This window comes from Litoribrevibacter euphylliae (assembly GCF_042646085.1).
Classification (GTDB): domain Bacteria; phylum Pseudomonadota; class Gammaproteobacteria; order Pseudomonadales; family Litoribrevibacteraceae; genus Litoribrevibacter; species Litoribrevibacter euphylliae.
The window spans coordinates 115,344-346,029 of sequence record NZ_JBHRSZ010000002.1; the positions used below are offsets into that span (position 1 = coordinate 115,344).

Genomic DNA, 230,686 nt, shown 5'->3' on the forward strand with positions numbered 1-230,686 from the left:
CTGCTCCATAATTTCAAAGCCTAAATCGAACACGCGCTCAAGCCGATCGCCTCGATCTTTTGCCGTTCGCATTGACTCAAACTTCTTAATTAAGGAATCCAAATCATCACCAGACCACTTAACGGTGACTTCCCGAGCTAGCAATTCCAAAAGCTGGCTGTACACCTGATATAAACCTTTGACATGCGACGAGGTCACTTCTGTTACAACAGCGCCACGTCTCGGCAAAATGTCAACAAGATGACGTCGTTCAAGAATTAACAAGGCTTCACGTACCGAGCCACGGCTCACTTCAAGTTCACCGGCAATTCGAAGTTCCTGAATCCGTTCTTTGGCTGTAATTTCACCACGAATAATTTTGTCGGCAAGATGTGTAGCAATTTGCTCAGAAAGACTTTCTACAGGTTTAAATGGCATTTTTTAGGTTGGCTTCCCTGTTATGGACGGCAATTTCGTAATTGCGTCAAACATCCGAATTAAAGCCGTAATCTTATACCAACACGGTAGCAAAAAGAACTCTTCAGAAAGAGGAAGGAACAATACTAGAAGAGGAATTGAGGCTACCAAGCACCGATCTAGAATCGACTACTTGGTAGCCTCGAAGTGCTATTTTTTAAGCTCTAGAACAACAACCTCAGGAACCGCCGTCAAATCAATCGGTTTACTCATGACCTGAAGATCACCTTCTGAAGGCATTGCCGAACCAGAAACAGAAATTCTAGCTACTACCTGAACGGTTTCTGCGTCAGAAAGTTTGGCCATCCCCCCCATAGACGTTGAATCATCCAGCTGCAGTGACACTGGCAAGGCATCCAAATTCAGACTCTGAATAGACAAAGGCATTTTCGGGCCAGTTGCATGGCGAGCATAAACGAACACCCGTGTAGCCGGATCAAATGCGTCACGAACCTCATCAGACACACCGACTGCTACCTTAATGACTACCGGCTCTGAATCCGAAGCAGTTAACGACGCAGCTGGCGCTTCGCCATTCTGCTCCGCCAATTTAGCACGTGCGGTTTTAATACCCTGACGTAGAGATTCAGCATTTGGCCCTTCTTCAATCAAAGCTAAGATTTTCTGCCACTGTTGAATCGCAAGCTCATACTTTCCTTGTTCAAACGCAAAAATACCTGATACACCTAAAGCCGTAGGTTCTTGTGGATCAAGTTCCAAAGAGCGAGCAATCAAAGCTTCAGCTTTTTCAGGAATAAAGGAAGGATCACTGAAATAAATAGCCTGTGCCAACTGAGCTGAAATCATCGCTTCACCTTCAGCGCCTTCTGCAAGCTCTAACGCTGTTGTAAGCGGCTTAACTGCATCAGCTGAACGGCCAAGCGTTAAATAGGTTCTGGCTAATAACAACTGACCTTCCAAGTTATTGGGGTTGGACTCCAACTGTTTTTCCATCCGGGCCAGCAATTCTTGCTCGGACAAGCCTTTCACTTTTTCCAGGCTTTCCGCCATTTCCAACTCTTCAGTTGCACCTAATTTGTAATAGATGGCAACAGACGAAACCACAGAAATCAGACCCGCAACCAATAGCACTACCATTGATGACTTAGATGACACCTTGGAAGAGGAAGAATCCAAGCCGTCCATATCCAAGATATATCTATCTTCTAGCTCACGCTTTTGTGCATCAAAATCTTGTTGATCGATAATATTTTCAGAAAGATCCTGCTCCAATTGAGCAAGATGCTCATTGAAGACTCTAGTATTCAGTTCAGATAATTCCAAATGATCATCAGACTTTCTGGAAAAGTGCACAGGAAGGATAAAGAACAACAGCATTAAGGCCGTCATTAACGCAATCGATACCCAAAGTAATGCCATTTATTCTTTCTCCGAATTATCTTTCAATAGCTTTTTCAAGCGTTCTTGACGCTCTTGCTCAGAGCTAAAACCTTCATCTTTGGAAGCTGCTTTTCGTCGATTGTTAATCAGTACAAAAATAACAATTAACGCTCCAAACCCTAATAGGATAAAAGGCCCGTACCAAAGCACATAAGTTTCTTTCTTTACTTCAGGACGATAAAGAACAAAATCGCCATATCGAGCCACCAGATGATTCTTAATTTCTTCATCTGACTTACCCTGATCAATTAGTTCACGAACCTTATTTCTAAGATCAATCGCAATCTGGGCGTTAGAATCCGCCAAATTCTGGTTTTGACATTTAGGGCATCTAAGCTCGTCAATAAGCTCCTGATAACGAGCCTTTTCGGCTTCCGTATCAAACTCAAGAATTTCAATCACAGCGGATGCCTGAAATGCAGAAACCAGACAGACAAACGTCAAAGCCAATCGAGCAAAAGGCTGGGTTAACAGATCTCTCACAATGGATGCCTTACTCATTGTGCCACCCACTTACGATATTCCGGCTCAATCTTTTCCTTCCACACACGGTCATTGACATCTCCCACGTGCTTCAAGCGAACGATCCCTTGCTTATCTAACAGGTAGGTTTCTGGCGCACCATAAACACCAAGATCCAAGCCCAACATGCCGTCTTCATCTTTAATGTTAAAGACGTAAGGATTCCCCAATTGCTCTAACCAATCGACTGCTTTATCGGTTTCATCTTTGTAGTTCACACCAAAGATCTTGACACCTTCAGCCGCCAGTTTATTCAAGTAAGCATGCTCTTGTTTACAGGTCGGACACCAAGTTGCCCAGACGTTTACCAGAGCGACGTCACCCACCAGATCTTGTTCAGTAACAGCTGTACCGTCGATTTTCTCAGCCGTAAACGCGGGAAAGGCTTTCCCAATCAACGCTGAAGGCAGTTCTTTCGGGTCTAAACTGAGACCTCTGAACAAAAAGAAACCTAAGCCAATAAACAAAAGAAAAGGTACAAATAAGGCTACACGCTTCATTATTTAATTATCCATTACCAGTCGAAATTTGAGTTACGCCGCTTGCTTCTTTAAACGATAACGCTTGTCCATCACGGCTAATAAACCGCCGATAGACATCAGAATGGCGCCTAGCCAAATCCAGCGAATAAACGGCTTCACATGCACTCGAACCGCCCAAGCTTGACCACCATCCAGAGGCTCACCTAGGGAGATATACAAGTCTCGACTTAACGCCGGATCAATACCTGCTTCAGTCATTACCTGACGACTCACATTATAGCGACGTTTTTCAGGGTAAATAGAAGTCACTTGTTCGCCGTCTTTAAAGACGTTGAACTCACCTATATCAGCCACGTAGTTAGGCCCTCGGTGACCTGTTGTACCAGTAAATTCAAAGCGGTAGTCTTCAACTTCGACGCTGTCTCCTGCAGCCATACGCACATCTTCTTGATGATCGTAAACAGCCACCATGCAAATACCTACCAAAGTTACTACGACACCCAAGTGCGCGAAGTGCATCCCATAGTAACTGCGTGGTAATTTCTTAAGACGCTGAATAAATGAACTGCCATTGCCTGCACGAGCTTTCAAATCCACCAAGATAGAACCGAAAACCCAAAGCGCCAATGTCATGGAGAACCATACTGCACCATCAAAGTCACCATGATAAATGAACGGCACGGCCAAGCCGGCAAGGATGGACAAAATCAAAATAGCGGTCAGTTTACCCACCAAATACTTCGCCTTAGTCGCTTTCCATCGGCTGATTGGCCCTACCCCGAGGAACACAACCAACAGGCACATCATAGGCACAAAGACCGCGTTAAAATACGGTGGCCCTACTGAAATCTTACCTAAATTCATAGCATCCAGAATCAACGGATACAAAGTCCCCAGAAGAATCACAGCAGCAACAATAATCAAAATAATGTTATTAATCAGTAAGAAAGCTTCACGGGATAGCCATGAATACTTGATACTCGAATGAACCGTCGGCGCTTTAATCGCATACAGCAATAATGAACCACCAAAGGTTATCGCTAATAAGCCCAGAATGAAGTAACCACGGCTTGGATCTGTCGCAAAGGCATGTACCGAAGTTAATACTCCCGAACGCACTAAGAAGGTTCCTAATAAGCTCAACGAGAAAGCAATAATCGCTAGCAGCACCGTCCAACTTTTGAAAGCACCGCGCTTCTCTGTCACCGCTAGGGTATGAATCAATGCTGTACCGACCAACCAAGGCATGAAAGAAGCATTTTCAACCGGATCCCAGAACCACCAGCCGCCCCAGCCCAGTTCGTAATACGCCCACCAACTGCCTAGAGCAATACCGAGTGTTAGAAATACCCAGGCAACTACTGTCCAAGGACGTGACCATTTAGCCCAAGCTGCATCCAGCTTTCCGGTCATTAATGCAGAAACTGCGAAAGCAAACGCTACAGAAAAGCCCACGTACCCCATATACAACATAGGAGGATGAACAATCAAACCGAAGTCTTGAAGTAACGGGTTCAAATCCGCACCATCTGTTGGCGTGTCCATCAATAGGCGTTCGAATGGGTTTGAGGTCAACAAAGTAAACAACGCAAAGCCTGTCAACACCATCCCCAGTACCGCCAAAACTCTGGCCAATACTGCGTCCGGTAAGCCTTTGCTTAGGATAGACACTGCAAACGTCCAGCCGCCAAGAATCAACACCCAAAGCAACATTGAACCTTCGTGAGCACTCCATACCGCAGAAAACTTGTAGCCAAACGGAAGCATGGTATTGGAATGGCTCGCAACATACTTAACCGTAAAATCGTCTTGTAAGAACGAAATGGTCAAGCAGATAAAACTGATCATCAGGAAGGTGAATACCCCCCAGGACAAGGGTTTTGCAGAATATTGAAAGACTTGATTATTAGTCGCCGTTCCATACAAAGGAAGAATGGATAAGGCTACAGACATTACCAACGCAAGAATTAAAGCATAGTGCCCTAGTTCAGGAATCATAAGGCACCTCTTAATATTGTTCTGATTTTACGGAATCGCTTTTGACCTTATGGCCCGATTTTTCAAGCGCTTCAGCAACTTCAGGTGGCATGTAGTTTTCATCGTGTTTTGCTAATACTTCGCTGGCGATGAAGATGTTATCACTGTTCAACTTACCAGTAGCGACAATCCCCTGCCCTTCTCGGAACAAGTCGGGAAGAATACCATCATAATTCACCGTTACATTGTGCGCGTAATCGGTTAATACGAACTCAACCTGAAGGGTTTCGGAGTCGCGTTTTACACTGTTTTCAAGAACCATCCCACCCGCACGTATACGCTGTTCAACAGGCGCTTTACCTTCAGCAATATCGGTTGGAGAAAAGAATAAATTAATGTTCGACGACAGAGCATAAAGCACCAAGCCAATAGCCGTGCCAGCTGCTAATACAATCAAACACACCGCAATCAATCGTTTCTTACGTTTCGGATGCATCGCCATAGTATTAACCCTCCAACTCTTGTCGACGGATATACTTTCTGGCTCGCATCTCTGCATTTTTCTTAGCCATACTTGCACTGATCACATTATATGCAATCACTGCGACACCGATGCCATAGGACAACCAGACATATAACCCATGCCCACCCATTTCAATTAATGCTTGTAAGGACTCAAACTGACCCACTATTTAATCTCCACCGAAACAAAGTCACATTCATGCGGTTTGTTCGTTTCTATTCATCAATTCTATTCAGATACCACTCAGGCATTCTTAAATGCCCATCTAAATCGCGTATAGCGTTATAGTTATTTTTTCTGGATTAACTTTTGTTGTAGCCACTTAGCCTTGAACTCACGCTCAACCACTTCGGCTCGCATACGCTTAAATAACATCCAACCAAAAAACAGATAAAAGCCCAAAACCACTAGCAACGCCGGAAACCACATTTCAAATGGCATCGCAGGTTTTTCAGTAAGTGTGAAAGTGGCAGGCTGATGCAGAGTGTTCCACCACTCTACTGAATACTTAATGATAGGGATATTAACCAACCCTACGAGAGACAACACAGCAGTGGATCGCCCAGCAGTTTCACGATTATCAATCGCCGAATACAGAGCAATTACACCTAAATACAAGAACAACAGAATTAACATAGCTGTTAAACGAGCATCCCAAACCCACCAAGCACCCCAGGTTGGTTTACCCCAGATAGCCCCAGTTGCCAACGCTAACACAGCAAAAGACGCTCCGATTGGCGCACAATGCTTAGCCGCCATGTCAGCAAGCTTAATACGCCATACCAGATTAATACCACCAGCAGTTGCCATCATCATAAAAATTGATTGAGACAAGAAAGCAGCAGGTACATGAAGATAGAAGATTCGGAAACTGTTACCTTGTTGGTAGTCTTCTGGAGCAAAAATTAATCCCCACCCTAAACCAACAAGCATCAAGAGAACGGCCGGAATTGAAAGCCATGGCAACCAGCGTTCACTTTTCTCATAAAACCACTTCGGAGAGGCCCAGCTATGGAACCAGCGCTTAAATCTCGCCTTCCAACCCGGTGATGTTGCTTCTGATAAACTCATCCGTTCCCCATACTAATCTTCAAAGACGCCGCACATGCAAAAGGTGCACTCGCTAAACTGAACAATAACAAAGCCGCTAAAATGCTTAATTGACCTGAAACAGGTTGATCCATTATTACACCTTGTACAGCACCTGTTCCAAAGATCAGAACCGGAATAAACAAGGGTATGACCAACAAAGGCAATAAAAGTGCCCCACGTTTCAAACCAACCGTTAATGCCGAACCAATAGCACCAACCAGACTCAATGTTGGGAGCCCTAACAGCAGAGTGATCATCATCACCCAATACGCTTCCGAAGGCATGTTCAACATATATGCCAAAATTGGCGACACTATAACTAATGGCAGCCCAGTTACAAGGAAATGATTGATGACTTTCGCAAGCGCAATGAGAAAACCGGGCAATGGCGAGACTAACATCCGCTCTAATGAGCCGTCGTCGAAGTCTGAACGAAACATATTTTCCATCGACAACATAGATGCTAACAGGGCAGCAACCCAGACCACTCCTGGCGCGATCACAGCCAGCTCATTCGGGTCCGGTGAAATACCCAAAGGAAATAAGGTAATCACCATCACAAAAAACATCAAAGGATTGATCACATCACTTTTCTGACGAAATGCTAATTTTAAATCACGCTTTAGCAGAGCACTGAACCCAAGATCAGCTGCCATGTGAGCCTCCTGCGTTTGAAGCACTCGAGCTTGGAGCAAAGTCATCCAGATTCACGCGCTTAACGGAGTCAATTTCTAACACATGGTGCGTAGTCAAAATCACTGCACCATCTTGGGCTGCATGCTCAGCGATACGAGCTTCCAACTGAGCAACCCCAGCAAGATCAATGGCGGTGAAGGGTTCATCTAAAATCCAGACAGGTAAATCTAACAAATAGAGCTGGGCCAAAGCCACACGACGATTTTGACCCGCTGACATTGAATGGCATTCAACGTCTTCATAACCGCGCAAACCAACCTCGCTGAGCGCTTGCTCAATTTTTTCGTCAGTCACTTTATAATATGGCGCCACTAGCCACTCTAGATTTTCTTTCGCCGTGAGCGCAGATTTAATGGAAGCTTTATGCCCGAGATAAAGAAGATTATTAAAAAAGTCATCTTTTTCCTGAAAAAGAGGTTTGCCTTTCCAACAGAGCTCTCCATCAAAATCAGGCATCAAACCAAGCAGGGTTCGAATCAGGGAGGTTTTACCCGACCCATTACGCCCTACCAGCTGAATTACATCGCCGGCAGTCAGGGTAAAATCTAAATTCTTGAAGAGAAGGCGATCGTCTCGCTCTATAAGTAAATTCTTTACTGACAGATATTCTGTCATGCTGACCCCGCCCATATCGTTTGATAAGCACCTATCGTCTAAGGAGTCAGGAATATACTACAAATTCAATGTATTATTAAATGATGTAACTCAGTAGATCAGGCGTTTCGAATGCAAAGTGTTTTTCAACCCGGACAATTTAGACTGGCCGCTATTCAACCCTCACAGCAAAACAGCAACGCCCAAGAATTGCTCAGCTCTGTGTCGCCCAATCAAACACTCAAAGCGGACGTTCTCTCTGCAACGCTGCAACAAATAAGTCAGCAAGTAAATCAACAGCAACAAACGATAGCTCAATACAAAGCCCAAATTATCATTCAAGGGAAAGTACTCGACATTCTGACACAGTTTCCCTTAGATCAAGGGGATCAGCTGGAATTAAAAGTAACCCAAGACAAGCAACTCACGATCGACAAGGTAACACCACAAAGCCAAAGAACAGATTCTGCAGTATCCCCCATAGATCCGAAGAGTTTACTAAATACAGGAAAGGTGCTGACGTCTGCCGCAGAACAAGCTTCGTTGATTAACAACAAGGCATCATCAACATCAAATACCGCAACACCCTCGCCGATTACCGCAGAACAAATCAACAAAGTAATTCAAATGTGGCTGAGTCAATCTCGGCCATCTTCAGGGGTATTACTCGACCTTAGCATTACCATGGAAGCGGTTGCAGAGATCATTAAACAACTGCCGAATGCACCTCAACTAAATCCACTCCAGATCAATCCAACTTCAGGCAGTGAGCAAGTTAAAGCTTCCCCATTAAGTAATCTTTTGCTGGTGATAGCACAAAGCATTCAAAAAGATATTTTTAGTCGACTGCCCCATGCAGGACAAAACGACTTCAAAAGCAACGTCCAACAGCTCATAAAAGAGCTGATTACCTGGCAACCTCAGGATAGCAACGCCAAAACCGTCACGACAAACCAGCCGAGTCATCCAGCCCACACTCAAGTACACGCGGTCGCTCAAGGCCAGACGACACAACAAACGCTGATCAATAGCCTGATAACATTACAAAGCATGATTGATCAGGCATTGAATCGAAGCACATTGACCACTCAACCCTCAGCGGTATCCAATGCGGTTCATAGCGGTATTCAAGCCTTGTCCAACACAACAGAGACCGGCGCATTTAATACACCACCGTCAACGACTCAGCCAGCCCCTCAGCTATCAATACTCAGAGACTGGACTCAGGTTTTGGCGCTAATGGCCCCAACCACTCAATCACAACCTGATCTTTTGGATTGGATGTTGGAATCCATCCGCCGATTGGCAGGCACACAAGCGCCTTCAGATATTTCTACAGCAACCAACAAGCCTACACAGGAAGCGCTCACACAAGCCAAGGCCGCCACGCAGAACCCATCAAACGCACAAGCTACCAATCCGCAATTGCTGAATACAGAGACACATCGAGCCATAGATAGCAGTCAATGGTTAAGGCTAGCCGAATTCAGAAAGCATCAATTGTTTACTGGCAACGTCAAGCAATCGTTATTGCAAGGCACGACCGACTTACAAATTAATAACGTACTACGACAAATGCTGGTCAATGTGGAAGAATTAACTGGACGCATGTCTGCAATGAGATTGGCTTCCGGGGGCAGCCAAGTAGAAACCAATACTCCAAACCATATTCACTTGGATCTGCCGATCATAACCAACACAGGCCCAACCAATGTCAGCATAGACATCACTGATGAGCACTCCAATACCTCAGAATCTGGCGATAACACTAAGAAAGAGAAAAACCAATGGTTGGTACACTTGAAGTTTGAACTACCGCCACTAGCCCCTTTTATTGGTCAAATTATCTACGACACTGACAAAAATCATCTGACTGCCAATTTCTACAGCGATCACCAAGAAACTCTGTCACTATTAAATGAACATTTAATCGATCTTGAAACTCAGTGCCAAAGTTTTCTAGCTTCTGAATTGAGCCTCAATACGCGATTTGGCATGATCAACATGCCCAGAGAAAGTATCGTCAAAACCACCAATCATTCAGTCAGCGTAAAGGTTTAATCCATGAGCCACAGTAAACCAATCGATACCGCCGTTGCGCTGAACTACGATGGAAAAAATGCACCTAAAGTCTCGGCAAAGGGCGAAGATGAACTGGCCAGAAAAATTATTGAAGTTGCAGAAGAACATGGTATTCCCCTTTATCACGATGAAAAGTTAGCTCGCACGCTGAGTCGTCTGGAGCTCGGCACAGAGATTCCAGAACACTTATACTTGACCATTGCCGAAATCATTGCGTTTGCCTACCAACTCAGAAACAAAGTCCCTGAAGGCTTTACGCCGCCATCACAAGACGATCCATCGTAACCAAACAAACGAAAGCCCATGTGAGTTCAAGGCAGAAAGGGTTAAGTAAGACATATAGACACACTTAAACTAAGTGCGCCTATAAGATTGAAATTCACGAGATAAAAAACATTATGCGGGGTTGGAGTTAATTCCTAATGCGCAGCCCCCATTGGCTGACGATTCACTAACATCAGTAATTCGGCTTCAGCATTGGAAAGACCACAACTGTTCACCAAGTCTTCGGCATCTGCACCCATTTGAATCAAACGAGAGGCTTGGGTGTACGGCAGTGAATTTGGATCCTGGAATTCAAAATCCTGTTGCTTCTCTACGGTTTCAGCCAGTTCTTTTTCAATACCCATCACCTTTTTGCCAATGCCAATGCTACTGCTCTTAAACGCAGAGAATTCAGCCAAGACTTTTGCCAACTCATCAGATACCTGCTGACGAGCCTGCTCGCTTTTTTTATAACAGTGATATGAAACCAACACAGCCATTAAGCAAGCAAACGTAACGAGACCAAAACTAATAAACCAGGTGAATTCCATAACCCCTCCAACTAAACATAGTCATCAATGTGAGGATACTGATCATCCTGAGAATCATCTGATGACGTTGGTTGGTCTGTTTCCCAATCCTCAGCCTCATCCGTTTCTTTCTCGGGGTTTTCAGCGTCTTCTTTGTCGTCTTCTCGGTACTTTCGAATCTTTTTGACCCGAGTGATCGGGTTGAGACTGTCCACTTTACCGATATTTGGAGGCAACATGAGATCCACCTAACTGTTTCATTTCATGACCATTACAACATGGCCATTTCCGCCCACTCTTCTTCACTCATTAGTTTTTCAAGATCAACAAGAATTAATAATTCACCATTCTTGTTACAAACACCTTGAATGAATTTAGCACTCTCTTCAGTACCAACATTCGGGGCTGTCTCTATTTCAGATTGACGTAAGTAAACTACTTCCGCTACAGCATCCACAAGGATACCTACAACCTGATTCTCAACTTCAATAATCACAATACGGGTATTATCCGTTGTGTCTGCTGAAGCTAAACCAAAGCGTGTTCGAGTATCGATTACCGTCACTACGCTGCCACGTAGATTGATAATCCCTAAAACATAAGGTGGAGCTCCTGGAACCGGGGCGATCTCTGTATAACGCAAGACCTCACGAACTTGCATTACATTTATACCGTAGGTTTCATCGTCTAAACGAAAAGTGACCCACTGTAAAATAGGATCATCACCAGCCTGAGATGAATGCGTTGCCATCTTCTACCTCATAACACCAAAATTAAAACCAGCAAGAATAGAAACTTCTCACCCACTTACCATTCATTTTAGAGCAGTTTACTAAATTCTTTGTCGGCTATTAGAGAAATTTCCTTAGAAATTTCCACTTAATAAGGACAGAAATCCGTAACCTGCGCCAAAATCGTCAAAATTTTGGTGCTATTAAGTTAATTGCAGCTAATGTGCCAAAAATAAAAGAGGACAAAGGGCTGTTCTGAACAAATACCTAAGAAAGGCGATTTGAATTCTGACTTAACAGATCCACCAGACGATCTACATCCAGAATTGCGCACATGTGATCAATGACAGTTCCCGCCAACCAAGGGCGTTTCCCTGCGGATGTTCGCCATTTAACCTGATCGGCCGTCAAGCGAATGGAATCGGACAACTGATGACTCAAAAGCCCCCACTCACTGTCACCCAGAGAAATGACGTAATGATTCAGAGGATCGACGTCTGGCCCCTGCTTTTCAGGCATAACCCATTTACTAGTATGAACCACTCGGATGTTTTGCTGGCCATCCATCGTAGTGCGAGTATATAACCCAAGGAACCAATCTGGTTGACCAAATAACGGCGTCAGCTCTTTTTCTATTCGGTGAATTCCACCCAATAAAATCAGAGGAACCGCCAACTTGATACCACCCACATAAAAGAGCAAACACTCAAAACCAGAAGCAGCCCACAGAGGATACGGTAACTCCTCGCCCTCTTCAGATACGGCTCGTTCAGTTTGCGCAATGGTTTGCTCAACAGGCGGGGCTTGAACGTCGACCACCGTTTCTTTGAGAGCTTGGGGCTCAAGTACTTCCGTCTCGGTAAGATCAACGTCTGTATCCACAGACGGGGTTTCGATAACGGCTTCAAAAGAAGGGGTCAGCGTTTCAACAACAGGCTTGGGTTCTTCCAAAGCAGTTGTTTCCCGCGCTTGAGTCGCAGGTTCAAATACCTGAGCATTAATCTGGGGCTCAACCTGAGTAACGACTTCAGGAACAACTTCTGTGGTCACTTCAACCTGTGTAGCAGTTGCTTCTTGGACAGCGGCTGTCGTGGTTGCAACTGTCAACATATCATCAAGATACCCCTGCAAGGCTGTCATAGGTTTGACAGGCTTCGACGTTACCTTAGTTTTAGATGATTTCTGACTGTTACTCATAACACACTACAACCTGAACAGTATTGATTGAATATAAATGCTTAACATCCAGAGACGCTTCTGTGCTCTGCTGATCGCCTTACCAATTCAACCTTGTCATATTGCTCTCGCAATAAGTTTTTAAGCTTTGATTCTGGAAGCTGTTTCAATAGCGCTAATAAATCAAATAGCGCAAGCGACTGCTCACCCAGAGTCAATGAGTTTAATGGCTGATGAACCAAATCCATCAAGCATGTGAGCTGTTTATCTCGATCAATTTGATAACTGATCTTATCCAGCTCTGAAGACCACTCAGGTGTCCATTCAATTTCAATATCTTCTTCCAGTACAGCAACCGCAGAAGATAATGCCTTTCTTTTAACGGCGGTTTCTAATGCATCCTGAACATCAGAACGTTCCGAATCTACAACCGGCTCATGATCAGAAGAAAACGAAGTCGCTTTGACTTCCACCGCCGTTTCAGAATGGGCTTCAGAAGTTTGTTGCTCCGCTTTTGCTCTATACTCAGTTGAATCCTCCATTGTGGATTCATCCAAAGACTTGCTAGATGTCTCTTTTGGAGAAACACCCAACATGTCGCATAAATAATCGGCCAGTACGTCCTTCTGATTTGGCACCATGGTGTCGCCCTAACTTGATTCTTCTTCAAGTAATGTTTTAAGCAGCTTGGAATAACTCCTCACTCCTCGTCCCTGCGAATCATAAGCATTGGGAATAACACCGGCTTTTGAGGCATCCCTGAACTGCGTATCCACAGGAATCATATGATTCCACACAGTCTCAGGATAGGTATGCCTCATTTCTTTGACACTATGAAGTGAAGCATTAGTTCTTCGATCAAACATGGTTGGCACAATATGATACGGAAGCGGCGTTGGTCTCGACTTAGTCACCATATTCAACGTATGAACCATGCGTTCCAACCCTTTCAGAGCCAAAAACTCACACTGAACAGGAATAATTAAACGCGAACATGCCGCCAACGCATTAATCATCAATACCCCTAAAATAGGCGGACTGTCGATCAATGCATAATCAAAATCATCCCACAGAGAAGCCAACGAACGAGAAACTACCAATCCCATACCTTCCTTTCCGACCATGCTACGTTCTAACGTTGCCAGAGCGGTAGAAGAAGGTAATAGATTAATATTCGCATGACTGGTATCTAATAAAAGCTGACTCGGTAACTCTGTTGGAATGGCATCAGAAGCCTGAAAAAGATCAAAACACGAATGCTCAAGCTCATCAGGATCGTATCCAAAATAACTGGTCATAGAACCATGCGGATCAAGATCTACTAACAGAACGCGCTTTCCCTGCTCCGCCAATAGCCCTGCAAGACTAACTGCCGTTGTGGTTTTACCAACACCACCTTTTTGATTTGCAACCGCCCAAACGCGCATGACTGACTCCAATAAAAAATGCCACTATTACAAGGATAGCAAGCTATGTGCCAGTTGCAGAAGAAAGATCAAGGCTGAATTGATCTGGTCTCTTTAAGTGCGTCCCGTGTTACTGCAGACCTTGAAATCAGTAGCACTACGCGACGATTTTTACGACGATTCAATGGTGTCGTATTAGCAACCATAGGTTGAAATTGACCATAACCAACAGCAGCCAAACGGGTTGGATCGAGCCCCTCATCCTGTAATTGCCGGACAACCGTTGCCGCCCTCGCCGCAGACAGTTCCCAATTACTACGAAACTCTTTGTTAAAAATCGGGACATTATCGGTATGCCCTTCTACCTGTATCGGGTTGGAATAACCACCAAGAATCATCGCTATATCAGCAATCACATCCACCGATTTACGCGTTGGTTCTGCGCCCCCCGTGGTAAAAAGCACTTCAGTACCTAACGAAATCTCCAGCCAATCTTCACTCCCTTCCAGGGACATAATCCCTTCTTTCAACAACCCTTCAAACCCCTGCTCAAAGGCTTCTTGTAATTCAGGCATATCAGCTTCTTGTGGCACACTTGCAGATGTTTCCTGAACGGCAGTAGTACTTGGTTGAATAATAATTCTGTTTTCCGTTACCGGAATTTGGCGAGCAACATCGCCCACCTGAATAGGATCACTAGAGGTAGGTGGCGCATTAAACACACCTATTAGATTAGAAGCTAGAATTTTATATTTACCTTCATTCACGGAAGATATTCCGTAGAGGACCACGAAAAAGGCAAACATAAGAGTGATAAAGTCAGCGTACGAAATCAGCCAGCGCTCATGACTAGGCCCATGTAAGTTTACTCGTCTGCGAGCCATTCCATCTTACCTTAGAGGTTGGGATTAACGCTTATCGTTCAATGAAACTTTGAAGCCTTGAACCAATGGCTTTAGGATTTTCCCCTTCGGAAATAGCCACTAAGCCCTCAACGATCATCTGCTTATACTCGGCTTGAGTAATCACTAAGCTTTTGAGTTTCCCCCCTATAGGCAAAAACAAAAGGTTAGCAGAGCCCACACCATAAATAGTTGCAACGAATGCAGTGGCAATACCTTTACCCAGCAACTCAGGTTCACCAAGGTTCGTCATAACATGAATCAAGCCCAGTACTGCACCAATGATACCTATGGTTGGTGCATAGCCGCCCATGCCTTCCCAAAATAAACCTGCGCCCAGATCACGATGTTCTTCCAGTTCAATCACCATTTCCATGGTATGTCGAATGGTTTCCGGTTCAGCACCGTCCACTAATAACTGAAGGCCTTTACGGGCAAAAGGGTCGACCTCGGTATCCGCCATACCTTCCAAACCAAGCAACCCTTCTTTTCGAGCGGTGGTACTCCAAAACATAATTTGTTCGATGCCACGCTCAAAATCGACAATTGGCGGAAGAAAAATCCACTTGGTTAACTTCAAGGCGTGATTAAACGCTCTTGGCGTTGTTTGGAGCAACATAGCACCGATAGTACCCAAGACAACAATCACGAAAGCAGCCAAATTACCAAGCATGGTAATATGGCCGCCATCCAAGAAGTTACCGAAAAGAACTGCGCCTACACCGAGTATTAACCCGAATAGACTTAACACATCCATTGTTAAGAGACCTCATTCACCAGCTTTTGTGCAATCTGATCAAGACTCAGCACATCATCTGCAAAGCCCCCATTAATGACCGCCATCGGCATCCCGAAGATGACGCAACTGTCTTGATCTTGCGCCCATACGGAACTACCGTTTTTTTTCAATAACGCAGAACCATCTTTTCCATCTGCGCCCATGCCGGTTAGTACGATCCCTAAAACGCCACCATGATAAACATTGGCAGCCGAGCCAAAAGTCACATCAACGCATGGCTTATAATTCAAGCGCTTGTCACTTTCGATGATACGAACAGTCCCGCCATTTCGTTTGTCGATCATCATTTGCTTGCCACCAGGAGCTAACAGTGCGACGCCAGGCTGCAATTGGTCACCGTCTTCTGCTTGTTTCACCTTAATTTTGCAAATCTGATTCAGACGATCTGCAAACGCTGCCGTAAAATTGGCTGGCATATGCTGAACTAACACAATGGGTTTAGAAAAGTTCGCAGGTAGAGTCGTGAGTATTCGTTGCAGAGCGACAGGGCCACCGGTCGATGTCCCAATGGCTACCAATTTAACATCCGACGAACGAATGCTTGACCCCGAACGCCTTGGTACAGGAGTCGGTGCTGTTCGAGTCTCTGTCGGTTTCGTTTCTCTGGTGACTTGAGGTGCCGGAGTTTTTGGTGATGCAGTGGGAGCCGTCGATGTATGAGAAGACTTCAGGGCTTCTCGAATCGCTTCCCGCTTCGCCTTCATATCAGCTTTTTTGTCGCCAGTTGATTTAAACTGAAGCGTATTAGACGTCTTCGAACCAGCGACTTCACGAATCTTTTCAGCAAGAATTTTCTGAACCTTGCCAGGATCTTTTGAAATATCTTCAAAGTTCTTTGGCAAGAAATCGACCGCACCCGCTTCCAAAGCATCCAACGTCACTCTGGCGCCGTCAAACGTCAGTGAAGAACACATAATGACAGGTGTTGGCCGAACCTTCATGATTTCGCGGACAGCAGTAATACCATCCATCACAGGCATTTCGAAGTCCATTGTTACAATATCCGGTTGTAACTTTTGAACCAGATCAACCGCCTCGGCCCCGTTTGAGGCAGTACCAACAACTTCAATGTTTCTGGCTGCGTTTAAGATGTCACTGATACGACGTCTGAAAAAACCTGAATCATCAACTACCAGAACTTTTACTGCCATTGGTACTCCGGGATATTAACTTATTTATAATTACTCATGGATTTGGATGCATAGTTGCTTAACATACTAGGCACATCAAGAATCAAGGCAATACGACCATCACCGGTGATTGTAGCACCCGCCATTCCCGGCGTTCCATGCAACATCTTACCAAGAGGTTTGATAACGACCTCTTCCTGTCCAATTAACTGATCAACAACGAAACCAACTCGTTGTGTCCCGACCGAAACAATAACGACATGTGCGGTAGCATCTTCAGATTCAGCCACTTGAGAACGTCGTACTAACCAGCGTTTAAGGTGGAAGAGAGGATAAACCTTCTCACGAACAACAATCACTTCTTGTCCATCAACGATGTTGGTCTGAGTAATATCCAAATGAAAAATTTCATTTACACTCACCAGAGGGAAGGCAAAAGCCTGCTCTTCCAGCATAACCATCAGCGTCGGCATAATTGCCAAGGTCAAAGGTACTTTGATCGAAATACGAGTACCCTTGTTAATTTCGGAGTCAACATCAATGGTACCGTTGAGTTGTGAAATTTTAGTTTTCACAACATCCATACCAACGCCTCGACCCGAAACGTCAGAAATTTGCTCTTTAGTAGAGAAACCAGGATGGAAGATTAAATTGAAGGCTTCTTTATCACTCAAGCGATCCGCTGCGTCCTGATCATACAAACCTTTTTCAACAGCTTTTTGGCGCAGTTTTTCTGGATTCATACCACCGCCATCATCGGTGATACTTAATAAAATATGGTCGCCTTCTTGTTCTGCAGACAGTACAACCTTACCGGTTCGAGGTTTACTATTAGATTCTCGAACTTCAGGCATTTCAACGCCGTGATCCACTGCATTTCGAACCAAGTGAACCAAAGGGTCGGCCAAGGCTTCAACGAGGTTCTTATCCAAGTCGGTATCTTCACCCACCAACTCAAGATTAACTTCTTTCTTAAGTGTACGAGCAAGATCTCGAACAACCCGTGGAAAACGGCCAAAGACTTTCTTAATCGGCTGCATTCGAGTCTTCATCACTGACGTTTGAAGATCAGCGGTGACTACATCCAGATTCGAAACTGCCTTGGACATGTCTTCGTTGCTGCTGGACATTCCCAAACGAACCAAACGGTTACGCACGAGTACTAATTCGCCCACCATATTCATGATGTCATCAAGACGTTTAGTATCTACTCGAACGGTGGTTTCGGTTGGCGCTGCACTATCTTTACCTTGTGCTCTAGGCGCTGCAGCCGGAGCAGGTTTTTGCGCCGCCGGAGCAGTAGGCTGAACAGCAGGCTTTGGTTCTTCTTTCGGTGTGGAAGCCGCAGGTGGAGCTTGAGGTGCCGGTGCCTTAGCTGCAGGTTCACTTGTACCTACCGCTGTCGGTCCTTTACCTGCCCCATGCAATTCATCCAACAGATTTTCGAACTCATCATCAGTGATTAAATCACCAGTGGCCGAGCCCGCAGGCTTAGGTGCCGCGGCTGCAGGTTCGGGCGAGTCAGCAGGCTTAGAAGCACTAGGTCCTTTGCCTGCGCCATGAAGTTGATCCAATAAAGCATCAAACTCATCTTCGGAAATATCATCTCCCCCACCCGTCGCCGGGGTAGCAGGTTTAGGAGATTCAGGAGGTGGCGTAGCGCTTTCTACCTTAGCTTTAGAAGCGGAAGGAGAACCTCCTTCGCCATGCAATTCATTTAACAATGCTTCAAATTCTTCTTCGGTGATTTCGTCATCACCACCAGCGCCCGAAGACGGAGAAGAATTATCCATATCGAATAAGTCATCAGAAGTATCGGCGCCAGATGAGTCTTGAGATGCCGCAACCATTTGATCAAACTCAGCATCAGCAGCATCGGCCGGTGCTGCCTCAGCAACAGGCTCTGCCGCTGCAGGCGCGTCTTCACTTTCTGGTCTGGCTAAAGTTTCAAGGCTTGCAATGAGCTGAGGATCAGCCGCAGGTAATTCTTCGCGGTTTCTAACACAATCAAACATTTCGTTGACCGCATCCAACGCTTGCAATACCACATCCATCAACTCAGAAGTAACAGATCTCTGACCATTACGTAAGATATCAAACACGTTTTCCGCAACATGGCAGCATTCAACTAAATTCGTTAATTGAAGGAAACCGGCCCCACCTTTAACGGTGTGGAAACCACGGAAAATCGCGTTTAATAAATCTTTATCTTCTGGTCTCTGCTCCAGGTCGACCAATTGCTCTTGAAGCAGCTCCAAAATTTCTCCTGACTCTACAAGGAAATCCTGGAGGATTTCTTCATCGGCCTCGAAACTCATTCAATGACTCCTTAGAATCCCAGGCTGGACAACAAGTCATCCACCTCATCCTGACTGGTCACTACATTCTCACGCTCTTCAGCGTCAACGATAGGACCCTCTGCTAACAGTTCATCGGCGGCGTCTGTAACTTCTTGAGTGTTTTCGATGCCAGTAATGCGTTCGACCAAACCAGCCATTTTCACCAAGCCAACAAGATCTTCCTCAACACCTTTAACCAGCTTGATTACTTTCTGAATTACCTGACCTGTCAGATCTTGATAGTCCTGAGCCAATAAAATGTTAGAAAGGTTTGATGACATAGTCCCACTGGAACCGTCCACCTTTTTCAAAAACTCATCAATGCGCTTATAGAGGTTTCGAAATTCCGAGACATCCATTTCCCTACGAAGCAACCGCCCCCATTCAGATGACAGCTCTGAAGCTTCCGCTTTGAGGCCATCTACAACAGGAATAGTTTCTTCAACGAGATCCATGGTTTTGTTAGCGGCTTTATTCGTAGATTGAATAACGTAATCCAAACGATCGGATGCGTCAGCCATCTGAGACATTTCTGCATTTTGCTCAGAAATGTCTATTTCAAAGTTTTTGATAGAATTATGCAAAGCTCGCGTTAAGCGACCAATTTCCTTATATAGACTCTGGTCTCTTACGTCGGACAAGCTTTGTACATGTTGAATAGCACTTGTGAAATCCCCTGCCTCTACGGCTTCGGTAAGTGCTTTGGTGTGTTCACGGATCGATTCCTGAAAGTCATCCAGGTGACCGCTTTTTTTCTCAGACATTCGGTTCCCCTTAGAGAACGGTCACAGATACTTAACCGGCTTCTACACGTTCAAAGATTTTTTCGATTTTTTCTTTCAACGCTTGAGCGGTAAAAGGCTTAACAACGTAACCGTTCACCCCCGCCTGCGCGGCTGCTACGATTTGCTCACGCTTTGCTTCCGCAGTTACCATCAACACGGGCATGTGTGATAACGCATCATCAGCACGAACAGCTCGAAGCAAATCAATCCCTGTCATGCCTGGCATGTTCCAATCAGTAATAAGGAAGTCAAAGTCACCTGTTTTCAACATAGGTAACGCTGTACTTCCATCATCTGCCTCTTGAGTATTTGTGAATCCCAAATCTTTCAAAAGGTTTTTAATAATTCTTCTCATAGTTGAAAAATCGTCAACTATTAGAATTTTCATATTCTTGTCCAAGATGACCTCCCAAGACCTTGATGGAAAATGATTTTTCCCTTCGAATATGGTTGTAAGATAAGTGTAGCCGTTAGTTCTAGACTATCCAGTTATTATGCCGTTTTTACGCAGTCTCGTCATTCCATTCAAGCAGTCTTGATTTTAATCTATGAGCCGCTTGACTGTGAATCTGACTTACCCGCGATTCACTTACCCCCAAAATCTCACCAATTTCCTTCAAGTTTAATTCTTCGTTGTAATACAGCGCCAACGTTAAACGTTCTCGCTCAGGTAAACGTGTAATTGCTTCGGTTAGTTTTCTGCGAAAACGTTGCTTGGCAACATCATCAAAAGGACCAGGGGTAGTACCATGGATATCATCCTGCTGATACTCACCTTCGGCGATTAACTCTTCAAAGCTAAATAGTTTACTGCCAACCGAATCCTGTAGATAACTGTGGTATTCATCGACCGATATACCTAATTCTTTAGCAACTTCATGATCTTGCGCGTCACGGCCGGTTTGCCCTTCGACTTGCTTGATGGCATCCAACACCCGGCGGCTATTTCTATGCACCGATCGTGGCGCCCAATCGCCTCGACGAATTTCATCCAACATGGAACCCCGAATACGAATTCCCGCGTAAGTTTCGAAACTAGCCCCTTTAGACGCGTCGTATTTCTTCGCGGCCTCAAGAAGACCAATCATGCCTGACTGGATTAAATCATCCAATTGAACACACGGCGGTAATCGCCCCATTAAATGGGTAGCAATTTTCTTTACCAGACCGGCATACTGCTGGACAAGGGCTTGGGAACTTTTCGGATCCGTCTCTGAATACATAGCAACCCCATTAACTGCAGCCATAGCAATACCCTATACGTTCTTCAGTCTTTGATGGTTTTAGCAGAATCAACATGATTAACCTACGTTGTAGTGAACCAGCTGCTCTGCAAAAAATTCCAGATGTCCTTTTGACGACGTTGGCAAAGGCCAAGCGTCTGCCTTTTGAGCCAAAGCTCGAATAGCGACTGAAGCTTTCGATCTTGGATAGGCCTCTAATACAGCTTTTTGACGTTGCACCGCTTTTTTGACAGATTCATCAAATGGAACACAACCGACATACTGCAAAGCTACATCTAAAAATCTATCTGTTACTTTGGTGAGTTTAGCAAACAAATTACGACCATCTTGTTGCGTTTTCACCATATTTGCCACAACCCGGAAACGGTACATCCCATAATCCCGATTCAGCAGCTTAATTAATGCATAGGCATCCGTTATTGACGTCGGCTCATCAGTCACAACCACTAAAACTTCATTAGACGCCCGAACAAAACTGATCACATCATCAGCGATGCCTGCCGCTGTATCCACAATCAGCACATCCATTTGATGCGCGACTTCACTGAACGCATGGATTAAACCTGCATGCTGCTGAGAAGACAAGTTAACCATATGTTTTGTACCAGATGATGCCGGCACAATCTTAAGCCCCATTGGCCCAGGCACCATAATGTCCTGTAGATCGCATTCCCCGTCCAACACGTTTTCCAAGGTTTTAGTTGACGAAATACCTAACAAAATATCGATATTCGCCAATCCTAAATCCGCATCCAATAGAACGGTTCTACGTCCTTTCTCGCACAAGGCAATCCCAAGGTTTAAAGCAACGTTACTTTTACCAACGCCGCCTTTACCACCTGTTACTGCTATGACTTGTACCGGACTACTACTCATACCTACTCCCGTGGCACATTATTACTTTCTGGGATTCAATAGTGACACAATTTGCAAACCACTATAAATCCTGGATCAAGCGATTCTACGATCAGATAACGCCCGTTCCGCTTGTCTCAACTCAGTATCGAAGGCCGATACTCCACCATTAGACTGCTGATACATATACACAGCCTTACTCACCAAATTCCCTGCATTTGCACTTTCAATATCATCAGGAATACGAGGTCCGTTGGTGATAAAAGATACAGGCATTACACGCTCAACCAAGATGCTAAGTAGCTCTCCTAGCGAACCTGTTTCATCAATTTTCGTAAGAATACATCCATTCAAGCTAAAGTCTTGATAATTATCAAGTATTCTTGTTAAAACACTCTTATTTGCTGTACATGGCAAGGTTAAGAAGGCTTTAAAGTTCGCAGCGCCTTGTTTAATGACACGTAATTGCTGATGAATGGATGACGTTGCCGGATCAACTCCCGGTGTGTCGATGACCACTAAACTCTTATTGCGAACAGTATTTAGCAAAGATTCTAAAGAGTGTTTCTTGTCTACAACTCGCACCGGCACATTTAAAATTCGACCAAGCGTTCTCATCTGGTCATGCGCACCAATTCTTTGACCATCCGTTGAGATTAACACAATGCCCTCGCTGCCATGTTTCAAAGCGAACTTTGCAACCAACTTTGCAATCGTGGTGGTTTTCCCTGAACCAGAAGGCCCGAAGAACGCATACACTCCGCCGCGTTCAAGTAAATCACTTTTTGCAACCGGCAAATCATCGGCAAGAATGGTTAGCGCCTCACGCCAAATCGCTTGTTCATCGTGCATTTCTGCCACACGATCTACGATATTTCTGGCAAGCGCCTGACTTAGCCCTAATTGATTCAAGCGCTTTAATGCAGAAGCGTGTAAAGGATGGTAACTCGCATAATCAGCCATTTCTCGCTCGTCTAATTGCTGTCTTAGCAATTGTTTCAAGCCCAGAATTTCCTGCTTCATGGAGTTTAGTTCATCCGTTGGTTTTGGAGAGGACTTTGCAAACTTAGAACGCAAAATTGACGCTTTCTTTTTGAAAGGCGTATCGGTCGCACCAAAGTCATCATGATCAATTGATGAGTTCTCAAGACGCTCATTCAACCCAATCAGATCATCAGCAATGTCACTGTAACGACCACGCGACAAATCTCTGGATGTCTTACGCAGTTCAGCCTCAAGTTCAGGGTTCACAATACGCTGGCGACGCGGCTCTGCCGCAGGAGCCTCTGAAGAAAACTGATCAAAGTTATCGAAATCCAATTTTCCATCATGCTTAGGATCGTAATCCAAGGCAGTGATAACCTCTACCCCACCATTTACTTTGCGATTCGCTAAAACAACGGCATCAGGCCCCATTTGTTCTGTTACTTTTTTCAATGCCTGTTGCATTGTAGGAGCAAAAAATTTTTTAGCTTTCATGGCCTTGTCACTCTCACCAAAACTGCGCTTCAGGTTTAGCGCACTTTATTAAGCGGAAATTTTGACGCTTAATTCTCTGTTTTAAATACAAATGCGAAATTAATGCCAGTACACGATTCACTCATGGCACATTAACTTCCAACTGCTGCAACAATCGTTATCTTCTTATTGTCAGGAACTTCGTTGTAAGACAGCACAGACAATGTCTCGGACGCATTCTTCACAAACTTAGCTACCGCAGCACGGATCGCTGGAGACACCAAGAGAACAGCAGATTTACCTGCCAATTCCTGACGCTGCGCTGCCTCGCTGACAGAAGACTGCAATCGTTCGGCAAGAGAAGGCTCTAGGACAATGCTATCATCTCCCATTGCGCCAGCTTGTTTCGCTTGTTGTACAGACTGTAACAAAATGTTTTCCAAACCGGGTTCAAGCGTAATCACCGGCAACTCTTGCTCACCACCAACAATGTTTTGAACGATCATACGAGATAGCGCCAAACGAACCGCTTCTGTAAGCATTGACGGATCTTTGCCACGAGCTGCTGCTTCAATTACAGCCTCCGCAATGGTTCGCATATCTCGGATAGGGACTTGTTCTGACAAAAGATTCTGAAGCACTTTCAATAAGGCACTCAACGTCAACGTATTTGGAACCAACTCTTCGGCCAGTTTTGGTGACTTCTTCGAAAGCAGGTCCATTAATTGTTGAACCTCCTCATGACCAATCAACTCATCGGCGTGTTTGAACAACAATTGATTCAAATGGGTTGCCACCACGGTACTTGCATCGACAACCGTGTAACCCAGAGTTTGGGCCTTATCTTTCAGAGCAGGATCAATCCAGAAAGCATCCAGCCCAAACGCAGGGTCTTTCGTCGGAATACCATCAACCTCACCAAATACCTGACCAGGGTTGATCGCCAAATCTTTGTCAGGATGAATTTCAGCTTCGCCGACCGTCACCCCCATAAGTGAAATGCGATAGACATTGGGCAGTAAGTCCAGGTTATCCCGAATATGAACCGACGGCATTAAGAAACCAATTTCCTGGGACAGTTTCTTACGAACCCCTTTAATCCGGTTCAACAACATGCCACCTTGATTCTTGTCCACCATAGGAATCAAACGGTAACCCACTTCCAGCCCAACCGGATCCACCGGCGTCACATCATCCCAAGACAGCTCTTTGACTTCTTCCGCACGGCTTTCCATAGCGCCTTGCGGAGAGTCCTTATCCAATAATTCTCCAGCCTTAGCAATCTGATCCGCTCCACCTTCTTCTTTTTGACGCTTTCTGTAATATATAAATGCTGCAATACCGGCAGCCAATAATCCCAATCCAATAAAGGCCACATGCGGCATACCAGGAACTAAGCCCATAACAATGAGAAGAGCTGCCGACACTGACAACGCTTTTGGTGAGTCAAACATCTGACCCATAACTTGTTCACGCATTTCTTCTGCAGTATTTACACGCGTAACCATGATCGCGGCAGCAGTAGAAAGTAGCAACGAAGGAATCTGAGCAACCAGACCATCACCAATGGTCAATAACGAGTATTTTTCAACTGCATCAGCAAACTCCAAGCCATGCTGCCCCATACCAATGGCCAAGCCACCAATTAAGTTAATTAACAGAATCAGAATACCTGCAACGGCATCGCCACGAACGAATTTACTGGCACCATCCATCGATCCATAGAAGTCAGCTTCCTGAGAAATTTCGGCACGACGCTGCTTCGCCTCAGCCTGATCGATCAAACCAGCATTCAAGTCCGCATCAATGGCCATTTGCTTACCCGGCATCGCATCTAAGGTGAAACGTGCACTCACTTCCGAAATACGGCCAGCACCCTTAGTCACCACCACGAAGTTAATAATCATCAAGATCAGGAAGACCACAAGACCAACAGCGTAGTTACCACCAATAACCACCTCACCGAATGCCTCAATCACCTTACCAGCAGCGTCCCCGCCTTGGTGACCTTCAAGTAATACAACACGCGTTGATGCAACGTTCAGTGCCAAACGAAGCAAGGTAGCCACAAGAAGAATGGTTGGAAAAACCGCGAACTCAAGCGGCCTTAAGGCATACACGCCCACCAGTAATACCACTAGAGACAAGGCAATATTGAAGGTAAATAAGACGTCAAGAATAAAGGGGGGCACAGGCAACGTCATCATCGCCAACAAGGTTAGCAACAGAATCGGCACACCCATATTACTGCTAAAGATATTCCGTGCTGTATACAGCATGTCTCTTGGCGTGGTATTAACCGTGCCAATAAACGGCAGCTTCATAACTCTTTACTCCCTAAAACGTCATTAACATTTTTTTGACGCAATTAACTTCTAGAGAGATGTTTCGCAAAAACCGTTCCCATTTTGATAGAAATATAAAAAAAGAGGCAAACGCCTCTTCTTCAAAAGTAAAATTAAGATTATTCGTGCTGAAGATCGTCTGGAATTGGGAAGTCCTTCGGATCTTTTGGTTTCGGCCCTCGGCCCGCCATGTATTGATCCATCTGGAAGATATAAGCCAGCACTTGTGCTATTGCAACATACAACCCTTCTGGAATTTCATCACCAATTTCAGTGTTGTAGTAAATCGAACGCGCTAACGGCGGAGCCTCTAGTATTGGAATGTCGTATTCATTACCAATCTCACGAATTTTCAAGGCGATCTGATCCGCTCCTTTCGCCAACATGATCGGCGCAGACGAAATACTTGGATCGTATTTCAATGCAACAGAATAGTGGGTCGGGTTGGTAATAATGACGTCTGCATCGGGAACATCCCCCATCATACGACGCTGCGCCATTTCCATCTGCAATTGACGAACTTTACGCTTAACTTCCGGCTTACCTTCCGTTTCTTTAAATTCATCTTTAATGTCTTGCATGCTCATTTTCAGCTTTTTGGCATGTTCGTAAATTTGATACGGAACATCAATCGCAGCAATGATTAAAGTAGATGCCGATAAGGCAATCGCACTCCAAAGAATAATATTGGCACTATGCGCAAGCGCCGACTCCATAGACTCCATCGGCAAAAACAAAATTTCAGTCTGATACCAATCCATAATTAAGACCGCCAGACCACCAACCAAGGTAACTTTGAGCAAGCCTTTTACCAATTCGACCAAAGACCGCATCGAGAACATGCGTTTTAATCCACTGATGGGATTAATACGACTGCCTTTTGGCATAATCGCTTTGCTAGCGAAGTTCCAACCACCTAGCCCGAGCGGCCCGATGATTGCTGCAACGGTCAACACACCCATCAAAGGAACGAGCGCCAAAACGACTTCATTTGCCGCGCTCGCCAAATGAATGGCCATTTGCTTGGTGTCGTAAATAGCAGCTCGTTCAATAGAAAGATTATCTTTCATCATGCCAATCACAGAATTGACAATACGATCACCAAAGACCCAAAGCCCCACTGCACCGGCCATTAAAACAGTAAAGGTACTGAGTTCCCGCGACCGGGGAACATCGCCTTCTTCACGCGCCTTTTCTAACCGCCTGGGCGTCGCCTCTTCTGTTTTTTCCTGACTGCTGTCTTCTTCTGCCATGACTTAACACCCTTCAAAGTCAATTTTGTTGAGACATTGCGGAGATCGCTGAGTCCAGAGTTTCCTCATCCGAATGAACCGATGAGCCCAAAAAGTTTAAAAGCCTAAGCCTTGATGAGCACACGCATAAACATCAAGGTGTCAGACACAAACATCTGATACAGAGCTAAAACATTGACTTGTGAAACCCACATCACAAATAAACCAAACACCAACGTAAACGGAAAACCCAAAGCAAACATGTTCATCTGCGGTGCAGCCCTACTCATCACACCAAAGGCCATATTAACGACTGTCAAAGCAACGATTGCTGGCAAAGCAATGAGAACCGCCCCAGCAAACATCCAGCTTCCCCACAAAGGAATCAATCTCAGATCTTCAACGGTCAGACCTTGCACATTCACTGGAATGGTATAAAAACTCTCGATCAAAACTTCCAAAACCACCAAATGACCATTGGTAGAAATAAACAGTAAGGTCACCATCATTAAGTAGAACTGAGACACTACCGCAACACTGATCCCATTCGCGGGGTCATTCATCAATGCGAAGCCAAGTCCCATTTTCATACCAATCACCTGACCCGCTATCACAAATAGCTGGGTTAAGAGCTGTAAGACAAAACCCAGGCATAAACCGATCAACACTTGATGCATAATCAACAACAAATGCTCCACCGCTAATGGATCCATTCTCGGTACTTCAGGCAGAACGGGTGTCACCATAATAGTGATGACAAAGGCCAGCAGCAGTCGAACCCGTGCAGGAACGAAGTTGGCTCCAAAAAACGGAGCCGCTAGCATAAATCCGGCAATACGAAACATGGGCCACATATAACGACCAACCCATGCAGTAATTTCCGGGGTGCTGACTTCAATCATAAAATGCTCTTATGCCCTGCCTGATGTAAACGAACGGTGTTTTATCCAATCGCCATCTATCCAATAACTAATGGAATGCTGGTGATCAGTCGTTCGGTGTAGTCAATTAACTCACGCATCAGCCAAGGTCCAGCCACAATCAAAGTAAACAAAGTAATAATTAAACGAGGCAAGAAGGTCAATGTTTGTTCGTTAATCTGAGTCGCCGCCTGAAAGGTCGAAACAATCAACCCCACAATCAAACTGGGCGTAATAATCAGACCAACCATAATCATCACCAGATAGATCGCGTCCGAGAAAATATCAATTACTACTTCAGGAGTCATAGCTCATCCCTCATCACACGTTAAAACTGGAAGCCAAAGTGCCAATGATCAATGACCAACCATCCACCAACACAAACAGCATGATCTTGAACGGCAACGAAATAATAATTGGAGATAACATCATCATACCCATGGCCATCAAAACCGACGCCACCACCATATCCAAGATCAAGAACGGAATAAAAATCAGGAAGCCAATCTGAAATGCAGTTTTTAATTCACTGGTAACAAACGCAGGAACGACAATGGAAATCGGCAAATCTTCAGGCCCTTCAATGTCGGTTCTACCAGAAATACGGACAAACAACGCAATATCATCTTCGCGGGTTTGTCCGAGCATAAACTCTTTGATGGGCTTTTCTGCCCGTTCCAACGCTTGTAACGAGGTAATTTCTTCATCCATATAAGGAATCAATGCATTCTTATGAATTTTTTCCAACACCGGGGTCATAATGAAGAACGTCAAAAATAAGGCTAACCCGATCATAATCTGGTTAGAAGGCGACTGCTGAAGCCCCATCGCTTGACGGGTAATGGAAAAGACGATGATGATTCGAGTAAAACAGGTCATCATCATGACCGCCGCCGGCAACAAGGTCAGCATGGTCATGATGGCTAGAATTTGAATGGTTACCGTGTATTCCTGGCTACCATCAGGATTGGTAGTAAGCGCGACAGCGGGGATGCCTGGTTCAGCCCAAGCTGGCAGGGTTGTTAATAGACCGACAACAAAACTAATCGTCCACGCTAGACTTTTTAACCTCATGCAGTGAAGTCCCCTTCAATAATGACTGTAACTTAGCGCCGAATACGCTATTTACAGACTCTGCTGAGGACCAGGCTTTACTTTGCTTTTCAGTCTTAAGATCAATCGGTTGATCCAGCACCATAAGCGTTTGCATTGATTGCGCCGTAATTCCCACCAGAACCTGCTGGCCACCGACGTCAATCAGACATATACGTTCTTTAGTACCTAGAGGCTGTGTTGCCAATATTTTGATCACTGCATTACTGTGACCAAATTGACCGCCAGATAAACGTCGGACTAACCATGCAATTACAAAAATCATGCCGATTACTGCAAACAGCCCGGCGACCGTCATTGCTAATTGAGTAGTTGACGTTGGAGATTGAGCAGAATCAGTATCAGCCTGACCACCTACAAGTCGCTGAACATAAGGCGAAGCCTGATTGTTATTATCCAAGACAGGCGTGTTCGACGCTTCGTTTTCAATACTTGAAGTTTCTACAGGGCTACTTTTATCTACCCCCTGAACATTGGATACTGCTGCTTCTGTTACAAGAGTTTCTGCAGAAGTATCTGACAGAGATTCTTCTATCGCATAAAGATTGACAGAAAATAAAAAGGCCAAAGATAAGGAAATAGCAGACAATCGATTCACAGGCATCCTTGAGGAGTCATTTTTATAATGGTCACTTTTATAATAGTAGTCACGATGCCCCAGAGCTTGCTCAGAATATCCCTTACATTGCGACCCTACGACCACGGAGTTTAGCAGGCTAAAAAAAAAGACTCTAGAAGAGTCTTTCAAGACAAGCGCTCGATAGTATTTCTGAACATAAACGTCATCAACATGGTACTAATCAACACAGTACGGAGCGCTGTGAAATACGGAATTTTTCTACCTTAGCTTCTTAATTCGCTCAGTCGGGCTAACCACATCCGTCAAACGAATACCAAACTTCTCGTTCACCATCACAACTTCGCCATGAGCGATCAGCTGGCCATTCACCAAAACGTCCAGAGGCTCACCCGCAAGACGATCAAGTTCAATCACCGAGCCCTGGTTTAGCTGAAGTAAATTTCGAATGGAAATTTCAGTATTCCCTACTTCCATAGAGATGGTCACGGGAATATCCAGAATAACATCCAAGTTCGGGTTATCTGTGTCCGCTAGTAAATCACCATCCGTCGCTTCGTTGGCACCTTTATTTAAAAGATCGTGGCCTGTCGGTTCATCAGCCTCTTCAGCAACACCTGCCTCTTCCATTGCAGCAGCCCATTCATCCGACAATTGATCTTGGTCGACGTTCTCTTCCTGACCTTCTGGTTTGTTATCTTCTTCAGACATGGCTACTCCCCTTATCTCAATCTTTTCTTCACTGGCTTAACAACTTTGGCGGCCAAATGCTCACCAGACACCCCTAACTGACAATCCAAAGTCGGCACTTTGTTCGCTAACATGGTTATGAACTCAGGCATCTCAACGGGAATAATGTCGCCCTCTTCCCAGTCTACAATCTCTCGCAAGGTCATCTGACGCTTACAAACAGAACCTGTCAAATTGGCTTTAAGGTCAAGACAATATTCTCGAAGAATACGTTCCCAGCGTTCATCCACTTCATCAATATCACTCTGAACACCTGCATCCAAAATTTCTCTCAGCGGCTCAATCATAGAGTACGGAATCGTAAGCTGTAGATCACCACCGCCACCATCCAATTCAATGTGGAAGGTACTGATCACAACCACTTCCGCCGGGCTCACAATGTTCGCCATCGCCGGGTTCACTTCGGCATTTAAATATTCAAAATTGATATCTAAAATGGTTCCCCAAGCTTCTTTCATGTCGATAAAGAGCTGCTCAAGTACCATTTGTACAATACGCGTTTCTGTCGGTGTAAATTCACGCCCTTCAATTTTTGCGTGACGACCATCACCGCCAAAAAAGTTGTCCACCAGTTTAAATACGAGTTTGGCATCAAGAACAAACAGACCTGTTCCTTTTAGTGGACGAACTTTCACTAGGTTCAAGCTGGTAGGTACATACAAAGAGTGGACGTATTCACCAAACTTCATAATCTGAACACCACCAGAGACAACTTCTGCACTTCGACGTAATAAATTGAACAAACTAATACGCGTATAACGGGCAAAACGCTCATTGATCATTTCAAGCGTTGGCATCCGACCACGAACAATACGATCCTGGCTGGTAATATCATACGAAGCTACACCTTCAGCGGAACCTGTATCACCATCGGTATCCACATCGCCGTCGTCTACACCATGTAATAGCGCATCAATTTCGTCTTGTGAAAGTAAGTCCTGCACAACTCGTACCTGCTATAAATACAGAAGGATACATGTCTTAAAGGCACTAAACACCACAGTTATTTATTGCATAACTATGTTGGTAAATAGCACCTTCTCAACCATTCCTTCACCAATGTTTTCCGCCACCACTTTATTAACCACATCAAGCGACAACGATCGTAATTTTTCCTTTCCTTCCGGCGTTTTCAATTCGTTGAAATCTTGCTCTCCGAACAATTGCAACAACGCACTTTGTAAGGCCGGATTGTTATTCTTCAATGCTTCTAAAAGTACCGGATCTCGAACCATCAAAGAAACATACACCTGAAGGTATCTCTGTCTCATTCCTACTTTATAAGTCACAACAAAAGCAGGCTGAATTTCCATATAAAGCGCCGGTTTTTTAACCTCTTCTTCAGGAACCGCTTCCTCAGCAGCTTCATCATCGCCGCTTAATACAAGAAAAAGAACACCGCCTATCGAAAGCAAACTTACTAAAGCGACAATTCCAATCACGATCAAAAGTCGCTTCTTACCAGTCTGTTGCGGATCAGACATATCTATATCTTGTTCATCGGCCATAATGACTCCATTTCATAACTAGCATTAATTGAAGTTTTCCGTTCACTGTTATCTTATTTCTGTCGACACTCCGTCATAACAGCGTGCGGCTATTGATACACCTTTTATAGATAATATTCCAGCACGCTCCGATATAATCTACTGAAAACTCTGTAAAAAAATGTACCATCACTTCAAGTGTAGCCAACAATTAAGCATTGCATTTAGGCATAGTAATCAACCAATCGCATAGAAGCCGTCGTCACTTTCTGCTGATCCAGGCTCTCAAGGAAAGCCTCGGCATCGTGCTCTTCACTGTTCATACCGTCACGAGCCATATCAGCTAACATTTCTTCCGCACGGGAATCGTCTTGTTGTTGATCAGAAACATCAACATCAACCTCTTCCATTCCCTGTTCAGCCAACATTTCTCTTAAACGGAAGCTCTGTTGCTCCAACGCATCACGCACACTGGTATTAGGCGAAGTAAACACAATGCTGGCTTGATCATTATCAATATTGATCTTGACCATCAAGGAACCTAGTTCTGGTGGCGTCAGTTGAATTTCAGCTGTTTGTACATTTTTGCTTGCCATAATCATGATGCGTTCACCCAGCTCTTGAGAGAACTGACGATTTGTCGGCGGCACAGGAATTCGTTGTAACTGGACTTCAGCATCTTCAACAGCCGAGTTTTGCGGCTGTGAATATAGATTAACCGGGGCCTGATGAGCTCCACCCGTTATATCTTCGAGCGAGATTGCCATACTAGTCGCCGCGGTATTCGCCATCATAGACTTCAAACCATCCAAAACCGACGAAGACGAAAGTTCTTGAGACTGAACCGCTTTCTTTAATAGATGAAGCGAGTCAAGCGACAAGTTTTGCAAGGAATCAGTTCCTAGAGAACCCTGTCCATTAGCTGACGAGCTGCTGGCGTTTGCATTACCAAAGCGATGAGCCAATTGTGTTGGCAAACTACCCGATGCACCAGAGAACAAAGTTTGAGCATCCGTTAGCTGACCTTGTGACAAGTTCTGAATCCACGACATCACCGAACCTGGTGCCAAACTAATTCCAAATTCAGCACTTACATCCATTATTTGCTGCGTGATATCTTGATAAGCTTGCTGAAGTTGTTCTTGAGTTAAGGACTCAAGATCACCCAATTGCTCAAAGAAACTCTGTAAACGAGTTTGAAGCTCTGATAATAGTCCTTCAGGTAACTCCATACCTTCTAGCCCCATTAGGGCATTCATTTCAGGTGGCAAAACACTGCCTTCTTCCGGCGAATTCGTTCCATTCATTGAGGCCTGATACTGGGCCATCATTTCATTCAGTTGATCAGAAAAGTCCGTGTCGCCATAGCCTCGATTAGCCGTTGTACCTGAGCCCTTTGAGGCTGTTTGCGTGTCTGTAAGAAAAATTCCAACCTGTGGAGTTGCCATGTTTCTGCTCCATAAATCATTACATAAATCCAATGGAGCAATTAGCTTGCCAAGTTAAAGAATTCTAAAAGAAAGGATGAATATTAAGGTCGTGTTTGAGCTAGCGTTTTCAAACAGTTGTATGTGAATAAATACCTAAATTAATCGAGAACGGATTAATTTAGGTAACGACTAACTGAGCTGCTGGGAAAGGAGTTGCTTCACTTGCAGATACTCTTCTTCGATCTGCAGGTAAAGGCTTTGGATATTAGAAATATCTTGGTTTCTACCTTTATCTTCTGATTCCTTACACAACTCACTTAAGTAAGGTGCGCCAATATTACTGCACGATCCCTTAAAGCTGTGGCTGACCTTCCCCACTTCAGAAGCATCTTCTGCTTCAATGGCGGCTCTCAAAGCGATTAGTTTTTTATCAGCATCAGTAATAAAGGTTTCAATCAGACAATCGAACTCATCTTCCATTACGTCTCTGAGCTCTTCCAATGCGTCTGTATCTAAGTGCTGATGTCCCATCATCCATCACTCCCTAAAAAATACACTCGATTTATAACTCTACCTCAATTACTGAGAGAATGCTTCATTGATTTAATGTTAAGAGACTGTTGCACTTGGGAGTTGAATTCACGGATCAGTTAACTGCCCGTTTGTTGATAGTGCCACTCAAAAATCACTTCAACTTCATTACCACAACCTCGGTATTCAACCGAGCGGCAAAGGCTGGAAATCAGGGGAATTCCTCGCCCACAATATTGCTTCTCTTCACAGGCCATCTTCGATTGATAATCAAAGCCTTGGCCGCTGTCTTTAATTCTTACCGTCAACTGCCCACCGGTATCAGTCGGAATATGGTTCAACTCAAAGTTCACATAGCCTTCAGATAAATTCTCAAGGCGTTTAGTTCGCTTCTCGTAATACTCGCTAAACCCCTGAGGGTTTTTCTTTAATCCGGAATCCAATTGAAGCACACCATGCTCTAAGGCATTGGAAAACAGCTCTGCCAAGATAGTGTATACCTGCCCACTGCACCGACGTAATCCAGGGACTTCAGTAATCAACTGCAGAACAAAAGGTAACGGGTTGAAATAACGAAGACTCAACGGATTCAATCGATAATCCAAGTACCAATCCATTGGGCCTTTGTCGGAGACATCGACAAACTCTTCCGGTAACTCTTCCAGCTCCTCTTCGTTCGGAATTCTTACTTCCACTAAAGTGATGTCATCGTCCCGTTTATCTTCACCCAAAAAATTTTCAACAGAATCATGAATGGAATCAAATAGCTGATTTGGATGTTTGCATTGATCGAACTCTGCCATGAGTCGCTCTTCACCAAACATCACGTCCTGATCGTTGCGAGCTTCCAAAATCCCATCGGACCACATGAATACCCGGTCGCCTTCAGAAATTTCAAAGACCTGCATTTTCACTTTGAATTGATCGTTACTCAGAACGCCTAACGGCAGGTGGTTCGAAGCCAGCTCGACACGTTCACCTGTTCCGCTACGATAGAGAACGCAACTGGGTAAGCCACCAATCCATACTTTCATTTCGCGTTCACGAAATTCAATATCCAGCATACAGGCACAACAGAACACGCCCGTTGGCAAAATGGCTTTTAGTTTACTGTTAATCTCTTTGATGATTTCTTCAATGGTGAAACCTTTGCTGGTTAAGGCATAAAAGATTTCGGCCATCGGCATGGCACCAATGGCGGCAGGCAGACCATGCCCGGTGTAATCGCCTAACAACACATGCATGCCGCCAGAAGGCTTACGTGCAGCGAGCAGAACATCCCCATTAAACACCGCCAAGGGCGATAACAGGTACTTAATATTTGGCGAGTCCAGACAACCTGAGTGCGCTACATTGTCAAACACCGTCTTAGCCGTTTCTTGCTCATGCAACAAGTGCTCATTATGCAGTGCAATCTGATCCCGTTGCTTCTGAAGCGTCATATGCATGTTGCGCATACGACGAAAGGCATTGATTTTGGCTTTCAGAATGATTCGATTGTAGGGCTTCGAGAGGAAGTCATCACCGCCCGCTTCCAAACACTTGGCAAGCGACTCGGCATCTTTAAGAGAAGTGAGAAAGATGATCGGAACTAGATCTTCGCCCGCCAGTTCTTTGATCCGACGAGCCGCTTCGAAGCCATCCATGTTAGGCATCAAAGCATCAAGGAGAATAAGTTCAGGCTGATCTTCAATAAAACGTTCAACCGCTTCCATGCCATCACTCGCAGTGACAGCTTCGTGCCCCTGACGAGTAACAATGGCTTTCAAGATCATTCGATCCGTTTCATTATCATCGGCAATGAGTATTTTTAGTGAGCCAGAATCATCATCCATAACGACTGTACTCCTCAATCACTCAGATTAGAGAAACGCATCTAACGTTGGGAATTTAGCTGATATCGAAAAGCTGTTCGAAATTAGAAATAGTTAGAATTTTCTTAACATCATTATTGCAGTTGGAGATCTTAATTTTTGCAGAATCACCGCCCGCATGATCACGAAGTAGAAGGAGCATACCTAATGCAGAACTGTCCAAGTACGTTGTCTCTGCCATATCGACTAAGTACAAAGCTGGGACACTGTCTACTTTTTCGTAGGCATCTCGAAACTCCTGATGTGCACTGAAATCAAAACGCCCTTTAACTTTGATTGTTAGCTCACCAGTACTGCCATCAAGCGACGAAACAATAGCCATAGAAAAACCTCATTGCTGATTATTATCGATTCCATTCCGACCTGTAAAAAGGTAACTAACTACATAATAGCCAAAAATTTCTGTTATCCAACCATTTTAACTAACAGAATCATTATTTTATAAAAATTTAGAATCCAGAACGCTTTATCACTTCAAACAGGATTTCAAAATTGCCTGTGTCATATGAGGCAAAGCCACCTGACGATCTATTGCTCCCAACTTCACCGCAGCACCTGGCATTCCCCAAACAACCGAAGTTGCTTCATCCTGAGCAAGCGTTGGTACTCCCACTTTTTTAAGCCGCAACATGGCTTGAGCACCGTCGGCACCCATTCCTGTTAGCATGGCCGCGACGCAATGCCCTTTTGTCACGAGGTTCATGGAATCGAACATCACTTCCACGGAGGGCTTGTGCAGATTTACTCGCTCTCCATCATCTAAACTTGCGAAATAATGAATGCCTCGTTTTTTAAGAACTAAATGTCTATTCCCCGGAGCCACCAAAGCTAATCCTGGCTTCAGTTGATCTCCATCCATAGCCTCACGAACTTCAATGGTACTGCTTGCATTGACCCGATCAGCAAAAGACCGACTAAACCCTGCCGGGATATGCTGGCTAATAATAATAGGAGGACAATACTCTGGCATTCGAATCAGTACTTCTTTTACCGCTTCTGTTCCACCAGTAGACGCACCAATACCAATAACACGGCTTACATCAAGGCGTTCACTGACACGCTCAGGAACAACTAGCGTGTTCTTTTTCGAAGTCTCATGCTTGTAACCACGAACTTTCGCATTTGCGGCCATTTTTACTTTCGAGCAAATTTCTTCAGCATAGCCTGATAACCCCAAATCTTGTGCCACCTGAGGTTTAGCTATGTAATCCACCGCACCAATCTCCAACGCCTCTAACGTCAAAGGAGCACCCTTCTCAGTCAACGTAGATACCATCACCACAGGCATTGGTCGAAGCCGCATTAGATTTTTGAGGAACGAAATGCCATCCATCCGAGGCATTTCAATATCCAAAGTCAATACGTCCGGGTTCAGTTTCTTAATCTCATCACGAGCAACGTATGGATCTTCTGCAGTACCAACCACTTCAATATTTGGATCAGAAGATAAAACCTGTTGCAGTACGCTCCTGACAGAAGGTGAATCATCAACAATCAACACCCTAGTTCTTTGCATTCTGAGATAGCCCTTTCTTAGAAATCTTAATCAAATAGCTCAATGCTGCCAGCTGCAGTATCACCAATGTCTTTATCAATACGACGCATATAATCACGTTCACGTGATGCAATCGTGTCATTAGAGACTTTTGTAATACGCTTAACTAATACTTTTCCTGTGTCTGAGAAATAGAGAACTTTCCTAGGATTCGTCCCACCTAAATCACTTGCAAGAACATTCATTCCTTCACTGGACAAATAACTTTCTACAAAATGAATGTTTTTAGCACCAACATCAGTCATGTTCGATAACACCTGACCACCGCCAAAGACTTTCACTTCCAAACGACTTCTCACTGCGCCAGCTTTAAGAAGTTCGTTAATGAGATACTCCATGGCCCAATTACCATAGCGGGTTTCAGAACTAATAGGAGCCCCTTCCCATTCAACGTTTGAGTGCCCTCCATGAAGAGGTAACATGAAATGATTCATCCCGCCGATTCTTAATATTGGGTCTCGAACACAGGCTGAAACACACGATCCTAAAACCGTTGAGATGATCTCACCGGCCCCAGAAACATAAAACTCACCCGGCAAGATTTTAGCCACATAACATTCATGCCTCGGATCCCAAAAACGTTTGATGTGATCAAATCCTGGTAGAGAACGAGGCAACTGTGGCCGATGGCATTCAGAATTGCTCAGCATTCCTGCTCCTTAACATACTTTTTTGTAACGAGTCCCGCCAAGTGCTTTAAATCGATCCGTTACCCGATGAAGATTCTCGGAATGACCTATCATCAAATACCCTGGGTCTTTCAAGATATTTGCATATCGATCAAACAATACTTTCTGTGTCTCTTTATCAAAGTAAATCACAACATTACGACAAAAAATCACATCAAACTGGCCTTTCATTGGCCACTTATGCAGCAGGTTAAGACGATTAAAGATAATCAAACTGCGAATTTTATCTTTGGCGATCAGTTCATGTTCATTTCCCTGATCCAACTCGTCAAAGTACTCTCGTCGATCTTCCGCACTCAAGCCATCGGAACCGGCAACACGATAGACCCCATGACGACCATGAGACAATACATTTGAGTCTAGATCAGTTGCTAGAATTTTCACATCCCACCCTTTATATCGCGTCACATTCTTTTTTAAGAACTTATGAACTGTGATTGCCAAGGAATACGGCTCTTCTCCCGTTGAACAACCAGCCGACCAGATTCTGACTCGCCGAGTAGCCGTATTTGCATCAAATACCTCAGGCAAAACAGTCTCAAGAAGAAATTCAAAATGATGACCTTCACGAAAAAACGAAGTGAGATTGGTGGTAATGCTATTAACAAAGTGGCTTAGTTCATCCGCCTCTGATGATTCTAAAATATGAATATACTCATCAAAATTGGTGACACCTAACACCCGACAGCGACGAGCTAGCCTGCTGTAGACCATCTCTCTTTTATGGTCACCAAGGACGATGCCGGTTCTTTGATAGGCAACCCCTCTAATATGCTCAAAGTTGCTATCCGTCATAGGAAATTCACGAAGATCATGACTCACAGTTTATTTCCTCAAGCAAAATTAATGCTTAGACAAAAAAGCCCTCAAACGAGGGCCTATATAAGATACAGTCAACCCTGGTTCACCAAACACAGGTTTTAATCAAAACTCATCCCATTGATCGTCATCACTGGTTACAGCAATTCCCTCTGGTGAACCGCCACCATTTACTTTTCTTGAAGGTTGAGTACTGACTGACATTGCTTTTTGAACTGGTGCAGTTTGTTGTATTGGCGCAGAGATTTGTTTTTGAACAGACGGTGCCACCATGACAGTTCCCATCTGTGACTCTTCAAGCAAGTTAAAGAAGCCAACAAGATTAGACATTTTACGAGATTGTTCAGCCATCGCCTCAGCGGCCGCAGAGGCTTCTTCTACCAAGGCTGCATTTTGCTGAGTCATTTCATCCATCTGATTGACTGCGTTATTCACTTGATCAATACCGGACGTTTGCTCTTGAGCGGCACTGGAAATATCAGACACCATAGCAGTAACTCGATCAACCGCACTGACGATTTCTGATAGCGTATTACCCGACTCATTCACCAAGGCCGTACCATCTTCCACCTTAGAAACACTGTCTCTAATCAAATCTTTAATTTCTTTTGCTGCCCCAGCTGAACGTTGAGCCAGATTACGAACCTCACCTGCCACAACCGCAAAACCACGACCTTGCTCACCTGCTCGCGCAGCTTCTACCGCTGCATTCAAAGCCAACAGGTTGGTTTGGAAGGCAATCTCATCAATGACACCAATGATGTCTGAGATCTTTTTACTGGCTACGTTGATTTCCTCCATGGCACTGACAGCGTTACTAACAACATCACCACCTTCCTGTGCTTTGATCCGAGCATCATCCGCCAATCGACTTGCTTCCATCGCATTGTCTGCGGATTGTTTAACAGCACTGGTCATTTCCTCCATACTTGACGCAGTTTCTTCAAGTGAGGACGCCTGTTCTTCGGTACGCTGACTGAGATCTGCATTACCCTGAGCAATCTCATCCGCTGCAGAAGAGACGTTGACGGATGATTGACGTATCTGACCAATTATTTCCGACAATTTTTCGGTGGTCTGATTCGCATCTCGTTTCAGTTTGTCATAAATACCTTGGTAGTCTTTATCGATAACTTCCGTCAAATTACCGTGAGACATCGCATCCAATACACGTGCAACATCGTTAATCACACCTTCAGCAATAGAGACCAGCTCATTCAGACCTTCACTGATGACACGGAAGAAGCCCTCTTTGCCGTCTGTTTCCAAGCGAATAGCAAGATCTCCATTGGCCGCTGCATTAATTAAGTTTCTGATCTCACCTTCGGCTTTCACCTCTTCGGTGCGATCGTTCCACTCAACAACAGTCCCTATACGTGTGTCATCGTCATTGAATATCGGGTTAGCAATCAAAGAGAACGTACGACCTGCAACTTCAATTTGAGTTTTGTAGGTATTTTTGAGACCGCCCAACAGATTACGTTGATGAGCCGGGTTTGCATGAAAACCATCAAAATTGCTACCCAAAACCGTATCAACAGAGAAATTAGGCAAGGCTTTTCGCACGTCGTCCTCTGCATTCTTCAACATACCGAGAACAGCATCATTCGCATAAACGATATTACCATCGCCATCCGCCACCATGGTGTTTGCAGAAACCGAATCTAGCGCTTGTCTAACACGTAAATTTTCCTGAGCAACAGCTTCTTCGCGCTCTCTCTTAGCCAGAGATTCAGTAATATCATTCCACTCAACCACAGTGCCTAAACGTGTCCCGTCATCATCAATCACAGGAGAAGCAATCAAGTCAAAGGTCAGGCCAGCCAATTTCAGACGCGTGTTATACGGTTCCTTAAGATCAGCAAGTAAGCCCCGTTGATGCGCCGGTTTCTTATGAAAATCATCAACGCAAGTACCCATTAAATCGTCCACACTAAAATTCGGAAGCACCGAACGCAAGTCATCTTCACGCCCTGATAGCATGCCCTTTACTGAATCATTGAGATAAGTGATCTCTAAATCAGTATTAGCAAACATGACATTGGCTTGACACTTGTCCAAGGCCATCTTAATACCGGCATTCTCTCTTGCAATTGCTCTTTCTCTCTCCTCTTGAGCAAGGAAGTCAGTAATATCATTCCACTCAACTACGATGCCCAGACGAGTACCTTCTGAACTGATAACAGGGGTTGAGGTTACATCGAATGTCAGTCCAGCTATTTTCAAACGAGTATCGAAAGGGGAATTCAGGTTATTTAAATTTGATCGTTGCTGATCAGGATTTTCATGAAGGTCACTAACATTCGAACCGACTATGTTAGCCACACTCAAGTTTGGCAATACAGTTCGTAATTGTGATTCTCTTTGTGTCAGCATGTCGACAACTGACTCATTAACGTATGTGATCTCCAAGTCCGTATTAGCAAACATAACGTTAGCTTGGCACTTATCCAATGCCATTTTAATACCTTCGTTCACACTTGCCTGTCGCTGAATTTCACGTTGACGCTCTTCCCGAGCCGTTTTCATTGAATCAAGAGTTTTGCTCAGCAAGCCAACTTCATCATCACGAACACACGAAAAATCAGCATCTCCGCCTTCTCCAAAAAGCTGCACCTCAGAGACCAATCGGGATATAGGACTAACGATAATTCTATTCACGATAAATATGATGGCGAGCGTAATCAGAATCATGAACAAAGTAATCAGAACAAACGAGAACAGCTCCACTTGAATCATGGCGCTTTTTTGTTCTTCAATTAGCTCAGCAATGTGCTTATCTGAACTCTGTAATAGCTCACTAATTAACTCTGATGGTTGGCGATCTATACCTCGAACAGCATTATCGGCTTGGGAAACATCAAAACCAGACGAAACAAATTTGCGGTACCCTGTGCGATAGGCCACCCCCATATTCTCATGAGCCTGAGAGAACTGCTTTAATGCTCGACCATAGGTGTTCTCAGTATCCTTTTCTTGGATATTAATAACTTTCTTACGAACATTACCTTCAGCAGACTTAAAACGATCCCAATACTTTTCAAGATCAGATGGGTTCCCACCTCGAATTAAGACATTTTTCCACTCTTGAACTTGAACCTTAAATTCATTCTGAAGATCGGCCACGCGTTTGGCGTTTTGAAACTCGCTCTCAATTTTTGCGCTGTAATACTGAGACTGACTGGCCAGATAGTTTTCGGAAGCCATAATTAGAATGGCCAACACCACCATAGATATAACGAGAACTGAAATAATTTGCCTGTTGAGACTTGCCTTTACCCAATTCATTATCTTCTCCTTAAGATACCAAGACTGAAGAATTTAGAAACAGACTCGCTGTAACAACAGAACTCACTACAGCGTTGCCTAAGATTGGGCATGAGAAGGACGAAGTCGTTCGAGACTCTTGAATACTGGATGTTGCGACGTCCATTTTGATCCCCTATCAAACTAATCTTCCAATGAACCCTGGTTTCTCTTTTTTATTGAGAGTTATTTACCTGCAGTCGAGTACCACGAAGGGACAATTAAGTTAGATCATTCCCTTATCTCAAAACTCAAGTCGAGTTCGTTTATTAATCGGCCAAATCTGTGTTTTCATTAGTCGTTTAATAATTCAGCAAATTTATTCGTGTATGATTTTTTTGAGTGTTTCAGCGTCTGGTATTTCTTTCAGATTCAATAACACATCGATATTCAACAAAATCACCATTTTGCCTTTCACATCAACCAAGCCCTTAATGAACGTAGTATTAACTTCATCACCCATATCTGGCGGATGACGCATTTCCTCAACACCCAACGAATACACATCCGAGACTGCATCGACAACAATCCCGATCACTTTATTCCCTCGTTCACCAGCCACCTTCAGTACGATTACAACCGTCATAGGGCCATACTCGGCTTGTTCTAACCCAAAACGCAGACGTAAATCGATAATAGGTACAATGGTGCCTCGAAGATTAATGACGCCTTTAACAAAATCCGGACTGTTAGGAATCGGGGTTGCATCATCCCACCCCCGAATTTCCTGAACACTTAGGATATCGACCCCATATTCCTCTTCGGCCATAATGAAGGTCAAATACTGGTCTGTTGCCGCATCAGGAGACCCTAATACATTCTCAGGTTCACCTGAGACAGGAGGCTCAGTAACAGTACTTACGGCTTGCTCACTCATAACTTTTTTCCTTTCAAGCTGCTTGGTGATCGCTGCCTAATCGCCCTTTATTCTGTCCTGTCATTTTCAAGACACCTGAAATATCAACGATTAAAGCCACCTTGCCATCACCTAAAATCGTGGCGCCCGAAATGCCTTCAACTTTCTGATAGTTTTGTTCCAGGCTTTTGATCACCACTTGCTGTTGCGCCAGTAAATCATCCACAAACAGACCGACTTTTGAGTTGTCGGCTTCCACCACCACCAAAAGTCCGTTTTCTAATTCACGGTTATCAGGCTCGACTTTTAATAGCTCGTGTAGCTTAACGATTGGAACATATTCATCCCGTAAGCGAAGTACCTCTTTTTTGCCACCTACGTTATTGATCATGCCCATATCTACCTGCAAAGACTCAATGATAGAGACCAGCGGTAAAATAAAGACTTCCTGACCCACACGAACTAATTGTCCATCAAGAATTGCCAATGTCAGTGGAAGACGAATGGTAAAGGTCGAACCTTGTCCTGACACTGATTCCACTTCCACCGAGCCATTGAGTTCTTGAATGTTACGCCGAACTACATCCATGCCAACACCACGGCCACTGATATCAGAAATCACATCAGCGGTTGAGAATCCCGGATGGAAGATTAATTCATGGATTTGTTCATCGGAGAGACGATCACTTTCGGACACCAATCCACGTTCAATGGCTTTGTTCCGAATACGATCAACATCAAGACCTTTGCCATCGTCAATAATTTGAATAACGATGTTTCCACCCTGATGAAAAGCATTAAGAGTAATCGTACCGGTTTCAGGCTTACCTGCCGCCACACGTTGCTCGGGAGTTTCAATGCCGTGATCCAGTGAATTTCTCACTAGGTGAACCATAGGATCACCGATCTTCTCCATCACGGTCTTATCAAGCTCGGTGTTCTCACCCAACAGAACAAGGTCAATCTTCTTATTCATTGCCTTACTGAGATCTCGAACCAGCCGTGGGAAACGGCTGAAGGTAAAGCTGATTGGAAGCATCCGAATTCGCATGACGCTTTCTTGTAGCTCACGGGTATTGTGCTCAAGTTGCGCCAAACCTTCTTGCAAACGAACCAGCTTATCCATATCAAAGTTGGCGCCTAGCTGCCCCAACATGGACTGAGTAATCACCAACTCGCCCACCATGTTGATCAGGCTATCGATTTTATCAATACCGACACGAATGGATGTAGTTTCTGCCGCAGATTTTGATGCCGTCTTCTTCGCTGCAGGCTTAGCTGCAGCCTTATCATCCATGGCTGATGGAGCATCTGTAGTAGATGGAGCTTCTACAGCATCGGCGAGCGCCGTTTCAGCTACAGGTGATGGATCAGCAGAATCTACTTTGGCTGTTGAAATTTCTGAGGCGACTGTTTCTGAATGTGTTGTGTCTGAAGCAGCAACTTCGGCTACCACCGACAGCGGCTCACCCGCAGACGGGCTTTCAGCAACCTCTGAAGCCACGCCATCAACCCAGCGTATGGATAACTCGGATTCATCGATTACCCATTCAAAAACCTCATCAATGTCTTCCCGTTTACCGCCCTCAAGCCTCAAATTCCAAGCTAAATAACAAGATTCTGGATCAATTTGAGTAAATTCAGGAACATCACACACCACCACTTGGGAGGTTAATGTTCCTAGGCACTCAAGCTCTCGGAACATACGAACAGGTTCATTACCTGTTCGTAAGACATCAGCATCCGGTTTGAAATAAATGGCCCAATGGCCTTGATTATTCGACTCAGAATCGGTCGAATCTGAAGCATCGCTTGCAGAAATAACAGGCGTTTCTACACTCGAGTCACCAGCTGATGACTCTCCAGACAGAACAGCTTCGAATTCTGTTTTTAATTCCGTTGCCTGAGTGACTTCGGGTTCATCCCCCTGCTGCAAAGCCTGCATAATTTCTCGCAAGCAATCGACGGAGCGTAATAGCAGATCAACGTGATTAGCTTCCAGATTTCGGGAACCGGCACGAATCTCATCCAATAAGGTCTCGACCACATGGGTAAAATCTGCGACGACCTGAAAGCCAAAGGTACCCGAGCCCCCCTTAATCGAGTGCGCTGCACGAAAGATGGTATTAATAGTTTCCACGTCAAAATCATCGGGGTTTAAATCCAGCAGCCCCTCTTCCATGGAATCCAGCCCTTCAAAGCTCTCTTCAAAGAACACCTGATGAAACTGACTGAGATCTATGCTCATCCTTCCCTCCGTTCAACAGGAAACTCTCTTTTACCCCAGCACTTTTTTGATGGTATTAAGTAACTGATCTGGGTTAAAAGGTTTCACAATCCAACCTGTCGCCCCAGCTTGTTTACCTTCCATTTTTTTGTCACCTGCCGACTCAGTGGTCAACATCAAAATAGGCGTAAACTTATACTCAGCCAGGGTTCTAAGTTCCCTTACTAATTGAATACCGTCCATAACAGGCATATTTACGTCAGACAAAACCAAATCGAAGTCACTTTGTTTGGCTATGTTTAACGCTTGTTGCCCATCTGCCGCTTCTTCAACCTCAAATCCGGCGCCTTTTAGAGTAAAGGTCACCATTTGTCGCATCGAGGCAGAATCATCTACAGCTAAAATTTTCGGCATTTATCCAGCTCCTTTTAATTCGTGTCATTGCACGTTGCACTTATTATCTGAATTCAATATTCATCCAATTCGCTATCAAAACAATGCTTATACAGTCCGACCTACTAAATCCTTATATAACTCAATGAATTCCAAGAATTTCACTTAAACCCAATAGCTTAACCCCTGAAATGACTGACTCTGTCGGATTGATAAATGTCACCTTCAAACCTGCACTCTGAGTAGCAACTGTGAACGCATACAATAGTTGAAGGCTGGCTGTATCGGTTTGAGCAACTTTAGAGACATCTATTTCCACTGACTGATGGTTTGATAACGCACCTTCCAACTGTTCATGTAGGCTTTCAACGACAGAAATATGAAGTTTCTCACCCGCATCAATTTGGCAAACATCAGACATTGAACCTGCTCCTTTTGGAAAAAATCATACAGCCTTGATTAGTCTAGTCGTAAATCTTTGGTTTTCTAGGTAGATACAACGGCAAAATCGGTAAATCAAAGTAAGCGATATCTGAAGGGAGCTATCGGCGCGCAAACCAATATCTTTATTAAATGACTTGCTTCTTGCGAAAATGCTGAGCTTGAGAGAACTCATCCAGCATCTTTTGTTCTCGAACCCCTTGCTTTCGTTCTTCTTCCGCAAGTGATTTTTCGATCAACAATTCAATGGAGCGAACACGCGCATAGATCTTTTCATAGTGCTTACGCACCTGTTCTAGCTGGCGTTCGTAGAGATTAATAGACTGTTCTTGATGTTCGATGGCCCCGAGGATTCGATCGGCCAATAGCTGACGATTTCTGAAATCTGAAGCACTGACACCTTGCTTACCGATCTCCTGGGCTTCATTGAGATAATCCGTTCGATAATCTTTAAGCTGGCTCATCGAGCTCTGAGCTTTTTGGAGATTGCCAATGGCCTCAGCCAATAGTTTGGCGGCCTGATCCTTCTTCTTTTTTTCAAGATCCAAAACCAGCTGTAAGCGATCGGCTTTACTCATTGACGGTTACTCTCAACACTTCAAAAAACTATCTGGTCTGAGCCGCTGGCGGTGTCTGGACAGACTGAGCTGCTGCACCTTCAAGTCTTGGCCCGTTGGACTGTTGAGCATTGGCATTGTTTTGGGCTGCGGCTACTGCACTGAATTGCCCTAACCCTTTAATGCTTTCTTCCAATGGATGTGCTTCTCTCATACTCTGCTGCAAGAAAGCTTTCATGGCAGGATGAAGCTTAATAGACAGATCCGTTTCAGGATCACTCCCTGGGGCATAGGCACCAATGGTAATAAGGTCTCGATTCTGCTGATATCTGGAGTAAATTTGTTTGAAACCTTGTGCTGATTTTAGATGAGTGTCTGCAACGATCTGAGGCATGGCACGACTGATCGATGCTTCCACATCAATCGCCGGATAATGGCCTTCTTCCGCTAAACTCCGGGACAATACCACGTGCCCATCGAGAATCGCCCGTGAGGCATCAGCAATTGGGTCTTGTTGATCATCCCCTTCCGTCAATACGGTGTAAAAAGCGGTAATCGAACCACCAGTTTCATCACCATTACCGGCACGCTCCACTAATTGAGGAATCTTTGCAAACACACTGGGTGGATATCCTTTGGTTGCGGGTGGTTCACCCACTGATAAGGCAATTTCACGTTGTGCCTGCGCGTAACGGGTCAACGAATCCATCAGTAGTAACACGTCTTTCCCTTGATCACGGTAAAACTCAGCAATGGCCGTGGTGAGCATGGCTGCACGCAGACGCATCAATGGTGAATCATCGGCTGGGGACGCAACCACAACTGAGCGAGCTAAACCTTCTTCACCTAGAATATCATCAATAAACTCTTTTACTTCTCGTCCCCGTTCCCCGATCAAACCCACCACAGTAATGTCGGCTTTGGTATGTTTGGTCATCATGCCAAGCAAGACACTTTTACCCACACCAGAACCGGCAAACAAACCAATACGTTGACCTTTTCCTACGGTTAATAGTGAATTAATCGCACGAATTCCAACGTCAAGTGGCTCTCGGATTGGGCGACGTGCCAGCGGGTTAATGATGTCCCCAACTAATGGAACTTCGTCACTTGAATCAAGCGCACCCTTGCCATCAAGCGGTTGGCCCACACCGTTCAAAACGCGGCCTAGCAAACCGAATCCCACAGGAATTTTGCTTTGTCCTGGTAACGGAATCACCTTATCACCCGGCTTTAAGCCCACAGTAGATTCTGTTGGCATGAGAAACAGGCGGCCTTCCGCAAACCCAACCACTTCGGCTTCCACATGTTTTCCACCACCGGAAACAACGACACAATGATCACCCACCGTCGCGGTACATCCTGCGGCTTCAATGGTCATACCCACCATTCGAATCAAACGGCCTTCGGTAGCTGCAACCTCAGTTTCAGCCACCCGTCCTTTAGCGTCTTGCAGAAAAGTAAGAATATCCGTCATAAGACTGTCAGCCATCCTTAATTAAATAACTGGGTACGGATAAGACACGAAACCGTTCTGAGATTGAGCCATCCCTTGGTTCTGAGCCTGCGGATTCTGGTTAAAATAACTCGGAGCTGAATAACTAAAAGCACTAAAGTTCCCTTGCTGAGCCGGAATCAATGGTACTGGCTGTACAGGCATACCTTGATAACTTCCCCATTGGCCAGGCGCCATTCCCGGTTGCATGCCTTGCTGCATGTTCTGTGGCATTGGCATCATACCTCCCTGCATCGGAGTCTGCATCGACGGTTGCATGTGCTGCATAGGTTGCTGAGGATAGCCCTGCATTGGCATTCCAGGTTGCCCCATTCCTTGTTGAGGCATTCCCTGCTGCGGAGCGTACTGAGGTTGATACTGCATCTGAGCTTGCGCCTGCTGATTCATAGCTTGCGCCTGAGCCTGAGCTTGCTGTGCCTGCATCTGGGCATGTTGAGCCTGAGCCGTCGCTGCTTGCGCTTGCATTTGAGCCTGTTGCGCTTGTTGATTCATCGCCTGTGCATGAGCTTGGGCTTGTTGTGCTTGAGGCGTTTGCCATGCAAACGCTTCAAAGCCATTTCCTTGTGATGTCGGTTGCATCATGGATTTAACCTCAGGATGGTCTGAATCAGGAGCCGCTGCGCTTTGCTGACTCGACGGGTCACTCATTGCACCGTTGGAGTTATCAAGATCTGGTAATTCTTGAGGTGCCGTTTGATTAATATCTTCTACATCTTGCTCAGAGAAATCTTCCTGAGCCATTAAATCCGAGACTTTCTGATTTTCAGGATAAACCGTAGTGTGTTCATCTTGGGAAGCCGCATCAAAATCAAATACCTCAGAATCGTCGGCTTTTTCAATACCCTCTGATTCCAATTCTGGTAACGAGCCATTACCCAGTTCTTCGTCATCGGACGCTCCAAGCATCGGCTCTTCGGAAATCGGAGTCGTTTCATCCAGAGATTCTTGCGGCGCTTGAGGGTCAGTTTCGTTTACAACCGTTTCTTCAAAGGCGGTAAACTCAGAGGTATTTTCTTCAACCGCAGTTTCATCCTGCACGTCTTCTTGTTGTGCCGATGCTTGTTCATGATCAGAAGACTCAGCTGCTTCAGTATCCGCCAAAGTCTCAGCAGATGATGATTCAGCACTCTGCTCTTCTGAATGGTTCTCCAAGTCTTGAGGCGTTTCTGATATGTCAGACACTGGTTCTTCTACTGACACATCAACAGGCTCTTCTACCCGCTCGTCCACAGAATCAGAAGACGCCGCTGCGTCAGTCTCATCAAGTGACGTATCGCTTTCTTCCAACAGCTGTTCGCTTGGCTGCTCAGTTTCATCCGGATTAAGTGCGCCTTGCTCTGTGTTTTCATTATCAGCACTTTCATTATCATCACTCTCGTGATCAACCATTTCAGGCATCGCTTGTTCCGGTGCTTGCTGAGATTGAGAGCTGTCTGGAGATTGAGAGTCGTCTGGAAATTGAGAGTCGTCTGGAAATTGAGAGTCGTCTGGAAATTGAGAGTCGTCTGGAAGGTCATAGCCTTCCGCTAGAGATGACAGGGTCTTTTGAGTGTCGCTGGCTTTGTCTGCCGCCAAATCAATCGCCCAATCGGTACGACCTAACAAATTAAGAATGGCTTGTTGGAATCGATGTTCAGATGTCAAATCAACAAGAGACGGGCCGCTCTTGAGTTTCAAGCCCCCCGGTAAGATAGAATCATCCCCCACTATCTTCCATGTCGCGCCCGCTTCTTCCGCAGCATTTTCGACATGAATCAAATCGACCGGATTAACCGTCACCTCGATTTGTTCCCGAGAGGATTCCATTTGATCCAGACCTTGCTTCAACAACTCGGTAACCTGAGAAGAATCCGTTTGGAGCTCACGATGAATGACCGTGCGGCTGACAGCAGTAATGACGTTTAACAGGGATTCTTGAACTTGGCTGTTTAAATCTGCCAGAGGTTGATCAAATCGAGTCATCAAGTCTGCCAGATTTTTGACCTCAGCAGCGATGTCTTTCTGACCTTCCGCCAAGCCTTGCTTCAGACCTTTGTCATACCCTTGCTTAGTACCTTCGTCTTCACCTAATTTAAGGCCTTGGGCATGACCCTCTTTCTGACCTTTTGCCAAGCCTTCCTGATAGCCTTTTTCCTGGCCTTGGGTAAGCCCATCCTGATAGGCTTCTTGTCGAATACCTTCCACTTCTTCAGCAGTGACTGGCTCTATCTCAATTTCATTAGCGGCTTCATCCTTATCATCCAAAGACGGTAATTCCCAGCGTTCATACGCTGTCATAGCACCCGTCTCGGGGATTCGACCTACATTGTTTTTATTGGACATAGAGCACCTTTTATTACTGCTGACTACTACTGAACCTACTAATAAACACTATGGCTAAGTGATTCTGTCGATAATTAATGCAGCCAATTAACTCTTTCACGAATTCAGTAGAACGAACTCAAAACCACTCAACCCGAAACCACTGAAAATTGACTTAACTCGTATCAACACCTTATCAAATGCAAAGATCGTGACAGGTTTTACTGCCAATTTTATGGCACGCCCATATTCTTTAGTTTAGCCAAAAGAAAAGGCCAGAAACCCACTCTATTGAATCGACTTCTGACCTATTCTTATCCACGTTGTTTGTAGCTGGTTTGAAGAGGAATTACACCATATCTTCAGCACCGCCCAATACAATCTCACCAGCTTCTGCCATCTGACGAGCCGTTGCCAGAATCTCACGCTGTGCCGTTTCAACCTCACTGACACGAACCGGACCTTTCGCTTCCAGATCATCCATAAGCAATTCGCCAGCACGTTTGGACATATTCTTGAGGAATTTGTCTCTCACAGAGTCGTCCGCGCCTTTCAGAGCAATAATCAGTGAATCCGACTGAATTTCGCGAAGCAGCGCCTGAATACCACGGTCATCCACATCCACCAGGTTATCGAATACAAACATAAGGTCTTCAATCTGATTACCAAGCTCTTCATCCACTTCTTTAATGGCATCCATAAGATCGGCTTCGATTGAGCTGTCCATCATGTTCATAATATTCGCAGAGCACTTCACACCACCCATAGAAGCAGTCTGACCACCTGCAGTACCAGAGAACTGTTTCTCCAGAATTGAGTTCAACTCTTGCAAGGCACTTGGCTGAACCGCTTCCAACGCAGACACACGCAAAATGATGTCCAAACGTTGTTTCTCATCAAACAAGCCTAATACTTCCGCCGACTGATCCGGGTCCAGATACGCAATTACGATCGCCTGAATCTGAGGGTGTTCGTATTTGATGATGTCGTGTACCGAACGACCATCCATCCACTTAAGGGTATCCAGACCTTTGGTGTTACCACCCATTAAAATACGGTCGATCAAACCATTGGCTTTCTCTTCACCCAACGCCTGAGTCAACATACTCTTAATGTAGTCGTCAGAACCGATGCCTAAGCCGGTATGCATGCCTACATCATCAATAAAACTTTGAACCACAGCTTCCACGACATTGCGCTTAACCGTTGGTATTTTAGACATGGCGCTACCAATCGCCTGTACTTCTTTTGGCCCCATGTGCTTGAGGATTTCCGCAGCATCCGACTCACCCAAAGTCATCATCAAGATTGCCGCGCGTTCAATTTTTGGCATGCCTGAAACATCAGGTAATTGATCATCAGTCATCGTCGTTAATCCAGCCTTTTACTGCTTGAGCCACTCGCTGAGGATCTTCAGCAATAAGCGCCTTCAAAGCATTGAGTTGTCGTTCGAAACCTTCGGAAGGGCCTGGTAATAGTGAATCACCACCGGTCAAGGACACCAGATCATCTCCCATATCTTCACTTGATGCTTCCAGAGCAGCCAAATCTGCATCCAACTCATCATCAACCGTACTGTCTTCGTCTCTGCCACTTAAGTTTCTCAGCGTAGGCTTGATCACACCGAAGACAATCAGAAGAACAAACAAGAACGCAAGCGCCGGTTTGATAAAGCTGTCCCAGAACCACTGCTGAGCATAAAACGGCTGCTCTTCTAATGCCGCCTGATCATCAGGAAGGAATGGGCTGTTAATCACAGTCACACTGTCACCACGAGCCGCCTGATAACCTACCGCATCTTTAATTAATATAGTCAATCGATCGACTTCTTCCTGCGTCCAGGCCGTACGTTTCAGATCACCGGTATCAGGATCAGGCAGAAGAATGTCGTTTACTGCAACCGCCACACTTAATCGACGAACCTTACCTAATTCATGATTGGTATAGCTGATCACACGATCCAGTTCATAGTTACGCGTTGCCTGCTTACGAGTATTAGTTGGCGCCTGTGCCTGACCTTCCTCACCATTACCCGCAATCTCAGGTACACTCACTTCGCCTGGTGGTTGATTCGATAACGCCCCAGGAATCCCCCCTTCGATACCACCTACTTTCTTCTCATCCAAAACCTGTTCTGAACGTAACGCTGGCAAGTCAGGGTTGTACTGTTCTTCCGTTTGCTCTCGTGTGGTGAAGTCAACATCGGCAGACACTTCCGCCTTGAAGTTCTCGCCACCCACAATAGGTTCTAGAATACTGTAAATTCGGCGCGTTAACGTATCTTCAAGTTTCCGAGTGTAGTCAAATTGTTTCGAAGCGATTGCTAAATCTGAGTTTTCATCCTGAAGCGACAACAGACGACCTTTCTGATCCACAACCGTGACATCTTTTGGTTTCATTTCGGGAATACTGGACGCCACCATATTCACAATAGCGGTAGACTGTTCTGTCGTCAGAGCACGGCCAGCGTACAACTCAAGGAATACCGAAGCTGTCGGTTTTCTGGCATCACGAACAAACACCGAACGCTTGGGAATGGCTAAGTGAACACGCGCACTTTTGACCTGATTCATGCTGGTAATGGTTCTAGCCAGCTCACCCTCCAGACTACGACGATATTTTGTCGTTTCCATGAACTGACTGGTGCCCAGTGCCTGCTCTTTATCAAGCAATTCATAACCCATAGCTTGCGTTTCAGTAATTCCCTGCGCCGCTAACTTTAAGCGAGCCTGAGCAAACTGTTCGCTCTTAACCATGAGCATTCCGGTATTCGGGTCAACATGATAGTTAATGGCAGCCTGATCAAGAATTTCCATAACTTCATCCGTGTCATAACGGCCGAAGTCATTGATCAATGGCTTAAAGGTCTCTTCCTGAGTCCACATAACAACAGCAACGGCCATCGCGATACTTGCCGCCAGACCAATAATCAGCCCTGCCTGACGCATTACGCCCAAGCGCTCAAACCCAGCCACTAAGGGATGCATAGGTTTGGCTGGAGGTGCGTCTATCGACTCAAGCTCAGACAAGCCAGGGTCATGCAAACCACCTGTTGGCTGTTGCGAACTGCGCTGGAGTTCCGTGTTTCTAGCGGGAGCGACTTCAGTGGACCCTGTTTCTGCCGGAAGTCCGCCAGTGGTTGCATCTGCTGATACCGTTGCCATTCTCTGATACCTTTATTTTTAGGATTCTGTTATCAAAGCATTAGCTCTAACAACAACCTCTTTATCCATTTCCAACTGCCAATCGGTTAACTGGCCATTTGCCTAAGTCTGTTAAATAGGCATCTTCATAATTTCTTCATAAGCATTAATGAGCTTATTTCGAACTTGTGTCATAGCCTGAAAAGCCACACTGGCTTTTTGCGCTGCAATCATGACTTCAGGAATATCGACACTCGGATCACCCTTTTCATAGGCTGTTGCCAAACTCGACGCCTGCATCTGCGTCTCATTCACTTGATCTACTGCCATCTTGAGCAATTGAGAGAACTCAGGCGCATCATCTTTCTGAACTTCTCTTGGCGCCTGTACATCACCTAACTGACCTAATTGGCCCAGTTCCGCACTTTGCTTCGATTGCTCTTGAACCTGACTTCTCATCTGACGCATTTGCGACAGCACTTGAGATATATCTGATCTGACTTCCATAAGTTTCTCCTCGGCTTCTGGCGGTTTATTGTCGTTAAACTCATCAGCAGTGATACTGACAATAACAACGTCAAAAACCCGTTAGATTTTTCTCTTCTACAGGTAATTCAGCACAAAGCAGGCCAAGTTTGAAAAATCAGCAAAGAAAAATAGTAAAGAACTCGAAAGAAACGTCGATAAGAAATAGGAATTCGAAATAAAAAAGCCCGACCAGAAGGCCGGGCTTAAACGGAGAATTCGATCCACGCCACATGGATCTAAAAACGAGGTTTGCCGACCTCGTATTGAGGCTGTTTCCTACTTAGGAAGCAGCCAACAATTCATCAACATCAAGACCACTTTCACGCATTTTCGCTAACTTATAGCGCAACGTCCTTGGGCTAATTCCCAAAATTTCAGAGGTCTGTTTACGACTGCCATTTACCGATTTCAGGGTATTTAAAATCACCTGAAACTCACGCTGTTTAAGGTCATCCCCTAAAGAGGCTTCTGGCGTTGAGTCAAATGCATGACCAGAAGAAACACCGACAGAACTATTATCCAGTATACCATGTTTTTCCGGATTGCCTATGGAATGATCAACCATGAAAGACTCTTCTGAAACCGCTCGATTCACCGGTGCCACACCGATAGGCTGAACATTATTGGTAATTGCAGGCGGGGACATTTCCAGGCGAAAATCCTCTGCAGTCACAACATTTCCTTGTTGTAATACCAAGGCTCGCTGAACGGCATTATCCAATTCACGAACATTTCCAGGCCAGTTATATTGAGTCAGCATATGAATGGCACTGGAATCAATTTTCAATGCGCCTTTGCCCATTTTCTTACCGTGCTTTTTCAACAAACGTTTCGCTAATGGCACAATGTCTTTCGGGCGATCTCGTAATGCTTTCCATTGAAGTGGGAACACGCTTAGACGATAGTACAAATCTTCACGGAACTTCCCTTCTTGAACATATTCACGCAAATCACGGTTGGTTGTCGCAATCACTCGAACGTCCAGTTTAATTGTCTTGCGACCACCTAAACGCTCTACTTCTCGCTCCTGAAGCACGCGCAACAGTTTTGCCTGCAGGCCTATCTCCATCTCAGAGATTTCATCCAGAAGAATCGTTCCCCCGTTGGCCTGCTCAAATTTACCTGGTGCACCATTTACCGCGCCAGTGTAAGCGCCTTTCTCATGACCAAACAGAATAGCCTCAAGCATGTTTTCAGGAATGGCAGCGCAGTTAATCGCAATAAACGGCTCATTTGCACGCGGAGAGTTATCGTGGATGTAACGTGCAAGCACTTCTTTACCTGTACCGCTCTCACCAGAAATCAACACCGTAGATTCAGATTCCGCAACACGCTTCGCCAAGCTCAATAGATCTTGCGAACTCTGCTCCTCTGCAACGGGTTGATTTCTACCTGAAACCGCAGATTGATTCCCCAAGGTCGACTTAACAAGCTCCAGCAGAGTCTCAGATTCAAACGGTTTAACAAGGTAATCCGCTGCACCTGAGCGCACTGCACTGATAGCGCGCTCAATATCGCCATACGCTGTCATAAGAGCAAATGGAAGCCCCGGATGGTTGAGTTTGACTCGCGTCAGCAGCTCATGCCCATCGATACCCGGCATATTGACATCACTGATCACCATATCAACAGGAGTGTCTTTCAGAATGTCCAGCGCCATTTCGCCCGAAGAAGCCTCTTCGTATGGATAGCCTGCCACATCTAACGTCAAGCAAAGCGCTTCTCTTAAATCACGATCATCTTCAACCACTAAAATTTTTTGCTTTGCCATTATTCGACTCCTTCAATCTCTGCTGAAGTTAAATTTGCTAATGGAATCCTTAATTCCGCCTTCGTACCATCCCCCTCTTCAGAGGACAGAGTAAACTCACCACCATGCGCGGACACAACAGCTTTAACCACAGCTAAGCCTAAGCCAGTACCTTGCGATTTTGTGGTGTAGAAAGGCTCCATTACTTTTGAAAGTGTTTTCTTATCCATTCCTGGGCCATCGTCTTTAACCGCACAGATGAACCAAGCTTTATCTCTTGATTGCTTCAAAGAAATTTGGACAGAAATTTCATTACTGGTTGCTTGTGCCGCGTTCTCAACAAGATTTAGCACGGCACCGACTAAGGCTTCTGAATTGCAATAGAAGAGCTCTTCCGGACACTGATTTCTAAGTTCGACACAAACCGTATCCGGCCAATCATGAGCCGTAATTGCATCCTGAAGGGACAGACAAAACTCGCGAACTTCAACCAGCTCCGCAGTTTTTAAGTCCCCTTTCGCAAAAATCAGCATGTCTCGAACTTGTTGTTCAAGATGAGACAGACGAGACATTAATCTCTGAGCGATATCGACGCGCTTAACTTCATCTAACTCAGAAGATTTCAGATGCCCACCAAATAACATTGCCGCCGACAAAGGCGTACGAATTTGATGAGCCAAAGAAGCGACCATCTTACCCATGGCGCTTAATCGTTCATTACGGGAAACTTCTTCTTGCAGGCGACGTGTTTCTGTTTGATCTGTCAGTAATACGATCTGACCTGGCTGATTCTCCATAGATCGTGTCGAAATACTCAATCGGCTACCACAAACAGTAGACACTTCGTGACCATCATCTTGTCTAGGGCGGAAACAACTACGAATAACATCAACCCAACGGCTGCCAACAAGCGCTCCGGAAAACGCATTAAGAAGCTCTTGAGCTGCTGGATTACACTGCTCGATCAGACCACCTTCGTTAATAACAACGACACCACCAGGCAATAAATCCAACAAACTGGTAAGGCGCTCGGCAAGCTGCTCTTTTTCAGCCAGCTCTTTTAATCGTTCGGCCGTTTGCTTTTCAAGCTGGGAAGATAAATGCTGTACTCTCCCCTCAAGCATCAAATATGACTGACTCAGCTGCTGAGACATCTGACCAAACAACTCAAACGTCCGATGTAATCCCGCTAATTCAGTAGGCGCTGAAGCATCCTCCAGACTCATATTAGCGAAACTCTCAGGACTGAGTGCTTTCAATAACTTTGAGCTATCTGCGAGCATTCCACCCTGCAGATCTAAATTCCTTTGCGAATCAATCACTGTCATATTTACTACGTCCGATCATTACCTAAGTTAACCAGTTCTCTGGCACTTTCTTTGGATCTTACCTAGTAAAAGCAATCGACATGCCAACATATGTTTTCTTTTATATTCAACAGGTTACAAAAACAACAATGCTATTTGGCGGATAATTGACGATAATAAAGCATAGAAATCTAATTTATCGAGTCAAAATTATATCGCTCCAGAACACAAGCATCAGATCCACCTTACCGTTTCTTTTTAATTTCAATCCAATTGAAAATTATTCAGACATAAAAAAGCCCCGCATCTTTGCAGGGCTCTTTTACTTTGTAAACGAATACTAACTATCAGTCATCTGCGATTTGACGCTGTTGGCGTAAACGTTCCTTCGCCATGATTTGATCAGGACGAATCAAGAAGCGCGCAAGCGCTGGCAACAACCACAAGGCTCCAACCATGTTCCACAAGAACATAAAGGTCAGCAAGAAGCCCATGTTGCTCTGGAATTTAATAGAAGACCAAACCCAGGTCACAACACCGATTGCCAAAGTAACACCAGTAAAGGCAACCGCCTTACCTGTTGTTTTCAATGTTTCAAGGTAAGCAGCTTGTAGACCCAAACCATCACGAATGTAAGTTTCCAAACGGGTATAAATATAAATACCGTAGTCCACACCAATACCTACACCCAGTGCAATTACTGGCAGTGTTTCAACCTTGACACCAATACCTTTATAGACCATCAGAGCCTCACACAATACCGAGGTAATCCCCAGTGGTGTGATGATACACAGTACCGCACGAATAGAACGGAAAGTGATGAAACACAGAATAGATACTACCGCGTATACAAACACCAACATACGATCTTGAGCCGCTTCGATCACTTGGTTCGTTGCAGCATCAATACCTGCTGAACCTGCGGCCAGTAGAAACTCAAGCTCGCCTTCGATGTTGTAGCTTACCGAGAACTCTTCCGCTGCCGCCGTCACTCGCTCAAGGGTTTCAGCTTTATGGTCAGCCAAGAACAGAATCACAGGCGCCAAACTACAATCAGCATTCAACAAGCCAGAAGGCGCACGTTGAATAGAAGAGTTAAGAATTTGTTGGTTACGAGAAAGTGAGCGCCACTTCAAGTTACCTTCGTTCATGCCTGTAGTAACAATCTTAGAAACCGTTACAAGTGATGCAGTCCCCTGAACACCGTCTACGTTTTCCATCTTCCATTGGAAACGATCAATCGCGTCCATGGTTTGATAAGCAGAACACTGCTCGGTCGGCGTTTTAACCATAATGACCATTACGTCGGCACTGGTCGAATAGTTATCCGTAATAAAGGCATTATCTAAGTTATAACGAGAATCTGGATGAAGCTCAGGTGCACCTTTGTCTAAATCACCGATTTTCAAATCCTGACCATAGTAGAAACCGAAACCGGCCAACGCGATACCTATTAAAATAGAAATAGGAGCAACCGTTGGGTGCGCAAAATAGGATAACGCTTTTGCAATTTTTGGCTCAGAATTGGCACTACGCTGTAGATAATTCACACCCGTCTTCGAAATACCAACATAAGACATCAAAATTGGCAGAAGAACCAAGTTTGTGAAAATAATTACAGCCACACCGATACTCGCGGTGATAGCCAGCTCTTGAATCACGTCAATTTGAATCAATAGTAACGTTAAGAAACCAATACCATCACTCATCAGAGCCAACATGCCAGGCACATACAGATCACGGAACGCGTGACGAGCAGCACCAAGCTTGTCTTTCCCATCGGCAGATTCAATGGCAATCGCATTGATAATCTGTACCCCATGAGAAATACCGATTGCAAATACTAGGAAAGGTACCAGAACAGAATACGGATCTAATCCGAATCCAAGCAGGTTAAGAATACCCAACTGCCAGAATACAGCGATAATGGAACAAATTACTGGAATGATCGCGCCCTTAAAGCAACGAGCATAAAGAACCAACAAAACAAAGGTAATCGCAATAGCAATCAGTGCGAAGAAGCCAATGTCTTTAATACCATCCATTAGATCGCCAATCTTCTTAGCAAATCCAACGATGTGAATTTTTACGTTTTGGCCTTCAAACTTCTGACGGATCTTCTCTTCAAGTTTTTGAGAAAACTCTTGATAATTCAGCTGCTCACCCGTTTCCGGGTTTTTCTCAAACAAAGGCGCTTGAATAATTGCTGACTCAAAGTTGTTTGCAACAAGGCTACCTACCGTACCAGAACGAAGAATATTCTGACGCAGTTGTTCCAAACTTTCCTGAGATCCATCGTAGGTCGGTGGAATAACCGGTCCGCCCTGGAAGCCTTCCTCTGTCACTTCAACCCAACGAACATTTGGCGTCCAAATGGATTTCATACCCGAACGGTCAACACCTGGGATATAGAACAGCTCGTCAGTAATTTGACGAAGTGTTTCCATGTACTCTGCATCAATAATGGAGCCATTTGGATTTTCAACCGAGATACGAATGCTATTACCTAGATTCTCTAGGCTATCCCGGTTTTCCATCATATTCATGATGTATGGGTGTTTAAGAGGAATCAGTTTTTCTAAACGCGCATCAGGCTTAATATTAAGCGCACTGTATGTTAGGAAAACCGTCAAACCTAAAAAGATTAACAAGAAAAGTAAGCGGTTGTTAAAGAACAACTTCTCTAAAAATGGCTCAGTTTCCGGTGACAGGATATAGTTATCAGTATCATTACGATGCTTTGTCGACATCTACTTTCAACCCTATTTCTTAGTTATTATTCAGCGTTCGGCAACGCCAGATACAAGCCATCTTGGCCTACAAGCACAATGCCGCCATCCTTCGACTCTTCAATTCCAACCAGTGAACTTCGATCTTCTCGAACCGTGGTTGTGAAGTTTCGTCCAGAGTCATAGCTCTTTAATACCACACCATTATTACCTACAAGCATGATGGTTCCATCCTTGAAAGCTCGGCCTGAATTCAAAGTTTGCTCTGTATTTACTTCAATCTCCTCCCAGGAATCTCCTAGATCAGAAGATCGGAAGACATGTCCTCTCAAACCATAAACCAAGAGACCATTGAGTTGTCTTGTTGATACTGCACCAAAAAATGAGCCGTCGTATGGAGACTCAAGGGTTTCCCAGGTCGCGCCTTCGTCGGTTGAACGCATGATCAGTCCAGCTTCCCCAACAACAACTAGAGAGCCTGGCTGCACATCTACAATTGCGTTCAAGTGAAAACGATCTGGATTATCTAATCGACTTGCAATGTTATTCCAGGTTGCACCGCCATCGGTTGTTTGGAACATTTGGCCATAAGCACCAACGATGATTCCTGTGTTCTCATCTTTAAACCAAACATCCAAGAAAGGCTTAGTAGAGCCGCCTTCAAGGTCAAACTGTGCATCTTCTAATGAGAATTGAGCTTCCTCTAAAGCAAACTCAAGATCTTCAATCTCATCATCAGAAGCTTCTTCTAATTGAGCTTCCAACGCCTCAACGAACTTCTGTCGCTGAATCAGCGTTTGCTCATTCGCTTTGAAACCATCGAATTGACGAATCCAAGACTCACCGCCATCCGTCGTTTTCAATACCACTCCGTCATGGCCAACAGCCCAACCAGTGGTATCACTAACAAAGTCAGCGGCAATAATATTTACAATGACAGGTACATCTGATTGAACCCAGCTTTTACCGTTATCGTCAGAATAAAGTATGTGCCCTCTTTCGCCTGAGGCGACCAGACGCCCACCGTTCAGACGATCAATATCCAACAGCAATGATTCGACCGCTTTTGAGGACTTGACCGCAGGTGTATCCAGAACATCAGAGAAAGATAAGGCTTGCTGACTAAGGCTGAGACCGCTCGCTGCCACTAGGGGTAGAAGCAAGGATTTCAAAGCCCGGGTTTTCACAGTTTTGACCATATATGGACTCATACAACAGTTTCATGAACTCAGTTACAACAAGAGTAGCCTAAGTCGCTACTCTTGCATCTAAATGACTTACATCAGGCTATAGACCTAACGAGTTCCTCGCCTTCTTAGAGAAGAAGGTTTGAAATAACGTTTCTTAGGTATCGGCTGACTAAAGTCAATTGTTGAGGATTCTTCCGAATCCAAATTCTGTACCGCATATCTGCGAGCTTGAAGGTCATGGTAAACGTCCAAAGCCGTCCAAGTCACAGGCATTTCATAATAGTTCTTCAAGTACGCCATAGAGACGCGCCACAGTTCTCCACGGCCATCGTACTGATCAATGGTCGCAACACTCCAGCTGTCCTCGTCAATGTACAATCTACGTTTTGTATAAATATGACGATTGCCTTTTTTCAACGTCCCTTCAATCACATGCACACGGTGCTTCTCGAAGCGCGTGTATTTAGGGTTAACGTGTCCAGCCCACAGCAAGTCCGAGTACTTAGTACTAGGGTCGCTCAACATATAGTTATTGTATGGAATCAACTTCTCTTCAGTGCCAACGTACTTCCAATCAAAACGATCAGGTGAACCGTTGATCATGTCAGTGTCATCCGCGGTTCTTAAACCGTCCATTGCTGCAATTGGCGTATCGTAAGCCAGAGTTGGAGCTCGGCGTACACGACGCTGACCGGCATTATAGCCCCACGCTTTACGTGGCTTTTTCATCTGATCCACAGTTTCGTGAACCAATACCGCACCACCAGCCAAACGTGGCGGCGCTTTTACAAACGATAGATAATAAAACAGGATATTATCCAGCTTCTTCTCAGAACCTTCAGGATTATAGTAGTTGAAATACGCCTCTTGATGAGAAGTTACCAAGTTATAATCGCCATTTCGTTGTACTGCCGCTTCTGACGCACGACGTACAATATAGATACCACGCCATCTCATTACGTGGTTCCAATACATCTCCAAACCATCTTTCGAGGTTTGCGCAGCCAATGGGAAAGGAATACCACCGTACGCCTTTTTCACCCCATTACCTTTGTTTGCCAGCACCGCTTTGGTCGCATTCTTCATGGTATTTTCGTATACCCATTCAGGTGCGGCCTGTGTTCTTCGAGTCTTATAAACAGGTACTCTGTATGTTTCAGGATACGCTGCAAATAGGGCTTTCTGACCATCCGTTAAAAGGTCAGAATATTTATTCATATTTTTTGAAGTAACCGTAAACAGTACTTCGTCATCCGGAAAAGGATTCGGATGATGATCACCTGGTCCTTCATAATCAGGTGGAGGTGTAGTTAACCCTCCCGCCCATTCAGGAATACTGCCATCGGCATTTCCTGCTCTTATCGCTCCAAACGGAGTTAAATCGGTTTTCAATCTTGCGGCTTCTGATGCTGAAACCTTGGCTTGCGCCATAGGTGCTATCAAAGCCAAGCCCGTTAGGGCAATTAGTGTTTTACGTAGCGTCGACATACAAACTTTACCTGACCATTTTTATTAGATTTCTTTTGGCAGAAACTTACCTATCTCAGAGCCCTCCTGGCCTTAGAGAATCAACAATACAAAAAACTCTCCACAATATCGAGCTCACGCGAACGAAAATATAGGAATGAACAAAGCAAGTTAACCCTTTGTTACAAAGGGCAACAAAAATCACCCGAATCCTTATCTTCCTCAGAGCTACTGATATTTAAATCAATAAAAATCATAAGACTAACTGAGACTTTTACTGACGACTTCGTACAAGTCTTTTGATAATTCAAGTTTTGATAACCCTTCTAACTGGACTTTCATTTGAAGACCACGAGCTTGATCATAACTTTTCCACTTCACCAAAGGGCTTATCAAACGAGCGGCTATTTGTGGATTCATCTGGTCCAGCTTAGCAACTTGCTTCGCCAAGAACTCATAACCACTGCCATCCGCCGAGTGGAAGCTTTCGACGTTCGCCATTGCAAACGCTCCAATAACCGCCCTCACCTTATTTGGATTCTGGTATTCAAACAACTCATGGCTTAACAACGCACTGACTCTGGAGAGTGTTTTACTATCAGAACGGCTGACTTGAACTCGGAACCATTGTTCGAGCACCTGAACATCGTCACGCCACTGGTTAAGAAAAGCATCGGATACTCGTTCAGCAGAAGCTTCATCGGCATGTTTCACAATGAAACGAAACGCCGACAACTGATCTGTCATATTGGTCGCCGTTTCGAATTGTTTTAAAGCGATAGGTTGGAATGAAGACAAATCAGCCAACATCAGATATTCCAAGGCTAAATTCTTAAGCTTACGAATCCCGACCTGCTTTGGCTCAAACCGGTATTGTTGCTCTTGATTTAAATCAACAAACAACTGCTCCAATTGAGCTTTAAGAGCTTCAGCCATCCATACTCGCAACCCTTTTCGAGCCTGAGCCACAGATAAAATATTAATGCTTGGAACAAGCTGTAGAAATTCAGATTCAGAAGGTAGGTTTAACAACTCTGCTTTCACAGCATGCTCAACGTCCGAATCATTAAGCAACTGAATCAAAGACGTTTTTAAGCCGTCTAGCAATGATGAATCAAAGCCACCATTTACATGTTGAATAATTAGTTTCTTGTAGATTATCTGGCACTGTTCCCAACGGTTAAAACCATTAGAGTCGGATGCGATTAACTGTATTCTTTCTTGGTCTGACAAATCATCAGACAGCAGCACTGGCGCTGAGAAATCTCTAAGCAAAGACACAACCGGTGTTGTATCGGTTTGATTTGCTAATTTCAGCTCAAGCGTCTGTTCTGACGCATCTATCAACCAAACGCCTCGTTGAAGATCAAAACGATCATCATCCGCTGTCAATTCAAGCTGTTGGCCGTTGTCGCCTAGTACCCCTAACTCAACAGGGATGACAAAAGGCTCTTTAGCTGAACCATCGGCGGTTGTAGGCGTGGATTGCACCGCTTTTAATGACAGCACACCAGAATCAACATCAAACGTTCTCGAGATGTCTAAACGAGGCGTACCTGCCTGACTGTACCAACGTTTGAACTGGGCAAGATCGCGACCACTTACCTGCTCCATCGCCCACACAAAGTCATCCGTCGTAGCAGCCTGACCATCAAAGGTTTCAAAATAAAGATCCGAACCTTTACGAAAAAGCTCCGCGCCCAGAATAGTTCGTAACATTCGAACCACTTCCGAGCCTTTTTCATAAATGGTCACTGTATAGAAGTTGGAAATTTCCATATACGAAGCAGGACGAACCGCATGGGACATAGGACCAGCATCTTCAGGAAATTGATGTTCTCTAAGGAAGCTGACATCTTCCAGACGCTTCACTGCGCGACTGCCCATGTCCGATGAAAACTCTGCATCACGGAATACGGTAAAACCTTCTTTGAGGCTCAGCTGGAACCAATCTCGACAGGTCACACGATTACCAGACCAGTTATGGAAGTACTCATGCCCAACGATCCCTTCTATTCGAGCAAAGGCTTCATCGGTCGCCGTTTCAGGTGTCGCCAAGACACAAGAGGAGTTAAAGATATTTAATCCCTTATTCTCCATTGCGCCCATATTGAAGTGATCAACCGCGACAATCATGAAAAGATCAAGATCATACTCTCGACCATAAACCTCTTCATCCCATCTCATCGAACGTTTCAAAGACTCAAGCGCATGATCGCACTTATGTTCATTGCCCTGCTCGACAAAAATCTGAAGCAAAACTTCTCGGCCAGATTGAGTGGTAAAACGATCTTGCTGACAAATCAAATCACCTGCGACGAGAGCAAACAGGTAGGAAGGTTTTGGGAAAGGGTCATGCCATTCAGCAACCACCTTTCCGTCTTGTTCGATACGAGACACCTGATTGCCGTTTGATAGCGCAGTAGGATATTTTTCTAGATCCGCCGTAATTCGTGTCGTAAACACAGACAACACATCAGGACGATCCTGGAAGAAAGTTATGCGACGAAAGCCTTCGGCTTCACATTGAGTGCAATACATGCCGCCGGAAATATACAGGCCTTCCAATGCGGTATTGCGATCAGGATAAATTCGAGTTGTACATTCAAACTCGAAGGCATCCTTATCCAGGTTCAAAGTCAGTGAAGTGGCCGTTAATTCATAATCAGCCTCAGACAACGCCTGACCATCAACTTTAACTTCAAGCAACTCTAGTTCGTTACCATCCAGTTTGAATTCGTTTGAAGCATCTTGACGCTTGGGATTTCTAACCACTTTCAAACGTGAACGAACCAAAGTATGGTCGGCTAACAGTTCAAAATCTAAGAAGGTTTCCTTGGTAGTAAATGCCGGGGGCAAATAATCTTTTAAATAAATGGCTTGGGCTGGTGCCTGCGACATGAATGTTCTCCGAGCGGCCGGAAGGTTCTATTCCCCACCTTCCAGCATTTATTATTGTAGTTTTGTATTTTGTTTTAACTGAGACAGAGCGGGCTTTTTCAAAAATTCTCTAGCAACTCAATATCTATTTCATAACCAGTGAAACGCCGTAAATTAATGACGCCGGAATCAAAAATCAGGTATTGCCCTTTAATGCCCATCAGTTTCCCAGAAACGTCAGGCTCTTTATCAAAATTAAAGGAATTAACTTTAGCAGGATATTCCAAGACCGGATAATCAATCTCGATAGATTCTGAGTGCAACAGAGGTTGAATTGAATTAATGCCGTATCGATTGGTAATTTCTTCTAATTCACTCTTACTTTCTTCTAGCAGGCGATCCCTTACTTCAAGCATATCCAAAGATTCTGGAACACCTTTCAACATGGTTCGCCAGTTGGTTTTGTCAGTGACGTGCTGCTTCATAATCACTTCAACTAAACCGGACAAATGGCGATTCATGGTGCGAATAATAGGAATAGCCTGAGAAGCGCCTTGATCAATCCAACGCGTTGGCACTTGTGTACCACGAGTAATCCCGACTTTGATGCCGGACGAGTTTGCCAGATAGACGTAATGAGATTGATTGCAATACTGCTCACCCCAACCCGGTTCACGGCACGTATTCTGGTCAAAATGACACTTTTCCGGAGACATAATACACGCATCGCAAGCGGCTTTGGTGGTAAAGCATTTATAACAATAGCCCTGACTAAAGCTCTTATTGGTATCTGCACCACAACCAATACACTTGATATGCTGCTTATACGTCAACTTCAATGACCGACCAATCAGGTCATTCATCATCAAGTCATCACCTAATCGATACTGAACAGGTGACAATAAGCGCACGCGCATTTTATTCAAATGGCCAGAATAGACCACTCCAGGAACTATCTCTTGCGAACCCTTACCAACGTCCAATGCTTGCTCAGCCATTGGCTCTATTTTTTGAGGTTCATCAGACGAACCATCAAACAAATCACTTTGCATAATAAAACTCAGGGAAGACATCCAAAGATAAGTGGATTATTGGAGATTCTGGACAGCAATCTGACGCTTTAACTGCTCTTCTTGTTCTGCCTTCTTACGCTTATGCTCAGGCATTGATTCACGATCAATAAAACCAACTCGCTCTGATTCAGGCACATTATTCGCTTCATAATGAAGAATTGCTTCTAAGCAAAGATTCACTTGCTCTTTCGTCAGTCGTACACCATTTGGCCAACGCCCCAACTCTACAGCCGTTTTTAAATTCCCGTAAATTTCAGGGTTAATTGAGCGAATCAGATCGTCTAAGGTCATCAGCCAAACTCCAGCAATCAAAAGATAGGCTATTGTATTAGCCCTGACAGGATTTTGCCATTCCAAACCCAAAGAGAGCGATAAGTAAAAAGGCATTTATTTTACTGATCGCGATGAAAAAAGCAGTCTCACTAATAAAGCAATGCCTATGCCTGAAAGCAATCCAACCGCATGCGCAGCATTAGCAATTCGACCTAACCCAAGCGCTTCTGTGAATTGCGTAAAGCCTAACGCCAACCAAGCCAGCATAAACACAACAATACCCGTAGGCAGATTGTATTTTGGAACCTTCGACAGTTTATCCAATACCACCATATAACCAAGAAAGGCATATATAACACCTGACATACCACCAAAAAAAACCGAATCACTGTAATACTGAGCCAGGTTAGAGATAACACCTGACGCAAGAACGATTACCAATAAGCGAAGTTTGCCATCCAATTGCTCGATCCGACGACCAAACTCCCATACCCAAAGCAAATTAAACACCAAATGGAAACCGCCGAAGTGAATCAGAGCCGGGGTAAATAAACGCCAAAACTCACCCTGAGCAATGACACCCTCCAGTGTTCCGGGAGACAAAGAATTACCACGAATTTCCATAGGAACAATAGAAAACCAAGACACAGTTTCCACATTCCCGCCCGCACCAGTTAGAAGCGCAATACCAAGACAAACAAAGATAAAGAACCAAGTAACGTGCGCGTAAGATAAGGACTCAATGAGAGGTGTTTTCGCCGTTTGTTGTGATGTTTTTTCTGAGTCCGGCGAATTAAGAATTTCCATCGCCAAAGGAAGGTCTGCTTCACGCACCAGCCAAATTTCTGACGAAGGAGATTCATCTTTGGCCGTTGAAACCACTTGATGAGGAATTTTGGCTTTCCATAGCCGAGCACTGATTTGAGCAACCAGCTCTGAAGACTGTGTCTCACCTAGCTTATACAATCAGCACTCCTAGTTTTACGGAATGAAAAATAGCACCACTTAATACAGTACTATTGAATACCACATTATTGAACTTTGCTGAGATCTTCCAGACCCGAACTTTCTGGCTTAGGAAACTCTTCAGGCGTAACTTCAATGTAGACGAACTTATCATTCGATAAAGTCGTTTCGCCGTCGAATCGATAAGCCACCAACTTACCATACTTAACCGCAGAATAATCAAGACAGGCCAGATTCGGTTTGATGCACTCTGGCTTTCCCATTCTCCAGTAATGTCCAAAGAATAACGGCGGTTTGTCTTGGCTATAACTCAACAGTTTTGAACGGTCGCTGTCGGTTAAATCTCTGGCAGCAATCTCTGGCGGTAACGGATCCGGCTGAAAAACGATGTCTTGATACACTTCTGGCGCTTCAGACCAAAACTTGGTTCTGAAGAATTGACGAACAAAACCATCCTTCCCTTCAATGCTCATGCCGCCAGGAAGCTTAAGGTTCGTTCCTCGCAACAAACGATCCATCACATCAAATTCAAAGGAATCAAGATCAGAGGAGCGAACCAAGAAATCCAGATCAATGGTGTTGGTATTTCGACGCGCTTTAAATTCATCAATTAACGCTTCATCCCAGCAGGCATGAACAACTCGAAAACCAGGTAGTTCAAGAAACAAAGGAATCGTCAGGAACCACTCAACCAGATATTGCCATTCGTCCTGGTAATCCGAAAACTGATCCAGTGTCTCGCGCATAATGCGAGTGTGGCGTTGATTATGCTCTCGCAGATATTCATGAGCACTGCCCTCTGGCGAAGGCGTCATATAGGCAATGGCATTGTATTCATGATTACCCATGGTAATCAGTGCTTTTCCAGCCTTAACCATATCGTGCACTAGCCAAGCGGCTTCACGAATATGTGGGCCTCGATCGACAATATCGCCTACAAAAACCGCGATACGATCCGGATGGCCATAAACCCCGTTTTCTTTTTGATAGCCCAGCTTTTCTAAAAGACGTTCAAGTGCGACTGAACAACCATGAATATCACCAATGACATCATAGCCTTGAACATTGTCAGCGATAGCCGTCGGGTTACCTGAACTCATAGCTACACGCCTCTTTGATCCTGCCAACCAAGCTTGTCACGACACGTTTGATAGAAGTTGTGATCCAGAGGATGGATCAACTTCAACTTATGAGGTTTTTTGTGAATATAAATCACATCACCTGGTGCCAAAGTAAATGACTCTTGACCATCACAACTGATGTGCGGATAGGTTTTATTGTTTTCAGAAACGATTAACTTAATCTCTGAATTACCATCAACCACAATTGGGCGACTACTCAAGGTATGCGGAAACATAGGCACTAACACAACCGCATCCAGCTTAGGATGCATAATCGGGCCACCGCCAGATAAAGAATAGGCTGTAGAACCGGTAGGCGTCGACACAATCAAACCGTCCGATTTCTGACAGTAAACAAACTGCCCTTCGATGAAGAGATCAAACTCAATCATAGTGGTCGCTTTACCAGGGTGAAGCACCACATCGTTTAAGCTTGATAATGTCGCGACCGGCTGACCGCCACGACGGACCTGTGCATCCAACAGGAATCGCGTTTCGGTAATAAAACGACCATCCAAAACTTCTTGAACTTTTTCTTCTAAATCACCGTCCGGTGAAATATCCGTCAGGAATCCAAGCTTACCGCGGTTGATTCCCAACACAGGAACACCATATTTAGCCAGCTTACGAGCAGCGCCTAACAGGCTACCATCACCACCAACCACAATCACAAGATCACACATTTCACCCAAAAGCTGCGACCGTCCTACTTGACGGTTATGGCCCGGAATAACCTCTGCAATGCGATCTTCTAAAATCACATTCATGCCATTGTCATCAAGAAACTTCATCAAACGACGAATAGTTTCAACAACTTTTGCGCTACCAATACGGCCAATAATGCCAATATTTCTAAACTGATCCATGATTGTTAAGCTAACTTCTTCAAATTGAACGGTAATTTTCTGTACCCAGGCATGCTACTCTTTTCGGCCTAGGACAACAACTTAAATAGTAGTCCAACAAGGTTACGACTCGATAACAATCCCAGGAATTCACTATGCCACAATCGCTCAATGCATTTAATTTTTCGCATCAATATGTGGCAGACCTTGCTTGGATCATCTACAGCGCCCCCTTACTCAAAGAACAGTCGCTTTCATCCGAACTAACACCTTCAGAGCTATCCGCCCCCAGCTTTACACCACAAACTTCGACCACGACACCTACAGCCGACTGGTTAGAACAACTCGCCAAGTTAAATCATTCTCCGAGCCCACTGATACATCATATTGAGAGCAGACAATCCACTCGCGTCGGCTTTTATTACGAAGCACTGATCAGCTACTTGCTTTCAACCTTTCCTGGCGTCATACGTTTGGCAGAGCATCTACAACTTCAGAAAAATGGTCGCACACTGGGTGAAATTGATTTTTTATATAGAGATGAGAAAACAAACAAGGTAATCCACTTAGAAACTGCGGTTAAGTTCTATCTAGGCAGCAAGCCATGGCTGGATGCAAGCCACCCTTTTAAACATTGGCTTGGCCCCATGATTAAAGATCGCCTCGACTTAAAGACACAGCACTTGATCAATCATCAGAGCCAAATGTGTTTATCAGAGTCATTTACTGAGCTATCGAAACAGCTAAACCTTCCTCAACCGACGCACCGTGAAGTATTAATGCAGGGCTATTTATTCACTCATCCAAGTGAGCCTGTGTCACTCCCATACAACGTTGAGAACGAGAACACGACTCAACGACCTTTATGGTTTGCAAGGCACGAGATAGACGCTTTTCTATCAAACGATGACAAGTTCATTATTCTCAAGAAGCCATTTTGGCTAAGCCCGTTTCATAGCAAAGAACATAACCAACTTTTGGACAGAGATTCCTTAAAGGAACAGCTAGACAGCTTAATTGAACAGTGGAATCGCCCAATATTGATATCCATACTCAGCACGAACGAACTCTCAAAAACCAATCATGCCCTTTTTCAAGAGAACAATCGTTGCTTTATCGTCCCGGACAATTGGGCCGGCATATCAGCACCTAACACCTGATCCACGTACCCCAACCAACCATGAAGACCACCAGTATGAATGCATAAAATACGAGATACTTTCCCTGAATGATCAAAGAAACCCTGAGCCACTCTCTCTTTAGCAAATGCCATCAGTTTCAAGGTATAAACCGGATCCAGCAAAATACCTGTTTCTTTCAGAAATTGATTCGCAAACTCAATTAATTCCGCATTTAACTGACCATAACCAGGCTGACGGGCATCGTAGTGTAATTGGTAGTTAGTGCGCTTTGGATCTGCGATGAAACGAGCAACTTCTTTGGTCAACCACCCTCTTTCAGGCTCGACCGATGTTTGACCAAACATGGATAAACCATGCACTTGAGGCTGATCAGCCCCACCTGACATACCACGTACAATACCCGCCATGGTAGCCCCGGTGCCACACGCCACCAACACATGATCAAAACTTATTGTTTGATTCACCACTAACTCACCGATGCTTTCAGCACCAAGAACACCCTCGTTATTACTGCCACCTTCTGGAATCAGGAAAAACTCCCCCACCTGATCACGATAAAAGGCCAAGCGGTCTTCGTCATATTTTCGACGGTAATCCTTCCTATCAACGAAAAGCAATTGAGTTCCTGACCTTGCTACTTCAGCAAGCATGGGATTAGATTCGGGCGTCAATTCGTCACCACGGATAACAGCAACAGAGCTCAAACCAGCCTGAGCACAGGCCTTTGAGAATGAATAGATATGATTGGAAAACGCGCCGCCGAACGTCAGTAATTGCTGATACTCTTGCGTTTTAGCTTCAGATAAATTCTTGGCCAACTTAAACCACTTGTTTCCCGAGACATCGACATCCGTCAAATCCAACCGCAATAGAAACAGTTCGACAGAGGAACCATCAAGCCAACTCGGAAATACCTGCTCAACAGGCAGTTGCTGGATAAGTGAATCTATATCTAACGGATAAGTCGGAATCATCAAAGTTCTCAAGAAAGCGAGAGAGCAGTATTTTCATTAGTTCAGGGGCATTAGTTCAGATGAATCAATTCAGGCATAAAAAAGCCCCTGACTGTACACAGACCGACAAAGGTCTGGTGAGCCAGAGGCTTTATAACAGAAAATCGAGGCGACAGTTAAGCGCGTTTTGATTCAATCGCGATCACGGTTGGCACATCATTTTCTTCCAACTCACGCATTTTCTTGTTCATCGTATTGCAAACACGCTTTAGTTGAACCAACTGCTGTGTCAGCAAATAGTTTTCGGCCTTGGTTTGAATTAATTCCATTTGCTCTGCATTCCCTTCCCCAGTGGAAAGGTCAGCTATGTTTCCCACAGCACGTAGATCCTCCAGATGTTCCTTAACAACCTCTGCGTCGTCAATGTCCAACAAACGAGCTATTAATGCGACGGCATTGTTTAACTGCTGTTCACGCTTCAAATAACGAACTTTCAGCTGCTCAAATTTTTGCGAGAACATACGCTTATGCTCGTTATACTGTATCTGGTCGTGACGACGGGCACGCTCCAAAGAATCAACCTTGTCTTTACATTCATTGGTCAATGCTTCGATACGGAAACGCTGGCTCTTAATAATTTCAGCCAATTTATCACGACGATTCTTGGACTCTTCACTTTCCACCAGAGGAGGCTGATTCTGAGACTGAGCATGACTTACTGCCACATCAATGCAACCCATTGAGGTATGCTGACCAGCGGCCAATTGCTGATTGATATTCAGATCGTTCTGTTCAATTGCATGCTTCAAAATTTGGAAATGATTCATTCCTGGCTGAATCGAAGGATCCCACATTTCCTCGCGCATTTCAGGCTGCGGACAACGAGTACGGCACACCAGCTGAATTGGGCCTGCGCCAAGATCCGGCCCCTGACCAGCAATTCCCATCAAACGACGCAATGGCAGACTCCAAGAGCGGTCTGCGTAACCGTGCTCATCAAAATCTATGCAAAAGAAAATAATTCCTGAAATAGTTAAATCAGGCTGAACATTCACATAGCAGCCTTTTACACGCTCATCCGCATAATCCGGCAGACACGAAACGTGGTCCAAAACGCCTTCAAACTCTGAGTAAAGCATCTGCTCTACAACTTCCGCGCCTTTAAATAAAAGGACAGCTTCAACAGTTGGTGTTGTATCGTTAGCGGAATTCATGGGATGACCTCAATAATCATTAAGCTATTGAGGCTAAGTTTAGTGCTTTATAGAAAACGAACTGTGACTTAGTTAGCAGGGAAAACTAAGCTCACGCTTATACACCAACGGTTACAAAAGCGCATGCTTTGTAACCGTTGTAATAATTGCAGAACGTCTTCCCCAAAGAAAAATAATTTTATAACTTTCAATAGATTAGCATTATATCTCAGCGGCCAATCGTGACCCTTGATTGATTGCCCGCTTTGCATCCAGTTCAGCAGCGACATCCGCACCACCAATCAGATGAACAATTTTTCCAGCCGTTTCGAGCGATTCCTGAAGCTCTCTAAGCGGCTCCTGCCCCGCACACAGAACAATATTATCGACATCAAGCACTCGCTCTTCACCATTCACAAGCAAGTGCAACCCCTGATCATCAATCTTCCGGTAGTCCGCGCCATTGATCATGTGCACACCTTTCTTTTTCAAACCGGTTCTATGCACCCAACCTGAGGTTTTCCCAAGGTTCTGACCAACCTTACTGGACTTCCTTTGAATAAGATAAACCTCGCGCTCAGACGGAGAAACCTCAGCCGGAACCACACCACCTCGATGCCCAACCGTAAGGTCAACTCCCCACTCTTTCATAAAGAGGTCAATATCAAGACTCGGTTTTTCGTCGCCATGTGTAAGGAATTCTGCAGTATCAAAACCAATGCCACCCGCACCAATGATGGCAACCTTCTGGCCAATAGCTTTGCGCCCAAGAATCGTATCCAGATACCCAACCACTTTTGGATGATCAATCCCTTCAATGGCAGGTACTCTTGGTGAAATCCCGGTTGCCAAGACAATCTGATCATAGCCTCCCGCAATAAGGTCATCCGCAGAGACACGTTTCCCAAGATGCAGATGAACGCCATGCTTTTCGATCATCACCTTGAAGTATCTCAAGGTTTCATAAAACTCTTCTTTTCCTGGAATTCGCTTAGCCACATTAAACTGACCACCCACTTCATTCTGATCATCAAATAAATCCACTTGATGCCCCCGCGATGCAGCCACGGTCGAGAATGACAATCCAGCAGGGCCAGACCCTACAACCGCAATCTTTTTCGGAGTACTTGTTGGCTCATAAACCAACTCTGTTTCATGACACGCTCGCGGATTCACCAAACAAGACGTCAATTTCATGCTAAAGGTGTGATCCAAGCAGGCCTGATTACAGCCAATACAGGTATTAATTTCTTCCGGCTTACCTTCGGCTGCTTTTTTCACAAACTCCGCATCCGCTAAGAACGGCCGCGCCATGGATACCAAATCAGCATGCCCTTCGGCCAATACTTGCTCAGCCACTCCAGGGTCATTAATACGGTTTGTCGTCACCAAAGGAATCGTCACTTCGCCTTTTAAGTGCTGCGTCACGCGGGTAAATGCCGCTCTGGGCACTTTAGTCACAATGGTAGGAATACGCGCCTCATGCCAGCCAATCCCTGTGTTAATGATGCTTGCTCCGGCCTTCTCAATTTCCTTGGCCAATGCAACGACTTCCTTCCAATCACTGCCCTTTTCAATTAAATCCAACATTGACAGGCGATAAATAATAATAAAGTCATTACCAACCTTCTCTCGTACCCGTTTGACAATTTCGATAGGAAGTCGAATTCGATTATCAAAGCTTCCACCCCAACGATCCTTACGCTGATTCGTGTGCTCCACTATAAACTGATTTATGAAATACCCTTCAGACCCCATGATCTCAACGCCATCATAGCCTGCGGATTGAGCCAGCGAGGCACAATGAACAAAGGCTTCGATCTGCTGCTCCACTTCATCATCGGTTAGTTCATGAGGTTTGAATGGATTAATAGGCGCCTGGATCGCAGAAGGTGCAATCAGTTTTGGGTTATACGCATAACGGCCAGCATGAAGAATCTGCATGCAAATCTTCCCACCCTCTTGATGTACTCGCTCGGTCACGATCTTGTGATTGTCCGCTTCTTCTTGCGTATCCATCTTAGCGCCGCCTTGATAGACCGCCCCTTCAGCGTTCGGGCCAATTCCTCCGGTAACAATCAAACCTACGCCACCACGAGCCCGCTCAGCATAGAACTCTGCCATTCGCTCAAAGCCGTTTTTTGCCTCTTCTAAGCCCGTATGCATCGACCCCATCAACACCCGGTTTTTTAGTGTGGTGAAGCCAAGATCCAACGGCTCTAGCATATGTGGATATTTTGAATTTTGAGTCATTAGGGGATTCTCCAAACTAATCAACGGGCTCAATCTAAGAATTATTATTCATTTTTGTATGTATGAATTTAGACCCTGTTGACCAGAGCTTCAATGCAGATTCCTCACAAGAAACGCACCAAAATAATGCAACAAACATATAACCAAGAACAATTTTGAACAGATTGAATCAACACGAGAGCACAACACTTAATACAAGTCAGGAAGGAAAACACAGCAGAAATAGTAGAAACAACGTTAAATACGTCGAAAGGCAGAGAAATTACAGAAGAAAATACAGAGACGAGAAAAACAAACCGGGGTTTTATCTAGCCGCATCCCCAGCAAAGGATGCTGGAGCGGCATACAAAAGATAAAAGCTTATAAAGCAACAAATTACATCAAAAGATCGAATAACCTAGATTACATCTCGACGCCATCGTCATCTAAGTAATCATCGTCATATTCATCAAAGTAGATATCTAGAAGATCGTCATTCATTTCCATTTTATTCTCCTTACATTAGAGCTTTGGACACGACATGCTTTGAATACAAGACAGTAAATACAAGTTGCATGCCAAAACCAAACAACAAAGAGATTATTACGAAAATATTTCGAAATTATTACAACAAAAGAAGAATTTGAAAATTAAGAAAATAACTAAGAAAGGGGGGGGGGATAGAAAATGGCGGAACAGACGGGACTCGAACCCGCGACCCCCGGCGTGACAGGCCGGTATTCTAACCAACTGAACTACTGCTCCGCATTGTGACTATTTGGTGTTCTAACCATCTTTACTTAGTAACCAAATAAAGATTTGGTGGGTGGTACAGGGCTCGAACCTGTGACCCTCGCCTTGTAAGGGCGATGCTCTCCCAACTGAGCTAACCACCCAGTAAGATGGCGGAACAGACGGGACTCGAACCCGCGACCCCCGGCGTGACAGGCCGGTATTCTAACCAACTGAACTACTGCTCCGTAACCAAATAATCTAAGCCGTACCAAATAAAATTTGGTGGGTGGTACAGGGCTCGAACCTGTGACCCTCGCCTTGTAAGGGCGATGCTCTCCCAACTGAGCTAACCACCCGGCTTAAATCTTCTTTTAAGATCAGCAACTTATTGTGATAAATCGCCGTTCCCTCAAGAAGTGGTGAGCATTATACAGAGCGATCTTTGCCGGTCAACAGCTTTTTTCAAAAAAATTACATTCTTAAGACAGATGATACTCATACTGATTACTTAGCAACCAAAACGGGCAAAATCGCTCATTTATCACACACTTACTGCTGTTTTTTTAGTCGTTTCTGATTTACTAAACGCAATAATTGAGCGGTTGCTTCGGCATCACTCATCGCCCTGTGGTGATTATTTAGCTCAATTTCAAATTCTTTACTTAAATTCGCCAAACCATAAGACTCGTATCCGGGATAAAAACGTCGCATTTCTTTTACTGTACACAACTTTGGCATAGCAAAAGATTCTTCTAGGCGAGCAAATTCAGCTTTTATAAAGCCATAATCAAAATTGACATTGTGAGCAACGAAGATACTGCCAGATAAAAATGCCTTAAAAGTATCTGCTATTTCAGAAAACACCGGTGCGTTTTGAACCATCTCATCGGAGATCCCGGTTAGATTGGTAATAAAGGCAGGAATATGACGTTCAGGATTAATTAAACTTTGCCAACGATCCACAATTTCACCTGAGACCACCTTTACTGCCCCGATTTCAGTAATGCGATGAGTTTCCTTTGTACCACCGGTCGTTTCAATATCCACCACACAATAGGCTTGATTAGGATCTGTGATCCACTCCACTCGACACACAGAAGAATGAAAGCCAGCTTCTTTTAACTTGTTCAATGTGACCAGCTGATTCGCTCTCAGTGAATCCCCTGGCGCTTTGACCTCCTCAAAGCGAACCCTGCCCTCTTCTACGATGGTGAGATCAGGAAAACCATCACTTAATTCATAAAAGCTCTTAGCCATCATTATTAAGAAACGATCCAACGCGTCCAGATCAATGTCCTTAATAATGCTAAATAGATTTGATAACAGATTGCTCTTCCAGCGAAACAGTCCATTGGGTTTTCCAAAATGACTCGCTGCTTGTTTCGTTAAGAACTGAACATAGGCATCACGATCACAAATGATTGAACTGCGCTGTTCTATCACCAGTTGATGCAAAGAATAAAAGCCGCCATCTTTTAGACACCCCGGCATGACATCAAATTCATTACACAGGCTGTTGTCACTTTCAAAGAGTTCAGGCCAATAGGTCAAACCAAACAACGCACGCCAAAGCTCATTTTCTGTTTCGTAAGCGTTTACTCCATTCGCTCGATAGTAATTACAAACGCCCTGCTCCACGTTATGGCGAAACATTTCATCAATTGAAATCACCTTGGCCGCTCGTAACACGTCGGTCAGTTTACTGGTACGTTTTTGATTAAACTTCCTAGCCAAAAAGTCTTCCGCAAACAACAACAGATGTTCAGAGCCAGGGTTTTCGATCAGGGCTTCTAAACGGGCTTGAACCTGTTCTGTTTCACCAAACTTATAAAGCAGTCGCAAACTACGTTCTTCAGATTCAGGCAAAGAGCATGCTTGGTAAAGGTTGAGCGCTAAGGTCTCATCCAGTCGCTCTAACTGTCGAGCCAGCTTCAAGGTGTAACGCCCATGTAAAAGTGTTGCCTGCTCGCCGTTAGGCTCCGGCAGTTGAGAAATTTCTTCCGCTAAGGCAATCCAATCCAAGTCACGCGGCTTTTTTAATAGCTGCAATTTCTGTGCGTAGATAAAGCTGGTTAATGCATCGTCTATAGACTGAAACCGAGCTTGAGCCTGAACTTGTTGCCCCTGAGTTTTCCTAACACCTAAATCACGCAAGGAAAACTGGTTTAATCGGCTATCCACATTCCCGAAAAACAAAAATAACAAATAGCTGAACTCAGGTTCGCACGCTTTCACCCAAAAGCCATCGAATAAGCCACACGACTCTGCTTGTTCAAATGTAATATTGGAAACAAGCACATCCACCAGCGCTTGTTTTTTATCAGACGACTTAAAAGAAACCTGCTGAGCCTTCAGAAAATTGCTGAGCTGATCTTTCGTAAAGTACGTTAGGCAAGCAGGCCAATCTCTTTCTGAAACAACCCGAATCAGACCTTTGGCTTCAAGACGTTGTAGCACCTCTGGAAGATTGGGAATCTCATCGTATTTGAGCGTTTTTTGATGAATCACAGCAACATTACGATTCAGCAAGCGTACTAATAAACACTGGCTAGACTCATCCATTGCCTTATAGGTTTCAAGAAACATCCGATGCACAGCATCCAGCAAGTGGCCTGACACGGATTGAATGTAATCAAGGAATTCATTGAAATGGTCTAGATAGTATTTTTCAGGAAGTTCTTGTTTCATTGAATACTCAGGTCTTGCTCTATACTGATATGGATGCCAAATTCGGCGTATATTTAACCGACTTAGAAATGAAAAACAAAGCATGACTGAAGCTCAGTTTTACATTGGCCAGATCATTCATCATAAACGATTTAATTATCGAGGCGTGATTTATGGTGTGGATTCCCGTTTCTCTCATTCAGAGGAATGGTATGAGATGATGGCAAAATCGCGACCACGGAAAGACAAACCTTGGTATCACGTCTTAGTCGATGGCGCAGAACACACCACGTACGTTGCTGAACAGAATTTAGAAGAAAGCAAAGATCTCTCGCCGGTAGATCATCCACTTACAAAAGAATTATTTAGAGAACACGATGGGGAGCGTTACCTCCCCATAAAAAGAATGAACTAGGAGCAGTAAGCCCCTAGCCAAGCATTAACCTTCCCAGGTCTTACGAGCTTCCAAGGCAAGATCACGAACACGTTGAATGTCTTCGTCGGTATAGACGCCGTTCACGCCTGAAATGGCAGCGAGCTTCATACCGTGTTTCAAGCCCATCTTGTAAATCTCTTTCACCTTCTCCCATTCGGTATTACGACCAATAGTGAAGACTTCAAAGCGACCTTCAAGAGCCAGAACAATGGTTTCCGCCATACAAGCAAATACCACATTATCCGGTAGCTTGATGCTGCGCATGTCGAGCTTACCAGGCACTTCAATTTCGCCTGACTCAATCACTAGTACATCAGGACGTTTCGCCACTTCTTCAGGTGGCAAATCCAGTGGTCGAGCCACATCGGTGATAACACAACCCGGCTTAACCTTTGTAATATCAAGGATCTTCTTACCTGCGCCCGAAGTAGAAGTTACAACCACGTCCATCTGCCCAAGGTGCGCATCTGGATCTGTTGTACAAGTAATTTTGGCATCCGGCGTATCTTCCAACATCGACTTTTTGAGTTTTTCCAAAGTCTTCATGTTACGACCGGCGATATAAACTTCATCGAACGCCATTGCCAGCAAGCGAGCCGAAACCGAACCAATCGAACCGGTGGCACCAATCACCATAGACTTAGCAGGAATTTTCCCGCCGTTCTTAGGTGTTTCCACCAACTTGAGACGCTTCATAGCATCCGCTGCGGCCCAAAGTGCGCCCGATGCACTGTAGCTGTTACCCGTGGTAATCGGAATCTCCGAACGGCGAGCAACGGTAATACCGGCATCACCCACAACCTTGGTGAACGCGCCCAAGCCCATGATCTGAGCCCCCAACTTTTCAGCCATCTTCGCAGCAGCAAGCAGACGCTTATAAGTAAACTCGGCACTGTGCGACAACATTTCTTTTGGCGTACCACCGACCGTAATCAGCCAACCCTCAGCTTCTGCACCGCACGGTGATTTGATGCCCTTCACTTCCGAATACACAAGCGGTGGCGCATGAGCAAACGCTTTCTCAACCGCATTCATTAACGGCGTATGGGCAAAACGTTTAGGAATTGGCGTCACATTACGAATGTATTCTTGAGACAGAGGATGGATCACAAACGCGAAACGACGAATGTTTCTGAACTCACCCGTTGGGTGCAACATACGTGGCTTGATATCTAGCTCTTTGATGATGTCTTCAAGATCCGCTGTCGATAGTTCATCCGCATCAATGTCACTTGAGCCAACGACCATGGCTTCCAGTACATTAATACCCAGAACCTGTTCGAACAGATCCGGCGTCACATCAATCGCCAGATTTACCTGGGCATCTTTAAAGAACGCTAAGTCTTCGTCCGTCACCATAGAGGTAATAATGGTCTTATCTTTTAGGCTTTCGAGATCACCGTATTTACGAATTTCAGAGCTTGTACCTACAACCACGTGAGAGTCTTTCATCGCACCGCGAATCAAACGCTTTTTAACTGTTGGCAATGAAGGGACGTTGGTTTTCTCGGTATCAAACGGAGTGAACTGGTTTATGCTGTAGCGGCCCCGAGCATAAAGCTCCAATGCCGTAATAGATTTCAAAAATTTGGGAATGCCCGCATGAATGATTGGATCAGCAAACTTAATGTTTGGCGTGTACTCTGCCATTAAAGTCGCCATGTCATAGTTTGCCATCCCTGACAAAAACAACACTTTATTGTTGTTGAAGTAGTTTACTAATTCTTTCTGTACATAGCGTACTGCATGGCATTGCAGCAAACGTCTTAACCGTGCACCAGTCGTCACAGGAACACGAGTCACAACTTGAGTTAACTTACGAGTTGCCTGATTTTCAAAACGGAACTCGCCTACATTGTAATCATCAGCGACCATACCCACCGCCATGACATCACACTTAGCTTGAAGGCGCTGTAACTGCTCCCAGGCTTCTGCTTCGTTTCCGTCGGTACCTATGCGTTGGATGGTAAATTCATCGTCTAAAAATTTTGTGGTGAATTCATAGTCTTGATCGGACGACCCAAGACTGACGTTGATTATTTTTTTCATAGAATGATCCATCATCTCATTATTGTCTGTCACACGTTCCCCAGTATAACCAGAGAAAAGGATAACTAGGGAACCTCTGAGTTAGAGCGGACTTATTCAGAGGTTCCCGAACATCAAGCTTAGACAGTTTGTACTTTCACTGCTAGCACTGATCAAAGCGAACCATTAAGAGTAAACGCCTAAACCATGAAAATCTCAACCTCTGCGGTTAAATGACAGTGGTTGTTATGCTTAGCCTACAAACAGAAGGAGAGCCAACAAAAGATTAGCTAATAATAGAAAGAAGAGGTTTAACTAAGATGACGATGATTCTTCATCGCAACGATTTCAGATAATACCGACAAAGCAATTTCTGGCGGCGTCTTACCACCTATGTCTATACCGGCCGGGCCTTTAACCCGTGTTTGATCTTCTACAGACACACCATCCATATCCAACAGCGCCAATCGTTGTTGATGAGTTGATTTACTGCCTAACGCAGCAATATGAGCAACTTGCGTTTTTAATGCCGCCTTTAAAATAGGAATGTCCCAGTCATGGTCATGACTCAGCAACACCAGCGTACTGAATGGATCTAACAGACTGGCATCAAAGCTCTTGGGAGATTTCATACTGAGATACTGGGTATGCAACACTCCATTTCTATCAACTCCAGTACTATCGACACCGTTTCTATCAATAGGAGTAAGTTCATCATCAGTAAATCGAGAGGAACAAGCAAAAAGTTCAACATCAAAGGACTGAGACAACACAGTGAAGAAATCAAACACTGCGCCCTGCCCAACCGCCAGAATGCGATGTTTAGGTAAAAATACCTTGGAAAAAGACGTTAAATCCGATTCCACTTGCGCACGAGTAAACTGACTGCCGCGATGATTTTTTGGGTAGTAATCGTCTTCTGAAACCGGTGACAAAGAGAAGCTTTGTTCGGACAAATCCAGATTCAAGGCAACCGGTTGACGCTGTTCGGTTAACCGGGCTAATTCAGAAACCCAATCCGACGGTTCAATCGGCGTGATTAAAACATCAATGCCTGAACCACAGGGTAATTGGATGTCGAAGTAATCCGAGTCCCGACCATAACGAATCAATTTCCATTGATGATGGTCGAGCGTCTCCAACGCTTCACTCACCAGTGCCGCTTCAACACAACCACCTGAAAGCAGGCCTACTGACTCACCGTTTTGATTCACCAACATCTGGCTTCCAACGCCTCTCGGCGAAGAGCCTTCAACATTTATTAAGGTAAGTAAGGCAGTCTTAAGACCTTGGTCAAGCCAGGAAAACAAATACGGACGCACATCATCAACAAAAGAGGAAGAGCCCAGAGAAGCCTCTGAATTCGCTAATGGAGTTTCCGCGTCCTTCTGGTTCAATCCTGTTTGATTTGCAACGCATTGCAACATATTTGTTTCCCAGCTTGAGTACTTATTTCCTGACTTCAGATGTCATTAAGACGTATCAGCCTAAAAGAAATCAACGTCTTTTGATATGCAAACTGCGCCAACTTTTCTCCTCAAGCTTTTTAAACCAAAGCCCAAGAAGAAAAGTCTGATGAAAGCGATGATTAGCTTAACGGCGTTTTCATCGGCAAACGACGCTCTACCGGTCCACCTGCTGACGCCAGCGCATTCGCGATTGCAGGGCCAATCACGGGCGTTCCTGGCTCACCGACACCCGTAGGTGGTTCTGCCGATGGCACCACATGCACGTCCACTTCCGGCATATCCTTCATTCGAATCACCTGATAATCATGGAAGTTGGATTCCCTGACAGCCCCATTGTCGATGTGAATCTCACTGTACAAGGCAGGAGACAAGCCAAAGCCTATGCCGCCTTCCATTTGAGCTGCAATCACATCAGGGTTCACTGGTACTCCACAATCCACCGCACAGGTAACTTTATCAAGCTTATAGTTATTGCCTGACTTACTGATCTCCGCCACTTGCGCGACATAAGTACCGAACGATTTATGAACCGCAACACCATAAGCTTTATTAGGATCGGTGTTGGTTTTCATGCCTGATTTTTCAGCCGCCAATGCTAATACACCACGGTGTCTCGGGTGATCTTTTAATAACGACATCCGAAACTCAACGGGATCTTTACCCGAAACTCGAGCAACGTCATCCAAGAAACATTCGGTCGCGTGGGCGGTATGAGTTGAACCCACACTGCGCCACCACAACACAGGAACACCGACTTTAACTGTGTGCAATTCCACCTGCATATTCGGGATTGCATAAGGCAAGTTAGAAGCCCCTTCTACCGACGTATGATCAATGCCATCCTTAATCAAACCACCCTCAAAGAAAGTGCCTTCGATAATCGACTGACCAACAATTCGGTGTTGCCAAGCAACCAGATTGCCTTGTTTATCCAATCCGGCTTTCAGTTTGTGAAAGTACATTGGGCGGAAATACCCCGCGCGAGTGTCGTCTTCACGAGACCACACCAGTTTAACGGGAATATCCTTACCATAGGCTTTCGCAATTTCAGCCGCTTCAAGCACATAATCTGCAGCTGGATTCGCACGACGCCCAAAGCTACCGCCCGCAAAAACGGTATTAATAGTCACCTTATCCATCGGCACGTTTAATAACTTGGCCAAGGACATTTGATCGCCGGTATGAAGCTGAGCACCATACCAAAGCTCAACCGATTGATACGCGCCGCCAGACTGCTTGGTTTGAACCACGCAGTTCATGGCTTCCATCGGCGAGTGAGAGAGATAAGGAAACTCGTAGTCGGCTTCAATGACTTTATCTGCTTTAGCAAAGGCCGAGTTAACGTCACCCTTTTGCGCAGCCACTAAGCCCGGCTTCTCTGCCAGCGCTTTATATTCGGACATCAATTGATCCGAACTCTTAGTCATTGCTTGCGACTCATCCCATTCCAGCTGTAACAAATCTCGGCCTGTTTTGGCTTGCCAATAATCTTGAGCTAAAACAGCGACACCGTTCGGAATACGAACCACATCGACAACACCAGGAACCTGTTTCGCATTCGTCGCATCATAAGATTTTAACGTGGCGCCAAACTTTGGTGGACGAGCGACCATCGCTGTTAACTGACCCGGTAACTTCACGTCTTGAGTAAATACCGCCGTTCCGTTGATCTTACCTGTGTCTTTTCGTGAAACTTTAGTCCCGATCAATTTGAATTGGGATGGATCTTTCAGTGTCACCTTTTCAGGAACCGTCTGCATCGCAGCCAACTCTGCCAGCGCACCATAACCAATTTGTCTGCCAGACGCCTTATGATAAGCCACACTGTTATCAGTGGTAATTTCGCTGGCAGGTACATTCCAGCTCGCCGCCGCAGCGGCAACTAACATGGCTCGCGCCGCCGCACCGGCTTCACGCAACTGTGTAAAGGAGTTTGCAATAGCAGTACTACCACCGGTTCCTTGGAATTTCCCCCAGAACAGATTGTTGTATCGCTCTGGATTCGCTTCAGAATTGATCGCTCGAACTTGATTCCAATCGGCATCCAACTCTTCTGCTACTAACGTAGCTAGCCCGGTATAGGTTCCCTGCCCCATTTCCAGATGCTTCACCATGACAGTAATCTTGCCATCGGTTCCAACCGTTACAAAGGCATTCGCTTCGAAGGTTTTCTCTGGCATCTGAACGTCTGAAGATATGCCATCATCGCTTGCACACCCGGCTAATGAGACACCTAAAACCAGTCCGGCACCGGCTTGAGCACCACCGACGATAAATGATCGACGACTTACATTAAGCGACATGGCTCTCTCCTTCTTGTTTATTCAAATCAGTAGCGGTTGCATCGTAGAACAACGAATCGTCCGAAGGTTCTGCCTGCGCAATAGACATAGATTGCGCCGCTTGCTTAATGCCTTTTTTGATTCGTACATAAGTAGAGCAACGGCAGATATTGCCTGACATAAAATCATCTATATCTTGATCAGAAGGATTGGGATTTTGTTTGAGTAACGCAGTCGCCGACATGATCTGTCCGGATTGACAATAACCGCACTGAACAACAGCAATGTCTTCCCACGCCTGAGCCACTGCCTTCGCTTCTTTGGATAAATCAGAGGATGGGAGCCCTTCAATGGTAGTAATGCTTTGATTTTGAACGCTGCTCACCGGCGTCACACACGAACGAATTGACGTGCCGTTCATGTGAACAGTACAAGCGCCGCATTGCGCCATACCGCACCCAAACTTAGTGCCAGTCAAATTTAGGTGATCGCGAATCACCCACAGCAAAGGGGTGTTGGGATCAACATCCACCTCGTGCTTCTGTCCATTTAAGTCTAAAGAGAGTTTCATTAAGACGTCCCCGCATCATCAAGCTGATCTAAAAAGTTGGAGTCTCATTAGCTGAGATCTAATTGATTTACTAAGACTAGTTAATTCATTGATGATGCAAAATACGTTGATCGGAAATTGATAGAAACGAGCAATGAATTTCAAGAAACAGGCAAAAAGGCGCTCAATAGAGACTGAGTGAAACCACCTTAATTACAAACCTATAGGTTTAGATGTTTCATTTTCATAAGCCGTTCTAAGATGATGTGCACGCTTTTCCAACAAAGACCTCAGGGCTTTTAGTTGTCCTTTAGCCGCCTGATATCCGATTTCAATGGCTTCATCACGGGAGTCAAAGCTGGCAAAGTTAGACGGTTCAAAATCCGGTTGAATCAAGAGGTCTGCATTGGCCATTTCTGATTCCGCTATGCGACAACTCTGGATACGAAATGCAGAGTACAACAAACGCGATGCAGTGCTGATGTCTTTGTAATTCGAGCCACAATAGACATCGACCGCAATAACAATATCGGCACCCATCGAGCGGGCGAAGTTTACCGGAACCACTGATAGTACCCCGCCATCGACATAGAGGTTTCCATCAATTTCTACAGGGATAAAGGCGCCAGGAATACTCGATGATACTTGAACTGCTTTGCCAACATTGCCTTTGGAAATCAGCTTTTCCTGTCTGTCCGTTAGATCAGTCACCGCAATACCCAGCTGTTTTGGTAAGGATTCAATTTGTGGACTATCGAGCTGTTCATTTACCCAATCGGCCAACGCCTCTCCCTGAAGAATTCCCTGATTAGAAATACGAACATCCGCAATACCCCAAGCACTGAGGTTGTTAACCGCATCGATCATGTCTTGATAACTTTTTCCGGACGCATAGAAGGCCGCTGCAATAGAACCGGCTGAAGTTCCTGTTACTACACTGGCATTTATGCCCTCCTCTTCAAGCGCTTTAATGACCCCTAAATGAATAAAGCCCCGAACACCACCGCCACCAAAAGCAATGCCAATTCTCGGAACAGCATTATTGTTTGGTTGTACAGAAGTAGATTTTACCGATGTGTGATTTTCGGATGTCTGTTTTACAGAACGGTCTGAATCTGCAATTGAACTTACCAATGCTTTAGGGCTTAAATCGTTGTACACATTTTTTGATGCACATCCCGTAACAACCACAACCATCAACAGCATTACACTTTTAGCTATCCACATATAACGATCCATATATTAAACAAGTTGTTTTCCTCATTACTGAACGTTCAGTCAACCTTAAAATTAAACTACACCGTATAGTGTAATCATAAAATAGCCGAAAATACGAGAGCTACATTACAAGACCTTGTATTCAGATAATGTGTACAACAATCCTTGGCATAGGATTAAAACGGGGAAAACTCAATGACCTGATTACGGCCATTGCCTTTTGCTTGGTAGAGGGCTGAGTCTGCTCTGGCCAGTAGTTCTTTGATGCCCCTATCCGTGTCGATCAGATAGCTGATGCCGACGGAAACGGTAATGTTAATGGTTTGATTTAAATGAATCAGAGGAAAAGCATGTTTCTCTACATGGGATCGAATTCGCTCAGCAATACTATGCGCCGCGGCTCTATCAGACATTGGCAATAACACAGCAAATTCCTCACCACCTATACGGCAGAGAGAATCGCTTTGGCGAAGCAAGGTGCCGCATAGTCGAGCAAACTCTCTTAGTACATCATCGCCACCTTCATGCCCATAGTTATCATTAATACTTTTGAAAAAATCGATATCCAGAGCCAAAAGAGATAAAGACTGACGATAACGGATAGCACGTTCAATTTCTTGTACAGACAAAAGATCAAATGCCCGACGATTATTGACTCCAGTAAGTTGATCCGTATTGGCAAGATGCTCAATTCTCTGATTCGCCTCTTCGAGGGACTTCTGAGTGTTTTTTAGATCGGTGATATCAACCCCAAAGGCGAGCATGTAGCCATTCTTGAGATTAATTCGTGTCATTTTGTACCAACGACCGTCTTTCATATCGCTTTCAAAATGACTAATCGGCGTCGATTGTTGAGTTTTTATCAGTTCGTCAAACCAAGTACTGAAATCATCAGCTTCAATGTTAACGCCTGAATTTGAGTTCCAGGCGATTTCCAATAACTCTTTATGATTCTTGCCTATTGCCTCTTCTTTAGAGACGCCAAAAGTACTGGCGAAGGTATCATTGCAGTACACCACGTTACGATCTGAATTGAGAATTCCAAAGCTGTCCGGTACTGAATCCAGTACTTCCCGAAACAAAAACTCTAAGGTCATTTCCGGTTGCTTGGCCATCAGCAAACACCTGCAAGAAGTTGTCTTTGTATCTGCTGAAGTATAGATAACTCTTTCGAATTAAGAGGGAAGATTTAAAGGCTCTCGGGTAAGCTAACCCCCTAATCACAAACCTTTAACCAAGCCTGCCATCGCTCAGTATTAGCCGTCATCCAGAGTGACGCAGCACGTTCAACAGTGTGGCCTTGAATATCGACCCGATAGGCCGCTTCAGATAAATCTTTGGTATTGAATTGAATGGCTTTAACGATCTGTGCGGAACAAGGAGAACGAGAATAAAACTGTCGAGATATGGTCTTTTTCAACCAACCATTTGCAGGGTTGCCACAATCCCAAAGGTATTCTTGATTTACTCCCCACTTGGGATCCGTCTCACATGCGGGGTCATAGATGGGGAACTGCACAAACTCCCCTTCATAAATAACATCAACCCAGTTAGGTGACCAATTAAAGATCAACACTGGCTGTTGCGCTTTCATCGCCTGGTGAATTTTTTCATTCAATGCGTTTCCGTCAGGTAACTCAACGACGGTGTAGTTTAATCTCAAAGCTCGTATTTTGACCCTATCAGGCTTTTCCCAAGGCCCGGCGTAATACACACCTTTACCTTTAGAATTGTCAGTCGCAAAGAGCTCCTCACAATCATTCAACGCTTCCCAATGAGGTAATCCAGGGCACAAGATAGAAACAAATGAAGGATACCACCACTCTTCGCGCGTTCTGACATCATGGTTACCAGCATCGAGCAAACGACCTTGCGCCACCAGCTCATTAAACCGTTTCGCCATGGTGCCTTCCCAGACTTCCATTTGAACATCAGCTTCACCACTGTTTAACAGAAACCACTGCCCTTTGGATTCGCTATCAAGGTACGTCACAGACATACCTTTTTCTTTTAAAATGTTTCCTGTGATTTGAGTGATGACCTGCTGGCTCGTCCAATCCAGACGAAGCAAAGTCACAGACTCACGTTCTGAAACTGACTTCTCCTTCGTATCCAAGGTTTGCCCTAGAGATACAACAGGAAAAATCAGTAATAATCCAACAACCAAAGTTAAACAGATGTTCATAGATTATCCCTATTCAAGGTAATCAGACCTGTTTTATCACTCACCCAAATCTTTCATTAGAAACCAAAAGATTATTGAACGTATTGAGAGCTGATAGCATCAGCTTCTCCGTTATTTTTAATGAACTCATAAGCGTTATTAAGCTCATTGACAATCTTAGTCTCCGTTTCAATATTAACTGCCAAATATAACGGCGTAGACTTGAATACTAAGACTTTTGCAAGGTCTTCAATATCTTCCGACTCTGAGGCCAGATAAGGGCCTGACAAACCATCAGTAATCCAAAGATCAATCTGATCCAACATCAGTTTTCGAGGGTTCAGCGCATCGTTATCAATGGTTACTACATTAAACCCTTGCTCAATCAAGTAATCGCTGAGTACATCACCTTTATAACCACCAATACGGTATTCCTTCGCTTCTTCCAGTGACTTCAATTTAATTGATGATCCTGGTTTAGCAAACAATGTCCATTCAATTTCTGTTAAAGGTCCTACCCAATGAAAATAAGGTTTTCTCTCATCTGTCTGTGCCGTACAAAAGATCCCATGATTAGGTCGCTTCTGAGCACGGCTTAGCCCTGTAGCCCACGGTCTTAACTTTAATGAAAAATCCACATCTGAATGCTTTAGCATGGCTTTCACCAACTCAGTACAAAGCCCTGAAATATCGTCTGCTTTATGGGCGAAAGGTTTACCAGAATTAGACATATTGTAAGGTGGGTAATTCTCTGTATAGAGCCTGAGTTTTTCTTCCCCGACTGAAACAGAAGAAAAGAACGCCAATATCAGAGCAATGAACCCAACTTGAAATTTAACTTGCATGTAACACCTCGTTGTCCGTAACTACCTACGATGGATTAGCCGAACGCATTAAATAGTTTGTTGATTCCAGTGTAGTTAATGATCAGATAATGATTAACTCACTGCCTCTTTATATAGTTGTTCACACAACGCCATCTCCAATATCCACCCGCGCTGGCCTAAGAAACTACTGCTGATTTCAATCCCGAAATCAAATCTCTTATTCATGTTTGTAAGCAATTCTTACAAAAAACACCTACAAAATGAGTCAGCAGACACAAAAGAACCGCATTGATTACTCAATGCGGTTCCAAAATTCTATCGATAGCGTGTCACAACATATAAAGGGCGCCAAAGATACAGATGCTCTTTCGCTTTTAATAAGATCTTTATTGTTACAAATTATTAAAGTGAGACATACTTTAAGTTTTTAGCGCCAACCTGACTTCTAGTTTGGTTAGAATCTCTTTAGTTAACGTATTTTTTTAGAATCGCTTCATACTGACCTGATTCCTTCAATTGCTTTAAACCTTTATTGAAATCATCTCTGTGCTGCTGACGTCGAAAACCGACCTTGTAGTGACTTGGTTCGAATATTTCATGAATGGTTACGTCAGAATCGGTTTTAACTTTTTGCTCAGCGGCTCGGAAATATTTAAAAATATTGATGTCCATCACCACGCTTTCGACGCGTTCCGCGAACAGCATGGTTATTTGCTTACTTTGCTTGGCCTTTTCACTGTAACGCTTATTTGACGATGCCATATTAGCAAACTGACCACCGAGATATTTTGTTGCATCCTGAAACGCAATCACTGAACGACTCGAAAGATCCGCTACTGAATTGATTGGAAACTTATTGACCGCGAGCGACACCGCCACATTTTGATAAGTAATATGAGAATCCGAATAATGAACATTATTTAAGCCGGATGATTCAGTTACAGTCAGAGCTGCATCAGAAGCCCCCTCCTCGACCGATTTAGGAACCCGCCCGAACGGCAAATACACGGGTTCTGAAGTATGTCCGGATAGCCTTAGTGCTTCTCTGACAATGTCCAATTCCATACCTGAATCATTATCAGCAATCACATACGGTGGTAACGCCAAACCAACCGCAAGTTTCAAGTGATCAGCAAAAAGTGACGAGGAGAACAAGGAAATTAGAAGGGTTACAACGGAAGGCAAAAATAATGATCGAGTCATCTTTCTCAATACTCCAAATTAACGCCGTCCCTCATGGCACTTCGGAAAGATCCATCAAAATCGAGTATAGATTGCTATTTTTGCCTCTGCCATTTTGAGTTATCGCTTAAGGCATGTATAGACATTATCTGAAAGTACAGCTCACTTTCATCAACACAACAAAAAAATGCGCTTCACTTAGAAAACCAAGCACACTAAAACAAACCTTGTTACCTACAAACAATCAATCAGCACTTTTACCTTCAAGCTTGGCTTCAAGTTTTTCCAGAATGTTCTGTAATTTTGTTAATTCGTGCTCTCGTTGATTGGCAAGCTCACGGGTATTTGAAACCAACAAATCCAACTGATCTGCCGTCGCATGCCCATTAGCCGCAGCTTTTTCAATTTCTTCAAGGCTCATTAACTGCTTCATAACACTACCCAGCGGTGGCTGTAGAATCCTCTTTAATTATGGTTGTTATCCTAGAAAAAGGAAGGAATATGAAGGTCAGGGAAGAAGGAAAGACGATGAATTAGCTCGCTAATTCTATAAACAAAGCAATCAACGCTCCGCCGAAGAAAAGCCAAGCACTGATCGTCAGTTCACTGTAAGCGTGGCTGAGATTTGTCTGCTTAGCATTAGCCAACTGCTCAAGAGCTTCTATAACAGACAAATACGCTTCAGCCATAGTGTCCTTTTGTGCATCCTCACTGCTAATAAGTAATTGATGAATGGCCTTGATGTCTGATTGTTTTGAGTCCATCCCTAACTTAAATGCAAGAATTGCGTGCCCCCAAGCACACACCAAACAAAACACGGTAAACAGATAAAACGCCAGAAAACCCCAAGCCAATGGACTAACAGGGTGAAAGATACTTTCTCGTTCAAGGTATCCCACAAATACGACAGAAAGAATCAGGAAGGTAAGGAAAACCACCGACTGAAAACTTCTGGTATCCAGCTCGGAAATTCTTCCCTGCTCCTCAGAGTATTTATCTCTTAAACAATCAGAAATATTGATATCTAACCTCACCAGAAAGAATCTAAAAAGAAAGAAGCCTATGCCACGTCTACACAAGGGTTCTTATCATTAAAACTAGCATAGCCAACTATAAGCAAAAGATTGCATACTCTGTTATCTTCGAGTTTTCCGTCGAATACCTACCTAAATCCTCGTATATATCTTACTATTACTTACCGTTAATCTTAGGAAATGAATCCAGCTAGGAGGCTTTATGCAACACCTTAACTACAACCATTTATTGTATTTTTGGACCGTAGCCAAAGAAGGTAGCATTGCAAAAGCCGCAGACTCCTTACATCTCACCCCACAAACCATTAGTGGTCAGCTGAAAACATTTGAAGAAAGCATTGGCGAGCCACTCTTTCAACGAGCAGGTAGAGGTTTGCTCATTACGGAAATGGGTCGTGTTGTTGAACAATATGCGAATGAAATATTCAGCTTGGGGTCAGAACTGACACAGAAAGTCAAAAGTAAACAACCCGGTACTCAAACAATCTTCAACGTGGGTATCGTTAATTCAATCCCCAAACTAATCGCTTATAAAGTACTTGAACCAGCCCTACAACTAGATGAGCCTATTAAGATTATATGTAAAGAAGGCGATCTGGATGATCTCTTAGGAGACCTCGCCGTTCACAAGTTAGATCTTGTGTTATCAGACCGAAGCATTTCCACTGAACTTAACGTCAAAGCTTATAGCCATGAATTAGGTTCAAGCGAACTCTCGTTTTTTGGTACAGAGCAATTACGAAAAGAATACAGCGGTGCTTTTCCGAAGTGTTTAGATGGTGCTCCGGTATTGCTACCTATGAATAATCATGCGTTGCGACGCAGACTAGATGATTGGTTCGATCAAGAAGGTATCACACCACGAGTTATCGCGGAGTTTGATGACAGTGCTTTGTTAAAGGTATTTGGCGAAGGAGGTACTGGATTCTTCCCTGCCCCAACAGCCATGAAACCGCAGATTGAAGCTATGTATCAAGTGAAAGCCATCGACAAGATAAACAACGTCAACGAACACTTTTTCCTTATATCACCCGAACGAAAAATTAAACATCCTGCTGTGGTTGCTATCACCGAAACAGCTTTATTTTCCCTACCATCAATAATCCAATAGAAGACTCACTTACCCAACCATATAAACTGGTTAGACCTCTCCCAACACACCAACCATCAGATTTTTCCGAACTATCCATCTAAAATTATCGAATTTTCTTTAAAACAAACGTGAGATTTAATCGTTTGATAAGTTTTCTATGATCCTATCAACACTGATACGTGCGCTGTACCAGCCTCCTTTGATGCTCAGTCTCAGCCTTCGTAACAATCACACAGCAGTGTTGAAAACAATTATTTATGAAGTAATGAAATCAATATTCATGAGAAACCGACAACAATAATTAAGGGTTTTAAGAATGAAAGATCAGCTACATAACATAATGAAATCGTTACTCACAGCTATACTATTAGCGTTCTCACTAACCTCCTTCGCTACAGAAACAAAGAACACTCAAACATCTGATGTCATATGTTCCAACGAACCAAACAATCCAAAGCTCTGCGCTCAATACGTCAGGGGTTACTTGGATGCATTACAGCAAATACATAACCATAAACAAGAGTTAGACTCGTCTTCATTTGAAGAACGCGCTTTCAGAACACGAGTGGGGATAACCAACAGAACGCTCCCAGCCACAGCCAGTCTCGATGTATGTCTACCGAGCGAAATCAGCGACAGTGAATTGAATAAAATTTTAACATCAAGGAGCAAAGAACTGCCGATGGAAATCGCAGTTCTCAAAGTAATTCAAGCTAAATACCCATGCTAACGAGGGTAAAAGCTACAATGAAAATAACTCTGACTTGCTCTATGTTCAAAGAAGGATCAATAAAAGAGATGGAGTATTAATGCATTTAGGCAAATGGGCTACGTTACTTTCTGTATTCTGGTTGTTGCTCTCTGGCTACATCCAGCCTTTACTGCTTACTTTTGGTGTCATTTCGGTTTTTATCGTACTTGTGGTTTTAAAACGAATGGATGCCGTTGATCAGGAGCCCAAATACGCGGGAGCAGGTTATCAAACCATTCGCTATTTCACTTGGCTGTTAGGTCAGATAGCCCTCTCTAGCCTCCATGTCACCAAACTGATTTGGGGATCGTCTAAGCAAGTATCCCCAGCCCTAGCCAAGATACCCGTTGCAAATATCCCGCCTAAACATCGCGTTCTTTATGCCAACTCAATCACCCTAACCCCTGGCACTCTCAGTGTCGATCTTAAAGACGGAGAAATCACGGTTCATGCGTTGCAGGAGTCATCCATAGAAGAGCTTAAGCAGGGACAAATGGAAAAGAAAATTACGGAAATTTGGGGCAAAAATAAATGACAGAACTTCTAGCCGCGGTCTGCATTGCTATTCTGGTCGTAATGGCACTGGCTCTGGCCAGAGCGTTTAAAGCACCCACCGTCTATGACCGTATTCTCGGCGTCAATATGTTCGGCACCAAAACCGTACTCTTTATTGCCGCAGTAGGCTTTCTGATGGGACGCCCAGACTTTCTGGACATCGCCATTGTGTATGCACTTATTAATTTTATCGGGATGGTCGCGGTTCTTAGGTTCTTTGAATACACCGCACCTATTGAATAGCTCATTAATTGTATTGGATAAATATGTTTGTCTTAGACATAGTTAGTAGCATCTTGCTTGTGGCGGGTGTATTTTTTGGATTGAGCGGCGCCATCGGGCTTTTTAAGTTTCCTGACTTTTTTACTCGTGTGCATGCGTCCAGCGTCACGGATTCAATCGCAGCGATATTGATCATCGGCGGCCTTATGTTGCAAACCGCTTTCGACCTCAATACTGCAAAGCTCTTATTTATCCTGATCTTTCTTATGATCACCAGCCCCACGGCCTCTCATGCACTAGCCAAATCAGCCAGACATGGTGGCCTGTTAACACTGGCGGAAAAAAGTAAGACGCAACAGGAGCATACACACTGATGGCAGAACTTATTGATCTGGTATTGTTGGCGATGCTCGCACTTACCGCTTTAAGAGTTATCTTCCTTAAAGATTTATTTGCTGTTGTTATGCTGTTTGGTATCTACAGTTTCCTGTCTGCATTGATCTTTGTAAGTTTGGACGCTGTTGATGTCGCCTTTACTGAAGCCGCTGTTGGTGCAGGTATATCAACGGTATTAATGCTCGGCACACTGGCCTTAACAGGTCGAAAAGAGAAAGAAAGTAAGCACTCATCAGTCCTCCCCCTTATCGTGGTTCTTGTCACTGGCGCAGCCTTAATTTATGGCACGCTAGACATGCCTCCCTTTGGCAATCCGGATAACCCGATCCACCAACATGTGGCCCCTCGCTATATTGAAGAGTCGCCAAAAGAAGTCGGATTACCCAATATGGTGACGTCCGTATTAGCCAGTTATCGCGGCTTCGACACCTTTGGGGAAACAGTGGTGGTGTTCTCTGCAGCGATTGGTGTCATTGCGTTGCTCGGCATCAGAAGACGAGAAGAAGATGAAGCTCCAGAATCCGGGTTCAAAGCACATCGCGTACTCCGTAATGTCGCTAAGCTGATTATCCCGTTGGTGATTCTTTTTGCATTGTACGTACAGTTTCATGGGGACTTTGGGCCGGGCGGTGGTTTCCAAGCAGGAGTTATTGCCGCAGCAGCCTTCATTCTCTATGCCTTGGTATTTGGATTACCCCATTCCTACGCCGTTATTGGGCCGAAGTTTTTACAGGTATTGGCTCCGCTCGGTGTTCTACTATACGCCAGCGTCGGCCTCTATAGTATGCTCAACGGCGGCCACTTCCTCGACTACAACAAGCTCGCCACAGACCCAGTTGCGGGCCAACATTACGGCATCATTATCATTGAGTTAGGTGTTGGAATTACCGTTTTCGCGGTGATGCTGAGTTTATTTTATGCCTTTGCCAGTCAGATAGAGAGGTCAAACGTCCAGTGAGCTTCATCCTCGATTATTACAACTACTGGATCGTCGTATTTCTAATGATGACCGGTTTTTACATTGTGATTTCAGCTAACAACTTGGTTAAAAAAGTCGTTGGCCTGAACATCTTCCAAACCTCCGTATTTATGCTTTATATCTCAATGGGCAAAGTCACCGGAGGAACAGCGCCGATCGTCACCGAAGGCGTCACGCTGTATTCAAACCCCTTGCCCCATGTTTTGATTCTCACCGCGATTGTGGTCGGAGTCGCCACGACAGCGGTTGGGCTTTCTTTAATTGTTCGTATTAAACGAGCCTATGGCACTGTTGAAGAGAACGAATTTGAAAACAAGGACGATGCCATCTAATGCTTGAACAACACTTAGCTGCGCTTCCTATTATTTTGCCGCTGATTGCAGCACCTATTGCACTACTATTGAGTCGATCATCTCTTTCCTGGTTATTCAGCACCTTGGTCAGTGGCTTAGCCTGTTTTCTGTCTTGGCAGTTACTGGCTACAACCTTATCCGAGGGCGTATTGAGTTACGCCGTTGGCGGATGGGCTCCGCCGTGGGGCATCGAGTTACGAGTTGACACTGCCAATGCCTTCGTCTTGCTCGCGGTCACAGCGGTATCCACCCTTGTTCTGCTCTACTCGAAAGACAGCATTGAAAAAGAAATCGACCAATCAACGCATTGCCTGTACTACACCGCTCATCTTCTTTGCCTGGCAGGCCTTACCGGCATTCTGGTAACAGGCGACGCCTTTAATCTCTTTGTCTTCCTAGAAATCTCCTCGTTAGCAACGTACACCCTGGTTAGCTTGGCGTCAGATCGACGCTGTTTGACCGCCGCCTTCCGCTATCTGGTCATGGGAACCATTGGTGCCACCTTTATTTTGATTGGTGTCGGAATGTTGTATATGAAGACCGGCACCCTCAACATACTTGACCTGGCGACGCGCATCCATTTTTACGAAAGCAGCCGTACCATCAACACCGGCTTGGCCTTTATTATGGTCGGTGTAAGCATCAAGCTTGCCCTATTCCCTCTACATATGTGGCTTCCTCCGGCTTATACCCATGCGCCATCTGCTGTTACCGCTTTCTTAGCCAGTACCGCGACTAAGGTAGCTGTCTACGTGATGATTCGCTTTATCTTCACCGTGTTTGGTGCGGATCATGTGTTTAATGAAATGGGCATGGATTTGATATTGATGGCGTTAGCCATCGTTGCCATCTTCAAATGTTCTTATATGGCAACGGTTCAAAGTAATGTGAAGACCGTATTGGCCTACAGCAGCGTGGCTCAAATTGGCTATATGATTTTGGGGATTAGTCTCGTCAGTGTCACTGGCCTTATGGCCGGACTCATACATATCTTTAACCACGCACTGATGAAAGGTGCCTTGTTTATGGCGGTCGGTGCCGTGTTTTATCGAGTGGGTTCAGTGGACATTAAAGCGTTCAGAGGGCTTGGGAAACACATGCCACTGACCATGGCTGCGTTTACCATAGCAGGCCTTAGCATCATAGGTGTGCCACTGACTGTTGGCTTTGTCAGCAAGTGGTATTTGGTCACTGCCGCCTTAGAGCAAAACCATTGGATCATTGCAGCCTTGGTGTTGGCAGGCTCGTTACTCGCAGTCGTGTATATTGGTCGCATCGTAGAAGCGGCGTACTTCCAGAAGCTTCCCGATTCGACAGACCCATCGACAGTCAAAGAAGTTCCTTGGTTAATGCTTGCGCCTATGTGGGCACTGGTCTTAGCGAACATCTATTTCGGCATTGATACCAGCCTCACCACAGAAGCCGCAAACAATGCCTCTGAATGGTTGTTCCAGAATGGCAACCTCCCGAACAATAACGAACCGGAGGTGTCGCTATGAACCTCTGGCAAAGCGTTGATCCATCGCAATTAATTTCCTTATCTATTTTAGTGCCGTTCATTGGCGCCCTGCTTGTTCTAGCAACGGGCAAGAACCCTAATTTAAGAGAAGGTGTCACTCTCACGACGGCCACCGTGCTGTTTACGATTGTCTTGGCGATCACTGATTATACATTCCAGGAAACAGTGCTGCGTTTGGACATCATTGAGCTCTTCCCTGGGCTTGGAATCAGTTTTGAGGTCGAACCTTTAGGTGTGCTTTTCGCCTTGGTTGCAAGCTTTCTGTGGATCATCACCAGCATCTACGCCATTGGCTATATGCGAGGTCACAACGAACAAAATCAAACACGCTTCTTCTGTTGCTTCGCACTGGCCATCAGTTCCGTCATGGCCATTTGCTTCTCGGGCAATCTACTTACACTCTTCATCTTCTATGAAGTTTTAACACTTTCCACCTACCCGCTGGTTACTCATGCGGGAACTGAGGCCGCGAAACAAGGCGGTCGAACCTATCTCGGCATTTTGCTCAGTACTTCCATCGCATTTCTGCTCTTCGCTGTTCTGGGCACCTACAGTGTAACCGGAACCTTGGATTTCCAAGCCGGTGGTATTTTTAACGACAATGACAACAAAACTGCACTCGGCGTTTTACTTGTTTTGTTCTGTTACGGAATCGGTAAAGCCGCGATCATGCCATTTCATCGCTGGCTACCAGCAGCAATGGTTGCACCAACACCTGTCAGTGCCTTGTTACACGCGGTCGCCGTAGTAAAAGCCGGTGTATTCAGCATCTTAAAGGTCGTGATTTATATCTTTGGTTTGGAGACGCTCACTGATCTCTCCACTACCGACATCATGCTCTATATAGGCGCAGCGACCATACTGCTCTCTTCTTGCATAGCTATGACCAAAGATAACTTAAAAGCACGATTAGCCTACTCCACCGTCAGCCAACTTAGTTACATTGTGGTGGGTGCCTTATTGGCGTCCTCGGTCGCTGCGGCAGGAGCGGCACTACATATCGCAACCCATGCGGTTGGAAAGATTACTCTGTTCTTCTGTGCAGGTGCCATCATGGTCGCCAGTCATAAGAAGAACATTAGCGACATGGTTGGTTTAGGTAGGCAAATGCCTCTCACGATGGCGGCATTTGCAATCGGGGCAATCAGCATTATCGGTCTCCCGCCAATGGCAGGTACTTGGAGTAAGTGGTACCTCACCATCGGTGCTCTGGAGGCAGATAAACTAATCATTGTGGCGGTACTGATGATTAGCTCGTTACTGAATATTGCTTATTTACTGCCTATTCCAATCAAAGCCTTCTTTGCTTCTTCAAGTAATATTTCCGGCGAAACAGCAGAAGAAGCAAAGCCATGGAGCTGGTCAGAGACCAAAGAAGCGCCTTTACCAATACTGATTGCCTTAACCGTTACTTCTATCGGTTGCTTGGCCTTGTTTTTCTATCCTCAGCCTTTAATCGATCTTATTAATTTGATTCCCGGCGTTTCAACAAGCATGGGGGAAAACTAAATGTCTGATCATCATGATTCGGATGGCTGGTTTGATAAGCCAGCAAACGTCAGCAAGATGTTAAAAGTGTTTTATGTGATCTGTGCCTTGTTAGTGATCGCAGACTTCATCGTACATCGTCATATTTATCACAGCTGGGAAAACGTCCCTGCGTTTTACGCCATTTATGGTTTTGTAGGCTGTTCAATTTTGGTATTTATCGCGAAATGGATGCGTACCTTTTTAATGCGTGGGGAGAATTATTACGATGAGTAGTGTGATCCCGTTTCTTCCCTTAATGTTGGGTGCACTTGCTGCGTTATTTTTACGTGGCTGGACCCGTAACATCATTATGTTGGCGGCACCGGTTGTCGGTGCACTTAACTTGATGGGATTAGAGCACGGAGTGTTCTGGTCCCTGGAATTTATGGGCTATACCCTTGAGCCAGTGAAAATCGACAAACTGAGCCTAATGTTTGGTTATCTTTTCCACTTGGCGGCGTTGATTGCCATTATTTATGCACTGCATGTGAAAGATACGGTACAGCATGTAGCAGGCTTGGCTTATGCCGCAAGTGCAGTAGGAGCCGTGTTTGCAGGAGATCTATTAACACTGTTTGTGTTTTGGGAGCTTTTAGCGCTCACTTCCGTGTTCCTGATATGGGCGCGCCGAACTGATCGAGCTTACGCATCTGGGGTGCGTTATCTCATTATTCAAGTTTTATCTGGTGTGTTACTGCTGGCAGGCCTTTTAATCTTTGCCAAGGTAAATAACAGCCTGCTCTTTACTCATATTGGCCTAGAGCATGATGGCATTGCAGAGATTGGTGCATGGTTAATTTTCGCTGCCTTTGGTATTAAGTGCGCATTCCCATTCGTTCATAACTGGTTAACAGATTCGTATCCTGAGTCCACCCCATCAGGTACCATTTTCTTAGCATCTTTCACAACCAAAGTTGCGGTTTACGCCTTTGCTCGAGGCTTCCCTGGTGAAGAAATCCTAGTGTGGATTGGCGTGACAATGGCGTGCTTCCCAATCTTCTTCGCCGTAATTGAAAACGATCTACGTCGAGTTTTGGCCTACAGCCTGATTAACCAAATTGGCTTCATGATTGTGGGTATTGGTATTGGTACCGCCTTGGCGTTAAACGGAGCCGTGGCTCATGCCTTTAACGATGTCATCTTTAAAGGCTTATTGATGATGACCATGGGTGCAGTATTGCACATGACAGGAAAGATCAATGGCTCGGAGTTGGGCGGCTTGTATAAGAGCATGCCTAAGACCACCATACTGTGTATTGTGGGTGCAGCATCGATTTCAGCTTTCCCATTATTCAGCGGCTTCGTATCTAAATCTATGATTATGGCGGCTGCGGTAAAAGAAGGTTATGACTATGTATGGTTACTTCTATTGTTTGCTGCGGCGGGGGTATTTCACCACGCCGGCATTAAAATCCCGTATTTTGCATTCTTTGCTCATGACTCAGGGATTCGCACGACAGAACCACCGAAGAACATGCTCATTGCCATGATGATAGGTGCGGTAACGTGTGTGATATTAGGGACTTTCCCCGCACAAACGGTTTATGCCCTATTACCATGGGAACATAACTATCAGCCATACGATCTCACTCACGTACTGACTCAGCTTCAACTGTTGTTCTTCTCGGCCTTAGCCTTCGTATGGCTTAACTTACAAAAACTGTATCCGCCTGAATTGCCTTCAACTAACTTGGATGCCGATTGGTTCTACCGAAAACTCGCACCGACATTTGTAAAACGTGTTGGCTATACGATCTACAGTGCTTATGAGCGCTTCGAGAAATCCCTGATTAACTCAGGGAAGCAAATGATCAAACTCTCATATGATACAGAAGAAGGTCGCCCTAAAGGCTACTTTGCTCGGCTATGGCCAACAGAGACTATGGTAGTTTGGGTTGCTGTATTACTGACGGTCTATTTGGTGCTTTATTACATTTAGTCAGGCTCGAACCACGAGGGTTCTCATCCGCACCTCGTTCTTGCTTTCGGATACGAAAAAGCCTCGGTTTATGCCGAGGCTTTTTTATGTTCTGGTGGTGAGGGAGAGATTACTTCGCTCTTCGGGCCGTCGTCATACTCTTATTTAAAGAAAGCAACGCTGTCTCGCTTCGCTCGGCTCGAACCATGAGACTTCTCATCCGTACCTTTTTCGTGCTTCAGATACGAAAAAGCCCCGGCATAAACCGAGGCTTTTATTTGTTCTGGCGGTGAGGGAGGGATTCGAACCCTCGGTACGTTTCCGTACACACACTTTCCAGGCGTGCTCTTTCGACCACTCAGACACCTCACCATATTATATGTTACGAATTGCTCGAAAAGTTAAAGAGCATGCTCTTTATTCGCAGGCAAGCTGCTCACCCTTCGGGCCGTCGTCGTAAACTCCGACGTTCTCTCCGGCTAGCCTCCGAGTCGACCACTCAGACACCTCACCTTTTGAGGTGCGCTAAGTTATCGAATTCAAAGCGTAAAATCAATAGTCTTTGGGGAATATTGTCAGAAAGTTTTAACAAATTGTTCAAGATCGTCTAGTTTCGGAGTTTTAGGTGAGCAATCAGGCGTTCCAATATATAAATAACCGACGATCTCTTCATTGTCAGCTAAGTTAAGGCCTGCTTTTACTAATGGATGGTAAGCAAGTTCTCCCGTACGCCACATACAACCGAAGTCATGATCGTAGAGTGCAACAGACAGCCCATAAGCAGCACACGCCGCAGCCATGAGTTGTTCTTCTCTCGGAACCTTTGGATGCTCTTCAACTCGTCCGACCACCACAACGATCATAGGTGCTCGTTTTGGCATAGATAAAAGCTTTTGCTGCCTTACTTCCGAAACCTCTTCACCACGCTCTTTTACGGCATCAAAGTTTTCGGCATCCAAAAAAAGCTGACCTAACCGCTCTAACCCTTCCCCTTCAATTTGAATGAAGCGCCACGGCTTTAATCGACCATGATCAGGGGCCCGCATTGCAGCTCGATAACATGTTTCCATAACTTCTGAAGAAGGCGCTGGAGCACGTAACTTAGGAATAGATACTCGATTAATTAATAGCTTTGAGATTCTCATTGATATTGATGCCAAGTTAAAGATTCAAAGACCGAAAAGCTCTCATCAACTAACACAACGGAGATTGTTACTAATGGACGTTAGCTGGCAAAAAGCTCTTAGGATAAGTTGCATTTTATTACTCGAAAAAATTGCACCCCATTAGGCTAAGGGGTATATTCAGTAAATACATTTTTTAGACCTATGTCACATTTATGACAAAACCTGCAAATACGTTATGCGCTTTTTTGTCGTGCATTAGGTCAGCTAAAACAGTGTTTGATCCGGCCATCATTATAACGATAAAAGGTATTACCATGGCGACCAATCAAGAGTTCACTAGTTTTTCGGAGTTTTACCCATTCTATCTTGGTGAACACCAAAACCAAACCTGTCGCCGACTTCATGTGATTGGCAGTTTATCTGTTATTTGCTTGCTTCTGTACAGTCTTGCCAGCCAACAGTTTCTATTACTCTTTCTTCTACCCGTTCTTGGATATGGTTTCGCTTGGATCGGTCATTTCTTTTTTGAACACAATAAACCTGCCACCTTTAAATACCCACTTTATAGCTTCATAGGTGATTGGGTTATGCTTAAAGATGTTCTTACTGGTAAAATAAAGTTTTAATAAGGCTACGGATTAATGGCGTTAGATACCAACTCATCGAATCTAAAACACGTTACCACCATCGAACAGCTTTTTTCGAATGCTGACTATTACATCCGAACCATTGCCTATTTAGCCGGTGCTTTTGCTGTCACGGTTGGGATATTCAACGGACATTACTCTCAATCCGCTTGGTACATGGTCACCTTCGCCATAATTTACCCTCATATTCTTCACGCCATTCTTCAAAGTACAAACATCCAACGCACCTCCACTAGCCGCGCTATCGCATTACACATGGATGCGATTTATGGGGGATTCTGGATATTCTGGATGCAATTCTCAATTGCGCCGTCCATTCTTCTTGTAACCATGCTGTGCTTTGCTTTAATCGTTGCTGGAGGCATCAGGCTCCTCCTCTCCGGTAACGCAACCATGGTAGCCGTCTGCTTTATTTTGTCTTCCCTATTTGGCTTTAACTTTGTTCAACACGCACCAATGGTTGTAAGCGTTGCCTACAGCATTGGTACCTTGGTATTTCTCTCTGTCGCTGCGTATTACATTCATATGCAAGCAAACATGCTTTATAACGCGAAGCAAGAAATTGGATGCCAACAATCAAGAGCTAATGAACTGTCTTTAAAGATGTCGAAATACTTGGCCCCTCAAGTTTGGCAAACCATTTTCTCAGGCAAGAAAGACGTTACTCTGGAAACGCAACGTAAGAAGCTTGTGGTGTTCTTTTCTGATATTAAAGGCTTCACTCAACTTTCAGATGAACTTGAACCAGAAGTCCTGACAGAGCTTCTCAATCAATATCTTACTGATATGTGCGACATTGCTCTAAAACATGGCGGCACGATTGATAAATTTATCGGCGACAGTTTGATGATCTTCTTTGGAGATCCGACATCGGAAGGCACCAAAGCGGATGCTCAAAAATGTGTCGCCATGGCTATTGCTATGCGTAAACATATGAAAGTGCTTCAGCAGAAATGGCGTAGCCAAGGCATCAAAACACCGCTGCAAATTCGTATGGGAATTAACACAGGTTACTGTACGGTAGGTAATTTTGGTGCAGAGCAACGTATGGATTACACCATTGTCGGGAAAGAAGTAAACCTGGCAAGCCGACTTGAAAGCATGGCTGAGGCTGGAGAAATCCTGCTTTCTTACGAAACCTTCTCTTTAATTAAAGATACCGTAATGTGTCGAGACAAAGGAGAAATCCAGGTTAAAGGCTTTAGTCGCCCTCTTCCGATTTATCAGGTTGTTGGATTCCGTAAAGAACTGGGTTGCGAAAGTGGCTATATGGAACATCAGCTCGATGGCTTTTCAATGTACTTGGATGAAGAGAAGCTGCAGTCGAATGATAAATCCCGGGTATTGGCCGCACTTGAATCAGCAACGGCCAAGATACGTGAACAAATCGAGCTGGACAGTATCGGCCTAGATAATAACGATCCGTTCAAAGCGCTTATTGACGATGGAAACGATGTTTCAAGCACGCCGCCGGCAAATGTCCATTCATTGAACGGTAAGGGTTAATATCCAACCCTCCTCGACGAAGGTAACGAGCGTAAACAATCAATTCTTCCGCAGATGTTGCTTTTTTCAAATCCACAAAGGCTTGTTCCACGCATTGTTCATGAAACCCGGTATGCTGTCGGAAAGAAATGACATACTTAAGAAAGGCTTCTCGATCTAATTTGTTACCCGTATAGTGAACTACCAAGGTGCCCCAATCTGGCTGCCCAGTCACCGGGCAGTTTGAACGCAGCAAATGACTGTATAGAACTTCACTTACCTTTATTGACGAATCACTTTGCAACAATGACGCATCCGGCTCATACACATTGATTGCCACATCCAGATCATCCACACAAACTCCATCCACAGAGCTGCATTCGAATGTTTCACTGTTCACTGGATACAGAGCTACTTTAACTTCACCGCCAGCCGCTTCAGACAAGTCTTTTTCCATCGCCTGAAGAACCGAAGATTCAGATTCGAAAACCGTCTGATTAAACGAATTTAAATACAGTTTAAACGACTTCGATTCCACCAAATTCGGCGTCTTCGCGGGTAACGTAAACTCTGCTACGCGAACCACAGGTTTACCCTTCTCATTGAGCCAGGAAATTTCGTATCCAGTCCAAATATCAATACCATCAAATGGAAGATCTTCCGAATCTACCGGAATACGACTCCTACCTTCCTGACGACTGATCGGAAACAGCAATTCAGGGTTGTAATTAAACTCGTACTCAACCTCTTTGCCTAATGAAGAATCAACTTCCTTTCCGCCCATTACTACTACCCCTTTACTACTCTCTAATTCCAAAAAACAACACAGCCGTTACTACTGTCGAATACCGACACCCTTGTTCAGCAAGTGCAAACATAATCCAAACAACAGCACAGAGGTTACTAAGATCATTCCTAAAGCAAACACCAAATCAATATCTGTAATTCCTAAGAAGCCGTATCTAAAAGCATTAACCATGTGCAAAATCGGATTCAACGAAGAAACGCCTTGCCAAAACTCAGGTAACAATTGAATGGAATAAAAAACACCGCCTAGATAAGTTAAAGGCGTTAACACAAAGGTCGGCACGATGGAAATATCATCAAATGTCGTCGCAAAGAGTGCGTTTAAAAAGCCGCCTAACGAAAATAAAAATGCCGTAAAAAATACCGTAATACAAATAATAAACACGCTGTACAAAGGCAACTCAACAAAGAACAACGCAACCAAAGTCACAATCACGCCCACAGCAAGGCCTCGAGCAACACCACCTAAAGTAAAGCCAAGAAGAATAATCCAATTTGGAATTGGCGACACCAATAGTTCTTCAACACTGTGCTGAAACTTATTTCCAAAGAAAGACGACACGACATTGGAATAGGAATTAGTGATGACTGACATCATAATCAGCCCCGGGGCAATAAACTCCATATAGCTGTATCCAGCCATTTCTCCGATTCTCGAGCCAATTAGATTCCCGAAGATTATAAAATACAGCGTCATCGTAATGGCAGGCGGTAAAATGGTTTGCCCCCAAATACGAGAAAAACGTCGAATTTCTTTAACGATGATTGTCCAAAACGCAATCCAGTTAGCTTTAACTCCCATAAGTTATTTACTCCCCAGCCTTTGTTTCAACCAGAGAATCCCCTTTCGGAGCCTCTTCATTTGAAGAGCGATCCAGCATAGACACAAACATCTCTTCTAGTCTGTTTGATTTGTTTCGGAAACTTGTCACTGTGACACTTTGTTCTGTCAGTTGCTCGAACAAGATGTTTAAGGATTGATCCTTAGAAACCACAACCTCCAAAGTGTGTTCGTCTACGAGTTTTACGGGGAAATCCGCCAAAGCCACCTGCTCCATCTTATCGCCCTGCACATCAAGCAATATTGTCTGCTTATTCATCTGATTAAGCAGCTCCCTCATTGGGCAATTCACCAAAATATCGCCTTGATCGATAATCGCAATATTACGACACAGTGCTTCCGCTTCTTCTAAATAATGAGTTGTCAGAATAATGGTAATACCCTGCTGATTAATTTCCTGAAGGAATACCCACATCGAACGTCTCAATTCAATGTCCACACCTGCAGTTGGCTCATCAAGAATCAATACATCGGGCTCATGGATTAAAGCTCGCGCAATCATTAATCGGCGCTTCATACCACCAGATAGCATTCGAGCTGGAGTATCACGCTTCTCCCACAAACCAAGCTTTTTCAAATAAGATTCTGCACGTTGTTTAGCCACTGGCGCAGGTATGCCGTAATACCCTGCTTGCGTAACAACAATATCAAACACTTTTTCAAACTGATTAAAATTAAACTCTTGAGGTACCACTCCCAGTTTCATTTTGGCTTTGACTCGCTCACGATCAAGATCAAACCCCATTACCTTTACAGCTCCAGACGTTTTATTAACCAACGAAGAAACAATACCCAAAGTTGTAGATTTTCCTGCACCATTTGGCCCAAGAAGCGCGAAGAAATCGCCTTTGGCAACGTGTAAAGAAATCCCTTTCAGGGCATGAGTACCATTTGAATAAGTTTTAGCTAAGTCGTTTATTTCCAGTGCGAACATAAGAACTCAAAATTTTAAATTAAGGCGCTATAATAGCACGCTGCACAAATTCACCATGTACTAATCTTAAATGCAGTCGTAAATCTCCGATGCATTTATTGTCCATGCATTAGTACACATATAATTGTATGAAGGTTTTTAATGAGCGAATCACGCTTTGCCCAACTTCCCGAAGCAGAACAAGAAAATATTCTCTTCCATTTACGTTTACTAAAACAAAGCTACGAAGCCTTTCGTGAAAAAGAACCGTTTTTAGGTCAAGACCTAGATCAGGACGCCATTGCATTTCTAGCTGCATATGAGCAGCTTATAAAAGACATGGTGCACCTGGATCCAAACCACGTGTTCTCAGGCCAACAACTCGTTACACAGCAAATTTCGAAATACCCAGATCTTACCGAATGCTGGGCTAGAGATTTACTTTGGTACTTCGGGGGCGATTGCCTTCATTACATGCCTGACGATGAAATTGAAAAGTTTCAACAATTGGATGATGCTCGCTTCGAAGCTATTGACGAAGGAAAAGCATTTCAACGAGAAAAAGTCAGGAATAGAATTTTTGGTCTTCACTAGCGTTTAAAAGTTCGACAAAAGATTGAAAGAGCCAAATGATTTTAATTGTTATTATCAAAAGGCTCTCGAAAAAAAACCGCAGAATAATCTGCGGTTTTTTGTATGTCGTTAAAAACTATTAACGCTCAATCTCTGCTCTGTCTTTTAACGACTTCTGGTACGCCTGATACTCAGAACGAGCCAATTGATTCGCTAGCATTTGTTGCGCTGTGTCCAAATCCTGCTCATCAAGATCAGTCACTTGGTGAATCGCGTCAAGACGAATAACAACAACATCACCATTCGCTAATACTTCACGATCGAAGCTCTTCTGATTTTCAGCCAAACCTATGGTAAAGGCTTTATTGTTGATTGAAGCGTTTACGTCTGAGTTAGTACGACCCGCTTGCTCGATTACCGACCAGCTCAAGTCAGATACTAACTCAAAAGACGACAAGTCTTTACCATTTCTTAAGTGATCCAATAACTCATCAGCTAAATCACGAGCCTTCTGCTGTGCAAGCTTCTTAGTTAATCCAGAAATAACCTGTTCTTTAACTTCTTCCAAAGGCAATGTCTCAGGAATGACATGATCCAACACTCGAACCACTAAAGACTGCTCATCACTCAACTCAATCAAATTACTTGAACGCCCTTCTTCGATAAAGTCTTGATCAAATACCTGATTAACAATTTGTGGATCACTGGTTACTTGATCTGCACCACCGTCACGAGTAAAAAGCTCTGAGGTTACCACTTGGAGGGAAAGCTCTTTAGCAACTTCTTGAAGTGTATCAGCAGAGAAAGCGCTGTTTGCCAACTCTTCACCAGCTGCGACATATTCTGTTTTAGCTTTAGCCAAACGAAGATCTTGCTCCAAACGAGGTTTCATTTCTTCATAACTTGGAATGTCCTGAGTACGAATATCGACAAGTTTGATTAAATGAACACCAAACTTGGTAACAACTGGCTCAGATAACTCACCTTCGTTCATAGCAAACAAAGCTTCTTCAAAAGGCTCCACGTAAGTCCCTTTTCCAGCGAAACCTAGATCACCGCCTTGCTGAGCAGAACCTGGATCCTCTGAAAACTCTTTCGCTAGATCTTCAAAAGCTTCTCCTGCCTCAAGACGTGCTTTGATGGAGTTCATCTTCTCTACAGCAGCTTCTTCTGTAGTTTCATCGTCAACCATCACCAAAATATGAGAAGCCTTACGCTCTTCAGTGACTTCCATCTCGGCAATGCTTTGATCGTAAAGTGCCTTAATGTCTTCTTCGCTTAGTTCAACTTTGTCAGTGAAGTCATCAATCGATAAAGTAATATATTCAACTTTAACCTGCTCTTCAGTACGATACTGCTGACTATTTTCTTGGTAGTACTGATCAATCTGATCATCAGAAAGCTCCATAGAGTCTTCCATTGCAGCTCGTGCTATCGTTGTGAACGCATAATCTCTACGCTGCTGCTCTAGCTTAGCCAACTGATTAGCTTCTTTCTCTGTAACAAACGAAGTACCAGCCAAACTGCCTCGGATCTGTCCAACCATCATGTCTTCACGAACCATATCGCGAAAACTAACACGGGTATAGCCTAGGCTACGAATCGCAGAGTCATATGCATCTTGTGAAAACTGACCGTCTACTTGGAAGCTAGGTGCACTTAAAATCATAGTATCCAATGCTTGATCGGAAAATGACAAACCTTGCTCATTAGCATCAGAAGACAGAATGCTACGGTTAATTAACTCTTCAACAGCGGCATTTCTTAAAAGACCATCATCAATCAACGAGGGATCGAAGCTCTCACCAAAACGAGAATAGAGTTCACGCTTTTTCAACTCTACTGCACGCTGCACCTTAAGCTCATCAATATCTTCACCATTTACAGTGGCCGCTGGCTTAGGACCGTTAAAACTACCTACAATTGCGTCTACACCCCATAGGGCGAAAACGATAACAATCAAGCCGACCAAAATTTTGGCAAACAGGCTTTGTGTATTATTCCTGATACTCTGAAGCATGGCTAAACCTAGCTTTCCTATCTCTGATGTTATCTTTCTTATGTTCAGTAATTACTGAATTTAAATATGAAAAAGGCGCATCAGTTGATGCGCCCTAATCTTGGCGGAACAGACGGGACTCGAACCCGCGACCCCCGGCGTGACAGGCCGGTATTCTAACCAACTGAACTACTGCTCCTGAATCCCGAATGAACTAAACTTAGTTCACAGCATCCTTAAGAGCTTTACCAGCTTTGAAGCCTGGAATTTTAGCTGCAGGGATGTCGATTGGTGCACCTGTTTGAGGGTTACGACCAGTACGAGCTGCACGCTCTTTAACAGAAAAAGTACCAAAGCCAACCAACGCAACTTGGTCACCGTCTTTAAGTGCGCCAGTTACTGCAGAAATAGTTGCATCCAAAGCACGACCTGCTTCAGCTTTAGTGATGTCAGCAGATTCTGCAATAGCTTCGATTAATTCAGACTTATTCACAATATTCCCCTTTAAAAAGTCAGTAATCTAATAAACTGATCTAAGAATTCCCTGTGGTGCTTTTTGATTATTCACAAAGGAACAAAACTTATAACAACTGCCTGTCTATCCTGTCAAGCATCAGAAAGGCTAGAGTTTATCTGTCCTTAGCACGCTCAGTTTCTTATTTAAGTGCGAGTTATTTTACCTAAATCCGCACAAAAGTAACTGCCTCAAAGCACTTTTTTTTCACTTTGAGGCCACTTTTTTGTAATTTAATGTGCATTTATACGGTCATTAGCGTTTTCAGTGTCCGAAGAGGCTTCGTTAACGCTTTCATTACCGGGTTCAGGCATATATTCAAGCGCCACATCCAACACTTCATCGATCCATTTAACGGCTCGAATTTCAAGATCTTCCTTAATGTGCTCAGGAATTTCTTTCAAATCTCGAACATTATCATCAGGAATAATAATGGTCTTGATACCACCACGATGAGCAGCCAAAAGCTTTTCTTTTAGACCACCAATTGGCAAGACCTGACCTCGAAGAGTAATTTCACCCGTCATCGCCACATCGCAACGAACCGGAACTCCGGTCAACACAGACACCATTGCGGTGCACATCGCGATACCAGCACTTGGTCCATCTTTGGGTGTAGCACCTTCCGGCACATGGATATGAAGATCTTGCTTTTCATAGAAATCTTCAGGAATCCCCAAAACTCGTGAGCGACTTCTTACCACAGTAGTTGCAGCCTGAATCGACTCTTGCATTACATCACCTAAAGAACCAGTCTTAATCGTACGACCTTTACCCGGCATAGACACTGCTTCAATGGTCAATAATTCACCACCAACCTGCGTCCATGCTAAGCCTGTCACCTGACCAACTTTGTTCTCTTCTTCTGCGATGCCATATTTAAATTTCTGAACACCAATAAGATCTTCTAACGCATCAGCTTCTACTTTAACAACAGCTTCCTTACCTAAAGCTGCCGCTTTTACTACTTTACGACAGACTTTCGCAATCTCACGTTCAAGACCACGGACACCTGATTCACGGGTATAATGACGGATCAAATGTCTTAGTGCCTCTTCTGGCAACTCAAGTTCACCATCTTTAAGGCCATTATTCTTACACTGCTTAGGAAGAAGATATTTCTGAGCAATGTTTACCTTTTCATCTTCGGTATACCCCGGAATTCGAATCACTTCCATACGATCCAATAACGGTGCAGGAATGTTCATTGAGTTCGAGGTACAAACAAACATTACATCAGATAGATCGTAATCGACTTCCATATAATGATCGTTGAACGAATTATTTTGTTCCGGATCTAACACTTCCAGCAACGCAGAGGCAGGGTCGCCTCGATGATCCATTCCCATCTTGTCAATTTCATCCAATAAGAAAAGAGGATTCTTAACTCCAACTTTTGACATCTTCTGAATTAACTTACCAGGCATAGACCCAATATATGTTCTGCGATGACCACGAATTTCAGATTCATCACGCACACCACCCAAAGCCATACGAACAAACTTACGGTTTGTAGATCTAGCAATCGACTGCCCTAATGACGTTTTACCAACTCCTGGCGGACCAACCAAACAAAGAACAGGACCTTTCAATTTCTTAACACGCTTTTGAACGGCCAGATATTCAATAATACGATCTTTAACTTCCTCAAGACCGTAATGATCTTCGTTAAGAACCTCCTCCGCACGCTCAAGATCTAAACTAACTTTAGAGCGCTTCTTCCAAGGCACACTTACCAGCCAATCCAAATATCCACGAACAACTGAAGCCTCTGCTGACATAGGAGACATCATTCGAAGCTTTTTCATTTCAGCGTTAGCTTTCTCACGAGCTTCCTTAGGCATACCAGCGGCTTGGATCTTTTTATCCAATTCATCAAGCTCGCCAGAGCCCTCATCCATCTCACCAAGTTCTTTATGAATCGCCTTAATTTGTTCGTTAAGATAATACTCGCGCTGGCTTTTCTCCATTTGCTTTTTAACACGACCACGAATGCGCTTATCCACCTGAACCACATCAAGTTCACGATCGATAATGCCAAGAATTTCATCATAACGATCTAATGGATCTGCCATCTCAAGCAAAGACTGCTTCTCTGCAACTTTCAACGATGAGAAGTGAGAAGCCAATGTATCGGTCAAACGATCTAGGGAAGTGATATTTTTGATAGCGTTAACAACTTCCGATGGTAGCTTCTTACTTTGCTTAACGTATTTCTCTATCTCTTCAATAGCCGATTCAACAACGTCGTCGTATTTACCTTCCGACTCTTCTACTTCAACAATGGAAGCCTGAGCCACTAACATAGACTCTTGATCAATAAACTGCTCAATACGAGCTCGATCCAAGCCTTCAACAAGAACTTTTACAGTACCATCAGGAAGCTTCAACATTTGAAGAATCGTGGCGATAGTTCCTATTTCATATAAATCTTCAGGTGCAGGATCATCATGATTTGCATCTTTTTGCGCAACCAAAAACACTTTCTTCTCATCAGCCATTGCCTCTTCGAGAGCAGCAATTGACTTCTCTCTTCCAACAAATAAAGGAATGACCATATGCGGAAAAACAACAACATCTCGCAACGGTAAAACAGGCAACTCAATAACTTCATCAAATTCGGTTGCAGACATAGACACATCCTCTCGGTTATAACTCCGGCATACAGAAGAACAGCCGGTAAATCAGTCTTTAGGATAATGTGGGGACAAATAGTATAAATACAAGGAAAAGGCCCTAAAAAGGGCCTTTTTAATTTTTAATCGTCTGAAGATGCCACTTTAGGAGCGTCTTGAGATTCATAAATAAGAAGTGGTTCTGCTTCGGAGTTGATCACACTTTCGTCGATCACCACCTTAGTCACATTTTCTTCGGAAGGAATACGATACATAGTAGTCAAGAGCACCGACTCCAAGATAGAACGTAACCCGCGAGCACCCGTTTTACGTTCCAATGCTTTCTGAGCAACCGCTCTCAATGCATCATCTCTAAACTCAAGCTCAACACCTTCCATCTCAAACAACTTACAATATTGCTTAGTAAGAGAGTTTTTCGGCTCAACCAAAATCTCAACCAAAGCCTCTTCATCAAGCTCTGTAAGCGTTGCCACAACAGGCAATCGACCGACAAACTCAGGAATCAAGCCATAGCGAACCAAGTCTTCGGTTTCTACCTCACCTAACACTTCGCCTACCTGCTTCGAGTCATCCTTGCTTGAAACTACGGCAGAGAAACCAATACCACTTTTTTCTGTACGGTCGCGAATTACTTTATCTAACCCAGCAAAAGCACCACCGCAAATAAATAGAACATTCGCAGTATCTACTTGTAAAAATTCTTGCTGGGGATGTTTACGACCACCCTGAGGAGGCACAGAAGCAACAGTGCCCTCAATTAACTTAAGCAATGCCTGCTGAACACCTTCACCAGAAACATCACGAGTAATTGACGGATTATCAGACTTACGAGAAATCTTGTCGATCTCATCAATATACACAATGCCCATTTGAGCACGTTCTACGTCGTAATCACATTTTTGAAGCAGCTTCTGAATGATATTTTCAACGTCTTCACCTACATAACCGGCTTCGGTCAAGGTTGTTGCATCAGCAATGGTGAAAGGTACATTCAGAAGACGAGCCAAGGTATCAGCCAACAAGGTCTTACCGCTACCTGTTGGACCAATAAGCAAGATATTACTCTTACCAAGCTCAACATCACCACCACGATCCCCATATCGAAGACGCTTATAGTGATTATAAACAGCCACTGACAATACGATCTTAGCCTTATCTTGGCCAATCACATACTCATCAAGTGTTTCCTTAATTTCATGAGGAGAAGGCAGACGATCACCTTGTGATTCTGCTTCTGCTTCCTGCACTTCTTCACGAATAATATCGTTACACAGATCAACACACTCATCGCAAATAAAGACCGAAGGCCCTGCAATCAGTTTTTTTACTTCGTGTTGACTTTTACCACAAAACGAACAATACAGAAGCTTTCCGTTATCGTCGCCTTTTTTAGTTTCGTCGGACATCGACTACTCCGTTTATTCTTTACTTGCCACTAAAAAATATCGGCACCTATTCTGGGTATATTAGGACGCAGTTTCTCTTCTGTCGAGCACTGCATCCACTAAACCGTACTCTTTAGCCTGAATTGCCGACATAAAGTTGTCTCGCTCGGTATCACGCTCGATTGTTTCCATTGGTTGACCAGTGTGATCCGCCAAAGTTCGATTCAAACGATCACGTAAATCCAAGATCTCTTGCGCATGAATTTTAATATCAGACGCTTGACCTTGAGCACCACCGCTTGGCTGGTGAATCATGACACGAGAATTAGGCAGCGCATAACGCTTGCCTTTCTCACCAGCCGCTAATAAGAAAGCCCCCATAGAACAGGCTTGACCGATACACATAGTACTTACATTCGGTTTAATAAACTGCATGGTGTCATATATTGAAAGACCAGCAGTCACAGACCCACCAGGAGAATTAATATATAGATGAATGTCTTTATCAGGGTTTTCTGACTCTAAGAACAATAACTGAGCCACAATAAGGTTAGCCATATGATCTTCAACTTGACCAACCAAGAAAATCACACGCTCTTTTAATAAACGAGAATAGATATCGTACGAACGCTCACCACGGGACGTCTGCTCGATGACCATAGGAACCAATGACGCACTTGGATCTGTTGCATCCATACCATTCATAGACGAAAACGGGTTACCAAAAGGATAGTTAGTCATTAACCGTCCACTCCCTCAGTTTGATACATTTCCCTGAAAAAATGCTCATTTTATAAGCAAAATCAGACTATTATTTTTTAAATTCACTATCTGATACAAAATAGCACCTGTCGTTGCCGAATGGAACCACTCGCGACAAGTGCTATTGTTTTATTTCCTAAACACAGAGTTCAGGATTAAAAAATAAGCTATTACGCTTGACCTTCAGGCTTAACAGCGTCTTGGTAGCTCATTTCTTTTTCTTCTACTTTCGCAGACTCTAGAACCTTCTCAACAACCTGCTCTTCTAGCACAACCGCTTTAAGTTGATTTAGTTGCTCAGGGTTGTTTTTATACCAGTCGATAACCTGCTGTGGCTCTTGGTAAACAGAAGCCATTTCATTCAGCATTGCATCAACTTTTTCACCATCAGCAGTTAATTCATTAGACTTAATGATTTCAGCAACAATCAAACCTACATGAACACGCTTTTGAGCCTGATCCTGGAACATTTCAGCTGGAAGAGATTTCGGGTCAAAACCTTGACCACCACCAAACTGCTGAACAGCTTGCTGACGCATACGATCGATTTCTTCATTAATCAAAGACGCAGGAATCTCAACTTCATTCTGCTCAACCAAACCATCCATCACCTGGTTTTTAACCTTAGTTTTGATAGCTTGATCTAGCTCACGCTCCATATTCTTTTTAACTTCAGCACGGAAAGAAGCTTCATCATTACCTTCTACACCGAAACGAGCGAAGAACTCATCATTCAACTCAGGAAGTTTTTGCTCAGAAACAGCTTTTACAGTTACAGCGAACTGTACAGCTGCACCAGCTAGATCTTTATTACCGTAATCTTCTGGGAACGTCAGATCCAATACTTTTTCATCGCCAGCTTTAGCACCTACAAGGCCATCTTCAAAACCAGGAATGAACGTGTTAGAACCTAGAGTCAGAGGTGCGTTTTCAGCTTTACCGCCATCAAACTCTACACCTTCTTTAGTGCCAACATAATCGATTGTCACTTGATCGCCGTCAGCAGCTTCACGCTCAACTTCTTCCCAAGTTGCTTGCTGTTTACGCAAGATATCGATCATCTCAGAAACGTCTTCATCAGAAATTTCTACTTTAGGACGAACCACTTCAACAGAGTCCATACCTTTCACTTCTACTTCTGGATACACTTCAAATGTTGCAACATAAGAGAAGCTTGATTCTTCAGCAGCTTCCACAGGCTCAATTGAAGGCGCGCCAGCAGGGTTTAGCTTTTCCTGCATTACAGCTTCAAAATAAGTAGAACGCATTAATTCGCTAAGAACTTCCTGACGCACACCTAAGCCATATCGACGCTTAACTTCGCGCATAGGAACTTTACCAGGACGGAAACCATCAATACGCACACGTTTTGCTGTATCTTTTAAACGCGTCTCAACTTCTGAATCGATACGATCAGAAGGGATTTCAACCGTCATTTTGCGCTCTAGGCCAGATGTTGTTTCAACTGAAACTTGCATGGAACTTCCTCAAAATTTAACCAAATTCGTAATGATGCCTATGTTGATGCTGGCTCACTTAAAATAATCAGCCATTCACAGCATCAGTACGGCAAAAAAATAAACCGCTACTTTAAGGATTGAACGCACGAGAATCAAGAGAAATATGAGAAATTAAAGGGCAATTTCAGATAAAAACAAGACAGAAAAAGAGAGAACACAAAGAAAACAAATGGTGCGGAAGGAGAGACTCGAACTCTCACGCCGTGAAGCACTGGAACCTAAATCCAGCGTGTCTACCAATTTCACCACTTCCGCATTTTGAATAGCACTTAAGAGGATCCAACAACCTTAAATGGCACGCCCGGCAGGACTCGAACCTGCAACCTACGGCTTAGAAGGCCGTTGCTCTATCCGGTTGAGCTACGAGCGCATATAAAGACCATGCGATGACCATCTCAAGTGGACGCAAATTATAATCAGCTTTTCTTGACCGTCAACTATTTTTTAACTTTTTTCATTAATACCCTAAATACAAAAGACTTTCTCCATCCTCCCTCTCCTTTAATCAATTAACTATCGAGTATCCCAGCACTTAGAGATGACATACTTAAACTGTCATGAGAAAATGCGCGCAAATTTTCTCACCGGACTGACCTAGCCAATTAACAAGTCCACCGCTGATAGGATCGATAACAATGACAGCCCAAATCATTGATGGTAAAAAAATCTCTGAAGACATTAAGGCAAAGATTGCAACACAAGTTGCTGCCCGTGCAGAACAAGGAAAGCGCGCACCAGGTTTAGCCGTTGTTCTGGTAGGAGGCAACCCAGCCTCTCAAGTCTATGTAGCTCATAAGCGTAAGTCGTGCCAGCAAGTTGGCTTCCTATCAAAATCCTTCGACCTTCCAGAAAACACCACACAAGATGCACTGGAAAAGCTAATCGACGACCTAAACAGCGATGATGAAATCGATGGTATTCTTGTTCAGCTACCTCTTCCGGCGCACCTTCAAGCCGACGATATTCTTGAAAGAATTCGCCCAGATAAAGATGTTGATGGCTTCCATCCTTATAACTTAGGAAGACTGGCCCAGCGCTTACCAGTATTACGCCCCTGCACACCAAAAGGCGTTGTTACCCTACTGGAATCAACAGGCATCGATTTCCACGGAAAGCACGCGGTAATTGTTGGTGCGTCAAATATTGTCGGTCGCCCTATGGGTCTAGAGCTACTTATTAAAGGCTGCACTGTTACCACTACTCATAGATTCACCAAAGACCTGCCAGGTCATTTAGCCCAAGCAGACATTGTCATTGCTGCGGCAGGTAAAGCAGGCCTAGTGAAAGGTGAATGGATACCAGATGGCGCAATTGTTATTGACGTAGGTATTAACCGTTTAGATAACGGTAAGTTAGTCGGTGATGTAGAGTTTGAAGAAGCCGCTAAGCGCGCTGCATGGATCACCCCAGTTCCAGGTGGTGTTGGCCCAATGACGGTGGCCACTCTAATGGAAAACACCTTGTTTGCGTGTGCCGAACTACACGACAAATAAAGTAGAGTCATGACAAGTTAAATAAGACACATAAAGCAGACACAAAAAAACCGGCTTAATAGCCGGTTTTTTATATTGAAGCCCTATAGCCACAACCAATACTTCCTGAGGCACAGTGAGAGAAAGTTAGACAAGGCAAAAGCTTACGAAAACGCGGAGTTTATATTTTATAAATGAGCATTCAAGTAAGCTTTTAACGCCGTATAACTGATCTCACGAAGCTTCAGTCGCCAATTTTGGCCCAGGTATCACGCAGCCCAATAGTTTTATTCAGAACCAATTGATCAGGCTTACTGTCTTCGCTATCAATACAGAAGTAACCTTCACGCTCGAACTGGTAACCTTGTTCCGGCTGACCTTCTGCAACGCTTGGTTCTACCCTCGCAGTTTTAACGACCGTCAACGCATCAGGATTAATCAATTCAAGGAAACTTTTCTCTTTATTCCCATCCGGGTTTTCATCCAAGAATAAACGATCATACAAACGAACTTCAGCTGGCAGAGATTCGGTTGCGGAAACCCAGTGAATTACACCTTTGACCTTACGACCGTCTTCCGGGTTTTTACCCAAAGTATCCGCATCATAAGTACAGATGATTTCAACGACTTCGCCGTTTTCATCTTTGATCACTTCATCAGCACGAATCACGTATGCATTACGCAAACGCACTTCTTTACCTAAAACAAGACGCTTGAACTTCTTATTTGCCTCTTCACGGAAATCCTCTTTATCAATGAAGATTTCGCGAGTGAAAGGCAAAGTACGCTCACCCATCTCTTTTTGAGGGTGTAAAGGCGCAGATAATTGCTCAACTTGTCCTTCAGGATAATTCTGAATGGTAATTTTCAACGGGTTTAGCACACACATTGCACGCGGTGCATTGTCATTCAGATCATCACGAATTGCTGCTTCCAGCATAGCCACATCTACTGTGCTGTTCGCTTTAGCCACACCAATTGAATCACAGAACTTACGAATAGCCGTTGGAGTGTAACCACGACGACGCATACCTGAGATAGTAGGCATACGAGGGTCATTCCACGCAGTTACATGCCCTTCATCTACCAGCTGCTTCAGCTTACGTTTACTGGTAACGGTGTAGTTCAATTGCAGACGCGCAAATTCAATTTGCTGCGGATGACAATCAATCGAAATGTTATCCAGTAACCAATCATACAATGGACGATGATCTTCAAACTCAAGTGTACATAAAGAATGAGTTATGCCTTCCAACGCATCAGAGATTGGATGCGTAAAGTCATACATAGGGTAAACACACCACTTATCACCTGTTTGATGATGCTCAGCAAAACGAATACGATAAATTATCGGATCGCGCATATTCATATTTGGCGAAGCCATATCGATTTTGGCTCGAAGCACCATTTTACCTTCTTCGAATTCACCATTTTTCATGCGTTCGAACAAGTCCAGATTCTCTTCTACAGAGCGATTACGGTATGGGCTTTCTTTACCTGGCTCTTTTAGATTGCCACGATATTCTCGCGCTTGTTCAGGCGTAAGCTCACATACATACGCCTTACCTGATTTAATCAATTCAAGCGCATAGCCATGAAGTTGATCAAAGTAGTTGGAGGCAAATTTAGGCTCACCCGGCCATTGAAAACCCAACCACTCAACATCATTACGAATGGATTGGATGTATTCTGGGTTCTCTTTTTCCGGATTAGTATCATCAAAACGTAAATTACATACACCCTGGAATGATTGTGCGATGCCAAAGTTTAAACAAATTGACTTAGCATGCCCCACATGAAGATAGCCATTTGGCTCAGGTGGAAATCGCGTAATAATGTTAGAGTGTTTGCCTGAATCTAAATCTTTATCGATGATCTGGCGGATAAAATTACTAGGAGTGCTTGGAGCCTCAGGTGTTGCCATAGTTAAAATTCACTATCCCTAAAACAAACGTGTTTTTTTAAATCGTTCAAAATCGTATTATGTAAAAACTGGAAATAATTGTACCTGTGTGCACTACTTAGTGCTACTCGTTTAACGCGCTACATTTGTGCAATCTGTACAAAAAGTGTAACCAGTCATTAATCTGAACTTTAAATAAGATAGAGGCTATTCATGATCCGTCTAACCACCAATTTCGGTAACATCGACATTCAACTTGACTTCGAAAAAGCACCGGAAACAGCTAAAAACTTCGAAGAATATGTAAAAAGCGGCTTCTATGATGGCGTTATCTTTCACCGTGTAATCAATGGCTTCATGATTCAGGGCGGCGGTTTTGAGCCTGGCATGAAAGAAAAGCGCACGAATGATCCAATCAAAAACGAAGCCAACAACGGTCTGAGCAACATGACTGGCACCATTGCAATGGCTCGTACGATGGATCCACACTCTGCTTCAGCGCAGTTCTTCATTAACGTATCTGATAACACCTTCCTAGACCACACAGCCGAAACAATGGAAGGCTGGGGTTATGCCGTATTTGGTAAAGTCACTGAAGGTATGGACGTAGTTGAGCAAATCAAAAAAGTACCTACGACGATGGCGATGGGTCACCAAGACGTTCCTGTTGAAGACGTTATCATTGAAAAAGCAGAAGTTGTTGAAGAATAATCAGAGAATTCATTGAGTCATATCTAATCTATGAGCACTCTGTTTATATCAGATCTACATCTGCATGAAGGACGCCCGGATTTAACCCGGGCGTTTTTTCAATTCCTCGACAACAAAGTTAAACCTAAAGACACCCTGTACATTCTTGGTGACTTTTTTGAAGTCTCAGTTGGGGATGACCTATTAACCCACTTTCAAATTACTATTTGTGAGAAATTAAGCCAACTGAAAACCAAAGACATCAGAGTCTATTTCATGCATGGCAACCGTGATTTCTTACTAGGTAAACGCTTTAGCCAACTGTCAGGCACTGAATTACTTCCAGACCCATTAAGAATCCAAGTCGGCTTAACACAAATTTTGCTTTCTCACGGCGACATATGGTGCACCAGCGATGAAAGCTATCAGAAATACCGCCGGATAGTCCGAAACCCTATCGTGCAATGGCTATTTTTGAAGCTCCCTAAAAGGGTTCGTCATAACATCGGTCAAAAACTCCGAAACAAGAGCAAAGGCCGTGAAGTTCATGACTACAGCATTCTCGATGTAACACCTGAAGCGATTGAGCAAGAGATGATCAACAATCAAGTACCAATCGTAATTCATGGACACACCCACAGACCAGCACGCCACCCGTTACCCGAGATAGCCATGGCTTTACATACAACTCAAGCAGAGAGGATTGTTCTTGGTGATTGGGATAAGAAAGGCTGGTATTTAAAGCTGGAAAACGGTCAATTTTCTTTGATTGATTTTGACATAGATCCAATATAACAGGGCATATCTTGGGTTAATCTTTCGATCAACAGTTAATTCTAAAACCACTGAACACTCGATTCGGAATTACAACAGAAGATAAATTCCAATCAATTCTATAAGGGTTAGTTAATGGATTTTATTTGGATATTAATTGCTTATCTCTTTGGCTTTGCCTTTAAACAATTAAATCTACCACCTTTGATTGGTTATCTTATTGCCGGTTTTGCCTTGCATGCTTACGGTCTCGAAGCTGACTCCCTGCTACAAACCTTGGGAAATCTGGGCGTTACCCTATTACTCTTCACCATTGGTCTAAAAATTCATCTAAAAGACCTGACTCGTATTGAAGTTTGGGGCGGCACTTTATTTCACATGGCCATTTGGGTTGCTGCGTTAACTGGCATGTTAACGCTACTCTCCATGAGTGCCCTGCCTTACTTCAGCGATTTAACCCTGCAATCCGCAGCCATCATCGCCTTCGCCTTAAGCTTCAGTAGCACCGTTTGTGTCGTAAAACTCCTTGAAGACAGTGGTGAAATGAAAACTCGCCATGGCAAATTAGCGATAGGCATTTTGGTCATCCAAGATATTGCTGCCGTTTTATTTTTAGTCTTTGCAAAAGGTGAGTTACCTACCATTTGGGCTTTGGGATTAATACTCCTAGCCTTCTCTCAGCCAATCTTTAATTGGGTATTAAATCGCTCTGGTCATGGTGAAATGCTCCCCCTAACCGGGTTTTTATTAGCCTTTGGCGGCTACGAACTCTTTGAATTAGTTGGTATGAAAGGCGATCTTGGCGCCTTAGTATTTGGTGTTTTATTAGCTCAGCACAGAAAATCAGGTGAACTTGCTAAGGCCTTATTGAGCTTTAAAGACCTATTCCTGATCGGCTTCTTCCTAGCCATTGGGTTTACCGCTTTACCAACGTTAGACATGTTCGTTATCGCACTCGGACTCTGCCTTCTTTTACTGGTAGTTAAAGCGCTGCTTTATTTTGCTCTGCTTACAGGGTTGAAACTACGCGGTCGAACCTCTTATCTGGCAGGGCTTTCACTGATGAACTTCAGCGAGTTTGGCCTCATTGTGATGGTTTTAAGTGTTAATTCAGGCTGGCTAGACAACAACTGGCTGGTCATTATTGCCTTGGCCGTATCAATTTCCTTCGTTATTACCAGCATTACCTACAAAGGAGCTCACGGCTTTTATGCTCGGAATAAATCAATTATCCGTAAATATGAACGCTCAGAACGCTTAAACCGCGATATTTTCTGCCAACCCCCTAACGCTGAAGTTTTGGTTATTGGTCTAGGTCGAGTCGGCCAAGGCGCCTACAAAGCCCTCCACAAAGAAATTGGCGACCGGGTATGTGGTATTGATGCTGACAATTTAACGATCAAGCATCTCACCGAAGAAGGTCTACCCGTGGTCATGGGCGATGCGGAAGATGCAGACTTCTGGGACAACCTCAACCTGGCTCCCGTTAAGCTGGTAATGCTTGCCTTACCAAGCATAGAAGATATGAAAAACATCACAGAGCAGTTACAGTTGAGTAACTACAAGGGCTCTATCGCAGGGATAGCACGCTATGCGGATGAACAAGAGTTACTAAGAGAAAGCGGAATCGATCACGTTTTCAACTTCTTCGCGGAAGCAGGTAGCGGTTTCGCTGAGGAAAGCCTTAAGATCATAGCGCCTCAAAGCTAAGAAAAATAAAGGATACTTAAAACAAAAACGGGCAATCTGAGGCCCGTTTTTTATAAATTTTTTTGCTCTTATGCCGGCACACCACTATGAAACCTAAACAACTCATCCGGTGATTGGATCGCTTCTTTCTCAACCGCAGCAAAATACTCAATACGCTCATCAATCGGCTTACCCGCATATTTTTCGGCAAGCGTAATGTAATCCTTATAATGACGTGCTTCTGACTTTAGCAACGAGATGTAAAACTTCTGCAGCTCTTCATCCAAATGAGGCGCTAACTTAGAAAAACGTTCGCACGATCTCGCTTCAATAAAAGCGCCTACGATCAAGGTATCTATCACTTTATCCGGGTCTTGCTTTCTCACACCCGAGTTCATCATTCCTGCATATCGAGACGGCTGGTGTGAACGATACTTCAAACCACGCTTTTTGATGATTTTCATCACCTGCTCAAAATGCACCAATTCTTCACGCGCCAAACGAGACATCTTATGCAGCAAATCAGGTTTATCTGGATGCTTAAACATCAGGTTTAGTGCAGTACGTGCAGCACACTTTTCGAGATACGCATGATTTACCAAAAGCATGTCCTGGTTTTTCAAGGCTTCTTGAACCCATTCATCCGGGGTTTCACATGGTAAAAATGCTTTTAGCTCTTCAAGCGCTTGAGGATCAACGTGCTGCATGAATAAATGTCTCTGATCGGTTTACAAATTGCGCGGCATTATAACGGAAAGCATTTGCTTGGGCAGCACTTACATTGAAAGCGCTGACATAGAAAATACTCACTATTTCTTTACCAAACCCATATATGCTCTTTAAAGCTGGTCAGACCTTTGGACTTCCAACGAGGCTCTTCTTCGATCAACTCAATAGCCCCTACTCGCTCCAAATGACCATTCCACAGCGAGATCAGTTCTTCATCCAGCACTGAGAATGGTGGACCTGAAGCGACACTTTGATCATAAACCGTCGTAATAATCAGACCATGACTTGATGCTTTTAATAATGACTGACAATGACGAATATAATCAGCGCGCATTTCCTGAGGCAATGCAATTAGCGCCGCTCGATCGTACAAAGCATCAAACGACTCACCGTTAAAATTGAAGAAATCACCCACGACAAACACAATTGGCAACTGATCACATTGAAAGACGTTAAAGTCGTTACCGTTAACTTTTCGTTCAGAAACTTGAGCTGTTAGCCCATTTTCCTTGAAGAAATCCCGAGCCGCGATTTCGGATAACTCGACACCCGTAACTCGATAACCTTGCTCGACTAGCCAAAGCATATCTTTGGTCTTACCACATAAAGGAACAAGCACCGATGATCCTTCAGAGAGCTTAGGAAAATACTTCACAAGCTCAGGATGACCATTCTCTTGATGAAAACCAACCTGATCCAATTGCCATTTGTTGTGCCAAAAGCTATGTTCCATAAATTATCACTTGTCTTATTTTTTAACTTCAGATGATTGGAAGCATTATGCCATTAATACTCGTACGATCCTGCGCCGTTTTATTTGTTAGCCTGGTGTCAGTGCTACTGATCACAGCCTGCAGCCCCTACATTCAAACACAAATGCTCTGGCAATCTGCATTATCAGTTGACCATTCCTTAGTTGGCGATATTGTCCGAACTTCGGATCGTCGTCGCGTTCAGCCAGAACAACTCATCAAAGAATTGAGCTCCGCTAATTACGTGCTTATTGGTGAAAAACACGATAACCCCGATCATCACCACTTGCAGAACTGGATACTGACAGAGTTATTACCCGAAACCAAATACCATCTGGTCCTTGAAATGCTGAATTACGATCAGCAAGACACCCTATCTCAGCTAACCTCTAATTCATTAACGGAAGAAATTTCAGAAGCCACGAACTTCGATCAAGCAGGCTGGCCTTCCAAATATTATATGCCGCTTGTGCAAACTGGATTAACCAAAGGCGCGGCCATCGTCGCAGGTAATTTACCCAAAGACGACCTCATGAAGATTTATAGAAAAGGCTTCGATGATTTAGACCCAAACCGTTTTTCCACCGCCGATGTAGTAACGGGCGAACAGCTAACGGCACTTGAACAAGAAATTCATAGTCAACACTGCGATATGCTCCCTGCCACTCAAACTGCACCTATGGCTAAGATTCAAATCGCAAAGGATGCCAGCATGGCGTTTAGCCTCTCGCAAAACGATAAAGCAGTTCTTATTGCCGGTAATTATCACGTAAATAAGGAAAACGGGGTTCCATTGCATCTAACAAAACGGTCACCCACAAAGAAAACCTTGGTCATACAAATTGTTGAAGTTAACGACAATTACGAGACCGTCGAACTATTAAACGCGGATAAATTAAACCAAGCTGATTTTCTCTGGTTTACACCACGATGGTCAGATAAAGATTATTGCGAAGACATGAAGCGCCATACGCAAAAACAATAAGCGCGCGCACCTCGGATTTATCGGATTTAGAAGTTAAGAAGAGCCCCAAAATAAAAAGGGGCAGCTATGAAACTGCCCAAATATTACATCGCTCAAAGTAATTTATTGCTCAAGACACTTGATTGCCTAAGATAATGGTAAGCCCGAACCTTGAGTTCGGGCTGGCCCATCTAGGGAGTACAGTTAGCTGGATCCATCTGATTAATCCAGGCACTGATCAAGCTCACCCCTTCATCGTGCGTAGTCACTCGACCAAGTTCCGGCATCTTATGACGAGAATCAGTGGTTTCAACGCGGAATTTCAAGTAAGACAAATCAGCACGACTTGGTACCACATCCTGAGGATAGCTGTTATGGCCACCAGCAACCGGCGTCTTACAAACACCAAACTTGGTCTGATCATCCTCAAAGTCACGGTTATATTCCACCTGTAACCCTGTACTACCAGCAGCGCCACGATACGTATCGGCAAGGTTAGAACCATCACCCAATTCAATCTCTGCAATGGTTAAACCTGCACGGTGACAGTGAGCACAGTTAATATCCAAATAGGCTTCCGCCGCATCCTGAATTTCTGCTTCAGACATATTGACTAGCGCAGCTTCATTCTCATCACGATAGGTAGGTGTGACTGGAACGGATGTCAGATTTGGTAAGCCAGAGAGGATCCCGTGCTCAGCCCAAAAGGTCAGCTGGTTAGCGGTTTCATTTTCAGTCTGGATTAACGCAGAACCACTGGTGTAATCGAAGTCACGATTCAAGAAACGCGCCTTAGGACCAATTGGTAGAGTAATCTTTGGAAGACCCGCCGATTGAACAGCGTGACATGACAGGCAGGAAGCCTGAGACGGAACGATATAATCAAAGGTTCTTGCAGTACCTTCGTGCGTTGTGGTCACAGTCACTGTTTTAGAAGCAATGGACAATTCCGCATCGGTATCTCCTGAACCAGGGTTCCAATAATACGGACGAGCAACCCAACCATTCTCACGATGAATCAATAAACGCGTTTCAATCACCACCTCAGCACCATCCGGGGCCGAGGTATCGACTGGCATAGCGAAGGTTTTTACAATGACCGAACCAATAGGAAAGTTCAGCACTTCATTTTCATTGTACTTGATGGTTTCACCTTCAGGCACAAACGCAAAACGATATTTTGATGCGTAATCCGTGAATAACGGTGTGGTCAGATCAAAGATCACACCACCGGCATTCGGATTAGTCGTTGGGTCGGTGGAATCCTGAAACAGATTATAGTCCGACAGATTCGGACAGTTTTCTGTCATCAAAGCATCCCAGTTCACCCCATCTGTGACAGCATCACAATCACCTTCGTTTCCAGAAGCGGCACTGGCACCACTGTTGATCATGGTTCCGGTAGTAGAACCGCCACCGGAAGTCGCCGAAGATCCAGAACTATCAGAATCACTACAGGCAGCCATCACACTGGCAGCCGCTAACAAGACGCTCAATCGAGTCATCTTTCCAAAATTTAAATTTTCAAACACACTCATCTATCTACCCTCGCTTAAAAACACAGATATAAATCGACTTCACCAAAGAGAGTTTTCTTTGGCGAAGGGTTTAGCGATTTATAAAGAACACGCCGGTTCGGCTAGGTCATCGCCATTACAGCCATAAACCTTGCCACGGAAAGTCACTTCCGCTGGCGCTAAGCGAGTAGGATCAGTATCACACTGAAGAAGAGTTCGTGCCGGGCCATCCATACGCTGCGATAGCAAACGAGCCGCAGGATCAGCACCATTCCAGTTAGCAGCATCCGCAGGATCGGTATCGTAAACAACACCAATGTTCACGTTTTCATAAGCAAGATGGTTTGTGGAATCACCAGCATCACTAATGTTGTTTCCATTAATGTTATTTCCAATACAGATTTTATCGGCATCAGAGAAGGCATCGTGGTCAACACCATCGTCTTTTGCAGATTGACTGACGATAGCGTCCCAACCAGCTAACGCACCTGCGTTAGACAATAGCTCACCGATCCCATCATAAAGAATGTTCGGGAATACCGTTGGCACACCGGACATATCATTCGCCGCACCACCTTCGTAACCAGCAACAATCTGATCAAATGCAGGAAGTGTTGCTACACCACCAATGGATGGTCCACGCGCATCACCACCATTTCGAGCAAAAGTATTACTGTGGATACTGACATTCTTTAATAACGGGCTCCAGCCATCAGCGATTGTCCCTTCGTAATTACCAGAACCATCGCCCACTACATAGCCAGCAACATTATCATCCGCCATGAAGTAGGTTGCGATTTCGATGGCCGCCGTTTCGTTATCAGTAAATTCGTTGTTGTACACTTCTACATTACTGGTTGCGAAAATAAGTGCCCCCGTTCCAGGCGGAACAATACCGACAGCACCACCACCTGCGAAGTTTTCAGAGTTATTGGCATACGCTTGGTTATTGAACACACGTACATTACCGCCGTACGCTTGCTCCAACCCTGGCAAATCAAAAATCAAAATACCACCGGTATTCCCTACAGCCAGGTTGTTGTACACATCAGCGTTAAAAGAGTTTTCAATCTCAATACCTGCAACGTTTTCTTTAGCAATATTGTCACGCACCACAATATTAGATGATTGACCAACATAGATACCGGCATCAGCAGAGCCACGGGCGTAGTTATGCTCCATTAGAACGTTGGTACTCTGCAGAGGATAAAGACCGTAAGCGCCATTCTCATCATTCAACTCACCTTCCCAAATGGTCGCGGTGTAAGCCAAATGAACACCGTCAGAGTTGGTCACCTTAATGCCGTTTTTAGGCGCTTCATAGACACTGAAGTCACGAGCAGTAATGTTAGATCCACCCTCAAAACGGATCGCATCATCTCCGGTAGAATTGGTGAAATTCAGTTTGGTTTCATTGATTCCGTAACCGGTCAGGGTTAAACCATCAGCATTATCAATCACGATGGTATCGTTAACGACAAACTCACCTTTTGGTAATACTAGGGTTGCATCACTAAGACCGCTGTCAGACAGTTCAAATAATGCCACTTGAATCGCTGCAGTGATATCCACCTCATCTGCCGCCGCAGCTGCTTCAGGCAGTTCTACATAAATTGCATTGCTCGGGAAAATATAGCCAGATGTGGTTACGTTTGAACCGTCCGGATTTGCCACACCACCGTTACCCGCACTTGCTGAAGCACCATCGGCTCCAGCAGGGCCTGCTGGTCCAGCCGGACCTTGATCACCATCATCGCCATTACAGGCGGTTAACATTGCTGCAGTTAGACAAACTGCCAATGCTTTCTTAACCCAACCCGTAGGCTGAGCAGAAGACAGACGTAAGTTATCTAAAACATGTGTTGATGTTCGACTCGTCATTCCTAATCTCCAGATCACTTATTTTTGTAATTATTACGAGATAAGAAATTAAAGAATTCACAAATATTGAACGAGCGAAAGCTATAAGCAGATTCAAAAGACCACTACCCAATTCTTTAAAAAATGTTATTTTTCAATAGATTACGAGAACTAAAAAGCACACCCAGAACAGGTGTGCAATTCTTCAAATTCAAGCTTTTGAGGACTCATTGGGGTGTTGCTTTGCGAATGGTTTGCTGCCGATATGTGGTGGGAGAAACACCAACAATCTCTTTAAAGGCACGATTAAATGAACTGATAGAACGGTACCCGACATCCAGAGAAATGTTCAAAATCGGGTCATCCGGGAACTCAATTAAGCGTTTCGCCGCATCGGTAATCCGCAGCTGATTAATATAATCATTGAAGTTACGATAACCGAGCGTCTGATTAATCAGATTACGCACCTTGTATTCTGGTAAACCAATTCGCTTGGCCAAGATCTTTAATGTGAGATTCTCTGTCCGATAAAAGCCGTCTTCCATGGTTTCCTTCAATAAACGGGCATCTTCTGACATCAACTGAATCTCAGGCTGAGACGGCTCTGCTTTTGGCTCAGTAGTCGTATCTGGATCAAGGAATTCTTTAGGTGGCTCGGTCACTGGCTCACCAAACAGCACACCATCTCTCCCCTTCATTAAAAAATAAGAAATGATAAAACCGCTAACAGACACAATGATGCCCCGTGTGTATTCTCCAGCTAAACCAAAGTTCAAACTGATCGCAGCGGTAATCACCGCAAAGCCAACTACGATGAGCATTGCCACCCGTAATTTACGACGAGATTCGACCAGATCATTGGACCAGTTAGAGACAATTACCCAGAGGCCATGACTGAGAAGTAGGTACTCACATATCTGCCCTGAATGCCATCCCCAGAAGGCCATCGCAGGAGTAAACTCCTGATCCGCCCAGAAAAAGCGGGCCAAGCTGGGGGCCATAAAACTGTATACCGCCATCACCGACCATAAGTTTTTTAAGCGCGGACGGTCATTAAACGCATACTGACAAAGTAACCAGAATAACGCCGGCACAGCGCCCTGAATGTTATTAGTAAACAAAGACCATTCTTTGGGTACCAAAGGAAAAATCAAAAACGCGATAGCTGCAGACAGGAACACAACAAAGACTCTAGCAACCGCTAAACGGCCAAAATCACGCGCAACGACTACGATAATATTAATCAGCAACCCAAGGCCAAATCCTGTTAGCAACTCCAAAGCCTAACTCCATCCATTAAATTAAAATTAAATAGTGATCAATTTATCACGCAGTGAATAGGTCTAAAAAGCAGAAATGGGCAGTAAAAACTGCCCATTTGATAAGATTATTAATTAGATACTAACTATGCTCAGTCGTCCGGGTACAGTTTCGACCCGCTTCTTTCGCTTTATAAAGATGTTTATCCGCCGACTTAATCAAGTTATCCCAGCTGTCGTAATAGCGAGTTGAACTGATGCCGGTACTGAAAGACAAGCGAATTTGGTGCCCCGCAACCTCAAACCGCTTTTCGGACATAACTTTACGAACTCGTTCAATAAGTTGATATCCCTCTTCAAGCGAAGTACTTGGAAATAAAATAATGAACTCTTCCCCACCCCAACGGCCAATCAGATCGGTTTCCCGAATCGACGCTTTAAGGTGAGCTGCCACCAACTTGAGCACTTCATCGCCCACATCATGACCGTATTCATCATTAATATTTTTAAAGAAATCGACATCACACACAGCCAACGCCATTTCATTGGTCGGCGCTTTACTCAGATAACGCTCCAATTCATGCGACTCTTTAATTCCTCGACGATTATACAAGCCGGTCAACTCATCACGGTGTGCCATCATTTTTAACACTTCATTGGCTTGGTCACTTTTTCGCTGTGCTTCCATTCGAGAAAGCTCCATGAGATACCCTAAAGCCACCACGAAAAGAATGGAGCCTGTAAAACGATACTTAATGTCAGGCGTGTAAGAATGAGTAACGAAATCAAGCCCTGGGACGTACAGAATAATAACCGACAAGAACAACACAACAGCGACCAGGATACCTCCCAGGCGGGTTCCTAATAAAGAAAACACAATCAAAGGATAGGTATAACACCACAGCAGCCCAGTATTTGCCTGGCCACCAGACGATAGAAGGAAAAGGTAAAGCACCGAAAACCCAAGGCAAATCATGCTCTGGAAGACCCGCCAGTTCTGAGTCAACTTGAACTGAACCCAGATTAATGCGGTACACAGGCCAAACACCAGCAAGCCGATGCCGTAGTCAGGCAACCCAGAGAAATAGGATTTCAGACCAAAGATACTGAGAAAAAACGCCCCAAGCCAACACAATGCAGAACTTAAAAGATCGTTTCTACGTGCCCGTTCAAAAGCGAGCTCTTCCCCTTTATCGGCATTATTTATCATTATTGTCCTTGCCTTAAAGCTTAAACTAGAGCAATTAAATAATAACGCCTTTACAACTTTTGTGACCAGCGACGAGCTGTTACGAAACGCATTAATTTCGTTTCAAAATGTAGATGGAGCATCTTATTATTTGAAACAGTACGCATATGACCGAAAGAAAGACGTTAAAGCCTCCCTTCACTTCATGGACAACAAATAGTCCGCAATCAATCCTGCTTGAGTATCCGTTAAATGAGGGAACTTGGGCATCTTACTGTGTTTACCACTGCCTTTAGTAATTTTTATTTTTATCTCCCAGTAAGACAGTTTGGTTCCTTTATTGGCTGGAACGCCCAACAAAAAGTTTCCTTTACCGGTAGATTTATGGCATTTGGCACAGTACTTTTCATACAACTCTTTGCCGCTCATCTCATCTGAGGTTTGCCCACACCCAGATAAGAGCAGCGAAAGAGTGAATAACAGAAGCAATGATTTCATGATCGCCCATCCTTGGGTTGTCCTAGGCAGAGGTTTTCCTTTCTATCCTTGCTCAGCCAATGCCTGAGTTTCTCTTTGATCGGCTAATGAACGAGAATCACGAGATTCAACACGCTCAAGATAGGATTTTAGATTATCTTGTTCAATCGATTGCTTGAAACTTAAAGCCCAGCGTAACGTATGCGCAATCAAAATATCCGCAGCTGAAAAACTATCCCCCAGAATATATGGCTTATCACCTAAGCCCTGACTTAGTAACGCCAACGCTCGTTGAAACTCCCAAGTCGCCGTCGGAAAAATTTCCGCTACTCGATGCTCTTTTGGAATCGCAAACTTGTGTTTACCCATGGTCCACAAAGGCTGTTCAAGCTCGGTTAACACAAAAAAGCTCCACTGATCATGAACAGCACGCTCTAGAGTTCCGGCTTCCGGGATTAACTTACCGGAGGCATATTTATCGGCCAAAAACGTTACAATGGCACCAGACTCGAAAGTAACTTGACCATCAATTTCGATCGCAGGGACTTTACCAGCAGGATTGACTGCCAGAAATTCCGGAGATTGAGAGTCGCCCTTGGCGAAGTTGACTAACTGGTATTCGTAATCCACCCCCAACTCTTCCAGCATCCATGTCACTCGTAATGTCCTGGTTTTGGGGAAGCCGTATACTTTAATCATCTATTGTCCTTATCTCTGAGTATCGATTGCGTAGTAAATTTACAACTACAACATTCACTTACTTCGACCATATGCCGAACGATTAGAGCGTTTATAGCACAGACAAAGACAACTTTTGACTACGAATTACATTCAACAAGACCCCTACTCATACCGACGCTTAAAAATAAGCTCCTATAAACACCCCTCTAAGCAAGAATCGCATTCCGATGAATTAAGTCTGCAATTTGAGGTACCAAGGGCACGGGTAAGTCATGACCCATACCCGACAAAATTGCCAATCGAGCATCAGGAATGGCGTCCGCCACGGCTCTTCCTCCCGACAATTTAATCAATGGGTCGGCATCACCATGAATGACCTGCGTGGGTACACCTATCCGTCGAATCAAAGAAGAAATGCTGCGTGTAGATAAGATCGCCTGTGTTTGTCGAATGATGCCGCCAGGGCAATAATTACGCTGATAATCGCGCTCGATCATATATTCGATTTCATCGACAGATCTTGGATAGGCCGGACTTTGAACCGCTTTCCAGAAGCCAATGACACGTCGTTTTACTGAGTCCAAATCGTGACCACCATTTCCAGCACCACTTAACCGAATGATTAAACCAATATCCGGTAACGGCAGTAACGGGCTGTTAGTAGAGGTCATGATGGCCGTTAAACTCGCCACATTTTGAGGGTAATAAGCGGAAACAATTTGGGCCACCATTCCCCCCATTGAAACACCAACTAAATGCGCATGAGGCAACTGCAAGCCTTCGATTAAACCGTGAAGGTCTTTGGCCATATCGTATAAGTTGTAGTTGGTACGGATAGGAAAACCGATGCGATGACAAGCAAAGGCCTTAATGATGTTAACTCGCCTACGGCAGTTTATTTTGGAGGATAAACCAACATCCCGATTATCGTAGCAAATGACCCGATAACCATGTTCCAGTAAGGATTGAATAAGTTCAGGGGGCCATACCGTTAACTGGCAAGCTAGACCCATAACAAGGACAACGGCAGGGTCAGAAGGTCGGCCATAGTCTCGAACAAAAAACGACAACCCATTGGATTCCACCACCCGGTCAGTGACAGAATAACCATGAAATTCTGTTTGCTTAAGCTCACCCACCTCTGGTGCAGATGAAGCGCTTTCAGAGTTCCGTCTCATTACTTTAGCATCGTGTCCCTCTATGTAACCTGCCAACATAGAACAACCCTCGTATCGCATTCAAAATGGACTACAACTTTTCATAACCAGGAAATCAAGTCCATTATTGACTGAGAATAGACAATGCTGAGTGAATATCCAGAAAACAGAACACCCTCCAATGTTACTGGCACCTTCCACTCTATTAACAATGAAGCTTACAGAGGCGAACGACTGACTTCCTCCGGTAGTGATTGAGTCCAGCCAAACGTCTGAATAATGGACCACCACGTTTCATTCAACTGAGCGTACAAACACATAGTTTGTCCTGTGTACGGATGCTCAAAGCTCAACTTCCATGCGTGCAAAAGCATCTGAGCACAGTTCAGATGATCACGAAAATACTGAGTGTGCTTGCCCTTGCCGTATCGAGTATCACCGATGATCGGATGACTAAGATGTTTAAGATGACGACGAATCTGATGTTTTCGACCCGTTTTAGGAAGTGCTTCTACTAATGAATACCTGGACTGAGGGTATTTATCTATTTCAACAGGAATCTCAACCTGCCCTAAGCAATAAAAATCCGTTATCGCTTCTTGAACGGGTTTAGGCTTTGGGTTCTTTTTGAACTTATCAACGGGAGGTGCCATCGCGTAATCAAGATGAACATGCTCCGGCATGTAACCTCGGGTTACCGCAAAATATCGTTTTTCGACGCTCTTATTTCGCCACTGATCCACCATTAAACTCGCTGTTTCTGAGTTTAAGGCCAACACAATGACACCCGATGTCATTCGATCTAACCGATGTACAGGATAAACCTTCTGGCCAAGCTGATCCCGTAACGTTTGAAGTAGAATCGGGCGATCTTCTTCTGAGCGCTCACCACGATGAACCAACATTCCAGCGGGTTTATTTACTGCTATCAGATCTTCGTCCTGATATAAAATCGACAAATTTTGAGACATTCTGTAACTCATCTACAACACTCAGATATTATTTCAAAAACCATATAACCTTTTGTTTTTAAAATAAAAGATAAATTTCATCTCTATTTTATATCCGCTGATCAGAACCCCCCCAACAAAACCGATGTTTGGTCAGGATGAATCAAAAAATCACTACTAAACTTAAAAGATACTATGTCACTTTATAATAAACGGAGGCTAGCTTATGGTGCATTCTTTTGCTACGACACATGATTCACAGCAGCAAGAAGTTGCTAAATGGAGTGCCATATTTGAAAGCCTTGTCCCCTTAAAAGCTCGAACAATAAAAATATTAGAAGGTCGTTATGGACCTAAAATGGGACGCTTTCTCAAGAATCCAGCTTCATTAGGGTTCCTTATCGACTGGGACTTTTCAGGTGCCAGTATCGGCATGAGCCATCTTCAGGAAGATTCAGTAGCAATCGACCCCAACCAACTCCTTAGAGAAATATCTATCTTAGAGGCCTACGGCGAAAGCGACGATGTTTGTGCATCCCCCAAATAAGAGATAAAAAATTTCGCTTTAGGATCTTACCCTCAATAAACAATGACGCATAAAAAAGCCCGGCTATATGCTCCGGGCTTTCTTTTAATTAATCGATACTGCTTATTGGTAATAAGCGTTTTCAGTAACGGTATGGTCTGTCACATCGCGCACACCTTTCAGCTCAGTGATAACTTCTAACAGACGCGTTTCAACACCATTTTTTAGAGTAACATCTACCGCACTACAGCCTTGACATCCACCGCCGAAGCGCAAAACGGCGATCATATCTTCAGTGACTTCAACCAGGCTAACCTCACCACCGTGCGCCGCCAGACCAGGGTTCACTTCGGTCATCAACAAGTAGTTGATGCGATCTTGTAGTGGGCTATTTTCGTCCACTTTTGGCATCTTGGCGTTCGGCGCTTTGATCGTTAACTGGCCACCCAATTTGTCTTTGGCAAAGTCAACAATCGCTTCATCCAAATAAGGAACACTTTGACGCTCAACATACAAACGGAAATCGATGTAGTCAGAGACCAAATCAGATTCTATGATTTCATCTGGTTTGCAATAAGCCAGGCAGGTTTCGGCGTTTTTTGTACCAGGTTGAGTCACATACATACGAACGCCCATTCCTGGAGTGTCCTGCTTAGCAACCAACTCACCAAGGTATTGTCGTGCACCGTCAGTGATGGTGATGTTGTGATCAATGTCTTCGTATTGGGTCATAGCGCGCCTTTGCTTGTCACAAGTACTTTGCCCGATGGCATAAATTAGGCGGGCATTGTACTCGAACTTTTAATTACTTCAAATAGTATAGCTTTTTAGTCAGGTACCAGCTACAGCTTTGTGCCATCTTCAGCACGTGTTTCACATGAAATCGCCCAGAAGCTCTGGTAGAATGACCGCCCTTTTACACCAGATATTGAACCACTGAGATTCATGTTTCATGAATTAGTATTGATAAGAATCCATAAAGTTCGATACAAAAAATACCAGTTAACAAGACAATGATTGCTCGTAACACAGCGACATTATCATCATGATTAGCAACGACTAATCATTGATTCTTAAAGATCAGAATTGGCGGTAATCCATGGAAACCAGACAACAACGAATTGAGCGATTAAAACAAGAATTAGAACAACGCATCCTGGTTCTGGATGGTGCCATGGGCACCATGATTCAAAGCTATAAGCTGGAAGAAAGCGATTACCGAGGTGAACGTTTTGCCGACTTCCATACCGAAGTTAAAGGCAACAACGATTTACTTGCCGTCAGCCAACCAAAAATCCTTCAGGACATTCACGAAGCCTATTTGAACGCTGGCACAGACATTCTTGAAACCAACACCTTTAACTCAACGCGAATTTCTCAAGCCGATTACGACATGCAAGAGTTTTCGTATGAGCTGAATGTTGAGAGCGCCAAGGTCGCACGTGCGGCGGCCGATAAATTTACGGCTCAGAACCCGGACAAACCCCGTTTTGTTGCTGGTGTACTCGGCCCAACCAGCCGCACCGCGTCTATTTCACCAGATGTTAACGACCCGTCCAAACGCAACGTTACCTTTGATGAACTGGTAGAAAATTACATTGAATCTACCAAAGGCTTAATCGAAGGTGGATCTGACATCATTTTGATCGAAACCATCTTCGATACACTTAATGCAAAAGCAGCGGTCTTTGCTGTTCAAGAAGTATTTGAACAGCTAGGTTTCGAATTGCCGATCATGATTTCCGGTACCATTACCGACGCCAGTGGCCGTACGCTTTCTGGCCAGACTGCCGAAGCTTTCTATAATTCACTTGCACACGCCAAACCACTCAGCATTGGTTTCAACTGCGCATTGGGTGGCGATGAATTACGACCATACGTCGAAGAGCTGGCTAATAAAGCCGACTGCCTTGTTAGTGCCCACCCGAATGCAGGCTTACCAAACGAATTCGGCGAATACGACGAAACTCCGGAAGAAACCGGAAACATTGTTGCTGAGTTTGCACAAAGCGGTTTAGTAAACATCGTTGGTGGCTGTTGTGGAACCAGCCCGGATCATATCAAGTCCATCGCCGACAAAGTTCAATCCCTTAAACCTCGTGTAATTCCTGAGATTCCTAAAGCCTGTCGTTTGAGCGGCCTTGAACCATTTAACATCACAGAAGAATCGCTGTTTGTTAACGTCGGTGAGCGAACTAACGTTACCGGCTCTGCACGCTTTAAGCGTCTGATTAAAGAAGAGCTGTACGACGAAGCGTTAGAGGTTGCTCGCCAGCAAGTTGAAGCCGGTGCCCAAATCATCGACATCAACATGGACGAAGGCATGCTGGATTCCAAAGAAGCCATGGTTCACTTCCTGAACCTGGTCGCTTCTGAACCCGACATCGCTCGCGTGCCGATCATGATTGACTCCTCCAAGTGGGACATCATTGAAGCCGGTTTGAAATGCGTACAAGGCAAGTGTGTCGTTAACTCGATCAGTTTGAAAGAAGGCGAAGAACAATTCATCGAACACGCCAAACTGTGTATGCGCTACGGTGCAGCCGTTGTGGTAATGGCCTTTGATGAAGTAGGTCAGGCAGACACAGAACAACGTAAGAATGAAATCTGTAAGCGCTCTTATGATGTATTGGTTAATAAACTCGGCTTCAACCCCGAAGACATCATTTTTGACCCGAACATCTTTGCTGTGGCGACTGGTATTGACGAACACAACAACTACGCTGTTGATTTCATCAACGCCTGTGATTACATCACCAAGAATCTGCCATACGCCAAAATTTCAGGCGGTGTAAGTAACGTTTCCTTCTCATTCCGCGGCAACAACCCGGTTCGAGAAGCCATTCACGCAGTATTCCTATATCACGCTATTCAAAAAGGCCTGAGCATGGGTATTGTAAATGCGGGTCAGCTGGAAGTGTACGCTGAGATTCCAAAAGAACTGCGTGAGCGCGTAGAAGACGTCATTCTCAATCGTCGCGAAGACGGCACCGATCGCTTACTTGAAATTGCCGACCAATACAAAGGTGACGGCGTTAAGCAACAACAAGAAGACTTAAGTTGGCGTGAACAGCCAGTCAACAAGCGTATTGAACATGCACTGGTTAAAGGTCTGACCACTTACATCATCGAAGATACCGAAGAAGCCCGACAAAATGCCGAGCGCCCTATCCACGTGATTGAAGGCCCATTAATGGACGGCATGAACGTGGTTGGCGACCTGTTTGGTGAAGGTAAGATGTTCCTGCCACAGGTTGTAAAAAGTGCCCGTGTTATGAAACAAGCGGTGGCACACCTGATTCCGTTTATTGAAGAAGAAAAAGGTGATAAAGCCGAAACCAAAGGCAAGATCATCATGGCTACCGTAAAAGGTGACGTACATGATATCGGTAAAAACATTGTGGGCGTGGTTCTTCAGTGTAACAACTACGAAGTTGTGGATCTGGGTGTAATGGTACCGTGCGAAACCATCCTGAAAGCGGCAAAAGAGCATAATGCCGACATCATTGGTTTAAGTGGTTTGATCACACCATCGCTTGACGAAATGGTACACGTTGCAAAGGAAATGGAACGCCAAGGTTTCGATATCCCACTGTTGATCGGTGGTGCAACCACCTCGAAAGCCCACACTGCCGTTAAGATTGAACAAAACTACACACGCAACCTTGCATGCTATGTGGCCGATGCATCTCGTAGCGTGGGTGTTGCAACCGCCCTATTAAGTGACGATTTACGTGACAAGTTCGTAAAAGATACTCGCGAAGAATATGTAGCTGTTCGTGAACGCAACGCTAAGCGTAAGCCAAAACAAGCCGACTTAACTTACGAACAAGCCATTGCCAATGCCACACCGATTGATTGGGACAATTACACGCCACCAGCACCTAGCTTCACCGGTGTTAAAGTGTTTGAAGACTTCCCTCTGGAAGAACTGGTTGAAACCATCGACTGGACACCATTCTTTATTTCTTGGGATTTAGCAGGTAAATACCCGAAAATTCTGAACGACGAAGTGGTCGGTGAAGCAGCCACCAACCTATTTAATGATGCACAGAAAATGCTGAAGCACATTGTCGATAATAAGCTAATCAAAGCGCGTGCGGTTGTTGGTTTCTGGAATGCAAATCAAGTTAATGCGGACGATATCGAAGTCTACGATGATACAGGCGAAGTAGCAGCGACACTTCACCACATTCGTCAACAAAACCGTCGACCAGAAGGAAAAGCCAATCAGAGTCTTGCAGACTTTGTTGCCCCTAAAACGACGGGTAAACACGATTACATCGGCGGCTTTGTCACCACCGCAGGTATCGGTGCAGAAGAGCTGGCCAAGTCGTACGAAGACAAGCACGATGACTACAACTCCATCATGGTTAAAGCCCTCGCTGATCGCCTGGCGGAATCCTTTGCCGAATACATGCACCGTCATGTTCGTAAAGAACTCTGGGGCTACGCAACCGATGAAGAGTTCTCCAACGAGGAACTTATCAAAGAACGCTACCAAGGCATTCGACCTGCGCCTGGTTATCCTGCCTGCCCGGATCACACCGAGAAAGCAACACTGTTTAAGCTGTTGGATGCAGAAGCCAATACCGGCGTTAACCTGACAGAACACTTTGCAATGTATCCTGCTGCGTCAGTCAGCGGTTGGTACTTCTCTCACCCGGAAAGCCGCTACTTTGGTACAGGTAAGATTGCCAAAGATCAGGTTGAATCGCTTGCCAAGCGAAAAGAAATGCCAATTGAAACCATGGAACGTTGGTTATCGCCTGTCCTTTCATACGACAACTAGGTTATTCCCAGAGTTAATATCATCTGAATGAGCAGTAATTCAATGATAAACACAGACCCTAACCCGGTCTGTGAACCTACCGCCCGTAATCTTCTTAAGCTGGCAGTTCCCATTGCGTTAGGAATGGCCAGCTTAAGTATTTTAGGGCTGCTTGAAACCTCAATATTAGGACACTATGGCCAACATGCCCTAGCCGCCAGCGCCTCAGCCAACTATCTCTTTTTCGTTTTTCTCTCAGCTTTTGCCGGGTTTTCCATCGCCATTCAATCTCAAGTAGCCCGACACATTGACGATGCACCGTACATTGCCAGGAAATACACATTAGTTGGATTAAGCCAGCTAGTTTTTGTCGCATTGAGTTTTATTCTACTGGTTTACTTTTTCAATCGCGAAATGATTGCCGCTCAAATTCATGATGAGCACATCATTACTCAAGCATCAGAGTTTCTTTGGATTAAAAGCTGGAGCTTACTGCCCATCGCCATTCTCATGGCATTACGAGGGTTCTTGCATGGTGCGAACCAACCAAAAGTATTTCTTACTTGCTTAGTATCCAGCCACACGCTGTCAGGTGTACTTTGCTACCTTCTCGTATATGGAAAACTGGGCTTCCCTGAGCTCGGATTAAAAGGCGCCGCTTTTTCGACTGTAATCAGCATATCGCTCGGAACAGCTCTACTTTGCTTACTCACTCTACGCCCTCTGAACGCAACCAAACAGAAAGGTACCATTAACAAAATAACGCCTTCCGATTATGTAACAGGATGGCACCTCGCTTGGCCAACGTCTTTTCAACAAGTAATTTTCGCCATTGGTACAGCGGCTTTCATGGCTATCATTGCCAAGACCAGCGTCACTGAACTCGCAGCAGCCCACCTAATCATTACCCTATCTTTGGTTCTCATTCTTCCAGTTGTTGGAATTGGTATGTCAGCCACTACCTTTATCAGCCGTTCACATACCTTGTTTCAACAAGGAGAAACAAGCCCTCAAAATTCACAACGGTGGTACACAATTACACTACGCCTATCATTAGCCTGCATTCTTCTCGTGAGCCCAGCCTTATTACTTACCACCGAATCGGTACTCTTTGCTCTGACCAAAGATCCAGAGGTCGTTGCCGCGGCTTACTGGCCTCTGATCATCCTTGTTTTCTCACTATTATTTGAAGCTGTCACCATTTCTACTAAGCAGTCTCTTTACGCTTTACACCAAAATAAAGCCGTATTAACCATTCTGAGTTCAACTCAGTGGCTGATATTATTACCTGCCATGCTGATAATCCATTTATCAGGTAACGGCTCACTGGAAATCTACGTCCTCTGCCATGCCATTCAGCGAGCGATCAACGGCATATTGCTGTACCGAATCTGGAAAAAAGAGCATCAAAACCCCACCCCACAACCTCATATTTCAGATGTAGAAGTTTGAAGACACGTATCATTCTCATTTGATATACAGAAAACCAATAAAAAGACCAAAGTTAATCTATTAAACCGATGAACTTTATTTCAATAATGAATTTTGAGTCCTGCTTTATATAACTTAGAATGCGCGCCATATAAGAAAACGGTAGTTCTCTCTATATGTCGCTTCGAGTATCGTGTCCATCGTATTTAGCAGCGATATTTATTGCCAGCAGGAAACAATCTTCCTTCTGATACTGACTACCATCAATACGACTGTGATTATGCCCTGCTGTGATTCAGCAAGGTGGGAGTAGATCTAACTCATGTACGTTTATGACGATTACGATCACGCGATTATCCAAGACCGTGTGAAGCAGTACCGCGACCAGACTCGTCGCTACTTTGAAGGCAAACTCAGCGAAGAAGAGTTTTTACCATTGCGTCTTCAGAATGGCCTGTATGTTCAGCGCATGGCTCCTATGCTACGTGTTGCTGTGCCTTACGGTATGCTGGCGTCCAAACAAATTCGTAAGCTGGCTGACATCGCCCGTAAATACGACAAAGGTTACGCGCACTTTAGTACTCGTCAAAACCTTCAGTTTAACTGGCCGGAACTAGCGGATGTACCTGATATTCTTCAGGAACTGGCAGACGTTGAAATGCACGCCGTTCAAACGTCTGGTAACTGTATTCGTAACACCACCACTGACCAGTTCGCTGGCGTGTGTACCGGTGAGATTGAAGATCCTCGTCCATATTGCGAAATCATTCGTCAGTGGTCTACGTTCCACCCTGAGTTTGCGTTCTTACCACGTAAGTTCAAAATCGCAGTTAATGCGAACACTGAATCAGATCGCTCGGCGACGGATGTTCATGACATCTCTTTGCACTTGGTTAAAAACGACGAAGGCAAAACCGGTTTTCGTGTCGTTGTTGGTGGTGGTTTGGGTCGAACGCCAATTATTGGCAGCACGATCCGCGACTATCTTCCAGCTGAAGATATGTTGACTTACCTTGAAGCCATCATTCGTGTCTACAACCAAAAAGGTAACCGCCTAAACAAATATAAGGCGCGTATCAAGATTTTGGTAAAAGCCTTAACACCTGCCAAATTTGGTGAGTTGGTTGAAGAAGAGTGGTCACACATCAAAGACAGCGAAAGTAAGCTAACGCCAGAATTACTGGAAAAAATGAAGTCTTACTTCACTGAGCCGGCGTATGAAGCACTTTCTGATGACAGTGCTGAGTTCGAAGCCAAACTAGCTGACTCTAAAGGCTTTGCAAACTGGGTATCTCGCAACGTTGCAGAACACAAAAAGCCAGGCTATGCCATTGTTACACTATCTATTAAACGCCCTGGTCATGCTCCAGGTGATGTAACTGACGTTCAACTAGATAAGATTGCAGACCTTGCAGATCAATACAGCTTTGGTGAGGCACGCACAACTCACGAGCAAAACATCGTATTGGCAGACGTCAAGAAATCTGATCTTTATGCAGTTTGGGAAGCCGCCAAAGAAGCTGGCTTCGCGACACCAAACCTTGGCCTTTTAACCGACATGATTTGCTGCCCAGGTGGCGACTACTGTGCCCTAGCCAATGCTAAGTCAATTCCAGTTGCAGACGAAATCATGCGCCGTTTCGATGACATTGACTACCTGCACGACTTAGGCGATATCGACTTGAACATCTCAGGCTGTATGAATGCATGTGGTCATCACCACGTGGGCAACATCGGTATCTTAGGTGTTGATAAGAAAGGTGAAGAGTTCTATCAAATCTCTTTGGGTGGTGATTCAGGCAAATTGAACAACACCTCTATCGGTAAGATTCTTGGCCCTTCATTCCAGCGTGATGAGGTTGTTGATGTTCTCGATAAGATCCTGAATATCTACGTAGAAAACCGTCAAGACGACGAATTGTTTATCGACACTTTCCAACGTATCGGTATGGAAGTATTCAAGGAGCGCGTATATGCCAAAGCTAATTAAGAACCGTGCTATCGTTGAAGACGATTTTGTACTGGTTAACGAAGTTGCAGAAGGCGAATCAACACCCGAAGGTAAAGTGATTCTTCCTGTTCAATTTTACCTGGATAATCGTGAAGCACTAGCAAGTCGTGATGACGTAGCTGTGTGGCTAGAGTCTGATCAACCCGCTGAGCTATTAAATGACATTCATCAAGAAGTCGCCTTCATCGCAGTTAACTTCCCGAAATTTGCTGACGGCCGCGGTTACTCTTACGCCCGCTTGATTCGTGAGCGCATGAACTATACAGGTGAGCTTCGTGCTATTGGTGATGTTCTGCTAGATCAACTGCATTTTATGGCTCGCTGTGGTTTCGATAGCTTTGCAGTACGTGAAGACACGGACATCGAAGAAGCACTAACAGGCTTTGAAGCATTCCGTTTCTCTTACCAAGCTGCGAACGATAATCCAACACCGCTTTTCCGTAAGCGTTTGGGTTAAGATTCTAAAGGGGAAGAGTAACTTCCCCTTTTTATCTCTTTTTTTCTCCGCCCGTCATTAATACATCCTTTGTTTTAAATCCCGCCTTAAAACCGCTATAGTCAGTTAAGAACCTTCAATAATGTATTTCTAACAACTTAGCACTAAGGCTCGCCTGGATTTAATGGATCACAGCATCACGTTCAATTTCTTCGTCATCTTCACCGGTTCGGCCATTCTAGCGACGCTAGCAATGTTTGGTCGTCAGCCCTTATTGATCGCGTATATTGTCTTAGGAGCCTTGCTTGGGCCTTATGGGCTCGAAACCATCAACGATGCAGCGCTCATTAGTGATCTTGCCCACATAGGCATAGTGTTTCTGTTATATCTTCTGGGTTTGGATATGCAACCTGCGAAGCTCATCACTATGTTAAGAAAAGCAACCTTAGTTGCTTTATTTTCATCTGCTATTTTTGCCTTTGCTGGGTTCAGCTTTGCCAGCTTGTTTGGCTATTCAGACATCGAAGCGATAGTGATTGGCCTAGCCATGATGTTCTCCAGTACCATCATCGGTATTAAATTGTTACCGACCACTGCGCTACATCATAAACACATCGGCGAGTTGGTAACTGGCTTGTTGCTCCTTCAGGACTTGATCGCGATTCTGGTGCTGATTGCTATTCAATCGTTCAGTAATCAAGCAGCAAGTCATGGCATTGACTGGTGGATGATGATTCAACCTTTATTCATGCTTCCTCTACTCATCCTGGCGGCCTGGGCACTGATCAAATGGCTGATTATCCCCCTACTTTTGAAGTTCGACAGCATGCAAGAGTTTATGTTTCTAATCACCATCGGTTGGTGCTTAGGGCTTGCAGAGTTGGCGTCATTCATTGGACTGTCTCAGGAGATAGGAGCCTTCGTTGCCGGTGTGACTATGGCCCTTACCCCCATTGCACAATTTGTAGCGTTAACACTTAAACCCCTCAGAGACTTCTTCCTTGTACTGTTCTTCTTCTCTCTCGGTGCAAGTTTCAACCTCGACCTACTGTCTCAAGTGTGGCTCCCCTCTGTAATTTTGGCTGCAGTATTCCTTGCCCTCAAGCCCCTAGTCTTCCGTTTCTTACTCTTCAAACTGGAAGAAAGCCCCAGAATGGGTTGGGAAGTTGGTTTTCGATTGGGACAGAACAGTGAATTCGCTCTACTGGTTGCTTTTCTCGCCTTAGGCACTGGCATGATCGGTGTGGAAGCCGCTCACGTAATACAAGCGACCGCCATCATCACCTTTCTTGTCTCAACCTACATAGTGATTGGTCGCTACCCTTCACCGATTGCTATGAGCGATAAATTAAGACGGGATTAAGATATTGAACTTAAAACAAAGTTTAATGTAATTAAGCAACAACACGCCCCCTATAAACCTTCTTAGGCCGATCTGAGTCAACACTTTGAGACTCAGTCTTATTAGCAGCAGGGATCAACTGCACTTGTCCTCGATAGATTTTAGTGACGTATTTATCATCAGTTGACTCACCAGCTTCTAGTTTTTTCATCCAATCCCCACCCGCTTTACTAAAAAGATCTTTTAATAAGGCCTGAAGAACAGCATCGCTACTTTTTTGATAGATAGGAATTAATTCAGAAAGCAGCTCTGGATTTGCGAGCTTTACATCCGGTTTATGCTCACTTGGGACGCGTCGACGAATTTCTTGCACCAAATCGATCATAGGTTTTGTGTAGTTCATGGTGATATCCTTACTCGCTGCACTCAAAGATTAAAACTAATTAATCAGTGCAAAAGGCGTGCTAACTCATACCATTACTCCAAACCTAGAGTAGAAAATACCAGGCACAAAAAACGCAGCCGAAGCTGCGTTTAAAAACTTGATAAAAGTAAGCTAACTAACTTTTACCAATGTTCTTCCGGCAACGCCTCCTTTGAGAATACGATCAATGTATTCTGGAAGCTGCTGTAATTCGATGGGTGCCACCCAGCTTTCGTACTTCTTCAAAATTGCTGCATGTTCAGCCATGAAATCCCACATAGCCGCTTTCTTTGAAGATGGCACTTCCGCTGAATCAACGCCTACCAAATTTATTCCGCGAAGAATAAAAGGAAACACCGTCATATCCAGTGCTGGCGAAGCAACTAAACCACATATAGCTGCTGTTCCCTGAGGCAGTAACGATTTCAAAACATTTTCAAGTGGCACGCCACCCACAGTATCAATTGCTGCAGCCCAGCGCCCCTTCAACATAGGTCGTTTGGAAGACTCAGAAAGCTCTTCACGTCCAAAAATCTGCTTAACGCCTAAGGCTTTCAACGCTTCGTACTGGTCAGGTTTTCCAGAAAAGGCATGAACTTCAAACCCCATACTGGCTAACAACGCAATCGCCATAGAGCCAACACCACCCGTCGCGCCAGTCACTAGCACTGGGCCACTCTCAGGCCCAATGCCCGTCATAAGTAGCTTATCGATACATAAAGATGCCGTTATTCCAGCTGTACCTAATACAGCAGCGTCTCGGGTCGAAAAGCCTTCAGGAAGCACATGAACCCAAGAAGCAGGCACTTGAATGACTTGCCCATAACCACCATCGGTATTCATACCCAAATCATGGCCTGTCACCACAACCGGCTGACCTTCTGTAAATTCAGACGTTGAAGACGCCATTACAACACCCGCTGCATCAATTCCCGGCACATGAGGATACTCACGCGTAACTCCTTTATTACCGGTCGAAGAAAGAGCGTCTTTATAGTTAATTGCCGAATAGTCAACTTTTACAAGTACATGCCCTTCCTTTAATGAAGGTACTGCCTTTGTCACTACCGCTTGAGAAAAAGACCCATCGTCCATTTCCGTTACTTCAAATGCCTGATAACTGTCCATACTTCCCCTCTTAACTAAGACGTTTGTTCAATCTCAGTGAAAGTAAACTTGATTAACGAATTTGTGTTCGGCTATCCAAGAAACGAGTTAATAATTTATCAATACTTCGTGTAATCCCCATTGAAGCAGCCATTCCTAGCTTCTCCTGAAAGGATTTCTTCACTTCGTATTTCACTTCAAAGACATCCGCCTCATCAGCCAATTGCATTAAATACTCATCGCTGGTCATCACTTGATCAACTAGGTTGTTGTTAAGAGCCTCAGTGCCATACCAAATATCACCATTAGCCACCTTGTCGATCGCCAGCTCAGGTCGATATTGTGAAACATGAGACTTAAACAAGTCATGTGTATCTTGTAAATCTTGCTTGAACTTCTCGCGACCTTCATCGGTATTTTCACCAATTACGGTCAACGTCCGCTTGTATTCACCCGCAGTATGAAGTTCGACATCAATGTCGTTCTTCTTCAACAATTTATGGATATTTGGGATTTGGGCAACAACGCCAATGGAACCCACAATGGCAAACGGCGCAGCAATGATTTTATTCGCTAAACAGGCCATCATGTAACCACCGCTGGCAGCTACCTTATCAACACACACAGTAAGAGGAATATCTTTCTTACGAATCCGATCCAGCTGAGAGGCAGCCAAACCATAACCATGTACTACACCACCAGGACTTTCCAGACGAACAACTACCTCATCACATGGTTCAGCAGACGTCAGAACAGCACTGATCTCTTCGCGCATTGATTTCACCGCTGACGCATGCACATCACCGTCGAAATCAATCACAAATACACGTTTGTTACGCGCTTCTTGTTGCTCGCTCGTTTGCTCTTTAGCTTCTTTTTTCAGCGCTTTTTTCTTTTCTTTCTCTTCTTTCTTAAGCGCTTTATGCTTTTCTTTCAGTTCTTCTTTGGAAAGCAGTTCATGCTCAAACTGATCTTTTGTATCTTCAAATTTATCATTGAGCTTTTTAATCTCAATGTGTCCTTCTCTGCGATTCTTCTGACCTACTGCAGCAATAAACCCAACTACTACAATAATGGCCAATACGATGGTGACGGCCTGTGCCAAGAAAACGCTGTATTCACTCCAAAAGCCCAAAGTAACTTCTCCTATCCTTAATTCATTGCAGAATAATAACAGCACACGATGATAATGTGCCTACCATCTTAGGACAATCGAATACCGAGATTAATTCACAGTCTGACAGCATCTATTATTGCCTCTCTACGACAGAAACCGTCACCTACAGCCAAATCTTTACACTGAAAACATTAATTAGATCAAATAGTTCAAACGGTCGTTTGATTAATCCTTGACACACACAGTCAGACGTCTTACTCTCGGCTTTCGTTGAGCCTAGCAATTGTTAGGTAAACATTACCCAAGACCTCTTATGGTCAGACACTAACAAGGGCATAAGCCCGACTGAGAAGGGATAAAATCAATGGCTACAGTTGCAGAAATCATTGAAACTATGAAGTCTAAGTTCAACGCTGACGCGGCAGCGGGCATGGAAAATATTTTCCAGTTCAGCATTGAAGACGGTGACAACTTCTTTGTAACTATCAATGGCGGTAGCTTTGAAATCGCTGAAGGTGAGTCTGACGACCCTTCTGTTACTCTAATCATGGACACTGAAACACTTGGTGGCCTAATGAGCGGCGAAGTTGACGGTATGCAAGCATTCATGATGGGCCAGCTTAAAGCTGAAGGCGACATCATGTTGGCTACTAAACTATCTGAGTTGTTCCCTGTTTAATCGCAGAGTCAATTCAAATAAAAAAACCAGCCTCAAGGCTGGTTTTTTTATGTCCTGACATAATCCGTCTGTCAGCATATTCACAAAGAAGTTATCAGAATCCCGCTACTCTTTTTGCTTCCTCATTAGCGGCAATCCATACTAGTCGATCTTGTTGAAGAACCAAACTGTATAGCGCACCGCTTGCTAAAGGTAACTGTCTGGAAAGAACTTCTTGATGTTCAAATCCCGCAGGGTGAAAGTCACCAGCGGCACTTTCGGGACGCAACCATTCATCTCTTTCATCTGACAACACCGATTGCTCAAACTGATTCGTTTCAATCAGCATAGAGTTCAAAACAACCAGTTTCGGAAAGCCAAGCATTGTCCAAAATCCATTAGGAGAAACCAATGTAATTTTGGTTTGGAAATGATCGCCCTTTCCTACCAATTCATAACTCCTCACTCCGTCATCAATGACCAGCTTAAAGTCACGGTCTGTTAACTTAACAACCGAAGCGTTCATCACTCCATGAGTTGCAGATACAGAAACATAAGGGGTTAATGACCAACCGATTAATGCCAACCACACGCCAATAGCACCAACCAGCACAGGAACATTACCTTTCAGCCATACCAACCAATTAGTAAGTCGAAAGAAGATAAATGCAGCAACTAAGAGGATAATTGCGCCACATCCAATCAGAGTATAAGTTAACAACGCCAATTCCATGGCTCACTCCTTACAAAACAATCACAAAGACAAACACAGCATTAATTCACTTTACATCCCAGTTGCTTTAACGCCTCTTCTGCTAAATCCAGCACTTGCTCACCAAATCCGCCACTGGAAGTAAGCATCCCTTCCAGGTAATACTCAAGACTAGATAGTACATCCGCAATAGCATTCAGCTCTGATTCACGAGGCGGCGCTTCAAAACGAATGATCGAGTTATCAATATACCGAGAACACACATCGACAATGTTTGCTGCGCGTGCTTTTTCCAAAAACTGAAACCCGCCACGTACAGAAGCCAATGTAGATACCACATTGGTTAGATGCATCTTATCCCAATCGGACTCGACATAATCATTCAGAGCACGCTTAGTAATGGAAAGACCTGAATCAGCCTCTTTTAATACATTAATCTGAGCCTGATCCAGTTCGTGAGTCAGAATATTATGCGAACCAACCGTGTTCTCTGCCTGATTAACAAGTGTACCTTCAAGGTTTCGAATCGAATCCTCAACAGCCAGTAAGGCATCGGCTGTTTGCATTAAATCGTCGTTCTCAATTTTCTTCCCTTCAGCCAACCAAGACTCAAAACGCTCGACCTGTATGTTTACTTGCTTGGCTTCATCATCAAGATTGATAAGAACCAAAGTACTGAGAATCTTACGCAGAACAGCAATAATATCTTTAAGGTCATCAGGCTCTTGAGTTAACACCCGCGACGACAAATCGATTTGGTCTTTCAACTGATTCAGCTCATCACACAGCGCTTTAGATACCGAGGCCAATACTGAACTTCCCGGCCCCATTAGGAGTGCAATTTGATGCTGACGATCCACTTCACTGTCAGGGAAATCCGACAGGGAGTATATATCTAAAACCGTTTGGCATCGCTCAGACGACCCCTTTACTAAGGCATTGATATAAAGAAGATCTTTCACAATGCCGATAGGCGGTTCAACATCAACACACTGCGCCGTGCTCACACTGAGCTTTCGAATATAGCGCTCAATCTGCATAAATAAACGCTTGCGACCATCAGCGACTTCTGTTGGAGCGACCTCGCCTAAACCTTCTAGTGCTGAGGACATGAGCCACCACAGCTTGCTGACAGGTTTATCACCGCATAACTTTTCAAGCCCTTCCATGCTTCGAAGCATCAATCTCAAACACAGAGGAATGTGCTCACCCTTGATAATGCCTAACAAGCCAACCATGTACATATGACGATAGCGCTTACTAATCTCTGCAATTTGAGCTTCATCCGCCGCCTCAACACCTTTTGCTGGACGCTCCTGCTTAAGATTCACCATGAAGTAGTGACTATCAGGTATCAAAGCCAAATTGCGTTGCTGTCGAAGTTCGTTAACGACAGGAATAAGCAGTTCAGGTAAATCCTGTTGACGAGTATTAATAAAATCGAGATATCGGGACAGAGAAAAAATTCCCTTACCCATGACCGTCAACACCGTGTCTTTTTCATCTCCTGCGCCAACCGGTACCTCATTTGCGACTTCCAAAATCTCTTCACAAAGAATTTTGGCACCTTCCAGTTCAATGATGTCAAACACCCCTTTCAGAGCCGAGAATTGGTCGATACACAATTGCATATCTTCAGCACTCTCTCTGTTTTCCAGAAAGCGTTCGAGAGCTGCTTCCGCTTGCCCCAAAGACTCGAGAACTTCTTCTCTTACGATGTTAAAAGAAGTTGCCTGATTAATTGGAGCGCTTCCGGTTAACGACATATTGAAATCCTTTACCTGGAAATTGTTAAAAATGGTCGAGTAATTATGCACAGGATTAAAGCACTTTAAAGGGAATATGCCTTATCCTTTTAAAAAACAATGGTTTTTATTCAATAAAACTATACATACCATATCTTCGGAACTAAAATTTTGCCTATCCAATTTTTATAGAGTCGAGAGAAAACAATGTCTTACTCACTTTCTGGAGCATTCGCGAAGAACTTTTTGGGCCACTCTCCATTGTGGTACAAAAAAGCGATTATCGCTTTCCTAATTTTAAATCCTTTAATCTTGTTCACATTAGGCCCGTTCATCGCAGGCTGGGTACTAATCGCTGAATTTATCTTTACCCTAGCAATGGCCTTACGCTGTTACCCACTACAACCTGGTGGTTTGTTGGCATTAGAAGCTGTTGCTCTAGGAATGACATCTCCAGAAAATGTCTATCACGAAGCCCTAGTGAACTTCCCTGTAATCCTGTTGCTCATGTTTATGGTAGCAGGCATTTACTTTATGAAAGATCTGCTGCTGTTTGTTTTCACTAAGATTCTGGTAACTGTAAAGTCAAAGCTCATTCTTTCTCTGTTGTTTTCTATCTCATCCGCCATATTATCTGCATTCCTTGATGCTCTAACCGTGACCGCAGTACTGATTAGTGTTGGCGTTGGTTTCTACAGCGTTTACCACAAAGTAATCTCTCGCGGTAACTACGAAGAATACGATGAGCACGATCATACCGACGACTCAACAATTGAAGACCATCAACGTGAAGACCTTGAAGAATTCCGTTCGTTCCTACGCAGTCTGATTATGCACGGTGCCGTAGGTACAGCATTAGGTGGTGTGTGTACCTTAGTTGGTGAACCTCAAAACTTGTTGATCGCTAAATACGTCGGCTGGGATGACTTCATCCATTTCTTCTTAATGATGGCACCCGTTACCATGCCAGTATTTGTCGCTGGCCTACTGACGGTAATCATCCTGGAAAAAACTAAGTGGTTCGGTTATGGCCATGAATTACCAGACAGTGTTCGTCATATCTTAGAAGATTTCGCAGCCAAAGAAGCCGCTGATCGCAATCAAAAACATAAAGCACAGCTGATCATTCAAGCCATCGGTGCTGCTATCTTAGTATTTGGTCTTGCGTTCCACATTGCAGAAGTGGGTCTGATCGGATTAATGGTGATCGTGCTGCTTACAGCGTTCAATGGCTACACCGAAGAACATCAGATCGGCCACGCTTTTGAAGAAGCCCTCCCCTTTACCGCTTTACTTGTGGTGTTCTTTGCGGTTGTTGCCGTAATCCATGAACAGCATCTTTTCAGCCCTGTGACCAATTGGGTACTCAGTCTTGAGCCTTCAAGCCAACCAGGTATGTTCTTCCTGGCCAATGGTATCCTTTCAATGATCAGTGACAACGTGTTCGTTGCAACGGTTTATATTTCTGAAGTGGCACAAGTATTTGAAAGAAATGAAATCTCTCGTGAACATTTTGAAACCCTCGCTATTGCAATTAATACAGGTACGAACCTGCCAAGCGTTGCAACACCAAACGGTCAAGCGGCGTTCCTATTCTTACTAACTTCTGCCGTGGCACCACTGATTCGTTTATCGTACGGCCGCATGGTAATCATGGCACTTCCATATACCATCGTTCTTACGCTGATTGGGTATCTTGCCGTGTCAATGCTGTAACAATACTTAATACAAGCATAGCGATTGTGGCTTGTAGAAATAGAGGCCACAAAAAAACGGGCATAGGTTCAACACCTTGCTCGTTTTTCTTTTCTCAGAAAGTCTAATAATGCAGTTTAGATCCCGATCTTTATCTCAAACAGAGAAGATCAGGATTGACGCCAAAGCGCACCATCACTTTTCTTATCAATCAAATCCAAACAGTATTCATGCTCTTTCAACTCATTTTCAGTCGGAACTAACACAGGTAAATCAACGGGTTGCTGAAAACGAGTAAAGCCTCTGATCCCGCCGACAGAACCTCCCTCACCAGAACCATCTGCATCTAAACCAAGCGACGTTTGTCCACCCGTCATGGCCAAATACACATCGGCCAGAATCTCGGAGTCGAGTAATGCTCCGTGCAGTTCACGAGCGGAGTTATCAACATCCAATCGTTTACATAGCGCATCCAGTGTTGCCCTTTGGCCTGGATACATATTCCTGGCCATGGCAAGCGTATCAAGAATGGTACAGTACTCAGTGATGTCCCATTGCTGTCCCGTCAGCAAATAATACTCATGCTCGATGAAACCTACGTCAAACGCGGCGTTGTGGATCACGAGCTCTGCGCCTTTGATGTACTCTAAAAAGTCATCTGCAACATCTTTAAACAGCGGCTTATCAGCAAGATATTCATTGGTAATACCGTGAACCTGAATCGCTTCTTCCGGAACTTCACGCTGGGGATTTATATATACGTGATAGTGATTACCCGTTAATTTACGATCAATAAGTTCAACACAACCAATTTCAATAATACGGTCACCCGTTTTGGCATTAAGACCGGTTGTTTCCGTATCCAGTACAATTTGACGATTAGCCATGCATCTAACCTAATTTCCAGTATCTTAAATTTACTTACTAAGCATTTGATCAATGCCTTGATTGGCCAATTGATCCGCTAACTCATTTTCTGTGTGACCACTGTGCCCCTTGACCCAGCGCCATTCTATCTGATGCTGTTCGACCAACTCATCCAGCTTTTGCCATAAATCTGCATTCTTTACTGGTTGTTTTGATGAGGTCAGCCAACCATTCTTTTTCCAACCATGAATCCATTGTGTAATCCCTTTACGAACATACTGAGAATCTGTAGTTAAACGGACTTCACACGAACGATTCAAGGCTTCCAGACCATTAATTGCAGCTAACAGTTCCATACGGTTGTTGGTGGTATGCTCTTCTCCACCACACATTCGCTTTTCGTAACTTCCATAACGTAAAAAAGCTCCCCAACCGCCTGGCCCGGGATTTCCTCTGCATGCACCATCTGTAAAAATTTCGGTAATAGTCGCCATCTAAATTACTTTTAATATCTCAAGAAGATTACGGCTCTTTAGGAAGTGTCCGCGAAACACCCTGTCTATTTACAGCTCGCCCCGAAACCGTACGCCCGGCAATCGGTAAATTAGAGAATTGTCTTCGACGCCAATCTTTTTGAATAGGCGTCAAACACGGAGTTTCTGGCTTACATACCAACAAATAACTCGCACCCGGCCAAAAACCTGACGGTATCTTTTTGGGGTCATCCGTCTCTTTGTTCAAGAAACGAATCTTCTTCAATGCCTCAAAATTCCAGGGTAGCAATGGTCGCGTATAGTACGCTTTGACCACTCGACAGTCGAGCAATGTCAACCAATCAGCTACACGCCAAGGGTTAATGAATCGACATAACCAAGGAAATTTCTGACTCCAACGGCCAAACAGCATTTTGCCAACACCCCAGACAGAAAAAGGATTGTAACCCACAACAATTAGACGACCAGAGTCATTCAGACATCTCGCCGCTTCACGGATTGTCTGGTGCGGCCACTGTGCATAATCAAGTGTATGATGAAGAACAATGACATCTAACGAGTCTTCCTCAAACGGCCACTGCAAGGAGTCAATTTGAACACTGGTCATCTCACCTTGAGTACATACATGCGCTTTCAACCACCACTGGTGAGCCGTTTTAGAGGCACCAACTAACTCTTCAGGATTAGCTAATGACGCCACAGCCAACGCATAACCTCGGGCATGCGGTAGAACCTCTCTAAAAAGCGCTAACTCTTGTTCGTGATGTTTCGAACCTGCGGGCGAGGCCAACCAATCCAACCAGGCTTCATTCAAAGTTGGGATATCGGAGTATCTTTGGGCACTGTCTTTGTTCGTCTGCATAAAGCTCATTATAATTGGATCGACCACGATAGAAAGTTACTTGTCGTGAACGACTGACCATGACATCACTTTCATGGACTAACAGACATACTTACAAGCAACCCAACGTGATCGGTAAACACTTATGTCCACTGTTTCTACGCCTTTTACCCACTTTTCTGTCACCCCTATTTATGCCTATTCAGACAACTACATCTGGTGCATTCATAATAAAACCCAAGCGTGGGTGGTGGATCCTGGCGATCACAAAGTGGTAGAAGCATTTTTAAGTAAACAACATCTCGACTTAGTTGGCATTTTAATTACACACCATCATTGGGATCACACTACCGGCATTAAATCATTAATTGAAACACGTGATATTCCAGTTTACGGCCCTGAACACCCTAAAGTCCCGGAGATCACTCATCTCGTTAAAGAAGGGGATCAGGTAACGCTGTTTAACCACCCATTTGAAGTAATTGGAGTGTCTGGTCATACCTTAGATCATGTTGCTTACGTGAACAAAGGAGTCAGTAATAACACCCAAGACCATCCACTGGTGTTTTGTGGCGATACGCTATTTAGTGCAGGCTGCGGAAGGTTGTTCGAAGGAACGCCAGCACAAATGTATGATGCCTTACAAAAGCTGGCCCAGCTGGATGACAACACCCTGGTATTTTGCACCCATGAGTACACACTGAGTAATTTAAAGTTTGCTCTGGCCGTCGAACCAGAGAATACAGGCATTCAAGCTGAGATCCAGCGAGTTCAAGCACTGAACCTATCAGAACAACCCAGCCTGCCGACAAGCATTGCAAAAGAAAAAGCCATTAACCCATTTATAAGAAGCAGTCTTCCTCAAATTCGACAAAAGCTTACTGAAACTCAGAACATCCCTGCCGATACTCTGAATGAAATCGAGTGTTTTGCTGCCGTTCGTCGCTGGAAAGATAACTTTTAGTGATCCAAACAACAAAACTACTTGGCAATGTTCCACCACCTACTAGGGTAAGCTATACTCTCGGACTTTTGTTACGCCTAGATTTCATCTTTATATATCAAACATTTGCGCGTGGACTATGAGAAATCAATTTAAAACTATCCTATTCAGCTTTGTGACCCCGGCCCTGTTTCTTTCTGGCTGTGCGTCATTAGACCTGAGTGTCAACCAAAGCTATGAGCAACTCGTTTCCCTCACCGAAGGTAATTCTGGTGATCAAGAGACCGAACAAAACAACCAAACTACCGACAGCACAGACGTTAATTCGGAGCAAATCACTAGCGATTCAGATAAGCCATCTGTCGCTGAAATAGATCAGCACCCTGAACCGCAGTACATGACAACCACTAACGATTTTGTCGGCCCCATTTATTACGACAATTTATGGGACCGAGTACGTAGCAATCTGCGCTTAGAGCGCGATATCACAAAGCCGCGAGTAATTGCTCAGATCAACTGGTATAAAAAACACCCCCGCTATTTTAAGCGTATCAGTGAACGCGCCAGTCTCTATATGTATCACGTAGTAGTTGAATTAGAACGTCGTGATTTACCAGCCGAATTAGCGTTATTGCCGATTGTGGAAAGCGCTTACGATCCGTTTGCCTACTCTCACGGCAGGGCATCGGGCTTATGGCAGTTTATCCCTAGCACAGGTCGTCACTTCAACCTTAAACAAGATTGGTGGTATGACGGACGAAGAGATATTTTGGCCTCTACCGATGCCGCACTTACTTATCTAACTCAATTGAATGGCCGCTTTGACGACTGGCTGTTAGCGTTAGCCGCCTACAACGCTGGCGGTGGCAATGTTTCTAAAGCCATCAGGAAAAACAAGCGCCGTAATAGAGCAACGGACTTTTGGTCATTAAGCTTGCCCAGAGAAACTTCAGCCTACTCACCCAAAATGATCGCATTGGCTGAGCTTCTTGCTAACCCGGAAAAATACGATTTCGAATGGCCGCAAGTACCCAATCAGCCTTACTTCAAAGAAGTTGAAATCGACGGACAAATCGACTTAGCACAAGCGGCCGATTTAGCGGATATAGAAATTGAAGAGCTCTATAAACTCAATCCAGCCTTTAACCAATGGGCAACACACCCGAATGGCCCTCACCGTCTTTTGGTGCCAGCCGAAAAAGCACCGATCTTTGAAACCAATCTTGCCTCTCTGGATCAAAAACATCGTGTTAATTGGGAACGCTATAAAATCCGTTCAGGTGACAGTCTGATTACCATTGCGAAACAATTTCGCACCACACCTCAAGTGCTTCGTGAAGTAAATAATATTCGTAAAAATCTGATTCGTGCGGGCGATACGTTGCTGATCCCTACCACCAGCAGAAGCATGGACGAATACACCATGAGCGCAATTCAGCGCCTTCATAAGCGTCAGAATCGCGCACCAAGTAATGGCCGACATAAGCTCCGTTATCATGTCAAAAGCGGCGACAGTTTCTGGACTATTTCCCGTAAATTTGGGGTCGGTGTTAGGGAATTGGCCAAATGGAACAACATGGCGCCAACGGATCCGTTAAAGATCAACCAGAAGTTAGTGGTTTGGACCAAGAAACCCAAAGTCAGCAAGAACGGTAATAAAGTCATCCGAAAAGTGGGCTATAAAGTTCGTAAGGGCGATTCTCTAGCAAGAATCGCAGACAAGTTCAGCGTATCAGTAAGAGACATTAAGCGCTGGAACCCGAAAGCAACGAGTAAATATATCCATCCAGGACAATCTATTACTTTGTACGTGGACGTAACCAATATCAATTGATATAGATATCGACAAAATCAACAGTGGTGCCCTTATTATCTGAGTTAAAGAGGCACCACTGAAAACACCTTTAGGTACGAATAATAAAAACAAGGACGCCACAGATGAAACGATCCACGTCTAACCCACTTAGACTAACCTTCGTCTTCGGCTTACTGCTCCAGACACTCTCTTCATTATCTGTCGCAGCAACATCCGTCTCAGCAACACCTGTCTCAACAACAGAGCCGCCTTCAAATAAAATTGTAAAAGTCCATGCTTATGCATTACATGGTCAACCCAAATACCCTGCCAACTTTAAACAGCTTGATTATGTAAATCCGAATGCCACCAAGGGCGGCGACATTCGACTGATGGCTACCGGAACCTTTGATACGCTCAACCCTTATACACTCAAAGGGACCAGCCCTTACAACACACCAGGAACGTTTAAATACGGGGTCGGGGAATTAAACGAAACCTTACTTACAGGTACACAGCATCCCGGCATTTCAGGTGACGAACCTCAAACCGGCTATGGCCTCATTGCAGAATGGATTGAATATCCTGTTGATTTATCCTGGGTTCGCTTTCACATAAGACCAGAAGCTCGCTTTCATGATGGCTCGCCTATCACTTCCGAAGATGTGGCCTTTAGTTACCACACACTTACCGAAAAAGGTCATCCTCAATTCGAAAATAAATTAAAAGCCGTACCAAGCGTAAAGGTTATTGATCAATACACAGTCGAATTCACTTTATCCGGCGATGACCGACGTGCATTGCCATTACGGGTCGGAGAAATGCCGATCATCTCCAAAGCTTTTTGGGAAGGCAAAGATTTTGAAAAGACCTTATCAGAGCCACCATTACTGAGCGGCCCATATCGTATTAAGTCCTTTGACTGGGGTAAATACATAGAATTCGAGCGGGTCAAAGACTATTGGGGCAAAGACCTGGCGGTAAACACTGGCCGCTTTAATTTTAATACTGTTCGCTTGGATTTTTACCGAGACCTGACCGTCGCGTTTGAAGCCTTCAAAGCGAAGAACTTCGATGTTTACATTGAATATATCTCAAAAAACTGGGCCTCCGGATTCAACTTCCCCGCGCTCAATAAAGGCGAAATCATCAAGGAAGAAATTCCTCATCAAACACTAGCAGGTAGTCAAGGCTACTTTATGAACACCCGAAGAGAACTGTTTAAGGATATCCGTGTCCGTCAAGCGCTCAGTCTGCTGTTTGACTTTGAATGGACCAACAAAAATCTGTTCTATGGCGCCTATCAAAGATCCAACAGTTACTTTGCCAGTACAGAACTGTCGCAAAAAGACTTACCTCAAGGGTTGGAACTGACCCTACTCAATCAAGTTAAAGAGCACCTCCCTTCCGAACTCTTTACTAAGCCATTCAAACTCTCGATAACGGATGGTTCAGGGCAAATTCGCCGCCAAATTCGCCAAGCGCTTTCGCTCTTTAAACAAGCGGGCTGGACCCTACATCAAGGCAAGCTAATCAATCGTTTATCAGGAAAGCCCTTTAAGTTTGAAATACTTGTCCGTCAACCTAGCATCACTCGAGTTCTGAACCCTTACGTAAAAAACCTGTCCAAAGTGGGGATTCAAGCTAACGTTCGAGTAATCGATCCTAGCCAGTACAAACAGCGAATGGATGAATTTGATTTTGACATGACTACTTACGTATTAGGGCAGTCATTAACGCCGGGTCATGAACAACGCCTTTATTTCCATTCATCCAATGCTAATGTCCCTGGCAGCTTGAATCTATCAGGAGTACAAAATCCGGCCGTTGATTTCTTGGTAGAGCAAATTATCGAAGCGGACACTCGGGAAACTCTGATCGCAGCCAGCAAAGCACTTGATCGCGTACTCTTATGGCATCATTATATGGTGCCTAACTGGCACATTTCCCATCATCGTGTGGCTTATCGTTCATTCTTTCAACGACCAGCCAACCAAGCCAAGTACGACTTGGCGTTCGATACATGGTGGGTAGATAAGAAAAAATAATAAGGATACGCATGACATCCATTGCCAAACGACTTAGCTCTCTCAACATCAAGACCGATATGAGCGCTCGTTTTTCACGATTTTCCAAGTTTTCTCTTTTGCTCTCTTTTTCCGTTTTAGTTTCCGGTGTTTCTGTCGCAGATTCTGAAGAGCAAACAACATCAACGAAAGCACAAATCCACTCCTCGCATGGTATTGCCATGCATGGCGACCTTAAATACGGCAAAGATTTCAAGCATTTTGATTATGCGAATCCTGATGCCCCCAGAGGCGGTAAAATTCGTCTTGCCACAACCGGTGGCTTCGACAGTCTTAACCCGTTCATCATTAAAGGAACACCCGCCGCAGGGTTAAATCGTTTAGGTCAAGGTCTTCTCTACGACTCGTTAACCACACAATCCAACGACGAGCCCTTTTCGCAATACGGTTCGTTAGCTAAAACCATTATCTGGCCCGAAGACAGATCCTGGGTGACCTTTAAGCTGGAGCCAAACGCTAAATTTCATGATGGCGAAGCCATTCGTTCGGATGACGTAAAGTGGACCTTCGAAACCCTAGTCGAGAAAGGCCACCCTCTTTTCGCCTCTTATTATGGAAATGTCACCGAGGTTCTCACCCCGGACGAACTGACGATTACCTTTAAGTTTGAAGATACCACCAACAAAGAGCTTGCCTTAATCATTGGACAGTTGCCTGTTCTGCCAAAGCACTACTGGCAAGATAAAGAATTTGATAAAGCAGACCTAACGGTTCCTGTCGGTAACGGTCCTTATAAAATCAAATCCATCGACCCAGGCCGTTCCATTGTCTATGAACGTGTAAAAGATTGGTGGGGCAAAGACAAAGCAGTAAACAAAGGGCAGTACAACTTCGACACCATTCGATACGACTATTACCGAGATGACACCGTTGCGATCGAAGCGTTGAAAGCAGATCAGTTTGACGTTCGCGTTGAACTGTCCTCAAAAGAATGGGCAACCGCTTATGAAGGGCCTCAATTTCAAGATGGCCGCATGGTTAAAAAACTCATCCCACATGATAACCCAACGGGGATGCAAGCTTTCGTATACAACACCCGAAGAAAGCCATTTGACGACATCAAAGTGCGAGAAGCATTGGGGTATCTGTTCGACTTTGAGTGGACCAATAAAACCCTTTTCTATAACCAATATACTCGTGCCAGTAGCTTCTTCAATAACTCCGAACTTGGTTCATCTGGCTTACCGCAAGGGGAAGAGTTAGAAATATTGAATAAATACCGCGATCAACTGCCAGAACAACTCTTTACTCAAGAGTTCAACGTTCCAAAAACTGATGGCAGCGGTAACATTCGCTCGAATATGCGAAAAGCCATTTCACTTTTAAAAGAAGCGGGTTGGCGTTTAGATAAAGGGAAACTACTCGATAAAAACAATAAGCAAATGGAATTTGAGATCATGATCGTCTCCCCTTCCTTTGAGCGTGTGGTTCTGCCTTTCCAGAAAAATCTACGTCGTATAGGGATCGAAGCAGAGATCCGTCTCGTAGACGTTCAACAATTCATTAAACGCTTCCAATCCTTTGACTTTGACGTCATGGTTGGCACGTTTGGTCAATCAAGCTCGCCAGGTAACGAGCAACGCGATTATTGGCACAGCAGCCAAGCCGACAATAAAGGCTCTCGTAATACCATCGGTATTAAGAACCCTGTCATTGATGAACTGATCGAACTGGTTATCCAGGCCCCTAGCAGAGAATCACTCGTTGCACGCACTCGTGCGCTTGATAGAGTTCTGCTTTGGAATCACTACGTGATCCCACAATGGCACTTCCCGGCTTATCGTGTCATTTACTGGGATAAGTTCGATTTTCCTAAGGATGTTAAAACACACTATTTCTCTACAGATACTTGGTGGTCCAAAGACACCTCTATAGAAAAATAGCTACGGCTGGAAAATAGCTTCGTTTAATGATCAACTAAACACCCAAGGCTTTGACCACAAGTAAAAAAACTAATCGTCAAAGCCTTCGTTATCAAATCCGGGAAAAGAACAACAAATGACCGCCTATATACTTCGACGACTATTGCTGATGATTCCTACCCTCTTTGGAATCATGTTGATCAATTTTATTATTGTCCAAGCCGCGCCCGGAGGCCCGGTTGAACAAATGATTGCCCAACTACAAGGCATGGACACAGGTGTTGGTGCACGTACAGGAAGTGGCCCAAGTGCAGAGATCTCTCCAACCGGTGGTGGTGGCTCATCGAGCAGTCAGTATCGTGGAGCTCAAGGGCTTGATCCTGATCTTATTGAGCGCATCGAAGTCATGTACGGCTTTGACAAACCGGCCTACGAGCGTTTCTGGCAGATGCTGGTGAACTATGCCTCCTTTGATTTTGGTGACAGTTTCTTCAAAGACAGAACCGTTACCGAACTCATCTGGGAAAAGATGCCTGTCTCCATTTCACTGGGTTTATGGTCGACGCTATTAATTTATCTAATCTCTATCCCGATGGGTATCAAGAAAGCTGTCAGCCATGGTTCTCGATTTGATATTTGGACCAGCTCGGTCATCATCATAGGTTATGCAATTCCTGCATTCTTATTTGCAATGATGCTTGTCGTCTTATTTTCCGGCGGCTCGTATCTCGACTGGTTCCCTCTCAGAGGGCTAACTTCTCCTAACTTCGATGAGTTGAGTGCTTGGGGGAAAGTAACCGATTACTTATGGCATATCACTTTACCTGTACTTGCTATGTCCATTAGTGGATTTGCCACCATTACCATTTTGACCAAAAACTCCTTTCTAGAAGAAATCGGAAAACAATACGTTCTCACCGCAAAAGCTAAGGGCTTGGCTCCAAACCAAGTACTCTATGGTCATGTCTTCAGAAACGCCATGTTGATTATTATCGCCGGGCTTCCTGCCACCCTAGTCGGGATATTCTTAACCGGTTCGCTATTGATTGAAGTTATCTTCTCATTGGACGGGCTCGGATTACTTGGCTTTGAATCCGCACTGAATCGCGATTACCCTGTGGTTTTCGGCACTCTGTTTATTTTTACTTTGATAGGCCTGCTTTTGAAACTCATCTCTGACATTACCTATGTCTTGGTTGACCCACGCATCGACTTTGAAAGCAGGGAGGGTTAATGATGAACGCAACTATGTCCTCTCACGTTCAATCTTCTGTGACAGAAGAAAAGTCCTCACGATTAAGCCCGATGAATCAAAGACGCCTCGCTCAGTTTAAGGCGAATCGCCGTGGCTTTTGGTCTCTATGGATTTTCCTGATTTTATTTGGTTTAAGTTTATTTGCTGAATTTATCGCCAACGACAAACCGGTGATAGTCAGCCATGAGAATAGCCTCTATTTCCCTGTTTTGAAGGACTATCCGGAAACCACCTTTGGTGGTGAATTTGATATCACCACCGATTTCACAGATCCCTACATCGCAGACCTAATCACAGAGAATGGCGGTTGGATGGTCTGGCCACTGATTCAATACAGTTACGATACTGTTATCTATGATCTCCCTGTGCCCGCACCTGCACCGCCATCGTCACAAAACTGGTTAGGCAGTGACGATCAGGCCCGAGATGTCCTTGCCAGAGTGATCTATGGCTTCCGAGTATCAGTCTTATTTGCGCTAACCCTAACCATCGTTAGTAGTGCCGTAGGTATTTTTGTAGGAGCACTTCAAGGCTTCTATGGCGGCAAAGTCGACCTTATAGGTCAACGTATTATCGAAATTTGGTCAGGCTTACCTGTTCTCTATCTTTTAATTATTCTTTCCAGCTTTGTAACACCCAATTTCTGGTGGCTACTGGGTATCATGTTGCTGTTCAGTTGGATGGCACTGGTCGATCTGGTTCGTGCCGAATTCTTAAAAGCCCGCAATCTCGAATACGTAAAAGCAGCCCGCGCCTTGGGGTTAAGTAACAACAGCATCATGTTCAAACATATGTTGCCCAACGCCATGGTTGCTACGTTAACCTTCTTACCTTTTATCTTAACAGGCGCCGTCACTACCCTAACCTCACTAGACTTCCTTGGTTTTGGAATGCCGCCAGGTTCCGCCTCACTGGGTGAACTCGTTAAGCAAGGCAAAGAGAATCTACAAGCCCCTTGGTTGGGCATTACTGCATTCGTTACTTTATCCGTCATGCTGACATTGCTGGTCTTCATTGGTGAAGCCACTCGCGACGCATTCGACCCAAGAAAACAGAAATAAGGCGGACAGTGATGACTGAACAGCAAAACATACAAGCACAGCAGCCAATTCTTCAAATCAAGAACTTGTCCGTCACCTTTCATAATGGCCAGGAAAGCACCCACGCCGTTAAGGACATATCCTTTGATTTATACCCAGCTAAAACCTTGGCCTTGGTTGGAGAGAGTGGTTCCGGTAAATCCGTATCGGCGTTATCTGCACTGAAACTCCACGCCAAGAACGTCAGCTATCAGGGCGAAATCCTGTTTGATGGAAACAACCTGCTGAACTACAACGAAACGCAAATGCGTGGCGTGCGTGGCAACCACATCAGCATGATCTTTCAAGAACCGATGACATCGCTGAACCCCTTGCATACGGTCGAAAAACAGATTGCAGAAGTGCTTTATCTACATAAAGGACTAAAAAACTCAGCAGCACGAACACGAGTAATTGAATTACTTGAATTGGTTGGTATTCCAGACCCTCAAAGTCGCCTGAAAAGCTACCCTCATGAATTGTCTGGCGGGCAAAAGCAACGTGTAATGATAGCCATGGCGCTCGCCAATGAGCCAGATATTCTTTTAGCAGACGAGCCTACCACTGCCCTTGATGTCACCATCCAGAAGCAAATCCTTGAGTTGCTGAAAGAACTTCAACAGAAATTAGGGATGTCGATTCTTCTGATCACACACGACCTGAATGTTGTTCATAAATACGCTGACGAAGTGTGTGTGATGCGCCATGGGCACTTGATAGAACAAGGGCCGACCGAAACAATCTTCACGACCCCGTCGCAAGAATATACCCACACGCTGTTAAACGCAGATCCAACAGGGAATCCCGTTTCCCTTGAAAATGATGTTAATCCACTTCTAACTACCAATAATTTAGCGGTGAGATTTCCCATCAAAGGTGGAATCTTTAATAGAGTCAAAGACCATTTCACTGCAGTAGAAGGCATCAATCTCAGTGTAAAACCGGGTGAAACCCTTGGCATTGTAGGAGAAAGTGGCTCAGGTAAGACAACCCTTTGCCATGGCATTCTTCGTCTATTGCAAAGTGAAGGCAAGATCGAATTGGATCAAAACCGTCTCGATCAGATGAACCAGAAGCAGGTTTTACCTTTCCGCAAGAAAATGCAGATCGTGTTTCAAGATCCCTACGGCAGCCTAAGCCCAAGAATGTCTATTGCTGAAATCATTGCCGAAGGTTTGGAAGTCCATGAGCCTAGCTTATCTACCAGCCAACGTGAAGAACGCGTGATTTCGATTCTTGAAGAAGTGGGTCTGGACCCAAATATTCGTCACCGATACCCTCACGAATTTTCTGGCGGTCAACGACAACGTATTGCCATTGCTCGCGCCATGATTCTTAAACCGGAACTGGTAGTACTGGATGAACCGACATCAGCGTTAGATCGCACGGTACAATCGCAAGTGCTGGATCTACTGAAAGACCTTCAGGAAAAATACAAGCTCACTTACCTTTTCATCAGCCATGACTTGGCCGTGGTTAAAGCTATTAGCCACCAACTGATAGTATTGAAACAAGGCAAAGTTGTAGAACAAGGTGATGCGCCGACTATCTTTGGTCAGCCAGAACATCAATACACCAAAGATCTTATGGAAGCGGCGTTTTACGAGGAAAAATAATGTCTGACCAAAGCATTGCAGGACAAAAAGCCGATACAGCACAAACACCGAGCAGCCTGCTAAAAGGAAAAAGAGCGCTGATCGTCGGTCTTGCCAGTAAGCACTCCATCGCCAAAGGCATTGCCGATGCATTCCATCAGCACGGTGCAGAATTAGCGCTTACTTACCAAAATGAAAAACTAGGTCCAAGAGTCGAGAAGTTTGCCGAAGAGTGGAACTGCAATTTTGTCCAGGAATGTGACTTAAGCAAAGATGAGGACATTGAACAACTGGCCAATTCCCTAAAAGAGCACTGGGGTGAATTCGACATTATTGTTCATTCGGTAGGTTATGCACCGGTAGCAGCCTTGGACGGCAGCTACCTTGAGAACACATCTCGTGAAGATTTTCGAATAGCTCACGAAATTAGCAGCTACAGCTTTACGGCGTTAGCCTGTGCTCTGAATCCTATGATTCGTTCCGGCGGAAGTTTGTTAACCCTCAGCTATCACGGTTCCCAGCAGATCATTCCAAACTACAATGTAATGGGCTTGGCTAAAGCCAGCCTGGAAGCGAGTGTACGCTATCTGGCCGGAGATTTGGGTTCAGGCAATGTTCGCGTTAATGCCATCTCTGCCGGACCAATCAAAACGCTAGCAGCGGCAGGGATTAAAAATTTCAGAAAAATGCTTTCCGAAAGTGCTGAGGTAGCACCGTTAGGTCGAGGCGTTACCATTGAAGAAGTCGGCAATACAGCAACCTTCTTATGTTCCGACATGGCAAGTGGCATTACAGGCGAAGTGCTCTATGTGGACGGTGGACTAAGCAAAGTAGGTATGGCAATGAGTCACTCGTAAGACAAGCATCCACGCCAATTCATCTAATCATAAAAAAGCCTTTTAAGTGTATGCTTAAAAGGCTTTTTATTTGCGTTAAGATCTACTTGAACTTACTACGCCTTGTCTTTATTCAGACCCAACTTACGCATCTTCTCAACTAGCGTAGTACGACGAAGCGTTAGCTTCTCTGCAGCTCGAGCAACCACTCCGTTGGCATCATCCAAGGCTTGTGAAATCAATGATTTCTCAAGACGTCCAAGATAGTCTTTAAGATCAATCCCATTCACTGGCAATAGTGCCGGTGCATCCGGGTCCATCACGTTTGAATTAGCCGTCGCCGGCACATCCACCGGAAGGTTTATTTCACTGTCCTCTTCAAAACCATCAATATGACGGAATTTATTCGGCAACTCTTGAACACCTACCACACCGTAAGGATGCATGATCGCCATACGCTCAACCAAGTTTGCAAGTTCCCGGACATTTCCAGGCCATTCGTGACGACATAGCGACATAATCGCTGCAGAATTGAAACGAATAGAACCGCGTTTTTCATTCTCTAAACGAGCAATTAACTCATTAAGCAGCAGGGGAATATCTTCAATGCGTTCTTTCAAAGGCGGCATTTCGATAGGGAATACATTCAAGCGATAGTAAAGATCTTCCCTGAAATCACCTGACTCAATCATGGATTCCAGATCTTTATGCGTGGCCGCGATGATACGAACATCCGTCTTCATCATCTTGGTACCACCGACACGCTCATAGGTACGCTCTTGCAGCACGCGAAGCAGCTTAACCTGCATATTCAGTGGCATATCGCCAATTTCATCGAGAAACAGCGTGCCGCCTTCAGCTAATTCAAAGCGACCAGAACGGCTTGAGATGGCTCCAGTAAACGCGCCTTTCTCATGCCCGAAGAGTTCGCTTTCTAGAAGTTCCGCAGGAATAGCACCACAGTTTACAGGAACAAACGGCTTATCTTTTCGAGCAGAGTTATGGTGAAGGTTTCGTGCAACGACTTCTTTACCCGTTCCACTCGGCCCTGTAATCAATACACTGGCGTCTTTATCCGCCACCTGAGCCATCATTTCACGAACATGCTGAATCGCCCTGCTCGTTCCCACAAGGCTTCTGAATAGCTGCACTTCTCGACGTTGTTGCTGACCTCGACGCAAATCAAATTGTTCGCGGTAAATTTGCGCTCGATGCAATTGATCCATTAACTTATTGTAAGTGGTGGGCCAAGTTAAATGCCCTACACACATACGTTGAAGCATCTCTTCCTGAAGCTCTACTAATTCTGAATCTACATCTTCGATGGAAATAACAGGTATGGATTGATCCCACTCCTTAACACTGGCCAATAAGGCTTCTTTATCTGACACCTGCCCTACAATGCCAATGATTTCTGGAGAGTTTATGGACTCATCTTCACCTGTAATAGACTGAGCAACCTGTTGCCATGCTTGATCGTCAGTTAAATGAAACTCTTCACTTAAGAAATTTAAAATATTGCCAAGTTGCTTGCGGCGTTCTTCATTATTATCGATGACAAGAACATTTACTTCGCGCCACATATTTTCAAATCCATCCCTTTAAAAAGCACTTAATTTCTGTCCTAACAGTATTCTTTGAAATTAAAAACACAAATCAAATCAGACAGCTAATACAACTAAGTGCCAAATTTATTTCTTTTTTTGTCACAGGAAAGTAAAGCGGAGGACGCCCTAAGAGTCAACTAAATGACACATCAAAAAATGGTTTTTCTTAACTTATTGATTTTCTAGGACGTAGAGACAGCCAGTCTTAGAACTGGCAATTCTGGTATACCTTAGCGCCCGAACGTTGACGATTGAAGGTTTGAAGCTCTTCGGCCAGTTCGTCTCGATGCTTTTCGCATGCAGCTACAGCGTGTTTATATAGCTCAAGTAAAGGAACAATAGCATCACGAACGATCAGTTTATCGCCCGTCGCTTGAGTTACCGCCTCTTGAACCAAGTCACGGCACTGGAGATCTAACTCACTTAACGCTTCCCAGTCATCATTAGAGAGAGCCAAGCGCATGGACTCTTGGACATCGGAAATTTTTTGAATCACATCAGTCATTACTGACTCTCCCTTTTATAAATTCGTATTGCTATAAATTCTTGGGACACACCATAAAGACACTGTTGTGCCCCAAGCACTAATGCCAATTATTAAGCAGTAGCAGATGTACCGTTATAAGTGGGCTGAGCTTCAGGCTGTACCACTTGATCACGAATATCATCCCACGCAGTTTTAACCGGCATAATTAGGCCAACCACCTCATCAATGATGGAGATATCGTTCTTGAGGTTAGCCATCAACAACTGACGGATACAGTAGTCGTATAAAGAGTCTAAATTCTCGGTCAGCTCTTTATTATGCTGAGGGTCTAAACAGGTTCTCAACGCATTGAGAATGTCGCACGCTTTAACCAAATGCTTGTTCTTATTCTCAATGTCTTTGCGCTCAATAAACCCTTTTGATTTCGCTAGGTTTTCCAACAAACCATGATACAAAAGCTGGATTAAACGGTGCGGATCCGCGTCTACGATACCAGTCTGAGCATTGACCTTACTGTATTGTTGTAATCTTGGGTTAGCCATCATAACGATTTGCCTTTAAAAAAGTTGGTTACGCATACCTAATATGTATCGACTCAGATCTCATATTCTTTATGTTAATTTTAGCTCTCTGACAAAAAGTTACATACTTTTGACCAAAGGACATCCCATGATTCATGTAGCTCTTTCTGAACAACCGTTACGGACTGATACCACTGTGATGGCCCTGGTTTATTCCAATACCAAATGGTTGGCGAGTTCGTTAAAAGTAAGGTTTCAATACCTAAGGAACCAGCAATATGAGCGGTAGTATTTGAACAAGTTATAACCTTGCTGCAGCCTGCAACTATTCTGTATGTCTCTACGAGGGATTCCAACAAATCAATATTAGTTTCTTCTATAAGAGCCAACCCTTGCCGACGTAAAGAATTAATTTCAATTTTTACATCACCATACTGACATGCAATAAAGGAATATTCTGCATAGGCCTTGAGTTCTACCAAAAATTCGAGGGGTATATCTTTGGTTTTTCCTAGTGGACTACCTATACTTTTCCATGACAAGCCAACCTTCTTTATGCCAGAACCTAAAGATTCATTAAACTTGCTAACGCCAACCTTCATGTAAGCTCCTTGAGCTTTCACATTAAAGGCTAATTCAGATAACAAAAAGAACACGTCACCAAGTGAAACAAATGCAAGAGCATCATTCCCATCGCTATCAGTAATTTCATCAAAGCTCTTTATTATTATCCTAGAATCAATATAAAACTGCTTAACAGCTTCAGAGATCTTAGGTGCCATCCATATTTCAATAGAACAGCCAAACTTATCTGTAAAATCAGAAATAAAAGACAAGCTCCAAATTTGATCTCCCATGCCCTGATCAGGAACTATAATTAGCTTCTTACCTCTCACCTGATCGAGTTCATCATATCTCAATTCCCTCATCCCTCGGGAAATCAACACAGCTTTGTTGCTGCCTATACTCCCTTGGATCTTTTCTCTATTTTTATAGAACTCATAACACTCATGATAGCTCCCCAAGGACAACTCAACTTGTGATAAGTTATATAGGACAGATATATCATCAGGAAAATAACGCAAATATGATTGGTAATAATCTTGTGCTAGGGCGTAGTTACCAACTCGCTGATAAAATAGAGCGAACCACTTTAAAACGAACTCGGGTTTAGCTGCATTTTCATGCCAAATATTTAGTAGAGAAGATACTTTTTCAAGGAACTCAAGATCAACAACACTTCTTGCTTTCAGAGTGGTAATTAAATGAATAACATACCCTTCAAGAACATCTAATGTCGGTTGTTTCTGAAATGCTCTTTCGTAATCAAACACACCAAACTCTTCATAAGAACTAATAGCATGCAACTGAGCTAGCTCTATGTCAGATAAATAAAGCCTATCTTGTTCACTAGGCTTCATGAAACTCATTTTTGCATCGTCTAAGGCATTCAACTCAACATAGCATTGCCCAATGAGATGACAATATCTAGGATCTCGTGGTTGATATTTTTCCGCGAGCTTTAAGAACTTAATAGCATTCTCTGGTTGTTTATCAAGAAAAAAGCTTTCACCCAATTTATAAAGTAATTCAGGATCATTCAGTCCAGACTTCCAGGTGTCAATGAGAAGTGCTCTTGCCTTCTCCAAATCCCCACTTCTACGATGCTGTTCATACATAGAAATGACATTTGAGGCTCCTTGTACCTGCTTATCTAACATGATCAGTGCCTTTAGGCCTTTTCTTGAATGTTATGCCTAACAATATAAACCAAGGTGTCACGACTATAATCATCAGCCATTGGCTCCACACCATGAAATGAGTTAGTCGACTTTAAAAAGCCAAAAGCACTATTTGGCATATACCGTGCTGTCTGTACCTTACTAAAGCCATCGAAGGAGTGATGCTGATTACCCGAACATTGAGCCCCTTTCTGTTCTGGTATATATACTGAAGTCCCTAAATGCAAACGCTCCTCATCTTTCGGTAAATAACACATCATCGTAAGTAAGCGTCTAGGTGAATCAGTGTGAGGTCCTATGGAATAACCTTTCTTATCCCTCATAAACATAGCTTCAGGATAAACATTTAAATTTCTCACACCAGCATCTGCTAGCTGTTTATGAAAGCGCTGAATTAAAGTTACCATAACTTCTTGGGAGCAAAACCAACGTCGATGGTTTTCCCAAAATATCTTTTTCTCATCAGAAAGAAGATTTCCTAAACCATCAGCTAAATGCATAACAAATCGATCATCATACGCACCATTGGTTCTACCTGTAGAATTAATTGAAACCACTTCACTATCAGTTGGCTTCATTTCCATCATTTCAGCGTAGTACTCCTCAGGAAATAAGCGATCTACATAAAAATGATGATATGGATCATGTTTAATTTCCATATCTGCCAAGCGCTTCATTGTGTATTTCAAAGGAGTTACTTTGTTTTCATTCGAAGGACCAATAGAGAAAGATGCAGGAGCCCGCGTAGCTTCTTTCTGTTTATTCATTGAAGCGACCAAGTTATCAAATGAAATCCCTGAGTCAGGCCTATAAAAAATATAATTACCTATACCCTGAAAGCTGCCCTCTTGACGAACAGCTATTTCTACCTGACGTTGATCGTAAATAAACCCAATGTCTTCAAGCGTTCCAATAATTTCCTGATGTTGCTCTAAATGGGTATTAAGCTCAATCAGAATGGACTTTAGATTTGGAGATTTTAAAGCGGAAGCTGCCCCTTTTATTACCAAATGCTCTAAACCATCAACATCAATTTTTATATGATCAGGTTGAGGAAGCACATTATCAGCTATTAGTTTATCTAAAGTAGTAGATACACACCCCTGAGTCAGTTGATGTTTACGTTCTTTCAAATGGTAATCAATATTTTCACCGAAAGTATGACAAGAGCCACCCAGCTTAAACTCACTCATGTATAACTGATCTACACTCTGTTGGTCAGTTAGTGCCATACAGTAGGCTATACAATTAGCTTGTATTTGGTTATATACAATATTCCTATTTAATAGGGCATAGTTTTGGGACTCTGGCTCAAAGGCGAATACCATTGCTTTCTGTGCTTTTGATGCCAAAACAGTATACATACCGACATTAGCACCAATATCTACAAAAACATCTCCTTCCTTAAACTGAGCAATCCAATTAACCGTATCCGGCTCTTTAGTAAAAAGCGTCTTCGCCCGCCATTTAACGGTATCACTACTCGCCTCATAATAAAGATCTGTATTACCGAAACCGATTTTAGTTAGCTTTATATCCGTATCACTCATTTTTGATACCTATTATTTTAACGGTTCAACAATTACCAAAAAACCATTTGTAACTTTACTAAAAGAAATTAATTCAAATCGTTCAAGAAACTTGGGCAACCACCAACCTGATGGCTCTTGAATTAAATGGGCATTACGCCCATCTGGTAAAATTTTAACGGCAGGCCCTGTATGAACAGTAAAGAAACCAACCCGCTTAGTTACCCGCTTAAGATCGTCTAACACATTATCAAGTAATTCAGGCTCAATATGTTCAAGCACATCAATACAACACACCATTTCTTTCGGATCAGGTTCTTCAGACCACTCAGGAATAGCAGGGTCATACAATTGAATATTAACTTGATGATTTACTTTTAAGTTTTGAGCTAAACGGCCTTTACCTGCACCATAATCTAGTAGCTCTCTAATATTATTATCATTAATAATATTAGAAACTTGAGGAGCAAAACTAACCGAAGCGATCCCGTAGTCAGGACGATTCTTATGCAGATCCTGCTGCATTTTTCTGTACTCTTCAGTAATTTTAGACATTTATTGCAACCTCTATACTTTTTCCAATACATCTCGCATTAGTGCATCTGTATTTATATATTCATGTTCTCTTAACATTTCTAAGCTTGGATACCATGGCACCTTAAGGACATTATGTTGCCAATGCCATAAGGATCTTGGCTTCAACAATACTAAACCAGGTTTATTAATCGCTCCTGCAAAATGTGCATTAACATTTGAAACAGTCACCACTGAATCAAGCGCAGCTATCATCGCAATGGTAGATTCTAGGTCATTAGTAATATCGATTTCAGGGTCTAAATAAATTAGATTTGAATCTGCTCCTAATAGCTGCACTTCGTTAGATACATCAGCATATTGAATAGAAATACACTGAATATTCTCAGCCCTCATTAGAGGAAGGAACGAAGTTAAATTAACATCTTTACTACTTCCCCACGTATTACTAGCACTTCGCCATGACAACCCAACCAACTTCTTATCAGGAAACATTTCTCGAAACTTTTTACTATAATATGCTAGTTTCTCTGGGTGGGGCCTTAACCAGTCAGTTTCTGGTTGATAGCAATCAAACTCACCCAACATAAAAAGAGGAAGGTTCCCTAAATAAACTTTTCTATCAATTGTCTGCTTTAGCGAGAAATCAAGACCCTCGTACTCGGATTGAACATGAATAACTCCAGGAAAAGTCCGTCTCGTTAAATCAACAAGTTTGGGAGAAACAGTAAGAATCAAATCTTTTCCAAACAGCTTTTGGAACTTTCGAACGAATTGAAAATTAAGAACTTGATCACCAATACCTTGTTCGCATACCACTAATATCCTTTTTACCTTAGAATCTGAAAGATCCTTTTCCTCTAGAGCAGGAATAGAAGGGTAACTAACTGCTTCTTTAGAAAAAATATCTTTCGAGACATTACGAACAGACGAGTGACGCTTAAAGCCTTCCTTTAATTCACCAGAAAGTAATAGGCAATAACCTAAACTAGCATTAAGCATATGACTAAGTTCCGGTCTTAGAGATAAAGCTTTTTTAAAGCCCTTAATACCTGCTTCTACATTCCCAAGATAGCTTTCAAGCTCAGCCCTTAATATTATACTTACTACCGGATTTCTATATCCGAATGATTCGTCAAATGTATTAACCATATTAAAGCAAAAATCAATTCTCTCTTGAGGAATATAGTTCCTTAGGGTTAACCATTCACGCTGCTGAAATAAGAATGAGCTTAGTAAATCTAAATTTTTTATGGAATGAGAAAATTCAAGAACCTTTTCCCACTGCTTACTTGCTAAAGAATAATCTTCCATATCAAGCGCTCTCAATAACTTCTCGAGCACAACCTCTTCATAATAAAATTCAGACTTAATAAGATTTAATAAAGCATCTGTTTCCTGATATTTACCAAGCAATCGACCAGCCTTAGACATCAACAGCATATTCTGGTCTGACGTTTCACCTATCTCCAGTAATGGTGCAACTAGATCTGTAGATTTTTTAATTTCTCCAGCCTTTAAATATAGCTCTGCTAAATAACTTTTGTGACTATTAGGCAACTCAGATGTAGAAATACTTTCTAACTGCGTTTTTAACTGCTCATGCCTCTGCGTAACAAATAATGCAATTACTTCTCCAATGGTTGGAATAGAGTTTCTTGTAACTCCCTTAAACCGGTGACAAAGGTAAGCTGCAATTTCCTCTAATTGGGAATACCAGGTGTTTGGATTGCTCTGCCGAATTAGACGCAAACTTTGATACCAACACGAGTGATCCCCTGTGGTTAACCAATGCCATGGAGGTCTTTTCGAAACTAACACTGTTGCAGGAACCCCTAAAGCACCACAAATATGGGCAGTAGCATTTGATATTGTAACGACATAGTCCAGTGATTCGATCTGAGCAAAAGCACTTTCTAAATCATGTTTTTGATCGACGGTTTGATCAAAGAAAACATCACAATCATGCTCTTTCTTTATGGTCTTCAGGTCTTCTTGAATGTCACCATACTGAAGTGCAACCCACTGAACTTGAGGAATTCGAAGTAAAGCTCCGAGTTCTCGCATAACCAAGTCTTTACTATTACCTAATGACTTGCTAGAGCTTTTCCAGGTTAAACCGACAATTATCTTTCCAGGAAAAAGTTTTTTATATTTATCACGAAAATAACTAACTTTCTTAGCGTCAGCCTTTAAATACGATTTAAGCCCTTTTGTCGGTGGAGAATCAGGGCCTAAAATAAACAACAAATCGGACAAGTGACAATAAAGGTCATAATTATTTAGCTTTATTTCACTTTCTATAGAAAGCACACGGGTTTTAGAAAAATCACTCTGATTAAATATAGGAACTAAGCGTTCATCAATGATAAGAGTTACTGACTTAGGCTTGTATTTTTTAGACAACGTTTTTAAAAATCGACTAAATAAGATTCTGTCACCTAACCCTTGCTCACCAACAACAACTAAACGCTGATGATCTAAAGGCTGACCTTCCCATTTAGGCAAATGATCTAAACCCTCGACATAATCCAAAGTGTCGTAACTTTGGATTCGAGACGGCTTTAAGGCATAAGCCTCCTTGAAAGCCCCCTCTCCTAACAAACAATAAGCAAGGCTTGTTCTAGATTCTTCATCCTCTGGAAATTCTTTGACCAATTGCCCAAATGAAGTAATCGCTGCTGCAGTATCTCCTGTTATGTATTGAATATCAGCTTCTATTGCAAGAAGGTCCCTTCTATTTTCAGGAAGACTATTTTTATACTTTTCGATCAGTATTCTAATTCGCTGAACATATCCCCAATCTAACAAATTATCAGAACGTATTTGTTCCCTCATAAACACTAACAACGTTAAAAGAGACTCATCCGATTGAAGCTTTTCAAACCCACGTTCAAATTCAAGATAGGCTAGATCTTTTTTCCCTCGACCTGCATAGCAACGCCCTAGTAATAAATGTGACTCGGAAAACATGTTCTCACCAGGAATACTAAACAACTTAATTGCATCAGAAAGCATCCCTTTTTCCATACAGGTATAGCCGGCAAAGAAACACAATAACGGATCGGTTGGGTTACTATCCAAGGCAGAAGCAAAGAGTTGAAGTGCATCATCGAATCTTTTCAACGAAACATTTAAGACCCCCTCAATCAAATACTTTTCTTGCAGATTAGGAGTTTGTTTAAGTTGATCAAATAAGGCGTCAAGACCATGCTGTAACACAGAAATCTCGACTTTTGCTTTAAACAAAAAACCAGGAAAACTATCAAAGAGGTTTAGATTTTCATTCAATATTGAAGCAGCTCGAACATGATCTCCCACATCTATCGCGTGAGAGACTTGTTCTTTTAAGGTTTTTATTACTTTGACACTGCTCATGAACTCATCCCTTGACATAAAAATTGACACTGGATGCAATACAAGCAATAAAGATACCAGCTAGAAACCGAGACTAATCGTCTCCACCGCCAGTAAATGAACTCACAATTGCAGCTAACTGCGTCTTAACAAATTGCTCTGTATTGTTAAGCTGCGAAACCCGAGTATCTGCAGCAATAAACTGGCGAGTAAGCCGCTCTTGAAATGATTCAAGGCGCTCATCCAGGTCAATCCGTTGCTGATCTACCGCATTCAACTGCTCATTCAAGGAAAAAATTTTATTACTAATTAAACCCTCAAATGAAAGCATGTCATTAAAGCTCTCAACCATGCTTTGTGCAACACCATCTGCGACAGTAATAGTAGAAGTTAACTGAGTAGAAGCACCTGGAAATGAAGTAGCAGTAATATCAACTGAGACACCATCTGCCGGGTCATCTTCGAGACTTAAGGAAAGTCTTTGCCCACTGCCGGTTGCCGGTTGCCCATTGATAGTTCCTTCAACATCAACACCATCTGTACCATTGCCTACAGACAAGCCATATGCACTACCATCTTCAACACTAGTCAAATTAACAGAAGATGATGATCCAAATTTTTCCGAGGTAAAAATCAACGTATCAGAATCAACAGTGACGGTAACACCGATATCTGAAAGCGCAGAATCCGCATCAATCTGAGTCTGAATTTCTGCTGCCAAATCAGCTAGAGTCGCATAGGTATTGTTTGTAAGCGTCAGAGTACCTGAGGTCACTCCATCCACTTCCAAAACCAGCTCATCATTTGTACCATCTATTAGAATGTTTGTTGGAGTACCAACTACAGAGCCCGAAAGTGCACCTTGGGTAGCTAGCTGAGTGACTACCACATCATATTCACCAGGTTCGGTTTTACTACCAATAGATGCAAAAGTTACATCATCGTTATCACTAATCAGGTTGCGCCCAAAAATATCTGCAACCTCATCAGGGTACTCCTCTAACTGATCTAGAAACTCTTCAGAATCAAACTCTATTTGACCCGTTTTATAATCCGTCTTAAAACCAATTTCAGCCAAAGAACGAACATTAGCATCTTCAAGTCCAGGAACAATTTGAGTTAAGTTCCCACGCAACTGCATACTCAAGGAACGAACGGTTGAGTCCCCCAGTAACACAGCCCCCTGACCTGTTTCAGAATCATAGGCGGTCACTTCCTTAATAATACTTTGCAGCTCATTATAAGCATCAGTAAAGTTTTGAAGGCGCTCTACGATTAAATCTTCATCACGAGAAACTGTAATTGTCGATGAGGTAGTCGTATCACTTAACTCAAAAGTCACACCATCAATCAACTCTTCCACTTCGTTAGTAGATCGAGTGACAGAAATACCATTAAACGTTAGCTCTGCATCCTGAGCCCTAACCGATTCTGTCATATGCTGATTAGTGGCATTAAAGCTCAATGCCGACAGTCCATTTGCATCCGAGCTATCACCATCAGAATCGCCCGACACCGTCATTCTAAATGCAGAAGTTTCACCCGTTTCATCCGACTTCAATACCAAACGATACCCAGAACCATCATTTAATATAGAGGCAGTGATACCTGCATCTTTTTCATTAATGGCATCACGAATACCCTCAAGAGTATTGTTATCGTCTGTCACAATGATACTAATTGGATCACTACTGGCATCGTCAGTAAAACCAGTAATATCTTCATTATCACCGCCGTCAGGCGCATCACCAGGAGTAGCATTGGTATCACCAAATGTGAAAGTACCAAATTCAATCGTTAATACCCCATTACTTAACGCAGTATCTTTTGCAGCAAAAGAAGAACTAACAACGGACTGGCTTTGCGCCAGCTGCTCAACACTCATAGAGTACGAACCAACCACGGCACCCTTTTCTGTCGAAACACTAATCGCAGAGGAAGAAGAACTCCCCTGTGTACTAGTTAGAGCACCATCGATGGTTAAAATACGAGACTGTAATCGAAAATCTTCGATAGCGGATTTGATACGACCTACTTCAGACAGTTGAGTTTCAAGTTTCTCTTGGTTTGCATCCAAGCGTGGCTCGGTGGCACTTCGCTCCACATCAACTAACTGATCAATCAGATCGCTGGTTAGAAAACCAGAACCGATCCCAACTGAAGTAATACCCATATCACACCCCTAAATCATCACTAAAGGTTAGTAAGCTCACCGTACAGAAACGGCAAAAGTCGGCCGCCTTTCGACGACCGACCTGCAAATTATTGCAGGAATCCCCACCTCCGAAGAGGTTAGTTATCCTATTTATCGGCTCTTAATGATTAAACTTTAATCAAACCGATAAACTAAATAACTGCAATGGTTCATCCTGATCCAATTTACGTGCCAACCTGAGAACCGTCTCATCAGGTATCTGGCGAATTACTTCTTCTGAACGACCGTCCATTACAGTGACTACCGTTTCCCCTGAATCATCATCAACACTGAAACGTAAATTACGTTGCTGGTTTTGAATATAATCATTCAATTTGGAAACCGCTTCATCCACTTGCTTTTCTTGTAGTTCAGTTTTCTCAGCGACACGCTTAGCAAGTTTTTCAGATTGTTCTTGTCTTACATCAACACCTTTCGATGCCTGTTCAACCTGAGCACCTGAAACACCATTATAAGCCGTTGCTTTCGCCGATCCTTTAGTAGCAGATTCAGAGGGCTGTGCTTGAGGAGCTGAAGCAGCAAAACCTGCAGTCATTCTAATATCAGCCATAATTCACCTCTTAATTTATCTTTGCACGTTACCCGAAGGAGCTGCTTTTTCAGTATATGAAAGAACAGCTCCATTCCTACTCTGCTATTAACCCAACAGTGACAGAACCTGCTGAGGACGAGCATTTGCCTGAGACAACACTGAGATACCAGCTTGAATCAGTACCTGAGTACGTGATAGTTCAGCTGTTTCCGCCGCGTAATCCGCATCACGAATTCGAGAGTTCGAAGCACTCAAGTTTTCAGACGTAATGGTTAAGTTACTGATAGTTGAGTTAAAGCGGTTTTGAGTTGCACCCAAGTTCGCTCGCTCGCTACTTACTTGTTGAAGAGCATTATCAACTGCGGTAATAGCTGTTAATGCGCCATCCACTGTAGATAGATCCACATCTTTCAGGAAGGTGCCTGCCTCTTCTGCACCGTAAGTACCAGCGCGGAAGCCAAAGTCCTCAATACCTCCCGTTTCAGAGTCAAGAGTAAACTCCCCGGCCGACTCCAGCCTCACTGTACTGGTAAAGGTATAACCTGCACCATTGACCCCCGCGTTAGCAGCAACCGTGTCAGGTAATGCAAGACCTGTCGCGTCAAACGCATTAGTCGCACCGTTCGCCTGATTACTCTCAACTGTAATATTACGCCCGTCTGCAGCACGAAGTTCAATACCATCACCTGCATCAACTGCAACAACACCAGTTTGACCAGAGATTGAGTTAATTGCGTCAACAGTATTACTCCGCCTATCAGACGCATCACCACCAGCCGCACTTAAATCAATTGCAGTAGTACTCACACCGTTAATAGTAAATACAGCACCTGCTGCACCAACGGTTGTTCCTTGAGTACCTTTAACCACATTCTCCTCTGCAACCGCAGTTACGCCAGTTTCTTCTGAGACTTCATTAATCGCAGCAGCACGAGCAATCGCGCTTGAAGAAATATAAGCCTCAAAACTAGCGCCAGTCTCACTATAGGAAGACGTATCATCTGCTGTTGTTGTTGCACGGATGGAAATACCGTTAATAGTCAAGTCGCCCGCATCGATGGTTGCCGGCGAAGCACTAGCCGCATCGGCAAATCTAGTTGAGCTCAACTGAGCCTTAGAGCCAGACTTAGTGCCTTCTGTAAAACCAGTATTTTCAATATTACCTGTTCCGCCTTCAATAGTAATATCCGATCCATCAGCCGATTGAAGCAAAATCGAGCCCGTTACTACTGACTCAACAGCACTTGCAACACCCGTATCAAGAGATGTGCCTAAACCTAGCTGAGCCGTCTGTGTCGCAGTGGCCATAGTGAATGAACTAATGGCAATATTGCGACCATCAGCCGCTGATAAGGTAATACCCGTATCGTCATCGCCAGTATTAATCGCAGTAACACCGGTTTGACCGGACACAGCATTAATGGCTGCTGCTATCGCTTCACGGTTAGTATCCGCATCCAGGTTAGCCGCAGTCGAGATAGCAATTGATACACCGTTAATTTCAAGGGTACCCGAGTCATCAGCATAGGTATTACCACCAGCCGATAACGCCTGGCCTTGAACCACTGTCTCCAGTGCTACAGCCGTCACACCTGTTTCATCGGACTTCTCATTAATTGCAGCTGCTTTAGCAATAGCACTAGAAGCAGAAAATGCAGTAGATGAAGTATCAGCTGCTGATTTTGATGCATCAATGGACACACCATTAATCACTAAATCACCATTTGCAAGTGCATTAGCCTGATTATCGACATAGTTAACAGATGCGGCACCAGTAAGAACATCAGCAGTAATTTCACCACCCATTGCACTAACACCTGCAGTTTCAGCAACACCTAGGGTACTAGTCGTCACTTCACCAATAGACACCTCAATGGAGTTACCTACGTTCGCACCCGTTTGGAAAGTAATTCCAGTGAACGAACCATCCAACAGAGACGTTCCGTTGAAGTTAGCTGTTTGCGAGACATTTTCAATTTCATCAATCAACTGCTGAGCTTCTAAGTTCAAAGCTTCACGGTCGATAGCGTTGTTCGTGCCGTTCGCAGACTGAACAGCTAGTTCACGAATACGCTGCAAGCTGTCTGTAATTGAATCAAGTGCACCTTCAGCCGTTTGAGCTAGAGATACACCATCAGCAGAGTTACGAATCGCTTGATTATTACCATTAATCTGAGAATCGAAACGCGTTGAAATGGAAAGACCCGCAGCATCATCTGCTGCGCTGTTAATACGTAAGCCCGAAGACAAACGCTGTAAAGCGGTATCGTTACCAGCTTGTGCGCTGTTCAAGTTACGCTGTGCATTCAAAGATGCAATATTGGTATTAATAATTTGTGGCATGGTTCATTCTCCGTATTTTTTTGTTCGTCGTTTGACGAATTGATCCGGATTGACATTTAAGTGGCAAACAACCCATCTCAAAGAGTTTTATCGGCAATTTTTTTTTCAGCTTTAGAAAAATATTGCACCTTTAGCTTCTCCAATGACATCTTTATCGGCAGCCTAGCCTCAAGCTTTAACGCTTTCTGTTATTAACCTGACAGATTTACGGCGAGTACTTGCCTCTTGAACCAACAACCTCTCAAACAACCTCATAAAACAAAATATAACCAACTGAAAAATAATGACTTTTTAATTTCTGGCCTAGCATCTGCCTTATTTCAAGCAAGCCAAAAACATTATCAAGTTAACGGCAAGAGTTTGCAGTGACAGTGGTAAGCAAGGAATACCTATGCGGTTCTAGCTGTCCTGCCATCTCATTCAAATTCTTGAGAAAATGAGAAGGAGTTATCCATGCCTCAGATTATTAACACCAACATTGCGTCGATTAACGCGCAACGTAACTTGAATGAGTCGCAGAGAGAAAACCAAACCGCATTACAACGTTTGTCTTCTGGTTTGCGAATCAACAGTGCTAGGGACGACGCAGCAGGCCTTGCAATTTCTACCCGCTTTGACGCCCAAATCGAGGGTACGCAACAAGCGACTCGAAATGCAGCCGACGGTATTTCTCTAGCCCAAACAGCTGAAGGCGCACTAGATACCGTAATTGAATCTTTACTTCGAATTCGTGAACTTGCACTTCAATCAGCCAACGGAACTAATGATTCTACCGACCGTGAAGCACTGAACTTAGAGGTTCAGCAGCTCGTAAGTGAAATCCAACGAGTCGCAGAAGATACGACCTTTAACGGGCAGCCACTGTTGGATGGCTCTTTCGAAGCAACTACATTCCAGATTGGTCCAAACAATGGTGACACCATAGACATTTCGATCGGCCAAATGACCACCGATGTCTTAGGTGCTGGAGCAACGGCAGGTATTAGTGGCTTTGGCACCACCAGTACCGCTGCATCAACAGGCCCTAATGCATTATCTACTGGCGATCTCATTATTAATGGCGTGACTATCGGCACATCCTCTGGTGCAGATGATACAGCGTCATCAACAGATAAAAGCGGAAGCGCTATCGCAAAAGTAGCAGCAATCAATGAGAAATCCGAAGAAACCGGTGTTGTAGCTGAAGTTCTAGTAAATGAGCTTCAAGGTGTTGCGGTTTCAGCCGCTGCTGGCACATACCCTAGTGACACGGGTACATTCCAGATCAACGGTGTAGAAATTACTATTGCAACCGATGCTACCCTAGATAACGATGTAAACCGTGAAACCGTAGTTGCAGCAATTAATGCGGTATCAGGTCTAACTGGTGTAGAAGCTTTAAACACCAACAACGATGCTACAGGTATCCGTTTGACAGCTGAAGACGGTCGAAACATCACAATTAATATGAGTGATTTAGGGGGATCTGCAACGGGTGCAGGTGGTCTATCCGCAGCCGATATAGGCCTTGGCTCTAATGCGACAGGTGCTGCAGACTTCACTTCTGCTGGCGGCTATGTACTTAGCAGCATTTCAAATGAACCCATTGTCATTGATGGCGATAGTGACCTGACAACCAATGCAGGACTTAACCGTGGCACCTATGAGGCCAACATTGCTGGTGTAACATCACTACCTAGCAACTCCGATTTGACAGCTGCAGCGGCCTCTTCAGCAACAGCAAACACTCTTGTTAGTGGTGACTTGGTAATCAATGGAGTAACAATTCCGGCCTCTACTGCTCAGGATGACATCTACTCTTTCTCTGGTACCACAACAACTGCAGCCGGAGGTGTCGATACTAGCTGGGTCTCTGCGTCAGCCATTGCTAAAGCAGCAGCAATTAACAAAGCTGCGGAGCAAACCGGTGTAGATGCAAGAGCGCTTGAGAATACAGTTGTCGGTTTTGATCAAGGTTTACCAGGTGGTACAGCTGCGATTGCAGGGGGAACAATTACAATTAATGGCGTTCAAGTAACAATTTCAACTCTGGATACAACCGTAGCTGCCACAGATGATACTAATGCAGAGCAAAATAGATTAACTGCCGTAAATGCCATTAACTCCGTCGCAGGCCAAACAGGGGTTGTTGCCATTGATACCGGATCATCCACTGAAGGTATAAGACTCGTAGCTGAAGATGGCCGAAATGTTGTCATCGAACTAAGTGATCCGAACCTAAGACTTGCTGCCGGTATCAATGGTCACGGTACAGCTACGGAACCTGCTGTATTTGTTGGCGCAGTAGAGCTTTCAGCAGCCAAAGAGTTCGAATTAAGAACAACTACCGGCAATATTGAAGCTAATTCAGGCTTACGTGTAGGCTTCTATGGAGGCGCCACTGACGGTCAATTCTTGGAAGATATCGACATCTCAACAGTAGAAGGAGCACTCGAAGCCCTAGCTGCTGTGGATAATGCAGTTGATACGGTTAACTTCCAGCGTGCCGATCTCGGTGCCTACATGAATCGTTTCGAATCTACAATTCAGAACCTTCAAATAAGCAACGAGAACTTAAGTGCATCAAACTCTCGGATTCGTGATGCAGACTACGCTGCAGAAACAGCCGAGCTATCTAGAACGAATATTCTGCAACAAGCTGGGATTTCAGTTCTTTCTCAGGCAAATTCTCAGCCTGAACAGGTGCTATCTTTGCTTCAATAATGTTGTAAAGAGTACTTATTTAAACCGGCCTCTGGCCGGTTTTTTTGTGCTTATAAAACGCATTGCAGTGATCAACTAATACCTAACAAAGTTTGCCGTTTTTCTTCCTAAAATTGCCTTACCTTTCGGTTACTTGGTGCCGCCTATCCCCCCCCCCCTTTAATACAAAACCTAACACAATGATTTTAAAGACTTTTTAAACTTGGCACTTGTCTTGCTCAAATATAATAAAAGCGAAAACGCATGATCTATTTAAGAAGGATTAGTCATGAACGCAATCAGCCAACAAATTCAAGATAAGCACCCACAGTTTAACCAAACAATTGATGGTGCATCACGTTTAGTTCTAGCTAACGAATATTACAACCGTTCAGTTCAAGCCGATCTATCAATTGAAGAACGCATCAAAGAACGTCTGAAAGCTAAAAAGATTTGCCTTGAGGTTCTTACTGAAGAACCGGATCAAGTAGACATGCTTAATATCATGGGCCGTATCTCAATTGATGAGATGGATTTTGATTCTGCTCTGGTCTTACTGACTAAAGCACTAAAAGCAGATCCAGAAGTCATTAACAGCTGGATCAATATGGCATATTTACACCTTGTATGCCGTAAGCCGGAACATGCTGAGAAATGCATTAATCACGCACTAAAGCTTGAGCCTGAAGACCTAAAGGCTTTAAAAGTTCTTGCTTATACCAAGCTTCAGCAGGGTAACTTTATAGAAGCATTCCAAACTTACCGAGCTCTTGTTAATCAAGGTTTGATCGATGAGACAATTCAGTCAGGCCTCGCCCAATCAGCACCAATGATCAAGGCTGAAGCATTTGATTCTCAGTTACAATCGGACGTAGAGAGCTTTATGAAGCTGCCGGAAGTTAACCCGGAAGCTTTTGCCCCACTAGCAACTTCATTACTAGATCACAAGTACGGATTAAGTGACGATGACAGTCAATTAAATCTTGATGAACTTGCAAATGATCATTTTTTACTGACGTGCCTTAGTAATATCCAAATGCCATCCAAAGTTATTGAAGAGCTTGCCCGTTCTCTGCGTTATTGCGTATTGGCGGATAGCCTACACAACACTCGTATTCGAGATGAACTTGTCAATTTAGCGGTTGCTTTAAGCCTATACAGCTCGAACAACGAATTCGTAATGGAAATTAAGCCCGATGAACAAAAGGGCTTAGAGTCATTAATCATGCTTCTTAACGGTTTCGTTGCAGACAAAACCTGGCATCCAAATGATATCTGTGGAGCAATGGTGTTAGTGACCATGTATCAGCCAATCTCATCTCTTGGTATTTCAGAAGATATCTCTGAACGCTCCATCAATGATTGGGCTGATTTTATGCAACCAATCGTAGAAAAAACTCTGTTTGATAATCTATATCTAACTGAGTTGGCGTCTGAAAACCTTAAAATTACCGAAACGAGCCAACAACCTGAATCAAACGTTATTTGTGATCACTACAGCGAATCTCCGTATCCTCGTTGGACATCACTAGGTTATCACACACCAACAGATTACCTTCAGGCACTACACACTGAATTGCCACATTTCCAACCGTCAAAAGAGCTAAAAAACAAGACGCTTGAATTCTTGGTGGCTGGTTGCGGTACAGGCCTTCAAGCAATTCGTGCAGCTAAATACTTTAATAACATCAAAGTTACTGCCATAGACCTGTCATCTTCGTCTATTGCTTATGCTCGCATGATGGCAGCTAAATTGCGTGTAGAGAATGTAGAATTTCTTGAAGGTAACCTTCTTGATGTCAAAAAATTGGGTAAAACGTTTGATGTCATCGAATGCTCAGGTGTACTACACCATATGCCAGAACCTGAAGAGGGTCTAAACGCTCTCTATGAAGTACTGGCAGATCACGGTCTTATCAAAATCGGTTTGTATAGCGAGCTAGCTCGCCAGCAAATTTCAGCGACAAAAGAAATCATCGAAACCAACGACATCAAACCAACTCTGGAGAATATCCAACAATTCAGAGCTATGTTGATGAACAAAGAAATTGATGGTCAGTTTGATGAGATCGTAAGTCGCCCAGATTTTTATACAACCAGTGGCTGTCAAGACCTGCTTTTCAATCCAATAGAGCACTTATATACATTGCCTAAGATTGAAAGTCTCTTGGCCAAGTTTGATCTTAACTTCCTAGGCTTTATTGGCATAAACAACCGATATAAAGCGCAGTTTGACTCTGCATTCCCACTAGATCAAACACGCTCAAGCCTTTCTAACTGGGATCAAGTTGAGCAAGCAAACCCTCAAATGTTTAATTGTATGTATCAACTATATTGCTCAAAATAGAAAATAAAGGTGGTCCCCAGCAAGGACCACCTTTACTACAGGATAAAAAAATGCAGAGCGAGCTACTAGACATAATCAAAAGAGACTTTATTGCAAGCCAAGAAATAGAGTACGGATTAAATGACCTCGAAAGCATATGTCTTGTCGTTGGGCCGTATAGAAATCTTACTACTTTACTTTCAGCAATTGTTTCTCTACATCCAAATATTCAGGTACTCAATCATGCCTTTGAACGAGTATTAACCATCAAGAACATTAATTTTTTTGATGAGTTCCAGATTGAAAAACTAGATAGCTTTATCAAATATGTAATATACATTTCTGCTTCGGGAACCAGAGGAAGCTTTGGAGGATCAATACTACACTCTCATGCATTCGCGAATTATCCCGGTATGCAAGCGGCTTATACAAACAGATATGGAAAACAAACAGTAAAGAAAAACATTAAAAGTATTTTTTGGAAAGAATCACTTACTGTAACCCGTTACCTACAAAATCTACCCGAAAAGAGTCTAGACTCTCTATTAGAGAATAATAAAAAAATCAAACTACTACTTCCAATTAGAAATCCTATTGATTGTGGAATTTCTAATTTAAAAACAGGCAGTATGGCTAAAGAGTTAACAGGAAAGAAATTACCAGAGCTTAGAGATGCCTTCACTGCCATCATCAAAATTTTTGAATGGTTCCAAGATATAAAGAGAGATCATCCAGAGCAGACCATAATTATTACTCAAAGAGACTTAGAAAATAAGAGTATTAGCTCTATAAGTAGTTTCTTAGGAGTTAAAGAAACTTCTGAATGGACCGAAGACATAATTAATTCTACATCTATAAAACCATCTTATGTAATAGACAATGAAATCACTAATCTATTTACAGAAATAATAAACAAATCCAATCTATCAGTAAGTTTAAAAAATTTAGTTATGAACCAAATTAATTAATAGGTATAACATGTCATATATTAAAAGCATTGAAATAGACATCAGCGAAGCCATTAATCATTATTTTGGATCAAGGTTTTCTGAATGTTCTCAGGTAGTTTCAAAAATATTCAACAAAGACCCTAACTTACTAATTCCTAATTATCTTTATTCACTACTTCTTTACCGTTCAGGCAATAAAATTGAAGCACTAGACTTAATGAGAAAAATAGATCGAGCATTTCCCGCATTGAAAAAATTCAATTACCGGCATAGTGTTCTTGAACAACAAAAAGACGATGATTGGCAAACCGTGCAGTCTAAACGACTAAAAGAGTTCTGGACATTTCAATTCATTCAGAATTTCATAATTTCCTATCCCAAATGTGGCCGAACCTGGTTACGCCTACTTCTAGGGAAATACCTCCTAAATGGATCAGAAGGCGACCCTATTGAAATTCTTAACATAACCAATGGCCGCCCAGAACTTCCAACAACTGAATTTTCTCATGATGATTATCCCATGTGGAAACACATAGATTTCATTAATAAGGACAAGTCTATTTACCAGAACAAAAAAGTTATTTTTCTCATTCGTGACCCAAGAGATGTACTAGTCTCATATTATTTTCAATATACAAAGCGAAAAGACAGAGAAATTGCAAACGATAACTTTGATGGAACAATGGGAGATTTTTTACACCACCCTATTGGCGGCTTACCTAGCATTATTAATTTTTATAATATCTGGGCAGAAAACCTGACAACCCCTGAGTCACTTATGATACTTACCTATGAAGAGCTTCATAACACCCCATTTGAATCCCTTAAGGAAACAATTAATTTCTTAGGGTTTCCAGATTATGGGGAGAAAACAATGCTTGATGCAATAGAATATTGCCAGTTTGAAAACATGAAGGAAATTGAAGAAAAAAACTTATTAAACAACCAGAGGCTTAGAGCAGATAATTTAAGTGACCCAGAGACATTCAAAGTAAGAAAAGGAAAAATAGGTGGATATAAAGATTATTTATCCAACTCAGAAATAATTAATTTAGAAGATTACATTAATAGCAACCTCCACCCCTTCTATAAACAATTTAAATATATTAAATAAAATACATACAGCACTTATTATCTGAATTCAGGTACAGTGGATAGTTTGGCTACATAAATAAAGGTGGCTAAAAAGTCACCTTTATTTAACCTAAGCAACCTATAGTGCAGGAATCTTTATCTTAGCACTATGCACGAAGAACCATGGATTCAAAATATTTTCTTTGTTGTATTGTAATGACCTACCCTCTTTATCATTAACCACACCACCAGCGGCGACAACTACAGCATGTGCAGCTGCAGTATCCCATTCAGATGTCGGTCCTAATCTTGGGTACAGATCTGCCACTCCCTCTGCAACCATACACAACTTTAACGAACTTCCCTTAGAAATAAACTCATACTCTGCAAAATTTTTAAGGTACTCATCCATCTGTTCACCACGGTGAGAACGGCTACCAACTAATACCCAGGAATCTTTTTCAAGCGACCTAACAGAGATCTCGTTAACTCGTCCATTAACTTCTTTAGTAGCTCCTAATCCCACAGCACCAGCATAAATAGTTTCTAATGCAGGTCCGTAAACCACTCCTAATATCGGTTTACCTTGCTGAATCAGAGCTATATTTACGGTAAACTCATCGTTCTTTTTAATAAACTCCTTGGTACCGTCAAGCGGATCAACCAACCAAAACATTTCCCATTGCTTACGATTATCGTATTCAATACCATTTGACTCTTCAGATAACACAGGAATTTCAGGAAATTCCTTTTCTAATGCCTCGACAATAATTTTATGCGCAGCTAGGTCTGCCTCAGTGAGAGGACTATTATCTGACTTTTCATATATTGAAAAGTCCTTTTGATAAATCTCCATGATCGCATTACCTGCCTTTACAGCTATACGCTCAACCTTACGAAGCATATCTTTAGTTACATACTTATCAATCATTCATTCCATTACTAACAAGTTACAAAAATAAAAAAGGCGGTTCATAACCGCCTTTTACATAACGAAGAAGCTGCTAACTATAAAGTGAAACCCAATTTCTATGCGATAAACATTTTACCTAACTTATAACTGATTAAACAACGACAAGCCTGAGACTCTCGTAAACGTAGATTGAGTAGCTTCCAAAACAAACGTTTGGAAACTAAGGTTCGATACTGCTGCTGCGTAATCCAGATCACGAATGCCTGAAAGCACCGTCTGGTTTACCAAGTTAATCTCTTCTTGAGTATCCCGGGACGTATCGACAATATTTAAGCGCCCACCTACATCACTCTGTGTTTCAATCACAGACTCTAAAGCGTTGTCCAGATTAATCAGCGTATCTGCTAGCAGGGTTTCCAGTTGCGCTTTATCACTTGGAGTATCTGCAAGCGTATTCAGACCATCGGTTAAATTTTTTAAGGTCTTAAATACATCCTGCTTATTAGTCGATTCAACGGTATAAACGTCCCCTGGGTTAGGATTACCAGAAATTGTAAACGAGGCACCGTTGAAGGTGACTTCAGCCCCTTGCACATGGGCAAAATCGGTCACAATGGGCTTACCAGTGCTTTTCTCAGTGATCGTATAGTTTGGTCCATTCGGGACGATATTCGTCTCAGGATTAAATGTGATCACCATATCTTCAGGATAAAAAGCATCATAGGCCGTCTGATCAGTTACTCGACCACTGGTAATATAAGCATCCTGATCCGCATTAAGAGGATTTGCCGTTGTAAACACCGTATTATTGGCACTCTCAATCTCAAAGAAAATTCGCTTACCATTATCATTACGAGCAACGTTCGTGGATTCATCCGCCTTAATGAAACGCTGTCCTTCATCGCCTTGATAAACATAAGTGCCATCCTGTACTTCTACAAAAGGCACCGTATCACCTTGGAAGCCGGAAAAAATATATTCACCACTGGCATCCTTGGTATTTGCCAAGGCGACTAACTCTTCCAAACGTTGTTCCAACTCAATGGCAATAGATTGCCTATCTTCAAGACCATAAGAACCGTTACCTGCTGCGACAGTAAGCTCTCGAACCTTCTGAATATTATCAACGATGTTATTCAACGCAGATTCTTCAGCCTGAAGCGCAGCCTCCAGAGTGGTAAGGTTCTTGGTGTACTGCTCTCTTAGAGCAATACCCTGAGTCAGCTGAGAAATTCGGCTGGCCGCCAGAGGATCATCCGCCGCCGTTAATACTTCTTTACCGGAAGAAATTTTCGCCTGCGTATCCAATACCTGGCTATTCAGATCAATCATCTCTCCGACTGAACCAAGAAATGCTTGTTGAGTAGATACCCTAACCATTATTCAATCTCCTATTATCTGAAGGCCGCTATTAGCGCATCAAAAATTTCCTGAGCGACTTGGATGACTTGTGCCGAGGCATTGTATTGAAGTTCGTATTTAATGAGGTTGGCAGCCTCTTCATCCAGGTTCACACCAGAAATAGACTCTCTCAAAGATACAGACAGATTCATCACGCTCTCCGCCGCATCTTTATTGATAGATAACGACTGGGTATCCGCACCAATTTCAGATGCCAAGCCTGCATAGGCTTCACCGAAGGTTAAGCCTTTACCATCGGTTGCAATGCTTTTCGCCTGTTGAAGATCGATCAAACCAATGCCATTACGGTTATCCGATACAGAGTCGGTATTAAAATCCACGGTAAAGGTATCATCATTACTAGGCGCACCGTTGATATTGACTTGATAGCCCATGAACGCAGCCTGAGCCACAGGGAACGCGGCAAACAAACCACCGGCGTTATCCGAGTTCATTTGCAAACCGTCTGCTAATTGAACATCAACGGTACCACCAATAGTCGCAGAATTGCCTGGTCCTACCACCGTCAAGGTATTAGCAGAGGAATCGGTAACATCAACACTATCACCTGCTGTACCGTTAACGGTTACAGTCAGATCAACACCGATATATGACTCGATTCGCACTTGTGAACCGTCGGAATAAGCTCTTATGTTTTGCAGATTTAGATTTGCATCCGCATTAATCTGTGCTGCTACAGTGTCTGCGTTCACAGTATCGGGAGGAGAAATCACTAGCGTCTCACCATTGATCACAATCTCAAGTGGCGCGCCAGCCGCATCATCTACAAAATTACTCAAGAACATGGTCGAACGAGCAGTAGCTTCAACACCATCTTGCTGATTTAAAATGTTCACCATATCCTGCGCTGTCGCATTTGCAGGAATAGCAACGGTAGGACGAACTGTAACAGCGCCAGTGTCGGGATCGGTAAAGGTGAAGGTTAAATTTTCAGCCCCGTAGCCATTGGTCGTACCCGCAACCACCTGGCCAATATTTGCCCCCGTAGTCTCGATAATTGTCACACCCGGATCATCAGGAAAAATAGGATTATTCACACCGGGGATATAAACCTGATCTTCAATGGGTGGAACCAAGCTTACAGGATTAGCTGGGTTCGAATTATCCAGAATGTCATACGTGGTTTCGCTGGTAAATTTGATAATCACTGGAGGCGCAAGGGCCCCAGCCGTCGCAAAGGTAGATAATAACGTAGTGTCATTCGGATACTGCTCATATAGATCCAAAATAGAACCTTCATCAATTTGAGCCGTACCAATGTTACCAATATTCGAGCCTGTACGAATTGGAGAGGCCAATGCCAATTCATCGCCACGAGTAATCTCACGATCAATTTCAGAAGCGGCGAGACGAGTTGGACGAATTAAAAAATCATCTCCCGCTTGGAAACTGCCACTTTCCAAATTTACACTAATGCCTTCAAATTCAATGCTGGTAGGCACACCATTAGGGAGCACCCCCTGAGTCACAACGGAATCATCGGAAACTCGACGCACCTGATAGTTATTATTACCCGGCCCTGTGAATTCAAAGATATAGTCATCAGCCGTCATCACTGACGAATCCAGAATCGTTACATTACCAACTCGGTCATTCGGCGTAGCATTATTAGAAGAGCTAATGAAACGACTCCTGGCTGCATCCATGTCATTCACATCAGTAAAGATAAAGCCGCCAACCTGACCGGACAGATCAATACCCTGGCGGTGCTGATCATTCATTTGATCGGCTATGGCAATGGCAACCCGACCTAGCTCATTCAAAGACTTGCTCAGAGTTTCATTTTGAAAATCCAACAGACCGCTCAGAATGCCACCAGAAATTTGACTATCAACTCCTAACGTATTGCCATTCACATTCACTGAAATGGACTTCTGTGTGCGATCAAACTCATTATCCGTCACTTCAAGCTCGTAAGGGATAGTACCAACGACTAGATTTTGACCGCCTGAGAGAAAGACATTAACAGCGCCTGAGCTTTCTTCCACGACACGAACACTCATGAACTCAGAAAGCTGTCTTACCGCCTGATCGCGCTGATCCAACAGGTCATTAGCCGCAGCGGAACTACCGCCTTCAAACTCCAGAATCTGTTTATTTAGCGCTGCAATAGAACCTACCAACGCATTAACTTCAGTCACTGAATTCTCAATTTGATCCTGAGTAATTAATTGCTGCTCTTCCAGACGCGCAGACAACTGATTAAAGCGAATCACAACATCTTCAATGTCATTCAACACTGTTGAACGAACACTTGAAGAAGACGGGTCATCAGCCAACGTCTGGAAGGCGTCAAACATGTCAGAAAGCTCATTTAAGATCGAGGTTTCCGACTGAGAAATTAACTTATCAACCTGTTGAATGGACTCTAAGTGCGTATCGTATTCGTAGAAACTGGAGGTATCACGTAGAATTTGATCATTGATAAATTGATTATAAATACGAGCGATTTCATCAATTTTCACCCCCTGACCAATGATATTACTGCCTTCCACTCGGGGGGTATTTGCCGACTGTTCTACACGTTGCCGGGTGTACCCTGGCGTATTGGCATTTGTAATGTTATGGCCGGTGGTATCAAGCGCAGCCTGACTGGCGTGGATTCCTGTTAAACCTAAATTGATTAGTCCCATAAGATCACCCGGTAATTGTTTGCCGCTTTTTTAACCAAATTTGCGGAAAAATTCGTTATTACCGGGTATTACTCAATTTGTGTGCCAAAACGAAAAAAGCCCGTATTGAAACTCAATACGGGCCTTAGGGAATCTCTGAACAAGTCCGCTCTAGCTCAGCGGGCGCTGGAAAAGTGTTAGAACAAGGCGAGCTTCGTAGAGAATGTCTAGACCTTTTCAAGAAGTTCAACGCAGTTATAACATTTTTAAAGCCCCGCCCTTCGGGGCCTTAAGAGAAATATCTCTTTTTTGTTGCGGCTTTTAGACGTAACCCGTTATGCCTTCAAAACCGCGCCTCAAATAGATATTTCTCTTATAGGCCTGAGCAGAGAGAGACTTGTTTAGAGGTTCCCTAGGGAACCTCTGATGCTTAAGCAAAAAAGATATGCGTTTTGTCGATTAACCCACTTTCTTTTGGACGTCGCCACGCTGGGAACAGTGCAGCATATCATCACGATAAGCGAACCAATCATCGGCGTAATCGCAATTTTGGTACTCTTCGAAATACGGACCACCCACGGTATAGTGAATCAGTTTCGCATCGTCACGGTATTTATCGTAACCAACCAAATGATTCCAATCGTTAGTGATTTCACCAATTTGATCATCCGAATCTAACCACTTGAATTGATGAAGTTCCAAGCCAGAAGCGGTATTCACATACTCAGGCGTTAGTGCCTTACACTTCTTACAGTTGAACATCATCACACTGGACCAGTTTTTCTTTTCGTATTTGGTCTGTACCGCACCTAAAAATTTAACGGTTTCTTCTGGTTGATGATTGTGTTTTACAACTTGTACGGCATAACGATCATCACGCTGATCCCAAAGCTCTTTAATGTCTGCTTTGACCAACATGTCACAATCCATAAAGATCGCCCAACCGTCATAATCACAAAGGTAAGGCACCAAGAAACGAGAGAAGGAGAATTCCGTAGATTGCAGTGCGTTACGATCACGGTTAAATACACCTTCAAGCTGACTCAGTCGCACAGGAATAATGGCCACAGGAACAGACGCGTTATTTTGGATACTGTGAGACAGCACATTAAAAGAGACTGCTTCAGCGTGATCGTAACCAACAAAGACCTTAATCATGATATTTCCCCGTTCCCGGTAAATTTACCTGTGGTAAGTCGTTAAAACTTAACCTTAATGAATGATTAATTTAGATATCGGCACGACCCGACAAATCCTTTAGTAAATTTCCGTTCATTATTCGAACAATTTTTGAAGCGTAGTTTGGATCGGTCGCATAACCCGCATTTTGAAGCTCAGAAAGATAACTTTGCGCATCTTCCGCTTGCTTCAAGGCCGTTTGATAATGATCCCTACTTTGTAAGAAGCTAGTGTAATCCAGCATGCTTTCCACATAAGAGCCATAAGATCTGAACTCAGCATTTTCTTTTCGAGCGATGCCATCCACATACTCAGTAGTTTCAGTACTGACCTTATCTCCCTGCCAGCTTCTGTCTGCTTTAATACCAAACAAGTTGAATGAGCTTTCACCGTCAGCCGCTTGCGGCACCTTCTTGCCCCACCCCGTTTCTAAGGCAGCTTGCGCCAATAACGCTTTAGGATCCGCGTTTAATTTACGTGCGGCAACTTGTGCAACAGGCCATAAGGTTGATACAAAATCTTCTGGTGATTCAAACGCATCACGTTTGTTGCGAGCCTGTTCTACACCCGCTTTTAACGCCTTTTCATCTTCCGCATACATTTGGATATTCTGACGATCCATATACTGCTTCACAGCGTTCGCTACACGTTGCGCCTGTGGAGAATCAGGTGCGCCATACCAAGCCTCCTGATTCTTGAATGGCAACCCGGTCACTGAGTCCAATTTAATGCCCGGAAGCTGCTGAGCCTGATCGCTGCCCGAAAGACCGCCGGAAAGGGCGGCGTCCGTGCCTAAGGCGTCCATAATCTGGCCATCCAGGCCAGCTTCCATGCCAAACTTGCTTCCACTATTCGACGAACGATTAAGGTTCGAAAGTTCAGGAATTTGCTGACTTAACTGACGAACCAACGCATCGGCAATACCAATGCCGCGGCCTTCAGATAAGTGCATCGACAATTGCTGATCGTACATATCCCGGTACATTTTCATTTCCGAGCTGTTCAGCGGATTGTCTTCTTCAAACGTCGCATTGGCATCTCGCATAGACTTCAGCATCATGCCAACGAACATACTTTCAAATTGCTTGGCCACATTTTTAATAGCCGCCAACTTACCCTCATCAGACTCTCGGGATTTCGCCTTCAGGTTTTGAAGGCTGTTCAGATCGTGATAATTACCGAGGCTTGAGGTATCAAATGTCGATTTCATAATAGCCTCCTTACAGCACGATCAAGTCGGCTTTTAATGCACCGGCTGTTTTCATTGCTTCGAGAATAGCGATCAGATCCGAAGGTGAAGCGCCTACCTGATTCACCGCTGAAACAATCTCTTGCAGAGACGTCGCACCATCAAACTGAAACATAGGGCTGATTGCTTCCTGCGCGTTTAACTCAGTACGAGGCGTCACTACAGTCTCACCCTGCCCTAAGGCATTCGGCTGATTCACATCGAAGTTCTCATTAATGCTCACAGTTAAACTGCCATGAGTAATCGCTACCGGGTCCACTTTCACATGCTGACCAACAACAATGGTGCCTGTACGGCTATTAATCACGACTTTCGCTCTGTCTTCACCCGGGTCGACTTCCAAATTCTCAAGCATCGACATAAAGGATACACGTTGAGAAGGGTCGCGTGGCGCGGTCACGCGGATCGACGTACTGTCCATCGCCGAAGCCATGCCCTTGCCCAATAACTGATTGATGCGATCAACAACACGTTTCGCGGTTGTGAAATCCGAGCTGGTCAGGTTGAACACCAAAGAATCGCCTTGATTAAATGAGGTAGGAACCGCACGCTCTACAATGGCACCGCTCGGAATACGACCAACGCTTGGCACGTTTACCGTCAAACTTGAACCGTCATTACCTTCCACACCGAAGCCACCAACAACCAGACTGCCTTGACCTACGGCATAGACCTGCCCATCCGCGCCTTTTAACGGCGTCATCAACAGCGTACCACCGCGTAAACTACCGGCATTCCCGATGGAAGACACGGTAATATCAAGGTTCTGCCCTGGTTTAGCAAACGCAGGAAGATCCGCATGAACCGCTACAGCCGCAACATTCTTAAGTTTCGGGTTTGTGCCCGGCGGAATGGTAATACCGAACTGGCTCATCATGTTTCGGAAGGTCTGATCCGTAAATGGTGCTTTATCACCAGTTCCATCCAAACCCACAACCAAACCATAACCAACCAATTGGTTAGAACGTACACCGGCAACCGAGGCAATATCCTTCAATCGCTCTGCCGCTGCCCATTGCGAAACAAGCAGTTGAGGTACAACCACCAGCATCACAAGCGCGATTTTATTCAATAATTTTGCCGCATTCAGGGACTTAATTACTCCAGCCACGTACATAATCAAGCTCCCTTAAAACGGCCAATATTCGCTACTAAAGAATCGCGCCAACCAGCCTTGGCGGTTAGCATCGGCCAAGTCACCGGTACCACTGTAGGTGATACGAGCGTCGGCAATACGATTCGACATAATGGTGTTGTCATCCGAAATGTCATCCGGACGAACCAAGCCTTTGATACGAATGTATTCATCTCCTTGGTTGAAGGTCATCCACTTCTCACCACGAACTTCCAACACACCGTTTGGCATCACATTCGATACGGTTACAGTAATTTGCCCGGTCAAGCTATTGCTTTGATCACTGTCGCCCTCTCCGGCAAACTCTCGACTCTGAGATAAGCTAGTCAAAAGGCCAATATTCTTCAGTAACGGAATGGTGCTAGAAATTTCGTTGCTCATATCCTTGCCAAGAAGCACACTCGGATCAAAGTCGATGTCCTGTTCCTTGGTAAGATCGGTAGATGCCGATTTTTTAGCGTTCGTCTGTTCCTGAAGTACAACGGTGATGATGTCACCTATACGGTGAGCACGACGGTCATTGAACAACCCCAAATTGTATCGTGATTGATACAAAGAGCCGTCCTGACGCTCTGGCGGTACTAATGCCGTTGGTTGAATGGGCGCATATAAAGGGTCGTCTGGTTTGATGACTTCTTTGGTACACCCAGACAACACTAAAACACTGATCAAAGATAGCGTTGTTAAAATCTTGGTTTTCATTATCCGTCTCCCGAATAGTCTTGCTTCGAGCTTACCCTCAATTGATTCTTAAGCGACGTTGGTGTTACAAGCCGCTTAATTATTGGAATTCAACTAAAGTGTCTGGCTAATAAATCCAAGCATTTCATCCGCGGTTGAAATTACTTTGGAGTTCATTTCGTAGGCACGCTGAGTCGTGATCATATTCACTAACTCTTCCACTGTGTCTACGTTTGAGTTTTCAAGTGAGCCTTGCAAGATGCTGCCCAGACCATCAAGTCCTGGTTCACCCTCAATTGGGTCACCGCTGGAGTTGGTTTGAACAAACAAGTTATCACCAATGGCTTGCAGACCCGCCGGATTCACAAAACTAACCAGGGTAATATTGCCCACTTCCGTAGCTTCGGTTTCACCGCCTTGAGTAATACTTACGGTGCCATCACGACCAATTGAAATCGACGTCGTATCTTGTGGAACAACGATGTTTGGTTCAAGTTGGAAGCCCAATGGATTCACCACATTGCCATCGGCATCTTTGTGGAACTGGCCATTACGGGTATAGCCAATGTTGCCGTCCGGCAGCGTGATCTGGAAGAAGCCTCGACCATTAATGGCCATATCCAAAGGCTGATCAGTAATCTGTAGATTACCTTGTGTATGTTCTTTCTGTGTTCCAACCACTCTGACACCCGTACCCAGCTGTAAACCTGAAGGCAACTGAGAATCTTGAGCCGATTGTGCGCCAGGTTGCTTTTGTACCTGATACATCAAATCGTGGAATACTGCGCGATCGCGCTTAAAGCCAACGGTTGCAACGTTAGCCAAGTTATTCGAAATGGTTGTTAGCTGAGTATCTTGAGCACTCAAACCGGTTTTACTTACCCATAATGCGCCGTGCATAGTTCTAACCTCCAGCACTTCATTAGTGGTTTATGTAAGAGACGTTTCCTTGCCTGTTGTTGGCAGTGCCTTGCCTCTAAAGCGCCACTAATAAGTCAAAAACTAAGTGTTACTATTGAATTTGCAATAAGCTTGCCACCTTCTCAGCGTTCTCTTCAGTGGTCTTCATCATTTTGACTTGAAGCTCATACTGACGCTGATGTGACATCATTTCTGTCATTGCATTAATGGTGTTAACGTTACTGGACTCTAGGAAGCCAGACGTTACTTGCACGGTTGGGTCTTGTTCAAATACCACCCCAGGCTGATCTTTAACACGGAACAAACCATCCGTGCCTTTATCCAACGTTTCGATTTCCGGATTCACCAACTTCAAGCGACCAAGCTCTACAACATCTGCAGCTTGCCCTTCAGCAGGAATCAGAGAAATAGTGCCATCGTTGGCTACATTAATTTGACTTGCTGGTGGAATAAAGATAGGACCATCTTCACCCATTACAGATAAACCTTGCGGGGTTAAAAGCTGCCCATTCACATCCTGCACGAAATTACCGGCACGAGTTAGCGCCTCATTGCCTTCAGGATCTTGAACAACAAAGAATCCACGATCAGGAATCGCAATATCCAGATCACGCCCGGTTTCCATCATGGCGCCTGGCTTGAAGTTACTCGCAGGTCGCTCCGTCATCGCATAAGCACGAGTCGGATGATAATCACCCCAAACTGGCTGACTGCGTGCTTGCGCAAAGTCTTCTCTAAAACCCGTGGTATTAGCATTCGCTAGATTGTTCGCATGAGAGCGCTGAGCAAACATATTCTGCTTCGCGCCTGACATCGAGATATAAAGTGCTTTATCCATAATGGTCTCCAGCCATATAGCTTTACCATTCACACCCCATCTCGATAAAAGATGTCGTTCAGTCCCGCTACAGGTCGCCGCACTATTCCCTGTGCGACTTGCGGCTGGAGGTTGGTCTTCCTCCCTGAACTGGTACTTAGAAGAGGGAAGATTCCCTCTTCATCCATCACTTACCTTTAGATATTCAAGATGGTCTGTGAAATGGTATTTTCAGTTTCGATTGTCTTGGCATTTGCCTGATAATTACGTTGTGCAATGATCAGGCCAACCAACTCATCCGACAGGTCCACATTAGAGTTTTCAAGGGCTGCAGACTGAATTTGACCTAAAGCAGCCGTCCCCGGAAGGTTAATCACTGCCTCCCCTGCGGCAGCTGATCCCCGCCACATGGTATCGCCGATCGGAACCAAGCCTTGCTCGTTCGTGAAGTTAGCCATGGCGATATAAGCGAAAGTACGGGTCTCACCGTTGGTATAACGCCCAACGACCTGACCATCCGTACCTACATCCAAACCAACCAAGGTACCGGTTGAGAAACCATCTTGCGCTAAGCCATTAATCGCAAACTGGGAAGCATGTTGCGTAGACCCAGTAATATCGATTACAAAGTTAGAACTGGTCGGAGGAACAGTGGGTTCGACACCACTTGCCGGACCATCTGAACCATTAGGATTACCGTCAGCATCACGTGGTTGCCAATCATCCACCAGCAAAGGCGTAGAAGGGTTGGTTGATTGAATCTCACCCGAGGTATCAAACACAATTTGCTGAGAAAGCGGTAAATTCATACTGTTGGTTAATGACTCAGGCTGTGTGGAGTCATAGGCAGGATTCTGATCACCAATATGATAACCATCAATTAACGCATACATTGTCCAAGTATTTTCATTAGAGGCCGTCAGAGTTGGCGGCTCTTTCACAAAATACTGGGTCATAATATGCGGGTTACCCAAGGAATCATAAATCGTCACAGACGTCGTATGATTATAACTTTCCGAATCTGTTGGGCTGAATGGACGAATAACAGAAGAATCATCCGTTGGCGTAGCTCCAAACACCACATCGTTAGGCGCAGTAGCAGAATCGTTATTAACCAGATACAAACCGGCATCCAAGGTAATATCAACATAACCACCTGTAGTGACCGTGGTACCAGCACCTGCAGCCACCGTTCCCTGGTTTACGCCATTCGCAATACCAGAGACGTTAAAGGCTCCCGCAGTACTGTCCAATTGAACGTCAAAACCAAGGTCATTTACCACAGTCAAAGTGTTTGTGGCCGCATCAAAACTGGCAGAAAAGTTAGACAAACTTGAAATCTCTGCCGCAATTGCAGAGCCCGTGTTTGCGCCTGTTGCTGTTGAAGCCAACAAGTTTCCATTCAACACCACACCAGTGGCGGCAAGAATACCGGCATCAATTTGCACCGTCGTAGTTGCTGATGCGGTTGCACCCTCTACATTAGAAATCGCAGTTGCGATGGCATTGGCAGAATCATTCGCAGTCCAACTCACATCGGATATCACTTGGTTCGGAGTGAAAGCCGCATTTACAATTTGAACCGTACTTGCAGTAGTAGTTGCAGAGTAACCATTTGTTGCACCCACCTGAGGAACACTAACACCCGTACCATCAGACGTCGCCGGAAGCCCGCCTGTTACATACTCTTGTCTGGAGTCTAAATTAAACTCAGTTTCCACATCTGTCGTACGGTTCGGCGCCATATCCGCATCGTCTACCTGGATATCACCCAACGGCCTAGCAGGGTTAGGTTGCGGCTGAAGCTGCAGCTCATCTGGAACACCAAAGCCCTGAACACGCTCACCCGTGTTAGTCACAATGTAGCCTTCACGGTCCAAACCAAACATACCTGAACGTGTATAGAATTGCTCACCTAGCGTATTCTGAACAACGAAAAAGCCTTCTCCGTTGATCGCCAAGTCTAAGTTATTCTCGGTGAATGTGATTTCACCCTGATTAAACTGCTGAGAGATTTGGTTAATATTCACCCCTTGACCAGAGGCACCACTGCTACTGACATTTGCCGCATACAGATCACCAAACTCCACCCGAGACTGCTTAAAGCCAACGGTACCCGCATTCGCAATATTATGACCCGTGACATCCAGGTCCGTTTGGGCACCTTTCAAGCCCGTTAAGCCAACTCCAAAAGACATAGCGTTATCCTCTCTAGCTCCACTTATCGGAGATACCGACAAGCCATAAAATTGTTTCTATCGATCAAAAACTTGTTCTTCAGCTGGTGAACAGCGTCATTCCATTCTTTGAAAAACCAATCTCTTTGAACAAACAGTATTCTTTCAATACCATTTAAACTTATTCAGCAATCTCTCTTACTTCAGAAAGCGGTATCTGACCAATACCCGCCACATTCAGCATGGTACTGCCATCACCCAAGGTCACACTGTTCACACGTGCCGAACCATACACCACAAAACTTTCGGCTTTTTCATCCACAACGCCTGTAGCAGTGAACTTATATTTGCCAGGCGGCAAAGCATTTCCTTCCGCATCTTTACCGTCCCAAAGTACATTGTTTTCACCCGGTAAAGCCTCTGTCATCGGAATTTGGGCAACCAACGCACCATCATCACTGGTAATGTTGAACATAACATTAGAGGCCCCCTCTTCAACTTCAACCATCGCTGGAATACTGCCCTCTCCAGACCAGTACACTTCGTTATTTGGTACAACTACTTGACGCCCTACCAAGGCCGACGCTTGCAATGCTTGGCTAGACTTATAGTCGCTTAACAGTGAGTCCACGCTGTTATTCAGGTTATCAATGCCTTCTACCGAACTAAACTGCGCCAGCTCTGCAATAAAGTCACCGTTATCCTGCGGATCTAATGGGTTTTGGTTATTTAACTGAGCGACCAAAAGCTCAAGGAAGGCATCCTGACCCAGCTCGTTTTCAGGCGTTGAAGTATTTTCTTGAGTTCTGTACGAGGACAGCGCATCTGCTTGGGTTGTAGAACTAATACCAGTCATTTTAATTCACCTTTTTTGTTACTCGGAGCCCATGAACAACACGTCATACACTGTCTTTCAAAATCTGTGCTGCACGGTTCCAGGCGGTTTAACTTACTGACCCAACGTCAGAACTTGTTGCATCATTGTTTTAGCCGTATTCATGATGTCGACATTCGTTTGATAGGAGCGAGATGCAGAAATCATATTGGCCATTTCTTCCACGACATTCACATTCGGGTAGTACACATACCCCTGTTCATCTGCCATTGGATGGTCCGGGTTGTAACGTGCATCTAAAGGCGCATCACTTTCAACAACACCGAGCACCTGTACTCCGTTACCAATGTCTTCATTCACCGAAACATCGTTATGCTTATATCCCATTTCATCTTTATGCAGCTGAGAAAACACCACGTGGCGAGCGCGATAAGTGTCATCGATGCTACTACTTACAGCTTCCGCATTGGCAATGTTACTGGCAGTAGTGTTAAGTCGCAGCGACTGAGCCATCATGCCGGTGCCGGCAATATCAAATACATTTCCGAGAGACATAAACTACTCCTTATTCGCCTTTAATCGCGCCAGTAAGGCCTTTGAATTTGCTGTTTAAGAAATTGAAGGTCGCCTGATAGCGCATCGCATTTTGCATGTACTCAGTATGTTCAACCTGCGTTTCTACCGTATTACCATCAATAGCGGGTTGATGAGGGTTTCTGAACTTCAAGCCTTCATCTGGGCTCAGCAAACCATCAATATGCTGGTCGTCTGTTTTATCGAGCTTTACAGAAGACATCTTGTCTGCCTCCTGATTCAATATGGCGCGAAAATCGATATCTCTGGCCTTATATCCCGGGGTATCTGCGTTGGCCAAGTTGTTCGCGATGATCTCTGCACGATCTACACGAACTCCCAATGCCGATGGATGAATGCCTAATGCGTTATCGAATGTGATTGCCATGCTGCCGCCCTCAAACTGCAAATCTTAAACTTTCCAATTAACAAACAATTTGCGTGCCAAAATAAAAAACACAATAAATTCAATGATTTAAATTAATTCAGAGAAATTTAACACGGCAAAAGAGGCAAAGCGGCAAGATGTGGCTGCTTAGTGCGAGTTGCGAGTTGCGAGTTGCGAGTTGCGAGTTGCGAGTTGCGAGTTGCGAGTTGCGAGTTGCGAGTTGCGAGTTGCGAGTTGCGAGTTGCGAGTTGCGAGTTGCGAGTTGCGAGTTGCGAGGCAAGTTAGCTGCACAGAAGATCTGTGCAACTACATATTATCTGTTATTACTTCTTAGCTCGGTAGATCAGCCCCGGTCGGCATTGGATCATTTCGTAAATATCATTCAACCCAGTCAGAGACTCGGTCGCACCAATCACCAAATAGCCGTTAGGATTAAGCTGCTTAGAGAGTCTTGTGAGAATGTCTTGTTTCTGTTCCGCCGAAAAGTAAATCAATACATTACGACAAAAGATGATATCGAACTTACCTAAACTGGCGTAAGACCCCAGTAAATTCTGGGAACGAAATTCAACTCGGGATTTAATATCCCTATTCACAGACCAGGAACCGTCCGGGTTTTCAGAGAAATAACGCTTTTGAAGATCAGCATCCAACCCGCGAGCCAAGGCCAGCTTTTCATAGCTTGCGCGTTTGGCCTGATCAAGAATTTCAGAAGATAAGTCTGTTGCAAGAATTTGTGCCTGATTAACCCGTTTTCCAGGGTTACTCCGGTTATATTCTTCCACCATCATACTCATGGAATAGGGTTCTTGCCCTGAAGAACACGCCGAGGACCAAATACGAATCGAGCTTTTCTTCTGAGATACCAGTTCCGGAAAAATAATTTCCTTAAGAATACGGTATGGATGCTTATCACGAAACCATAACGTTTCATTGGTCGTCATCGCATCAATGACACGCTCCTTTAAACGACCATTAAATTTCACTTTAGAAAGTAGGTCTTTTAAATCATGAAGATCAGACTCTTGCATGATTTTCCTTAAACGACTGGCTACCAAATACTGCTTGTTGTCGCCTAAAACAATGCCGGACTCATTTTCTAAAAACTGCCTGAACTGATCAAAGTCGTTCTTTTCAAAACGTATTGAGCCAGATATTGACATCCATTACCTCGAGAAGACAGAAAGAAAGAGAGAGATTACTCCCCCCCTTTGTACACAGGATCGTAAACGCCTTTAAGAACATTTACGGCTTTAGAGGCCAGATTGTCTGGACTGAATTTCGCCATAAAGTCATCCGCCCCCACTTTTTCAACCATCGCGTGATTGAAGACACCGCTCAATGAAGTATGCAGCATAATATGCAGCTCACTCATTTGAGGATCTCCCTTCACGGCTGACGTCAAAGTGTAGCCATCCATTTCAGGCATTTCGATGTCCGAAATCATCATGATGTATTTATCGGCAGGATTAACCCCCTGCTCTACTAACGACTTGAGATGATTCAGCGCCTCTGCACCGTTCTTAAATAAAGTAGTCTCAAGCCCGACAGATTCCATACACTTTTGAACCTGCTTACGAGCTACCGACGAATCATCAACAATTAAGATGTGGCCAAGATCGTCCTCTTCTTCCTGAGGAATTTCTCCCAGAATCTCTTCACTGATGGTTTCACCAGAAGGCACAACCTCAGCAATGACTTTCTCAACATCAATGATTTCAACTAATTGACCTTCGATCTCTGTAACCGCAGTTAGATAACTCTCTTTACCCGTACCGGATGGTGGCGGATGAATCGATTCCCAATTGGTGTTCACGATGCGCTCAACCGAACTGACTAAGAAGCCTTGCACGGTTCGGTTGTATTCAGAAATGATTACAAAACTATTTTCAATATTAGGTAATGGAGCAGACCCCGTTGCCATACTCAAATCGAGAATCGGAATGGTTCCTCCCCGTATATGAGCGACCCCTCTTACCACTGGGTTCAGCTTAGGCATCATTGTTAACTTAGGGCACTGTAAAACTTCCTTTACCTTAAATACATTGATGCCATACATCTGGGAAGACCCCAATTTAAATAGCAGCAATTCCAGTCGGTTTTGCCCGACCATCTGCGTTCTGGAATTCACTGCATCTAATACACCGGCCATGAATTAAATTCTCCCAATAAGAATCGTACGGCTTATATCAACATTTAAGCATACTTTAAAACATTGATACTAAACCAATAAAGTCCTTTCTCTCTATCGGCAGTACGTTTTGATTCTTGAAACCAAACGTAATCGAAAAAGCTAAATCAAAAATAAACCCACTCGTCTACTACATCATCAAAATTAGCATGACACCGTTCTGACAGTGGCATAAGCCTTGCTTCTTTAACTTAAACGCAATTAAAACGGCAAATTTATGTCACTTGAGGGACTTATGCTACAAAGCTTACTTGTAATAAAGTCTAGCCGATTCTCGAAAAAGGCAAAGCAAATTAGCAGCTCATTAATGTGTATGCTCTGTCTTTGCTTGTCTATGCCTGTCATTGCGGCAAATAACGACAATATTACAGAGAGCCCTACCGCCACTAAATTGCTATCTCAGAGCATTAAAGATGTGCCAAAACTGATTGAAAACTTCATTCAGGAACAATTGCTGCTCACTGGCGCGGATATAACTAATATTGAAATATCCAGTTATTCAATCAGCTCAAGTTTACGCTTACCCAGCTGCCGTGAGCCATTGACACTGTCCAGAGAAGGTTCAAAAAACAACTTTTATGGCCGAAACACTGTCAAAGTGAGTTGTGCCAATCCGAATTGGGGCTTCTACAGTGGAGCAAGCGTCAAAATTTATGGTGAAGTTTTAGTGGCAGCCACACCTATTTCCAGAGGTGAAATCATTACCGACGATCATCTCCAGACGACACGCATCGATCGCTCCAAGATCAATGGCAACAGCGTGGTAGATGCCTCATCGCTTATTGGTTTAGCTGCAAAGCGTCCTATTCGACAAGGAAAAATCCTGACATCCAGCCAGTTTGAGTTACCAAAGCTGATTGAACGTGGCGATGGTGTCGTCATTCAGGCCGTTGGAAAAGGGATGACTGTGAGTACGGCAGGCGAAGCCCTGAGCCATGGTCGTCTGGGGGAAAATATTCGGGTGAGAAACATCAAGTCAGACCGGGAAATCATAGCCAAAGTGAAAGATAAAGACACGGTTGTGGTCATGTTATACTGATAGGTACTTGCACCAGGCAACTTCTGAACAAGCACTTAGAAGACGGCTACAGAAAAAAACAATGTAAACACTAAAGCTAATGAATAAACTGCCGATATAACCGAGTGTAAGTCATTATATTTCGCGGAAAGGCTGGAGAACACTATGGAAATCAACAACCTTAATATTAATAGCAGTACTCATAAGGCAAAGCAAACCGATGGCGCTGCCTCAGGTAAAAGCAAGGTTTCTACCGAACAAAGTAATGCTGCAAGTGGTGAAACTGTTTTCATCAGTTCAGAAAGTAAAGCACTGAAAGATCTGGAAGCGTCGATTAAAGCTGAACCAGATTTTGATGTAGAAAAAGTAGAGCGCATTAAAGCAGCTATCTCTGAAGGCAACTTTGCCATTGATGATGAAGCTTTAGCGAATAACATCATTGAGTTTGATGATCTTCTTGGCTAAGACAGAACTGGCGTTTTATTGACGATGGTTCTTCTTAACTATTGAGATCATAGGCTCAATCCAGCTATGAAGGATAGTTCAATGTCGGAGAATATTGAAAAAGCTCGTGAAATCATACTTCACGGAATTGATGATGACCTGATTACTTTATCTGAAATGAGAACCTTACTCACAGATGAAAAGACGGCATTAGAGAGTCGTGACATTGACGCCATCAAGCAAATCAGTGAAAAGAAGTCAGAGCTGTCTGATGTGCTTACTATGAGAGCCAATAAAAGAACAGAAGTACTGTCTCAGTTTGGTCTATCCAATGACGAATCTGGAATCTATCAGCTATTCGAGGGGGCTCCGCGAAACCGCCTTGATCAAGCTTGGCCTGAACTAAAAATTGAACTTAAGTCTTGCCAGGATGCTAACGAGATCAATAGTAAAATAGCCTCTAGAATTCGTCATTCAATGCAACAAATTCTTAAGATTATCCAAGGAAAATCTGAGAAGCCGAATTTATACAACCCATTAGGCAGCACAGCTGCTGTTATTACAGGGAACTTAATCGGTGAAGCTTAGGCAAGCAGCCTAGCTTGTCAAATACATTGATCACATTGCCTTTGGTCGATATTTACTTCGACTGAGATTAAAAATAATGTGATCAAGGCATTTGACCTTTCACCAAGAGCTTATTAATTTATCTATTCTTATCAGATGATTAAATTAGCTTACGCAGTAATTGGGTAGTACTGAATGACCTACAGAATTCTTAAAACACCTGAAGAGCTTTATTCGGTGCTTCGCACCATCCAGGATAATCGCTACCCAACGACCCTCTCTTTTCATGCCCACGATCAGGATTACCTGACGCAAGTGATAAAAGCGGACATAAAGAACCGCTGTTTTTTTATTGATGAACTGCGTCCACCCAGTGGTCATAAATTAGCGGCAGCCAAAGAAAGCTTTGATATAGTCACCAAACTCAATGGTGTTGAGATCATCATTAAAGGCTCAGGTATTGTCGGCGCAGGAACGTCAGAGGACGGCACTTTCTACAAACTGACCTTTCCGGAAGAAATTCTTTATTTGCAAAGACGCCATGCGTTCCGTATGGACATCCCGGAAGACAGCGAAATCTTTGCCGAATTGAGAGGCGAAGAGCATCAGTCCACCAGTCACGCTCAAGTTTTGGATGTATCTGCCACAGGCTGCCGAGTTAAGCTAAAGCAAATGCCTGAACCCCCTTTTGAGAAAGGCGACATCATTCCTGTGTTTATGATGCGAATCTCCCGGAATGTGCAGGTAGAGGGACAAGCCGAACTAAGGTTCGTCAGCCACAATGAAGAAGACGATTGTTATTATCTTGGTATTGAGCTGACGGAACTCTTTGGCTTAGGCCACCGCACCATGGAACGTTTTGTGAACGAGTTGCAAAGGGAAGAACGTAAACAACGCTTCGAGTAGTGACTCTCCCCGTTATAGAGCAATACCCGTTCAGATCAGCCTGTTCAGATCAATGCCTATTCAAAGACTCCCTTAGATGTTTTTGCTTAACCCAGCATCCAGCATTGATTGATAAAGTTCAGGCATAGTTTTTACGCGTTTGAAATCATCCAATTCATCCAGATCCCAAAGGCGCGAGTTCAACCACGTATCCCAACCCATTTGTGAAAAACGTGCTAACTGCTGTTCTAACACCTTCTCCGTTCCCCACTCAATATCAGAAAACATTGAGGGATCAGTTTTCTTCGCCACGATAGAAATGTAACCACCGTCTTCAGCCGGCACCAACGCCACATCGTTATTACTCAGCCCATCAAAGCACGTCTCGAGGCTTTCTGAGGTAATAGAAATGGCATCTCCACCAACAATGGCAACTTGGTCATACGCCCCCAATAAATCATCCATGGCCGTCTTCATCTTCGCTCCCAGATCCCCCTCAATTTGAAGATGCGTTTTTAAATCAAACTCATCCATCAACTCTCGAAAGAACGGATGATCAAGCTCTTTGGAAGCACTCAAATAACAATCCCACTGCCCTTGAGATGACAGTATTTTGCAAATAACTCTAAGCATGGCCTTATAAACCAACAACGCATTCTTCTCGCCAAGATTTTTGGCCAAACGCGTTTTTACTTCACCTGCAATGGGCGCTTTGGAAAAAATCACTACCGCATTTCGTTTACAAGGTTTGGTCATTTTGAGCTGTTAGCCTTTCCGTAATACAACTGATGGATACGTTGGGGCGATACCCCCAACCAATAAATAAACCTGAGATACCACATCAAACGAATGGTTTTAAAAATTCCATAATTCAACCACTTCCGACTCGACGTCTGGATTCTATGCTGTGGGATATACGCCTGAGAAACAGCTTTTAACGCCTTACTCAGTTCAATATCTTCCATTAAAGGTTGAGAGGGAAAGCCACCTATCTTTCTAAAGAGATCCGTATTTACAAATATCCCCTGATCTCCGGTGCAAATAGATGTGATACGACTACGCCAATTCATCATAAAAGCCACGAGAGCGAGAAGTTTATGAGGATGATCTAGACGCACATTGAAACGCCCCCATTGACATTTGGTCTGCTGGAAAAAGCCCTCAAAATCAGTGATCAGAGAAGCTTCCAAACGAGTATCCGCATGCAAAAACCACAACAACTCACCACTCGCCTGTTCGGCACCATGATTCATTTGCCCTGCTCTTTGCGGCGAACACCTCAGCAACCGTACCTTAGGCTGATTAGCTAGAAGCTCATCTAAAGCCGGATCGTAGCTATCATCTACAAAACCGTCATGTTCACGACAGCCATCCACAACAATGATTTCAAGAATCATCGAATGCAACGGTTGAAGGTCATTCAATAAATGAGAAAGCGCTTTAGTATCCTGATACACAGGAATGATCACACTGATGTTGGAATCAGTGCTAGTCCTCATCGAGCGCTCCGCCACAACTGCTGCCCTGCCCAGCCGTACAACCATAGCAATGATCCGCCACTTTAATCGGCAACCCATCGAGCGATTGGGATAACAAATCCCTCAAATGCGGCCGTTCCAGAGACGTCGCTTCCAACGGCATGTCCAACATCTGATTAAAATCGCAATCGTATAAATAGCCTTGCCAATCGATACTGACTAAAGACTTACACATCACATTATCGAGATTTGCCTGTGAAAAGTTATTTCTTAAAAGCGTCATGTAATCGACAAACTGATCTTTTGCCAAAAGAACAGCACCGAAGCGACTGATCGGCATATTAGTAATGGTGTAGAGATTATCGAAACTGATATCAAAGCGATTGAGAAGTTCACGTTTATAATCTTGCTCTAACGCTTGCTGAGGTGGTGGTAAAAACGGACCGGTTGGGTTGTAAACCAGACTTAAAGGCAGATGATCAGCGCCCTTTCCATAGCCATGTTGATTCAGCAATTTGAGCGCCTCGACACTCTTCTGATAAACGCCTTTGCCTCGCTGACCGTCCACATTGTCTTCCAGGTAACACGGCAGCGAAGCCACCACTTCCACCTGATTGGCTGCCAGAAACTCGGCTAACCACTCGTAACCTGGCTCTAATAAAATGGTCAGATTACAGCGATCAATCACCTCCACATCCCGCTTTCTGGCTTCTTCCACCAGCCAACGAAAGTGAGGGTTCATTTCCGGTGCCCCACCGGTCAAATCTAACGTTTTAATGCCCAGATGATCAATGCAATCAATGATCAGCTGAATGACCTCTTCAGTCATCAATTCGGTACGTTTCGGGCCGGCATTCACATGGCAATGGGTGCAACTTAAATTACACAAATACCCTAAGTTGACCTGCAAAGTGGAAAGGCTTGTTCGCTGGATTTCAGGAAAATCCGTTGCGATAAGTAAAGGTTTGGTATCTTGCATCTGAAGCTAATCTTTGTCGTTTAGTTATAGTGTATGGGTATTGGAGCAAATCAGTAAGGATTTAGTTCCGATATAGCAATGATCGTATGCTCATGAATCTGCTATTAAGCATTAATCTTTATGAAACAATACCTTAAAAGCAACAGGAACGGGTGACAAGCCAATCAATGGCAGGTAGAATTCTTGAGCCTTCTCTCCCCATAGCTCAACAGGATAGAGCGTCCGCCTCCTAAGCGGGTGATCGGGGTTCGAGTCCTCGTGGGGAGGCCACCTGCCTAATAAAATCGATAAGTTAGAGTGACTTTTCAAATTAACGGTTGTACCCAAATTCAGATAATAAGTGCACCACTCAATAGAGAGACACCGCTATTCGTCAACGTCTAAAACTACTCAGTACCCTTTCGATCTTCGTTCTTCTCATGTCGATGGTTCTTGCTTCAATTGACTGGTACTTTTTCTCTGAAGCCTATCGGCATGTAATCAAACCACTAGGAATCATCGGGTTGCTAGGCTTTTTTTCAACGGCCATCTTAACGCTCATATTCAGAAACAGGCTTTAGTTCGCTTAGGTGTTAAACCTTAGACACGACTTACAAGGAAGAAGTAATGATCGACTCAACTCATCCCCTAATAGGTCACTGGAAATCCACAGATGACTTCGACGACGTGGTTGTAACCATAACACCAAAACAGAACAGCTTTGCCGTCTCCGTCAGAGACCATGCCGATGGCGAGCAAGCCGAAATATTTGAAACGAACTATGACGGCGATACCCTGTCGTTTGCAGCACATTGGGCCTCCAACGGCAGGCTAATAAAATATAGATTTTTACTTCAATCCGAAGGCACGGTTAATGTAACCTACACATTCAGTGATCAAGAAATATGGCAGAAACAAACAACCTAACCCTCAACGCAGTCAGCCCCCTGCTCGCCGCAATTTCAAAAAACACCCTCTGGTATTTTTATGACGCGCAAAACCCTAAGAAAAGTACATATAGATGGTGAAGAATACGTTTGGGTAGCAAACTGTGATGATCTGTTTCTATACCCATTTAAAGATATGAACATCAGGGTATTCCGTGGTAAAGAAACAAAATCTATTTTATACATAGATGCCAATGCCTGGCATTTTGAGTTAACTCCAAAACACATTAAAGACGCCATCAGCTATGCACTGTCAGCCGGTTGGCAACCATCAAAAGCTAACACAAGTATCTGTTTATCCAAAAATGAGAATGGCTATTTTGTAACGTCTAGCGGTCAAGATTAAACGTACGGACTAAACCACCGTTTCGACCTAAAGACAGCCACAACAAGTTTCGCTAGCATTCACCATCTAATAAAACGTTAGGTGTAATAGAGAACCATGAACAAATATAGCCTAGACAAATATCCATCTTCTTTATACTTGGAAGCATTCAATTCTTCCGAGGTGAAAATAATCCCTTACCAAGAAGAAGGCTTATATCGTATTCACAAGGGTAAAAAAACTAAGATTGCCAAGGAAAACCGAGGGTATACGATGACCCAACTTGAGCAGATGCGTCAAAGAGGCATAGTAGAAATATACCTTTCAGAGCATGCGGAGCATGGATTTTGTGAAATAGGGCCAGAAGATAGGTCATTTGAAGTAATACTAGAAGCACACAATGGATCTGTTGAAAAACAGATTATAGAGAATGCTAAAGCCATCATATCTCGAATAGCTGAAATGGATACAGAAGCCCGAGATAGAACTTATAACCCTCAAGATAATTACGAAGAAGAGCTTGCTTATATTGTTATCAAACTCGATAAAGTAGAACTACATTACTTCGCTACAACAGTGAATACTGAATGGGGAGTCTATTTCAAGAAGAAAGAAGATAACCACTGGCATTATGAGGGCTTGGGTTGATGATATTAGCAGTTGATGTCCAATATGATGATAAGTCAGCATTTGTAGCTGGAGTATTATTCGATGAATGGAACGCCGAAGAGCCAACAGCCGAGTACATATCCCATTTGCATGAAATAGAAGAATATGTACCGGGTAATTTTTACAAACGGGAATTACCCTGTATCTTAAAGCTGTTAAATGAACATAGATTGGAGCCTACTTGTATTTTGGTTGATGGCTACGTTTATCTTGATGGAAAACAAAAGCCAGGACTAGGTAAAAAGCTATTTGATACTCTGGAGAAAAAAATTGAGATAATTGGAGTAGCAAAGAGAGGCTTTTCAGGTATAAGTTCGAAGTATGAAATACTTAGAGGAGAAAGTGAAAAACCTCTATACATCACTACAACAGGTGAACTAGAAATAGCCAAGAATAAAGTATTGAGCATGTGTGGTAACTATCGTATTCCAGCTTTATTGAAGCGTGCAGATCAACTTTGCAGAGAAGCAGCTAACAAATCAAAGCACATGAACGACGTAAACGCCGCCGGTAATTAACATAAAATACAAAAAAGAAAATGACCACCGACCAATACTTCCTTAAAGGAAAATACACATTAACCACCCTCCCCCATGAAATGAAAATGTCTCACTGGGTATATGCCCCGGTGCTGCGACATACCGAAACCAACGAACACATACTCAACCTAGCAGGCAACGTCTGGGATCTACGCTCCGCCAAAGAATCGCAAGACACCATCATCTTACAACTGGCCCGTTACCCCGATGGCAGCAAAGACTACGAAATAAAAATTACCCCAAGAACAGAAACAGCCATCGTAAATGGCACCCCTCACCCATTAACAAAACTAGCAGAGGTTCTGGATGCCATAACCCCCCCCCTAGCGCACATATCAGTTGAAAAGTTCACCCCTAACCTCATAAGGTGTTGAAATTAACTAGGCTTCAGCATTGTATGCCGCACAATACAAAACAGGACACACGACACACCGTCGTAGAACGAACCGTTAGAGATATGTAGAGAAATGAGTATTATCGAAGATATTAAGAAACTTGAATCTGCAGAAGACTCAATTTATGGAACCTCCTATAGAGGAGCTGCAATTTTGAGAGATGGAACTGAAATTCCATGTCTAATATTTAAGTCAAAACAAAAAATTGTTGATCTAGCGAAGCGAAGAATAAAAGAAGAATTGAATGGAAATGGACGTTTAGGTGGCGATGATCCTTACGGACAAATCGTCACAGTGTTCGCCGCCGGAGGAAACAAAGTAAACGATTATGATATATCTAAAGTAATCCCATCAAGGTACGCAATTCCAGACGCTCTTCGTTCAAAAATCCACGGGGAAACGTTCATGGGGTGGACGGGCTGGGTATTTGAAATGAACGATGGCAAGCTATTTCAATTTGGCTCAGCGTTTTCATTTGATTATTTCGATATGCCCAAAGGCTATGATTTTGACGATGTAAAAGAAGTTCATAACCATTCATATCTAAATGATTCCGGCAAGCTATGCAAATTACGCCAAGGCGCTTTTCCTCCAGAGGACTATAAACTTGAAAACGTATTCAGGGAAAAAGTTTCGTTCGAGTGCGCAATAGATGGAATCTAATAAACCAGCCAACTTCACGCCGTTAACGCTGGACTCATCAAGTAAGCCAATTAATGAAGAGTTGAAAAAAAAACAGTGATCGACTCAAGCACCCCCCTAATAGGTCATTGGAAATCCGCTGATGCCTTCGACGACGTGGTTATAACCACAACACCAAAACAGAACGGTAGGCTAATAAAATATAGATTTTTACTTCAATCCGAAGGCACGGTTAATGTAACCTACACATTCAGTGGCCAAGAAATATGGCAGAAACAAACAACCTCACCATCAACGCAGCCAGACCAAACGTAGACATCAAATAAACAAACATAACTCCAGATCTCAAAACGCTTTTAAACTGCATTGATCAACCTCCCCTCGCGGGCAGATTACCAAGGTTTAACACACACAAAACAGGAAGAAATAAACATGCCAAACAAGGAAAGTAACTACAGAGACGCCAGCAGCCTTACAAGCTGGGTAAGGTACAGCCTGTACGCTCAAATCGTCGTCGCCCTAATCATGATCGGCTCCAATTACCTCGAATACCAACTCCTGTCAGACTATCAAAATGGCGTATACACCTCCCAAGAACAAGCCGTTGCAGATGGCGAAGCCAGCGATCAAAGACAACAAATGGTCGCTTATCTCTACTTCGCCGTATTCATTATCTCAGGCTTCCTGATTCTTCGATGGATTCACCGCTCAAACTATAACGCTCGACAACTCGGTGCCAAAGACATGAAGTTCACACCCGGCTGGTCGATCGGTTACTACTTCATACCCATATTAACCCTCTGGAAGCCCTACCAAGCCATGGAAGAAATCTGGAAAGCCAGCCACAACCCGAACGATTGGCAATCGGAAGAGGCAAGCTCAATACTCGGCCTTTGGTGGCTGCTCTGGATTATCTCAAACATACTTGGCCACATCGTCTTTCGCATGTCCTCGTCCGCAAATGAACTGTCAGAACTCATGAACATTAACCTGATGTCGCAAGCCTTAGAGGTACTAACAATACCGCTAGTCCTTGTATTTCTAGCCATCGTAAACACAGTGTATGCAGCTCAACGCTCGGCCTACCAAAACGCCGACCAACCGATCCCGCAGCCCGCTGTAGCGGCCGCAGAATAACGCATTAAACGTCCTGAGCGAAAAAGTCATGGATAAACAAGATATTCAACTAAAAATTCTCGCTCAGGCCGTTTACGAATTGCGCCTGCTCCTTAGTCATCACCTAGGGAGCACCGACAAAGCAATGGCCTGTGAAACGCTATCCGCACAAGACAAAAAGGACGCACGACACCCCGTCGTAGAAAGCACCATGACATGAAGGAAATCATGAAAAAAATAATTAGCGCAACCCTCATCATGTTAGGTTTAAGCAGTCTAGTCGTAGCAGAAGAAAAACAATTTCCACCTGTACCAAGTTGGAAGCCAAGCTTTGCGTCATCCAATGAAAGCCAGCTGGAACGAATGGTTTACTACACCAATAAACAAAAAGATCTCGCACAGTTTTCAAACGGCACCATAGTAATCCTTGAAGATAATCTAACGGATGAAAAGGCAAAGCAGTACGCAAAATCGGTTCTCTCAAAGATATATAACTACCACCCAGACATGAACCCCGTGCCAATGAAAGATGGCAACATCCTAGTCCAATACAACCACCCCGCATACAACGTTGTCCTTACAGACTTTACCAAACAACACATGGACACAATCAAATCGAAACATCTTGATGCCTTAGCAACCGAAGAAGTGTTGATCACTGGGTTAGGCCGCAATCAATTCGATGAATTTGGAATGCTCGCGTTATACGGCAGAACATTCATGTTCATGGATGCTCAAAACCCAGAAGTTACTCATCTATATCGTAAAACATCATCAAACTAACGGAAAAATAATCAGAGAACTAAGACATGGTAAGTCACTTTTCCACCATAGGTATGCCGATTGAGTCAGAAGAAGACATGTACAAACTTGCAGAACACGCGTCAGAACACGCAACGGAAATTCCCTGCAAGCATGGCCGCTACCTAAAATGGTCATCTCCTGAAGGCCCCGAATTATGGCTACTAGTTAACACCGACAACAACGTGATAGGAATGATTCCCTCATTTAGCGGTAAATCCAAATTCCTAACCTCAATCACAGGCCTGGTTAACTTAGCAAACGATACCGCGTTCGAAGGATGCATACACGGTTGGGCCAACCCCACGGATGAAGACCCAGAAAGTGGAGACTACCCATTTCTTTTTGAACTCATAAACAAAGGCGAATACGACGAACTTGAATACCCCTTTACAAGTGAAATCTCACTCTCAGCCTTTGCACACGAAATACACATCTACAGCTCTGAATCAGAATTCAACTCACACAAAACCGAAGAACCAAAATTTGCGGCAGAATCCTTCATCCCCTCAGGGCTATTCGTAGAAGACGACGGAGAACCCGCACCCTATGCCATATTTACAGGAAGAGTCATCGAATCATCCGTCCAGACCAATCCCCTAACACACCAAACATACCATTGGGCACTCGTAAAAACCCTGGGTGGTGAAATCGACGTACTCATAGACAACACCCTAGTCGACAAACCGATCATTGAAGGCGGCATCCTCACAGGGTCATTCTGGATGAACGGAAAAATCCTAACGCCCAAACCGGCAAAAAAGAAAAACATATTCAACGTCATTTTTGGCGGTAAATCGAACAAATAAACCAACATCGAAAAGTTAACAATCAGGTATCAAGAAACTCATGAAAGTAATCTCTATCTTTATAATTGCCATTATGCTCCAAGGTTTCACCCAGCCATTATCAGTGCGTCATCACCTGCCTGGTAAGTGGGATTGGCAGACGTTGGAAGACAGCTGTGGCAGCACCGCACAGACCTACAGTTTTTCCAAAGACGGACAAAGGATTATCTTAACAGCGCCATCGCCGTTGACTTTAGATGGAACGTCAGAACTTAACCAAGTCGTGTACGAAATAATTGATGAGCGTCCATCGGTTATGCGAATGAAAGTAATAGGTGAAACGAGAACAACAGAAAATGGGGCACCTGTCGTTTGGGACTTAATATTAAAAGACAAAAATACATTTTGTTGGCATAGAACCGATTGGCCAGCAGGCACCTGTACGCAAGATTTAAATAAGTGCGAATGAATACCTTAAAACAATCCACCGGCCCAAACCACATGAACTAACCATTAACTAACAGGAAGTTAGACGTCATGTTATTCAAACTTGGCAACCTAGATAATCAAGTAGAAGTTTACTGGGACAACCTCTACCAAATCGAAACGTACCCCGGCTTTTCCCGCCTGCTTATTGGATGCAAATCCAAAGAAATCCCCCTAATTCTTCAATTCTGTAAAGAAATGGAAGGGCCGTTTGCTGTTTTACACGTACTACTGATGTCCCGGTTAGGCAAAGAACCAGGCCGCTACCAAAGCCCATACCCTATGTCCTATGAAGAACTGGAACTCTTCCTATATGAACACCAAGAATATTTTGAACAAGACGGAAGACACCACCTTTGGGTCTTATCCGTCTCAGGAGAAGGTCAATTTATTTTTGACAACCACAACTATATCTACGCCTATGGAAATACCGAATCCTATCTCACCACCCTAGCAAACTCAGGCTTTACGGAAGGTGACATTAGAATTCCTGATCCGCACTGTCATAACTACCACTCAGAATACGATGATAAAGAACAAGCCGTGCATAACGCCTTCGACTGGCTGTATTCACCATTGCAAGAAGGCGATGACCCATAGCCATTAATAGCCATTAAACAAAGGCATCGACTCCCCAGGCGTGATAAGTATTGGTACTCCAATGTTTGGATTTAAAAAGAAAAAAACACCCACTGAACTTAAATTTGAAGAACAAATTGATGGCATAGAAGTGGATCTATTGTTTGGTGATCTTCCCACCTACATGGATAAGCTACAACCGTCTCTCGACGCTCTCAGCAGAGAAGAGAAATTTGCCCTAAACGACAAAGGCTTTCATACGGCCAAGCTCAACAAAACAGAAACACACAAAATATTATCGCTTTGGTTTGCTCTGGAAAAGGGCATGTCCATGAGGTGTTTCTCACCAGGCTATAGAATAAAATTTCTGTCAGACCAACAGATCGTTAAAACCGCCTCAATATGCTGGCAATGTAACCATATAAAGCTAGTCGATGCATCAGGCACAGAGAACTGGTTCTCCTTTAACGGTGCCACCCAAACAGCACAAGATTTACTGGCTAAGTGCCGTAGTGCCATTGAAAGCGAATTATAACAAAGTGATAACCCCCCCCTAGTGAATTTGACCACTAATCCAACTGAGCTTAGTGATCACGTCAAACAAAATAGTTAATCTTCCTGCCCGTCAAGTTGGAACAAATATCCTTCGCCTGTTTCCTTTGAGGCTAGGGCTATAATGTCATCATATTCGATAGCTAACTCTAGGTTCTCATGAGAAAACTTTGCCGCAAAAATAATTCGTTCTTCTTGCCATGAAAACGAGCGTATTGCCTTTGGAGATATATCCAATAAGAGCTGCCCTTCAGGGCTCAAATAGTCCTCGTGGGGAGGCCAACAGTTTATTATAGTTACTAACCCAATGGCAGCATCCCATGTCGATGCCACTCTAAAAACGCTTTCTCTGGCATCGGTGGTGCGTAGTAATAACCCTGCCCCATGTGACAACCTCTGCGCTTGAGGTATTCCCAATCTTCTTTGGATTCTATGCCTTCGGCAACCATTTTCAGCCCAAGCTGATTACACATAGCCAAAGAGCTGGCGAAGATTACTTGCAAATGCGGTTTACTGGATATCCCATCAATTAAAGAACGATCCATTTTCAATTCGGTAAAAGGAATCTGGGACAGCTGCTGAATGGAAGAATAACCGGTGCCATAGTCATCCAACGATAAACCACACCCGGCCAACCTTAAGCGATTTAGCACACCTAACGCTTTGCCCATGTCCTTAATTACGGCCGTTTCAGTCACTTCGAAGATTAGCTGACTGGCTGCTCCCTGCATTGATTTGATAACTTCCATAAGCGCTTCGCAAAACGTTTCGTTCTCGAAAGAGACCGCAGATAAGTTGATAGACCACTGTGTCTTTAAGCCAAGACCATTCCACTTAAGTTTTTGCAGCACCGCTTGCGCCACTACTCGGTAGCTTAAATCGTCAATCAGGTTATGCTCTTCACAAACACTAATAAACTGATCTGGGAAAATAACCTGATCGTCTTTTTTAATCCGCACCAAACATTCCACACCTGCAAGGCTGTGGTCTTTCATGTTAATTTTTGGCTGGTAATGCAATTCCAGCAGTTTGAGATCCAGTGCTTGTTTTACCTCTTCAACACTGAGCTTTGGTTTACGAGCCGGTCGAACCACCTCTCCCTGTTCGTTTTTATACGTCAGGTAATGCTTCATTAACTGTTTCAACTTATTGTACGAAAGAGGTTTTTGGACACTGCCCAACACCCATATTCCTTGCTTACTCGCCATTAATTCAACGGAAGAAATCAAACTCTTTTCACGAGCACTGACGATAATTAGCGCCAACTCGGTAATGCGATTACCCAGGAGATTAATAAGCTCAATGCCATCAATATCCGGCATCTCAAGATCACACACTAAAATATCAAAGTGATTATCCGAGTTCTCGATTAGCTCTAACGCCACTCGACCATTTTCTGCTTCCGCAACAAACTTACAGCCCATATCCTGACATTGTTGTGCTAAGTGCTTTCGTTGTGCGTCGCTGTCTTCAACAATTAGGATTGATAAAGTATCCACAGAGGTTCCCTAATTATTATTTAAAGGAAGTATACTGGCTAATGACGCCAGCAACTTGATTTAAACCCACGGTAATTTGCACAGCACCGCGCTCATGCGCTTCTTTCGGCATACCGTAGACCACACAGGACTGTTCATCTTGGCCATAGGTGGTAGCCCCTGCCTCACGCATTTCTAATAAACCTCGGGCACCATCGTCCCCCATGCCCGTCAGAATTATGCCCACAGAGTTTTTCCCTGCTATTTGAGCAACTGACCGAAAAAGCACATCCACCGAGGGGCAATGTCGGTTTACCGCCGGGCCAGGTTTTACATCGACATAATAAAAAGCACCACTGCGCGTCAGTAGCATATGTTGTGCTCCTGGAGCCACCAGCGCTAAACCAGGTCTCACCCGGTCACCTTTGGTTGCTTCTTTGACATCAATCTTACAGATGTCATCCAAACGTTTGGCAAATGCAGCGGTGAACTTCTCAGGCATGTGTTGAACGATCACAATGCCCGGGCAGTCCGTACTCAAGTCTTTGAGTACGCACTCTAGTGCCGTTGTCCCTCCTGTTGAGGTGCCGATCGCTATGACCTTTTCCGTCGTTTTGGTCATTGCTTTAGGCTGTCCCTGCAAAGGCGGCAAGGTTGTTTTTGGTCGGGCGCTTGGCGTAATACTGCTAGCAATTTTGGATGCTTTTGATTGCGCTGCTTCCCGCACGGCTTGAACCAGCTGAGTCGCAGAATCCTTAAGGAACTGATGAACTCCAATTTGAGGCTTAGTAAAAATAGCCACAGCACCTGCGGACATGGCTTCCATGGTAGTTTCAGCGCCTTTTTCGGTTAACGAAGAACAGATAACCACCGGCGTAGGACGAGATTTCATGATTTTCTTTAGAAACGTTATGCCATCCATTCTTGGCATCTCGACATCTAACGTAATCACATCCGGCCAGTTTCCACGCATCTTCTCAATGGCAAAATACGGGTCGGCTGCTGTAGCAATCACTTCAATATCCGGTTGTTCAGATAAGATTCCACTCACGACCTGTCTGACCACAGCAGAATCATCTACAACCAACACGCGGATCTTTTTCTTCATTTCCAGCCTCCTAGCGCATCGAGATAAGTGATGGAGTATTCACGATCTTGAGGATAATAAATAAAGCGCCGACCACACTCACCTCCGACATCCGTATGCAGAATATTGACCCGTTCCTGTTCGAGTAGATGACAAGCGTATTCTGCATTTTTCTTACCCACAATCAGCTCCTCAGGCAGTCGTGATGCAGACTCACTAAACGCACCGCCAACAATATAAGCATTAAGATCTGGCCCGCGTAGCCCTTTGCTTTTAAAGAAACTAAAAAAATGCGGCAAGATTTCCTTTCCATAACGCCCAGGTGTTTCATCGTCTTGAGTTCCGGCTTCCAGCAGTAAATAGTGGCACATGACGAATATCCCTTTGTAGTTATCCCAGAGCACAACGGAGATACAAGACCCCAGCACCGTAAGAATCGGTTCTGATTCAGGCGTTCCCCTACAGTAATCACCCGGTGCAAGAAATTGGAACATCAATCAGTCCTGTTTTTGATAACACCCTGGCTTTAATTGAATCAGTTGATCGTTATAACCGCTGATACTCTCTGAATGTCCAACTAACAACCACGCACCAGGGCGTAACTTATCCACCATGTTGTTGACGATTGCTTTCTTATCATCCAAATCAAAATAGATAAGAACATTCCTCAAAAAAATCACATCAAAGTCAGTATTGGTTGGAAGTGGTTTCATTAAGTTGTGACAGGTGAAATTAACCTTAGATCGCAGTTCATCCTTGAAGCGAAACCACCCAATGTCTTTCCCGACCCCTTTCGCGCCATACATTTTTAACAGCTCCAACGGAATTCGTTTAGACGCTTCCAAAGTGTAAACCCCTCGCTTTGCGGTACGAATCACTTCGCTATTGACGTCGGTACCCAGTATTTTCCAATTTCGTTGAATGCCGTAATGCTGAGCGAACTCTAACGCTATGGTATAGGCTTCCTGGCCTGTCGATGCCGCCGCGCTCCAGATGCGAACACATCGATCAGTAGCCGTTGTTAATAAGCGAGGAATAATGACGCGCTCCATGAACTCAAAATGCTTCGGTTCACGGAAAAAATACGTTTCATTAGTGGTAAGCAGATTGATGGCAATTTCTTCCTCAACACCACTTTGATCATTATTAAGAAAATCAAAATACTCCCCTAACGATGAAAAGCCGTGCTGAGTGATACGTTTTTGCCACCGGGCTGACACTAACGCTTTCTTGTTATCTTTTAGGTTGATGGAAGTATGATCATAAAACCATCGCTGAATACGCACGAAATCGTTATGAGTAAATTCCGCCATTACTTCCTGTACCTGCGTTGTCGGTTTGAGAACCCCGTGTAGAGGTTCTCACCGGCTTAGTTAAAAGTTCTCGAAATCAAACTCATCATCACCCTTGGATCGTTCTTCCCGCATCGGCGCCGCTCTTGGAGCATCCACAGCTTTAGGTGCCGCTCTAGTATGGGAGTGATGCATGGATTTCCGGCCAACTGAGGACATATCCACTTTGAAATACGCCATCATCTCTTGCAGTTCTACCGCCTGAGAAGTGAGTTCTTCTGCCGTAGACGACATTTCTTCAGAGGCGGCAGCATTCTGTTGAGTAGCCTTGGTGATTTGAGCAATGGCGGAGTTAATTTCACCGGCGCCGGTACTTTGTTCCGCACTGGCAGCGGAAATTTCCTGAACCAGTTCCGCCGTTTTTTGAATGGAAGGTACAATATCTTTCAGCAGGTTACCGGCCTGTTCAGCCAACCCGACCGAGCTCGTTGCCACTTCACCAATCTCTTTCGCTGCAGTTTGGCTTCGTGCTGCCAACTTACGAACTTCTGCCGCCACCACCGCAAAGCCTCGACCGTGTTCACCGGCACGTCCGGCCTCGATCGCAGCGTTCAGAGCAAGCAGGTTAGTCTGATAGGCGATGTCATCAATGATGCTAATTTTGTCTGCAATCTGACGCATCGCATCCACGGTTTGTTCCACCGCTTCACCACCTTTAATGGCATCTTGAGCACTCTTATTAGCGATACCATTAGTGACCGAAGAGTTCTCGTTGTTCTGATCAATCGAGGCAGACATTTCCTCCATCGATGCTGACGTTTGCTCCACACTCGACGCTTGTTCCGTGGATGACTGACTCAAGGATTGCGCCGTCGCATTCATCTCTTCAGAGGCCGAAGACAGGTTATCGGCAGATGCACGCACCTGAGCAATGATCCCGGATAACTTATCGACCATTCGGGAAATGGCGAACAACATGCTGGAGTTATCGTTCGGAGCCAACTGGATATCAATGGCCATATCCCCATTAGCCACCTTACTGACAATGTCTTCTGCATACTGCGGCTCACCGCCCAACTGCGAAACAATACTGCGGGTAATTAAGAACCCCAGCACCACACTAATGATCACACTAATCACAATAATCGCGACATTCAGTGTTAGTGTCGATTCATAGTTTTCAGTGGAAAGGTTAAATTCTTCTTCTGCCACATTCAGTTGCACATCAACCAAACCAGCAAATACATCAGACACCGGGTCAATGGTTGGGTACAACACATCCAGGATAAAGGTTTCCAGTGCCGCTGCATCTCGACGGGTAACAATGGATCTCAATCGATCCGTTTCTTCATCAGCCACTTTTATGAGCGGTTTTAACTCATCCACCAGCGCCTGCTCTTTCGGCACCAGCTTCGTCGCCAGATAAGCCGTCCATCTGTCCTTAATAACATCCTGGGCCTCTTCAATGTTTCGTAGCGCCCGATCCCAAGATAAGCCCCCATTTCGAGTCTTATGTGCCGTATCAACGATATTCACCGCATACATATCCGCAATGAGTTTCAGGTCTTTCAGAGGGACAACTCGATCTTTGTAGACCGTCTCCATTGCCGCATGCTCACTGTTCATGGCGGTAATCCCCATGACACCGATTGCGATGAGCAAAAACAAAAGCGTTGACGCCATAAGCGCCAAACGAAAGGCAACTTTCATGTTCTTAAACATTTGCGTCTCCTAACCTTACTTCGTTGATTGTTCAATGATGTCAGCCATTTCTTCCACAGACAGCACCTTTTCACCGTCGAGGATGATGACAAAATGTTTGCCGATGTTGGCAACACCTTGAATAAACTGAGCTTTAATTTGAGCACCGAAAGATGGCGGGGTATCAATCTGATCCGGCATAATATCAATCACTTCTTTTACCGAATCCACCACCACACCGATGACCGCTGTTGTGTCTTCATAAGGTATCTCGAGAATGGCAATACAACTGCGATGCCGAATTTCCGTCTCGCCTTTACCAAATCTCAAATTCAGATCAATCACAGGTACAACTTCCCCACGCAGGTTGAGCACGCCTTTTACGAACTCTGACATCATGGGAACGGGTGTAACCTTGTCGTATTCAATGACTTCTTTCACCGACCGAATACTCAACCCGTAGTACTCATTATTGAGGACAAAGGTGAGATACTGTTCATTGCTTCCGGCCTGAAATTCCTCGAATTCAATGTCCGGCATTTCACTACTCATAGCTACCCCTGCCTATCTTCATGTAATAATTCGAATGGACTCTTAGAAAAACGGGATTCTTCTCTGCTGCAGGCGTACTCAATCAGTTGAGGCACATCCAAAATAAAGCCCACATCACCGGTTCCTAATATGGTCGAACCACCAATGCCTTTCATGGATCTGAAAATCTCGCTCATTGGCTTAATCACCGCCTGCAATTCACCAAAGAGCGCATCCACCACCAAACCGGCTTTCTTATCTGCGTACTTAACCACCACTAAATGGCGATAGTCTTTGGGATTCGGTTCGGTACGAAGCACTTCCGAAACATCAACGAAGGGCAGCACTTCATTTCTCAAATTCACATAATTTCGATCAATCTCAAGCACCGATTTATCGAAGGTTAAACATTCCTGAATCATGTTTTGAGGAATCACCAGATGGGCATCACCGACAGACACTTCAAAGCCGTCAATAATGGCTAAGGTCAGCGGCAACCGAATTCGGAAACGACTGCCTTGATTGGGCTTGGTGCTGATGGTGATCTGGCCTTTGAGCTCATCAATGTTTCGCTTCACCACATCCATGCCGACGCCACGACCGGACAGATTGGTCACTTGATCTGCGGTTGAAAATCCTGGTTCAAAAATAAGCATATTGATGCGGTCAGGGCTCAGTTCTTCACCAGCCTTTATCACACCGTTTTCAATGGCTTTGGCCAGGATCTTTTCTTGATTCAAGCCTGCACCATCGTCTACCACCTCAATGACAACGGCTCCCGACTCATGAAACGCATTTAGCTGAAGATGGCCTTCTTTGGATTTGCCCTTATAGGCACGGTCTTCCTGCCCCTCAATACCATGGTCAATGGCATTTCTCACAATGTGCATTAACGGATCGGATAACTTCTCGACCATGGTTTTATCCAGCTCGGTTTCTGCGCCAGTAATGGTGAGTTTGATCTCTTTACCTAACTCTTTGGAAACATCCCGTACAATGCGTTTCAATCGGTTAAAGGTCTCTCCCACCTGCACCATTCGCAACTGCAGCGCTCGATCACGAATTTGTTCGATCAAGCCAACCATGGTGGAAAACACTTCATCGAGGTTTTCGTCCTGAAGTTTTTTCACTTCCACATCAATGGCGGAACCCGTCGTTACCATTTCCCCGATCAAAGAAATCAACCGATCCAGCTTGCGGGCATCGACTTTTAAGAAGCGTAAATCCTGAGGCTTTTTATGCGCTTGTTTACTTTGAGTTTTAAGCGCTGCGTCCAAAATTTCTTTATCAACCGCACCGCTATCGATAATGTGTTCGCCAATCGGTTTACTTGATTCAACCGTCGCCGAGCGCTGTTCTGTCAAAGCCTGATTCAATTCACGCTCAGTGATGGCTCCGGTCTCCAAAAGAATTTCACCTATTGGATCCGAGTTTTCCGGCAGGTCTTTGAAGCGTTCTTTATAAGACAAAGGCGTGCTGATGGTGATCTTGCTGTTTTCCTGAATGAATTCGAAGACTTCTTCGATATCCGCCTTAGTCAGATTGGTTTCATAGGCAAGAATGACACTTAAATAACACGCTTCCGGGTCAAACGCTTTTTCAGGAAAATGGGTCGTTAATTTGCAATCATGGATAGTCCCCATGTTGTCCAGATAATTAATGTGAGACAGCGGGTCCATGCCATCGCGAAACACGTCCTCACCGTATTCCACCTCAATTACCCAATAGTCTTCACTGCTCTCAATCGATTCCGTGTCTGTTTCTTCGGCAGGAGAATCCTCAACAACAGGCTCGTTGGGTGACTCTTTCAAGTACACATTCAATCGCTCTATGAGCTGTAAGCCTTCCTGTTTATCAACTTCCGATTCCTTATCCGAGATGGCGGACACCAACATTTGCATGTGCCCATGACAGCCCAACATCAACTCGATTAAGTCCTCAGTGAATTCTTGTTTTCCACTGCGAACGGCATCTAATACATTTTCGACTTTATGAGTAAAAGCAACGATGTCATCAAAACCAAAGAGTCCAGCCGACCCTTTAATGGTGTGTGCCGCTCGGAAGATAGCAGCAATATGGTCACCAACCTCAGCCTCTTCATTATCAATTTCCAGAAGGAACTGCTCCATATCCTGGAGAAGTTCGTACGCCTCATTGATAAACAACTCTTCGGCATGATCCATATCCATAACTAGATAGCCTCCCTTTTCCCGCCATCTAATGCGGCAAGATCAAGTCGATAAAGATCACATATGGATTGCACTGCACTTTCCGGTTGAAGGCTGAATGTCAGCTCTTTTTCCTGGCCGAACTGCTGTTGAATCCACAACAGCAGTTGGAAACCTGCAGAGTCAATTTCTGTGACGTTGGACAGCTCAAAGATTATCTTCTGCGTATCGTAGTTAATGATCTCGGATAAAGACTCGTAAATTTCACTCACCGTAAAGATGGTCAAATTCTCATCCAAGGTACACACCAAAAAATCCGCTTTTTGCTCAAAGGAACAAGACATTGAGGAGCCTACGGAAGAATCAGCTTATTAACGGCCATCAGCATTTGATCCGCTTTAAAGGGTTTAACCACCCATGCTTTAGCACCTGCGGCTTTGCCTTTGGCCTTCATGTCATCGGCACCTTCCGTCGTTAACATAATGACTGGCGTAAACTTGTATTCGGGCTTTTTCTTCATCTCAGTGACAAAGGTAATGCCATCCATATTCGGCATGTTGACATCCGAAATCACCAAGTGAATTTTTTGCCCCGTCAGTTTGTTTAACGCGTCCTGACCATCGACCGCTTCCAATACATCAAAGCCCTGTCCTTTCAAAGTCATCCCTACAACCTGTCGGATACTGGATGAGTCATCTACGATCAAAATTGTTTTTGCCATTCCTTTCTCCCTTGCAAAATATGGGTAGTCCGCCGATCAGAAAAAGGTTAAATCGCCCTCTTCTTTCTTAGCATCCTCCGTAGAATCTCCTGTGTGCACTGCTGCTTGCTCTAACGTGGTGTAGGTTGAGCTCAAATCAGCAAGCCACTTTTCGATATCCAGCAACTCACTCCGTTCGCCTTGAGCCATATGACGATTTACCGTCTCTAACAGCTTTTCGATATCCGAATTGGTATGGCCCAGAATCTGAGTAACTCGATCCTGAAATTGTAGGTTAGTTAAAATATCTTTAACGTTTTCACTCACATCCTGGCTGGTTTTCTGAAGAGCGGTCGCCGATTCGATGCTCTTCTCCCCAACGCCTTTAAACTCTTCCAACACTTGATGAATAATGCCTTTGGCTTGCTCCGTGTTGGTGTCGTCTTGCTGAGTGAGCGTTTCTGTTTTCGATAAAATCTCAGAGAGCGTGCTATTGACCTGGTCAATCCGCTTGGAAATGCGATCTCCGGTTTCACCAGAGCGGGTGGACAATGTTCTTACTTCATCGGCAACCACCGCAAAGCCCCGGCCCTGTTCGCCAGCTCTGGCCGCTTCAATGGCGGCATTCAATGCCAAGAGATTGGTTTGATCTGCAATCGCCGCCACTTCTTTACTCATGGCCTGAAGCTCTTCTGTGATTTCAGTCAAACCATTTACATCGTTCACAAGAATATTGCGGTTATCTGCGGTTTCTTGAATGAGTTGAATGATGGCGCCAAGCTGTCGATCGGCGTTCTTAATGGCATGGGAAACACCTTCTTCGCCCTCCAAACCGCCGGCGGTGAGCTGGCTAGCTTTGATGGACTCCTGAAGCTCAAAGTAGATCGTATTGAAACGGGCAACCAAGTCATCCACATTTTCACGGACTTGGTTATCGACGAGATTCTGAAGATTAATCCAGACAGGTAACAGCTGGCTTAAGCTCTGCTGGTAGTTGTCGAGTTTTTCCTGAGCGCTGTTAGTCGCTTTGAACTCGGCCAAAGCCGCTTGTGCAGCCTTCAACTCAGTCTGGGAAGCGCTTTCTCTAAGAACCCAAGCTAATACCGAAGCGACCACTGCGATCACAACTGCCAGTAACCAATTTCCTTGAACCAGAGCAACTCCAAGAGGGATCACCAATAAAGCAATGGCCCAACTTTGATAACGATTTATCAAGTTCATCACAGCATCTTCTCTCTCATTCCCAGACCTAAGTCAAAGTTACAAATTAAGACTAGAAAGGAATTAGAATTCGTCAAACTATTTCATTAGGAAATATCGGAACTCATTTTTACAACCAGATGTTGTAACAAAGCCATGAAAAAGCACTGATAGGTACGCGATAGGGCTAGGATTCAGTCGCCATCGAACCTCGTCAAGAAAAGTAATCACTGAGAAAGCGTCTAAAAAGTCATTAATTCGAACAGTAAATAACCTAAGGAACTAACAAATCGAAACATTATTATTTGAGTGAATAACATTTCTCATACTCAGCGTTACTCAACAAGAAGCAACCGATAAATCAGTCGTCCTGCCAATAAGGTCAGTACCCATTTAAACAACATCTTCATTTGTTTATCGGGTAAATGGCCCAGGACTTTAAGACCCACTTTGGTTCCCAAATAGCCGGACACAATCATTAAGAAGAGCAATCCGAACCACTCGGAAAACGAGAATCCGGCAAAACTAAACACCAGAATTTTGAGTGCATGCTGCATCGTCATGCAGGTGGAGAAGTTCGCCGTGTAGTAAAAGCGTTCCATATCTTTGGTTCTGAGCCAGCTGGCCACCAGCGGCCCGGTCGCCCCGGCAAATAAGGTCGCTATGGTCGTAACAAAACCGCCGCCTACTCGCCCACCAAAGTGTTGAGACAGGCCGACATCCGGGATCTTTCCCCAACAGTTATAAAGAATAAAAATGGCGATACACCAATGAATGATGTCAGAAGACACTACCTGCAACCCCAAGGAGCCTACCACTGCAGCAACCCCACCACCTAAAAGAAACGCCATTACCAATTCTTTGTCGATTTTATCTCGGGTAAGCCAGGCACGACCGCCATTGGACGCCATTTGCACCATGCCATGTACAGGAATCAACACCACCGGAGATAAAAACTCGGCCATCACCACAATCAGAAACGCCCCACCGCCGACACCTAATGCGGCTGTTACCAAAGAGCCAAGAAAGCTGGCAGCAACCAACACTAGGGTATCCACAAGAGATAAAGACGAATGTAGAAATGAGTCAAAAGAAAGCGATTCCAGCATAAGAAAATCTTTGTAAGTCCTTGAGAAAAAGCTATTTTAAGTATTATCGTGCACTAAATTTTTAGTGAAGGTTCTATGCTTATCCTAAGAGACTTGCTGGAAAGATACCAACAAATAGGGTCTGAAACGCTTTCCGATATTATCTCGGATTACTACCTATACGATGAAAAAGAGTACGTAGAGCAAATCAAGCTTTTCACTCATCTTTCACCGGAAGAAGAACAAGGTATTGAGCAGTTAGCCAGAACACTGATCAGCGTTGCGCAGGAAAGCAAACAAATCCCGTTAATCAATCAAGTTTTATCCGAGTACCAGCTGAACCAAAAAGAAGGCATTCAATTGCTGGCCTTGGCCGAAGGCTTGTTAAGAATCAAAAGCCCCGATACCGCTTACCGATTCATTCAGGACAAAATTGTCAGTGGCGATTGGGAAGCTCATAAACACAAGAGCGACCACAGCAGTGTCAACCTGGCGACCGAAGGGCTGACGCTGTTAAAGCAGTGGTTATCCAAAGCGACCTCGGACGCCACCTCCGATAAAACGCCCTTTGGCTATTGGCTCAATGCAGGAAAGAACTTACTGGCACAAGAAGCCCTTAAGCTGCTGATCAACAAGTTAGCAAGTATCTTCATTAAAGGGTCGACCATCGAGTCGGCCTTATCCAAAGCAACCGATCACACTCAACACTGTTGTTCATTCGACATGTTAGGCGAAGCCGCTTTAACCGAAGACGATGCGGAACGTTATCTAAAAAACTACATGACCGCCATTGATGCCGTTGCCGAACACCAGACCAAAAACACCGGGCAAGTCAAAAAATCAGCCTCAGATAAAAAAACAGATTCAGCCAAAAAACACCGCTCAAAACCTCGGCACAGTTTGTCCATCAAGTTATCCGCCTTAACCCCCAGATTTACCTTTCGCCATCAATACCCGGAGTTAGAGCGAACCTTTCTGTTGCGCATAGAAGCCTTAGTACGCAACGCCCATCAGCAGAACGTTGCAATTACCTTGGATGCAGAAGAAGCCGACCAGCTAGAACTGACATTAAAGGTATTTCAACACCTCTTTTTATTGCCCGGTCTTAAAGGCTGGGGACAATTAGGCATTGCTGTACAAGCCTATGGTTTTCGCACCGTACCCACGATTCTGTATCTGTCGCAGCTCGCCAAAGAACATCAAACACGCATTCCAATTCGCTTAGTGAAAGGCGCGTATTGGGATACCGAGATTCATAAAGCGCAAGAGATGGGCTTATCTGGTTACCCGGTTTTC

205 protein-coding genes, 9 tRNA genes, 1 other RNA gene and 1 pseudogene (2 of these 216 only partly in view) are annotated in these 230,686 nt (G+C 44.1%); 60 read left to right on the forward strand and 156 right to left on the reverse strand.

Annotated elements, in window-relative coordinates:
- The 10 genes from ACFOEK_RS02255 to ccmA form a co-directional block, all read right to left on the reverse strand.
- Window positions 1-417: the 5' portion of a GntR family transcriptional regulator gene (locus ACFOEK_RS02255; RefSeq protein WP_386715553.1), read on the reverse strand. Its footprint begins 261 nt before the window's first position; the window shows 417 of its 678 coding nt (coding positions 1-417); the start codon lies at window positions 415-417; its stop codon lies off the left edge, out of view.
- A gap of 189 nt (window positions 418-606) precedes the next feature.
- Window positions 607-1,836, reverse strand: a complete 1,230-nt coding sequence (gene ccmI, locus ACFOEK_RS02260; protein WP_386715556.1) for a c-type cytochrome biogenesis protein CcmI — start codon at window positions 1,834-1,836, stop codon at window positions 607-609.
- A complete protein-coding gene (locus tag ACFOEK_RS02265) occupies window positions 1,837-2,358 on the reverse strand; it encodes a cytochrome c-type biogenesis protein (RefSeq protein WP_386715559.1) in 522 nt (173 codons plus the stop codon).
- Window positions 2,355-2,879: a DsbE family thiol:disulfide interchange protein gene (locus tag ACFOEK_RS02270; protein WP_386715562.1), complete on the reverse strand. Its 525-nt coding sequence runs from the start codon at window positions 2,877-2,879 to the stop codon at window positions 2,355-2,357. The genes ACFOEK_RS02265 and ACFOEK_RS02270 overlap by 4 nt, the downstream gene beginning before the upstream one ends.
- Before the next feature lie 33 nt (window positions 2,880-2,912).
- Entirely contained in the window at window positions 2,913-4,859 is a 1,947-nt protein-coding gene (locus ACFOEK_RS02275) for a heme lyase CcmF/NrfE family subunit (RefSeq protein ID WP_386715565.1), read from the reverse strand.
- A 10-nt stretch (window positions 4,860-4,869) separates the two neighbouring features.
- The gene (gene ccmE / locus ACFOEK_RS02280; protein ID WP_386718509.1) at window positions 4,870-5,334 is read right to left on the reverse strand and encodes a cytochrome c maturation protein CcmE; all 465 of its coding nucleotides are present in this window, start codon (window positions 5,332-5,334) and stop codon (window positions 4,870-4,872) included.
- A 10-nt stretch (window positions 5,335-5,344) separates the two neighbouring features.
- Window positions 5,345-5,527: a heme exporter protein CcmD gene (gene ccmD / locus ACFOEK_RS02285; protein WP_386715568.1), complete on the reverse strand. Its 183-nt coding sequence runs from the start codon at window positions 5,525-5,527 to the stop codon at window positions 5,345-5,347.
- 122 nt (window positions 5,528-5,649) lie between these two features.
- Window positions 5,650-6,432 (reverse strand): heme ABC transporter permease, encoded by a 783-nt coding sequence (locus ACFOEK_RS02290; protein WP_386715571.1) that lies wholly within the window; start codon window positions 6,430-6,432, stop codon window positions 5,650-5,652.
- Window positions 6,429-7,109, reverse strand: a complete 681-nt coding sequence (gene ccmB / locus ACFOEK_RS02295; RefSeq protein ID WP_386715574.1) for a heme exporter protein CcmB — start codon at window positions 7,107-7,109, stop codon at window positions 6,429-6,431. Before ccmB ends, ACFOEK_RS02290 begins: the two co-directional genes overlap by 4 nt.
- On the reverse strand, window positions 7,099-7,764 hold the full coding sequence (gene ccmA / locus ACFOEK_RS02300) for a cytochrome c biogenesis heme-transporting ATPase CcmA (RefSeq protein ID WP_386715577.1): 666 nt from the start codon (window positions 7,762-7,764) through the stop codon (window positions 7,099-7,101). The genes ccmB and ccmA overlap by 11 nt, the downstream gene beginning before the upstream one ends.
- Window positions 7,765-7,875: 111 nt before the next feature.
- On the opposite strand from ccmA, the gene ACFOEK_RS02305 reads away from it, so the two are divergent.
- Complete coding sequence (locus ACFOEK_RS02305; protein ID WP_386715580.1) at window positions 7,876-9,804, forward strand: hypothetical protein; 1,929 nt, start codon at window positions 7,876-7,878, stop codon at window positions 9,802-9,804.
- Window positions 9,805-9,807: 3 nt separating this feature from the next.
- Window positions 9,808-10,110, forward strand: a complete 303-nt coding sequence (locus ACFOEK_RS02310) for an EscU/YscU/HrcU family type III secretion system export apparatus switch protein (protein ID WP_386715583.1) — start codon at window positions 9,808-9,810, stop codon at window positions 10,108-10,110.
- A gap of 134 nt (window positions 10,111-10,244) precedes the next feature.
- Here the strand turns inward: ACFOEK_RS02310 and ACFOEK_RS02315 are convergent, their stop codons facing one another.
- The 53 genes from ACFOEK_RS02315 to ACFOEK_RS02575 form a co-directional block, all read right to left on the reverse strand.
- Window positions 10,245-10,640: a DUF2802 domain-containing protein gene (locus tag ACFOEK_RS02315; protein ID WP_386715586.1), complete on the reverse strand. Its 396-nt coding sequence runs from the start codon at window positions 10,638-10,640 to the stop codon at window positions 10,245-10,247.
- A gap of 11 nt (window positions 10,641-10,651) precedes the next feature.
- Window positions 10,652-10,858, reverse strand: a complete 207-nt coding sequence (locus ACFOEK_RS02320) for a hypothetical protein (protein ID WP_386715588.1) — start codon at window positions 10,856-10,858, stop codon at window positions 10,652-10,654.
- Between the two features lie 32 nt (window positions 10,859-10,890).
- Window positions 10,891-11,370, reverse strand: a complete 480-nt coding sequence (locus ACFOEK_RS02325) for a chemotaxis protein CheW (protein WP_386715591.1) — start codon at window positions 11,368-11,370, stop codon at window positions 10,891-10,893.
- A gap of 247 nt (window positions 11,371-11,617) precedes the next feature.
- Window positions 11,618-12,547 carry a chemotaxis protein CheW gene (locus tag ACFOEK_RS02330; RefSeq protein WP_386715594.1) on the reverse strand — a complete coding sequence of 310 codons (930 nt, stop codon included), beginning with the start codon at window positions 12,545-12,547 and terminating at the stop codon, window positions 11,618-11,620.
- Window positions 12,548-12,588: 41 nt separating this feature from the next.
- On the reverse strand, window positions 12,589-13,167 hold the full coding sequence (locus ACFOEK_RS02335; RefSeq protein ID WP_386715597.1) for a hypothetical protein: 579 nt from the start codon (window positions 13,165-13,167) through the stop codon (window positions 12,589-12,591).
- Window positions 13,168-13,176: 9 nt separating this feature from the next.
- A complete protein-coding gene (locus ACFOEK_RS02340) occupies window positions 13,177-13,953 on the reverse strand; it encodes a ParA family protein (RefSeq protein WP_386715600.1) in 777 nt (258 codons plus the stop codon).
- Between the two features lie 68 nt (window positions 13,954-14,021).
- The gene (locus ACFOEK_RS02345; RefSeq protein ID WP_386715603.1) at window positions 14,022-14,816 is read right to left on the reverse strand and encodes a flagellar motor protein MotB; all 795 of its coding nucleotides are present in this window, start codon (window positions 14,814-14,816) and stop codon (window positions 14,022-14,024) included.
- Window positions 14,817-14,847: 31 nt separating this feature from the next.
- On the reverse strand, window positions 14,848-15,591 hold the full coding sequence (locus ACFOEK_RS02350) for a flagellar motor protein (RefSeq protein ID WP_386715606.1): 744 nt from the start codon (window positions 15,589-15,591) through the stop codon (window positions 14,848-14,850).
- 2 nt (window positions 15,592-15,593) lie between these two features.
- Window positions 15,594-16,784: a protein-glutamate methylesterase/protein-glutamine glutaminase gene (locus tag ACFOEK_RS02355; protein ID WP_386715609.1), complete on the reverse strand. Its 1,191-nt coding sequence runs from the start codon at window positions 16,782-16,784 to the stop codon at window positions 15,594-15,596.
- A 20-nt stretch (window positions 16,785-16,804) separates the two neighbouring features.
- Complete coding sequence (locus ACFOEK_RS02360) at window positions 16,805-19,081, reverse strand: chemotaxis protein CheA (protein ID WP_386715612.1); 2,277 nt, start codon at window positions 19,079-19,081, stop codon at window positions 16,805-16,807.
- 11 nt (window positions 19,082-19,092) lie between these two features.
- The gene (locus ACFOEK_RS02365) at window positions 19,093-19,866 is read right to left on the reverse strand and encodes a protein phosphatase CheZ (RefSeq protein WP_386715615.1); all 774 of its coding nucleotides are present in this window, start codon (window positions 19,864-19,866) and stop codon (window positions 19,093-19,095) included.
- A gap of 31 nt (window positions 19,867-19,897) precedes the next feature.
- The gene (gene cheY / locus ACFOEK_RS02370) at window positions 19,898-20,275 is read right to left on the reverse strand and encodes a chemotaxis response regulator CheY (protein WP_449280214.1); all 378 of its coding nucleotides are present in this window, start codon (window positions 20,273-20,275) and stop codon (window positions 19,898-19,900) included.
- Window positions 20,276-20,390: 115 nt separating this feature from the next.
- A complete protein-coding gene (locus ACFOEK_RS02375) occupies window positions 20,391-21,134 on the reverse strand; it encodes an RNA polymerase sigma factor FliA (RefSeq protein ID WP_449280215.1) in 744 nt (247 codons plus the stop codon).
- 54 nt (window positions 21,135-21,188) lie between these two features.
- Window positions 21,189-22,007, reverse strand: a complete 819-nt coding sequence (locus tag ACFOEK_RS02380; RefSeq protein ID WP_386715620.1) for a MinD/ParA family protein — start codon at window positions 22,005-22,007, stop codon at window positions 21,189-21,191.
- A gap of 75 nt (window positions 22,008-22,082) precedes the next feature.
- Window positions 22,083-23,465 (reverse strand): flagellar biosynthesis protein FlhF, encoded by a 1,383-nt coding sequence (gene flhF / locus ACFOEK_RS02385; RefSeq protein ID WP_386715622.1) that lies wholly within the window; start codon window positions 23,463-23,465, stop codon window positions 22,083-22,085.
- Window positions 23,466-23,596: 131 nt separating this feature from the next.
- Window positions 23,597-25,723, reverse strand: a complete 2,127-nt coding sequence (gene flhA / locus ACFOEK_RS02390; protein WP_386718515.1) for a flagellar biosynthesis protein FlhA — start codon at window positions 25,721-25,723, stop codon at window positions 23,597-23,599.
- 185 nt (window positions 25,724-25,908) lie between these two features.
- Complete coding sequence (flhB, locus tag ACFOEK_RS02395; RefSeq protein WP_386715625.1) at window positions 25,909-27,042, reverse strand: flagellar biosynthesis protein FlhB; 1,134 nt, start codon at window positions 27,040-27,042, stop codon at window positions 25,909-25,911.
- Window positions 27,043-27,146: 104 nt separating this feature from the next.
- Window positions 27,147-27,923, reverse strand: coding sequence for a flagellar biosynthetic protein FliR (fliR, locus tag ACFOEK_RS02400; protein ID WP_386715627.1), 777 nt, complete (start codon window positions 27,921-27,923; stop codon window positions 27,147-27,149).
- Between the two features lie 56 nt (window positions 27,924-27,979).
- On the reverse strand, window positions 27,980-28,249 hold the full coding sequence (gene fliQ / locus ACFOEK_RS02405) for a flagellar biosynthesis protein FliQ (RefSeq protein ID WP_386715630.1): 270 nt from the start codon (window positions 28,247-28,249) through the stop codon (window positions 27,980-27,982).
- Window positions 28,250-28,262: 13 nt separating this feature from the next.
- Entirely contained in the window at window positions 28,263-29,015 is a 753-nt protein-coding gene (gene fliP, locus ACFOEK_RS02410) for a flagellar type III secretion system pore protein FliP (RefSeq protein ID WP_386715633.1), read from the reverse strand.
- On the reverse strand, window positions 28,984-29,652 hold the full coding sequence (gene fliO, locus ACFOEK_RS02415) for a flagellar biosynthetic protein FliO (RefSeq protein WP_386715636.1): 669 nt from the start codon (window positions 29,650-29,652) through the stop codon (window positions 28,984-28,986). Before fliO ends, fliP begins: the two co-directional genes overlap by 32 nt.
- 240 nt (window positions 29,653-29,892) lie before the next feature.
- Entirely contained in the window at window positions 29,893-30,342 is a 450-nt protein-coding gene (fliN, locus tag ACFOEK_RS02420; protein WP_386715639.1) for a flagellar motor switch protein FliN, read from the reverse strand.
- 11 nt (window positions 30,343-30,353) lie between these two features.
- A complete protein-coding gene (gene fliM / locus ACFOEK_RS02425) occupies window positions 30,354-31,325 on the reverse strand; it encodes a flagellar motor switch protein FliM (protein ID WP_386715642.1) in 972 nt (323 codons plus the stop codon).
- A gap of 63 nt (window positions 31,326-31,388) precedes the next feature.
- On the reverse strand, window positions 31,389-31,889 hold the full coding sequence (locus tag ACFOEK_RS02430) for a flagellar basal body-associated FliL family protein (RefSeq protein WP_386715645.1): 501 nt from the start codon (window positions 31,887-31,889) through the stop codon (window positions 31,389-31,391).
- 203 nt (window positions 31,890-32,092) lie between these two features.
- Window positions 32,093-33,316 carry a flagellar hook-length control protein FliK gene (locus ACFOEK_RS02435; RefSeq protein ID WP_386715648.1) on the reverse strand — a complete coding sequence of 408 codons (1,224 nt, stop codon included), beginning with the start codon at window positions 33,314-33,316 and terminating at the stop codon, window positions 32,093-32,095.
- A 171-nt stretch (window positions 33,317-33,487) separates the two neighbouring features.
- Window positions 33,488-33,832, reverse strand: a complete 345-nt coding sequence (locus tag ACFOEK_RS02440; protein WP_386715651.1) for an Hpt domain-containing protein — start codon at window positions 33,830-33,832, stop codon at window positions 33,488-33,490.
- Between the two features lie 116 nt (window positions 33,833-33,948).
- Window positions 33,949-35,664, reverse strand: coding sequence for an ATP-binding SpoIIE family protein phosphatase (locus tag ACFOEK_RS02445; RefSeq protein WP_386715654.1), 1,716 nt, complete (start codon window positions 35,662-35,664; stop codon window positions 33,949-33,951).
- 55 nt (window positions 35,665-35,719) lie between these two features.
- The gene (locus ACFOEK_RS02450; protein ID WP_386715657.1) at window positions 35,720-36,025 is read right to left on the reverse strand and encodes an STAS domain-containing protein; all 306 of its coding nucleotides are present in this window, start codon (window positions 36,023-36,025) and stop codon (window positions 35,720-35,722) included.
- A gap of 147 nt (window positions 36,026-36,172) precedes the next feature.
- Window positions 36,173-37,219, reverse strand: coding sequence for a protein-glutamate methylesterase/protein-glutamine glutaminase (locus ACFOEK_RS02455; protein WP_386715660.1), 1,047 nt, complete (start codon window positions 37,217-37,219; stop codon window positions 36,173-36,175).
- A 26-nt stretch (window positions 37,220-37,245) separates the two neighbouring features.
- Window positions 37,246-37,908, reverse strand: coding sequence for a chemoreceptor glutamine deamidase CheD (gene cheD, locus ACFOEK_RS02460; protein ID WP_386715664.1), 663 nt, complete (start codon window positions 37,906-37,908; stop codon window positions 37,246-37,248).
- Window positions 37,909-37,917: 9 nt separating this feature from the next.
- Window positions 37,918-38,769, reverse strand: a complete 852-nt coding sequence (locus tag ACFOEK_RS02465; protein ID WP_386715667.1) for a CheR family methyltransferase — start codon at window positions 38,767-38,769, stop codon at window positions 37,918-37,920.
- A gap of 102 nt (window positions 38,770-38,871) precedes the next feature.
- A complete protein-coding gene (locus ACFOEK_RS02470; protein WP_386715670.1) occupies window positions 38,872-42,054 on the reverse strand; it encodes a methyl-accepting chemotaxis protein in 3,183 nt (1,060 codons plus the stop codon).
- A gap of 337 nt (window positions 42,055-42,391) precedes the next feature.
- Entirely contained in the window at window positions 42,392-42,949 is a 558-nt protein-coding gene (locus tag ACFOEK_RS02475) for a chemotaxis protein CheW (protein ID WP_386715673.1), read from the reverse strand.
- Between the two features lie 13 nt (window positions 42,950-42,962).
- Window positions 42,963-45,176, reverse strand: a complete 2,214-nt coding sequence (locus ACFOEK_RS02480) for a chemotaxis protein CheA (RefSeq protein ID WP_386715676.1) — start codon at window positions 45,174-45,176, stop codon at window positions 42,963-42,965.
- 30 nt (window positions 45,177-45,206) lie between these two features.
- Complete coding sequence (locus ACFOEK_RS02485; RefSeq protein WP_386715679.1) at window positions 45,207-45,569, reverse strand: response regulator; 363 nt, start codon at window positions 45,567-45,569, stop codon at window positions 45,207-45,209.
- 121 nt (window positions 45,570-45,690) lie between these two features.
- Entirely contained in the window at window positions 45,691-45,969 is a 279-nt protein-coding gene (locus ACFOEK_RS02490) for an STAS domain-containing protein (protein ID WP_386715682.1), read from the reverse strand.
- A gap of 148 nt (window positions 45,970-46,117) precedes the next feature.
- Window positions 46,118-46,567 (reverse strand): flagellar export protein FliJ, encoded by a 450-nt coding sequence (gene fliJ, locus ACFOEK_RS02495; RefSeq protein ID WP_386715685.1) that lies wholly within the window; start codon window positions 46,565-46,567, stop codon window positions 46,118-46,120.
- 28 nt (window positions 46,568-46,595) lie between these two features.
- The gene (fliI, locus tag ACFOEK_RS02500; RefSeq protein WP_386715688.1) at window positions 46,596-48,023 is read right to left on the reverse strand and encodes a flagellar protein export ATPase FliI; all 1,428 of its coding nucleotides are present in this window, start codon (window positions 48,021-48,023) and stop codon (window positions 46,596-46,598) included.
- A 21-nt stretch (window positions 48,024-48,044) separates the two neighbouring features.
- Complete coding sequence (locus ACFOEK_RS02505; RefSeq protein WP_386715691.1) at window positions 48,045-50,384, reverse strand: flagellar assembly protein FliH; 2,340 nt, start codon at window positions 50,382-50,384, stop codon at window positions 48,045-48,047.
- 328 nt (window positions 50,385-50,712) lie between these two features.
- Window positions 50,713-51,729, reverse strand: a complete 1,017-nt coding sequence (fliG, locus tag ACFOEK_RS02510; RefSeq protein WP_386715694.1) for a flagellar motor switch protein FliG — start codon at window positions 51,727-51,729, stop codon at window positions 50,713-50,715.
- Window positions 51,722-53,527 carry a flagellar basal-body MS-ring/collar protein FliF gene (gene fliF, locus ACFOEK_RS02515; protein ID WP_386715697.1) on the reverse strand — a complete coding sequence of 602 codons (1,806 nt, stop codon included), beginning with the start codon at window positions 53,525-53,527 and terminating at the stop codon, window positions 51,722-51,724. Before fliF ends, fliG begins: the two co-directional genes overlap by 8 nt.
- A gap of 111 nt (window positions 53,528-53,638) precedes the next feature.
- On the reverse strand, window positions 53,639-54,013 hold the full coding sequence (fliE, locus tag ACFOEK_RS02520) for a flagellar hook-basal body complex protein FliE (protein WP_386715700.1): 375 nt from the start codon (window positions 54,011-54,013) through the stop codon (window positions 53,639-53,641).
- A 301-nt stretch (window positions 54,014-54,314) separates the two neighbouring features.
- Window positions 54,315-55,805, reverse strand: a complete 1,491-nt coding sequence (locus ACFOEK_RS02525; protein WP_386715703.1) for a sigma-54-dependent transcriptional regulator — start codon at window positions 55,803-55,805, stop codon at window positions 54,315-54,317.
- Window positions 55,805-57,112, reverse strand: a complete 1,308-nt coding sequence (locus ACFOEK_RS02530) for a sensor histidine kinase (protein WP_386715706.1) — start codon at window positions 57,110-57,112, stop codon at window positions 55,805-55,807. The genes ACFOEK_RS02525 and ACFOEK_RS02530 overlap by 1 nt, the downstream gene beginning before the upstream one ends.
- Before the next feature lie 326 nt (window positions 57,113-57,438).
- Window positions 57,439-59,841 (reverse strand): efflux RND transporter permease subunit, encoded by a 2,403-nt coding sequence (locus ACFOEK_RS02535; protein WP_386715709.1) that lies wholly within the window; start codon window positions 59,839-59,841, stop codon window positions 57,439-57,441.
- A 26-nt stretch (window positions 59,842-59,867) separates the two neighbouring features.
- A complete protein-coding gene (locus ACFOEK_RS02540) occupies window positions 59,868-61,031 on the reverse strand; it encodes a WD40/YVTN/BNR-like repeat-containing protein (RefSeq protein ID WP_386715712.1) in 1,164 nt (387 codons plus the stop codon).
- Between the two features lie 84 nt (window positions 61,032-61,115).
- On the reverse strand, window positions 61,116-62,498 hold the full coding sequence (locus tag ACFOEK_RS02545; protein ID WP_386715715.1) for a DUF1329 domain-containing protein: 1,383 nt from the start codon (window positions 62,496-62,498) through the stop codon (window positions 61,116-61,118).
- 240 nt (window positions 62,499-62,738) lie between these two features.
- Window positions 62,739-65,378 (reverse strand): aminopeptidase N, encoded by a 2,640-nt coding sequence (gene pepN / locus ACFOEK_RS02550; protein WP_386715718.1) that lies wholly within the window; start codon window positions 65,376-65,378, stop codon window positions 62,739-62,741.
- A gap of 98 nt (window positions 65,379-65,476) precedes the next feature.
- Window positions 65,477-66,409 (reverse strand): DUF2797 domain-containing protein, encoded by a 933-nt coding sequence (locus ACFOEK_RS02555; protein WP_386715721.1) that lies wholly within the window; start codon window positions 66,407-66,409, stop codon window positions 65,477-65,479.
- Between the two features lie 36 nt (window positions 66,410-66,445).
- Window positions 66,446-66,721, reverse strand: coding sequence for a YeaC family protein (locus ACFOEK_RS02560; protein WP_386715724.1), 276 nt, complete (start codon window positions 66,719-66,721; stop codon window positions 66,446-66,448).
- A gap of 96 nt (window positions 66,722-66,817) precedes the next feature.
- The gene (locus tag ACFOEK_RS02565) at window positions 66,818-67,669 is read right to left on the reverse strand and encodes a rhomboid family intramembrane serine protease (protein ID WP_386715727.1); all 852 of its coding nucleotides are present in this window, start codon (window positions 67,667-67,669) and stop codon (window positions 66,818-66,820) included.
- A gap of 65 nt (window positions 67,670-67,734) precedes the next feature.
- Window positions 67,735-68,769, reverse strand: coding sequence for a metallophosphoesterase (locus tag ACFOEK_RS02570; protein ID WP_386715730.1), 1,035 nt, complete (start codon window positions 68,767-68,769; stop codon window positions 67,735-67,737).
- 2 nt (window positions 68,770-68,771) lie between these two features.
- On the reverse strand, window positions 68,772-69,656 hold the full coding sequence (locus tag ACFOEK_RS02575; RefSeq protein ID WP_386715733.1) for an NAD(+) kinase: 885 nt from the start codon (window positions 69,654-69,656) through the stop codon (window positions 68,772-68,774).
- Window positions 69,657-69,790: 134 nt separating this feature from the next.
- Between ACFOEK_RS02575 and ACFOEK_RS02580 the strand changes: the two genes are divergently transcribed.
- Complete coding sequence (locus ACFOEK_RS02580) at window positions 69,791-70,795, forward strand: DUF1853 family protein (protein WP_386715736.1); 1,005 nt, start codon at window positions 69,791-69,793, stop codon at window positions 70,793-70,795.
- Here ACFOEK_RS02580 and ACFOEK_RS02585 read toward each other — a convergent pair.
- The 8 genes from ACFOEK_RS02585 to ACFOEK_RS02620 all read right to left on the reverse strand — a co-directional run bounded on the left by ACFOEK_RS02585 (window position 70,729) and on the right by ACFOEK_RS02620 (window position 78,578).
- The gene (locus ACFOEK_RS02585) at window positions 70,729-71,751 is read right to left on the reverse strand and encodes a 1-aminocyclopropane-1-carboxylate deaminase/D-cysteine desulfhydrase (protein WP_386715739.1); all 1,023 of its coding nucleotides are present in this window, start codon (window positions 71,749-71,751) and stop codon (window positions 70,729-70,731) included. The two genes, ACFOEK_RS02580 and ACFOEK_RS02585, sit on opposite strands and share 67 nt — an antisense overlap.
- Before the next feature lie 155 nt (window positions 71,752-71,906).
- Complete coding sequence (locus ACFOEK_RS02590) at window positions 71,907-72,944, reverse strand: hypothetical protein (RefSeq protein ID WP_386715741.1); 1,038 nt, start codon at window positions 72,942-72,944, stop codon at window positions 71,907-71,909.
- 201 nt (window positions 72,945-73,145) lie between these two features.
- On the reverse strand, window positions 73,146-75,176 hold the full coding sequence (locus ACFOEK_RS02595; protein WP_386715744.1) for an oxidoreductase: 2,031 nt from the start codon (window positions 75,174-75,176) through the stop codon (window positions 73,146-73,148).
- Between the two features lie 667 nt (window positions 75,177-75,843).
- Window positions 75,844-75,920, reverse strand: a tRNA-Asp gene (locus tag ACFOEK_RS02600).
- 55 nt (window positions 75,921-75,975) lie between these two features.
- Window positions 75,976-76,051, reverse strand: a tRNA-Val gene (locus tag ACFOEK_RS02605).
- 7 nt (window positions 76,052-76,058) lie between these two features.
- A tRNA-Asp gene (locus tag ACFOEK_RS02610) sits at window positions 76,059-76,135 on the reverse strand.
- 35 nt (window positions 76,136-76,170) lie between these two features.
- Window positions 76,171-76,246: transfer RNA gene (locus ACFOEK_RS02615), tRNA-Val, on the reverse strand.
- Between the two features lie 193 nt (window positions 76,247-76,439).
- Entirely contained in the window at window positions 76,440-78,578 is a 2,139-nt protein-coding gene (locus ACFOEK_RS02620; RefSeq protein WP_386715747.1) for an exonuclease domain-containing protein, read from the reverse strand.
- A gap of 82 nt (window positions 78,579-78,660) precedes the next feature.
- On the opposite strand from ACFOEK_RS02620, the gene hspQ reads away from it, so the two are divergent.
- Window positions 78,661-78,972 carry a heat shock protein HspQ gene (gene hspQ, locus ACFOEK_RS02625; protein ID WP_386715750.1) on the forward strand — a complete coding sequence of 104 codons (312 nt, stop codon included), beginning with the start codon at window positions 78,661-78,663 and terminating at the stop codon, window positions 78,970-78,972.
- Between the two features lie 24 nt (window positions 78,973-78,996).
- Here the strand turns inward: hspQ and ACFOEK_RS02630 are convergent, their stop codons facing one another.
- From ACFOEK_RS02630 to ACFOEK_RS02680, 11 genes are all read right to left on the reverse strand, one after another.
- Window positions 78,997-81,042 carry a dehydrogenase gene (locus ACFOEK_RS02630; RefSeq protein WP_386715753.1) on the reverse strand — a complete coding sequence of 682 codons (2,046 nt, stop codon included), beginning with the start codon at window positions 81,040-81,042 and terminating at the stop codon, window positions 78,997-78,999.
- Window positions 81,043-81,332: 290 nt separating this feature from the next.
- Window positions 81,333-82,448: an XdhC family protein gene (locus tag ACFOEK_RS02635; RefSeq protein WP_386715756.1), complete on the reverse strand. Its 1,116-nt coding sequence runs from the start codon at window positions 82,446-82,448 to the stop codon at window positions 81,333-81,335.
- Window positions 82,449-82,609: 161 nt separating this feature from the next.
- Window positions 82,610-84,793 carry a xanthine dehydrogenase family protein molybdopterin-binding subunit gene (locus tag ACFOEK_RS02640; protein ID WP_386715759.1) on the reverse strand — a complete coding sequence of 728 codons (2,184 nt, stop codon included), beginning with the start codon at window positions 84,791-84,793 and terminating at the stop codon, window positions 82,610-82,612.
- Window positions 84,783-85,343 carry a (2Fe-2S)-binding protein gene (locus ACFOEK_RS02645; RefSeq protein WP_386715762.1) on the reverse strand — a complete coding sequence of 187 codons (561 nt, stop codon included), beginning with the start codon at window positions 85,341-85,343 and terminating at the stop codon, window positions 84,783-84,785. The genes ACFOEK_RS02640 and ACFOEK_RS02645 overlap by 11 nt, the downstream gene beginning before the upstream one ends.
- Before the next feature lie 192 nt (window positions 85,344-85,535).
- On the reverse strand, window positions 85,536-86,549 hold the full coding sequence (locus tag ACFOEK_RS02650; RefSeq protein WP_386715765.1) for a patatin-like phospholipase family protein: 1,014 nt from the start codon (window positions 86,547-86,549) through the stop codon (window positions 85,536-85,538).
- Window positions 86,550-86,716: 167 nt separating this feature from the next.
- Complete coding sequence (locus ACFOEK_RS02655) at window positions 86,717-87,655, reverse strand: sensor domain-containing diguanylate cyclase (RefSeq protein WP_386715767.1); 939 nt, start codon at window positions 87,653-87,655, stop codon at window positions 86,717-86,719.
- A gap of 101 nt (window positions 87,656-87,756) precedes the next feature.
- Window positions 87,757-88,725, reverse strand: coding sequence for an ABC transporter substrate-binding protein (locus tag ACFOEK_RS02660; RefSeq protein ID WP_386715770.1), 969 nt, complete (start codon window positions 88,723-88,725; stop codon window positions 87,757-87,759).
- Window positions 88,726-88,796: 71 nt separating this feature from the next.
- The gene (locus tag ACFOEK_RS02665; protein ID WP_386715773.1) at window positions 88,797-89,549 is read right to left on the reverse strand and encodes a substrate-binding periplasmic protein; all 753 of its coding nucleotides are present in this window, start codon (window positions 89,547-89,549) and stop codon (window positions 88,797-88,799) included.
- Between the two features lie 447 nt (window positions 89,550-89,996).
- Window positions 89,997-90,734 (reverse strand): substrate-binding periplasmic protein, encoded by a 738-nt coding sequence (locus ACFOEK_RS02670; RefSeq protein WP_386715775.1) that lies wholly within the window; start codon window positions 90,732-90,734, stop codon window positions 89,997-89,999.
- A 223-nt stretch (window positions 90,735-90,957) separates the two neighbouring features.
- Window positions 90,958-91,146, reverse strand: coding sequence for a hypothetical protein (locus ACFOEK_RS02675; RefSeq protein ID WP_386715778.1), 189 nt, complete (start codon window positions 91,144-91,146; stop codon window positions 90,958-90,960).
- Between the two features lie 100 nt (window positions 91,147-91,246).
- A complete protein-coding gene (locus tag ACFOEK_RS02680) occupies window positions 91,247-91,747 on the reverse strand; it encodes a hypothetical protein (RefSeq protein WP_386715781.1) in 501 nt (166 codons plus the stop codon).
- Window positions 91,748-91,949: 202 nt separating this feature from the next.
- Between ACFOEK_RS02680 and nhaR the strand changes: the two genes are divergently transcribed.
- The 10 genes from nhaR to ACFOEK_RS02730 all read left to right on the forward strand — a co-directional run bounded on the left by nhaR (window position 91,950) and on the right by ACFOEK_RS02730 (window position 101,084).
- Window positions 91,950-92,858 (forward strand): transcriptional activator NhaR, encoded by a 909-nt coding sequence (gene nhaR / locus ACFOEK_RS02685; protein ID WP_386715784.1) that lies wholly within the window; start codon window positions 91,950-91,952, stop codon window positions 92,856-92,858.
- Between the two features lie 791 nt (window positions 92,859-93,649).
- Window positions 93,650-94,126 carry a Na+/H+ antiporter subunit E gene (locus tag ACFOEK_RS02690; RefSeq protein WP_386715787.1) on the forward strand — a complete coding sequence of 159 codons (477 nt, stop codon included), beginning with the start codon at window positions 93,650-93,652 and terminating at the stop codon, window positions 94,124-94,126.
- Window positions 94,123-94,389 (forward strand): monovalent cation/H+ antiporter complex subunit F, encoded by a 267-nt coding sequence (locus tag ACFOEK_RS02695; protein ID WP_386715790.1) that lies wholly within the window; start codon window positions 94,123-94,125, stop codon window positions 94,387-94,389. The genes ACFOEK_RS02690 and ACFOEK_RS02695 overlap by 4 nt, the downstream gene beginning before the upstream one ends.
- Window positions 94,390-94,412: 23 nt before the next feature.
- On the forward strand, window positions 94,413-94,742 hold the full coding sequence (mnhG, locus tag ACFOEK_RS02700) for a monovalent cation/H(+) antiporter subunit G (RefSeq protein WP_386715793.1): 330 nt from the start codon (window positions 94,413-94,415) through the stop codon (window positions 94,740-94,742).
- Window positions 94,742-95,722 (forward strand): DUF4040 domain-containing protein, encoded by a 981-nt coding sequence (locus ACFOEK_RS02705; RefSeq protein ID WP_386715796.1) that lies wholly within the window; start codon window positions 94,742-94,744, stop codon window positions 95,720-95,722. The genes mnhG and ACFOEK_RS02705 overlap by 1 nt, the downstream gene beginning before the upstream one ends.
- The gene (locus ACFOEK_RS02710; protein ID WP_386715799.1) at window positions 95,719-96,075 is read left to right on the forward strand and encodes a cation:proton antiporter subunit C; all 357 of its coding nucleotides are present in this window, start codon (window positions 95,719-95,721) and stop codon (window positions 96,073-96,075) included. Before ACFOEK_RS02705 ends, ACFOEK_RS02710 begins: the two co-directional genes overlap by 4 nt.
- The gene (locus ACFOEK_RS02715) at window positions 96,075-97,595 is read left to right on the forward strand and encodes a monovalent cation/H+ antiporter subunit D family protein (RefSeq protein ID WP_386715802.1); all 1,521 of its coding nucleotides are present in this window, start codon (window positions 96,075-96,077) and stop codon (window positions 97,593-97,595) included. Before ACFOEK_RS02710 ends, ACFOEK_RS02715 begins: the two co-directional genes overlap by 1 nt.
- Window positions 97,592-99,124, forward strand: coding sequence for a monovalent cation/H+ antiporter subunit D family protein (locus ACFOEK_RS02720; protein ID WP_386715805.1), 1,533 nt, complete (start codon window positions 97,592-97,594; stop codon window positions 99,122-99,124). The genes ACFOEK_RS02715 and ACFOEK_RS02720 overlap by 4 nt, the downstream gene beginning before the upstream one ends.
- Window positions 99,125-99,379 (forward strand): hypothetical protein, encoded by a 255-nt coding sequence (locus ACFOEK_RS02725; RefSeq protein ID WP_386715808.1) that lies wholly within the window; start codon window positions 99,125-99,127, stop codon window positions 99,377-99,379.
- Window positions 99,372-101,084 carry a Na(+)/H(+) antiporter subunit D gene (locus ACFOEK_RS02730; RefSeq protein ID WP_386715811.1) on the forward strand — a complete coding sequence of 571 codons (1,713 nt, stop codon included), beginning with the start codon at window positions 99,372-99,374 and terminating at the stop codon, window positions 101,082-101,084. The genes ACFOEK_RS02725 and ACFOEK_RS02730 overlap by 8 nt, the downstream gene beginning before the upstream one ends.
- Window positions 101,085-101,176: 92 nt before the next feature.
- Here the strand turns inward: ACFOEK_RS02730 and ACFOEK_RS02735 are convergent.
- The 3 genes from ACFOEK_RS02735 to ACFOEK_RS02745 form a co-directional block, all read right to left on the reverse strand.
- A non-coding RNA gene (locus tag ACFOEK_RS02735) (RtT sRNA) lies at window positions 101,177-101,304 on the reverse strand.
- Between the two features lie 43 nt (window positions 101,305-101,347).
- Window positions 101,348-101,435, reverse strand: a tRNA-Ser gene (locus ACFOEK_RS02740).
- 203 nt (window positions 101,436-101,638) lie between these two features.
- Window positions 101,639-102,208, reverse strand: a complete 570-nt coding sequence (locus ACFOEK_RS02745; RefSeq protein ID WP_386715814.1) for a nitroreductase family protein — start codon at window positions 102,206-102,208, stop codon at window positions 101,639-101,641.
- Window positions 102,209-102,504: 296 nt separating this feature from the next.
- Here ACFOEK_RS02745 and ACFOEK_RS02750 point away from each other — a divergent pair, with 296 nt between their 5' ends.
- Both ACFOEK_RS02750 and ACFOEK_RS02755 read left to right on the forward strand, forming a co-directional pair.
- A complete protein-coding gene (locus tag ACFOEK_RS02750) occupies window positions 102,505-102,816 on the forward strand; it encodes an Mpo1-like protein (protein WP_386715817.1) in 312 nt (103 codons plus the stop codon).
- Between the two features lie 15 nt (window positions 102,817-102,831).
- Window positions 102,832-104,343: an adenylate/guanylate cyclase domain-containing protein gene (locus ACFOEK_RS02755; RefSeq protein WP_386715820.1), complete on the forward strand. Its 1,512-nt coding sequence runs from the start codon at window positions 102,832-102,834 to the stop codon at window positions 104,341-104,343.
- On the opposite strand, the gene queF is transcribed toward ACFOEK_RS02755, so the two are convergent.
- The 3 genes from queF to ACFOEK_RS02770 are packed head-to-tail and all read right to left on the reverse strand — an operon-like array spanning window position 104,273 to window position 106,904.
- Window positions 104,273-105,106 (reverse strand): NADPH-dependent 7-cyano-7-deazaguanine reductase QueF, encoded by an 834-nt coding sequence (gene queF, locus ACFOEK_RS02760; protein ID WP_386715823.1) that lies wholly within the window; start codon window positions 105,104-105,106, stop codon window positions 104,273-104,275. The two genes, ACFOEK_RS02755 and queF, sit on opposite strands and share 71 nt — an antisense overlap.
- A 51-nt stretch (window positions 105,107-105,157) precedes the next feature.
- Entirely contained in the window at window positions 105,158-105,931 is a 774-nt protein-coding gene (locus tag ACFOEK_RS02765; protein WP_386715826.1) for an ABC transporter permease, read from the reverse strand.
- A gap of 7 nt (window positions 105,932-105,938) precedes the next feature.
- Entirely contained in the window at window positions 105,939-106,904 is a 966-nt protein-coding gene (locus tag ACFOEK_RS02770) for an ABC transporter ATP-binding protein (protein WP_386715829.1), read from the reverse strand.
- Window positions 106,905-107,045: 141 nt separating this feature from the next.
- Here ACFOEK_RS02770 and ACFOEK_RS02775 point away from each other — a divergent pair, with 141 nt between their 5' ends.
- The gene (locus ACFOEK_RS02775) at window positions 107,046-107,477 is read left to right on the forward strand and encodes a PA2817 family protein (protein WP_386715832.1); all 432 of its coding nucleotides are present in this window, start codon (window positions 107,046-107,048) and stop codon (window positions 107,475-107,477) included.
- 118 nt (window positions 107,478-107,595) lie between these two features.
- Here ACFOEK_RS02775 and ACFOEK_RS02780 read toward each other — a convergent pair whose 3' ends face one another.
- The 9 genes from ACFOEK_RS02780 to ACFOEK_RS02820 form a co-directional block, all read right to left on the reverse strand.
- Window positions 107,596-109,476: a SurA N-terminal domain-containing protein gene (locus ACFOEK_RS02780; protein ID WP_386715835.1), complete on the reverse strand. Its 1,881-nt coding sequence runs from the start codon at window positions 109,474-109,476 to the stop codon at window positions 107,596-107,598.
- A gap of 101 nt (window positions 109,477-109,577) precedes the next feature.
- A tRNA-Asp gene (locus ACFOEK_RS02785) sits at window positions 109,578-109,654 on the reverse strand.
- 21 nt (window positions 109,655-109,675) lie between these two features.
- On the reverse strand, window positions 109,676-109,948 hold the full coding sequence (locus ACFOEK_RS02790; RefSeq protein ID WP_386715838.1) for an HU family DNA-binding protein: 273 nt from the start codon (window positions 109,946-109,948) through the stop codon (window positions 109,676-109,678).
- A 254-nt stretch (window positions 109,949-110,202) separates the two neighbouring features.
- A complete protein-coding gene (gene lon, locus ACFOEK_RS02795) occupies window positions 110,203-112,602 on the reverse strand; it encodes an endopeptidase La (protein WP_386715841.1) in 2,400 nt (799 codons plus the stop codon).
- Between the two features lie 125 nt (window positions 112,603-112,727).
- A complete protein-coding gene (gene clpX / locus ACFOEK_RS02800) occupies window positions 112,728-114,011 on the reverse strand; it encodes an ATP-dependent Clp protease ATP-binding subunit ClpX (RefSeq protein ID WP_386715844.1) in 1,284 nt (427 codons plus the stop codon).
- 60 nt (window positions 114,012-114,071) lie between these two features.
- On the reverse strand, window positions 114,072-114,695 hold the full coding sequence (gene clpP / locus ACFOEK_RS02805; RefSeq protein WP_386718518.1) for an ATP-dependent Clp endopeptidase proteolytic subunit ClpP: 624 nt from the start codon (window positions 114,693-114,695) through the stop codon (window positions 114,072-114,074).
- 227 nt (window positions 114,696-114,922) lie between these two features.
- Window positions 114,923-116,230 carry a trigger factor gene (tig, locus tag ACFOEK_RS02810; protein ID WP_386715847.1) on the reverse strand — a complete coding sequence of 436 codons (1,308 nt, stop codon included), beginning with the start codon at window positions 116,228-116,230 and terminating at the stop codon, window positions 114,923-114,925.
- Between the two features lie 212 nt (window positions 116,231-116,442).
- Window positions 116,443-116,527: transfer RNA gene (locus tag ACFOEK_RS02815), tRNA-Leu, on the reverse strand.
- Window positions 116,528-116,565: 38 nt separating this feature from the next.
- Window positions 116,566-116,642, reverse strand: a tRNA-Arg gene (locus tag ACFOEK_RS02820).
- Between the two features lie 265 nt (window positions 116,643-116,907).
- Between ACFOEK_RS02820 and folD the strand changes: the two genes are divergently transcribed.
- Complete coding sequence (folD, locus tag ACFOEK_RS02825) at window positions 116,908-117,765, forward strand: bifunctional methylenetetrahydrofolate dehydrogenase/methenyltetrahydrofolate cyclohydrolase FolD (RefSeq protein ID WP_386715850.1); 858 nt, start codon at window positions 116,908-116,910, stop codon at window positions 117,763-117,765.
- A 223-nt stretch (window positions 117,766-117,988) separates the two neighbouring features.
- Here the strand turns inward: folD and ACFOEK_RS02830 are convergent, their stop codons facing one another.
- Window positions 117,989-119,668, reverse strand: a complete 1,680-nt coding sequence (locus ACFOEK_RS02830) for a glutamine--tRNA ligase/YqeY domain fusion protein (RefSeq protein WP_386715853.1) — start codon at window positions 119,666-119,668, stop codon at window positions 117,989-117,991.
- A gap of 192 nt (window positions 119,669-119,860) precedes the next feature.
- Between ACFOEK_RS02830 and ACFOEK_RS02835 the strand changes: the two genes are divergently transcribed.
- From ACFOEK_RS02835 to ACFOEK_RS02845, 3 genes are all read left to right on the forward strand, one after another.
- Complete coding sequence (locus ACFOEK_RS02835) at window positions 119,861-120,358, forward strand: peptidylprolyl isomerase (RefSeq protein WP_386715856.1); 498 nt, start codon at window positions 119,861-119,863, stop codon at window positions 120,356-120,358.
- A 30-nt stretch (window positions 120,359-120,388) separates the two neighbouring features.
- Window positions 120,389-121,132: a UDP-2,3-diacylglucosamine diphosphatase gene (locus ACFOEK_RS02840; RefSeq protein WP_386715859.1), complete on the forward strand. Its 744-nt coding sequence runs from the start codon at window positions 120,389-120,391 to the stop codon at window positions 121,130-121,132.
- A gap of 114 nt (window positions 121,133-121,246) precedes the next feature.
- Entirely contained in the window at window positions 121,247-122,821 is a 1,575-nt protein-coding gene (locus ACFOEK_RS02845) for a cation:proton antiporter domain-containing protein (RefSeq protein WP_386715862.1), read from the forward strand.
- A 68-nt stretch (window positions 122,822-122,889) separates the two neighbouring features.
- Here ACFOEK_RS02845 and miaE read toward each other — a convergent pair whose 3' ends face one another.
- Both miaE and ACFOEK_RS02855 read right to left on the reverse strand, forming a co-directional pair.
- On the reverse strand, window positions 122,890-123,507 hold the full coding sequence (miaE, locus tag ACFOEK_RS02850) for a tRNA-(ms[2]io[6]A)-hydroxylase (RefSeq protein WP_386715865.1): 618 nt from the start codon (window positions 123,505-123,507) through the stop codon (window positions 122,890-122,892).
- Between the two features lie 110 nt (window positions 123,508-123,617).
- The gene (locus tag ACFOEK_RS02855) at window positions 123,618-124,262 is read right to left on the reverse strand and encodes a thiopurine S-methyltransferase (RefSeq protein WP_386715868.1); all 645 of its coding nucleotides are present in this window, start codon (window positions 124,260-124,262) and stop codon (window positions 123,618-123,620) included.
- A 47-nt stretch (window positions 124,263-124,309) separates the two neighbouring features.
- Here ACFOEK_RS02855 and ACFOEK_RS02860 point away from each other — a divergent pair, with 47 nt between their 5' ends.
- On the forward strand, window positions 124,310-125,266 hold the full coding sequence (locus ACFOEK_RS02860) for a ChaN family lipoprotein (RefSeq protein WP_386715871.1): 957 nt from the start codon (window positions 124,310-124,312) through the stop codon (window positions 125,264-125,266).
- A gap of 170 nt (window positions 125,267-125,436) precedes the next feature.
- Here ACFOEK_RS02860 and ACFOEK_RS02865 read toward each other — a convergent pair whose 3' ends face one another.
- The 8 genes from ACFOEK_RS02865 to ACFOEK_RS02900 form a co-directional block, all read right to left on the reverse strand.
- Window positions 125,437-126,783 carry a hypothetical protein gene (locus tag ACFOEK_RS02865; protein ID WP_386715874.1) on the reverse strand — a complete coding sequence of 449 codons (1,347 nt, stop codon included), beginning with the start codon at window positions 126,781-126,783 and terminating at the stop codon, window positions 125,437-125,439.
- A gap of 78 nt (window positions 126,784-126,861) precedes the next feature.
- On the reverse strand, window positions 126,862-128,643 hold the full coding sequence (locus ACFOEK_RS02870; RefSeq protein ID WP_386715877.1) for a parallel beta-helix domain-containing protein: 1,782 nt from the start codon (window positions 128,641-128,643) through the stop codon (window positions 126,862-126,864).
- Window positions 128,644-128,849: 206 nt separating this feature from the next.
- Complete coding sequence (locus ACFOEK_RS02875; protein ID WP_386715880.1) at window positions 128,850-129,902, reverse strand: AraC family transcriptional regulator; 1,053 nt, start codon at window positions 129,900-129,902, stop codon at window positions 128,850-128,852.
- A 121-nt stretch (window positions 129,903-130,023) separates the two neighbouring features.
- Window positions 130,024-131,091 carry a GGDEF domain-containing protein gene (locus ACFOEK_RS02880; protein ID WP_386715882.1) on the reverse strand — a complete coding sequence of 356 codons (1,068 nt, stop codon included), beginning with the start codon at window positions 131,089-131,091 and terminating at the stop codon, window positions 130,024-130,026.
- A gap of 177 nt (window positions 131,092-131,268) precedes the next feature.
- A complete protein-coding gene (locus ACFOEK_RS02885) occupies window positions 131,269-131,568 on the reverse strand; it encodes a c-type cytochrome (protein WP_386715885.1) in 300 nt (99 codons plus the stop codon).
- Between the two features lie 42 nt (window positions 131,569-131,610).
- The gene (locus tag ACFOEK_RS02890; protein ID WP_386715888.1) at window positions 131,611-132,246 is read right to left on the reverse strand and encodes a glutathione S-transferase family protein; all 636 of its coding nucleotides are present in this window, start codon (window positions 132,244-132,246) and stop codon (window positions 131,611-131,613) included.
- 188 nt (window positions 132,247-132,434) lie between these two features.
- Window positions 132,435-133,445, reverse strand: a complete 1,011-nt coding sequence (locus ACFOEK_RS02895; protein WP_386715891.1) for an alpha/beta fold hydrolase — start codon at window positions 133,443-133,445, stop codon at window positions 132,435-132,437.
- A 158-nt stretch (window positions 133,446-133,603) separates the two neighbouring features.
- Window positions 133,604-134,356, reverse strand: a complete 753-nt coding sequence (locus tag ACFOEK_RS02900; RefSeq protein WP_386715894.1) for a pseudouridine synthase — start codon at window positions 134,354-134,356, stop codon at window positions 133,604-133,606.
- A 205-nt stretch (window positions 134,357-134,561) separates the two neighbouring features.
- On the opposite strand from ACFOEK_RS02900, the gene ACFOEK_RS02905 reads away from it, so the two are divergent.
- Entirely contained in the window at window positions 134,562-134,882 is a 321-nt protein-coding gene (locus tag ACFOEK_RS02905) for a hypothetical protein (protein ID WP_386715897.1), read from the forward strand.
- Between the two features lie 102 nt (window positions 134,883-134,984).
- Here ACFOEK_RS02905 and nfuA read toward each other — a convergent pair whose 3' ends face one another.
- Complete coding sequence (gene nfuA / locus ACFOEK_RS02910) at window positions 134,985-135,593, reverse strand: Fe-S biogenesis protein NfuA (protein WP_386715900.1); 609 nt, start codon at window positions 135,591-135,593, stop codon at window positions 134,985-134,987.
- Between the two features lie 367 nt (window positions 135,594-135,960).
- On the opposite strand from nfuA, the gene metH reads away from it, so the two are divergent.
- The 5 genes from metH (at window position 135,961) to ACFOEK_RS02935 (ending at window position 144,873) form a co-directional block, all read left to right on the forward strand.
- Window positions 135,961-139,653, forward strand: coding sequence for a methionine synthase (metH, locus tag ACFOEK_RS02915; RefSeq protein WP_386715903.1), 3,693 nt, complete (start codon window positions 135,961-135,963; stop codon window positions 139,651-139,653).
- Window positions 139,654-139,695: 42 nt separating this feature from the next.
- Window positions 139,696-141,084, forward strand: coding sequence for an MATE family efflux transporter (locus ACFOEK_RS02920; protein ID WP_386715906.1), 1,389 nt, complete (start codon window positions 139,696-139,698; stop codon window positions 141,082-141,084).
- A gap of 301 nt (window positions 141,085-141,385) precedes the next feature.
- Complete coding sequence (locus ACFOEK_RS02925; RefSeq protein ID WP_386715909.1) at window positions 141,386-143,053, forward strand: nitrite/sulfite reductase; 1,668 nt, start codon at window positions 141,386-141,388, stop codon at window positions 143,051-143,053.
- On the forward strand, window positions 143,037-143,531 hold the full coding sequence (locus ACFOEK_RS02930) for a DUF934 domain-containing protein (protein ID WP_386715912.1): 495 nt from the start codon (window positions 143,037-143,039) through the stop codon (window positions 143,529-143,531). The genes ACFOEK_RS02925 and ACFOEK_RS02930 overlap by 17 nt, the downstream gene beginning before the upstream one ends.
- 163 nt (window positions 143,532-143,694) lie before the next feature.
- Window positions 143,695-144,873 carry a cation:proton antiporter domain-containing protein gene (locus ACFOEK_RS02935; RefSeq protein ID WP_386715915.1) on the forward strand — a complete coding sequence of 393 codons (1,179 nt, stop codon included), beginning with the start codon at window positions 143,695-143,697 and terminating at the stop codon, window positions 144,871-144,873.
- 31 nt (window positions 144,874-144,904) lie between these two features.
- Here the strand turns inward: ACFOEK_RS02935 and ACFOEK_RS02940 are convergent, their stop codons facing one another.
- The 3 genes from ACFOEK_RS02940 to sohB form a co-directional block, all read right to left on the reverse strand.
- Window positions 144,905-145,255, reverse strand: a complete 351-nt coding sequence (locus ACFOEK_RS02940; protein WP_386715918.1) for a hypothetical protein — start codon at window positions 145,253-145,255, stop codon at window positions 144,905-144,907.
- Between the two features lie 153 nt (window positions 145,256-145,408).
- Window positions 145,409-146,404, reverse strand: coding sequence for a YhdH/YhfP family quinone oxidoreductase (locus ACFOEK_RS02945; protein WP_386715921.1), 996 nt, complete (start codon window positions 146,402-146,404; stop codon window positions 145,409-145,411).
- A gap of 52 nt (window positions 146,405-146,456) precedes the next feature.
- Window positions 146,457-147,518 carry a protease SohB gene (sohB, locus tag ACFOEK_RS02950; protein WP_386715924.1) on the reverse strand — a complete coding sequence of 354 codons (1,062 nt, stop codon included), beginning with the start codon at window positions 147,516-147,518 and terminating at the stop codon, window positions 146,457-146,459.
- 346 nt (window positions 147,519-147,864) lie between these two features.
- Here sohB and ACFOEK_RS02955 point away from each other — a divergent pair, with 346 nt between their 5' ends.
- The gene (locus ACFOEK_RS02955; protein WP_386715927.1) at window positions 147,865-148,179 is read left to right on the forward strand and encodes an SCP2 sterol-binding domain-containing protein; all 315 of its coding nucleotides are present in this window, start codon (window positions 147,865-147,867) and stop codon (window positions 148,177-148,179) included.
- Between the two features lie 94 nt (window positions 148,180-148,273).
- On the opposite strand, the gene ACFOEK_RS02960 is transcribed toward ACFOEK_RS02955, so the two are convergent.
- A complete protein-coding gene (locus ACFOEK_RS02960) occupies window positions 148,274-148,891 on the reverse strand; it encodes a hypothetical protein (RefSeq protein WP_386715929.1) in 618 nt (205 codons plus the stop codon).
- A gap of 41 nt (window positions 148,892-148,932) precedes the next feature.
- Window positions 148,933-150,636, reverse strand: a complete 1,704-nt coding sequence (locus tag ACFOEK_RS02965) for a hypothetical protein (protein WP_386715932.1) — start codon at window positions 150,634-150,636, stop codon at window positions 148,933-148,935.
- Between the two features lie 186 nt (window positions 150,637-150,822).
- On the opposite strand from ACFOEK_RS02965, the gene nhaB reads away from it, so the two are divergent.
- On the forward strand, window positions 150,823-152,331 hold the full coding sequence (gene nhaB / locus ACFOEK_RS02970) for a sodium/proton antiporter NhaB (RefSeq protein WP_386715934.1): 1,509 nt from the start codon (window positions 150,823-150,825) through the stop codon (window positions 152,329-152,331).
- 149 nt (window positions 152,332-152,480) lie between these two features.
- Here nhaB and dnaQ read toward each other — a convergent pair whose 3' ends face one another.
- Genes dnaQ through ACFOEK_RS02985 form a run of 3 tightly spaced genes read right to left on the reverse strand, consistent with a single transcriptional unit; the run spans window position 152,481 to window position 154,533 of the window.
- Window positions 152,481-153,197 carry a DNA polymerase III subunit epsilon gene (gene dnaQ / locus ACFOEK_RS02975; protein ID WP_386715937.1) on the reverse strand — a complete coding sequence of 239 codons (717 nt, stop codon included), beginning with the start codon at window positions 153,195-153,197 and terminating at the stop codon, window positions 152,481-152,483.
- Window positions 153,198-153,227: 30 nt separating this feature from the next.
- Complete coding sequence (gene rnhA / locus ACFOEK_RS02980; protein WP_386715940.1) at window positions 153,228-153,671, reverse strand: ribonuclease HI; 444 nt, start codon at window positions 153,669-153,671, stop codon at window positions 153,228-153,230.
- 28 nt (window positions 153,672-153,699) lie between these two features.
- A complete protein-coding gene (locus ACFOEK_RS02985; RefSeq protein ID WP_386715943.1) occupies window positions 153,700-154,533 on the reverse strand; it encodes a class I SAM-dependent methyltransferase in 834 nt (277 codons plus the stop codon).
- A gap of 124 nt (window positions 154,534-154,657) precedes the next feature.
- On the opposite strand from ACFOEK_RS02985, the gene gloB reads away from it, so the two are divergent.
- From gloB to ACFOEK_RS03025, 8 genes are all read left to right on the forward strand, one after another.
- On the forward strand, window positions 154,658-155,476 hold the full coding sequence (gene gloB, locus ACFOEK_RS02990) for a hydroxyacylglutathione hydrolase (protein ID WP_386715946.1): 819 nt from the start codon (window positions 154,658-154,660) through the stop codon (window positions 155,474-155,476).
- Between the two features lie 118 nt (window positions 155,477-155,594).
- Window positions 155,595-157,289 (forward strand): LysM peptidoglycan-binding domain-containing protein, encoded by a 1,695-nt coding sequence (locus ACFOEK_RS02995; RefSeq protein ID WP_386715949.1) that lies wholly within the window; start codon window positions 155,595-155,597, stop codon window positions 157,287-157,289.
- Window positions 157,290-157,393: 104 nt separating this feature from the next.
- Complete coding sequence (locus tag ACFOEK_RS03000; RefSeq protein ID WP_386715952.1) at window positions 157,394-159,298, forward strand: extracellular solute-binding protein; 1,905 nt, start codon at window positions 157,394-157,396, stop codon at window positions 159,296-159,298.
- An 11-nt stretch (window positions 159,299-159,309) separates the two neighbouring features.
- Complete coding sequence (locus ACFOEK_RS03005; protein WP_386715955.1) at window positions 159,310-161,220, forward strand: extracellular solute-binding protein; 1,911 nt, start codon at window positions 159,310-159,312, stop codon at window positions 161,218-161,220.
- Window positions 161,221-161,335: 115 nt separating this feature from the next.
- Window positions 161,336-162,433: a microcin C ABC transporter permease YejB gene (locus tag ACFOEK_RS03010; RefSeq protein ID WP_386715958.1), complete on the forward strand. Its 1,098-nt coding sequence runs from the start codon at window positions 161,336-161,338 to the stop codon at window positions 162,431-162,433.
- Window positions 162,434-162,435: 2 nt separating this feature from the next.
- Window positions 162,436-163,515, forward strand: coding sequence for an ABC transporter permease (locus ACFOEK_RS03015; RefSeq protein WP_449280220.1), 1,080 nt, complete (start codon window positions 162,436-162,438; stop codon window positions 163,513-163,515).
- Between the two features lie 11 nt (window positions 163,516-163,526).
- On the forward strand, window positions 163,527-165,149 hold the full coding sequence (locus tag ACFOEK_RS03020; protein ID WP_386715960.1) for an ABC transporter ATP-binding protein: 1,623 nt from the start codon (window positions 163,527-163,529) through the stop codon (window positions 165,147-165,149).
- Window positions 165,149-165,985, forward strand: coding sequence for an enoyl-ACP reductase FabI (locus ACFOEK_RS03025; protein ID WP_386715963.1), 837 nt, complete (start codon window positions 165,149-165,151; stop codon window positions 165,983-165,985). Before ACFOEK_RS03020 ends, ACFOEK_RS03025 begins: the two co-directional genes overlap by 1 nt.
- Before the next feature lie 95 nt (window positions 165,986-166,080).
- Here ACFOEK_RS03025 and ACFOEK_RS03030 read toward each other — a convergent pair whose 3' ends face one another.
- The 10 genes from ACFOEK_RS03030 to ACFOEK_RS03075 all read right to left on the reverse strand — a co-directional run bounded on the left by ACFOEK_RS03030 (window position 166,081) and on the right by ACFOEK_RS03075 (window position 180,831).
- Complete coding sequence (locus ACFOEK_RS03030) at window positions 166,081-167,547, reverse strand: sigma-54 interaction domain-containing protein (protein ID WP_386715966.1); 1,467 nt, start codon at window positions 167,545-167,547, stop codon at window positions 166,081-166,083.
- A gap of 229 nt (window positions 167,548-167,776) precedes the next feature.
- Entirely contained in the window at window positions 167,777-168,076 is a 300-nt protein-coding gene (locus ACFOEK_RS03035) for a flagellar protein FliT (RefSeq protein WP_386715969.1), read from the reverse strand.
- A gap of 92 nt (window positions 168,077-168,168) precedes the next feature.
- On the reverse strand, window positions 168,169-168,603 hold the full coding sequence (gene fliS, locus ACFOEK_RS03040; RefSeq protein WP_386715971.1) for a flagellar export chaperone FliS: 435 nt from the start codon (window positions 168,601-168,603) through the stop codon (window positions 168,169-168,171).
- A gap of 77 nt (window positions 168,604-168,680) precedes the next feature.
- Window positions 168,681-170,300 (reverse strand): tetratricopeptide repeat protein, encoded by a 1,620-nt coding sequence (locus ACFOEK_RS03045; protein ID WP_386715974.1) that lies wholly within the window; start codon window positions 170,298-170,300, stop codon window positions 168,681-168,683.
- Between the two features lie 11 nt (window positions 170,301-170,311).
- Window positions 170,312-171,871, reverse strand: a complete 1,560-nt coding sequence (locus ACFOEK_RS03050) for an FkbM family methyltransferase (protein WP_386715977.1) — start codon at window positions 171,869-171,871, stop codon at window positions 170,312-170,314.
- A 12-nt stretch (window positions 171,872-171,883) separates the two neighbouring features.
- Window positions 171,884-172,405 (reverse strand): methyltransferase domain-containing protein, encoded by a 522-nt coding sequence (locus tag ACFOEK_RS03055; protein WP_386715980.1) that lies wholly within the window; start codon window positions 172,403-172,405, stop codon window positions 171,884-171,886.
- 12 nt (window positions 172,406-172,417) lie between these two features.
- Window positions 172,418-175,762: a tetratricopeptide repeat protein gene (locus tag ACFOEK_RS03060; RefSeq protein WP_386715982.1), complete on the reverse strand. Its 3,345-nt coding sequence runs from the start codon at window positions 175,760-175,762 to the stop codon at window positions 172,418-172,420.
- A 73-nt stretch (window positions 175,763-175,835) separates the two neighbouring features.
- Window positions 175,836-177,914, reverse strand: a complete 2,079-nt coding sequence (gene fliD / locus ACFOEK_RS03065; RefSeq protein ID WP_386715985.1) for a flagellar filament capping protein FliD — start codon at window positions 177,912-177,914, stop codon at window positions 175,836-175,838.
- A gap of 160 nt (window positions 177,915-178,074) precedes the next feature.
- Window positions 178,075-178,506: a flagellar protein FlaG gene (locus ACFOEK_RS03070; RefSeq protein WP_386715988.1), complete on the reverse strand. Its 432-nt coding sequence runs from the start codon at window positions 178,504-178,506 to the stop codon at window positions 178,075-178,077.
- Between the two features lie 87 nt (window positions 178,507-178,593).
- Complete coding sequence (locus ACFOEK_RS03075; protein ID WP_386715991.1) at window positions 178,594-180,831, reverse strand: flagellin N-terminal helical domain-containing protein; 2,238 nt, start codon at window positions 180,829-180,831, stop codon at window positions 178,594-178,596.
- A gap of 453 nt (window positions 180,832-181,284) precedes the next feature.
- Here ACFOEK_RS03075 and ACFOEK_RS03080 point away from each other — a divergent pair, with 453 nt between their 5' ends.
- From ACFOEK_RS03080 to ACFOEK_RS03095, 4 genes are all read left to right on the forward strand, one after another.
- Window positions 181,285-183,534 (forward strand): flagellin N-terminal helical domain-containing protein, encoded by a 2,250-nt coding sequence (locus ACFOEK_RS03080; RefSeq protein WP_386715994.1) that lies wholly within the window; start codon window positions 181,285-181,287, stop codon window positions 183,532-183,534.
- 268 nt (window positions 183,535-183,802) lie between these two features.
- Window positions 183,803-185,860: a methyltransferase domain-containing protein gene (locus ACFOEK_RS03085; protein WP_386715997.1), complete on the forward strand. Its 2,058-nt coding sequence runs from the start codon at window positions 183,803-183,805 to the stop codon at window positions 185,858-185,860.
- 50 nt (window positions 185,861-185,910) lie between these two features.
- On the forward strand, window positions 185,911-186,807 hold the full coding sequence (locus tag ACFOEK_RS03090) for a sulfotransferase domain-containing protein (RefSeq protein WP_386716000.1): 897 nt from the start codon (window positions 185,911-185,913) through the stop codon (window positions 186,805-186,807).
- Window positions 186,808-186,817: 10 nt separating this feature from the next.
- On the forward strand, window positions 186,818-187,903 hold the full coding sequence (locus ACFOEK_RS03095) for a sulfotransferase domain-containing protein (protein WP_386716003.1): 1,086 nt from the start codon (window positions 186,818-186,820) through the stop codon (window positions 187,901-187,903).
- A gap of 99 nt (window positions 187,904-188,002) precedes the next feature.
- On the opposite strand, the gene cysQ is transcribed toward ACFOEK_RS03095, so the two are convergent.
- From cysQ to ACFOEK_RS03170, 15 genes are all read right to left on the reverse strand, one after another.
- Entirely contained in the window at window positions 188,003-188,794 is a 792-nt protein-coding gene (cysQ, locus tag ACFOEK_RS03100) for a 3'(2'),5'-bisphosphate nucleotidase CysQ (RefSeq protein WP_386716006.1), read from the reverse strand.
- 123 nt (window positions 188,795-188,917) lie between these two features.
- Window positions 188,918-190,156 carry a flagellar hook-associated protein FlgL gene (gene flgL / locus ACFOEK_RS03105; RefSeq protein ID WP_386716009.1) on the reverse strand — a complete coding sequence of 413 codons (1,239 nt, stop codon included), beginning with the start codon at window positions 190,154-190,156 and terminating at the stop codon, window positions 188,918-188,920.
- 14 nt (window positions 190,157-190,170) lie between these two features.
- Window positions 190,171-192,831, reverse strand: a complete 2,661-nt coding sequence (gene flgK / locus ACFOEK_RS03110) for a flagellar hook-associated protein FlgK (RefSeq protein ID WP_386716012.1) — start codon at window positions 192,829-192,831, stop codon at window positions 190,171-190,173.
- Window positions 192,832-193,269: 438 nt separating this feature from the next.
- Complete coding sequence (locus ACFOEK_RS03115; RefSeq protein ID WP_386716015.1) at window positions 193,270-193,968, reverse strand: hypothetical protein; 699 nt, start codon at window positions 193,966-193,968, stop codon at window positions 193,270-193,272.
- Window positions 193,969-194,038: 70 nt separating this feature from the next.
- Entirely contained in the window at window positions 194,039-195,199 is a 1,161-nt protein-coding gene (gene flgJ, locus ACFOEK_RS03120; protein WP_386716018.1) for a flagellar assembly peptidoglycan hydrolase FlgJ, read from the reverse strand.
- Window positions 195,200-195,209: 10 nt separating this feature from the next.
- Window positions 195,210-196,289 (reverse strand): flagellar basal body P-ring protein FlgI, encoded by a 1,080-nt coding sequence (locus ACFOEK_RS03125; RefSeq protein WP_386718524.1) that lies wholly within the window; start codon window positions 196,287-196,289, stop codon window positions 195,210-195,212.
- 78 nt (window positions 196,290-196,367) lie between these two features.
- Complete coding sequence (flgH, locus tag ACFOEK_RS03130) at window positions 196,368-197,075, reverse strand: flagellar basal body L-ring protein FlgH (RefSeq protein WP_386716021.1); 708 nt, start codon at window positions 197,073-197,075, stop codon at window positions 196,368-196,370.
- 93 nt (window positions 197,076-197,168) lie between these two features.
- Window positions 197,169-197,954, reverse strand: a complete 786-nt coding sequence (gene flgG / locus ACFOEK_RS03135; protein ID WP_386716024.1) for a flagellar basal-body rod protein FlgG — start codon at window positions 197,952-197,954, stop codon at window positions 197,169-197,171.
- A gap of 112 nt (window positions 197,955-198,066) precedes the next feature.
- The gene (gene flgF / locus ACFOEK_RS03140; RefSeq protein WP_386716027.1) at window positions 198,067-198,813 is read right to left on the reverse strand and encodes a flagellar basal-body rod protein FlgF; all 747 of its coding nucleotides are present in this window, start codon (window positions 198,811-198,813) and stop codon (window positions 198,067-198,069) included.
- A gap of 176 nt (window positions 198,814-198,989) precedes the next feature.
- The gene (locus ACFOEK_RS03145; RefSeq protein ID WP_386716030.1) at window positions 198,990-200,990 is read right to left on the reverse strand and encodes a flagellar hook protein FlgE; all 2,001 of its coding nucleotides are present in this window, start codon (window positions 200,988-200,990) and stop codon (window positions 198,990-198,992) included.
- A gap of 160 nt (window positions 200,991-201,150) precedes the next feature.
- On the reverse strand, window positions 201,151-201,825 hold the full coding sequence (locus tag ACFOEK_RS03150; RefSeq protein ID WP_386716033.1) for a flagellar hook assembly protein FlgD: 675 nt from the start codon (window positions 201,823-201,825) through the stop codon (window positions 201,151-201,153).
- Between the two features lie 93 nt (window positions 201,826-201,918).
- Complete coding sequence (flgC, locus tag ACFOEK_RS03155; protein ID WP_386716036.1) at window positions 201,919-202,359, reverse strand: flagellar basal body rod protein FlgC; 441 nt, start codon at window positions 202,357-202,359, stop codon at window positions 201,919-201,921.
- Between the two features lie 10 nt (window positions 202,360-202,369).
- Window positions 202,370-202,765, reverse strand: a complete 396-nt coding sequence (flgB, locus tag ACFOEK_RS03160; RefSeq protein WP_386716039.1) for a flagellar basal body rod protein FlgB — start codon at window positions 202,763-202,765, stop codon at window positions 202,370-202,372.
- A 323-nt stretch (window positions 202,766-203,088) separates the two neighbouring features.
- Complete coding sequence (locus ACFOEK_RS03165; RefSeq protein WP_386716043.1) at window positions 203,089-203,928, reverse strand: CheR family methyltransferase; 840 nt, start codon at window positions 203,926-203,928, stop codon at window positions 203,089-203,091.
- Window positions 203,929-203,963: 35 nt separating this feature from the next.
- Window positions 203,964-204,917: a chemotaxis protein CheV gene (locus tag ACFOEK_RS03170; RefSeq protein ID WP_386716046.1), complete on the reverse strand. Its 954-nt coding sequence runs from the start codon at window positions 204,915-204,917 to the stop codon at window positions 203,964-203,966.
- Between the two features lie 373 nt (window positions 204,918-205,290).
- Between ACFOEK_RS03170 and flgA the strand changes: the two genes are divergently transcribed.
- The 4 genes from flgA to ACFOEK_RS03190 all read left to right on the forward strand — a co-directional run bounded on the left by flgA (window position 205,291) and on the right by ACFOEK_RS03190 (window position 207,891).
- Window positions 205,291-205,995, forward strand: a complete 705-nt coding sequence (flgA, locus tag ACFOEK_RS03175; protein WP_386716049.1) for a flagellar basal body P-ring formation chaperone FlgA — start codon at window positions 205,291-205,293, stop codon at window positions 205,993-205,995.
- 144 nt (window positions 205,996-206,139) lie between these two features.
- Window positions 206,140-206,439, forward strand: a complete 300-nt coding sequence (flgM, locus tag ACFOEK_RS03180; RefSeq protein ID WP_386716052.1) for a flagellar biosynthesis anti-sigma factor FlgM — start codon at window positions 206,140-206,142, stop codon at window positions 206,437-206,439.
- An 81-nt stretch (window positions 206,440-206,520) separates the two neighbouring features.
- Complete coding sequence (locus tag ACFOEK_RS03185; protein WP_386716055.1) at window positions 206,521-207,006, forward strand: flagella synthesis protein FlgN; 486 nt, start codon at window positions 206,521-206,523, stop codon at window positions 207,004-207,006.
- Between the two features lie 174 nt (window positions 207,007-207,180).
- Window positions 207,181-207,891, forward strand: coding sequence for a flagellar brake protein (locus ACFOEK_RS03190; RefSeq protein ID WP_386716058.1), 711 nt, complete (start codon window positions 207,181-207,183; stop codon window positions 207,889-207,891).
- 72 nt (window positions 207,892-207,963) lie between these two features.
- On the opposite strand, the gene ACFOEK_RS03195 is transcribed toward ACFOEK_RS03190, so the two are convergent.
- The 3 genes from ACFOEK_RS03195 to arsS are packed head-to-tail and all read right to left on the reverse strand — an operon-like array spanning window position 207,964 to window position 210,327.
- Window positions 207,964-208,626 (reverse strand): TIGR04282 family arsenosugar biosynthesis glycosyltransferase, encoded by a 663-nt coding sequence (locus ACFOEK_RS03195; RefSeq protein WP_386716061.1) that lies wholly within the window; start codon window positions 208,624-208,626, stop codon window positions 207,964-207,966.
- Window positions 208,623-209,369: a TIGR04283 family arsenosugar biosynthesis glycosyltransferase gene (locus tag ACFOEK_RS03200; protein WP_386716064.1), complete on the reverse strand. Its 747-nt coding sequence runs from the start codon at window positions 209,367-209,369 to the stop codon at window positions 208,623-208,625. Before ACFOEK_RS03200 ends, ACFOEK_RS03195 begins: the two co-directional genes overlap by 4 nt.
- Complete coding sequence (gene arsS, locus ACFOEK_RS03205) at window positions 209,359-210,327, reverse strand: arsenosugar biosynthesis radical SAM (seleno)protein ArsS (protein ID WP_386716067.1); 969 nt, start codon at window positions 210,325-210,327, stop codon at window positions 209,359-209,361. The genes ACFOEK_RS03200 and arsS overlap by 11 nt, the downstream gene beginning before the upstream one ends.
- Window positions 210,328-210,521: 194 nt before the next feature.
- Between arsS and ACFOEK_RS03210 the strand changes: the two genes are divergently transcribed.
- The 13 genes from ACFOEK_RS03210 (at window position 210,522) to ACFOEK_RS03270 (ending at window position 218,128) form a co-directional block, all read left to right on the forward strand.
- A tRNA-Arg gene (locus ACFOEK_RS03210) sits at window positions 210,522-210,597 on the forward strand.
- Between the two features lie 336 nt (window positions 210,598-210,933).
- A complete protein-coding gene (locus ACFOEK_RS03215; RefSeq protein ID WP_386716070.1) occupies window positions 210,934-211,233 on the forward strand; it encodes a hypothetical protein in 300 nt (99 codons plus the stop codon).
- Window positions 211,234-211,293: 60 nt separating this feature from the next.
- Window positions 211,294-211,599, forward strand: coding sequence for a hypothetical protein (locus tag ACFOEK_RS03220; protein WP_386716073.1), 306 nt, complete (start codon window positions 211,294-211,296; stop codon window positions 211,597-211,599).
- A gap of 96 nt (window positions 211,600-211,695) precedes the next feature.
- The gene (locus ACFOEK_RS03225) at window positions 211,696-212,226 is read left to right on the forward strand and encodes a hypothetical protein (protein WP_386716075.1); all 531 of its coding nucleotides are present in this window, start codon (window positions 211,696-211,698) and stop codon (window positions 212,224-212,226) included.
- Complete coding sequence (locus ACFOEK_RS03230; protein WP_386716078.1) at window positions 212,226-212,765, forward strand: endonuclease V; 540 nt, start codon at window positions 212,226-212,228, stop codon at window positions 212,763-212,765. The genes ACFOEK_RS03225 and ACFOEK_RS03230 overlap by 1 nt, the downstream gene beginning before the upstream one ends.
- Window positions 212,766-212,851: 86 nt before the next feature.
- Window positions 212,852-213,160: a hypothetical protein gene (locus ACFOEK_RS03235; protein ID WP_386716081.1), complete on the forward strand. Its 309-nt coding sequence runs from the start codon at window positions 212,852-212,854 to the stop codon at window positions 213,158-213,160.
- A 93-nt stretch (window positions 213,161-213,253) separates the two neighbouring features.
- Window positions 213,254-213,844, forward strand: a complete 591-nt coding sequence (locus ACFOEK_RS03240) for a hypothetical protein (RefSeq protein ID WP_386716084.1) — start codon at window positions 213,254-213,256, stop codon at window positions 213,842-213,844.
- Window positions 213,845-214,255: 411 nt separating this feature from the next.
- Window positions 214,256-214,960, forward strand: a complete 705-nt coding sequence (locus ACFOEK_RS03245) for a DUF4328 domain-containing protein (protein ID WP_386716087.1) — start codon at window positions 214,256-214,258, stop codon at window positions 214,958-214,960.
- Between the two features lie 207 nt (window positions 214,961-215,167).
- Window positions 215,168-215,722 carry a hypothetical protein gene (locus tag ACFOEK_RS03250; RefSeq protein WP_386716090.1) on the forward strand — a complete coding sequence of 185 codons (555 nt, stop codon included), beginning with the start codon at window positions 215,168-215,170 and terminating at the stop codon, window positions 215,720-215,722.
- A 77-nt stretch (window positions 215,723-215,799) separates the two neighbouring features.
- Window positions 215,800-216,549 (forward strand): hypothetical protein, encoded by a 750-nt coding sequence (locus ACFOEK_RS03255; RefSeq protein WP_386716093.1) that lies wholly within the window; start codon window positions 215,800-215,802, stop codon window positions 216,547-216,549.
- Between the two features lie 40 nt (window positions 216,550-216,589).
- Complete coding sequence (locus tag ACFOEK_RS03260; RefSeq protein WP_386716096.1) at window positions 216,590-216,997, forward strand: hypothetical protein; 408 nt, start codon at window positions 216,590-216,592, stop codon at window positions 216,995-216,997.
- 68 nt (window positions 216,998-217,065) lie between these two features.
- Window positions 217,066-217,614 carry a hypothetical protein gene (locus ACFOEK_RS03265; RefSeq protein ID WP_386716099.1) on the forward strand — a complete coding sequence of 183 codons (549 nt, stop codon included), beginning with the start codon at window positions 217,066-217,068 and terminating at the stop codon, window positions 217,612-217,614.
- 61 nt (window positions 217,615-217,675) lie between these two features.
- Entirely contained in the window at window positions 217,676-218,128 is a 453-nt protein-coding gene (locus ACFOEK_RS03270) for a hypothetical protein (protein WP_386716101.1), read from the forward strand.
- A gap of 316 nt (window positions 218,129-218,444) precedes the next feature.
- Here ACFOEK_RS03270 and ACFOEK_RS03275 read toward each other — a convergent pair whose 3' ends face one another.
- The 11 genes and pseudogenes from ACFOEK_RS03275 to ACFOEK_RS03325 all read right to left on the reverse strand — a co-directional run bounded on the left by ACFOEK_RS03275 (window position 218,445) and on the right by ACFOEK_RS03325 (window position 229,411).
- Complete coding sequence (locus ACFOEK_RS03275) at window positions 218,445-219,644, reverse strand: EAL domain-containing response regulator (protein WP_386716104.1); 1,200 nt, start codon at window positions 219,642-219,644, stop codon at window positions 218,445-218,447.
- Window positions 219,645-219,660: 16 nt separating this feature from the next.
- Window positions 219,661-220,731 (reverse strand): protein-glutamate methylesterase/protein-glutamine glutaminase, encoded by a 1,071-nt coding sequence (locus ACFOEK_RS03280; RefSeq protein ID WP_386716107.1) that lies wholly within the window; start codon window positions 220,729-220,731, stop codon window positions 219,661-219,663.
- Window positions 220,728-221,204, reverse strand: a complete 477-nt coding sequence (locus ACFOEK_RS03285) for a chemotaxis protein CheD (RefSeq protein WP_386716110.1) — start codon at window positions 221,202-221,204, stop codon at window positions 220,728-220,730. Before ACFOEK_RS03285 ends, ACFOEK_RS03280 begins: the two co-directional genes overlap by 4 nt.
- Before the next feature lie 3 nt (window positions 221,205-221,207).
- Window positions 221,208-222,023, reverse strand: a complete 816-nt coding sequence (locus ACFOEK_RS03290; protein ID WP_386716113.1) for a CheR family methyltransferase — start codon at window positions 222,021-222,023, stop codon at window positions 221,208-221,210.
- Window positions 222,024-222,083: 60 nt separating this feature from the next.
- Window positions 222,084-223,724 (reverse strand): methyl-accepting chemotaxis protein, encoded by a 1,641-nt coding sequence (locus ACFOEK_RS03295; RefSeq protein WP_386716115.1) that lies wholly within the window; start codon window positions 223,722-223,724, stop codon window positions 222,084-222,086.
- A 15-nt stretch (window positions 223,725-223,739) separates the two neighbouring features.
- Window positions 223,740-224,255, reverse strand: coding sequence for a chemotaxis protein CheW (locus ACFOEK_RS03300; protein ID WP_386716118.1), 516 nt, complete (start codon window positions 224,253-224,255; stop codon window positions 223,740-223,742).
- Between the two features lie 2 nt (window positions 224,256-224,257).
- Window positions 224,258-226,423 carry a chemotaxis protein CheA gene (locus ACFOEK_RS03305; protein ID WP_386716121.1) on the reverse strand — a complete coding sequence of 722 codons (2,166 nt, stop codon included), beginning with the start codon at window positions 226,421-226,423 and terminating at the stop codon, window positions 224,258-224,260.
- 2 nt (window positions 226,424-226,425) lie between these two features.
- Entirely contained in the window at window positions 226,426-226,746 is a 321-nt protein-coding gene (locus ACFOEK_RS03310) for an STAS domain-containing protein (protein ID WP_386716124.1), read from the reverse strand.
- 8 nt (window positions 226,747-226,754) lie between these two features.
- Window positions 226,755-227,123 (reverse strand): response regulator, encoded by a 369-nt coding sequence (locus ACFOEK_RS03315; RefSeq protein ID WP_386716127.1) that lies wholly within the window; start codon window positions 227,121-227,123, stop codon window positions 226,755-226,757.
- Window positions 227,124-227,159: 36 nt separating this feature from the next.
- Window positions 227,160-227,768 (reverse strand): annotated as a pseudogene (locus ACFOEK_RS03320) (methyl-accepting chemotaxis protein); the annotation flags it as partial.
- A gap of 869 nt (window positions 227,769-228,637) precedes the next feature.
- Window positions 228,638-229,411: a sulfite exporter TauE/SafE family protein gene (locus ACFOEK_RS03325; RefSeq protein ID WP_386716130.1), complete on the reverse strand. Its 774-nt coding sequence runs from the start codon at window positions 229,409-229,411 to the stop codon at window positions 228,638-228,640.
- Between the two features lie 75 nt (window positions 229,412-229,486).
- Here ACFOEK_RS03325 and ACFOEK_RS03330 point away from each other — a divergent pair, with 75 nt between their 5' ends.
- Window positions 229,487-230,686 carry the 5' portion of a proline dehydrogenase family protein gene (locus tag ACFOEK_RS03330; RefSeq protein WP_386716133.1) on the forward strand. It continues 2,190 nt past the right edge of the window, so the window shows 1,200 of its 3,390 coding nt (coding positions 1-1,200); it begins with the start codon at window positions 229,487-229,489; its stop codon lies off the right edge, out of view.

Bases quoted from the DNA above. Each gene is read 5' to 3' on its own strand.
- ccmI (WP_386715556.1), bottom strand. From the start codon at position 1,836: ATGGCATTACTTTGGGTATCGATTGCGTTAATGACGGCCTTAATGCTG.
- ACFOEK_RS02265 (WP_386715559.1), bottom strand. From the start codon at position 2,358: ATGAGTAAGGCATCCATTGTGAGAGATCTGTTAACCCAGCCTTTTGCT.
- ACFOEK_RS02270 (WP_386715562.1), bottom strand. From the start codon at position 2,879: ATGAAGCGTGTAGCCTTATTTGTACCTTTTCTTTTGTTTATTGGCTTA.
- ACFOEK_RS02275 (WP_386715565.1), bottom strand. From the start codon at position 4,859: ATGATTCCTGAACTAGGGCACTATGCTTTAATTCTTGCGTTGGTAATG.
- ccmE (WP_386718509.1), bottom strand. From the start codon at position 5,334: ATGCATCCGAAACGTAAGAAACGATTGATTGCGGTGTGTTTGATTGTA.
- ACFOEK_RS02290 (WP_386715571.1), bottom strand. From the start codon at position 6,432: ATGAGTTTATCAGAAGCAACATCACCGGGTTGGAAGGCGAGATTTAAG.
- ccmB (WP_386715574.1), bottom strand. From the start codon at position 7,109: ATGGCAGCTGATCTTGGGTTCAGTGCTCTGCTAAAGCGTGATTTAAAA.
- ccmA (WP_386715577.1), bottom strand. From the start codon at position 7,764: ATGACAGAATATCTGTCAGTAAAGAATTTACTTATAGAGCGAGACGAT.
- ACFOEK_RS02305 (WP_386715580.1), top strand. From the start codon at position 7,876: ATGCAAAGTGTTTTTCAACCCGGACAATTTAGACTGGCCGCTATTCAA.
- ACFOEK_RS02310 (WP_386715583.1), top strand. From the start codon at position 9,808: ATGAGCCACAGTAAACCAATCGATACCGCCGTTGCGCTGAACTACGAT.
- ACFOEK_RS02315 (WP_386715586.1), bottom strand. From the start codon at position 10,640: ATGGAATTCACCTGGTTTATTAGTTTTGGTCTCGTTACGTTTGCTTGC.
- ACFOEK_RS02320 (WP_386715588.1), bottom strand. From the start codon at position 10,858: ATGTTGCCTCCAAATATCGGTAAAGTGGACAGTCTCAACCCGATCACT.
- ACFOEK_RS02325 (WP_386715591.1), bottom strand. From the start codon at position 11,370: ATGGCAACGCATTCATCTCAGGCTGGTGATGATCCTATTTTACAGTGG.
- ACFOEK_RS02330 (WP_386715594.1), bottom strand. From the start codon at position 12,547: ATGAGTAACAGTCAGAAATCATCTAAAACTAAGGTAACGTCGAAGCCT.
- ACFOEK_RS02335 (WP_386715597.1), bottom strand. From the start codon at position 13,167: ATGGTGCCAAATCAGAAGGACGTACTGGCCGATTATTTATGCGACATG.
- ACFOEK_RS02340 (WP_386715600.1), bottom strand. From the start codon at position 13,953: ATGCGCGTTTGGGCGGTTGCAAATCAAAAAGGTGGTGTTGGTAAAACC.
- ACFOEK_RS02345 (WP_386715603.1), bottom strand. From the start codon at position 14,816: ATGGCTCGCAGACGAGTAAACTTACATGGGCCTAGTCATGAGCGCTGG.
- ACFOEK_RS02350 (WP_386715606.1), bottom strand. From the start codon at position 15,591: ATGGATGTGTTAAGTCTATTCGGGTTAATACTCGGTGTAGGCGCAGTT.
- ACFOEK_RS02355 (WP_386715609.1), bottom strand. From the start codon at position 16,784: ATGGCAGTAAAAGTTCTGGTAGTTGATGATTCAGGTTTTTTCAGACGT.
- ACFOEK_RS02360 (WP_386715612.1), bottom strand. From the start codon at position 19,081: ATGAGTTTCGAGGCCGATGAAGAAATCCTCCAGGATTTCCTTGTAGAG.
- ACFOEK_RS02365 (WP_386715615.1), bottom strand. From the start codon at position 19,866: ATGTCTGAGAAAAAAAGCGGTCACCTGGATGACTTTCAGGAATCGATC.
- cheY (WP_449280214.1), bottom strand. From the start codon at position 20,275: ATGAAAATTCTAATAGTTGACGATTTTTCAACTATGAGAAGAATTATT.
- ACFOEK_RS02375 (WP_449280215.1), bottom strand. From the start codon at position 21,134: ATGGCTGCAGTTAATGGGGTTGCTATGTATTCAGAGACGGATCCGAAA.
- ACFOEK_RS02380 (WP_386715620.1), bottom strand. From the start codon at position 22,007: ATGAGTAGTAGTCCGGTACAAGTCATAGCAGTAACAGGTGGTAAAGGC.
- flhF (WP_386715622.1), bottom strand. From the start codon at position 23,465: ATGAAAGCTAAAAAATTTTTTGCTCCTACAATGCAACAGGCATTGAAA.
- flhA (WP_386718515.1), bottom strand. From the start codon at position 25,723: ATGCTGTATACAGCACGGAATATCTTTAGCAGTAATATGGGTGTGCCG.
- flhB (WP_386715625.1), bottom strand. From the start codon at position 27,042: ATGGCAGAAGAAGACAGCAGTCAGGAAAAAACAGAAGAGGCGACGCCC.
- fliR (WP_386715627.1), bottom strand. From the start codon at position 27,923: ATGATTGAAGTCAGCACCCCGGAAATTACTGCATGGGTTGGTCGTTAT.
- fliQ (WP_386715630.1), bottom strand. From the start codon at position 28,249: ATGACTCCTGAAGTAGTAATTGATATTTTCTCGGACGCGATCTATCTG.
- fliP (WP_386715633.1), bottom strand. From the start codon at position 29,015: ATGAGGTTAAAAAGTCTAGCGTGGACGATTAGTTTTGTTGTCGGTCTA.
- fliN (WP_386715639.1), bottom strand. From the start codon at position 30,342: ATGTCTGAAGAAGATAACAAACCAGAAGGTCAGGAAGAGAACGTCGAC.
- ACFOEK_RS02430 (WP_386715645.1), bottom strand. From the start codon at position 31,889: ATGGCCGATGAACAAGATATAGATATGTCTGATCCGCAACAGACTGGT.
- ACFOEK_RS02435 (WP_386715648.1), bottom strand. From the start codon at position 33,316: ATGGCAACTCCACAGGTTGGAATTTTTCTTACAGACACGCAAACAGCC.
- ACFOEK_RS02440 (WP_386715651.1), bottom strand. From the start codon at position 33,832: ATGATGGGACATCAGCACTTAGATACAGACGCATTGGAAGAGCTCAGA.
- ACFOEK_RS02445 (WP_386715654.1), bottom strand. From the start codon at position 35,664: ATGGATGATGATTCTGGCTCACTAAAAATACTCATTGCCGATGATAAT.
- ACFOEK_RS02450 (WP_386715657.1), bottom strand. From the start codon at position 36,025: ATGGCTATTGTTTCGTCGCTTGATGGCAGTACTGGTGAGCTAACAATC.
- ACFOEK_RS02455 (WP_386715660.1), bottom strand. From the start codon at position 37,219: ATGCAAAGAACTAGGGTGTTGATTGTTGATGATTCACCTTCTGTCAGG.
- cheD (WP_386715664.1), bottom strand. From the start codon at position 37,908: ATGCTGAGCAATTCTGAATGCCATCGGCCACAGTTGCCTCGTTCTCTA.
- ACFOEK_RS02470 (WP_386715670.1), bottom strand. From the start codon at position 42,054: ATGAATTGGGTAAAGGCAAGTCTCAACAGGCAAATTATTTCAGTTCTC.
- ACFOEK_RS02475 (WP_386715673.1), bottom strand. From the start codon at position 42,949: ATGAGTGAGCAAGCCGTAAGTACTGTTACTGAGCCTCCTGTCTCAGGT.
- ACFOEK_RS02480 (WP_386715676.1), bottom strand. From the start codon at position 45,176: ATGAGCATAGATCTCAGTCAGTTTCATCAGGTGTTCTTTGAAGAGAGC.
- ACFOEK_RS02485 (WP_386715679.1), bottom strand. From the start codon at position 45,569: ATGCCGAAAATTTTAGCTGTAGATGATTCTGCCTCGATGCGACAAATG.
- ACFOEK_RS02490 (WP_386715682.1), bottom strand. From the start codon at position 45,969: ATGTCTGATGTTTGCCAAATTGATGCGGGTGAGAAACTTCATATTTCT.
- fliJ (WP_386715685.1), bottom strand. From the start codon at position 46,567: ATGAGTAAAGCCGATCGCTTACAGCTGGTTTTGGATCTTGAAAAAAAG.
- fliI (WP_386715688.1), bottom strand. From the start codon at position 48,023: ATGACGGATATTCTTACTTTTCTGCAAGACGCTAAAGGACGGGTGGCT.
- ACFOEK_RS02505 (WP_386715691.1), bottom strand. From the start codon at position 50,384: ATGTCCAATAAAAACAATGTAGGTCGAATCCCCGAGACGGGTGCTATG.
- fliG (WP_386715694.1), bottom strand. From the start codon at position 51,729: ATGACTGATGATCAATTACCTGATGTTTCAGGCATGCCAAAAATTGAA.
- fliF (WP_386715697.1), bottom strand. From the start codon at position 53,527: ATGGCAACGGTATCAGCAGATGCAACCACTGGCGGACTTCCGGCAGAA.
- fliE (WP_386715700.1), bottom strand. From the start codon at position 54,013: ATGGAAGTCAGATCAGATATATCTCAAGTGCTGTCGCAAATGCGTCAG.
- ACFOEK_RS02525 (WP_386715703.1), bottom strand. From the start codon at position 55,805: ATGGCAAAGCAAAAAATTTTAGTGGTTGAAGATGATCGTGATTTAAGA.
- ACFOEK_RS02530 (WP_386715706.1), bottom strand. From the start codon at position 57,112: ATGACAGTGATTGATTCGCAAAGGAATTTAGATCTGCAGGGTGGAATG.
- ACFOEK_RS02535 (WP_386715709.1), bottom strand. From the start codon at position 59,841: ATGTCGACAAAGCATCGTAATGATACTGATAACTATATCCTGTCACCG.
- ACFOEK_RS02540 (WP_386715712.1), bottom strand. From the start codon at position 61,031: ATGAGTCCATATATGGTCAAAACTGTGAAAACCCGGGCTTTGAAATCC.
- ACFOEK_RS02545 (WP_386715715.1), bottom strand. From the start codon at position 62,498: ATGTCGACGCTACGTAAAACACTAATTGCCCTAACGGGCTTGGCTTTG.
- pepN (WP_386715718.1), bottom strand. From the start codon at position 65,378: ATGTCGCAGGCACCAGCCCAAGCCATTTATTTAAAAGATTATTTGCCC.
- ACFOEK_RS02555 (WP_386715721.1), bottom strand. From the start codon at position 66,409: ATGCAAAGTGATTTGTTTGATGGTTCGTCTGATGAACCTCAAAAAATA.
- ACFOEK_RS02560 (WP_386715724.1), bottom strand. From the start codon at position 66,721: ATGACCTTAGACGATCTGATTCGCTCAATTAACCCTGAAATTTACGGG.
- ACFOEK_RS02570 (WP_386715730.1), bottom strand. From the start codon at position 68,769: ATGAGTTCAGGTAACCCGACGGCTATCGCTGACAATGTTCAAGGCTAT.
- ACFOEK_RS02575 (WP_386715733.1), bottom strand. From the start codon at position 69,656: ATGGATCAGTTTAGAAATATTGGCATTATTGGCCGTATTGGTAGCGCA.
- ACFOEK_RS02580 (WP_386715736.1), top strand. From the start codon at position 69,791: ATGCCACAATCGCTCAATGCATTTAATTTTTCGCATCAATATGTGGCA.
- ACFOEK_RS02585 (WP_386715739.1), bottom strand. From the start codon at position 71,751: ATGATTCCGACTTATCCGTTAGATATAGATTCACTTATCCAGCAACTG.
- ACFOEK_RS02590 (WP_386715741.1), bottom strand. From the start codon at position 72,944: ATGAATTCCGCTAACGATACAACACCAACTGTTGAAGCTGTCCTTTTA.
- ACFOEK_RS02595 (WP_386715744.1), bottom strand. From the start codon at position 75,176: ATGACTCAAAATTCAAAATATCCACATATGCTAGAGCCGTTGGATCTT.
- ACFOEK_RS02620 (WP_386715747.1), bottom strand. From the start codon at position 78,578: ATGAAACAAGAACTTCCTGAAAAATACTATCTAGACCATTTCAATGAA.
- hspQ (WP_386715750.1), top strand. From the start codon at position 78,661: ATGACTGAAGCTCAGTTTTACATTGGCCAGATCATTCATCATAAACGA.
- ACFOEK_RS02630 (WP_386715753.1), bottom strand. From the start codon at position 81,042: ATGAAAAAAATAATCAACGTCAGTCTTGGGTCGTCCGATCAAGACTAT.
- ACFOEK_RS02635 (WP_386715756.1), bottom strand. From the start codon at position 82,448: ATGTTGCAATGCGTTGCAAATCAAACAGGATTGAACCAGAAGGACGCG.
- ACFOEK_RS02640 (WP_386715759.1), bottom strand. From the start codon at position 84,793: ATGTCGCTTAATGTAAGTCGTCGATCATTTATCGTCGGTGGTGCTCAA.
- ACFOEK_RS02645 (WP_386715762.1), bottom strand. From the start codon at position 85,343: ATGAAACTCTCTTTAGACTTAAATGGACAGAAGCACGAGGTGGATGTT.
- ACFOEK_RS02650 (WP_386715765.1), bottom strand. From the start codon at position 86,549: ATGTGGATAGCTAAAAGTGTAATGCTGTTGATGGTTGTGGTTGTTACG.
- ACFOEK_RS02655 (WP_386715767.1), bottom strand. From the start codon at position 87,655: ATGGCCAAGCAACCGGAAATGACCTTAGAGTTTTTGTTTCGGGAAGTA.
- ACFOEK_RS02660 (WP_386715770.1), bottom strand. From the start codon at position 88,725: ATGAACATCTGTTTAACTTTGGTTGTTGGATTATTACTGATTTTTCCT.
- ACFOEK_RS02665 (WP_386715773.1), bottom strand. From the start codon at position 89,549: ATGCAAGTTAAATTTCAAGTTGGGTTCATTGCTCTGATATTGGCGTTC.
- ACFOEK_RS02670 (WP_386715775.1), bottom strand. From the start codon at position 90,734: ATGACTCGATCATTATTTTTGCCTTCCGTTGTAACCCTTCTAATTTCC.
- ACFOEK_RS02675 (WP_386715778.1), bottom strand. From the start codon at position 91,146: ATGAAGCAGTTAATGAGCCTTGAAGAAATTGAAAAAGCTGCGGCTAAT.
- nhaR (WP_386715784.1), top strand. From the start codon at position 91,950: ATGCAACACCTTAACTACAACCATTTATTGTATTTTTGGACCGTAGCC.
- ACFOEK_RS02690 (WP_386715787.1), top strand. From the start codon at position 93,650: ATGCATTTAGGCAAATGGGCTACGTTACTTTCTGTATTCTGGTTGTTG.
- ACFOEK_RS02695 (WP_386715790.1), top strand. From the start codon at position 94,123: ATGACAGAACTTCTAGCCGCGGTCTGCATTGCTATTCTGGTCGTAATG.
- mnhG (WP_386715793.1), top strand. From the start codon at position 94,413: ATGTTTGTCTTAGACATAGTTAGTAGCATCTTGCTTGTGGCGGGTGTA.
- ACFOEK_RS02705 (WP_386715796.1), top strand. From the start codon at position 94,742: ATGGCAGAACTTATTGATCTGGTATTGTTGGCGATGCTCGCACTTACC.
- ACFOEK_RS02715 (WP_386715802.1), top strand. From the start codon at position 96,075: ATGCTTGAACAACACTTAGCTGCGCTTCCTATTATTTTGCCGCTGATT.
- ACFOEK_RS02720 (WP_386715805.1), top strand. From the start codon at position 97,592: ATGAACCTCTGGCAAAGCGTTGATCCATCGCAATTAATTTCCTTATCT.
- ACFOEK_RS02725 (WP_386715808.1), top strand. From the start codon at position 99,125: ATGTCTGATCATCATGATTCGGATGGCTGGTTTGATAAGCCAGCAAAC.
- ACFOEK_RS02730 (WP_386715811.1), top strand. From the start codon at position 99,372: ATGAGTAGTGTGATCCCGTTTCTTCCCTTAATGTTGGGTGCACTTGCT.
- ACFOEK_RS02745 (WP_386715814.1), bottom strand. From the start codon at position 102,208: ATGAGAATCTCAAAGCTATTAATTAATCGAGTATCTATTCCTAAGTTA.
- ACFOEK_RS02750 (WP_386715817.1), top strand. From the start codon at position 102,505: ATGGCGACCAATCAAGAGTTCACTAGTTTTTCGGAGTTTTACCCATTC.
- ACFOEK_RS02755 (WP_386715820.1), top strand. From the start codon at position 102,832: ATGGCGTTAGATACCAACTCATCGAATCTAAAACACGTTACCACCATC.
- queF (WP_386715823.1), bottom strand. From the start codon at position 105,106: ATGGGCGGAAAGGAAGTTGATTCTTCATTAGGCAAAGAGGTTGAGTAC.
- ACFOEK_RS02765 (WP_386715826.1), bottom strand. From the start codon at position 105,931: ATGGGAGTTAAAGCTAACTGGATTGCGTTTTGGACAATCATCGTTAAA.
- ACFOEK_RS02770 (WP_386715829.1), bottom strand. From the start codon at position 106,904: ATGTTCGCACTGGAAATAAACGACTTAGCTAAAACTTATTCAAATGGT.
- ACFOEK_RS02775 (WP_386715832.1), top strand. From the start codon at position 107,046: ATGAGCGAATCACGCTTTGCCCAACTTCCCGAAGCAGAACAAGAAAAT.
- ACFOEK_RS02780 (WP_386715835.1), bottom strand. From the start codon at position 109,476: ATGCTTCAGAGTATCAGGAATAATACACAAAGCCTGTTTGCCAAAATT.
- lon (WP_386715841.1), bottom strand. From the start codon at position 112,602: ATGTCTGCAACCGAATTTGATGAAGTTATTGAGTTGCCTGTTTTACCG.
- clpX (WP_386715844.1), bottom strand. From the start codon at position 114,011: ATGTCCGACGAAACTAAAAAAGGCGACGATAACGGAAAGCTTCTGTAT.
- clpP (WP_386718518.1), bottom strand. From the start codon at position 114,695: ATGAATGGTATGGATGCAACAGATCCAAGTGCGTCATTGGTTCCTATG.
- tig (WP_386715847.1), bottom strand. From the start codon at position 116,230: ATGCAAGTTTCAGTTGAAACAACATCTGGCCTAGAGCGCAAAATGACG.
- folD (WP_386715850.1), top strand. From the start codon at position 116,908: ATGACAGCCCAAATCATTGATGGTAAAAAAATCTCTGAAGACATTAAG.
- ACFOEK_RS02830 (WP_386715853.1), bottom strand. From the start codon at position 119,668: ATGGCAACACCTGAGGCTCCAAGCACTCCTAGTAATTTTATCCGCCAG.
- ACFOEK_RS02835 (WP_386715856.1), top strand. From the start codon at position 119,861: ATGATCCGTCTAACCACCAATTTCGGTAACATCGACATTCAACTTGAC.
- ACFOEK_RS02840 (WP_386715859.1), top strand. From the start codon at position 120,389: ATGAGCACTCTGTTTATATCAGATCTACATCTGCATGAAGGACGCCCG.
- ACFOEK_RS02845 (WP_386715862.1), top strand. From the start codon at position 121,247: ATGGATTTTATTTGGATATTAATTGCTTATCTCTTTGGCTTTGCCTTT.
- miaE (WP_386715865.1), bottom strand. From the start codon at position 123,507: ATGCAGCACGTTGATCCTCAAGCGCTTGAAGAGCTAAAAGCATTTTTA.
- ACFOEK_RS02855 (WP_386715868.1), bottom strand. From the start codon at position 124,262: ATGGAACATAGCTTTTGGCACAACAAATGGCAATTGGATCAGGTTGGT.
- ACFOEK_RS02860 (WP_386715871.1), top strand. From the start codon at position 124,310: ATGCCATTAATACTCGTACGATCCTGCGCCGTTTTATTTGTTAGCCTG.
- ACFOEK_RS02865 (WP_386715874.1), bottom strand. From the start codon at position 126,783: ATGAGTGTGTTTGAAAATTTAAATTTTGGAAAGATGACTCGATTGAGC.
- ACFOEK_RS02870 (WP_386715877.1), bottom strand. From the start codon at position 128,643: ATGACGAGTCGAACATCAACACATGTTTTAGATAACTTACGTCTGTCT.
- ACFOEK_RS02880 (WP_386715882.1), bottom strand. From the start codon at position 131,091: ATGATAAATAATGCCGATAAAGGGGAAGAGCTCGCTTTTGAACGGGCA.
- ACFOEK_RS02885 (WP_386715885.1), bottom strand. From the start codon at position 131,568: ATGAAATCATTGCTTCTGTTATTCACTCTTTCGCTGCTCTTATCTGGG.
- ACFOEK_RS02890 (WP_386715888.1), bottom strand. From the start codon at position 132,246: ATGATTAAAGTATACGGCTTCCCCAAAACCAGGACATTACGAGTGACA.
- ACFOEK_RS02895 (WP_386715891.1), bottom strand. From the start codon at position 133,445: ATGTTGGCAGGTTACATAGAGGGACACGATGCTAAAGTAATGAGACGG.
- ACFOEK_RS02900 (WP_386715894.1), bottom strand. From the start codon at position 134,356: ATGTCTCAAAATTTGTCGATTTTATATCAGGACGAAGATCTGATAGCA.
- ACFOEK_RS02905 (WP_386715897.1), top strand. From the start codon at position 134,562: ATGGTGCATTCTTTTGCTACGACACATGATTCACAGCAGCAAGAAGTT.
- nfuA (WP_386715900.1), bottom strand. From the start codon at position 135,593: ATGACCCAATACGAAGACATTGATCACAACATCACCATCACTGACGGT.
- metH (WP_386715903.1), top strand. From the start codon at position 135,961: ATGGAAACCAGACAACAACGAATTGAGCGATTAAAACAAGAATTAGAA.
- ACFOEK_RS02920 (WP_386715906.1), top strand. From the start codon at position 139,696: ATGATAAACACAGACCCTAACCCGGTCTGTGAACCTACCGCCCGTAAT.
- ACFOEK_RS02925 (WP_386715909.1), top strand. From the start codon at position 141,386: ATGTACGTTTATGACGATTACGATCACGCGATTATCCAAGACCGTGTG.
- ACFOEK_RS02930 (WP_386715912.1), top strand. From the start codon at position 143,037: ATGCCAAAGCTAATTAAGAACCGTGCTATCGTTGAAGACGATTTTGTA.
- ACFOEK_RS02935 (WP_386715915.1), top strand. From the start codon at position 143,695: ATGGATCACAGCATCACGTTCAATTTCTTCGTCATCTTCACCGGTTCG.
- ACFOEK_RS02940 (WP_386715918.1), bottom strand. From the start codon at position 145,255: ATGAACTACACAAAACCTATGATCGATTTGGTGCAAGAAATTCGTCGA.
- ACFOEK_RS02945 (WP_386715921.1), bottom strand. From the start codon at position 146,404: ATGGACAGTTATCAGGCATTTGAAGTAACGGAAATGGACGATGGGTCT.
- ACFOEK_RS02955 (WP_386715927.1), top strand. From the start codon at position 147,865: ATGGCTACAGTTGCAGAAATCATTGAAACTATGAAGTCTAAGTTCAAC.
- ACFOEK_RS02960 (WP_386715929.1), bottom strand. From the start codon at position 148,891: ATGGAATTGGCGTTGTTAACTTATACTCTGATTGGATGTGGCGCAATT.
- ACFOEK_RS02965 (WP_386715932.1), bottom strand. From the start codon at position 150,636: ATGTCGTTAACCGGAAGCGCTCCAATTAATCAGGCAACTTCTTTTAAC.
- nhaB (WP_386715934.1), top strand. From the start codon at position 150,823: ATGTCTTACTCACTTTCTGGAGCATTCGCGAAGAACTTTTTGGGCCAC.
- dnaQ (WP_386715937.1), bottom strand. From the start codon at position 153,197: ATGGCTAATCGTCAAATTGTACTGGATACGGAAACAACCGGTCTTAAT.
- rnhA (WP_386715940.1), bottom strand. From the start codon at position 153,671: ATGGCGACTATTACCGAAATTTTTACAGATGGTGCATGCAGAGGAAAT.
- ACFOEK_RS02985 (WP_386715943.1), bottom strand. From the start codon at position 154,533: ATGCAGACGAACAAAGACAGTGCCCAAAGATACTCCGATATCCCAACT.
- gloB (WP_386715946.1), top strand. From the start codon at position 154,658: ATGTCCACTGTTTCTACGCCTTTTACCCACTTTTCTGTCACCCCTATT.
- ACFOEK_RS02995 (WP_386715949.1), top strand. From the start codon at position 155,595: ATGAGAAATCAATTTAAAACTATCCTATTCAGCTTTGTGACCCCGGCC.
- ACFOEK_RS03000 (WP_386715952.1), top strand. From the start codon at position 157,394: ATGAAACGATCCACGTCTAACCCACTTAGACTAACCTTCGTCTTCGGC.
- ACFOEK_RS03005 (WP_386715955.1), top strand. From the start codon at position 159,310: ATGACATCCATTGCCAAACGACTTAGCTCTCTCAACATCAAGACCGAT.
- ACFOEK_RS03010 (WP_386715958.1), top strand. From the start codon at position 161,336: ATGACCGCCTATATACTTCGACGACTATTGCTGATGATTCCTACCCTC.
- ACFOEK_RS03015 (WP_449280220.1), top strand. From the start codon at position 162,436: ATGAACGCAACTATGTCCTCTCACGTTCAATCTTCTGTGACAGAAGAA.
- ACFOEK_RS03020 (WP_386715960.1), top strand. From the start codon at position 163,527: ATGACTGAACAGCAAAACATACAAGCACAGCAGCCAATTCTTCAAATC.
- ACFOEK_RS03025 (WP_386715963.1), top strand. From the start codon at position 165,149: ATGTCTGACCAAAGCATTGCAGGACAAAAAGCCGATACAGCACAAACA.
- ACFOEK_RS03030 (WP_386715966.1), bottom strand. From the start codon at position 167,547: ATGTGGCGCGAAGTAAATGTTCTTGTCATCGATAATAATGAAGAACGC.
- ACFOEK_RS03035 (WP_386715969.1), bottom strand. From the start codon at position 168,076: ATGACTGATGTGATTCAAAAAATTTCCGATGTCCAAGAGTCCATGCGC.
- fliS (WP_386715971.1), bottom strand. From the start codon at position 168,603: ATGATGGCTAACCCAAGATTACAACAATACAGTAAGGTCAATGCTCAG.
- ACFOEK_RS03045 (WP_386715974.1), bottom strand. From the start codon at position 170,300: ATGTTAGATAAGCAGGTACAAGGAGCCTCAAATGTCATTTCTATGTAT.
- ACFOEK_RS03050 (WP_386715977.1), bottom strand. From the start codon at position 171,871: ATGAGTGATACGGATATAAAGCTAACTAAAATCGGTTTCGGTAATACA.
- ACFOEK_RS03055 (WP_386715980.1), bottom strand. From the start codon at position 172,405: ATGTCTAAAATTACTGAAGAGTACAGAAAAATGCAGCAGGATCTGCAT.
- ACFOEK_RS03060 (WP_386715982.1), bottom strand. From the start codon at position 175,762: ATGAGCAGTGTCAAAGTAATAAAAACCTTAAAAGAACAAGTCTCTCAC.
- fliD (WP_386715985.1), bottom strand. From the start codon at position 177,914: ATGGGTATTACTTCAGTTGGGATCGGTTCTGGTTTTCTAACCAGCGAT.
- ACFOEK_RS03070 (WP_386715988.1), bottom strand. From the start codon at position 178,506: ATGGCTGATATTAGAATGACTGCAGGTTTTGCTGCTTCAGCTCCTCAA.
- ACFOEK_RS03075 (WP_386715991.1), bottom strand. From the start codon at position 180,831: ATGCCACAAATTATTAATACCAATATTGCATCTTTGAATGCACAGCGT.
- ACFOEK_RS03080 (WP_386715994.1), top strand. From the start codon at position 181,285: ATGCCTCAGATTATTAACACCAACATTGCGTCGATTAACGCGCAACGT.
- ACFOEK_RS03085 (WP_386715997.1), top strand. From the start codon at position 183,803: ATGAACGCAATCAGCCAACAAATTCAAGATAAGCACCCACAGTTTAAC.
- ACFOEK_RS03090 (WP_386716000.1), top strand. From the start codon at position 185,911: ATGCAGAGCGAGCTACTAGACATAATCAAAAGAGACTTTATTGCAAGC.
- ACFOEK_RS03095 (WP_386716003.1), top strand. From the start codon at position 186,818: ATGTCATATATTAAAAGCATTGAAATAGACATCAGCGAAGCCATTAAT.
- cysQ (WP_386716006.1), bottom strand. From the start codon at position 188,794: ATGATTGATAAGTATGTAACTAAAGATATGCTTCGTAAGGTTGAGCGT.
- flgL (WP_386716009.1), bottom strand. From the start codon at position 190,156: ATGGTTAGGGTATCTACTCAACAAGCATTTCTTGGTTCAGTCGGAGAG.
- flgK (WP_386716012.1), bottom strand. From the start codon at position 192,831: ATGGGACTAATCAATTTAGGTTTAACAGGAATCCACGCCAGTCAGGCT.
- ACFOEK_RS03115 (WP_386716015.1), bottom strand. From the start codon at position 193,968: ATGATTAAGGTCTTTGTTGGTTACGATCACGCTGAAGCAGTCTCTTTT.
- flgJ (WP_386716018.1), bottom strand. From the start codon at position 195,199: ATGAAATCGACATTTGATACCTCAAGCCTCGGTAATTATCACGATCTG.
- ACFOEK_RS03125 (WP_386718524.1), bottom strand. From the start codon at position 196,289: ATGCTGGTGGTTGTACCTCAACTGCTTGTTTCGCAATGGGCAGCGGCA.
- flgH (WP_386716021.1), bottom strand. From the start codon at position 197,075: ATGAAAACCAAGATTTTAACAACGCTATCTTTGATCAGTGTTTTAGTG.
- flgG (WP_386716024.1), bottom strand. From the start codon at position 197,954: ATGCACGGCGCATTATGGGTAAGTAAAACCGGTTTGAGTGCTCAAGAT.
- flgF (WP_386716027.1), bottom strand. From the start codon at position 198,813: ATGGATAAAGCACTTTATATCTCGATGTCAGGCGCGAAGCAGAATATG.
- ACFOEK_RS03145 (WP_386716030.1), bottom strand. From the start codon at position 200,990: ATGTCTTTTGGAGTTGGCTTAACGGGCTTGAAAGGTGCCCAAACGGAC.
- ACFOEK_RS03150 (WP_386716033.1), bottom strand. From the start codon at position 201,825: ATGACTGGTATTAGTTCTACAACCCAAGCAGATGCGCTGTCCTCGTAC.
- flgC (WP_386716036.1), bottom strand. From the start codon at position 202,359: ATGTCTCTCGGAAATGTATTTGATATTGCCGGCACCGGCATGATGGCT.
- flgB (WP_386716039.1), bottom strand. From the start codon at position 202,765: ATGGCAATCACATTCGATAACGCATTAGGCATTCATCCATCGGCATTG.
- ACFOEK_RS03165 (WP_386716043.1), bottom strand. From the start codon at position 203,928: ATGTCAATATCTGGCTCAATACGTTTTGAAAAGAACGACTTTGATCAG.
- ACFOEK_RS03170 (WP_386716046.1), bottom strand. From the start codon at position 204,917: ATGGCCGGTGTATTAGATGCAGTGAATTCCAGAACGCAGATGGTCGGG.
- flgA (WP_386716049.1), top strand. From the start codon at position 205,291: ATGCCTGTCATTGCGGCAAATAACGACAATATTACAGAGAGCCCTACC.
- flgM (WP_386716052.1), top strand. From the start codon at position 206,140: ATGGAAATCAACAACCTTAATATTAATAGCAGTACTCATAAGGCAAAG.
- ACFOEK_RS03185 (WP_386716055.1), top strand. From the start codon at position 206,521: ATGTCGGAGAATATTGAAAAAGCTCGTGAAATCATACTTCACGGAATT.
- ACFOEK_RS03190 (WP_386716058.1), top strand. From the start codon at position 207,181: ATGACCTACAGAATTCTTAAAACACCTGAAGAGCTTTATTCGGTGCTT.
- ACFOEK_RS03195 (WP_386716061.1), bottom strand. From the start codon at position 208,626: ATGACCAAACCTTGTAAACGAAATGCGGTAGTGATTTTTTCCAAAGCG.
- ACFOEK_RS03200 (WP_386716064.1), bottom strand. From the start codon at position 209,369: ATGAGGACTAGCACTGATTCCAACATCAGTGTGATCATTCCTGTGTAT.
- arsS (WP_386716067.1), bottom strand. From the start codon at position 210,327: ATGCAAGATACCAAACCTTTACTTATCGCAACGGATTTTCCTGAAATC.
- ACFOEK_RS03215 (WP_386716070.1), top strand. From the start codon at position 210,934: ATGATCGACTCAACTCATCCCCTAATAGGTCACTGGAAATCCACAGAT.
- ACFOEK_RS03220 (WP_386716073.1), top strand. From the start codon at position 211,294: ATGACGCGCAAAACCCTAAGAAAAGTACATATAGATGGTGAAGAATAC.
- ACFOEK_RS03225 (WP_386716075.1), top strand. From the start codon at position 211,696: ATGAACAAATATAGCCTAGACAAATATCCATCTTCTTTATACTTGGAA.
- ACFOEK_RS03230 (WP_386716078.1), top strand. From the start codon at position 212,226: ATGATATTAGCAGTTGATGTCCAATATGATGATAAGTCAGCATTTGTA.
- ACFOEK_RS03235 (WP_386716081.1), top strand. From the start codon at position 212,852: ATGTCTCACTGGGTATATGCCCCGGTGCTGCGACATACCGAAACCAAC.
- ACFOEK_RS03240 (WP_386716084.1), top strand. From the start codon at position 213,254: ATGAGTATTATCGAAGATATTAAGAAACTTGAATCTGCAGAAGACTCA.
- ACFOEK_RS03245 (WP_386716087.1), top strand. From the start codon at position 214,256: ATGCCAAACAAGGAAAGTAACTACAGAGACGCCAGCAGCCTTACAAGC.
- ACFOEK_RS03250 (WP_386716090.1), top strand. From the start codon at position 215,168: ATGAAAAAAATAATTAGCGCAACCCTCATCATGTTAGGTTTAAGCAGT.
- ACFOEK_RS03255 (WP_386716093.1), top strand. From the start codon at position 215,800: ATGTACAAACTTGCAGAACACGCGTCAGAACACGCAACGGAAATTCCC.
- ACFOEK_RS03260 (WP_386716096.1), top strand. From the start codon at position 216,590: ATGAAAGTAATCTCTATCTTTATAATTGCCATTATGCTCCAAGGTTTC.
- ACFOEK_RS03265 (WP_386716099.1), top strand. From the start codon at position 217,066: ATGTTATTCAAACTTGGCAACCTAGATAATCAAGTAGAAGTTTACTGG.
- ACFOEK_RS03270 (WP_386716101.1), top strand. From the start codon at position 217,676: ATGTTTGGATTTAAAAAGAAAAAAACACCCACTGAACTTAAATTTGAA.
- ACFOEK_RS03280 (WP_386716107.1), bottom strand. From the start codon at position 220,731: ATGAAGAAAAAGATCCGCGTGTTGGTTGTAGATGATTCTGCTGTGGTC.
- ACFOEK_RS03285 (WP_386716110.1), bottom strand. From the start codon at position 221,204: ATGTTCCAATTTCTTGCACCGGGTGATTACTGTAGGGGAACGCCTGAA.
- ACFOEK_RS03290 (WP_386716113.1), bottom strand. From the start codon at position 222,023: ATGGCGGAATTTACTCATAACGATTTCGTGCGTATTCAGCGATGGTTT.
- ACFOEK_RS03295 (WP_386716115.1), bottom strand. From the start codon at position 223,724: ATGTTTAAGAACATGAAAGTTGCCTTTCGTTTGGCGCTTATGGCGTCA.
- ACFOEK_RS03300 (WP_386716118.1), bottom strand. From the start codon at position 224,255: ATGAGTAGTGAAATGCCGGACATTGAATTCGAGGAATTTCAGGCCGGA.
- ACFOEK_RS03305 (WP_386716121.1), bottom strand. From the start codon at position 226,423: ATGGATATGGATCATGCCGAAGAGTTGTTTATCAATGAGGCGTACGAA.
- ACFOEK_RS03310 (WP_386716124.1), bottom strand. From the start codon at position 226,746: ATGTCTTGTTCCTTTGAGCAAAAAGCGGATTTTTTGGTGTGTACCTTG.
- ACFOEK_RS03315 (WP_386716127.1), bottom strand. From the start codon at position 227,123: ATGGCAAAAACAATTTTGATCGTAGATGACTCATCCAGTATCCGACAG.
- ACFOEK_RS03325 (WP_386716130.1), bottom strand. From the start codon at position 229,411: ATGCTGGAATCGCTTTCTTTTGACTCATTTCTACATTCGTCTTTATCT.